General features: G+C 60.9%; 188 protein-coding genes, 4 pseudogenes and 1 riboswitch (1 of these 193 cut by a window edge). Of the genes and pseudogenes, 84 read left to right on the plus strand and 108 right to left on the minus strand.

The annotated features are described in order from the left end of the window. The 8 genes and pseudogenes from FE851_RS17380 to FE851_RS17415 all read right to left on the minus strand — a co-directional run. Positions 1-805, minus strand: a pseudogene (locus tag FE851_RS17380) (bile acid:sodium symporter family protein); it reaches 337 nt to the left of the window's first position. Positions 806-955: 150 nt separating this feature from the next. After that, positions 956-2,446 carry a glycosyltransferase 87 family protein gene (locus FE851_RS17385; RefSeq protein WP_145205169.1) on the minus strand — a complete coding sequence of 497 codons (1,491 nt, stop codon included), beginning with the start codon at positions 2,444-2,446 and terminating at the stop codon, positions 956-958. A gap of 15 nt (positions 2,447-2,461) precedes the next feature. After that, positions 2,462-3,634, minus strand: coding sequence for a TonB-dependent receptor (locus FE851_RS17390; RefSeq protein WP_145205172.1), 1,173 nt, complete (start codon positions 3,632-3,634; stop codon positions 2,462-2,464). Next, a complete protein-coding gene (locus tag FE851_RS17395; RefSeq protein WP_261371038.1) occupies positions 3,634-4,731 on the minus strand; it encodes an endonuclease/exonuclease/phosphatase family protein in 1,098 nt (365 codons plus the stop codon). The genes FE851_RS17390 and FE851_RS17395 overlap by 1 nt, the downstream gene beginning before the upstream one ends. 120 nt (positions 4,732-4,851) lie before the next feature. Beyond that, entirely contained in the window at positions 4,852-6,027 is a 1,176-nt protein-coding gene (locus FE851_RS17400) for a glycosyltransferase (RefSeq protein WP_145205175.1), read from the minus strand. Positions 6,028-6,030: 3 nt separating this feature from the next. Further along, positions 6,031-6,576, minus strand: coding sequence for a DUF2141 domain-containing protein (locus FE851_RS17405; protein ID WP_017181628.1), 546 nt, complete (start codon positions 6,574-6,576; stop codon positions 6,031-6,033). Then, the gene (locus FE851_RS17410; protein ID WP_145205178.1) at positions 6,573-7,511 is read right to left on the minus strand and encodes a hypothetical protein; all 939 of its coding nucleotides are present in this window, start codon (positions 7,509-7,511) and stop codon (positions 6,573-6,575) included. The genes FE851_RS17405 and FE851_RS17410 overlap by 4 nt, the downstream gene beginning before the upstream one ends. Next, on the minus strand, positions 7,508-8,764 hold the full coding sequence (locus FE851_RS17415) for a glycosyltransferase (protein ID WP_261371039.1): 1,257 nt from the start codon (positions 8,762-8,764) through the stop codon (positions 7,508-7,510). The genes FE851_RS17410 and FE851_RS17415 overlap by 4 nt, the downstream gene beginning before the upstream one ends. A gap of 110 nt (positions 8,765-8,874) precedes the next feature. Between FE851_RS17415 and FE851_RS17420 the strand changes: the two genes are divergently transcribed. After that, positions 8,875-9,711: a hypothetical protein gene (locus tag FE851_RS17420; RefSeq protein ID WP_409994509.1), complete on the plus strand. Its 837-nt coding sequence runs from the start codon at positions 8,875-8,877 to the stop codon at positions 9,709-9,711. 55 nt (positions 9,712-9,766) lie between these two features. Here FE851_RS17420 and FE851_RS17425 read toward each other — a convergent pair whose 3' ends face one another. Next, complete coding sequence (locus FE851_RS17425; protein ID WP_019054120.1) at positions 9,767-10,150, minus strand: ArsR/SmtB family transcription factor; 384 nt, start codon at positions 10,148-10,150, stop codon at positions 9,767-9,769. Continuing rightward, positions 10,147-10,770: a peroxiredoxin gene (locus tag FE851_RS17430; RefSeq protein WP_052310922.1), complete on the minus strand. Its 624-nt coding sequence runs from the start codon at positions 10,768-10,770 to the stop codon at positions 10,147-10,149. The genes FE851_RS17425 and FE851_RS17430 overlap by 4 nt, the downstream gene beginning before the upstream one ends. Positions 10,771-10,871: 101 nt before the next feature. Between FE851_RS17430 and FE851_RS17435 the strand changes: the two genes are divergently transcribed. From FE851_RS17435 to FE851_RS17475, 11 genes are all read left to right on the plus strand, one after another. Then, complete coding sequence (locus FE851_RS17435) at positions 10,872-11,789, plus strand: MBL fold metallo-hydrolase (RefSeq protein WP_145205182.1); 918 nt, start codon at positions 10,872-10,874, stop codon at positions 11,787-11,789. Next, positions 11,786-12,223, plus strand: coding sequence for a YeeE/YedE family protein (locus FE851_RS17440; protein WP_145205185.1), 438 nt, complete (start codon positions 11,786-11,788; stop codon positions 12,221-12,223). Before FE851_RS17435 ends, FE851_RS17440 begins: the two co-directional genes overlap by 4 nt. Beyond that, positions 12,220-12,633 (plus strand): DUF6691 family protein, encoded by a 414-nt coding sequence (locus FE851_RS17445; RefSeq protein WP_145205188.1) that lies wholly within the window; start codon positions 12,220-12,222, stop codon positions 12,631-12,633. The genes FE851_RS17440 and FE851_RS17445 overlap by 4 nt, the downstream gene beginning before the upstream one ends. Before the next feature lie 29 nt (positions 12,634-12,662). Continuing rightward, positions 12,663-13,160, plus strand: coding sequence for a TIGR01244 family sulfur transferase (locus tag FE851_RS17450; protein ID WP_261371040.1), 498 nt, complete (start codon positions 12,663-12,665; stop codon positions 13,158-13,160). A 36-nt stretch (positions 13,161-13,196) separates the two neighbouring features. Further along, positions 13,197-13,337 (plus strand): hypothetical protein, encoded by a 141-nt coding sequence (locus FE851_RS26250; RefSeq protein WP_186378878.1) that lies wholly within the window; start codon positions 13,197-13,199, stop codon positions 13,335-13,337. 36 nt (positions 13,338-13,373) lie between these two features. Further along, positions 13,374-13,514, plus strand: a complete 141-nt coding sequence (locus tag FE851_RS26255; RefSeq protein ID WP_186378878.1) for a hypothetical protein — start codon at positions 13,374-13,376, stop codon at positions 13,512-13,514. A gap of 169 nt (positions 13,515-13,683) precedes the next feature. Beyond that, positions 13,684-14,898 carry an FAD/NAD(P)-binding oxidoreductase gene (locus FE851_RS17455; RefSeq protein ID WP_222422965.1) on the plus strand — a complete coding sequence of 405 codons (1,215 nt, stop codon included), beginning with the start codon at positions 13,684-13,686 and terminating at the stop codon, positions 14,896-14,898. Next, positions 14,895-15,692: a sulfite exporter TauE/SafE family protein gene (locus tag FE851_RS17460; protein WP_145205190.1), complete on the plus strand. Its 798-nt coding sequence runs from the start codon at positions 14,895-14,897 to the stop codon at positions 15,690-15,692. The genes FE851_RS17455 and FE851_RS17460 overlap by 4 nt, the downstream gene beginning before the upstream one ends. Before the next feature lie 53 nt (positions 15,693-15,745). After that, positions 15,746-17,149 (plus strand): cytochrome ubiquinol oxidase subunit I, encoded by a 1,404-nt coding sequence (locus FE851_RS17465; protein ID WP_107124511.1) that lies wholly within the window; start codon positions 15,746-15,748, stop codon positions 17,147-17,149. Continuing rightward, the gene (gene cydB, locus FE851_RS17470) at positions 17,146-18,144 is read left to right on the plus strand and encodes a cytochrome d ubiquinol oxidase subunit II (RefSeq protein WP_145205193.1); all 999 of its coding nucleotides are present in this window, start codon (positions 17,146-17,148) and stop codon (positions 18,142-18,144) included. Before FE851_RS17465 ends, cydB begins: the two co-directional genes overlap by 4 nt. Continuing rightward, entirely contained in the window at positions 18,144-18,248 is a 105-nt protein-coding gene (locus FE851_RS17475; RefSeq protein WP_130753470.1) for a DUF2474 family protein, read from the plus strand. The genes cydB and FE851_RS17475 overlap by 1 nt, the downstream gene beginning before the upstream one ends. Before the next feature lie 55 nt (positions 18,249-18,303). On the opposite strand, the gene FE851_RS17480 is transcribed toward FE851_RS17475, so the two are convergent. The 6 genes from FE851_RS17480 to FE851_RS17505 form a co-directional block, all read right to left on the minus strand. Continuing rightward, a complete protein-coding gene (locus FE851_RS17480; protein WP_107124682.1) occupies positions 18,304-19,650 on the minus strand; it encodes a chloride channel protein in 1,347 nt (448 codons plus the stop codon). A 64-nt stretch (positions 19,651-19,714) separates the two neighbouring features. Continuing rightward, positions 19,715-21,124: a DUF2254 domain-containing protein gene (locus FE851_RS17485; RefSeq protein ID WP_107124508.1), complete on the minus strand. Its 1,410-nt coding sequence runs from the start codon at positions 21,122-21,124 to the stop codon at positions 19,715-19,717. Further along, positions 21,121-22,398, minus strand: coding sequence for a cation:proton antiporter (locus tag FE851_RS17490; RefSeq protein WP_017181612.1), 1,278 nt, complete (start codon positions 22,396-22,398; stop codon positions 21,121-21,123). The genes FE851_RS17485 and FE851_RS17490 overlap by 4 nt, the downstream gene beginning before the upstream one ends. Further along, entirely contained in the window at positions 22,395-23,966 is a 1,572-nt protein-coding gene (locus FE851_RS17495) for a DUF389 domain-containing protein (protein WP_145205196.1), read from the minus strand. Before FE851_RS17495 ends, FE851_RS17490 begins: the two co-directional genes overlap by 4 nt. Beyond that, a complete protein-coding gene (gene nhaA / locus FE851_RS17500) occupies positions 23,963-25,156 on the minus strand; it encodes a Na+/H+ antiporter NhaA (protein WP_145205199.1) in 1,194 nt (397 codons plus the stop codon). Before nhaA ends, FE851_RS17495 begins: the two co-directional genes overlap by 4 nt. 352 nt (positions 25,157-25,508) lie before the next feature. Continuing rightward, positions 25,509-26,288 (minus strand): Crp/Fnr family transcriptional regulator, encoded by a 780-nt coding sequence (locus tag FE851_RS17505; RefSeq protein ID WP_261371064.1) that lies wholly within the window; start codon positions 26,286-26,288, stop codon positions 25,509-25,511. 43 nt (positions 26,289-26,331) lie between these two features. On the opposite strand from FE851_RS17505, the gene FE851_RS17510 reads away from it, so the two are divergent. Continuing rightward, entirely contained in the window at positions 26,332-29,784 is a 3,453-nt protein-coding gene (locus tag FE851_RS17510; RefSeq protein ID WP_145205205.1) for an indolepyruvate ferredoxin oxidoreductase family protein, read from the plus strand. A 57-nt stretch (positions 29,785-29,841) separates the two neighbouring features. Here FE851_RS17510 and FE851_RS17515 read toward each other — a convergent pair whose 3' ends face one another. The 4 genes from FE851_RS17515 to FE851_RS17530 form a co-directional block, all read right to left on the minus strand. Continuing rightward, positions 29,842-30,612 carry a glutathione S-transferase family protein gene (locus tag FE851_RS17515; protein ID WP_186378879.1) on the minus strand — a complete coding sequence of 257 codons (771 nt, stop codon included), beginning with the start codon at positions 30,610-30,612 and terminating at the stop codon, positions 29,842-29,844. 113 nt (positions 30,613-30,725) lie between these two features. Beyond that, positions 30,726-31,334, minus strand: a complete 609-nt coding sequence (locus tag FE851_RS17520; protein ID WP_145205211.1) for a VOC family protein — start codon at positions 31,332-31,334, stop codon at positions 30,726-30,728. Positions 31,335-31,351: 17 nt separating this feature from the next. Then, complete coding sequence (locus FE851_RS17525; RefSeq protein WP_145205213.1) at positions 31,352-32,047, minus strand: TetR/AcrR family transcriptional regulator; 696 nt, start codon at positions 32,045-32,047, stop codon at positions 31,352-31,354. 21 nt (positions 32,048-32,068) lie between these two features. Beyond that, positions 32,069-33,736 carry an FAD-dependent monooxygenase gene (locus FE851_RS17530; RefSeq protein WP_145205217.1) on the minus strand — a complete coding sequence of 556 codons (1,668 nt, stop codon included), beginning with the start codon at positions 33,734-33,736 and terminating at the stop codon, positions 32,069-32,071. Positions 33,737-33,837: 101 nt separating this feature from the next. On the opposite strand from FE851_RS17530, the gene FE851_RS17535 reads away from it, so the two are divergent. From FE851_RS17535 to FE851_RS17560, 6 genes are all read left to right on the plus strand, one after another. Then, positions 33,838-34,248, plus strand: a complete 411-nt coding sequence (locus FE851_RS17535) for a nuclear transport factor 2 family protein (RefSeq protein WP_186378880.1) — start codon at positions 33,838-33,840, stop codon at positions 34,246-34,248. Between the two features lie 44 nt (positions 34,249-34,292). After that, positions 34,293-36,632: a TonB-dependent receptor gene (locus tag FE851_RS17540; RefSeq protein ID WP_186378881.1), complete on the plus strand. Its 2,340-nt coding sequence runs from the start codon at positions 34,293-34,295 to the stop codon at positions 36,630-36,632. A gap of 42 nt (positions 36,633-36,674) precedes the next feature. Further along, positions 36,675-37,523 (plus strand): fumarylacetoacetate hydrolase family protein, encoded by an 849-nt coding sequence (locus tag FE851_RS17545; protein WP_145205227.1) that lies wholly within the window; start codon positions 36,675-36,677, stop codon positions 37,521-37,523. Positions 37,524-37,590: 67 nt separating this feature from the next. Beyond that, positions 37,591-38,622 carry an MBL fold metallo-hydrolase gene (locus FE851_RS17550; protein ID WP_186378882.1) on the plus strand — a complete coding sequence of 344 codons (1,032 nt, stop codon included), beginning with the start codon at positions 37,591-37,593 and terminating at the stop codon, positions 38,620-38,622. Between the two features lie 63 nt (positions 38,623-38,685). After that, entirely contained in the window at positions 38,686-40,671 is a 1,986-nt protein-coding gene (locus FE851_RS17555; protein WP_145205233.1) for an acetoacetate--CoA ligase, read from the plus strand. A gap of 364 nt (positions 40,672-41,035) precedes the next feature. Continuing rightward, positions 41,036-43,261, plus strand: coding sequence for a beta-glucosidase family protein (locus tag FE851_RS17560; RefSeq protein ID WP_261371041.1), 2,226 nt, complete (start codon positions 41,036-41,038; stop codon positions 43,259-43,261). Between the two features lie 99 nt (positions 43,262-43,360). Here the strand turns inward: FE851_RS17560 and FE851_RS17565 are convergent, their stop codons facing one another. From FE851_RS17565 to FE851_RS17585, 5 genes are read right to left on the minus strand one after another with little or no spacing between them, the layout of a single operon-like run. Further along, the gene (locus FE851_RS17565; RefSeq protein ID WP_145205236.1) at positions 43,361-44,167 is read right to left on the minus strand and encodes a 2-keto-4-pentenoate hydratase; all 807 of its coding nucleotides are present in this window, start codon (positions 44,165-44,167) and stop codon (positions 43,361-43,363) included. Beyond that, complete coding sequence (locus tag FE851_RS17570) at positions 44,164-44,667, minus strand: aromatic-ring-hydroxylating dioxygenase subunit beta (protein WP_261371042.1); 504 nt, start codon at positions 44,665-44,667, stop codon at positions 44,164-44,166. Before FE851_RS17570 ends, FE851_RS17565 begins: the two co-directional genes overlap by 4 nt. 5 nt (positions 44,668-44,672) lie before the next feature. Beyond that, complete coding sequence (locus FE851_RS17575; protein WP_145205242.1) at positions 44,673-45,929, minus strand: aromatic ring-hydroxylating oxygenase subunit alpha; 1,257 nt, start codon at positions 45,927-45,929, stop codon at positions 44,673-44,675. Continuing rightward, positions 45,926-46,462 carry a nuclear transport factor 2 family protein gene (locus FE851_RS17580; protein WP_145205245.1) on the minus strand — a complete coding sequence of 179 codons (537 nt, stop codon included), beginning with the start codon at positions 46,460-46,462 and terminating at the stop codon, positions 45,926-45,928. Before FE851_RS17580 ends, FE851_RS17575 begins: the two co-directional genes overlap by 4 nt. Further along, positions 46,459-47,577: an amidase gene (locus FE851_RS17585; protein WP_145205248.1), complete on the minus strand. Its 1,119-nt coding sequence runs from the start codon at positions 47,575-47,577 to the stop codon at positions 46,459-46,461. Before FE851_RS17585 ends, FE851_RS17580 begins: the two co-directional genes overlap by 4 nt. Positions 47,578-47,677: 100 nt before the next feature. Here FE851_RS17585 and FE851_RS17590 point away from each other — a divergent pair, with 100 nt between their 5' ends. Next, a complete protein-coding gene (locus FE851_RS17590) occupies positions 47,678-48,145 on the plus strand; it encodes a MarR family winged helix-turn-helix transcriptional regulator (RefSeq protein ID WP_145205251.1) in 468 nt (155 codons plus the stop codon). Here FE851_RS17590 and FE851_RS17595 read toward each other — a convergent pair. The 8 genes from FE851_RS17595 to FE851_RS17630 are packed head-to-tail and all read right to left on the minus strand — an operon-like array spanning position 48,081 to position 55,127. Next, positions 48,081-49,388, minus strand: a complete 1,308-nt coding sequence (locus FE851_RS17595; protein WP_145205254.1) for an MFS transporter — start codon at positions 49,386-49,388, stop codon at positions 48,081-48,083. The genes FE851_RS17590 and FE851_RS17595 overlap by 65 nt on opposite strands. A gap of 5 nt (positions 49,389-49,393) precedes the next feature. Further along, positions 49,394-50,191: a 3-oxoadipate enol-lactonase gene (pcaD, locus tag FE851_RS17600; RefSeq protein ID WP_145205258.1), complete on the minus strand. Its 798-nt coding sequence runs from the start codon at positions 50,189-50,191 to the stop codon at positions 49,394-49,396. Further along, on the minus strand, positions 50,188-51,390 hold the full coding sequence (pcaF, locus tag FE851_RS17605) for a 3-oxoadipyl-CoA thiolase (protein ID WP_145205261.1): 1,203 nt from the start codon (positions 51,388-51,390) through the stop codon (positions 50,188-50,190). The genes pcaD and pcaF overlap by 4 nt, the downstream gene beginning before the upstream one ends. Beyond that, a complete protein-coding gene (locus FE851_RS17610) occupies positions 51,387-52,034 on the minus strand; it encodes a 3-oxoacid CoA-transferase subunit B (protein WP_145205264.1) in 648 nt (215 codons plus the stop codon). The genes pcaF and FE851_RS17610 overlap by 4 nt, the downstream gene beginning before the upstream one ends. Beyond that, positions 52,031-52,741 (minus strand): CoA transferase subunit A, encoded by a 711-nt coding sequence (locus FE851_RS17615; protein WP_145205268.1) that lies wholly within the window; start codon positions 52,739-52,741, stop codon positions 52,031-52,033. Before FE851_RS17615 ends, FE851_RS17610 begins: the two co-directional genes overlap by 4 nt. Positions 52,742-52,757: 16 nt before the next feature. Further along, positions 52,758-53,648, minus strand: coding sequence for a dioxygenase (locus FE851_RS17620; RefSeq protein ID WP_145205271.1), 891 nt, complete (start codon positions 53,646-53,648; stop codon positions 52,758-52,760). 22 nt (positions 53,649-53,670) lie between these two features. Beyond that, complete coding sequence (catC, locus tag FE851_RS17625) at positions 53,671-53,961, minus strand: muconolactone Delta-isomerase (RefSeq protein WP_145205274.1); 291 nt, start codon at positions 53,959-53,961, stop codon at positions 53,671-53,673. A 5-nt stretch (positions 53,962-53,966) separates the two neighbouring features. Continuing rightward, positions 53,967-55,127, minus strand: a complete 1,161-nt coding sequence (locus FE851_RS17630; RefSeq protein ID WP_145205277.1) for a muconate/chloromuconate family cycloisomerase — start codon at positions 55,125-55,127, stop codon at positions 53,967-53,969. 97 nt (positions 55,128-55,224) lie between these two features. Here FE851_RS17630 and FE851_RS17635 point away from each other — a divergent pair, with 97 nt between their 5' ends. From FE851_RS17635 to FE851_RS17665, 7 genes are all read left to right on the plus strand, one after another. Further along, positions 55,225-56,151, plus strand: coding sequence for a LysR family transcriptional regulator (locus tag FE851_RS17635; RefSeq protein WP_145205280.1), 927 nt, complete (start codon positions 55,225-55,227; stop codon positions 56,149-56,151). A 157-nt stretch (positions 56,152-56,308) separates the two neighbouring features. Further along, positions 56,309-56,644, plus strand: a complete 336-nt coding sequence (locus FE851_RS17640; protein WP_261371043.1) for a c-type cytochrome — start codon at positions 56,309-56,311, stop codon at positions 56,642-56,644. 31 nt (positions 56,645-56,675) lie between these two features. After that, positions 56,676-57,824, plus strand: a complete 1,149-nt coding sequence (locus FE851_RS17645) for an amine dehydrogenase large subunit (protein ID WP_145205286.1) — start codon at positions 56,676-56,678, stop codon at positions 57,822-57,824. Then, positions 57,821-58,348 (plus strand): MauE/DoxX family redox-associated membrane protein, encoded by a 528-nt coding sequence (locus tag FE851_RS17650; protein ID WP_145205289.1) that lies wholly within the window; start codon positions 57,821-57,823, stop codon positions 58,346-58,348. Before FE851_RS17645 ends, FE851_RS17650 begins: the two co-directional genes overlap by 4 nt. Continuing rightward, positions 58,345-58,977 carry a thiol-disulfide isomerase gene (locus FE851_RS17655; protein ID WP_145205292.1) on the plus strand — a complete coding sequence of 211 codons (633 nt, stop codon included), beginning with the start codon at positions 58,345-58,347 and terminating at the stop codon, positions 58,975-58,977. Before FE851_RS17650 ends, FE851_RS17655 begins: the two co-directional genes overlap by 4 nt. Continuing rightward, positions 58,974-59,492, plus strand: coding sequence for a methylamine dehydrogenase light chain (locus tag FE851_RS17660; RefSeq protein ID WP_145205295.1), 519 nt, complete (start codon positions 58,974-58,976; stop codon positions 59,490-59,492). Before FE851_RS17655 ends, FE851_RS17660 begins: the two co-directional genes overlap by 4 nt. A gap of 25 nt (positions 59,493-59,517) precedes the next feature. Further along, entirely contained in the window at positions 59,518-59,940 is a 423-nt protein-coding gene (locus tag FE851_RS17665) for a c-type cytochrome (protein ID WP_145205298.1), read from the plus strand. 4 nt (positions 59,941-59,944) lie between these two features. Here FE851_RS17665 and FE851_RS17670 read toward each other — a convergent pair whose 3' ends face one another. After that, positions 59,945-60,382 (minus strand): MarR family winged helix-turn-helix transcriptional regulator, encoded by a 438-nt coding sequence (locus FE851_RS17670; RefSeq protein ID WP_222422966.1) that lies wholly within the window; start codon positions 60,380-60,382, stop codon positions 59,945-59,947. A 129-nt stretch (positions 60,383-60,511) separates the two neighbouring features. After that, a complete protein-coding gene (locus FE851_RS17675) occupies positions 60,512-62,767 on the minus strand; it encodes a TonB-dependent receptor (protein WP_261371044.1) in 2,256 nt (751 codons plus the stop codon). A 298-nt stretch (positions 62,768-63,065) separates the two neighbouring features. Between FE851_RS17675 and FE851_RS17680 the strand changes: the two genes are divergently transcribed. Continuing rightward, positions 63,066-63,977: a helix-turn-helix domain-containing protein gene (locus FE851_RS17680; RefSeq protein ID WP_145205304.1), complete on the plus strand. Its 912-nt coding sequence runs from the start codon at positions 63,066-63,068 to the stop codon at positions 63,975-63,977. Between the two features lie 12 nt (positions 63,978-63,989). Here the strand turns inward: FE851_RS17680 and FE851_RS17685 are convergent, their stop codons facing one another. The 5 genes from FE851_RS17685 to FE851_RS17705 are packed head-to-tail and all read right to left on the minus strand — an operon-like array spanning position 63,990 to position 69,384. Beyond that, positions 63,990-64,613 carry a TetR/AcrR family transcriptional regulator gene (locus FE851_RS17685; RefSeq protein ID WP_261371045.1) on the minus strand — a complete coding sequence of 208 codons (624 nt, stop codon included), beginning with the start codon at positions 64,611-64,613 and terminating at the stop codon, positions 63,990-63,992. Then, complete coding sequence (locus FE851_RS17690; protein WP_145205307.1) at positions 64,613-65,665, minus strand: phosphotransferase enzyme family protein; 1,053 nt, start codon at positions 65,663-65,665, stop codon at positions 64,613-64,615. The genes FE851_RS17685 and FE851_RS17690 overlap by 1 nt, the downstream gene beginning before the upstream one ends. Before the next feature lie 11 nt (positions 65,666-65,676). Beyond that, positions 65,677-66,957, minus strand: coding sequence for an aspartate aminotransferase family protein (locus tag FE851_RS17695; RefSeq protein ID WP_145205310.1), 1,281 nt, complete (start codon positions 66,955-66,957; stop codon positions 65,677-65,679). After that, positions 66,947-68,260: an amino acid permease gene (locus FE851_RS17700; protein WP_145205314.1), complete on the minus strand. Its 1,314-nt coding sequence runs from the start codon at positions 68,258-68,260 to the stop codon at positions 66,947-66,949. The genes FE851_RS17695 and FE851_RS17700 overlap by 11 nt, the downstream gene beginning before the upstream one ends. Next, positions 68,257-69,384 carry an MFS transporter gene (locus FE851_RS17705; protein ID WP_145205317.1) on the minus strand — a complete coding sequence of 376 codons (1,128 nt, stop codon included), beginning with the start codon at positions 69,382-69,384 and terminating at the stop codon, positions 68,257-68,259. Before FE851_RS17705 ends, FE851_RS17700 begins: the two co-directional genes overlap by 4 nt. Before the next feature lie 146 nt (positions 69,385-69,530). On the opposite strand from FE851_RS17705, the gene FE851_RS17710 reads away from it, so the two are divergent. Further along, positions 69,531-70,340, plus strand: coding sequence for an SDR family NAD(P)-dependent oxidoreductase (locus FE851_RS17710; RefSeq protein ID WP_145205320.1), 810 nt, complete (start codon positions 69,531-69,533; stop codon positions 70,338-70,340). A gap of 70 nt (positions 70,341-70,410) precedes the next feature. Here FE851_RS17710 and FE851_RS17715 read toward each other — a convergent pair whose 3' ends face one another. The 5 genes from FE851_RS17715 to FE851_RS17735 form a co-directional block, all read right to left on the minus strand. Beyond that, positions 70,411-72,591, minus strand: coding sequence for a TonB-dependent receptor (locus FE851_RS17715; protein ID WP_261371046.1), 2,181 nt, complete (start codon positions 72,589-72,591; stop codon positions 70,411-70,413). Positions 72,592-72,661: 70 nt separating this feature from the next. Beyond that, positions 72,662-73,405 carry an SDR family NAD(P)-dependent oxidoreductase gene (locus tag FE851_RS17720; protein ID WP_145205323.1) on the minus strand — a complete coding sequence of 248 codons (744 nt, stop codon included), beginning with the start codon at positions 73,403-73,405 and terminating at the stop codon, positions 72,662-72,664. Further along, a complete protein-coding gene (locus FE851_RS17725; protein WP_145205326.1) occupies positions 73,402-73,758 on the minus strand; it encodes a hypothetical protein in 357 nt (118 codons plus the stop codon). Before FE851_RS17725 ends, FE851_RS17720 begins: the two co-directional genes overlap by 4 nt. A gap of 22 nt (positions 73,759-73,780) precedes the next feature. Next, a complete protein-coding gene (locus tag FE851_RS17730; RefSeq protein ID WP_222422967.1) occupies positions 73,781-74,941 on the minus strand; it encodes an acyl-CoA dehydrogenase family protein in 1,161 nt (386 codons plus the stop codon). Positions 74,942-75,044: 103 nt separating this feature from the next. Continuing rightward, positions 75,045-76,553 (minus strand): aldehyde dehydrogenase family protein, encoded by a 1,509-nt coding sequence (locus FE851_RS17735; protein ID WP_145205332.1) that lies wholly within the window; start codon positions 76,551-76,553, stop codon positions 75,045-75,047. A gap of 187 nt (positions 76,554-76,740) precedes the next feature. Here FE851_RS17735 and FE851_RS17740 point away from each other — a divergent pair, with 187 nt between their 5' ends. Next, on the plus strand, positions 76,741-77,712 hold the full coding sequence (locus FE851_RS17740) for an AraC family transcriptional regulator (RefSeq protein ID WP_261371065.1): 972 nt from the start codon (positions 76,741-76,743) through the stop codon (positions 77,710-77,712). A 59-nt stretch (positions 77,713-77,771) separates the two neighbouring features. On the opposite strand, the gene FE851_RS17745 is transcribed toward FE851_RS17740, so the two are convergent. The 13 genes and pseudogenes from FE851_RS17745 to FE851_RS17795 form a co-directional block, all read right to left on the minus strand. Further along, on the minus strand, positions 77,772-78,896 hold the full coding sequence (locus tag FE851_RS17745; protein ID WP_145205339.1) for a class II histone deacetylase: 1,125 nt from the start codon (positions 78,894-78,896) through the stop codon (positions 77,772-77,774). A gap of 170 nt (positions 78,897-79,066) precedes the next feature. Continuing rightward, positions 79,067-80,710 (minus strand): amidohydrolase, encoded by a 1,644-nt coding sequence (locus FE851_RS17750; protein WP_261371047.1) that lies wholly within the window; start codon positions 80,708-80,710, stop codon positions 79,067-79,069. Between the two features lie 87 nt (positions 80,711-80,797). Then, positions 80,798-83,095, minus strand: coding sequence for a TonB-dependent receptor (locus FE851_RS17755; RefSeq protein WP_145205342.1), 2,298 nt, complete (start codon positions 83,093-83,095; stop codon positions 80,798-80,800). Positions 83,096-83,285: 190 nt separating this feature from the next. Further along, the gene (locus FE851_RS17760) at positions 83,286-83,972 is read right to left on the minus strand and encodes a LysR family transcriptional regulator substrate-binding protein (protein ID WP_261371066.1); all 687 of its coding nucleotides are present in this window, start codon (positions 83,970-83,972) and stop codon (positions 83,286-83,288) included. Between the two features lie 90 nt (positions 83,973-84,062). Continuing rightward, positions 84,063-84,218, minus strand: a pseudogene (locus tag FE851_RS27190) (LysR family transcriptional regulator); the annotation flags it as partial. A 28-nt stretch (positions 84,219-84,246) separates the two neighbouring features. Then, positions 84,247-84,693: a nuclear transport factor 2 family protein gene (locus tag FE851_RS17765; protein ID WP_145205348.1), complete on the minus strand. Its 447-nt coding sequence runs from the start codon at positions 84,691-84,693 to the stop codon at positions 84,247-84,249. Beyond that, positions 84,690-85,118, minus strand: a complete 429-nt coding sequence (locus tag FE851_RS17770) for a nuclear transport factor 2 family protein (protein WP_145205351.1) — start codon at positions 85,116-85,118, stop codon at positions 84,690-84,692. Before FE851_RS17770 ends, FE851_RS17765 begins: the two co-directional genes overlap by 4 nt. A gap of 36 nt (positions 85,119-85,154) precedes the next feature. Beyond that, positions 85,155-85,349 carry an FAD-dependent oxidoreductase gene (locus FE851_RS26910; protein ID WP_261371048.1) on the minus strand — a complete coding sequence of 65 codons (195 nt, stop codon included), beginning with the start codon at positions 85,347-85,349 and terminating at the stop codon, positions 85,155-85,157. A gap of 10 nt (positions 85,350-85,359) precedes the next feature. Continuing rightward, positions 85,360-86,412, minus strand: a complete 1,053-nt coding sequence (locus tag FE851_RS17775) for an NAD(P)/FAD-dependent oxidoreductase (RefSeq protein ID WP_261371049.1) — start codon at positions 86,410-86,412, stop codon at positions 85,360-85,362. Between the two features lie 86 nt (positions 86,413-86,498). Beyond that, entirely contained in the window at positions 86,499-86,945 is a 447-nt protein-coding gene (locus FE851_RS17780) for a Rid family hydrolase (protein WP_145205354.1), read from the minus strand. 26 nt (positions 86,946-86,971) lie between these two features. Continuing rightward, on the minus strand, positions 86,972-88,123 hold the full coding sequence (locus FE851_RS17785; RefSeq protein WP_145205357.1) for a tyramine oxidase subunit B: 1,152 nt from the start codon (positions 88,121-88,123) through the stop codon (positions 86,972-86,974). A 73-nt stretch (positions 88,124-88,196) separates the two neighbouring features. After that, positions 88,197-89,276 (minus strand): nuclear transport factor 2 family protein, encoded by a 1,080-nt coding sequence (locus FE851_RS17790; protein ID WP_145205359.1) that lies wholly within the window; start codon positions 89,274-89,276, stop codon positions 88,197-88,199. Between the two features lie 34 nt (positions 89,277-89,310). Further along, positions 89,311-90,801 carry an FAD-binding oxidoreductase gene (locus FE851_RS17795; protein ID WP_145205362.1) on the minus strand — a complete coding sequence of 497 codons (1,491 nt, stop codon included), beginning with the start codon at positions 90,799-90,801 and terminating at the stop codon, positions 89,311-89,313. A 180-nt stretch (positions 90,802-90,981) separates the two neighbouring features. Here FE851_RS17795 and FE851_RS17800 point away from each other — a divergent pair, with 180 nt between their 5' ends. From FE851_RS17800 to FE851_RS17815, 4 genes are all read left to right on the plus strand, one after another. After that, the gene (locus FE851_RS17800; protein WP_409994510.1) at positions 90,982-92,448 is read left to right on the plus strand and encodes an APC family permease; all 1,467 of its coding nucleotides are present in this window, start codon (positions 90,982-90,984) and stop codon (positions 92,446-92,448) included. A gap of 30 nt (positions 92,449-92,478) precedes the next feature. Beyond that, complete coding sequence (locus tag FE851_RS17805) at positions 92,479-93,993, plus strand: aldehyde dehydrogenase family protein (RefSeq protein ID WP_145205368.1); 1,515 nt, start codon at positions 92,479-92,481, stop codon at positions 93,991-93,993. A 355-nt stretch (positions 93,994-94,348) separates the two neighbouring features. Then, on the plus strand, positions 94,349-95,719 hold the full coding sequence (locus tag FE851_RS17810; RefSeq protein ID WP_145205371.1) for a methyl-accepting chemotaxis protein: 1,371 nt from the start codon (positions 94,349-94,351) through the stop codon (positions 95,717-95,719). A gap of 398 nt (positions 95,720-96,117) precedes the next feature. Then, on the plus strand, positions 96,118-96,693 hold the full coding sequence (locus FE851_RS17815; RefSeq protein ID WP_145205374.1) for a YkgJ family cysteine cluster protein: 576 nt from the start codon (positions 96,118-96,120) through the stop codon (positions 96,691-96,693). 54 nt (positions 96,694-96,747) lie between these two features. Here the strand turns inward: FE851_RS17815 and FE851_RS17820 are convergent, their stop codons facing one another. From FE851_RS17820 to FE851_RS17860, 9 genes are all read right to left on the minus strand, one after another. Next, complete coding sequence (locus tag FE851_RS17820) at positions 96,748-97,983, minus strand: serine hydrolase domain-containing protein (protein WP_145205377.1); 1,236 nt, start codon at positions 97,981-97,983, stop codon at positions 96,748-96,750. A 37-nt stretch (positions 97,984-98,020) separates the two neighbouring features. After that, entirely contained in the window at positions 98,021-99,415 is a 1,395-nt protein-coding gene (locus tag FE851_RS17825) for an aspartate aminotransferase family protein (protein ID WP_145205380.1), read from the minus strand. 1 nt (position 99,416) lies between these two features. Then, entirely contained in the window at positions 99,417-100,595 is a 1,179-nt protein-coding gene (locus FE851_RS17830; protein WP_145205383.1) for a CaiB/BaiF CoA transferase family protein, read from the minus strand. Positions 100,596-100,597: 2 nt separating this feature from the next. Next, positions 100,598-101,710, minus strand: a complete 1,113-nt coding sequence (locus tag FE851_RS17835; RefSeq protein ID WP_261371067.1) for an acyl-CoA dehydrogenase — start codon at positions 101,708-101,710, stop codon at positions 100,598-100,600. A gap of 89 nt (positions 101,711-101,799) precedes the next feature. Further along, a complete protein-coding gene (locus tag FE851_RS17840; RefSeq protein ID WP_145205688.1) occupies positions 101,800-103,248 on the minus strand; it encodes an NAD-dependent succinate-semialdehyde dehydrogenase in 1,449 nt (482 codons plus the stop codon). Next, positions 103,229-104,374, minus strand: coding sequence for a serine hydrolase domain-containing protein (locus FE851_RS17845; RefSeq protein WP_261371050.1), 1,146 nt, complete (start codon positions 104,372-104,374; stop codon positions 103,229-103,231). The genes FE851_RS17840 and FE851_RS17845 overlap by 20 nt, the downstream gene beginning before the upstream one ends. Before the next feature lie 14 nt (positions 104,375-104,388). Then, the gene (locus tag FE851_RS17850) at positions 104,389-105,549 is read right to left on the minus strand and encodes a hypothetical protein (protein ID WP_145205389.1); all 1,161 of its coding nucleotides are present in this window, start codon (positions 105,547-105,549) and stop codon (positions 104,389-104,391) included. Then, positions 105,546-107,864 (minus strand): TonB-dependent receptor, encoded by a 2,319-nt coding sequence (locus tag FE851_RS17855; protein ID WP_145205392.1) that lies wholly within the window; start codon positions 107,862-107,864, stop codon positions 105,546-105,548. The genes FE851_RS17850 and FE851_RS17855 overlap by 4 nt, the downstream gene beginning before the upstream one ends. 41 nt (positions 107,865-107,905) lie before the next feature. Further along, a complete protein-coding gene (locus FE851_RS17860) occupies positions 107,906-109,207 on the minus strand; it encodes an NAD(P)/FAD-dependent oxidoreductase (protein ID WP_145205395.1) in 1,302 nt (433 codons plus the stop codon). Positions 109,208-109,459: 252 nt separating this feature from the next. Between FE851_RS17860 and FE851_RS17865 the strand changes: the two genes are divergently transcribed. Further along, positions 109,460-110,200: a GntR family transcriptional regulator gene (locus FE851_RS17865; RefSeq protein WP_017183745.1), complete on the plus strand. Its 741-nt coding sequence runs from the start codon at positions 109,460-109,462 to the stop codon at positions 110,198-110,200. A 13-nt stretch (positions 110,201-110,213) separates the two neighbouring features. Here the strand turns inward: FE851_RS17865 and FE851_RS17870 are convergent, their stop codons facing one another. Next, entirely contained in the window at positions 110,214-110,798 is a 585-nt protein-coding gene (locus FE851_RS17870) for a DUF3237 family protein (RefSeq protein ID WP_261371051.1), read from the minus strand. Positions 110,799-110,890: 92 nt separating this feature from the next. On the opposite strand from FE851_RS17870, the gene FE851_RS17875 reads away from it, so the two are divergent. Next, the gene (locus FE851_RS17875) at positions 110,891-111,718 is read left to right on the plus strand and encodes a type 1 glutamine amidotransferase (protein ID WP_145205398.1); all 828 of its coding nucleotides are present in this window, start codon (positions 110,891-110,893) and stop codon (positions 111,716-111,718) included. Positions 111,719-111,737: 19 nt separating this feature from the next. Further along, positions 111,738-113,234 carry an aldehyde dehydrogenase gene (locus tag FE851_RS17880; protein ID WP_145205401.1) on the plus strand — a complete coding sequence of 499 codons (1,497 nt, stop codon included), beginning with the start codon at positions 111,738-111,740 and terminating at the stop codon, positions 113,232-113,234. A 31-nt stretch (positions 113,235-113,265) separates the two neighbouring features. Here FE851_RS17880 and FE851_RS17885 read toward each other — a convergent pair whose 3' ends face one another. The 3 genes from FE851_RS17885 to FE851_RS17895 are packed head-to-tail and all read right to left on the minus strand — an operon-like array spanning position 113,266 to position 116,972. Beyond that, positions 113,266-114,261: a phosphotransferase enzyme family protein gene (locus tag FE851_RS17885; RefSeq protein WP_145205404.1), complete on the minus strand. Its 996-nt coding sequence runs from the start codon at positions 114,259-114,261 to the stop codon at positions 113,266-113,268. Further along, entirely contained in the window at positions 114,254-115,549 is a 1,296-nt protein-coding gene (locus tag FE851_RS17890) for an aspartate aminotransferase family protein (protein WP_145205407.1), read from the minus strand. Before FE851_RS17890 ends, FE851_RS17885 begins: the two co-directional genes overlap by 8 nt. A 43-nt stretch (positions 115,550-115,592) precedes the next feature. Then, positions 115,593-116,972, minus strand: a complete 1,380-nt coding sequence (locus FE851_RS17895; RefSeq protein WP_186378884.1) for a glutamine synthetase family protein — start codon at positions 116,970-116,972, stop codon at positions 115,593-115,595. 448 nt (positions 116,973-117,420) lie between these two features. Between FE851_RS17895 and FE851_RS17900 the strand changes: the two genes are divergently transcribed. From FE851_RS17900 to FE851_RS17915, 4 genes are all read left to right on the plus strand, one after another. Beyond that, positions 117,421-119,103, plus strand: coding sequence for an ABC transporter ATP-binding protein (locus FE851_RS17900; protein WP_107124487.1), 1,683 nt, complete (start codon positions 117,421-117,423; stop codon positions 119,101-119,103). Further along, the gene (locus tag FE851_RS17905) at positions 119,100-120,161 is read left to right on the plus strand and encodes an efflux RND transporter periplasmic adaptor subunit (protein WP_107124486.1); all 1,062 of its coding nucleotides are present in this window, start codon (positions 119,100-119,102) and stop codon (positions 120,159-120,161) included. Before FE851_RS17900 ends, FE851_RS17905 begins: the two co-directional genes overlap by 4 nt. Before the next feature lie 2 nt (positions 120,162-120,163). Then, complete coding sequence (locus FE851_RS17910) at positions 120,164-121,612, plus strand: TolC family protein (RefSeq protein ID WP_145205413.1); 1,449 nt, start codon at positions 120,164-120,166, stop codon at positions 121,610-121,612. A gap of 178 nt (positions 121,613-121,790) precedes the next feature. Continuing rightward, complete coding sequence (locus tag FE851_RS17915) at positions 121,791-122,795, plus strand: LacI family DNA-binding transcriptional regulator (RefSeq protein WP_145205416.1); 1,005 nt, start codon at positions 121,791-121,793, stop codon at positions 122,793-122,795. A gap of 3 nt (positions 122,796-122,798) precedes the next feature. Here the strand turns inward: FE851_RS17915 and FE851_RS17920 are convergent, their stop codons facing one another. Further along, complete coding sequence (locus tag FE851_RS17920; protein ID WP_019052825.1) at positions 122,799-124,133, minus strand: MFS transporter; 1,335 nt, start codon at positions 124,131-124,133, stop codon at positions 122,799-122,801. A gap of 146 nt (positions 124,134-124,279) precedes the next feature. On the opposite strand from FE851_RS17920, the gene FE851_RS17925 reads away from it, so the two are divergent. The 3 genes from FE851_RS17925 to FE851_RS17935 all read left to right on the plus strand — a co-directional run bounded on the left by FE851_RS17925 (position 124,280) and on the right by FE851_RS17935 (position 128,857). After that, positions 124,280-126,733: a TonB-dependent receptor gene (locus tag FE851_RS17925; RefSeq protein WP_107124679.1), complete on the plus strand. Its 2,454-nt coding sequence runs from the start codon at positions 124,280-124,282 to the stop codon at positions 126,731-126,733. A 109-nt stretch (positions 126,734-126,842) separates the two neighbouring features. Further along, positions 126,843-127,952, plus strand: a complete 1,110-nt coding sequence (locus FE851_RS17930; RefSeq protein ID WP_145205419.1) for a glycoside hydrolase family 68 protein — start codon at positions 126,843-126,845, stop codon at positions 127,950-127,952. Further along, positions 127,940-128,857, plus strand: coding sequence for an ROK family protein (locus FE851_RS17935; RefSeq protein WP_145205422.1), 918 nt, complete (start codon positions 127,940-127,942; stop codon positions 128,855-128,857). The genes FE851_RS17930 and FE851_RS17935 overlap by 13 nt, the downstream gene beginning before the upstream one ends. Before the next feature lie 58 nt (positions 128,858-128,915). On the opposite strand, the gene FE851_RS17940 is transcribed toward FE851_RS17935, so the two are convergent. Further along, positions 128,916-130,241, minus strand: coding sequence for a sigma-54-dependent transcriptional regulator (locus tag FE851_RS17940; protein WP_086486387.1), 1,326 nt, complete (start codon positions 130,239-130,241; stop codon positions 128,916-128,918). Further along, positions 130,238-131,911 carry an ATP-binding protein gene (locus FE851_RS17945; RefSeq protein ID WP_086486388.1) on the minus strand — a complete coding sequence of 558 codons (1,674 nt, stop codon included), beginning with the start codon at positions 131,909-131,911 and terminating at the stop codon, positions 130,238-130,240. Before FE851_RS17945 ends, FE851_RS17940 begins: the two co-directional genes overlap by 4 nt. A 280-nt stretch (positions 131,912-132,191) precedes the next feature. On the opposite strand from FE851_RS17945, the gene FE851_RS17950 reads away from it, so the two are divergent. From FE851_RS17950 to FE851_RS17965, 4 genes are read left to right on the plus strand one after another with little or no spacing between them, the layout of a single operon-like run. Then, positions 132,192-134,849: a TonB-dependent receptor plug domain-containing protein gene (locus FE851_RS17950; RefSeq protein WP_186378885.1), complete on the plus strand. Its 2,658-nt coding sequence runs from the start codon at positions 132,192-132,194 to the stop codon at positions 134,847-134,849. A gap of 11 nt (positions 134,850-134,860) precedes the next feature. Continuing rightward, positions 134,861-135,127, plus strand: a complete 267-nt coding sequence (locus FE851_RS17955; RefSeq protein WP_174703665.1) for a hypothetical protein — start codon at positions 134,861-134,863, stop codon at positions 135,125-135,127. Between the two features lie 31 nt (positions 135,128-135,158). Continuing rightward, on the plus strand, positions 135,159-136,472 hold the full coding sequence (locus tag FE851_RS17960) for a dicarboxylate/amino acid:cation symporter (protein ID WP_017182478.1): 1,314 nt from the start codon (positions 135,159-135,161) through the stop codon (positions 136,470-136,472). Positions 136,473-136,481: 9 nt separating this feature from the next. After that, positions 136,482-137,945: an alginate export family protein gene (locus FE851_RS17965; RefSeq protein ID WP_145205428.1), complete on the plus strand. Its 1,464-nt coding sequence runs from the start codon at positions 136,482-136,484 to the stop codon at positions 137,943-137,945. A gap of 111 nt (positions 137,946-138,056) precedes the next feature. On the opposite strand, the gene FE851_RS17970 is transcribed toward FE851_RS17965, so the two are convergent. From FE851_RS17970 to FE851_RS18005, 8 genes and pseudogenes are all read right to left on the minus strand, one after another. After that, the gene (locus FE851_RS17970; RefSeq protein ID WP_244917268.1) at positions 138,057-139,352 is read right to left on the minus strand and encodes an MFS transporter; all 1,296 of its coding nucleotides are present in this window, start codon (positions 139,350-139,352) and stop codon (positions 138,057-138,059) included. Positions 139,353-139,410: 58 nt separating this feature from the next. Then, positions 139,411-140,391, minus strand: coding sequence for a hydroxyacid dehydrogenase (locus FE851_RS17975; RefSeq protein WP_145205431.1), 981 nt, complete (start codon positions 140,389-140,391; stop codon positions 139,411-139,413). Between the two features lie 128 nt (positions 140,392-140,519). Further along, positions 140,520-141,125: pseudogene (locus tag FE851_RS17980) on the minus strand (MBL fold metallo-hydrolase); the annotation flags it as partial. Between the two features lie 387 nt (positions 141,126-141,512). Further along, positions 141,513-142,538 carry an IS110 family transposase gene (locus FE851_RS17985; protein ID WP_145205433.1) on the minus strand — a complete coding sequence of 342 codons (1,026 nt, stop codon included), beginning with the start codon at positions 142,536-142,538 and terminating at the stop codon, positions 141,513-141,515. 123 nt (positions 142,539-142,661) lie between these two features. Beyond that, positions 142,662-143,138 (minus strand): MBL fold metallo-hydrolase, encoded by a 477-nt coding sequence (locus FE851_RS17990; RefSeq protein ID WP_261371052.1) that lies wholly within the window; start codon positions 143,136-143,138, stop codon positions 142,662-142,664. Positions 143,139-143,162: 24 nt separating this feature from the next. After that, a complete protein-coding gene (locus FE851_RS17995) occupies positions 143,163-143,408 on the minus strand; it encodes a hypothetical protein (protein ID WP_017182473.1) in 246 nt (81 codons plus the stop codon). A gap of 12 nt (positions 143,409-143,420) precedes the next feature. Next, positions 143,421-144,440, minus strand: coding sequence for a cyclase family protein (locus tag FE851_RS18000; protein WP_145205437.1), 1,020 nt, complete (start codon positions 144,438-144,440; stop codon positions 143,421-143,423). A 12-nt stretch (positions 144,441-144,452) separates the two neighbouring features. Next, positions 144,453-147,311, minus strand: coding sequence for a TonB-dependent receptor domain-containing protein (locus tag FE851_RS18005; RefSeq protein WP_261371053.1), 2,859 nt, complete (start codon positions 147,309-147,311; stop codon positions 144,453-144,455). Positions 147,312-147,464: 153 nt separating this feature from the next. On the opposite strand from FE851_RS18005, the gene FE851_RS18010 reads away from it, so the two are divergent. The 12 genes from FE851_RS18010 (at position 147,465) to FE851_RS18065 (ending at position 165,377) form a co-directional block, all read left to right on the plus strand. After that, on the plus strand, positions 147,465-150,293 hold the full coding sequence (locus FE851_RS18010) for a TonB-dependent receptor domain-containing protein (RefSeq protein WP_145205440.1): 2,829 nt from the start codon (positions 147,465-147,467) through the stop codon (positions 150,291-150,293). A gap of 17 nt (positions 150,294-150,310) precedes the next feature. After that, on the plus strand, positions 150,311-150,985 hold the full coding sequence (locus FE851_RS18015) for an RraA family protein (protein WP_145205443.1): 675 nt from the start codon (positions 150,311-150,313) through the stop codon (positions 150,983-150,985). Between the two features lie 53 nt (positions 150,986-151,038). Beyond that, entirely contained in the window at positions 151,039-151,776 is a 738-nt protein-coding gene (locus FE851_RS18020) for an IclR family transcriptional regulator (protein WP_017182468.1), read from the plus strand. A gap of 217 nt (positions 151,777-151,993) precedes the next feature. Then, positions 151,994-152,218: riboswitch (cobalamin riboswitch) on the plus strand. A gap of 293 nt (positions 152,219-152,511) precedes the next feature. Further along, a complete protein-coding gene (locus FE851_RS18025) occupies positions 152,512-153,597 on the plus strand; it encodes a DUF1852 domain-containing protein (RefSeq protein ID WP_315850622.1) in 1,086 nt (361 codons plus the stop codon). Positions 153,598-153,623: 26 nt separating this feature from the next. Further along, complete coding sequence (locus tag FE851_RS18030; RefSeq protein ID WP_145205446.1) at positions 153,624-154,652, plus strand: methionine synthase; 1,029 nt, start codon at positions 153,624-153,626, stop codon at positions 154,650-154,652. Between the two features lie 161 nt (positions 154,653-154,813). After that, complete coding sequence (gene acnD, locus FE851_RS18035) at positions 154,814-157,498, plus strand: Fe/S-dependent 2-methylisocitrate dehydratase AcnD (protein ID WP_145205449.1); 2,685 nt, start codon at positions 154,814-154,816, stop codon at positions 157,496-157,498. Next, positions 157,498-158,685, plus strand: a complete 1,188-nt coding sequence (prpF, locus tag FE851_RS18040; protein WP_145205452.1) for a 2-methylaconitate cis-trans isomerase PrpF — start codon at positions 157,498-157,500, stop codon at positions 158,683-158,685. Before acnD ends, prpF begins: the two co-directional genes overlap by 1 nt. Then, the gene (locus FE851_RS18045) at positions 158,682-158,984 is read left to right on the plus strand and encodes a hypothetical protein (RefSeq protein ID WP_145205455.1); all 303 of its coding nucleotides are present in this window, start codon (positions 158,682-158,684) and stop codon (positions 158,982-158,984) included. The genes prpF and FE851_RS18045 overlap by 4 nt, the downstream gene beginning before the upstream one ends. Beyond that, positions 158,981-160,138 (plus strand): 2-methylcitrate synthase, encoded by a 1,158-nt coding sequence (gene prpC, locus FE851_RS18050; RefSeq protein ID WP_145205458.1) that lies wholly within the window; start codon positions 158,981-158,983, stop codon positions 160,136-160,138. Before FE851_RS18045 ends, prpC begins: the two co-directional genes overlap by 4 nt. 11 nt (positions 160,139-160,149) lie before the next feature. Beyond that, positions 160,150-161,070: a methylisocitrate lyase gene (prpB, locus tag FE851_RS18055; protein WP_145205461.1), complete on the plus strand. Its 921-nt coding sequence runs from the start codon at positions 160,150-160,152 to the stop codon at positions 161,068-161,070. Positions 161,071-161,176: 106 nt separating this feature from the next. Beyond that, on the plus strand, positions 161,177-163,855 hold the full coding sequence (gene acnA, locus FE851_RS18060) for an aconitate hydratase AcnA (protein ID WP_145205464.1): 2,679 nt from the start codon (positions 161,177-161,179) through the stop codon (positions 163,853-163,855). Between the two features lie 109 nt (positions 163,856-163,964). Further along, the gene (locus FE851_RS18065; protein WP_145205467.1) at positions 163,965-165,377 is read left to right on the plus strand and encodes a short-chain fatty acyl-CoA regulator family protein; all 1,413 of its coding nucleotides are present in this window, start codon (positions 163,965-163,967) and stop codon (positions 165,375-165,377) included. A gap of 92 nt (positions 165,378-165,469) precedes the next feature. On the opposite strand, the gene cobA is transcribed toward FE851_RS18065, so the two are convergent. From cobA to FE851_RS18105, 8 genes are all read right to left on the minus strand, one after another. Continuing rightward, positions 165,470-166,261 carry a uroporphyrinogen-III C-methyltransferase gene (cobA, locus tag FE851_RS18070; RefSeq protein ID WP_145205469.1) on the minus strand — a complete coding sequence of 264 codons (792 nt, stop codon included), beginning with the start codon at positions 166,259-166,261 and terminating at the stop codon, positions 165,470-165,472. Further along, positions 166,248-168,857 carry a nitrate reductase gene (locus tag FE851_RS18075; protein ID WP_145205472.1) on the minus strand — a complete coding sequence of 870 codons (2,610 nt, stop codon included), beginning with the start codon at positions 168,855-168,857 and terminating at the stop codon, positions 166,248-166,250. The genes cobA and FE851_RS18075 overlap by 14 nt, the downstream gene beginning before the upstream one ends. Next, complete coding sequence (gene nirD, locus FE851_RS18080; protein ID WP_145205475.1) at positions 168,857-169,192, minus strand: nitrite reductase small subunit NirD; 336 nt, start codon at positions 169,190-169,192, stop codon at positions 168,857-168,859. The genes FE851_RS18075 and nirD overlap by 1 nt, the downstream gene beginning before the upstream one ends. Before the next feature lie 5 nt (positions 169,193-169,197). Then, on the minus strand, positions 169,198-171,705 hold the full coding sequence (gene nirB, locus FE851_RS18085; RefSeq protein ID WP_145205478.1) for a nitrite reductase large subunit NirB: 2,508 nt from the start codon (positions 171,703-171,705) through the stop codon (positions 169,198-169,200). Between the two features lie 203 nt (positions 171,706-171,908). Continuing rightward, the gene (locus FE851_RS18090) at positions 171,909-173,129 is read right to left on the minus strand and encodes an alginate export family protein (protein WP_145205481.1); all 1,221 of its coding nucleotides are present in this window, start codon (positions 173,127-173,129) and stop codon (positions 171,909-171,911) included. Between the two features lie 88 nt (positions 173,130-173,217). Beyond that, positions 173,218-174,462 (minus strand): nitrate/nitrite transporter, encoded by a 1,245-nt coding sequence (locus FE851_RS18095; protein WP_019052798.1) that lies wholly within the window; start codon positions 174,460-174,462, stop codon positions 173,218-173,220. 214 nt (positions 174,463-174,676) lie between these two features. Next, a complete protein-coding gene (locus FE851_RS18100) occupies positions 174,677-175,891 on the minus strand; it encodes an ABC transporter substrate-binding protein (protein WP_145205484.1) in 1,215 nt (404 codons plus the stop codon). After that, entirely contained in the window at positions 175,888-176,469 is a 582-nt protein-coding gene (locus tag FE851_RS18105; protein ID WP_017182451.1) for an ANTAR domain-containing response regulator, read from the minus strand. Before FE851_RS18105 ends, FE851_RS18100 begins: the two co-directional genes overlap by 4 nt. 370 nt (positions 176,470-176,839) lie before the next feature. On the opposite strand from FE851_RS18105, the gene FE851_RS18110 reads away from it, so the two are divergent. From FE851_RS18110 to FE851_RS18155, 10 genes are all read left to right on the plus strand, one after another. Next, entirely contained in the window at positions 176,840-177,874 is a 1,035-nt protein-coding gene (locus FE851_RS18110) for an alpha/beta hydrolase family esterase (protein ID WP_261371054.1), read from the plus strand. 168 nt (positions 177,875-178,042) lie between these two features. After that, positions 178,043-179,341, plus strand: coding sequence for a PAS domain-containing protein (locus FE851_RS18115; RefSeq protein ID WP_261371055.1), 1,299 nt, complete (start codon positions 178,043-178,045; stop codon positions 179,339-179,341). A gap of 138 nt (positions 179,342-179,479) precedes the next feature. Then, the gene (istA, locus tag FE851_RS18120; protein ID WP_145205490.1) at positions 179,480-180,955 is read left to right on the plus strand and encodes an IS21 family transposase; all 1,476 of its coding nucleotides are present in this window, start codon (positions 179,480-179,482) and stop codon (positions 180,953-180,955) included. Further along, entirely contained in the window at positions 180,939-181,721 is a 783-nt protein-coding gene (istB, locus tag FE851_RS18125; protein WP_145202331.1) for an IS21-like element helper ATPase IstB, read from the plus strand. The genes istA and istB overlap by 17 nt, the downstream gene beginning before the upstream one ends. Positions 181,722-181,795: 74 nt before the next feature. After that, on the plus strand, positions 181,796-182,407 hold the full coding sequence (locus FE851_RS18130; RefSeq protein ID WP_145202334.1) for a plasmid pRiA4b ORF-3 family protein: 612 nt from the start codon (positions 181,796-181,798) through the stop codon (positions 182,405-182,407). Then, positions 182,404-182,649: a response regulator transcription factor gene (locus FE851_RS18135; RefSeq protein ID WP_261371056.1), complete on the plus strand. Its 246-nt coding sequence runs from the start codon at positions 182,404-182,406 to the stop codon at positions 182,647-182,649. The genes FE851_RS18130 and FE851_RS18135 overlap by 4 nt, the downstream gene beginning before the upstream one ends. Before the next feature lie 118 nt (positions 182,650-182,767). After that, positions 182,768-182,953 carry a CsbD family protein gene (locus FE851_RS18140; protein ID WP_107125991.1) on the plus strand — a complete coding sequence of 62 codons (186 nt, stop codon included), beginning with the start codon at positions 182,768-182,770 and terminating at the stop codon, positions 182,951-182,953. Positions 182,954-183,002: 49 nt separating this feature from the next. Next, positions 183,003-183,863, plus strand: a complete 861-nt coding sequence (locus FE851_RS18145) for a hypothetical protein (protein WP_261371057.1) — start codon at positions 183,003-183,005, stop codon at positions 183,861-183,863. 38 nt (positions 183,864-183,901) lie between these two features. Beyond that, positions 183,902-184,156 (plus strand): CsbD family protein, encoded by a 255-nt coding sequence (locus FE851_RS18150; protein ID WP_145205496.1) that lies wholly within the window; start codon positions 183,902-183,904, stop codon positions 184,154-184,156. Between the two features lie 29 nt (positions 184,157-184,185). Then, positions 184,186-184,329 (plus strand): entericidin A/B family lipoprotein, encoded by a 144-nt coding sequence (locus tag FE851_RS18155; protein WP_145205499.1) that lies wholly within the window; start codon positions 184,186-184,188, stop codon positions 184,327-184,329. Positions 184,330-184,442: 113 nt separating this feature from the next. On the opposite strand, the gene FE851_RS26260 is transcribed toward FE851_RS18155, so the two are convergent. Together FE851_RS26260 and FE851_RS18160 are read right to left on the minus strand one after the other, a co-directional pair. Then, positions 184,443-184,616, minus strand: coding sequence for a hypothetical protein (locus FE851_RS26260; RefSeq protein WP_186378886.1), 174 nt, complete (start codon positions 184,614-184,616; stop codon positions 184,443-184,445). 338 nt (positions 184,617-184,954) lie between these two features. Beyond that, positions 184,955-185,773 carry a TorF family putative porin gene (locus FE851_RS18160; protein WP_145205502.1) on the minus strand — a complete coding sequence of 273 codons (819 nt, stop codon included), beginning with the start codon at positions 185,771-185,773 and terminating at the stop codon, positions 184,955-184,957. Positions 185,774-186,454: 681 nt separating this feature from the next. Between FE851_RS18160 and FE851_RS18165 the strand changes: the two genes are divergently transcribed. Beyond that, entirely contained in the window at positions 186,455-188,353 is a 1,899-nt protein-coding gene (locus FE851_RS18165) for a potassium transporter Kup (protein ID WP_145205505.1), read from the plus strand. Between the two features lie 220 nt (positions 188,354-188,573). Here FE851_RS18165 and FE851_RS18170 read toward each other — a convergent pair whose 3' ends face one another. The 6 genes from FE851_RS18170 to kdpF are packed head-to-tail and all read right to left on the minus strand — an operon-like array spanning position 188,574 to position 196,429. Further along, complete coding sequence (locus FE851_RS18170) at positions 188,574-189,302, minus strand: response regulator (protein WP_145205508.1); 729 nt, start codon at positions 189,300-189,302, stop codon at positions 188,574-188,576. After that, entirely contained in the window at positions 189,299-191,968 is a 2,670-nt protein-coding gene (locus FE851_RS18175; protein WP_145205511.1) for a sensor histidine kinase, read from the minus strand. Before FE851_RS18175 ends, FE851_RS18170 begins: the two co-directional genes overlap by 4 nt. After that, positions 191,968-192,555 (minus strand): potassium-transporting ATPase subunit KdpC, encoded by a 588-nt coding sequence (gene kdpC, locus FE851_RS18180; protein WP_145205514.1) that lies wholly within the window; start codon positions 192,553-192,555, stop codon positions 191,968-191,970. The genes FE851_RS18175 and kdpC overlap by 1 nt, the downstream gene beginning before the upstream one ends. An 11-nt stretch (positions 192,556-192,566) precedes the next feature. After that, the gene (kdpB, locus tag FE851_RS18185) at positions 192,567-194,603 is read right to left on the minus strand and encodes a potassium-transporting ATPase subunit KdpB (protein WP_145205517.1); all 2,037 of its coding nucleotides are present in this window, start codon (positions 194,601-194,603) and stop codon (positions 192,567-192,569) included. Between the two features lie 16 nt (positions 194,604-194,619). Then, entirely contained in the window at positions 194,620-196,323 is a 1,704-nt protein-coding gene (gene kdpA / locus FE851_RS18190; RefSeq protein ID WP_145205520.1) for a potassium-transporting ATPase subunit KdpA, read from the minus strand. A gap of 16 nt (positions 196,324-196,339) precedes the next feature. Then, the gene (gene kdpF, locus FE851_RS18195) at positions 196,340-196,429 is read right to left on the minus strand and encodes a K(+)-transporting ATPase subunit F (RefSeq protein ID WP_019052772.1); all 90 of its coding nucleotides are present in this window, start codon (positions 196,427-196,429) and stop codon (positions 196,340-196,342) included. Between the two features lie 472 nt (positions 196,430-196,901). Between kdpF and FE851_RS18200 the strand changes: the two genes are divergently transcribed. The 4 genes from FE851_RS18200 to FE851_RS18215 are packed head-to-tail and all read left to right on the plus strand — an operon-like array spanning position 196,902 to position 201,253. Next, on the plus strand, positions 196,902-199,067 hold the full coding sequence (locus FE851_RS18200; protein WP_186378887.1) for a TonB-dependent siderophore receptor: 2,166 nt from the start codon (positions 196,902-196,904) through the stop codon (positions 199,065-199,067). Positions 199,068-199,083: 16 nt separating this feature from the next. Then, the gene (locus tag FE851_RS18205; protein WP_145205526.1) at positions 199,084-199,389 is read left to right on the plus strand and encodes a hypothetical protein; all 306 of its coding nucleotides are present in this window, start codon (positions 199,084-199,086) and stop codon (positions 199,387-199,389) included. Beyond that, the gene (locus FE851_RS18210) at positions 199,386-200,963 is read left to right on the plus strand and encodes a PepSY-associated TM helix domain-containing protein (RefSeq protein ID WP_145205528.1); all 1,578 of its coding nucleotides are present in this window, start codon (positions 199,386-199,388) and stop codon (positions 200,961-200,963) included. Before FE851_RS18205 ends, FE851_RS18210 begins: the two co-directional genes overlap by 4 nt. After that, on the plus strand, positions 200,960-201,253 hold the full coding sequence (locus tag FE851_RS18215) for a hypothetical protein (protein ID WP_107125968.1): 294 nt from the start codon (positions 200,960-200,962) through the stop codon (positions 201,251-201,253). The genes FE851_RS18210 and FE851_RS18215 overlap by 4 nt, the downstream gene beginning before the upstream one ends. A 102-nt stretch (positions 201,254-201,355) precedes the next feature. Here FE851_RS18215 and FE851_RS18220 read toward each other — a convergent pair whose 3' ends face one another. Both FE851_RS18220 and FE851_RS18225 read right to left on the minus strand, forming a co-directional pair. Next, positions 201,356-203,122, minus strand: a complete 1,767-nt coding sequence (locus FE851_RS18220) for a putative bifunctional diguanylate cyclase/phosphodiesterase (RefSeq protein ID WP_145205531.1) — start codon at positions 203,120-203,122, stop codon at positions 201,356-201,358. 143 nt (positions 203,123-203,265) lie between these two features. Next, a complete protein-coding gene (locus FE851_RS18225) occupies positions 203,266-204,264 on the minus strand; it encodes a GlxA family transcriptional regulator (RefSeq protein ID WP_145205534.1) in 999 nt (332 codons plus the stop codon). A gap of 542 nt (positions 204,265-204,806) precedes the next feature. Here FE851_RS18225 and FE851_RS18230 point away from each other — a divergent pair. From FE851_RS18230 to FE851_RS18245, 4 genes are all read left to right on the plus strand, one after another. Continuing rightward, the gene (locus tag FE851_RS18230; protein ID WP_261371058.1) at positions 204,807-206,807 is read left to right on the plus strand and encodes a TonB-dependent receptor plug domain-containing protein; all 2,001 of its coding nucleotides are present in this window, start codon (positions 204,807-204,809) and stop codon (positions 206,805-206,807) included. A gap of 4 nt (positions 206,808-206,811) precedes the next feature. After that, on the plus strand, positions 206,812-207,987 hold the full coding sequence (locus tag FE851_RS18235; protein ID WP_145205541.1) for an MFS transporter: 1,176 nt from the start codon (positions 206,812-206,814) through the stop codon (positions 207,985-207,987). A gap of 106 nt (positions 207,988-208,093) precedes the next feature. Beyond that, entirely contained in the window at positions 208,094-208,507 is a 414-nt protein-coding gene (locus FE851_RS18240; RefSeq protein WP_107126405.1) for an MbcA/ParS/Xre antitoxin family protein, read from the plus strand. Further along, positions 208,504-209,226 (plus strand): RES family NAD+ phosphorylase, encoded by a 723-nt coding sequence (locus FE851_RS18245; RefSeq protein WP_145205544.1) that lies wholly within the window; start codon positions 208,504-208,506, stop codon positions 209,224-209,226. Before FE851_RS18240 ends, FE851_RS18245 begins: the two co-directional genes overlap by 4 nt. Before the next feature lie 174 nt (positions 209,227-209,400). On the opposite strand, the gene FE851_RS26265 is transcribed toward FE851_RS18245, so the two are convergent. Continuing rightward, on the minus strand, positions 209,401-209,592 hold the full coding sequence (locus tag FE851_RS26265; RefSeq protein ID WP_186378898.1) for a hypothetical protein: 192 nt from the start codon (positions 209,590-209,592) through the stop codon (positions 209,401-209,403). A 235-nt stretch (positions 209,593-209,827) separates the two neighbouring features. Here FE851_RS26265 and FE851_RS18255 point away from each other — a divergent pair. Beyond that, positions 209,828-210,095: pseudogene (locus FE851_RS18255) on the plus strand (IS481 family transposase); the annotation flags it as partial. Positions 210,096-210,691: 596 nt separating this feature from the next. Here the strand turns inward: FE851_RS18255 and mobF are convergent. Genes mobF through FE851_RS18275 form a run of 3 tightly spaced genes read right to left on the minus strand, consistent with a single transcriptional unit; the run spans position 210,692 to position 215,939 of the window. Beyond that, positions 210,692-213,637: a MobF family relaxase gene (gene mobF / locus FE851_RS18265; RefSeq protein ID WP_145205547.1), complete on the minus strand. Its 2,946-nt coding sequence runs from the start codon at positions 213,635-213,637 to the stop codon at positions 210,692-210,694. Then, the gene (locus FE851_RS18270) at positions 213,634-215,640 is read right to left on the minus strand and encodes a type IV secretion system DNA-binding domain-containing protein (RefSeq protein ID WP_145205550.1); all 2,007 of its coding nucleotides are present in this window, start codon (positions 215,638-215,640) and stop codon (positions 213,634-213,636) included. Before FE851_RS18270 ends, mobF begins: the two co-directional genes overlap by 4 nt. Then, positions 215,640-215,939, minus strand: a complete 300-nt coding sequence (locus FE851_RS18275; protein WP_145205552.1) for a hypothetical protein — start codon at positions 215,937-215,939, stop codon at positions 215,640-215,642. The genes FE851_RS18270 and FE851_RS18275 overlap by 1 nt, the downstream gene beginning before the upstream one ends. 516 nt (positions 215,940-216,455) lie before the next feature. On the opposite strand from FE851_RS18275, the gene FE851_RS18280 reads away from it, so the two are divergent. Both FE851_RS18280 and FE851_RS18285 read left to right on the plus strand, forming a co-directional pair. Continuing rightward, complete coding sequence (locus FE851_RS18280; protein WP_145205556.1) at positions 216,456-217,700, plus strand: tyrosine-type recombinase/integrase; 1,245 nt, start codon at positions 216,456-216,458, stop codon at positions 217,698-217,700. Continuing rightward, positions 217,693-218,847: a site-specific integrase gene (locus tag FE851_RS18285; RefSeq protein ID WP_145205559.1), complete on the plus strand. Its 1,155-nt coding sequence runs from the start codon at positions 217,693-217,695 to the stop codon at positions 218,845-218,847. Before FE851_RS18280 ends, FE851_RS18285 begins: the two co-directional genes overlap by 8 nt. Before the next feature lie 76 nt (positions 218,848-218,923). Here FE851_RS18285 and FE851_RS18290 read toward each other — a convergent pair whose 3' ends face one another. The 4 genes from FE851_RS18290 to FE851_RS18305 form a co-directional block, all read right to left on the minus strand. Beyond that, positions 218,924-220,885, minus strand: a complete 1,962-nt coding sequence (locus tag FE851_RS18290; RefSeq protein WP_145205561.1) for a hypothetical protein — start codon at positions 220,883-220,885, stop codon at positions 218,924-218,926. A gap of 101 nt (positions 220,886-220,986) precedes the next feature. Continuing rightward, positions 220,987-221,892 (minus strand): HEPN domain-containing protein, encoded by a 906-nt coding sequence (locus tag FE851_RS18295; RefSeq protein WP_261371059.1) that lies wholly within the window; start codon positions 221,890-221,892, stop codon positions 220,987-220,989. A 98-nt stretch (positions 221,893-221,990) separates the two neighbouring features. Further along, positions 221,991-222,194 (minus strand): sigma factor-like helix-turn-helix DNA-binding protein, encoded by a 204-nt coding sequence (locus tag FE851_RS26270; RefSeq protein ID WP_186378890.1) that lies wholly within the window; start codon positions 222,192-222,194, stop codon positions 221,991-221,993. Next, positions 222,181-223,083 (minus strand): ArdC family protein, encoded by a 903-nt coding sequence (locus FE851_RS18305; protein WP_145205570.1) that lies wholly within the window; start codon positions 223,081-223,083, stop codon positions 222,181-222,183. Before FE851_RS18305 ends, FE851_RS26270 begins: the two co-directional genes overlap by 14 nt. Before the next feature lie 482 nt (positions 223,084-223,565). Between FE851_RS18305 and FE851_RS18310 the strand changes: the two genes are divergently transcribed. Both FE851_RS18310 and FE851_RS18315 read left to right on the plus strand, forming a co-directional pair. Further along, a complete protein-coding gene (locus FE851_RS18310) occupies positions 223,566-224,672 on the plus strand; it encodes a Fic family protein (RefSeq protein WP_145205573.1) in 1,107 nt (368 codons plus the stop codon). Between the two features lie 76 nt (positions 224,673-224,748). Then, positions 224,749-225,645 carry a hypothetical protein gene (locus FE851_RS18315; protein WP_145205576.1) on the plus strand — a complete coding sequence of 299 codons (897 nt, stop codon included), beginning with the start codon at positions 224,749-224,751 and terminating at the stop codon, positions 225,643-225,645. Positions 225,646-225,666 lie beyond the last annotated feature (21 nt).

Raw genomic sequence — 225,666 nt, forward strand, 5'->3', positions numbered from 1 at the left:
ATGTCCGCGCGCGGCAGGCCGACGAGGCGCGCAAGGCCCAGACCAGATTCGTGCCCATCACGATGATCAGCATCAACAGACTGAGCAGCAATAGCAGCAACAGGTCCGCAATGCCCACCTGCGACCAGATACCACCGACCACGGCGGCACTGAACGCTGTATAGACGACCAGCAGGATCGAGCCGCGATCGACCGGCATCAACAGCTTTTTGTGGCGATCGATGAATGCGCCGATCCAGGGCCGCAACAGATGGCCCGCCAGAAAAGGCACCAGCAATTGCAGCGCGATGGCCTGCACCGAATGCCAGGAAAAGCCGCTGCCGCCGCCATCCACCGCCATGAACAGGCCAACCAGAAGCGGCGTCAGGATGATGCCGACGATATTGGACAGGGATGCACTGCACACCGCCGCAGCGACATTGCCGCCCGCTATGGCGGTAAAGGCGATCGAGGACTGGACCGTCGATGGCAACAGGCTGAGATAGAGGAGGCCGGTCAGCAGCAAGCCATCGCCATAGCCGCGCAAAAGGGCGACGAGGCTGAGGCCGATCGCTGGAAAAAGGATATAGGTCGAGGTCAGGACATAGAGGTGCAACCGCCAGTTGCCCGCCCCCGCAAGCACCGCGGCGCGCGACAATTTTGCCCCGTGCAGGAAAAACAGCAACGCGATCGCAAAGTCCGTCGCCGCCTCGACCCAGGGTATGGCCGCACCGCGCGCCGGTGCGAAAGACGCCCCTGCCACCGTCGCGATCAGGCAGAGCAGAAACGGGTCTGGCAGGAAGGAAGGCTTTGACAGGCGGGCCATGGCCCCCCTTTAGGCCGATCCTGCCCTACCGATCCAATAGAATGACTTGCACGGATCGTTGCAAAAAAGCGCTTACCCCAGGGCGAAACTCGCCCGCGCGTCCCGTCGCCGCCATATGAATGGCGAATGAGAGCCATGATCGCCTGACCATCATTCCCGTCGGAGGTATAGCGTGACCGCACCCGATGGCAGCGTCGTGGCGCTATAGCCTTGCGCCTTGGCCCAGGCGATCAGGGGCGATTCGAGACCCTGGGGACTGGCAGGCGAAGGCGCGCTTTCCTGACCCGTCACGATCGCTGCGGGCGGATGGCGGGTCAGGCCTTTCGCGACGCTTTCGCCATTCAGGACATGAAATGCGGCCCGCTGCTCCCGGCTGAGCAGGTTGCGCGTGCGAAACAGGAACGGGCCAGCGGCAAAGCGCGGATCGAGCCCAATCCCGCTGTCGGCGACCCGTTCCGGCGTCAGGCTGACGATCGGACCAGTCGTACCGGCAGCGCGCACGATCCGCCCGATCGCATGAGCGTCCATCGTTGCCGAAAGGATGGGACTGTCGGCGCTTGCGACGTTCGGGGCCATGCGGATTGCCGTTTCGGCGACCCCTGCCCCCATGCACAATATGAAAATGGCGGTGATCGCGGGGCGCGACCAGCGCGGGTCATCCAGCATCAAGCCGAAGCGGAGAAACAGCGCTGGCAGCAACGGCACCAGATATTGGGCATAAATGGGTCGGGGCAGCCATGCAGCGACCAACCCCGCCAATATCACGAAGTGCAGCAGCCCCTCCGCCATGGAAGATTTCCCATGCTGAAGGCGCGACATCCCTATCATGATAAGTGCAAACAGGGCCGGGCCCTGCGCCAGAAAGCGTAGCAGCCGCACGGCACTGAGCGGCGTTTCCACCATATAGGCCCGCTGGTTCAGCATTTGCCATTCCAATGGCGCCTTCAGGCTATAGTCGATAATGCCGAACCAGGCGGCATCTGGCGCGATTCCCCACAGGATAAGCGTGGGCAATCCCCCGGCCATCCCGCATGCCGCCAGAGCAAGGACGTTCATCGGCCCGACCCGGCGCATGTTCAGCAGCGCGAATAAGCCGATGGCGGCGGCGGGCAGGCCATAGCTGATCTTGGCTGACGCCGCTGCGCCCAGCAACAGCCCGGCGACCATGTAAGACAATCGGCGGCGAGCTTGACCGAGCGCATCCAACAGCAGCGCGAGGCCCGCCATGTGCAGCAGCAAGGGCAAGGCATCGTTGCGCGCGACTGTCGCAGCAAACAGGAAAGCATGGCAGGTGACGAGCGCGAGGGTCGCGATCCCGGCGTTGCGCGACGATCTGCCCTCCCTGCACAGGGCCCGAAATAGCAGGGCCGCCGCCCCTGCCGCGCACAAGGCATTGACCGCGCGCAGGACAAGAAACAGCCAGCCCTCGCACAGCCATGCCAGCGGCGCGAAGATCAGCGGTTGCAGCGGCGTCTGGAGATAGGCGAAATCACGATAGGGCAGACCCGATCGCATCAGTGCGACCGCGGCGACATATTGCCCTTCATCATGGTCGATCGGCCGGAACGCCGCGATGCCCAACAGCACGGCGAGCACCAAAAGGAAAATAGAGAGCGAGTGGGCGCGCACGGCCTTGGTCATGACAGGGGCGGACGCTTACCAGCCCATGTCAGCGCTGAACATCACGGCCCGCGCCTGATCGACCGCATGAACGCTCCCCGCTGGCGCAGGGCCAAAGGCGGCGTTGCTGACAAGGCGGCTGGGATTGATGAAGCGCGCGGCAAGGCGCAAACGCCGGCGACCCGTCTGCATCGGCGCATATTCGATGCTGCCTTCCGCACGCAGCGGCGATTGCTGAGCACCCGGCAGCGCAAGCGCCGCACGACCGGTATGCGATCCCTGCGCCGCGACGCGCCACGGCCCGACAGTCCAGGCGGCGGCCAGGGTCATTTCCCGTTCCTGCACCGATCGCCCGGTCATGGTTTCGACCGCCGCCTGCTGGTAGCGGACGGACCAGTCGATCTGCGGCGTCAACTGGTGCCGGGCCATCATCTTCACGCCCAACAGGCTGGCGGACCCGATATTGACCGGCAGATAGGCCCGGTGCGCAAAGGACAGGCCATTGCGGACGTCGGCGCGATAAAGGCTGGTCGTGACCGTCATGTCGCCGCCCGACCATTGGCCGCCTACCGACGCGACACGGCTCTTTTCAGGCCGCAAGGATCGGCGCAACGCTTCGAAATCAGGCCGCGAAAGCCCAAGCGGGCCGGTAAAGCCGGTATCGCCATAGGCGCGCATGGCTTCGTTATAGTCCATCGACAAAGTGAGTGCCGGGATGGGACGGAAGTGAACGCTGGCATGGGGCATGAACCAGTCATGTGCGCGCAGCCGATCGTCGCCGCTGCCGATCATCACATTGGCATTGCGGTTGCTGACCTTCACCCCGGCAAAGCCGAGCGTCATCGCTATCTGATCGGAAAGGGCAAAATGATCATCGACCAGGAGCATTCTGGTACGGCTGCGTGGGCGGTGATCATAACCCCGTGCATTCAATGGCCATGCGGTGTCTGCCTGCGCAGCGACGAACCGGCGGCTCTGGCGCTGGAGGCGCAGGGCCATGACATGATCCGGCTCGTCACCCGAAAGCGGGCGGATCGCGCCTATCAGGCCATAATCCGGCGTGGTGCTACGCGCTTCCACAAGGGGCGATCGCCATATCGCTGGCTTCAGCGCATAGCTGATGCTCTGATCGATGATCTTGTCCTGTGCCGATGCCGTGGTACCCTGCAGCGCGACCATCGCCAAAGCCAGTAGATGCCGTCCGCGCATCAGCGATGATCGCTTGCGCTGGCGGCTGGGGCATCGGCCATCGCAAACTGCGGGCGCTGACGGTCATAGGATATGACATAGCCGAAATGGTCGGAGAGTGGCTGCCCGTCAGGCTCCGATCCGAACGGCACATGCGCGCCCCTGACGACGAGCGATGAGCCGCGCCCCGCGCGCGCGAAGATCCAGTCCTTGCGGCGCTGCATCGCATGCTTAAGGTCCGCGCGTGCCTGCGGGGCCGGGATCTTCGCCTGATCGAGCGCCAGCTGCGCGCCGCCCTGCCTCGCTGCGACGAACGACAGGCCATGGCGAGCAAAGCCGTCGAAGAAGATGCGGCTGCGATCGCTATTGCCGCCAATATTCATGTCGCCTCCGATCATCAATGTACGGGTGTGCGGGACCGCGCTGGCGATGAAACGGGCGGTCAGATCGACCTGTCGCGCATAGGCCGCCAGCGATCGGCTCACGGAAACGCCCGATGCCTTGCGCGCATTGAGATGGATATTGACGATGGCGACAGGTTCCGCTTCGCCGGGCACCTGCATATCGGCAATCACCACGCCCTTGTTGGCCAGGCAATCGAACCCGGCGCAGGCGAAATCCGGAAAGGCCAGGCGTCGGACGCGCAGGATGGGATAATCGGACAGGATGATGAGGCCGCTGTCGGTCTGTTTCCCCAACGCCTCGCCGCGATCCCAGCGGGCCTCAGCAAGGAACGCCTGATCCGCAGCGCTTGGCGCAATGGGCGAACGCATTTGCCGATCCGGCCCGAATGTCATGTGCCGATAGCCGGACGAGCGCGCAAGCTCGGCCGCTTGCGGCGTGAACGCTTCCTGTAGCAACAGGATATGCGGCTGATGCCCCCGTTGCCGAAGGGCGCGCAAACGCGTGCCGATCCGCACCAGCGCGGTATCCCTGTCGACCGCGAGCGGCCAGGGCAAGCCCTTGATATTATATGTCATCATGGACAAAGTCGTATTGCCGCCATCCGGCAATGCCTGCACCATGTTCAGGCGGTCTGGCAGGTTGCTGCTGGTCGATCCGGTTGCAACGAAGCTGACCAGCCCTGCAAACAGCATGGCTCGCAAAGTCTTATGCATGATGATGCCCCCCACTGGCTGGCGTCCTCCTAGCTCGCCAATGAGTCGTGCGCGTTTCTTCCGCACTGCAATATGATGAAAGTTGGATGGCGGCGGCGTCACTGAACCGACCAGTAATTGTCATGCAGCGATCGGCAGGCTGCGTCTGGTCGCTTCATAGAGGGTGAACAGGTCGGCGAAATGCGCGTCCATGGTGCGCGTATCGATGGCGGCGGCGCTGGCATTGGCCAGATGACCGGACGGCCCCTGCGCCAGGAAAAGGCGAATGGCCGCTGCCAGGCTGGATGTGTCGGCCGCGCGGTAATGATGGCCAGCGCCCGGCACCAGATGATCCGCCGCTGCCCCGCCATCGGGCAAGAACATCGGAATGCCACTCGCCCGCGCCTCTGCCGCAATCATGCAGAAGGTTTCGGATTCGCTGCCATGCACCAGCGCGTCGGCGCTGGCGAGCAGGCTGGCAAAGCCATGGCGGTCCGTGATCGGCGCCATCAGCCGGACATGCGGATTGTCCGCTGCGGCGCGCTGCACGCTGGCGCGCGCACGACCATCGCCAGCAATGACGAGCCCGACCGGGCGATCGAAGCCACACGCCGTTACCGCTTCGATGATCATCGGCCATCGTTTTTCCGGGGCGTGACGCCCGGCACCGAACAACAGCAGCGCATCCTCATCCAGGTCGCACCATTGCAGCAGCCTTCGCCGCAGATCGGGGTCGCGGTGACGGGGCGAGAATATGCCGGGCTGCACCCCCATGCGATTGGTGACGACATGCCGCAGGCCGCCATTTACAAGCCGTGTCGCCAGTTCGTCACTCGCGCACACGATATGATCGAAGCGCGCGTCCAGACGCCGCAAATGCCGCCAGAACCAGTCGAATCCGCGATCAATCTGTTCGCGGCTGGCAAGGCTGCGAAACCAGCGATAGGCGTAGTTGCCCAATGGATCGGCATGCATGATCAGGCTGCGTGGAACATCGCCGCGCCAGTTGGCGACCATCGATGCGCTCCCCCACGGCGTCGATGCCTCCACCAGATCGGGGCGCAGCGCGTTCAGCCGGGCGTGCAGGGCCGCTTCATCATGAAAATAATGATAGCGCCCGTCGAGCGGGAAGCGGCGGCCGGGCACATATTCGATGCGCCCATGATCGCCAAAATATTCCACATGCGCCTGCGCCGCTGGCGCAAGAATGATGATTTCATGCCCGCGTGCAGGCCCGGCCAGCATTTTGTGCCGGACATAGGTTTTAACGCCCCCGCCCTGCGGCGCGTAAAAGGCGCAAATGTCGACGATCCGCATGACCTAAAGCGCCTTGATCGGGCCGAAGGACAATAATCCCCGGCGATAATTCATGATGATCCGCCCGCGCGTCGGCCCGCTGCCGACGATCATCGTGGCGGCTGCGGCCTTGGGCTTGCCCATGCCCAGCTTCGGGTTGCCGCCAAAGCCGACGCCGTCGACTGATAGCCCGAATTTCCGATTGCCGTCGCGATCATGCAGCACGCTGACCGCATAACGGCCAGGCCCCGGCACACGAATGCAAATTTGCGCCACATGGCCATTTTGCGTCGCGACTTGCTCGACCGGCGCTTCCACCCGGCGGAATGTCTTGCCCTGGGAAATCAGGATATTGTCGTCCTGAAGAAAATCCTGATCATTGGCCGGATAGACTTCCGCCTTCAGGCGGCCTTCGCGATCCTTCAGCCCGACTATGTCCAGCAGTAGGGAAGGGCCGTTCTCGCCGGGGCGACAGCGCGCCTCCGCCTTGCCCAGATCCGGGGTCGACGGAATGGTCGGCACCGCCGCGGCAGCGATGATGCCGATCGTCCAAAGGGCCGGAATTGTCATGCCTGCCTCCGCTGTTTCACAAGCCCGCTCACGCCCAGGATCAATCCGACCAGCAGATGCGCGGCCAGCAGCAGGCTGGCGATCACGGCCAGAACCTGGGCAATTTCCAGTTCACGCCCGACGAGGAAAACGGCTACCCCTGCGAACAGCACGTCCTTGTTCGGCACCATCGGCAGGCGGGAGAGGACCAGCCGCAGCGTCGAGAGCATGAACCACCAGCTCAGCGCGACATCGGGCAGCAGCAGGTGCCACAATGTCGCATAAAGCAGCACATTCGCGACAATCCGCGCCAGATGCACCGCCGCCACCATCCGCCGTTCGGGCCAGGGCAGGCTGAAAACCTTGCGGCTGAACAGGATGGGGCCGAAGGAAGTCGCCACAAGGATGGTGAGCGAAATGCCCAGCGCCCGCCCGTCCATCGCCAACCGCAGCGATGACAGCAGCGGCAGCGTGAAGAGCAGCATCGCCAGCGTGACGATATTGCCCATCACGCCCGACAATATCGCGGAATCCTTGACTGCGCCGAAAGGCGATCCAGCCATCGTCACATGCCGCCGCGCCCATGCGTAGAAATAGACATCGCCAAGATAACCAAGCAGCAATTCATTGCTGATCCGCTTGCGAAACAAGGCCGACAGGCCACCGGCTGGTATCGACCATAATCGGTTGAAGATGACCCAGTCGCACAGTGGCGTCAGGCTGTATGTCACGGCAAACAGCAGCCAGAAGAGCGGCGTTCGCGGCAGCATCGCGACAAGCTTGTGAAAATCGAAGGAGCCGATCTGGACGAATACGACCGCCAGTATCGCGAAGGAGATGAGCGGACCGAACCATGCCGTCCAGTTGCGGCCAGACCGCACCAGCGGTGTCGGGTCCAATATGGCGCGCGCACCCTGCGGGTTGATCAGCGGGGCAAGAGTATCGGCTTGGCTCATGACAGCTGCGCCTCCAGAGGGGATTGCGAATGGAGCGTGGCAAGCGCGGCGTGGCGCTGGCGCGGGGACTGGGTCAGCACGTGACGGAAAAGCGCGCGATAGGCTGGCACGGCGCGTTCGATGGTGAACGCCGCCGCCTTTGCGCGGGCGCGCGGACGATCCTGCATATCGCTGTGCGCGGCACGGATGGCATTAGCGAACGCCGCTTCATCCTCGCCATCGACCAGCGTGCCGAGCGCGCCATCGTCAAGCAGGGGCGCCATGCTGGCGCAGCATCGGGTGGCGATGATCGGAAGGCCGCATGCCAGCGCTTCGACCACCACGCCCGGCTGCCCTTCATAGCGGGATGACAGCAGCAACACGTCATGGTCCGGCAACTGGCGTCGGACATCCGCGCTAAATCCGGCAAAACAAAGTTTCCCCGCAATGCCGAGACGGGCGGCCAGACGTTCGAGCCCGTCACGCGCGCGCCCTTGTCCAAATATGGTCAGCCTGTCGTCCGGCCCGCTTCCCGCCGCGAAAGCGCGCAGCATCAGCGGATAATTTTTCTGCCGTTCCAACCGACCCACCGCCACGAAATGCCTGCCCCGGCGCGGTAGCGGCGATGACGGCAATGGCGCAACGTCATCGAGATCGGCCAGCGCCAGCACCGGATTGGGCACGACATGCAGGCGCGCACGATCAACACCCATCCGTGCTGCGACTTCCCGTGCCATCGGATCGGACAGAGCGGCAAAATGGTCGATCGCCCTGCCCTGCATGCGCAGCCAAAGCCGATAAACGGGCCGCTTGATCCATGGCATGTCGGATCGCATCAGGTCGTTGCTGATCTTGGCCAGAATGAGCGGGCAGCGCCGCCCCAGCCGCAATTTCAGCAGCACGGCAACGATCGCATAGACATTGCCAGCACAAAACAGAATGTCGGGCCGGTACGCATCGATGGCGCGCACCGTAGCGCCCAAAAGGCGCAGGCTGGCCAGGCGTCGGCCGATCAACGGCCAGGACGGAAGAAATTGCGTAGCGTCGCCGGGCAGCATTTCATGCTGCATCGACCCTTCAGGGCTGCCGAGGAGCAAGCGCACATCCATCCCGTCCCGCCGCCAACCGTTGATCAGCCGCAGCGCAATACGTTCGACCCCGCCGGGGCCGGGCCCATGCAGAAAGACCAGAACGCGCGGTGACAAAGCCGCTTCACGGTTGCTGCCGACGATAGCATTGTCGCTTGGCGGTAACGGCGGACGAGAGCAGTGCATGACCCGCCCATGTCGGATATTCATAACAGGCTGATGCATTATTCGTGACGGAATGATGAAGGCTGGACGAACCGCTTGTCATGGTTGCGCCGATCATGAAGCCGTCACAAATGTCGGCATATAGGGTGGAGATGCTCGTCTCTCTCCTTTTGCCCGTGCTGCTTGCCGTTCAGGGCGCGGCGCAGCCAGCCGTCCCTGCCGACAGCGCGCCGGTGACCCTGCGCATAGAGGCAGAGGAAGCGCGGCAGGGCGTCGCTTCCGATGGCGTTCATATCTATGCGATCGATAATGACCGGATCGGCAAATATCGGATCAGCGACGGCGTGCGCATCGCGCAGTGGAAGGGCGACCGGACATTATTTGCGCATATGAACAGCTGCACGGTGGTAGGCCGTGAATTGATATGCGCCGCGTCCAACTATCCGGCGGTGCCACAAACGAGCGCTGTCGAAATCTTCGATACCAGGAGCCTGCGCCATATACGCAGCATAAGCCTGGGCATGGGGCCAGGATCATTGACCGCGCTTGATCGGCATGACGGGACTTGGTGGGCGATGTTCGCCAATTATGACGGCAAGGGCAGGGAAGCCGACCGCGACCATCGCTACACGACCCTCGTACAGCTTGACGATCAGTTCCGGCAGTTGCGGGGATGGTTGTTCCCGGCAGAGGTGCTGGCGCGTTTTGCGCCGTTCAGCTGCTCGGGCATGAGCTGGGGACCGGACGGGCAACTATATGTCACGGGGCATGATCGGCCCGAACTCTATGTCATGCGCCTGCCAAGCGCTGGATCGACGCTGGAGTTGCTGGCGACCATCCCTATCGCGACGGAGGGGCAGGCGATCGATTGGGACCCCAAGACACCCCATCGCCTCTGGTCGATTATGCGCGGCCAGTCCATTATCGCCGCCAGCGACGTCCGATGGAATGGCGGCAAGCCGGACTAGACGCCCTGCCTACCGCATCATGCGCTTTCATCTTCGACCGGCCGAAGCCTTGTTTTCAAAGAATGCGGGCGAAACCGGCCACGCCTTCGGCTGCTGGCGCCGATATCGTCGTTGGGCTCGCAACGGGTAAAACCGGGCTACCACCGAAGCCGAACATCGCCTCGATATTGCGTACGCAGAGCGCCACATTCTCGTCCGCCAGCCTGTACCAGACCTGCTTGGCTTCCTTGCGCGTCTGAACGAGGTCGGCGCGGCGCAGTTCGGCCAGCTGCTGGCTGAGCGCTGGCTGGCCGATGGAGGTGATGTCGGCGATTTCCCCGACATTATACTCGCCGCGCAGCAGGCAGGACAAGATCATCAGGCGCTGGGCCTGGGCGAATGTCTTGATCTTGTCCGCCGCAGCCGCGGCTGCATCGCGATCCTGGTAGAGCGCGGTCATGACTGGGGCGCCATCCGGCAGAACCAATCGGGCGCGGCGTCGGTGCCTTGCGCAGGTGGCAGCAAGACGGGCTGATCGGGCATCCAGCCTTCCGGCGTCAGGCTGGTTCCGCCGTCGACCCGTTGCAACGCGCATAGCAGGCGCAGCATTTCATCCACGGATCGACCGACATTGTGGGGATAGGCCGTGGTCGCGCGGATCACGCCCTGCGGGTCGATGAAGAAGGTCGTCCGCATGGTCATACTGTCCGCCGCATCCTCGTCGATCATGCCATAGGCGCGGCCAACGGCCATGCTGGGGTCTTCGATGATCGGGAAGTCGATCTCTACATCGAACAGATCGCGCAGCGCCCGGACCCAGGCGATGTGGGAATAAAGGCTGTCGACGGACACGCCCACCAACCGGCAGTCGCGCGCCGCAAAGTCCGCCTGCCGCCGTGCAAGAGCCGCAAATTCGGTGCTGCACACCGGCGTGAAATCAGCCGGATGGGAAAAGAAGATCACCCACTGTCCCCGCAGCGCCGACAACTGAAAATCGCCCATTGTCGAGCGCGCCCGAAAATCGGGTGCGGGGGAACCGATACGAAGCGGGATTGGGCGGGCAGTCGTGACATCATTCATGGCGCTTTCCTGCAACTGCCAGAGGCGTGTTGCAACCCCTTGACGATTTCATATTATATAAATACATAGTATGTGTAAATATGAAATTGAAGGAGAGTCGCATGACCGATCCCGCACTTGAAAAAGCCTTTGTACAGGTCAGTGTCGCCAGAAGCGGAGTGCCGGTGGTCAAGGCCTTCTTCGACGCGCCGACCTTCACGTTCACCTATGTTGTGCATGACGCCGAAACCCGTCGCGCGGCCGTGATCGACAGCGTGCTGACCTATGATCCCGCCGCTGGACGTACGGGCCATGAAGCGGTCGAACCGGTCATCGCCTATGTGGAAGCGCAGGGGTTGAGCGTCGACTGGCATCTGGAAACCCACGCCCATGCCGACCATCTGTCGGCGGCGCCCTATCTTCAGCAGAAACTGGGCGGCAAGATCGCGATCGGTGCGCATATCTGCGAAGTGCAGCACACCTTTGGCGCGCTGTTCAACGCAGGTACGACGTTCCAGCGTGACGGGTCGGACTTCGACCATCTGTGGGCCGATGGCGACCAGTTCATGATCGGCAATATCGCGGTCACGGTGCTGCATGTCCCCGGCCACACCCCGGCCTGCGTCGCCTATGTCATCGGCGACGCAGCATTTGTGGGCGACACCATGTTCATGCCTGATTATGGCACGGCCCGCGCCGACTTCCCCGGCGGCGATGCACGCACCTTGTTCCGGTCGCTCCGCCGCCTGCTGGAATTGCCACCGGAAACCCGGCTGTTCCTGTGCCACGATTATTTGCCCGAAGGGCGCGATCATTATGCCTGGGAAACCACGGTCGCCGAACAGCGCCGCGCCAATATCCACGCGCATGACGGCGTGAGCGAGGATGATTTCGTCGCCATGCGCGAAGCGCGCGACGCCACCCTCGACATGCCCCGCCTCATCCTGCCATCGGTGCAGGTGAATATGCGCGCAGGCCATCTGCCGGCGCCCGACGACAATGGCGTCACCTATCTCAAAATCCCGGTTAACCAGCTATGATAGCGGGGTTTCCAGATGCGCAGCCAATTGCGGGCCTGATCGGCGGCCTCATGATCGGGCTGGCTGCCGCGATCATGTTGCTGGGGCTCGGGCGGATCGCCGGGGTCAGCGGGCTTGCGGCGCGGGCCATCGGCCTGTCTGCCAGCGGCCCGCCGCGCGGCGTGGCGATAGCATTCACCGTTGGATTGCCTGTTGGCGCGGTCCTGGTTGCGCTGCTGTCAGACGGCATCCCTGCCACCTTTCCAGCGCCTGGCTTGTTGATCGTCGCGGGTCTAATCGTGGGATTTGGCACCCGGCTGGGATCGGGTTGCACCAGCGGCCATGGGGTATGCGGCCTGTCTCGCCTGTCCCGCCGATCGATCGTGGCGACCGCCTTGTTCATGGGCAGCGGCTTTGCAACCGTGGCGCTTATGCGCCTGACGAGCATGATATGATGCGGATCATCATTGCCTTATTGTCGGGCGCACTGTTTGGCGGCGGACTTGCCATTTCGGGCATGGCAAACCCCATGCGGGTTCGCGCCTTCCTTGACCTGTTCGGCGCGTGGGACCCCACCCTCGCCTTCGTCATGGGCGGCGCGATGATCCCGATGGCGCTTGCATGGATCGTTCAAAGACGGGTCAGCCGCCCCTTTGCCGACCGCGCTTTTGCTCTGCCCGACACGCGCGCGATCGACGGCAAGCTGGCGCTTGGCGCAATAGTGTTCGGTATCGGCTGGGGCATTGGCGGGCTGTGTCCCGGTCCCGCCATTGCCAGCCTCGCGCTTTCCCCGGCGGCGGCTGCACCCTTCGTGCTGGCCATGCTGGGCGGCATGGCGATCCATCATTTCACGATAAAATCATAACCGGCCGCGCCGGATAGAGGAGGTTCATCATGGCCATCAAGCAATTGACCCCGACGCTGAGTGTCACCGCGCAACTAACCCCGGCGGATATAGCGCAAGCAGCGGCGATGGGCTTCCGTGCAATCCTGTGCAACCGCCCCGATGGCGAAGGCGCGGACCAGCCGACGGCAGAAGAGATGGGCGCCGCTGCCCGGTCCGCGGGACTGGACTTTGCCTATGTCCCTGCGGTGGCCGGGGCGCTGACCGATGCAGATGCCGATGCCATGCGAGCCGCGCTCGACAGCCTGCCGGGACCCGTGCTTGCCTATTGCCGGTCGGGCGCGCGCGCGGAAAAGCTGGCAGAGATGGCGGGGGCATTGGTCCGTCAGGACGCTGCCCATTATGATGTCGTGATCGTGGGCGGTGGCAGCGCCGGGATCGCGACCGCCGCCAGCATTCTAGAGCAGTTTGTGATCATACGGCAGCATATCCGGCATGTCGGAAGTAGTTTTTGCATTGCTGTGGAGCTGTCTCTTATACACATCTAGATGTGTATAAGGGACAGCTGTTGGAGGTTGGCATGGATGCCCAGAGCTTATTCCCAGGATTTGCGCGGTCGGGGGATCGCAGCGGTTGAAGTTGAAGGTTTGTCGCGGCGGGAGGCCGCGCGGCGGTACCGGATCAGCGATGCAGCGGCGGTGCGGCTGTCTCTTATACACATCTAGATGTGTATAAGGGACAGCTGTTGGAGGTTGGCATGGATGCCCAGAGCTTATTCCCAGGATTTGCGCGGTCGGGGGATCGCAGCGGTTGAAGTTGAAGGTTTGTCGCGGCGGGAGGCCGCGCGGCGGTACCGGATCAGCGATGCAGCGGCGGTGCGGCTGTCTCTTATACACATCTAGATGTGTATAAGGGACAGCTGTTGGAGGTTGGCATGGATGCCCAGAGCTTATTCCCAGGATTTGCGCGGTCGGGGGATCGCAGCGGTTGAAGTTGAAGGTTTGTCGCGGCGGGAGGCCGCGCGGCGGTACCGGATCAGCGATGCAGCGGCTGTCTCTTATACACATCTAGATGTGTATAAGAGACAGCCACGATTCCGTCAGATCACAATCAGCTCTAAAACGACGGCGGGGTATCCGCCTTGCGATCATCGAACCCAGTGAGGCCCATTATTATCAGCCCGGCTGGACCATGGTGGGTGCGGGCGTGTTCGACAGCGGCTTTACACGGCGTGAGGAAGCGCGACTCATTCCGCGCGGCGTGACGTGGATCAAGGCGTCGGCTAGCGCTTTCCTGCCCGATGAGAAGCAGGTGGTGCTGCATGACGACCGACGGGTCTCCTATGGCGTGCTGATCGTTTGTCCGGGCGTTAAATTGGACTGGAACGCCATCCCCGGTCTGTCGGAAGCCTTGGGCAATGACGGCGTGACCTCCAACTATCGCTACGATCTGGCCCCCTATACCAACCGGCTCGTCAAACAGTTCAAGGGTGGTCGCGCGCTGTTCACGCAGCCGCCCATGCCGATCAAATGCGCGGGCGCGCCGCAGAAGGCGATGTATCTGTCCTGCCATCGCTGGGAGAAGGCCGGTATGCTGGGCAATTGCGACGTGCAGTTCCATACGGCGGGCGCCGTCCTGTTCGGCGTTCCCGCCTATGTCCCGGCGTTGATGGACTATGTCAGGCGCTACGGCATCAACCTGAACTTCGGGTCGAAGCTGGTCGAAATAGATGGGCCGTCCAAAACCGCGATCTTCGAACAGGCGGACGGCGACAGCGTTCGGCGCGTGGCCGAGCGGTTCGACATGATCCACGTCGTGCCGCCACAAATGGCCCCCGATTTCATCCGCCATAGCCCGCTGGCGGCGGCCTCTGGCTTTGTCGAAGTGGATGAAGTCACGCTCCGCCACCCGCGCTATCCCAACATTTACGCCCTTGGCGACGCCTGTTCTGCGTCCAATGCCAAAACCATGGCGGCCGCGCGCAAGCAGGCGCCGGTGGTCGCGGTCAACGCGCTGGCGGCACTGGATGGCCAGCCGCCTGTCGCGATCTATGACGGCTATGGCAGTTGCCCGCTGACGGTCGAGGCAGGCAAGATTGTGCTCGCTGAATTTGGCTATGGCGGCAAGTTGATGCCAAGCTTCCCCAACTGGTTGATCGATGGCACCCGGCCTTCCCGCCTGTCCTGGCTGCTGAAGGACACGATCCTGCCGCCCGTCTACTGGCACGGGATGCTCAAGGGGCGCGAGTGGATGGTAAAGCCCTGCCTGATCGGCGCGCAGTCATGATGACAAACATGCAATATCTGCTGGGCGGCCTGTCGGGCGGTCTGGTCGGCTTCGTGCTGGGCCTTGTCGGCGGGGGCGGATCGATCCTCGCCGTGCCGTTGATGGTCTATCTGGTCGGCGTGCCCAACGCCCATGTCGCCATCGGCACCAGCGCTCTGGCTGTCGCGGCCAATGCGGCGGCTGGCCTCGCCAGCCATGCCCGCGCGCATCATGTCAAATGGCGGTGCGGCGGCATCTATGCGGCGGCCGGGATCGTAGGCGCGCTCGCCGGATCGACCTTTGGCAAGATGGTCGATGGCGACAAGCTGCTGTTCCTCTTTGCATTGGTCATGCTGCTCGTCGGTGTTCTGATGCTGAAAGGGCGCGGCAATCCAGGCAATCCGGGGGCCGAATGCAATCGGGAAAAGGCGCCCAAGGTCGTTACCTATGGATTGGGGTCGGGATTATTTTCCGGCTTTTTCGGGATTGGCGGCGGTTTCCTGATCGTGCCCGGACTGGTGGCATCGACGGGCATGCCCATGTTGATGGCGGTCGGCACGTCGCTTGTCGCGGTGACGGCTTTTGGCCTCACAACAGCCGCGAACTACGCCTTTTCGGGTCTGGTCGACTGGCCGCTCGCTGGGATATTCGTGGTCGGTGGTGTTGTCGGCAGCATCGTTGGCACGCGGCTGGCCGAAACGCTGGGCGGCAAGACGGGACGGCTGACCATGGTCTTTGCCGGGCTGATCTTCATCGTCGCGCTCTACATGCTCTGGCGCAGCGCGGCTGCCTTTTTGCCCGGCATGACAATCTGACCAATCCCCTTCCCCCTCCCTGCCTGCTACATGGCGGGTGAAAGGACATGCCCATGTTCGACTCGCTTGACCCACTGCTTCTTGCCCGCGCCCAATTCGCCTTCACGGTGAGTTTTCACTTCCTGTTTCCTGCCTTTTCCATAGGCCTTGCCAGCTATCTGATGGTGTTGGAGGGATTATGGCTAGCGACGGGCAAGGGCGTTTACGCCAATCTATTCCGCTATTGGCTCAAGATTTTCGCGGTCGTATTCGCCATGGGCGTGGTGTCGGGCCTGGTCATGTCATATCAGTTCGGTACCAACTGGTCGGTCTTTTCCGATAAGGCTGGCCCGATCATTGGCCCGTTGATGGCCTATGAGGTGCTGACCGCCTTCTTCCTGGAGGCCGGCTTTCTGGGCGTCATGCTGTTCGGCATCAACAAGGTCGGGCGCAAGCTGCATTTCACGGCCACGTGCGCAGTCGCGATCGGCACTTTCATTTCGGCCTTCTGGATATTGTCGGTCAACAGCTGGATGCAAACACCGACAGGCTATGAGATCGGCGCGAACGGACAGTTTCTGCCAGGCCCAAGCTGGACAGCGATCATATTCAATCCCAGCTTCCCCTACCGGCTGGTCCATACCGTGCTGGCCGCCTATCTGACGACGGCCTTTGCAGTCGGCGGTGTCGGCGCCTGGCACCTCCTCAAGGACCGGACCAATCCCGGCGCGCGCACCATGTTTTCCATGGCGATGTGGATGGCGGCGATCGTCGCACCAATCCAGATATTTGCAGGCGACATGCATGGCCTCAACACGCTGGAGCATCAGCCGGTCAAGGTGATGGCGATGGAAGGCCATTATGAGAGCCATCCTGACGGTGCGCCGCTGATCCTGTTCGGCATTCCCGACAGCGCCAAGAAGCGCGTCGATTACGCCATCTCCATCCCCAAGGCGTCGTCGCTGATCCTCAAACATGATCTGAATGCCCCTATGAAGGGGCTGGACAGCGTGCCCGATGCCGATCAGCCCCCGGTGGGTATCGTGTTCTGGGCGTTTCGCGTCATGGTCGGCTTAGGGCTTGCGATGCTGGGCCTTGGTCTGTGGAGCCTGATCGCCCGCTGGCGCGGCAAATTGCATGAATGGACGTGGCTGCATCGCGCGGCGTTACTACTGGGACCATCGGGTTTCATCGCAGTGCTGGCGGGCTGGATCGTAACCGAAGTCGGGCGGCAGCCCTTCACCGTCTATGGCCTGCTACGCACTACCGCCAGTGCTTCGCCACTGGATGCGCCCGCGGTCGCAGCATCGCTGCTGGCGTTCGTCCTTGTCTATTTCAGCGTGTTCGGCATGGGCATCTGGTATCTGCTGCACCTTATGAAGAAGCCACCGCAAGCCCATGAAAGTACGTTGGACGGCGCGCCGATCCGCACCGCCGGCATCACACCTGCACCAGCCATCGAAGGAGGCGAAGGATGATCGACCTGACTGTCATCTGGGCCGCCATCATCGGCTTTGCGATCATCGCCTATGTCGTGATGGATGGATTCGACCTTGGCATCGGCATCCTCTTCCCGCTGTTCAAGGTGGGGAAGGATCGCGACACGGCGATGAACAGCATCGCGCCGGTATGGGACGGTAACGAAACCTGGCTGGTGCTGGGCGGCGGCGGCCTGCTCGCTGCCTTTCCGTTGGCCTATGCCATCATCCTGCCAGCCCTGTATGCGCCGTTGATCGCGATGCTGCTGGGCCTGGTCCTGCGCGGCGTGGCGTTCGAGTTTCGCTGGCGCGATCCGGCCCACAGGGCGATGTGGGACCGCGCCTTTACCGGCGGTTCGGCAGTGGCGACCTTTGCACAAGGTGTGGCGCTGGGCGCATTGTTGCAGGGGATCAGCGTGGAGGGACGCGCCTATGCCGGTGGCTGGTGGGAATGGCTGTCGCCCTTCTCGCTGCTGACCGGGGTTGCCCTCATGGTGGGCTACGCCCTGCTGGGTGCCTGCTGGCTCAACTGGAAGACGGAAGGCGGGTTGCAGCGGCAGGTGGTGACCTATGCCGGACGGCTGGGCATCGCGCTGCTCATTCTGATCGGCGCGGTCAGCCTGGCCACATTGACATTGGAGGCGAGCTACCAGAGCCGCTGGCTCTCCTGGCCCGGCGTACTTGCAACGGCGCAAGTGCCGCTGGCGACCGTCATCGTCACCGCGCTATTCTATCGCAGCCTGTCGCAGCGCAAGGACGCACAGCCTTTTCTCTGGGCGCTCGCGCTGTTTGGCCTTTGCCTGCTGGGACTGGGGATTTCGATATGGCCCTATGTCATCCCTGCCCGCGTCACGATTTGGGAAGCGGCGGCCCCCTATCGCAGCCAGTTGTTCATGCTGGTGGGCGGGGCCGTTCTGGTGCCGGTGATCCTGGCTTATACCGCCTGGGCCTATTGGGTGTTCCGGGGCAAGGTCGACAGCGAAGGATATCATTGATGCGCGCGCGCCTGATGAAGCTCGGCTGGTTCGTCGGGATATGGACGGCGAGCGTTGCCGCGCTGCTGCTGGTATCGCTGGGACTGCGTTACTGGCTGATGTAATGGCTCGGCCGTCGGCCCGATGCCCTGCCCTACCCTGGCTCAGGTCTGCCCATTGTCATGATCTAGGCGTTTCTGCCGGATCGTGACGAGCGGACTCCGCTTCCGCATCTGTCTCGGCCGGCGGTGGCAGGAAGGAAAGCGAGAGCGCGTGGTAGAGTCGCTCCTTCGAGACGGTCTGTGCAACCACATCGGCGATCAGCGCCGAGGCGAGCAACGGCATCATCAAGCCGCGGCTGGCCGTCGTTTCCGAGATGATTATGACCGCAGTCAGCGGTGCCCGAACGACGCCGGTAAAGTAAGCGACCATGCCCAGCAGCACGATCGCGCCACCCGGATAGGTCGGGAACAGCCAGCGAAGCATGTCGCCGACACCTGCGCCGACCGACAGAGACGGCGCGAAGATACCGCCGGGCATGCCCGACACCGCCGTTGCAAGCGTCGTCGCCAGCTTGGCCAAGCCATACCAGTGGGGCGCATCGGCCCCGGTGATGATCGCGCGCGCCGCGCTGTAGCCGGTGCCCCATGTCAGCCCGGTGGCGACCCCGATGATCGCGACGATGGCGCCAAGCAGCCCGGCGAACAGCATAGGTCGCGCCCGCAGCCACGCGACGGGCGACCAGCGCGTGCGCCCTGTCGCCAGTACAGCGCGCGAAAAGAACGCGCCCATCAGCCCGCCCAGCACGCCAGCACAAGGCGCAGCCAGCATCGTCTCGCGCACTGACAGCGTCTGCCGCATGACACCGAAATAGACATAGTCGCCCGACAGGCCGAGGCTGGTCATGCCCGCGATGAGCACGGCGGTCATGACGAGCAAGGTCATGCGCTGTTCATAGGCGGCGGCCAGTTCCTCGATAGCGAAGGCAACGCCGGCAAGCGGGGTATTGAAAGCGCCAGCGACGCCAGCTGCGCCACCTGCGATAAACACCGACGCGCGCAGGGGGATGGCCATGATCCGGTGCGCATAGCCCATGATCGACGCCGCGACCTGAACGGTCGGGCCCTCACGCCCGGTCGATGCACCAACAAGCAGCGTACCGATCGTCAGGCCAAGCTTTACGATGACGATCCGCGCCGACACGAGCGCCGACATGGCATGATCGGGATCGCGCGTAGCCGCCATGACTTGGGGTATGCCCGACCCGCGCGCCGCGGGCGCGAGGCGAGCGGTGATGCCGGCAATGGCGGCATAGCCCAGCGGCGTGACGATCAGCGGCGCCCACCACCAGCGCATGGCTAGGACGGTAAAGCGTTCGCCCGCCCAGTCGGCGAGATGCGCGAACAGCAGGGCGACCAGGCCGATCGTGACTGCGCCGCCAAGAATAGCGACACGTCGCCGCCACACGGGCGCGGTGGGGCCATGTTCGCGCAGCAGATCGCGCGCCTGTTCGGGAAGATTCACCATGATCCGCCCGCCATAGCGCGTAACACTGCGGAAGTCAGGCAAAGCCGCCCGGCAAATGCGATAATCATGCGGAGCCGCCCAGCCAACCAATATCGTCCCGCAGCCGGCGCTTGTAATCCGGTGCCGCCAACGCCCGGAGCAGAAGGTCGGCGCGACCGACAACCACGTCGCGACACGCCCCGTCCAGCTTCCCCTCCGCCAGCGTCCGAAACGCGCGCGCCTGGTCAACAAGCGTGGCAATCCGCCCAGCATCGTCGCAGCTAAGCGCGACATCGCCGAGCGCCTCCAGGAAGCGCTTACCCGCGATCCTGTCCGCACTGGCATATTGGGCAAGTGCACCGAACGCGCGATCAATGAAGCCGTCGAACGTCACCGGATAGGCAATGACCCGCAGCGCATGGTCTTCGTCAGTGCGCAGGTGCGATGGAAGGTCGCGTCGGGCCAGTTCCGCCATCGCCGCGCCAAGCCAATCGAGGCAGCTGTTCGCGGTGAACGGGTCATTGACCCCCGGCGAAAGGGCGCGCGCCGCAATCTCCACCAGTTCATCGATCAGGAAGCGCAGATCCTGCAGAGCCGTGCGCCGCGCGCCGACCGCGAAGGCTTCACGCAACGCCTTCACCGCATCCTCGCCGCATCGTTCGGCGGGCCAGGCTTCCAGCAGCACGCTGCCATTATGCGCGAAGTCGCCGGACTGATATTGCAGGCGGATCACCAGATCATGCTCACGCGCCGCCGCCAGCAGCGTGCCTTCGTCGATCAACTGGATATAGCCGATGTTCTTCGATCGAACAGGCGTCCGGCGCTCATATTCGGCAGAGGTCGCGTCTTCGCGGAAGGCGGAGGGAACAGACGGATTGTCCGGGCGCTCGCCGAGCGCTTCGCCTATGTAAGTCGGAAAGCGGGAGTCTATCTCCTCAATCAGCCGGTCGCCGATGCGTTCGATCACATTGTTGATATGTATCCGCATCGGCACATGGTGAATGAAGAAGATCAGCACCGCGATCGAACAGAGGACGAGGATCAACGCCACCAGCAGCGCCAGTTGCGGCACGAATGCGGGTGCGCTCGCGCCGCTTTCCCCGGCCGATCGTATCGTGCGCAACACCGTCAGCGAATAGACGAAGGTCGCGATAAAGGTACCCAGCGTTACCTGGTTACCGCGATCAGACATGAAGTTGCTGAGCAAGCGCGGGCCATACTGGCCCGAGGCGTAGACCACGGCGGCGATCGTCACCGAAAAGGTGGTGCCGGCCACCCCTATCATCGACCCGCCGATCGAGGATAGCAGGGCACGGGCACCATCGGGACGCGCGGCATAGAGCCACGGCATCCCGTCCATCCAGGTCGAACCAGCGTGGCTGTCGACATAGACCATTCCCGACGCCAGCAGCAGTGCGGCGATGGCCATGATCGTCGGCACGAACCAGTAGCTTTCGCGCAGGTCGTTGGACAGTCGCAGCAGGCGTGCCTTCATGACTGGTTCCTCGCATCGGCAGCAGTGAGCCGTTCCAGCACCCGTTTGATCGTGCCGCCCTGAACAATGACGGAGAACAGGACGACGACATAGGTGGCGGCAAGGATCACCGAACGCGCAGGCCCATCGGGCAATCCGAGCGCCAGCGCAATCGAGATGCCGCCACGCAAGCCGCCCCAGATCAGGGTGACCGGCACGACCCGGCCATATCGGTGCCCTGGCCGGATCGCACGAAGCGGCAGCAACACCGACAGCGAGCGCGCGACGAGCGCCAGAGGAATGGCAGCCAGTCCGAGGACGAGGAGCCGCAGGTCAGCGGGGATCGTCACGACCTCCAGCCCGATCAGCAGGAACAGCACTGTGTTCAATATATCGTCGATCAGATCCCAGAATTTATGGAGATAATCGCGCGTCGTCTCGCTCATCGCATGCGCGACCCCGGCATTGCCGATGATGAGCCCCGCCACCGCCATCGCTACCGGGCCGCTGGCATGCAGCGGCCGGGCAATCGCATAGCCGCCCATCACGACTGCAAGGCTGATCAACACCTCGACCTTATAGTCGTCGATCGAGCGCATCATCCGGAACGCCAGCCACCCGACGATCAATCCGAGCAGCACGCCGCCGCCTGCCTCCACCGCGAACAGTTCTGCCGCATGCGCCATTGAAAATGCATCGCCAGACAGGGCGGATGCCAGGAGAATGGTGAAGATGACAACGCCGACACCATCGTTGAAAAGGCTCTCGCCGGCCACCGTCGCCTCCAGCGTGGGCGAGACGTTCGCGCGTTTGAGTACCCCCATCACCGACACCGGATCGGTCGGGCTGATGAGCGCCCCGAACACGAAGCACCAGATCGCTGGCAAATCGAACCCGATCGCGCGGGCGAGCAGCAGGAAGCCACCACCGACAAGGGCGGTGGAAAGTGCTACACCGATCGTACTCAACACAATGATCGGCCAGCGCCCGCGCCGCATCTCCCCCCAGTCGACGTGGAGCGCGCCCGCGAAAAGCAGGAAGGAAAGCATCCCGTCCATCAACGTGGTGTGGAAATCAATGCCGGCGATGAACCGAACGACGTCGCGCGCAAAGTCCGCGCCGGGCAGAATTCGGTCGATCCCGACCACGAGCAATGAAGCAATCGCCCCCATCACGGTCAACCCGATCGACGAGGGCAGCTTCAAATAGCGATAGTTGAAATATCCAAGAGCGGCTGCAAGGACGATGAGGATCGCTGCCGCGTCAAACGGCGTCAGCCTGAGGCCGCCGATCATTGTGCGTCCCCGATAGACAGGCTGAAGCGTTGCCCCCCGCCCGGCGCGGGGGCGGCACGGATGCCCTGCGTCGCCAGCAGGGCGGCCACGGTCATGGCGCGGCGTTGGGTCAGGTTGGGGCGTGCTGGCGGTTCGCCGACCGGCAATCCGGGCACAGCCAGCATCGGCACGTTCCAGCGTTGTGCCGCCCAGATGGACGTCAGCACTGCAGCGCGCGCCGATGGATCGAGCGTATCGACATTATCGGCGAAGGCGATCTCCGGCAGCGGCCCTTGCGGCGGTACGATCGCAACATTCCAGCCATCGGTTTCGGCTGCGGCGCGTTCCTCCAATGTGCGATAGGTGGCGACGGTCGCGCCCGGCAGCGGAACGGCGGCTGCGGTCGCGCGGCGGTGATCGCGGTCGATCGTCACATCATCGCTGGCAACTCCGGTGATCAGGGCGATCATCCGCGCCAGCGCAGCCATGCGCTGCGCCTCCAAATTTGTCTGTTCGCCCGCTTGCCGCAATTCCTCGCGCTGCGCGTCGAGCGCGCCGGCGCCCGGTTCGAGCAGGATCTGATCGATATCGAGCCGAACCGGATAGCCAAGCGCCGTCTCGATCGCCTGCTGCAGATCCGCGGTTCTCTGGGTCCGATTGCGTGGCGTGATGACGACCGCACGGACGACATTGGGATTGCGGTCGAACGCCACTTCCAACTGGGTCACGCGCGCATCGCCGCCGAAGCGTTCGTTCAGCAACGATCGAACGCTGGATATCGTCAGCGCCTCACGGGCAATGCGGTTGAGCGACAGGCCGAGCGGCACGGCCATGACGGCAAAGACGAGCAGCAGCACCACGGTCTGCGCCCAGCTCTGGCGGCTGGAGAGATGATGCCCGAAGCCATAATAGCGCGCCATCACCGTTGCGGAGAGCGAGATGGTAATGAAGTTGGTGACAAATAGCGCAAGCGCGCCCCCCAGCACCGGCAGGTTCCAGGTCGCAAGACCATAGCCCACTACGGCGAGCGGCGGCATCAACGCCGTGGCGATGGCGACGCCCACGATCGTCTCGCCACGGCCGCGAATGATCGCGAAGCTGCCGGCCAGCGCGGCAAATAGCGCGACGCCAAGGTCAAAGAGATTGGGGCGCGTGCGCGCGACAATCTCCGCCGTGGGCGCCTGCAATGGCGAGGCTGTCACAATCAGCGCCGTGAAGGCAACGGCAGCGAAGGAGCCGATGGCAAGCGCCAAAAGCGATCGCCGCATCTCGGCGAAATCGAACAGCGCGAGGCTGAATCCGAAGCCCAGAATTGGACTCATCAATGGCGAGATCAGCATCGCGCCGATCACAACCGCCGGGGATGATAGCAGCAGGCCGAGCACCGCAATGCCCGCGGACATCATCGTCATGAAAGCATAGCGGGGCGACCATCCACTTTCGTCGATGATGCGAGCGACGACCGCCTGATGGTCGATTGTCCCGACGACGCGCCGCCGCCACCAGCGATACAGGGCCAGCCGGGCCAGTCCGGCATTCACCCGCCTGCCCGCGACATATGCGCGTTCGGTCAATCCTTCCATGCTCATTCCGCCATGTCCCCCGATGCATGTAGCGCCACATTACCTGCCCGATGCAGCACGGCAAAGCCGATCAGCCCGGAGACAAACGACCCCGTCAAAATGCCGATCTTGGCCTGCGCTTGCAGCAATGGACTGTCGGGAAACGCAAGAAGCGTGATGAAGATGCTCATCGTAAAGCCAATACCGCAAAGAAGCGCTATGCCCAGCATCTGGATACGCGTCGCATGGGCGGGGAAATCCGCTATCCCCATGCGGACAGCCAAGGATGAGAAGCAAAACACGCCGATCGTCTTCCCGAATATCAGCCCGGCCGCCGCACCGAATGTGACGGGCGCCATCAACGCGCCGGATGGCAATCCGAGCAACGGCACGCCAGCATTCGCCAACCCGAAAATCGGAACAACGATAAAGCCGACGGGCTTTTGCAGGGCGCGCTCGAGACGATGCAAGGGACTGTCGCAGTCAGCGTCGGAGCGGCCAGGGGTGCGCTCCATCGGTATGGCAAAGGCAAGTATGACGCCAGCCAGCGTCGCGTGCAGGCCCGACCACAATATCAGTAGCCAGAGGAGCAGCCCAACCAGCAGGTAGGGCGACAAGCGACGAACCCCGAAACAGTTGAACCCGATCAGGACAAAAATCGCGAGGATCGCGCCCGCAAGATAAGGCAGCGAAAGGCCAGACGTGTAAAAAGCAGCGATGATGATCACCGCACCCAGATCATCAATGATCGCCAGCGCAGCCAGAAATATGCGCAGCGATCCCGGCACCCGCCTTCCAAGAAGCGCGATGACGCCCAGCGCAAATGCGATGTCGGTCGCCGCCGGGATCGCCCATCCGATTGCTGTCGAACCTCGATTAAAACCAAGGTAGATCAGCGCCGGAACGATCATCCCGCCAAGCGCGGCCACACCTGGCAGGGCGCGCCGCGGCCATGTGGAAAGCTGGCCATCCAGAATCTCTCGCTTGATCTCCAGCCCGACCAACAGGAAGAATATGGTCATCAGGCCATCGTTGATCCAATGTTCCAGCGAAAGCGGTCCGACGTTGGCATGGAGGATTGCAGCATAATCCTGCGCCAAGGGCGAGTTGGCGATCAGCAGTGCCGCGACCGCAGCGCCCATCAGCACGATTCCAGCGGACGACTGCGCTTCAAGAAAGCGGCGGATCGCGCTCGGGTGCGCGTGGGGGTGGTACATGATATGATCGTCCGAATACGGCTAATGGTCGCTGGCGGCCCGACCAGCGTGAATACCTGCCCGCACCTGCATATGGAAAACGAACACCCGGCGCCTCCATCGCATCGGCGGGTGGCAACCGCAACCGCTTCCGGGATTTTCTGACCAAGGTCTTAGTCCTCAAAGCGCTTCTGTCATGGCGCCGTCTGTACCATAGGGGTGAGCAGCCGTTCTCTCAGCCCTTCCGCCTTGAGTGATGACGCTGCCGAGATCGATGTTTGACGGGACGTGATGGAGCACGACGGTCAGGGCATTGCATTTCCGACAACGGACCTGATCTTGACCAAGCACGCATCCGCGGTGGCGTTCCGTATCAGGATGAAACCGCCGCGAAATGTTGCAGTCGGGCGCCCTTCAGTGCGATTTCGCGAAGTTTGGCAAGGTCGGTGAATAACATGGAGCCCTGGTGGAGCGACATGATGCCTAACTCCTGAAACTCGTGCAGCACCTTGTTTACGGTCTGTCGGGCGGTGCCAACCATCGCCGCGAGTTCGGACTGCGAGAGCCGCCGGGACAGACCGATTCCATCGTCGCGCGCAACGCCGAAGGTTTCCGTAATGTCGAGAAGGCGCTGGGCGAGCCTTGACGACACTTCGTCGAACGTAGCCGCCGCAAAATAGTCGCTGAGCAGCCGCATATGCCGCGACAGCAGCTTCAGGAGGGCATCGTTCAGTTCGGGATGCGCTTGCCGCAGTCGGTTTATCGTCGCGCGGTCGAACACCTGCAATGTCACCTGGTCAAACGCTTCTGCGGTATGGGGGCGCGGTTCTTCGTCAACAACGCTGCTGGTGCCGAAACAATCGCCGGGGCTGAACAACTGGTACAGAAGATCGCGGCCATCATCGCCGATCAGCGACAGTCTGACCGTCCCGGATACAAGCCGGAACATATCCCGGCCTTCTTCGGACTGCAGATAGATCGAACTGCGTGCAGGAAAATGGCGCGTTTTGCCTTCCGCCAGAAACGCATCGGCGGTGTCCTTTGAGAGCCATTGCAGCAAATCGAATGCCGAATATCGTTCAGTCATCACTCCATCTCCTTCGGTTGGCAGGGGAGAGCAATCTGCGCTGTCATGCAGATGACAGCGCTTCATCAGCACTTCCGATAGACGGTCACGGACGAGAAACGGGACCGATATGACCACAATCACCCTAAACGACAAATGGAATGTAACCACTGGGCGCGTGATGCTGAACGGCACCCAGGCGCTGGCCCGCGTGATGCTTACGCAGGCCACGCTCGATGCGCGGGCGGGATTGAAGACGGCGGGCTATATCAGCGGCTATCGCGGATCGCCGCTGGGCAATGTGGATATGACCCTGTGGTCGACGGCCAGGCGGCTTGAGGCGGCGCATATCAAGTTTCAGCCTGGCGTAAATGAAGACCTAGCGGCGACTGCCATTGCCGGCACGCAACAGATCGATCAGCTGCCCGGCGCTCGATATGATGGCGTGTTTGCCGCATGGTATGGCAAGGGCCCCGGGGTCGATCGGTCGGGCGATGCGTTCAAGCACGGCAATTATGCGGGCGCTCATGCCAAAGGCGGTGTCGTCCTGTTCTATGGCGACGATCATGGGGGCAAATCGTCAACCGTCGCGCATCAAAGCGAACAGGCTATTGCCGCGAGCCTGATCCCCTGTTTCTATCCCGCCGACGTGAGCGAGATTCTGCACTATGGATTGCTGGCGCTTGCGCTCTCGCGCCATTCGGGTCTGTGGACTGCCGTGAAGTGCGTCAACGAAGTGGTCGAACAGACCGCTACGATCGATATCGACCTCGAACATTTCGCGCCCGCGCTGCCACCCATCGCATCGCGGCCGCCCGAAGGGCTGCACGCTGCGATCCGACCCTATAATCCGCTGCGCGCGGAACAGATCGTGGTCGAGCACCGACTGCCGCTGGTCATCCCGTTCGTTCGCGCCAACCGGATCGACCGAACGGTCTTTCGTGCGGGGACGCCGCGGCTTGCCATCGTGAGTACCGGCAAGAGCCATGGCGACGTGATGCAGGCGCTGGAACTGCTTGGCCTGGACGCGGTGCGCGCTGCGGCAATGGGCATCTCGCTGTACAAGGTCGGGTGCATCTGGCCGCTCGACGGCGAGCGTGTCGCCGAATTCGCGAGCGGGCACGACACGCTGCTGGTGGTCGAGGAGAAGAAGGCGTTTCTCGAGGTGCAGATCGCCGAGGCGCTCGTCAACGATCGCGATGCGCCGCTTCTGATTGGGAAGAAGGATGAAAGCGGACGGGCACTACTGTCGTCCGTCGTTCAGCTCGATCCCGCCGATATCGCGCGGCTGATTGCGGGCAGGCTGGCCGAACTCGGCATTCGCGACGCGGCAATCGATCGGGCGATTGCGCACCTTACGTCCGCCCGCCCCGACAATGCCCATATAGCCAGTCTGAAGCGGAGCCCGTTCTTCTGCTCGGGCTGTCCGCACAACCGCTCGACACTAATCCCTGACGGCAGCGTTTCGATGACCGGCATCGGGTGCCACACGATGGTCAACTTCGTCACCCCCGACAAGGCGATGCTGCCGACTCAGATGGGGGGCGAGGGCACTAACTGGATGGGGCTGGCGCCCTTCACCGACACCCCGCACATTTTTCAGAATATGGGCGACGGCACCTATTATCATTCCGGATTGCTGGCGATCCGGGCAGCGGTCGCCTCCGGCGTCAACATTACCTACAAGATCCTCTACAACGATGCCGTTGCCATGACGGGTGGCCAGCCTGTCGATGGCCCTTTATCGGTTTCGGAAATCGCACAGCAGCTTCTGCACGAAGGTGTCGGCAAGGTGGCCGTCCTGAGCGACAATCCCGATCACCATCGTCGCGACCGGACCATGCCGAAGGTGGTAACCATCGAGCATCGCGACGAGCTGGACAGCGTACAGCGGATGCTGCGCGAAACGCCGGGCTGCACGGTGCTGATCTATGAACAGACGTGCGCGGCGGAGAAGCGACGCCGTCGCAAGCACGGCAATTTCCCCAATCCGCCCAAGCGGATGTTCATCGCTGAGGATGTTTGCGAAGGCTGCGGCGATTGTTCGGTCCAATCGAGCTGCGTCAGTATCCTGCCGCGGGAAACCCCGTTTGGCCGCAAGCGCGCGATCGACCAGTTGAGCTGCAATAAAGATTATAGCTGCGCCGACGGATTTTGCCCGTCGTTCATCACCATCCGCGATGCCGAGCCGCGAACGCCGAGCGGTGTCACACTGACGGACGCGCTGTTCGATTCACTTGAAACGCCCAAGGTGGTGCCGGGCAAATACAACATCATGGTTGCAGGCATCGGCGGCACGGGCGTCATCACCGTGGGTGCCCTGATCGGCATGGCGGCGCATATCGACGGACGCGCAGCGTCCCTGTTCGACATGACGGGACTGGCTCAGAAAAACGGTGCGGTGTTCAGCCACATCCGCATCGCAGACACACCGGACGATCTGCATACGCAGCGGCTGGGGAGCGGAGAGGCCGACCTGCTGCTCGCCTTCGATCTGGTCGCGGCGCTTTCGCCCGAATCAGCATCGACGCTGTCGCCGAAAAGCCGTGCCATTGCCAATGAAGCGGTGGTTCCGACGGTGGCGTTTCAATTCGATCGCGACGCTGTTCCGCAAAGCGAAGTGCTGGTCGCGCATCTTGCCGAAAAGATCGGCGCGGAGCGCATGCAACAGGTCGATGCGACAGCGCTCGCGCTTGGCCTGACCGGCGACACCATTGCTTCCAATCTGATGGTCGTGGGCATGGCGGCGCAATCGGGCCTGTTGCCGGTTTCGGTCGCGGCGATGGAACAGGCGATCACGCTGAACGGCGTCGCGGTCCGTCTCAATCACAATGCCTTTCGTCTAGGACGCCTTTTCGTCGCCAATCCCGGTCGGGTGATGGCAATGATGCCTCGGCCAGACGTCGAGGATGCCGTACCCAACACATTGGAAGCGATCGTGGCGCATCGTTCCGCGCACCTTACCACCTATCAGAACGAAGCACTTGCGCAGCGCTACCGCGAACGCGTTGCGGCGGTGCAGGCGCGTGAAAGCGCGGCGGTTCCCGGTTCAACTGTTCTGACGACCATCTTTGCGCGCAACTATGCCAAATTGCTGGCAATCAAGGATGAGTATGAGGTTGCGCGGATGCTGGTCGATCCGAAGCTGCACGCGCGTTTGCGCGAGAGTTTCGCCGAAGGCGCGCGCCTGAGCTTCAATCTGGCGCCTCCCTTTCTGGGCGGACGCGGGCGCGATGGGCGGCCGGCCAAGCGCGAATTTCCCGCATGGTTGATGCTGCCCGCATTGCGTTTCCTGAAAGGCCTGAAATTCCTGCGCGGAACGATGTGCGACCCTTTCGGCATGACAGCGGAGCGCCGAGCGGAGCGCAAGCTCATTGGCGACTATGAGCAACTAGCGGAGCGCACGCTCGATGGGCTGAGCGATGCAAATCTGCCGGAAGCGTCTGCACTGCTGGACGAAATTGACGCCGTGCGTGGCTATGGGCCGATCAAGGAGACCGCGATGGAAGCCTATGCAGAGCGGATCGCTGCTGCTGAAGCGCGGTTTGCGTCCCGCAATGGTGCCGCGAGCAGTTGGCCCTGAGCCATTGACGTTGGACACCCGCGGAACAAGACCTCCGCCCCGACGCCCCTGAAGTCGTCACCTTGCGTAGCGACTTGCGATCTGCTCCTGCGCCGCGGCGGCGAGTTGCCGGATCTGGTCGGCATTTTCGGGTGCAGCGGCGGTGACGGCAATCTCGAAAGACGGACGGGTCTGAACCCGCTTCCACCATTGATGCAGGCGGGGCCCTTCCGCCTCAGAGAGCAGCAGTCCCAGCAATTCCATTCGCGCAAGAAACGGCGTCAATGCTGCGTCGGCGAGGCTATAGTCGCCCAAGAGGAAATCGGCAACCAGGCTCCGTTCGGCTTCTTGCTGCAACGCCTTGAGTCCTTGCAATGCGCCCTCCACTTCCAGCGCCTCCAGTCCCTGTTCGACGAGGTTGCGGTAGAGTTGCCGTCGCTCCGGGATCTGGACCGATGCATAATAGGCTTCGCGCTGTTCGATGGGCAGAGCGAGGATCGGATGCCGCATCGCAATCGCATAGGTGGCGATGCCCAAATGTCGCAGGCTGTCGTCGAGGAGCTTCAACCAATAGTTCACCCGTGCACGGCCGAGCGGGTGGTGGGGTCGTAAGGGTAGTCGGGGGAAAGCGTCATCCAGATAGCTCATGATCACGCTCGATTCGGCAAGCACGTTGCCATCATGGATCAGCGTCGGCACCACGCCTGCGGGATTGAGCTTCAGATATTCCGGATCGGACAAATAGCTTCTGGGTACCAGCCTGTCCTCATAAGCGATTTCCTTCTCGGCCAGAACGAGCATGACTTTGGAAGCGCAGGTTGCGCCCTGGAATCGATAAAGAGTGAGCATCGGGCCGGCCCTTTTCATTCATGGAGCTCGGGCCAAGAGTTGATCGCTAGCCCGCGGCGAAGGTGAGGATCGGGTGCTGACATCGGATGGGCGTCGATACCGGCCCCAGAGGGTCAGTTTGCAGCCAGAACGCCCATTATGGCAGGATCCAACTGATCCTCGTCATAGCGTTGCAGGTCTGCCGCCGGCGTCCCGTCGCGCATCGCTTTCAACTTCGCAGCCGGATCGAATGCCACCCCGATCGGATTGCGTTTCATCGCGCCGCTTTCGAGAAACTGGGCAAATGCGTCGAAATCAACGAAATTGTCGACTTGCAACTCGATCCGGTTGCGATCTGGATCTTCATAATAGATCGACGTGGTCGCACCGTGATTGATTGACAGGATCGGCTCGATCCCATCTTCCGCAAGCCGCTCATAGGTCAGGAGCAGATGATCGAGCGCGGCAAAGGTAAAGGCAACATGGTCGACGCCAACCGTCCCGGAAGGGCGGTCGACCATTTCGGGCACGCGCGCGATCGCCACGCGATGATGTTCGCCATCATAAGTGAGAAACGCGAGATTATCGTCCTTGTGGACGCATTGCGCGTTCAGGACATGCAGATACCAGCGCACCATTTCCTCGAACCGCTCATTAGTTCGCATAACCACATGCGCCAGCTTGGCGGGCCGGATCGAGGACGCGTCGGATTGAGACGCGGTCGTCTGTTCTGCAATATCCATCATCATCTCCTTATAAACTATGTTTCATCGTCGGCACCGTTGCGCCCGGCTGGGCGCTGGATTTGCAAGCCATTGAAAAGCAGTTTGATCATGTAGTCCGCATGGGCATTTGCTACCTCTTCATCTTGCGGATCGATGCCATAGAGGCCCTGGATCAGCGGCCGGAATGTGTAGAAATGGGAGAGCGCAATCATGATCATCGGGGTCAGGTGCGCGACCGGCACGGGCATGATCCAGCCATCGTCGGCTGCCCTTGAAAGCAAGTTGTCAAGCTGACCATGGAACGGCCCAACGAATGTTTCGATAAGCCAATCGAAACGCTCTCCTGGCGTGCGCATTTCGTTGAGGATGATCATCACATGTTCGGGCCGCTCGGCCGAAAATTCGAGGAATCCTCGCATAAACACGCGAAGCGCATCGATGGGCCTAAGATCGACAATTGTCCTGTTCAAAAGGCCAAAGAATCGCTTATAGTCGTCCAGCGCATATTCGACTGCGGCGCGCCACAGATTGTCCTTCGATCCAAAGTGATAATGGACAAGCGGCTGTCCTATACTCGCTGAATTTGCGATCTCCTGGAGAGACGCGCCATCAAATCCGTTTCGCGCGAACAGTTTCAACGCCGCGTCGAGCAGATCATTGCGCGCGTTCGCGGACGATCCAGGGGCTGCGCGACGCGTCTTCGGGGTCTTGGGAGCAGAGGCTTTCGACATAACGATCCTTCCGAAGGTTTATTATGTAGTCAGCATATCTGATCGAATAATCATGTTCAACGCGCCATCTAGACCTGCACTGTCCTGAACACTCCCTACCCAGGCTACATGCCCGTCTGGACGGATGAGGATCATTTCACTGCCATTGAGGATGTTCGGTATCGCCTCCGGCATCTGGCGCAGTACCACTTGCGCGGGCAAGGCAGGCAGGGTTCCGATCTCAATATCTTTGCCGATAAGCAGTGTCAGGCCATCCCCTGCGCAAAGCGCGTGCAAGCTCGCCATTCCCAGAGGCCCGGCGACCAGCGCATGCGGAAGGCGCCCGCCCGATCGTAGGGACGAAGCATAAGATTCTTCCTCCGGATATGGTTCGCGGGCGCCGTAAACATAGCCCAGTTCGTGAGTGAGCGAATCAAAATGCCGCCGTTGCGCCTCAATCGCTTGCGCCACCGCACGCCGGGTTTCATCGCCGGTTTCCCGGTCTAACGCAAACGCCGGCATGCTTGATTCCGCGCGAGTAACCACGGTTGGATCAACCGGGGCCAAAAACGACACGCCGAGCGCCGCGTCGACTTCGGCCAGTTTCATCGCGTTGTCCAAGCTGTGTGCACAATTTGCGCGGGCAACCGGCATGCGCTCTTCGGCGTAGCTGTCCAACAACGCGGCGCGCGCTTTGCCCTGAATCACGAACGCCAGTTTCCAGGCCAGATTATGCGCGTCCTGCACGCCGGTATTGAGTCCCAGTCCGCCTGTAGGCGGAAAACGATGGGCAGAATCGCCAACAAGGAAGAACGGCCCGTGCCGGAAATTTTCGGCGACCTGAGCGCTCATATTCCACGAGCCGACGCCATCGAGCCGAATGGTCGCCGTACGATCCCCGATCGCGCGATAAATGAGTTCGCGCATCACGTCCGGCTGGAAATCGTCAGATGCTCGATCTGGTGGCATGACGCACATCAGCGCCCAACTGTTCGCAATGTCGAAGCCGATCAGGACGCCCCTGACGTCGGGGCCACCTACAAAGGCAACGGGGCCGCTGATATCACCAATCAGATGCGACAGGTCGGCAGTGAAATAGGCCGATGCGTAGCGCGCAATAGATGGTGGGCCGACCATGGCAATGCCAAGCGATTCGCGAACCATGCTTCGTGCTCCGTCGCACGCCAGCACATAGTCATAGTTTCGTGTGCTGATTATATCATCAGCATCTCTAATGCTCAGAACAGCTTTGGCATTGTCAACGGCCGCGCCGACGACCCGGTGGCGATAGCGAATCGCGCCACCCATTTTGGCAAGCCGAGCTGCAACGACCTGCTCGAAATGGTTCTGCCCCACGTTGAGCGCATGCACTGCGCTTGCGTCAGCTCGCGACGCTCCGGAGGCTTGGTCCTTGATGAGGTCCAGACGTCCGAAACGCCGCCCGGCCAAGGATTCTACCCATGCAATTGATTGAACACGATCGATGGGCGCGGCGATGGTCCGCAATTCTTCGAACGCGCCGATTTCCGCCAGGATCTCGCTTGTTCGTGTGTTGATGACATGAGCCTGAGGCAGGGTGCAGGGGCCATCCCCGTCGTCGAAAATGTCGACGTCAATACCGCGCTGAAGAAGCAGTGCAGCCGAAACAAGGCCTGCGGCTCCCGCGCCCACAATAGCAATCCTGCAGTTCAAATCTGTCACCCCTTTCACCCAATCTCTCCGGCTCTGTTGACATTATCCGTTTGCTGATCATATTATCAGCACGACAAATGATAATGTCAACATCGGTGAATCGGGCAGGAGGGATTGGAATGGCGAAGCATGAAGCCGTCATCGATCGAGTGATTGATTTTTGGCATGCGCTTGATCGACGCGATTATGACACAATCCTCTCTCTGGTCGCCGAAGACTGCGACTGGCAGCGCGAGGTTCTCATATCCGGACGCGCCGCAATCGGCGAAGCGCTGTCGCAGCGGCCGAGTAGCCTGATGACCCGTCACCAGATCACGAATCTGCGCGTAGTGGGCGACGGCGATCGTTGCTTGGTGAAGTTCCTGATCACCACCTTTGGCGTGTTCCAATCCAGTGAGGAACACTCGCTACCCGACTGCGGCGGGCCAGCGCTGGTGGCCGATGGAGAAATGCATTTTTCGGTTGCCGGCGAAACGATTTCAATAACCAATATCGTTGCGAAAATAGTATTTCAGTCAGGTCGCAGATAATCTCCAATATTATATCGATAATCATAAAATTTCGGGAGGATTTCGTGATATATACTTCCTACAAATACCTACTGCACGCGACATGTGTTATTGCGGTAGTATATGCTGGATCAGCTCATGGGCAGGACAGTAATCCGGCTGCACAGCAAACACAGGACTGGGCATATACTGATATTGTCGTCACCGCGCAAAAGCGCGATGAGCGCTTGAGCGATGTGCCGATCGCGATCTCCGCTGCTACGGGCGACCAGCTTGCACGTCAGGGCGTGACATCGGTTGAAGGCCTCGATCGCATCGCGCCGGGCTTTACATTTCAGCAATCTCACTTCGGAACGCCCGTGTTCACCATTCGCGGCGTGGGGTTTTTCGACAGTTCGATTGGCGGCAGTCCCGCTGTCAGCGTATATCTCGACCAGGTCCCGCTTCCCTATTCGCTTATGACGCGCGGTGTCGCGTTAGACCTTGAGCGGGTCGAGGTGCTGAAAGGACCGCAAGGCACTCTGTTTGGCCAGAGTTCGACTGGTGGTGCCATCAACTATATCGCAGCCAAGCCGACCGAGGATATGCGTGCCGGGTTCACGCTGAACGCCGGTCGTTTCGATGAGGTTTCGACCGAAGCCTTTGTCAGCGGAAAGCTTGCCGAGGGGCTGACCGCACGTGTTGCCGGTCGTTACGAGTACCGCGATGGGTGGCAGAAGCCCGATATGCGCAACGATGCGCGCTTCGGACAAAGCGAAAATGCGCGCTTGGGAAGGCGGCGCTTCTACACGGGCCGTATCCTGCTCGACTGGAAGCCAACCGATACGCTTCGGTTCGAACTGGGTGCGAATGGTTGGCACGATGGATCCGAACCTCAGGCGTTCCACTATATCGCGTTCGCACCCACTGCCCCCATGAATCCGTTGAACGCAGGCAACAGCTACGCCAATCTGGGGCCGCTAACCGCCACGCCGAAGGACCCCAGGTTGGCCGGGTGGGATCCAAACACGCCTTTTGGTCTGGATGACGACTTCTATCAAGTCTCACTTCGCGGCGATGTCGACCTGAGCGACTCTATCACGCTTTCTTCGATCTCCGCTTATTCCAAGCTCACCACCAATGCCTATACCGATACCGACGGTACGGCCTATGCGGCGTTCGTGTTGCGGCGTCAGGGATCGATCAAATCCTTTTCGCAGGAACTCCGTGTCGCCGGCACGTCGGGAGCAGTCGACTGGATGATCGGCGGCAATTACGCCTGGGATCACAGCACCGAAATCCAGCAGAACCTTCTGAAAACCAGCAACGCCGGCCTCGGGCCGTTCCCGTTCAGTGGGCTTGAAGTTCGCAACGATCAGCAAGTACACACCTACGCCGCCTTTGGCAGCCTTAACTATGCGCTTTCGCCAAGGTTCGAACTTCAACTGTCGGCGCGCTACACCACGCAGGACCGGGACTTTCGGGGTTGCCTCGCCGACCCAGGCAATGGTCAAGTCGCAACGGCGTTCGGCGCTGTATTCGGTTTTGCAGCGACGGCGGGCGAATGCATAACCCAGTCCGCACCGGGTGTCCTCTTGGGTGAAGTCCACTCTTCACTGAACGAGGATAATATATCTTTTCGCGGCGGCGTGAACTGGAAGCCGTCGGACGACGCCTTGATCTATGTCTCGGTTTCTCGTGGGTATAAGCCCGGCAGCTATTCCGTATTGCCGGGCGTTTTCGCTTCGCAGTTTAGCCCGGTCACCCAAGAATCGGTGACATCGTATGAAGCGGGGTTCAAGCTTTCTGCGCTGGATCGGCGCATCAGCCTGGACGGCGCGGTTTTCTATGCCGACTATACCGACAAGCAGATTCTGGGCAGCGCGGTGATCCCGCCGTTCGGCAACCTGCCCAAGCTCGTCAATATCCCACGGTCGCGCATTTATGGTGGCGAGATTCAGGCGGTCGTTCGCCCCTTTGCCGGGCTTCGGACGACGGCAGGCATAGCCTATTACAACAGCCGGGTTCTTGAAGACCCCAGCAATCCGGTCGACGCCTATGGCGTGCCCACTTCCTTTGTCGGCGAAGAACTGCCGACCTCGCCCAGATGGCAGATCGTTGGTGATGCGGAATATGGGTTCAGCGTCTCAACGCGCGCGCGCATGTTCGTTGGTGGCGGACTGACCTATCACAGCTCAACCTACAGCGTTTTTGGCGAAAATCCGGGACTGTTGCTGCCAGCCTATGCGTTGATCGACACGCGCGGCGGGATCGAAGCCGAGGATGGCAGTTGGCGCGTCCAATTGTGGGGCAAGAACGTCACGAACAAATTTTACTATCTGAGCACCAGCGTAGGCGGCGATCGACTTGCCGGCCTTACGGGGATGCCCGCGACATACGGGGTGACACTTAGCTTTCGCTACTGATGCGCACAGCAGGATGAAATTGGTCTAAGGAGATAGCAGGACATGAAGCTTTGCCGATTTGAAATCGAAGATAGAATCAGGATCGGCAAGGTTGTCGGGGATCGCGTCGTCGATCTGGGCGATGTTGCGGGGGTCGGATCCTCGATGCGGACGCTGATCGAGGATCTACCCGCGCTGCGCGGCGCGCTGGAGGCGGAAAGCGGGCGCGACTTTCCGCTGGCGAAGGTGCGACTGCTGGCGCCGATCGTGGACCCGCAAAAATTCCTGGCAATCGGCATGAACTACACGGCGCATGCAGCAGAAGCCGAAGCCGCCGGCATCCCGGTCCCGACAAGCCAGGCATGGTTCAACAAGCAGGTGTCGTGCATCACCGGACCCTATGATCCGATCGAGCTGCCAAAAGCGTCGGACAAGATCGATTATGAGGGAGAGTTGGCCTTCATCATCGGCCAGCGATGCCATGATGTTAGCGAAGCGGAAGCGCATTCGGTCATCGCGGGGTATCTGCTGTGCAACGATGTGTCCGCACGAGATTGGCAGGCGCGCAGCCCGACGGTCACTTTGGGCAAGAGTTTCGACACGCACGGTCCGATCGGTCCCTGGATCACGACGGCGGACGAAGTGCCCGACGCCGAGGCGCTGACCCTTTCGCTGAGCGTCAATGGCGAAGAACGGCAGCGGGCGGATACAAGCGGGCTGATCTATTCGATTGCTGCGCAGATCGCCTATCTCTCCACCGTGATGACGCTGGAGCCCGGCGACATCATCGCAACGGGTACGCCCTCGGGAGTCGGGATGGCAAGCGGTCGCTTCCTTGCCGACGGCGACATCGTTCGTCTGGAAATACAAGGCCTTGGATATATCGAAAACAGGGTTTCGGCAGAACTCTGACCAGGCATGGTTTGCCCTGAACGGCATGCCGCCCACTACATAGTCAAGAATGACGGGAGAAGCCGACATGCGTAACCTTCGTCGGAATTGGAAGCTGGGCCTTTTGGTCTTGTATGGTGCCGCGGTCGGTTCCCCGTCAGCCAACGCGCAAGCTGCCAAGGCCCCCCAAACGCCGCAACACATCGCGCACGCCGACCTGGCAAAGGCGACGCGCATCGTGACGCTGGGCACCGCCGCTGGCCCCCGCTCGCTTTCTGATCGCGCAGGACCGGCCACTTTGTTGCAGGTAGGAGATCGTATCTACCTGATCGATGCAGGCGCGGGGGTATCGCACGGGCTAGCGAAGATCGGCATCCAGCCCGATCAAGTCCGGCGGATATTTCTCACGCACCTCCATTTCGATCATGTTGCCGGTATTTCGACCCTGCTTGGCTTTGCCTGGCAAAGGCGGCCTAGCAATCCGATCGAGATATACGGGCCGCCCGCCACGCACGAGTATATGACCCGCGCAACGAACCTGGTCGGTTTTACGAGCGACATATACGCGGCGGAAATGCCGCCGACGCCGCCCGTTGCTAAGATGGTGGTGGCGCATGATGTGGACGTCTCCGGTCCAATGGTCATCTACAAGGATGATCTGATCAAGGTCACTGCGGTCGAAAATTCGCATTATGCGACGATCCCTGCTGATCGACGCCCTCTGGGCGCCGCGCGATCCTATGCCTATCGCTTTGACACGCCCGACCGGTCGATTGTTTTCACGGGCGATACGGGGCCTTCGGAAGCGGTCACCCAACTGGCACGCGGAGCCGACATCCTGGTAGCTGAAGTGATGGAGATGGACTATACGCTTTCGCAGCTTTCGCAGTTGTTCAATACGCCGGTTGCGCAGTTGCGGCACGTTGCCGAGCATATGTTGCAGGAGCATCTCTCGCCACAGGCGGTTGGCGAGATGGCGAAGCGCGCCGGCGTCGGCATGGTTGTGCTCAGCCATATTGGAACAGGCGAGAACAACCATGACTTGCGGCTGTTCACCAGCGGTGTCCGGGCGGCCTATCCGGGACCGGTCGTCGCCGCGAATGATGGCGATGCATTTTAGGAACCGGCCGAAAGCATGATGTTTCGGAGCATATCCGAGATTGTTTCACTTCAGGAGGTGCCGATGGCTTCGGTTTCACTCATGCGATTGTTCACAGCAGCTGCGGAAGTCTCGACCGGCCAGAGTTTCAGCGACTATGAAGTCCTGCATCGCTGGTCAGTGACGGATGCCGAGGCATTCTGGAAACTTCTGTGGGAATTTGGAGGGGTTCGATCGGACACGCCGTATGACGCGGTGTTGGCGAACCGTTCGATGCCGGGAGCGCAATGGTTTACCGGCGCGACCCTCAACTATGCCCAGCAGGTATTCAGGCATGTCGAAGCCGCCAATGCTGCTGGTAACCCTGCGATCGTCGCCGAAGATGAAACCGGCGCGATTACGGAAGTCGGATGGCCTCAATTGCGCGCGCGTGTGGCCTCGCTCGCCACCGAGTTGCGGTTGCTTGGCGTGGAGAGCGGCGATCGTGTCGCGGCCTATCTGCCCAATCGGATCGAGGCGGTGGTAGCATTCCTTGCCTGTGCATCGATCGGCGCGGTCTGGACCATATGCGCTCCCGACATGGGGGCACCCGCTATTCTCGATCGATTCCGGCAAATCGAACCAAAGCTGCTGATTGCCGCTGACGGCGTATTCTATGGAGGGAAAGCGATCGATCGAGCGTCGGTTGTCCGACAATTGCACAATGCGCTGCCGACTGTCGAGAAGTTGGTGATCGCGCGATCTGGTTATAGCGCCGACCCGTTCGATAACGCTCTGAATTTTTCCGCGCTGTGCGCCCGTAATGATTGCATGCTTGAGTCGACGCCACTGCCGTTCGATCACCCGCTATGGATCGTCTATTCCAGTGGCACGACCGGCAAACCCAAGGCGCTCGTCCATGGTCATGGCGGAATCATACTGGGCAGCGCGGCAACCCAACTCCATAGCGATCTTGGCGCCAGTTATGACGCACGTACGCCCGGCGAGCGCTTTCACTGGTTCAGTTCGACAGGTTGGATGATGTGGAATATGCAGGTCGGCGGCTTGCTGAGCGGGACCACGATCTGCATTTACGACGGCAGTCCCATGGGCAACCGGGACGCGCCAGACTGGGGCGTCCTGTGGCGTTTCGCTGCGCGCCATCGCGTTACATTCGTTGGATCGGGGGCGCAATTCTACACGTTGTGCGCAAAATCCGGTCTCGACTTTGCGTCGGTTGGCGATCTTACTTCACTCCGGGCTCTGGGAAGTACCGCGTCTCCATTGCCTGCCGCGGTACAGTTGGAAATTTCCGAGCGACTTCGGGCTGCCGGAAGGCCGGACATCTGGTGGTTCAATAGCTCAGGCGGCACGGACATCTGCGGCGCGTTCTGCACGGGCAATCGCGATCTGCCCGAGGCGCCCGGCAAATTGCAATGCCGCCAGATCGGGGCCGCCGTGGAAGCGTGGGACGAGGCGGGGCATCCCATCGTCAACCTTGTCGGAGAGCTTGTCTGTACCCAACCGCTCCCGAACATGCCGCTCTATCTGGTCGGCGACGCTGATGGGGTGCGTTATCGGGACTCTTATTTCGACATGTATCCAGGCATTTGGCGGCACGGCGACTGGCTGCGGATCGAGAGTGACGGAAGCTGCGAAATCTTTGGTCGCAGCGATGCCACCATCAACCGTGGCGGGCATCGCATGGGCACCAGCGAAATCTATGATGCCGTAGAGCAACTGGACGCTGTGGCGGATTCGATGGTGATCGACGTTCGGCAGCAAGGTGCCGACAGCAAGCTGCTGCTTTTCATCGTTCCGGCAGGCGGAAAGCTGACTGATAAGTTGGCCAACGCCATTCGGGATGCGATCCGAACCTCGCTTTCGCCACGTTTCATTCCGGATGCAATTATCCCGGTCGCCGACATTCCCCGAACTTTGACATCCAAGAAGCTGGAGCTGCCGGTCAAGCGATTGTTCGAAGGGTGTATTGGCGCAGAACTGGTTGATCCATCGACAATGTCCAATCCCGATTCTCTGAAGGAATATATGGCCATCGTAAGCCATTTGTCGGTCGGAGCGGGCGTTTAGCGACGTGAAGCACATATTATCGTCGCTAGTGCGTAGACCCGGCTAATCCGTTCGGTCGGACTGCAAGATCGGCAAAGTCAGAGACATCAATGCCATCCGCTGCTGTCTATATGCGGCAAACCCAGCCGCGATCAACGAGACAGACATTATGTTAAACATATGCAAATGGCTTTGCTCGCTCGCAAAGACATGCCTTAGGCGCTGCCAAGGCATCAATATTGGGGTCGTTGACAGCCTTGTCAAAGCGCGAGCCGTCCGTCACAAGGGCGTTATCGCGGCTTGACCTGTCTCAGCCAAGGCGAGTTGCGACATAAGAAATATCGGTTGCGGCATGACGGCGACCAAGAGGAAGTAGGATCAAAGCATGTCCAAACCTTTGAAGCTATTGTTGACGGCAGGACTATGTCTGCCTGCGCTGATGATGGCCGGCATCGCTATTCATCCAGGGCATGCACGGGGCGCTGAACCGGATGATGCCAGCGCCCGGGCGGCCAAAACCGTCCAGGCGATGACGCAGGCGGAAAAGACGATCCTGACTCACGGCATCATGCCACTGCCGATTGGCGACAACCCGCCGCCGATCCCGGCGGAAGCGATCCCTGGCGCGGGCTATATTCCGGGCATTCCACGCCTTGGCGTGCCAGCGCTTCTGGAAACCGATGCGAGCCTTGGCGTGTCCTATGTTTTTGGCCTGCGAAAGGACGGCGCGACCGCCCTCCCCTCTGGCCTTGCCATGGCTTCCACCTGGAACCCGGATCTTCTGTACAAGGGCGGCGTCATGATCGGCGGGGAAACCCGCGCCAAGGGATTCAATGTGCTGCTGGCCGGTGGCGTCAACCTGATGCGCGATCCGCGCAATGGTCGTACCTTCGAATATTTTTCGGAAGACCCCCTGCTCAGCGGCGTGCTGGCCGGTCATGCCATCAAGGGCGTTCAGTCCAATCACATCATATCGACGATCAAGCATTTCGCCCTCAATGGGCAGGAGACCGGCCGCAAGTTCGCGGACGTCATGATCTCCGACGAAGCCGCGCATGAAAGCGATCTGCTCGCGTTCAAGATCGGCATGGAGATCGGTAATCCGGGCTCGGTCATGTGCGCCTATAATCGCGTACATGGCGAACAGGCCTGCGCCAGCGACTATCTGCTCAACAAGATATTGAAGCAGGAATGGGGCTATAAGGGCTTTGTCATGTCGGATTGGGGCGCGGTTCCCAATCTGGAATCAGCGCTCAAGGGTCTTGATCAACAGTCCGGATCGCAGCTCGATCCCGCCTTGTTCTTTGGTGACAAGCTGGCGGCCGCGGCTCAGTCGGACCCCGCCTATGCGGCCCGCCTGGATGACATGAACAAGCGCATTCTCTGGGCGATCTACGCCAATGGGCTGGACAAATATCCGGTCGCCAAGGGCGGGGAAATCGACTTTCAGGCGAACGGCGAGGTCGCGCTGGAAACCGCGCGGCAGGGCATTGTCCTCTTGCGCAACGAACGCGGCGGCCTGCCCCTGTCAAAGTCAGCCAAAAGCATCGCGGTCATCGGCGGCTTCGCTGATTCCGGCGTCCTTTCCGGTGCGGGGTCCAGCCAGGTTCAGGGCGAAGGCGGCGCGGCCGTCACGATTCCGCTTTCAGGATCGTCACCCTGGGCCGGATTCCTGGTGCAGGCATATCATCGGTCATCGCCGCTTGCCGCGATCAAGGCCATAGTGCCGAACGCCCAGGTCCGCTTCCGCGACAGCCGGTTCATAGCGGACGCCGTGGAGCAGGCGAAGCGCGCGGAAGTGGCGATCGTCTTTGCTACCAAATGGTCGAGCGAGGGCTTTGACCAGCCCGACCTTTCCCTGCCGGATGGTCAGGACGCGCTGATCGCTGCCGTGGCCGACGCTAACCCGAACACCATCGTCGTTCTGGAAACCGGCAACCCTATCGCGATGCCCTGGCTCGAAAAGACCGCGGCAGTCGTGCAGGCATGGTATCCCGGCGCGCGTGGCGGCGAAGCCATCGCCTCTATCCTGTTCGGTGACACCAATCCTTCTGGCCGCCTGCCGATCACCTTCCCCGCTAGCGTCGATCAATTACCGCGCCCGGTGCTTGACGGTTACAACGATTTCGAACCCAATTTCGCAGGCGATGCACCATATAAGGACGCAAAGCTGGTCGTGAACTATGACATTGAAGGGTCGAACCTGGGCTATCGCTGGAATGCGCTGAAGGGGTACAAGGCTCTTTTCCCGTTCGGCTATGGCCTTAGCTACACAAGCTTCAAAGCCGATGGGCTCAAGACCGATGGCAACAAGACCAGCCTGACGGTGCGCAATACTGGCCAGCGTACCGGCGCGACGGTCGCTCAGCTCTATCTGGTCAGCCGGTCCGGCACGGCCTTGCAGCGATTGGTCGGGTTCAAGCGGATTGAGTTGGCACCTGGCCAGTCCGAAAAAGTTTCGCTGACCATTGATCCGCGCCTTCTGGCCGACTGGAAGGACGGCGCCTGGTCAATGCCTGCCGGCGATTATCAGTTTGCCATCGGCGACAATGCCGAAACGCTCGGCACGCCCGTCAAAGTTCGCCTTGCCGCAAAACGCTGGAAGGACTGATCCTTCTGTGGTGCTGGCCAACCGTATGGTTGGCCAGCACCACTAAAGCTGCCCTTGCATCCATGTTGCCGGTGCAGGCGCGCGGTCGGTTGGCTGCCGTCATCCGCCTGGCGCGACCGTGACTTTACAGTCTATGGTCGCGATGCCGAGAAACTCAGCTATACAATGCTGCCCGATTTTTATGGCAGGCGTTCCGGTGATTGCGCCTGTTGAGATACAGTCACCTCGACATAATGGCACGCCGCGGCGCGCTGCCTCACCGAGCGCATAAGCGAATACCTCCAGCGGGCCGCCAGGCACGACAGCAGCGCTGCTTTCCCGGACGAGAACGCCGTCGATCGTAGTGCGGCATATGATGCCATCCCAACCCCGTTCGCGCCAGTCGACCACCTCCGCACCGAGAATGAGGCCGTTATTGTTCCCGAAGCCTGCAATACTCGCCGTTGTTGGAAGGTCGTTGATTGTCGCGAGCGGACTGCCCGCAACCTCGATGCCGACATGCACCGCGCCGATCAGTTCGGCGGCTTCTTCACAGCTCCATTGCACCTTGTCCGCTGGCGCATCGGCATTCGCTAGGATGACCACTTCCGCCTCGAAAAGCGCAGATCCTCCCGCCGTCATCGCAAAGACGTTCGTCTCTGCTGCTCTTGAAACGCTGCCCGCAAAGATCGGACCTATGAAGCGTTCAGCGCCCAGTTGCTCGACGAGGTGGGGCTGAATGCGTCCGACTTTCCATCCCGCTATTCGATCCCCCCATGCGGCGATTGCCGCTTGCTGGATGCGGTAGGCCGCATCCAGGTCCGTCGGTACAGGTCCAGGGAAATCAGAAAAGCCCTGGGCTGCGCGACGCGCCTCCACGAAACGGGCCGCTGCCTTTTGGTGGTCGTCCAATGCGGAAATGTTCACAACAGATAGCCGATACCGTGCTGGAAATCGTCACAGTTGACGAGCGTTACGACCTTGCGATCCATCTTCAGGCCGTCAGCCTGGCGAACGATGCGATATTCGACATCGGCCGCCAGCACGCGCATCCGCTCATATTTATATTCGGCCAGAATTTGCGCCGCCCGGATAACGATGGCCCCGTCCTCCGTCGCCAGAGGCACGAACCGTGACACGGTCCGCACTGTCCGTGCCGGTGGAGCGGACGACATGGAAAATCCCGACAGCAGCCGTTTAACGCGCGCTGCACGCATTTCCGCATCGTCATTCAGGATGTTGAGGCAGTCATCGAAATCCTTGGCATCCCGTTCAGTCGGGATGATGTAGCGCCCCCCTTCGGTCCAGAGCGGCAGCCACTTCTTGTAGTCGAGCCGGTCCAGAAGGTCGGCCTCTGCCCAGATGAAAGCAATCGCTTTCTCAAAGGTCGGCGCCATCGTCGTGGCGTCCTGGCGGTCGTCGGTCATGGTGATCACGCGGTCATCATCCTCTTCCACATCTGATAGGCGGCACGCATGCCCGTTTCGGCGCTCACGTCGCCTGCTTCATGCCCTGCCTCGGCCTGACCTTCGGGTGCATCGGTCCCGCGATTCAGCATGATCCATTGATCGCCACCGGCACGCGCGCCCCTCTGCACACGCTCCCAACCTTCGGCATCGTCGGGCGTGCCGAATCCCATTGGTCCTTGAAAATGTTCGTGAAGGCGAAGCCGCATCCGGTTGGCCGCCTTCGGCCCGCCGTCCATGCCGATGGCGACGTGGGTGATCTCCGTCTCATCGACCTCGACAGGGCGAAGCACGCGGAAGAAGGCCATCGAACAGGCGACATTGGGGAACAGATTGAGGTTGAAGCCGGTACCACCCACAGCGCGTACGATCTTGCGTACCTCCTGATCGGAATGCCCTTCCTCAGCCAGTTCCCTGGCCAGGTCAGCGAAGCGTTGCGGGATAGGGGCATCAAGATTGTCATCCAGATCGATGAGATCGGGAATCATCACCATGACGCTGTGCCCGTTGCCCAGATCCTCGACCCAGCCGCCATGGCCGAGAACATCGAACACATTCTCCGCTTCGGCATCGAGCGAGTCGAGGAACGTCTTGTGGACGATCGGAAAATGATAAGCGTCCGTGGTGTTCTCCAACTGGATCTTCCAGTTGCCAGGAAAGCGGAAGCGATGCTCGCCAAGCGTCCTGACCGGATAGCCACCGCCCTGCTTCATGAAGAGGTCGATCCACTTGCGCGCAGACCCCAGAAAATCGACCAGTGGCTCGATATCCTGTTTGAAGGTCGCGAAGATCAGCCCGTTATATTCCTCGGTACGCAGCGTAACGAGGCCAAAGTCGCTATTGTCGAAATCTTCCGCATAGCCGCTCTTGTGCGGCACCTTGCGCAGCCGTCCGTCGGGATCGTAGCTCCACCCATGATAGGGGCAGACGAATACGCTGGCCCTGCCCTTGCGCTTTTCGCACACGCTGGCGGCGCGGTGTCGGCAACGGTTGAGAAGCGTGTGGATGGCGCCCTGTTTGTCGCGCGTGACGATGACCGGCTCGCGACCGACATAGGATGTCTTGAAGCTGTTGGGCGTCGCAATGTCACTCGCATGCGCAACCCACACCCAGGTGTTGCGAAAAATGCGATCCATCTCGACATCGAAAATGCCGGGATCGGTATAGAGCGGGGTAAGGGCACGGTCTTCCCGCACCATCTCCGCGAAATCAGTACTGCTCATGCTTCGTCCTTCGATAGGCTGTCAGGTACGGAAATCGGCGCGGCGTCGGACCAATGGTCAACGTCGCGCGAAAAGATGTTCTCGGTGATGAAATGGCAGATACGCCAATGGTCGTCCTCGATGCGGCAATGAATCGTGAGCGCCGCGCTTCGCAGGTCGGAACGGCCGTCGCTGTAGGTCGATGTCTGCAGCATCATCCAGCGGCCGATTGCGGCATTCTGGTCGACCTCGATCGTCTCGCTCGACAGGAAATGCGCGTTCATGGCAAAATGCGCGCTCGGCTTCGCGTAGCTGGCGAGCATCGCCACGATCGCGTCGCGTCCATCATGGCGTCCAAATGCCTCACGGTAACGGCCCCGCCCCTCCCACATGGCGTCGCGGGTAAAACATGTCGCCAGATCGGCCATATCTGTGTCGGGACCAAGCGTATCGCACAGCCGAAAATAGCGCATGACGACGGCCCGCACCGCATGTTCGGCCCGGAAAAGCGCAAGTTCTGCGCGCAGCGCCGCTATCTCGCTATCCATGGTCATGCCAGATCGCCCAAGACGCGGTGCGCGATGGCGCAAAGCATGTCGTCGGCCATCATGGCGCCGACAAGTTGAACCGCGGCGGGCTTGCCGCCTGGCCCATCGATGGGAAGGCTGATCGCCGGATGGCCCGTGAGGTTGAATGGGCGGATCAGTAACGTGAGGCGCAGCATCCGCGCGGCATCGCCCAGATCATCGAGCGCCGGCGGGACAGTAGGCAATGTCGGCAGCGCGAGCGCATCGACATCGTGCAGAAGGGCATCGACCTGAGCGCGGAAACGCTGGCGAACCCCCTCCCCCGCTGCCACCTGATCGGGCGTGACGCTCGCGGCGGCGCGAATCCGGGCCTGCACGTCCGCCCCCATACGCGCGTCGTCAGACAGGGGGCCGAACAAGTCCCACATCTCGGCAGCCATGATCGCAATGCCCGCCTCGAAGGCTGCGTGCATATCGTCCAGATCGACGTCCACGACCTCCACGCCAGGCCGCTCCAGGGCTGCGCGCACCACTTCGACGATCCCCGGATCGGCTTCGGTCGTGACCCATCCCAGCCGGACGGTCGTCGGAACGGGCGCCGGCGTGAAGCCCGGATCGATCAGCGCCATAGCTGCCTCGATCCCGGCGACGTCGCGCGCGAAGGGGCCGACGCAATCGAGGCTTGATGAGGCGGGCGTGCAGCCGCGTCGGCTGACGCGGCCAAAACTGGGCTTCAGCCCGACAACACCGCAACAGGCGGCCGGCATGCGGATCGATCCCCCCGTGTCCGTGCCGATTGCGATCTCCGCCAGGCCCGCCGCGACGGCCGCCGCCGATCCGCTGGATGACCCGCCGGGGATAAGGTCAGGATAACGTGTATTGCGCGGCGTACCGAGCCATGGATTGACGCCAGTAACGCCATAGGCCAGCTCGTGCATGTTGGTCTTGCCGACAATCTGGCCACCGCCCGAAAGAATGGCCTCCACCACATCGGCATGGCGCGACGCTGGTGGCTGATCGACAAAAGCCCTGCTTCCCGCGCGGGTCGGCCAGCCGGCGATGTCGATGCAGTCTTTGATCGCGACTGATGGGCCAGCGCCGCCGATGCGGAATTGCTCGACGAAGATCGCGTCCTTTGCCATTCGCTTCCATCCAGTTTCTATTCTCTACAAATGAGAATAGAGATTTAGGTTGAATATTCAACCTAAATCTCACGACGGCAGGCAGAAAGGTTTGGCAGGAATGCGCATATCGGCGGACCATGAGATCAGCTATCGAAGCTGGCCCTTCTATTGGCTGGCCCGGGCGAGCGGCCGCTATCGCGCACGTATGGAAGAATTGCTGCGTCCGACTGGGCTCGACATGGCACGCTGGCGCGTCCTCATGACGCTCCACCAGGATCGCGTGGCGAGCGTCAGCGAAATCGCTTCGCATGCGATCGAAAAACTGCCGACCATGACGAAGATCATCCAACGTATGGAATCGGACCAGTTGGTGCGTCGCCAGCCACGTCCGGGTCGGGAGCGGGTTATGGAAGTCGTCCTGACCGAGGCAGGCGAACTGGCTGGCGAGCAGGCATGGGAAGCCGCTACGGCGCTGTACGGCCAGGCGTTCGCAGGGATGAGCGCCAGTGATATCGCGCAGCTTACCGCGTTGCTGGAGCGGGTGGCGGAAAATCTGAATGGCGCCCCTTCGGCCGAGTCTCCTTAAGCAGGGCGACCGATATGAAGCTGATCAGACAAAGCGCGCCAAGATAGAGTGCAACCGGCACCGGCGAGCCATAGCGGGCAAACAGCGCCGCCGACAGCAGCGGTACCATGCCCACGATCACGGCTGCGACCTCGTGTACGAAAGCAAGGCCGGAATAGCGCACCTCTCCTTCGAACATCTCGCTATAAAGTGCCGGTTGCACACCGATCATGGCGGCATGGCAAATACCGTTGCCGATGACGAAGGCCAGGATGATCAGCGACGTCGACCCGGATTCCAGCATATGAAGAAAGGGATAGGCAAACAGCGCCATCGCGACCAGCCCGGCCATATAGACGGGACGTCGACCAAGCCGGTCGGAGATCGCGCCGAACACTGGCATCATGGCACTGTCCGCGATCATGCCGAGCATGATCCCGACAAGCATCACGTCGGTCGCTGCCCCGACCGACGCGCCGTAGACGAGCGAGAAGGTGATCAGCATCTGCGATCCCCCATTTTCGCCCAACCGCGCGCCGATGCCGAGCAGCAATGTCCGCGGGTAGCTGCGCAGCAATGTGACGATCGGTAATGCCGCATGTGCGGAATCGCCGACAGGCAAAGCGGTTTCCGCCACGCGCTTGCGGATGAAGACACCGGCAATGAAAATCACGACGCTGCCAAGGAATGGCAGTCGCCACCCCCAACTGTAGAAGTCAGTGTCGGGCAACTGACGCACCAGAAAAAAGGCGAGCGAAGAGACGACGAACCCCAGTCCCACTCCGGCCTGGCTCCACGCTCCAAAGAAGCCGCGCCGATGAGCCGGCGCATTTTCCGTGATCATCAAGACGCCGCCGCCCCACTCGCCGCCTGCCGCCAGCCCTTGCGCCAGACGCAGGATCACCAGAAGGGCTGGCGCCCACCAGCCTATCTGTGCGTAAGTCGGCAACAGGCCCATGGCAAAGGTTGCCACGCCCATGATCGACAGGGTCCAGATGAGAGACGTCTTGCGACCGAAGCGATCACCGATATGGCCAAAGAGCAGCCCGCCCACAGGACGCGCCACGAAGCCGACCGCATAGACCGAAAGCGCAGCCAGTGACGCAACGGCGGGATCGGCCGCCGGAAAAAACAGCTTGTTGAACACGAGTGCCGCAGCGGCGCTGAACAGAAAGAAGTCATACCATTCAAGCGCGTTCCCGGCGATCGACCCGATCACGGCGCGACGCGCGCGCTGTCGTTGGGTGCCCGCAGCGGCGCCCATATCGATCACGCCGCAGGGGCCGTGCAAAAGCCGATGACGGCGTCTGAAAATGCCCGCGGCTGCTCGACATTCGATAGATGCGCCGCCGAAAGTATATGCATGGCTGCACCAGGAATACCGCTTGCCAGCAACCGCGCATGTTCGATCGGCGTCGCAGGATCATCGTCTCCAGCGATGACCAGGGTCGGCACGCTGATCAATGGCAGCAGCGGCCGCTGATCCATGTCGCGGATCGCCGCGCTGCACCCGGCATAGCCTTGCGGATCGGTATTCAGCAGCAACGCGCGCACCGCCGCCAGTTCATCACTCTGGCCTGCGCGGAAGCCGGGTGTGAACCAGCGTTCGAGGACCGCATCTGCCATCGCCCTCATGCCCGATGCGCGCACAGCGCAAATGCGCTCGTCCCAGCCCGAAGGAGGGCCCATATAGGGCGAGGTGTTGGCAAGGATCAGGCGATCGAGCCGCTCCGGCACACGCCAGCCGAGCCATTGCCCGATCATTCCCCCCTTCGAAAGCCCGCAAAAATGAAAGCGGTCAATGCCAAGAGCGTCGACCAACTCGATGACGTCGCGGCCAAGCCGGTCGATGGAATAAGCCCCGGCGGGTACGTCCGAAAGGCCATGACCGCGGCTGTCGTAGCGGATGACCCTGAAATGCTCTGTGAAGGATGCGATTTGCGCGTCCCACATCGCCATCGCCGTCCCCAGCGAATTGGACAGCAGGAGAACGGGCGCATCGTCTGGCCCGTCTATCCGATAGGCCAGCGCACATCCGTCGCCGGTTGAAATCCGTCCGCTTGTCATAGCCGCTCCAGCACCAGTGACAGCCCCTGACCGACGCCTACGCACAATGTCGCCAAGCCGATCCCGCCTTGTTGGCGTTCAAGTCGATGGACCAATGTCTGGACAAGGCGCGCGCCCGACATGCCGAGCGGGTGACCAAGCGCTATAGCCCCGCCATGTCCGTTCACGCGCGGATCGGCATCTTCGACATGAAGCCCCCTCAGTACGGCAAGCGCCTGGCTGGCGAAGGCCTCGTTCAACTCGATGGCGTCGATCTGGTCGATGGAGAGCTTCAGTCGGGCGAGCAGCTTCTGCGTCGCCGGAACAGGACCAATACCCATTATGCGAGGTGCAACCCCTGCGCTCGCCATGCCCAATATGCGGGCACGCGGCTGGAGGCCATGACGCTTGACCGCCGTTTCGCTCGCTATGATCATAGCTGCCGCACCGTCGTTCACGCCGGATGCATTGCCAGCCGTCACTGTGCCATCGGGCCGGACAATAGGTTTTAGGGTCGCGAGCGCTTCGAGCGTCGTTTCTGCGCGTGGATGTTCGTCACGGTCGACAACAGTCTCGCCCTTGCGACTCTTGATCGTTACCGACACGATTTCGGCCGCGAGCAAACCGTCTGCCTGTGCCTGCGCGGTAAGTCGCTGACTGCGAAGCGCGAATGCATCCTGATCTTCTCGCGCGATGGCGAAATCCTGCGCGACATTCTCGCCCGTTTCCGGCATCGAATCGACGCCATATAGACGCTTCATCAGAGGGTTGACGAAACGCCATCCACTCGTCGTGTCATAGACGGTATTGTCCCGCGAAAATGCCGTTGCAGCCTTGGGCATGACGAACGGCGCCCTACTCATGCTTTCGACGCCGCCCGCCACGATGAGATCGGCATCGCCTGCCCGAATTGCTCTGGCCGCCGATCCTACCGCGTCGAGACCCGATGCGCAGAGCCGATTGATTGTCGTGCCCCCGACATTTTCGGGCAGACCGGCGAGCAACGCCGCCATGCGAGCGACATTACGATTATCCTCGCCCGCCTGATTGGCACAGCCCAGGATTACATCGTCAATCGCGGCGGGGTCTAGCGCGCTGCAACGCGCAACAAGAGCGCGGAGCGGAATCGCAGCAAGATCATCGGCACGGACAGTTGCCAGCGCACCACCATAGCGCCCGATAGGCGTGCGGACAGCGTCACAGATGAAAGCATCGGTCACGCGGCAGCCCTCGTCTCGACCTTGGCCCCGGTTTGGGCGATCAACGTCGCCTCGCTGACACCCGGCGCCAGCTCGATCAGTCGGAACATAGAGTTTGCCTTGTCGACCTCCAGCACGCCAAGATCCGTGATAACCAGATCGACCACGCCTGTACCGGTCAACGGCAGGGTGCAGCGATCAAGCAGCTTGGGCGCGCCCGATTTGGACACATGGTCCATCACAACGACGACGCGCTTCACGCCAGCGACAAGGTCCATCGCGCCGCCCATGCCCTTGACCATCTTGCCGGGGATCGTCCAGTTGGCAAGATCGCCATTGGCGGCAACCTCCATCGCACCCAGCACCGTCAGGTCGATATGCCCCCCGCGGATCATCGCAAAGCTGTCGGCCGAGGAGAAGAAGCTTGACGTCGGCAACGCCGTGATCGTCTGCTTACCGGCATTGATGAGATCGGGGTCTACCTCATCCTCATAAGGAAACGGTCCCATCCCCAGCATCCCATTTTCGGACTGGAGCGTAACATTCATGCCGACGGGAATGAAATTCGCGACCAGAGTGGGGATGCCGATGCCCAGATTCACAAAATAGCCGTCCCGCAATTCCCGCGCGGCACGGGCCGCCATTTGGTCCCGTGTCCAGCTCATTGCACCGTCTCTCTTTTCCGAACTGTCAGTTTTTCGATCCGTTTCTCGTTGATCGTGCTCAGCACGACCCGGTCGACATAGATGGCAGGGGTATGAATATGATCGGGATCGAAAACGCCATCGTCGACGATTTCTTCGACCTCGACCACCGTTACGCGGCCCGCTGTCGCCATGTTCGGATTGAAATTGCGCGCTGCCTTGCGGAACATCAGATTGCCCGCACGATCGGCACGCCATGCCTTGATGATGGAAAGGTCGGCGCGCAGCCAGGTTTCGCGAACATAGTCCTGACCTTCAAACGTCTCCACCGGCTTTCCCTCAGCGACAACAGTGCCGACGCCTGTCCTCGTGTAAAAGGCCGGGATGCCTGCTCCACCCGCGCGAATACGCTCGGCCAGCGTACCCTGCGGGTTCAGCTCAAGCTCCAGTTCGCCGGTCAGATAAAGCTGTTCGAACAGCTTGTTCTCACCCACATAAGAGGAGATCATTTTCCGGATCTGCCGGTTTTCCAGCAGCATCCACAGGCCGAACCCGTCCGCGCCGCAATTGTTGGAAATGACTGTCAAATCCTTGATCCCCGATCGCCTGATTTCCGGAATCAGACTTTCGGGATTGCCAGACAGGCCGAAGCCGCCAGACATGATGGTCATGCCGTCGAACAGCAGCCCTTCCAGGGCAGAAGCGGGATCGGGATAAAGCTTGCTCATGCCTTCGCTCGTTCCATCACGCCGTGGCGCGTACGCGGGCTGAGAAAGTCTCGTCGTCCGCATCGCTTGCCCGCTGCAGGACGAAATCAAAGGCGATGTGCGCGCTGTCGCCCTGGCGGTTTGGCACCGGCAGCAACCCTTCGCGCGTACCAAAGGCGAAATCGTCGGCCGCAAACGGGTCGTCACCGAAATTGATCTGCGTCGTCAGTGTCCGATAACCCGGCGCTTCGACGAAAAAGTGGACATGGGCGGGGCGATTGCCGTGGCGACCCAGCGCCTGCATAAGCTGGTCCGTCGCACCCTGCGGCGGGACGCTGTAGCCATTGGGCATTTTGGAATGGAACGCATAGCGGCCATCGGCGCCCAGCTTGATCCGCCGACGATTATTGAACGGCGTCTGCTCCCCGGTCGGATCGAAATGCGAATAGAAGCCTTTGGAATTGGCATGCCAGACGTGCAGGATGGCATTAGGCACTGGCTCACCATCGGGTCCGGTGATGCTGCCACCCATATAGAGGGTGCCGGTGTCGTCGGGATCGCTCGTCAGGTTGGCGTCATTCTCGACTAGCGGTGCATCCTTGACGTAAAGCGGGCCTTCAATCGTGCGCGGCGTCCCGCCGTCTCGTCCGGCTTCCCGGTCCTTGGCATCCATATAAAGGTCAAGAAAATGTTCCAGACCGACGCCGGGCACCAGCAGGCCGAATTCGGGTGCGCCATTCTGGAGGAAAGAGACTGCCTGCCAGAATTCGCTTTCGGAAATGTCATGCTCGACGATAAGCTTCATGGTCGATTCCAGCCAATCGCGCATGATCGTCTTCAGGCGAGCATTACCGCCCGCAACCGACAAACCGCTGGCCCGATTGAGCAGATCCTGCACCGGCTGTGTCCGAACGAAATCCACGTCCATAATCCAACTCCTTTGTTTTCTGTCAGCGATCGTCGTCGTGAAGCGAAGACGGGTGACGGCATAAAGCCGTCACGCGAATGGTCATGAAAGGATAGAGCGGCAGGCTCATCAGAATGTCATGAAGCGCGCCATTACTGTCGACGTCGAAGATACTGACATTGCTATACTGGCCGACCACGCGCCAGATGTGACGCCAGGTGCCTGCGCGCTGCAATTCCTGAAAGCGCGCTTTTTCCGCCTGCTTGAGTGCATCGAAGCGGTCTGCGTCATAGTCGAGAGGGACGTTGACATCCATTTCCACCTTGAAGAGCATATCAGTCAGCCTTTCTGCGCAGCGGGGATGCTGATGGTAGGACGCGACAAGGCGTCGCGGCGAAGAAACGCGATGCGGTCTTCGTCCAGAGTGATGCCCAGTCCGGGCCCTGAAGGGACTTGAAGCACAAAGTCGCCATAAGTGAGCGGCGTTTCGAGAATTTCCTCGGTCAGCAGGAGCGGCCCGAACAATTCCGTACCGAAAGACAGCGTGCCGAACGTCGCAAAGACGTGTGCGGACGCGACGGTTCCCACCCCCGCTTCCAACATCGTGCCACCATAGAGTGCAACGCCGGCTGCGTCGGCAATCGCCTGCACCGCCTTTGCGGCGATCAGGCCACCTGACTGCTCGATCTTGACCGCGAACACGTCCGCCGCGCCGCGCACGGCATGATCATAAGCGTCAACCGGCCCCCGCAGCGCCTCGTCAGCCATGATCGGGATGACCCCGGCAGCGCGCAGTCGCTCCATGCCCGCGCGATTGTTGCGCGAGATCGGCTGTTCGACAAGATCACAACCGACATCTGCGAGCATCTTCATACCCTTAAGAGCGGTCGTTTCGTCCCACGCCATGTTGACGTCGACGCGGATGGACGCCTTGTCCCCCAGCGCCTTCTTGATCGCACCGACATGCGCGACATCGTCGGCAACGGGACGCTTGCCGATCTTCAGTTTGAACGCATTGTGCCGACGGCATGCGATCATCGCTTCGGCTTCGGCAATATCCTTGGCGGTATTTCCGCTCGCCAGAGTCCACAGCACAGGCAGGCTGTCCCGCGCCCGTCCGCCGAGAAATTCACTGACAGCCATTCCGCAGCGCTTGCCCTGGGCATCGAGCAACGCGGTTTCGATCGCGCATTTCGCAAAATGGTTACCCACGATCGACGTGTCGAGCGCGGCCATGATCATGGCCGGGCGGGATGCATCCCCGGCCAGCAGTATCGGGCTGAAATAGGTATCGATCGCCAGTTTGATGCCCTCGGGGCTTTCCTCACCATAGGCAAGCCCACCGATCGTCGTCGCTTCACCGATACCGACCACGCCATCGCAGCAATGAAGGCGCACGATGCAAAGCGTCTGACGATACATGGTCGTCATGGCGAGGACGTGCGGACGGATCGTCGGGACATCGACGATAATCGTCTCCACCTTTTCGACGGCGATCATTCGGCCTCCTCATACCTCAGTCATATGCAAGATATGGCCGATTCTCCGGTATGACAAAGACTTGATTCGTCTTTTTCCATACCTCATAGGTATGATCATGGAACTGCGACATCTCCATTATTTCCTAGCGGTTGCGCGTGAACGCAATTTTACCAGAGCGGCGGGATTATTGGGCATCGCTCAGCCGCCACTCAGCCGGCAAATTCGCGAGCTTGAGGATGAATTGGGCCAGGCCCTGTTCGACCGTGAAAGCCGACCGATCGCGCTGACCGATGCGGGCCGAGTGATGCTCGACCACGCACAACGGGTGATGCAAGCCGTTGGGCAGCTTCATGCCGCGATGAAGCGTCATGCCGAAGGTGGCCGACAGCGCTTCATCATCGGCTTTGTCGGATCGACAATTTATGGCCCGGTACCCGACCTGATCCGTCGTTTTCGCGCTGCAGCCCCTCAGATTGAGATCGATCTGGTAGAAATGAACACGATGGCGCAGATAGAAGCGCTCAAGAACGGGCGCATCGACGCTGGCTTTGGCCGCCTGACCGCCGACGATCGCGCAATCCGCCGCCATTTGATCGTGCGTGAAAGGCTGCTCATGGCACTGCCTGTCTTCCATCAACTGGCAGCACCCAAGGGACAGCCCATCAGCCTAAACGCCGCCGCGCATGAGCCTTTGATTCTCTACCCCAGCGAACCACGACCCAGCTATGCCGACCAACTGCTCGACATATTGAGAGATCATGACGTTCAGCCTGGCCCGATGCGCGAAGTGCGGGAGTTGCAGACTGCGCTCGGCCTCGTCGCTGCCGGCGTAGGTATCGCGATCGTCCCTGCCGCAGTTCAGCGCCTGCGACGGGATGACATCGTCTACCGCCCTATTGCGGAGCGCGATGCAATCTCTCCCATCATCGTTAGCTGGCGGATCGCTGACCAATCCGAGCCAACCCGGCTACTCGAACGCCTTTGCCGGGAATTGTCCGAAGGAACAGCGGCCGGGCTCAATGCGGCACTGACCGACATTTAGTTGAAAATTCTAGTGACAGCCCGATGCGACCACGATATTCCCGTCAATATTAGTTGAAAAGGAAAGCGATCGAATCGACTTTCCAGGTTAATCGACGGGGAGTGACGTGCGATTGAATAAGCGACCATCAAAGCTCATGCTTCTCGCAATTGTCGGAATGACGGCCGCTGCGCCAGCACGCGCGCAGGATGCGGCGTCGGGCGCCCTGGTCTTCAAGAGGTGCGCTATCTGCCACTCTACCGATCCCGCCAAGGGGCCCAAAATCGGGCCTGCCCTGAACGCCGTCGTGAACCGAAAGGCAGGAACCGTCACCGGTTTCACCTATTCGTCGGCACTGGCAAAAAGCGGTATCATATGGACAGCTGACAAGCTCGACGCCTTCGTCGCGCGACCATCGGGTGTGGTTCCGGGCAATCGCATGGCGTTCGGTGGCATCCCCGATGCCAAGCAGCGCGCCGACCTTATCGCTTTTCTTAAAACGCTGCGCAAATAATGTCGCGGTCAAACAGCCGGGGAGATATGGAATGAGGTTCTGGCATGTGATGCTGCTGACCAGCCTGATCGCCGCGCCGGCCGCTGCCCAACTTGAGCCCGAGACGTTGAACGTCGCCGAACTCGACGCTCAGATGAAGCCACACTGGATCTGGGTCAACGATGTCTCGTTCAACCGGCCGCTGGATGGTCGTGCATATCTGGTCGACGCGGATAGCGGCGCATTTCTCGGCATGGTGAGTGGCGGATATGTGCAGGGGCCGCTGCAAATCGCGCCCGACGGACAGCGTTTTTCGATGGTCTCGACCTATTATTCACGCGGTTCGACCGGGGAGCGCACGGACGTCGTGACCTTTTACGACATCAAGACGCTCGGCAGGACGGGAGAGGTCATCATCCCGCCCAAGCAGATGAAGTCCTTGCCGCTGCTGGCCCATTCGACGCGAACCGATGACGACCGCTTCCAGATCGTCACGAACTTCACGCCCGAGCAGTCGATCACCATTGTCGACGTGCCGGCGCAAAAGCTCGTAGGGGAAACGGAAACGCCCGGCTGTACCCTCGTATATCCCGTTGATGCCCGGCGCTTCATGATGCTGTGTGGCGATGGATCGATGCAGACGGCCACGCTTTCGGAGACCGGCGCGCTGACACTCGGCAAGGCGTCGCAGCCCATTTTTGCCGATAGCGATCCGGCCCATGAAAAGGCCGTCCGCCTGTCCACGTCAGAATGGCTTTTCCAGACGTCTGACACGCACGCGGTCGTCGTCGATGGGTCGGGCGCCGTCCCGAAGGTGAAGAAACGCTGGAGCATGATCGGCCAGGATGTTGCCGGCTGGCGAACGGGCGGGGTGCAGCCGATCGCCTATCATGCAGCGACCAAGCGTCTTTTCACATTGATGCATGAAGGGGATGCGACCACCCGCCAGGATCCCGGCGTGGAGATCTGGGTTTTCGACGCCACCACGGGCAAACGCCTGCACCGCTATCCGATGGCTGGCCCTGCCACCGCCATTGCGGTCAGCGAAGATGATCAGCCATTGCTTTACACTGCAATGTTCGGTGTCCCCAAGCTCATCGTATATGATGCCGCGACTGGCAAACAGCTTCGCGAAATTGACGAAATGGGTAGCGCAATCACCGTCTTGCAGCCTGCACCTCGCATTCCGGGCGCGAAATGAGCATCGATCCGTTCATCGCGCTTGTCGTGCGAGGCGCCCTTGCGGCGCTGATGATGGCAGCGGCATGGCACAAGCTGCGCGACATGGCCGCCTTTACCGACGTTCTGGCCGACTATCGGCTGCTTCCTGCTGCCGCTCTACCTTGGGTCGCGCCGCTCGTTCCGTTAGCCGAAGGCTCGGCAGCCATCGTCACGCTGGTCTGGGGCACGCCTGGTCTGGTCGCGATTGCCGGTCTATTGCTGCTGTACGCCGGATCGATCGCCATCAACCTGAAACGCGGTCGGCGCACCATTGACTGCGGTTGTCTGGCCTTTGGCAAGACAGGAATGCCTATCCATCGGCGCATGGTCGTACGCAATGTCATGCTTGCTATAATAGCTTTCGCCATTGCCGCCGCCGAGACCAGTGGACGCTCGCTGATGTGGCTCGACTGGTTCGGCATGGCCTGCGCCATTCTCGCTACCGCCCTTCTTTATGCTATCATGGAAGCCGCGACTGCGCAGGCTCGGAGGATCAGGTCATGATCGTAGCTCTATCGATTGCCGTCGTCGTTCAATGGATATTGTTGCTGGCGCTGTGTACAGGCGTGCTGCTGCTGTTCCGCCAAGTTGGCCAATTGCACGAACGGTTGGGCCCTGTTGGCGCATTGACATTGCCCGGCGGCATTGCGGTCGGCGATCGAGCACCGCGTTTCGAACTGGAAGCCTTGGGAGGCGGCACTGTCACGCTCGGCGGACAAGATGACAGCAGGCGCGACACGCTCCTGTTCTTCCTCTCGCCGCGTTGTTCAATGTGCAAATCGCTGATCCCCATCGTGAAATCGATCGCGCGGGAAGAAAGCGCTTCACTTCGCGTCGTACTGGCCAGCGATGGCGATGAGGATCTTCAACGCGCGATGATCGTCGACGAGCGGCTCGACGCTTTCCCGCTCGTGCTGTCGACCGATCTCGGCATGGCCTATGCGGTGTCCAAACTGCCCTATGCCGTGCTCATAACGGCAAATGGTGATGTCGCGGCCAAGGGGCTGGTTAACAACCGCGAGCATCTGGAAAGCCTGTTCGAGGCGCGCCGACATGGTGTCGCATCACTTCAGCAATATCTTGAAAAAGCACGCAAGCCCTTCGTTCCGGCTCAGCAAAGGACGGTCGCATGAACAGAATGGATCGGGTGGCCGAATATCTCGCCCGCAACGCTGCCCGCCGTCTGTCGAGACGGGGTTTCATCGGCCGACTGGGCGCGGCTATTACGGTCGGGGCGTCACCACTGTTGCCCGTGTCGCGGGGTATCGCGGCAACAGCGCCTACGCCGCCACAACCGGGGGAAGCCGGCGATCCGGCGAGTTGCGACTATTGGCGCTATTGCGCGATCGACGGTTTCCTCTGTTCCTGTTGCGGGGGGTCGGCATCCACTTGCCCGCCAGGTACCGAACCTTCGCCGATCACCTGGATCGGAACCTGTCGCAATCCCGTCGACAACAAGGATTATGTCGTTTCGTATAATGATTGCTGCGGCAAGAGCGCTTGCGGCCGCTGCGAATGCACGCGCAATGAACGCGACATGCCGGTCTATCAGCCGTCAGCGGCAAATGATCTCGACTGGTGCCTCGGCACGCAGAGCGGCGTCGTCTATAATTGCTCGACGGCCGTGATCCTCGGCCCTGCTGGTTGAGGCTGTGGGCGGCCGCTGGGTATCGATGGCATTCTGCGCGACCGCGCTCGTCGGGCTGCTAGCAGCCAACGCGCCCGATCCTGAAACCCTGTCGCCGCGCACCAACTATATGTTGCATTGCCAGGGCTGCCACCTCGCCGACGGTAGTGGGCGGAAGGGCAAGGTTCCCGATATGCGCGGCGAACTGGGACGGATTGCGCAGTTACCGGGCGGTCGCGACTATATCGGCCGCGTTCCGGGCGTCGCCAACGCGCAACTGACGGATGCGCAGCTGGCGCGCGTGCTCAACTGGCTCATCCCGGAAATGACACCCGAGATCGCGGCCACCTTCGCTCCCTATTCCGCAAGCGAAGTCGGTCATCTGCGGCGCAATCGGCTCCAGGAAGTGCGGGCCGTCCGCCAACGCTTGCTGACGCAGGACCGTGGGAAGCCTCTGCAAACGCAGTGAGCGATCAGGTCCGCAGCCTGGTGTAGATGCGTTCGAGCAGCTTGTTGAGACGCAACTGGTCTGCCTGGGTCGTCTTGGCGAAAGCTTTTTCGAATACTTTCTCGGCGACGCCCCACGCTCGCTCGCGCGCTTCCAGGCCGCTCTGTGTCAGGGTAACCTCAGTCACCCGGCCATCGCTTGCGCGCTGGGCGCAGGCGACGAGCCCGTCAGCTTCCATACGCTGGATCGTCTTCAACATTGTCGGCAGCTTTGCGATCGCAAGCTCGGCGATTTCCGTAACGCTGATCGCTTGCCCCGGCGCGACGCACATCAGCACGCGCCAGCGCGGAACGTCCAGTCCGATCTTGCGCAAGGCTGGCTCGATCGTCCGAACATATTGGCCCGCCGTCTGGGTTATCCAGAAAAAGGGCCATTGCCGCGCATCGAAATCTGAGCCTTCCACTTTCCACTCCCGGAGTTGTCCGGCGATGCTCATAGAGCGTCGTGGCAATTTCTCAACCACGACCCTGAGCGGATTTGAGAAGCGTCTGTTTCATCCGGGCCGTCAACAGGATGACGGCCCGGATGAGGATCAGAATTTGAAAGAAGCCGCCAGCCCATATGATACCGGTTCGCCATAGATTTCCAGCCGGAAGAAGCTGACATTGTTGATATATGTCAGATATTCCTTGTTCCAGATATTCTTGCCCCAGGCTGCGACTTCCCAGCTTCCTTTCTTGCTGGCCAACGTCAGCCGCGCATTTTGAACCCAATAGGATGGCGCGCGGTCGAAAATTTGGCCTGTAGCCTCCAGGAAGCGGTTGCCGACGTAACGGAAATCGGTGTTGGCGATCAGTTCGAGGTTGGAACCCACCGCGAAGCTCTTTTGCACCATGCCTTGACCCGACCATTTGGGATTATTGACAGGGCGTTTGCCGTCCAGGGGCACTGATCCGACATAGGTCGCAATCGTCGCATTGGTATTGCGGAAGCGCGAATCCAGATAGCTTCCCCCCAGCCTGATCATGATGCTTGGATCGGGTCGGAAAGTCAGGTCGACTTCGGCGCCATAGCTTCGCGATCCCCCGATATTCCGGGTGATCGGTACGAGCGGCGACGATGGATCGTCGACGTTGGTCTGCAAATCCTTATAGTCATAGAAGAATGCAGACGCATTCAGATCAAGCTTGCGATCGAGAAGGCGCGACTTCGAACCGATTTCATAGGCGGTCAACTGCTCAGGATCGAAGCTGGTGATGACCCCGCCGAAGGGAATGCTGTAGCCGCCGCTGCGGAAGCCGCGGGAAACCGATGCGTAGAACAACTGGTTCGTGGAGGGCTTCCAATTCAGCCCCGCCCGGAAAGATGTGGTGTTATCGGTACGACGGTCGATCAGAGCATCGGCAGGGATGACCGGCGTTACTACATGGGTGCGGCCGGTTGGATCATTCGCGCCAAGATAGGTCAGCGCATCGATTGACGTGCGGTCGCTGGTGTAACGCAGACCACCGATCAGGGTGAGCGTATCAGTCAACGCATATTCGGCGTTGGTGAATGCCGCGATCGAGCGCACTTTCTGCGTAAACACGGCGGCCAGTCGCGGCGCAAAGGGCGGCAAGCCGAGCAACGCATTAGCCGACAGATCGGCGCTGGTGACATCTTTTATGGAATCATGTTCGTAGAAGCCGCCGACAAGCAGGTTCAGCCGCCCCAGCGTCGCGAACGCGCGCAGTTCCTGAGAGAACTGATTGATCTTGTCATAATAATTCTGGTTGGCAGTTGGATAAGGCGAGTTGTCAGGATCGTCCGTCTGATCGCGTTCGAAATAGTCAAAGGCCGTGATTGACGTGAAGCTGACATTGCCGGCCTGATGCTCGATGCGTGCATAGCCGCCATAGGCCGTGTTGTTGGCGCCCTGCGGATTGTCCGCCGAGAGTTCGCGAATGCTTTGCGTCTCGCGTAGCCCCAGCGGATTTGGTCCCGGCATGAAGGGGCCATATTTCAGGCATGCGGTGCGGTTTTTCCGTATTTCGCCGGTAAAGACCTGCGGACAAAGCGTGCCGTCCGGGTTGAAGATGCCAGGGCTCTTATAAGGGGTCAGTTCGCTCTTGTCGCGAAACGCATAGCCAAGCAACCGCAGCGAGGTGGCGGCGCCCTGCCATTTCAGTTGCAGGCGCCCGACCATCTGGTTGGGTGCACCATGGTCTCTCCCGGAAAGTAGATTGCGATAAGGGCCGCTACTGCCCTGGGCGACAAGGAACGATCCGCGCAGAGCAATAGTGTCACTCAACGTCTGGTTGAAAAATCCGTCCATGCGGGCGCGGCTGTAATTGTCGATATTGAAGTTCATGCCGCCGCTGGTTTCGAACTGCGGTTCTACGGTGTAGTAGTTCACCGATCCGCCAGTCGTATTGCGACCAAACAAGGTGCCTTGTGGCCCCTTGAGCGCTTCGACACGCTGAATGTCGAAAAATGGCACGGTCGCCATGAACGGCTTGCTCTTATAGACTTCGTCCACATGAATGGCGACGGGCGAGTCAAAGTTCGACGCGAACTCGTTCAGCCCGATACCGCGAACGGTGAAGGCCGGTAAATTGACACTGGTCGTCGCGACCACGCCGGTCAACTGGCTGGCCAGCGAACCTACGTCAGTGGCCTGGGAACGCCGTAGCTCATCCTCGCCAAAAGCGGTGATGTTGATGCCGATGTCGCGGACTGACTGCGCCCGCTTCTGCGCGGTGACCACAATCTCGTCGGACATGGGCGCTTCGGTTGCTTCCTGCGCCCACGCTGGCGCGCCGACAATGAAGGCAACGCCGCTCAGCAAGACGGTGGAATATTTCATCATCTAGTTTCCCCCTCTATCCATGTAAGAGGCTGGTCAGCCTCCTGTCCTTCCTGGAACATCAGCCTCTCTTGACGGCATGGGCCGCGGGCCTTGAGCCAGTAACGCTAGGCGACGCGCTGCTGCCGGTCCCGCACTGCTGTGCCAAAAGCGCGTCTTGGAATGCCAAAACCCCCGCACGCAGCGACCAAATGCCGGCCGGAACGAATTTACTTGAAAAGGAATGCAATCATTCAGAACATCTTGACAGGCCGATTGCAGCGAATCGCGCTGCGCATGCCAATTCCGAGCGAGGGTCGCGATGACGCAACTACAAGCGCTGAACCGGTTCGAACAGTCCTTGCGCGCTACATACGGCGCGTTCGATACCGAACCCTTTGCCACATCGGTACGGTCGCGCGGCGAGATGCGGCCAGCGGCCGCCGGCCCGTTCGATGGGTTTCATATTTCGGCGCGGGCTGTACGCAGCGTCCGCCCCGCCTTGTCGGGCCAGTGGACCGATCGGGCCTTCATCCTCATGTCCATGCGCGGCACCGTGATGGTGCGCCACTATGACCGTGAAACCACCCTTGGCTCGCGCGATCTGGTCCTGATGGATTCGCGCGAGGCCTGCACAATTGACGTGGGAGAGGAAGGAACAAGATCGCTCGTATTGGCGCTGCCGCGCGATATGCTCTCGCAGATCGGTGCCCATGTCGATTGCGTTTATGGCCGCCACATTCCCGGCCAAAGCGGTGCGGGACGTATGCTGTCCGCCGTCCTGCAATCGCTCGACGACGCGGGCGAACAGGACAGGAATGACGACGAAGTCGCAATGTCGGTGACGCTGTCCTTGCTCGATAGCGCATTGAACCGCGCAAGGCTGGCAGAGGAACGTCCCAGCCGCGCCGGTCAGCAGTTGGAGCGCATGCGCGAATGGGCATCGCCCCGCCTTGGTGACCCGGATCTTGATGCCGACATGCTCGCAAATGTGTTCGGCCTCTCGCGACGAAGCCTTTACCGTCTTTTCGCTGCAGCCGGAACGACCCCCCATCGCTGGCTTGCCAACCTGCGGCTGGACCTTGCGCAGCAATGGCTGCGAGATCCCGCATCACCACACCGATCGGTGTGCCAGGTCGCCTTCGCCGCGGGCTTCAACGACAGCAGCCATTTCGCGCGTCTGTTCAAGCGACGGTTCGGCACGCCTCCGGCGAGCACGCGCAGGCGAAACTGATCGCAGGTCCGACTAGGCGCGGACAGGAAGATAGCGCGGCAAATAGAGTGCGAGATAGGCGCAGCTCATCCGTTTTGCCTCTTCAACCATCTCCGCCTGCAGGATGCCGCTCTGAAACAGCGAAAGGCCGAACATTAGATCGGCCGCCTCGACGGCATGAAAGAATATTCGTCCGCGATTGGGGATGTCAGGGAGCACGAAACGGCTTTCCAACAGCGCCTCGATCAGTCGGCTGGTTTCCATGTCGGCGCTCCGGCTGAAGCGCTTGATCTGCGGCGGCGTCTGCGATGACAGCATAAGCTGCTGGGCCGCCGGATTGTCCTCGAAGAAAGACGCCGCACGATCAATGATCACGCTCATCGCCTCTTCCCAGTCATGAACTGGCGGCAAAGGCTGCTGGATCAATTGTTGCAGTTCGCTGTCCAGGATAGCGACCAGTTCGGCATAGAGGCCCAGCGCATCGGTGTAGAAATGATAGGCGGAGCTTTTCGGTACGGCAGCATGCGCCGCCATGTCGGCCAGCGTGATCTGACTGCTCTCCTTTTCGGCCAGCAGTTGGCGCGCGGCCGCAAGCAACGCCTCGCGCCGCTTGCGGCCGCGCGCCTGTGTCGCTGGAATGCGCCCAGCCTCCTCCATCAGGCCGTCTGGCCCGCCATGGCCGCAAGGGTGCGCTGATCGAGATAACGCTGCGCCACGAGGCAAGCGCGATCGATCAAAAAGGGGCCTAACTCCTTGGCGGTTTGCGTTTCCGGCCGGGTCTGTACCCAACCGAGATAGGTCGTGCTGCGCAGGAAGAGAAATAGCGGGAGCATGGCCTCGTCATCCTCAGGCAAGGTTCGGACCGATCGATAACCTTCGAACAAGGCCCGTTCCATTGCCCTATAGCCGGGATGATCGAGATTGAAATAGAGAGCCGTCGCAAGGTCGAACATATGCCAGCCAAAACCGCTATCGTCGAAATCGATCAGTTTTAGCCCGCTCTCATCGACGAGGAGGTTTTCCGGCACGAAGTCGGCATGGATCAAGCCGTAATTATGCGGGCCCTTGCCAAAATTCGCGAGATCGACCGCCGCATAAGTGGCTGCATCAGTCAGCAAGGCGCGCTGTTCGGCAGACAGCATGTGAAGGTCCAGGAAACGGCCCCAGAGCGGATCGGTGCCGACCAGCCCATCCTCATCCCATGCATGTCGCTCAAAATCGTCGGCAAGGTTCATTTTGCACACTTGATCATGCATCGTTGCGGCCAGCGCGCCCGCGTCGAAGAACAGGCGCGCCGCACCAGTATCGTCGAGTCCAAGCCCGTTCTCTGATGATCCTGCCGGTGCGCCCCCAAGCCAGCCGAGGACATCAACCTGGCGCGGCTCGGGTATGCCGGGCGCCGACACCGTCTCGAAGATCTGGCCGCCGCTGCTGAGAAGGATCGGCGGTACGTCAATGCCATCCTGCGCCAGCGCCTGCATCCAGCGGAGTTCGGAATGCAGCGCCCTGTCGCTATGATAGCCGTGGCGATGAACCCTGACGGCGACGCGTACACCATCGTCGCGATGGGCAGAGAACACCGCGTTTTCACGATATTTTATGAGGCGAATGTCATCGAAAGCGCCCGGCCAGCGCGTAAGCGCCACACGGGCCAGTTCGGCGAGGCGTTCAATCTGGTCCGCATCGCTCAACGCGTAAAAATCTGTCATCACAAATCCCATTACAGCGCGCCGAGCGCGTCATCGAGTACAGCGAGAAGGTGATCGGCATGCGTCCTGGCAAACACCATCGGTGGGCGCATCTTCAATATGTTGTCGTGGCGGCCGATGCGGCTGATCAGCACGCCATTCTCGCGCATGAGGTTCATCACCCGCTTGGTTTCCTTGGTCGCCGGCGAGCGACCGGCATCGTCATGCACCAGTTCCAGACCAAAGAAGAGGCCCCTGCCCCGAACGTTGCCCACGATCGCATGCTTGTCCGCAAGCCGGTCGAGTCCCTGCTGGACATAGTCTCCAACGCTATTAGCATTCTCCAGCAATTGCTCATTTTCCAGCACGTCGAGGACCGCCATCCCTGCGGCAGCCGACACCGGATTTCCCCCGAACGTGTTGAAATATGTGGCGGCCAGCCCGAAGCTGTCGATCAGGTCCGTTGGCGCCACGACGCCTGCGATCGGGTGACCGTTGCCCATCGGCTTGCCGAGCGTGACGATGTCGGGGGTCACGCCAGTTGCTTGATGCCCCCACATCATGCCCGTGCGACCGAAGCCCGCCTGCACCTCATCGCAAATGAACAGCCCGCCTGCCGCGCGCACGATCGCCGCCGCCTTGGCCACATAGCCGAGCAATGGCGCAGGCAGGCCTTCATTGGCGAACAGCGTGTCGATCAGTAGCGCCGCGACTTTGATGCCGTCGGCCTCCAGCGACCGGACCGCCGCTTCCACCTGTGCCGCGAATTGGTCGGCAAGTTCTTCGTCGCTGCGCCCTTGTCGATCGCGCCAGGGATCGGGGATGGCGACCTTGCGCGCGAACCTTGGAAAGGGTTCGGGCACGGGGAAGCAGGTCGTGACCGCTGCCAAGGTTTCCGAATTGCCATGATAGCTGAAATCGCTGACGATGATCCCTTCACCGCCGCTGCGATAGCGCGCCATGCGGAGCGCAAGCTCGTTTGCCTCGGTGCCGGAACAGGTCAGGGCGACGCTGTCGAGGCCAGGGGCGAAGGTGGCGGTCAGCCGTTCAGCATAGGCGACAACTGTTTCATGGAGGTAGCGCGTATGGATGTTGAGCGTTGCAGCCTGCCTGGCGATCGCCTCCACGACATGCGGATGGCAATGGCCGACATGGGGAACATTATTGTAAACGTCGAGATATTCGCGGCCATCGGCATCGGTGAGCCAGACGCCCTGCCCTTTCACCAGATGAACGGGCCGCTCGTAAAAGAGCGGCGCGTTCCGGCCCAGCACGCGGTAGCGGCGCTCGAGCAACGTTTGATCAGACGACATCGGCAATCCTTTCGCGAGGCGACGCCGCATTTTTGCGGCGGATGAGATTCATGCCCGTGACAAGTGCGATCCACAGGCCGAGGCCGATCAGGACGCGCACATCGGCACGGAAGCAGGCGATAAACAATGCCGCGGCGAGCAGCAGGGCGGCCGTTGCCATCGGAATGCCACCCCAGGCGCGGAAGGGGCGGTTCAAATCGGGGCGGATCAGCCGCAGGCGGATGAATGCGGCAAGGAGGACGACATAGGAACCGCTCAGCGAGAGGACCACGGCCAACATCACGCGGTCGGGCGGTAGAGCAGATGCCGCCAAGCCGATCGCGCAGGTCAGGATCAGTGCCTTGTCAGGCGCGCTGAAGCGATTGGTGGACGCCAGCGCACCGATCGCGACGCCATCACGCGCAAGAGCGAATATCTGCCGCGACGCCGCATAGACCAAGGAGAAAAGCGTCGCGACAAGGCCCAATATGCCGCTCAGCCCCACCATCACGACGATCCAGTGCGGCACCCCCGCTGGCACGCCCGACATAGCCGCGTAGAGTGGGTCGGCGGCCTGTCCGATCCGCTCTATACCACCGGCGCCTGCGCCGAGCACCAACACCCCTAATGCCGAAACCAGCAGCGTCAGTACCGCAGCAACGATGCCGCGCGGCATGTCGCGGGCCGGGTCGCTAACCTCCTCGGAAGCCGCAGCCGATTGCTCGACCGATATGAATAGCCAGATGGCGTAGGGAATGCTGGCGAAGATCCCGGCAGCGTCCACGTGCAGCCGCCCCCCGCCCGGTGTCAGATTGGCGATGGCGAAATGCGGTATCATCGCGATATCGAAAACCAGGATACCAAGCACCGCGCATAGACCTGCCGCCACGATCAGGCACATCGCCTCGCCCGCACCGCGCAAATGAAGTGCGAGGATGGCGGCAAACATGCCGATCTTCAGTGGCCAGCCGCCGAAACCGATAACATGGCTCGCATAGGCCGATACGAACTCCGACGCCGCCCCGGTCCCGATCGCAAGGGCCAAGAATATGGCGGACCCCACGGACGACCCCACGATCGAACCAAAGGCGTCCGTGCAATAGACGTAGAGCCCACCCGAATGGGGCCGGGCAGCTGACAGCTCGGCAAGGCACAGCGCCAATCCGAAGCAGAGCAGAGCCATCAACACGGTGGCAACCACCATGTTCGCCCAGCCTGCCGCGGCGAGGCCGTAGTTCCAACCGGAATATTGTCCAGCGATGACCAGTGCAACGCCAAGACCTGCGACATGAACCCAGCCGAGCGAACGGCGCACGCCAGTCATGCGCGCGCCCCTTTTGCTGCGCGATCAAGCTTGAGAAGCACAGGTAGCAGGATCAGCGCGCCCAATATGTTGACCACCATGGCCGGGATCGCGACTTCCGGCAGGTTGCCGAGCGTGCCAAAAAGCGCCGCGCCCAGCGCATAGGGGATGAGCGAAAAGCCCTGAAGGAAAGCCGCCACCCGTCCGCCGGGATCAAGGACCGAGGCCAGGCCGAAAAAATAGCTGTTAAGGGCCATCTGGATCAGCCCGAAAGCCAGCATTCCCAGCACGAAAGGCTCCACAGCCCGCGCGCCCAGGGCCAGCCCGTAAGCGATGGTCGCAATTGCCATCGTCGCCAGGGTGGGAATGGTGCGACCCGGCCGCGTTCCGATCCAGGCAACCAGCGCGGCGCCGATCACCGTCATCAAGGTTGTCGCGCCCAGAACCGACCCGACCCCGGCCGGTGACAAGCCGACGGCGACCGCGCGCCGCTCACAGAAGGAATATACGCCTCCATAAAGCGGGAAGGTGATCACCATGACGAGCATGACGACCATCACCATCCCCCATGACAAGCCTCCATCGGTCGAAAAAGGCGCGTCGGCCACGACATGATCGCTAACGAACAGCAACGCTGGCGTTACGACGAGCGCCACGGCAGCAAGCGTCAGGAATGCTGCGCCAACGCCTGCGGCGCCACCGATGATCGGCACCAGCAATAGCAGCAATGCGAAGGCAATCGTCGCCGCCGCGTAGATGCCGCCATAGACGCGATCGGGGCTTGGCATGCCTGCAATCCGCATCGCCATGCCGGCAAGCAGGCCGCCCGACCCGATGCCGCTCAGAAAAGCAAATGCGGCGAAGCTGTTGAAACCCGATGCGATGGCAAAGCCAGCATAGCCTGCAACCAGGAACGCCGCGAAAAGGTAGAGCGGGCCCCGCCCCGGGAAACGATGGAGCAGGCCGGGCAAAAGCATCGAAGCCGCCGCGACCGCACCGACCGATATCGTGCCGATCCAGCCCGCTTGTTCCGACGTCATCGCCGCGCCGTCCATGACCCCGCCGATCAGGATCGGCGTCGTCATCATTGGGTACATGCCCAGAAACGTGCCGCCTGTAAGCGGTGCCACATTCATCCAGCGCATCTGCGCCTCCTCCCTACGAGTCGTTGCCACCCTAATATTTTTTGTACTCTGGTCCAATTATATTGTGGATGTAGCGCCATTTTTTGTTAAATACTCTCTAAATATAATATTTAACCGAACCTAATTCCAAATAAGGAGGCGATGGCATGAGTGGAGAATATAGGTCGACGAAGCCCGTCGTGCTGGTTACCGGCGGCGGCAGCGGGATAGGGGCAGCGGCCGCGCGCCGGCTGGCTGCCGAATGGCAGGTCGTCATCTGCGGCCGGCGGCTGGAGCCTTTGGAAAAGGTGGCCAGCGAAACCGGAGCGGCAAGCTTCGTCACCGATGTAGGCGACCCAACCGCAGCGTCGCAATTGATCGCCGACATTGTCGCACGGTTCGGTCGCCTCGACGGCCTGGTCCTTAATGCCGGCGTGCTGGTGAACGCCGGCTTTGGAGAGATAAGCCTGGAGGCCTGGAATCAGCAGATCGCGATCAACCTGACCGGGCCGTTCGTGATGACCCAGGCCGCCCTGCCACACCTGCTCGCCGCGAAGGGAGCCGTCGTTTCCATTACGTCTGTCGGCGCGATGCAGACCGGGCCAGGCCTCGCAGCCTATTCGGCGTCCAAGGCGGGGCTTCAGTTGATGACCCAGACGCTGGCCTATGAACATGCCCGTGACGGCCTGCGTGCCAATATCGTCGCGCCAGGATGGATCCGGACTGAAATGGGGGACGAGGAGATGGAAACGATGCATATCGCAGACGACCTCGAAGGCGCCTATGCGAAAGTGAGCGAACATGTTCCCGCACGTCGCGCCGGCACATCGGAGGAGGCCGCAGAAGCAATAGCATGGCTTCTGTCGCCCGCCGCGTCGTTCGTGAATGGAGCCGTTCTTGCGGTCGACGGCGCATCACTGGTTGCGAATGTGGGGATGACTTTCTTCGACAAGATCGTGGAACAACCGGCCGCCTGATCCCATCATCCCCATATAGCGAAGGGGCGGCCGATTGGCCGCCCCTTTTTGTCCGTTCCTGATATATCGATCAAAGGTGCCGCGTTACACTAACGCCGAACCAGCGCGGCCGGGCATAGGTCTGCTGCGTGAAGCCGAACGGACCCGACAGATCGAGATTATAGAGCTTGTAATGCTTGTCGGTCAGGTTGGTGACAAAGCCGGCAAGTTCCCAGTTCCGATCCCCGGTCGTGTAGGTAATCCGCGCATTGCCGACAATGCGGCCTGCCTGGCGGTCGACCGGGGCATTAAACGTCGAGAAATATTGCGAACTGTCATACTTCCAGTCCGTCTGCATCGCCAGCTTTCCGGCGCCGACCGGCAATTCGTAGCGAACCAGCCCGCCCGCACTGAATTTCGGGGCCTGTGGCATGCGCGTGTCCGCTATCCGCCCTCCGGGCAGTGCGACACCCTTGACCTTGCTGTCGAGATAGGTCGCGAACGTCGAGAGGTAGAGCCCATCGGCAGGGCGCGTGTTGAACTCGAACTCAAGACCCTTGATCGTGGCGTCCTTGTTGCGGACGGCGAGCGCGATGCCAATCAATTCGAACGCCTGATAGTCCTTATAGTCATAGTAGAACGCCGACAGATTGACGTGCGTGTTCCGATCGATCGTCAGCTTCACGCCGCCTTCATAGTCGGTCAGCACCTCTTTCTTGAACGGGATCGTGGTCAGGTCGCCGGGGTTGAATGCTGGCGTGCCGAACCCGCCACCCTTGATGCCGCGATTGATGCTGGCGTAGATCAAAGTATCGTCGTTCGGCTTGTAATTGACTCCGACCTTGCCAGAATAATCCTTGAACACCTGTCGGGCGAGTTTGCCGACGCTGGCGCGGTTGAACGTGAAATCCACAACACCGTTTTCGGAATGGGTGAAGTCGAGGATCTTGCGGTCGTAGGAGTAGCGCGCGCCGCCCACCAGGCTGAACTGGTCGTTGATCGCATATTCGAGCTGACCAAAGGCTGCAAAGGACGTCGTCTTCAACCGACCGCCATAGACCTCATCAAGGCCGATCGCGGACAAGTCCGTGTTATAGTCATTGTCGCTGACGATCTTAATGGCATAGCCACCGACCACCCAGTTCAGTGCGTCGCTGTCGCCCGACAAGCGAAGCTCCTGCGAATATTGGTCGAGATCCTGCGCGGTATAATAGCGAAAGATTGGCGCTGGCGACATGTCGCCATCCTCACCATAGCGCTTCTTCAGATATTGATAGTCGGAAATGGACGTGAGGGTTACGTCGCCCAGATCCTGTTCGTAGCGAAGCGTTCCACTCCAGTAGGTCCGGCTGAAGCTGTTAGGACCATCGAAGGCGACTTTGAGCGGGTCTGATCCGGCCTGGACATAACCGAACATGTCACAGCCATTGCAGGTACCGAACGGATTTTCATTCGGTCCGACATATTCGCCAAGGCCATCGGCGTTCGCGACAGCAGTGCGATGGCTGTAAAGACCGCCATTGCGCTCGTCGTCGTTGCGCATACCCTGGATCTTCAGAGTGAAGGATCCCCCTTCGCCCACGTCGCCCGCAAGCTGGAAGCGCCCCGCATAGAAGCGGGCGTTGCCGATATCCTTGCCGATGGTGTTCTTGATATAGCCCTTGCGGTGCTCGGTCGTGAAGGACAGGCGCGCGCGCAGCGTTTCGCTAAGTGGTCCGCTGATCGCACCTTCCGTTGCGATCTGGCCAAAACTGCCGCCGGTTACGGTGAGAAAGCCCGACAGATCGGCCGTCGGCTTGGCCGTGATCACCTGAACCAGTCCGCCGGTCGCATTGCGGCCGAACAATGTCCCTTGGGGCCCGCGCAACATCTCGACACGTTCAAGGTCAAAGGTTTGACCGGCAATGGCACCGAGCGCGCTGACATAGACTTCGTCATTGTAGAAGGCGATCGGGGCCTCCTGTGTGTCGGCAAAGTCGTTCTGTGACACGCCGCGAATATTGAACACGGTGAGCGTGGGACTGTAGGCCAGCACCTGGAGGCTGGGCAGCTTTGCTGCGAGCGCCGACAATTCCTGCCGGCCAAGGTCCGCCAGGCCTTCGCTCCCCAACGCGCTGATCGCCAGGCTGACATTTTGAATATTCTGTTCGCGCTTTTGGGCCGTAACGACAATTTCGCCGGGCATATCTTGCGCTGCCGCAAAGCCCGGCAGGCCGGCCAATATAGTAGCGCCGATCAGCGCGTTTCGCGCCGTCCTCATAACTATCTTCATTCCATGTCTCCTCCATTTTGTCCTGCCCTGCGAAGAGCGTCTTGTTATTATTTTGTCTGTGTCGGTGGTCTCAGCGCATGTAGAGGCCGCCGTTGATGTCGATTGTTGCGCCAGTGATGAAGGCAGCGGCCCGCCCCACGAGCAATGCTACCGTCGCGCCTATGAAAGCCGGTTCACCCAGCACCCCGACTGGTACGTTGGTCAGGAATTGCGTCATGCGATCGGCAGGAACGGTCTGATGGACCATCGGCGTATCGAGCGGCCCCGGCGCAATCGCGTTGACTGTGATGCCAAAGGGCGCAAGATCACGCGCGAAGACCTTTGTCAGCGTCAATATCCCGCCCTTTGACGCTGCATAATGGGCACCGGTCGCCGTCCCGCCATTCTGGCCCGCCAGAGAGGCCAGGTTGACTATGCGGCCATAGCCACGCTCTTTAAAAAACCGACCGAAGACCTGGCTGCCGACGAAAGTGCCTCGCAGGTTGACCGCGGTGACCGCATCGAATTCTTCAGGCGTGATGTCGAGCACTGGCTTGGCCGCCGTCATCGCCGCATTGTTGACGAGAATTTCAACCGAACCCCAGCGCTCGACCAAGACATCGCGCGCCAGAGCGAACGCACTTTCCTGCCGTACATCAAGCCCCAGTCCCACGGCCGTCGCACCGTCGGGATCGATCATGTGCGCGGCTTTCACTGCCCCATCTGTATCGATGTCACCAATCGCGACGCGGTAACCAGCAGCATGGAGCGCCATCGCAATTGCGAGACCGACACCGCTTGCACCGCCCGTCACCAGTGCGACGTCGCCGTTCATGCCGGGATCACCAATTCGCGACCTACCCGCGCTTCGACCCGAATGTAACGCCACAGCCGATATTCGCCGACCTCGATCGTTCGAAAAAGGTTGCAGGCAGCAACGGCCGTTTCGCGATCCGGCACATCGGCAAGAATGTAGAAGGTCCAAGGCCAGCCATTGGGCGATGTTCCCACCATCGTCTGATCGTCGTCGATCGTGCCGATGATCTCGACCCCCGGCAGGTCACGAATGCCTTTCAGCATCTCCCCCGTTGCAGCCCACACCTTGCCGATCTCGCTTCCCGGCAGATCGAAGAAATTCTGCAGAACGGCGCCACAAAACAGCACACGCAATTTGGGTTTGTCGGTCATGAATATAGTCCTTCCGATAGGATCAGGGGAAGCCCGCAGGCGCGTCGAGGCCAAGCAGGACGCGTCCGGCATTTTGCCATGTGCTGTCCGACAGGAAGGCGTGTTGCGGTACCACCATCGCATCCTGCATATGCCGGGCGATCATATGGTCGGTCGCAATGCCGGTCGTGCCGCTGAGGCGATATACGGCAAGCGTGACGTCCGCACCGGCGCGCGCTGCATTGGTCGACGCCAAACGGAGCGAAGTGCGCTGTTCGATGCTGAGCTCATCACCCTGCAACAGCGTATTATAGGCTTCCTCGGTAGCCTCGTAGAAGAAGGCACGGGCGGAACGGAGCAGAGCCTCCGCCTTTGCTATATCGGCTTGGAAATAAGGCCGATCTGCAAGATTAGCCGCTCCGGTGATCGAACTTCGTCCGCCCGCCAGCTCCGAAAGCACCTCGATTGCCCCCCGCGCCGTGCCAAGCGCGACGACCGCAAGAACCTGGGCGGCAAGCGACATGGTCGGATACTGGTATAGCGGCTGGTCAAGGCTCGACTTGCCTCCGCGGATAAACGTCCATTCCTTGGGCACGACAACCTTGTCGACGACCATATCATGACTGCCGGTCCCCTTGAGACCGATCACGTCCCAGTTGCGATCGATGCGCACCTTTGCTGCGGGCATCACCGCGATAAGTGGCAGGCCGCCGCTGTCGCCCCCATCGACCTTTATCCCTACGCCAACCAGATCCGCTCCCGTCGAACCGCTGCCCCATGACCAGCGGCCAGACACTTCAAGCCCGCCCTCGACCGGGATCGCCTTTTGCGGCGGATAGATGCCACCGGCAAAAATGACATCGGGCCCATCGGCGTAGATCGATTCCAGCGTTTCAACCGGGAGCGCTGAAAGATAGATCGCTGAAAAGCCGAAGCTTGCGACCCATCCAGCCGAGCCGTCAACTTCCGATAGCCGTTCCACCATGCGCAGGAAATCCATCGGCGAGGCCTCGTCTCCGCCGAACCGCTTGGCCACCATGGCACGATAGAAACCCGCCTCTCGCAGCAGACCGACGACCTCCGCGCTCAATTGCTGATCTCGCGAAAACTGCGTGCGCTGCGCGCGCACGACATCGATCAGCCGGTCAAATGCGGTGGCTCGTTCCCCCTGCGACGCTGGCTGAGATTGTAGCGCGATATTCATCATACTCTCCCGGAAATGCCGTACTGCACCCCGATTCCAAGGTGCGATGTTCTGCAATTTGACGCTACAAAACTTGAATAATCAAGTAAAAACATGATCCGCGTCAGAGCAATAGGGTCGTTACGGACTTGCTTTCGGTATACATATCCGTGACTGCGTGGCCGAGTTCGCGGCCATATCCCGAAAGCCGATACCCTCCGAAGGGTACGGCTGGGTCCAGCAGATTGTGGCAGTTCACCCAGACATTGCCTGCCTTCAAACGTCGCACGACGCGGTTCGCCAAGGACAGATTGTTGGTCCATACGCTGGCACCCAGACCATAGACGCTGTCATTGGCTAGCCGCATCGCGTCATCAAGATCGTCGAACGGCGTCGCTGCCAGGATTGGGCCGAATATTTCCTCGCGATAGATCGTCATATCGGGGCGCGTGTCGGCGAACACGGCCGGTCGGAAGAAGAATCCGTCACCCTCCACCTGCGTGCCGCCGGCGATCAAACGCCCCCCTTCCGCACATCCTGCCTCAAGGAAGCGCTGCACCCGGTCTCGTTGCTTGGCGGACACCAGCGGGCCCATCTGGCTGCTTTCGTCGAAACCGGAACCCAGCGTAAAGCCATTGGCCACTTCGGCAAGGCCATCCATTACCGCATCATAGATCGGCCGCTCGACAAATAGTCGCGATCCAGCAGTGCAGACCTGACCATGATTGAAGAATACAGCCTGCGCGGCACCCTGCACGGCCATACCGATGTCGGCATCCTTCAAGATGACAACAGGTGATTTGCCGCCCAGTTCGAGCGAGAGCCGCTTCATGCTGTCGGCGGCGCGGCGCTGAATGATCTGCCCGACCTCGGTTGAACCTGTAAAGGCGATCTTGTCGACGTCTGGATGATCGACAAGCGCAACGCCCGGTTCCGCATCGCCGGTAACAATGTTGACGACGCCGTCGGGAAATCCGGCCTCGCAGATCAGTTCGCCCAGCCTGAGCGCCGTCAACGGCGTGTCCTCAGCCGGCTTCAGCACGACCGTGCACCCGGCAGCCAAAGCCGGTGCAATCTTCCATATTGCCATGACCAGTGGGAAATTCCACGGGATGATCTGGCCGACCACCCCTACCGGCTCACGCAGCGTCTGCGACGTGAACTCCATGCCGGGCGGGACATAGTTGAATGACGGCGTGATCGTCGTGCCTTCGATCTTGGTCGCCCAGCCCGCCATGTAGCGCAGGGAATCGATCGCCAGCGTCAGGTCTGCCATGCGCGACATCATCAGCAACTTGCCGCTGTCGATTGTTTCAAGCTCGGCCATCTCATCGGCGTGCGCTTCGAGCAGGTCCGCAAGTTTCAGCAACAGGCGCTCGCGCATCACGGGCCGGGCGGCAGCCCACGACCCTTCGAATGCCCGTCGCGCAGCGGCTACGGCACGGTCGATATCTGCGGCCCCGCCCGCGGGCACATCCACCAGCTTGAGGCCCGTCGCGGGATCGACGACGGCGATCGTCCGACCAGACTGGGCTTCAACCCATTGCCCATCGATCAGCATTTTGCGGCTGGACCCAAGGAAGCGTTGGGCAGCCTCTCCGAGGCGTGCTTTCTGATCGGTTATTTGCGGCATGGCGAAGCTCTCCCTGATATGTCGGGATGATAGGAACAGCGTGCCTTGCCGCACTATGCAAAAGGCGAAGCGAACATGCGCGATCGGCACGAAAACAATGCCAACTTGCTTGACTATTCAACTTTTACCGGGCATCCATAGAGGGGAGTTAGAGGAGATGTGAACGGTGTCGACTCGCTCTCTTGCAATGACAGGCGGCTACCAGACCCACTTCCAATCAACAGATGCGGACGCGACATTGCAGTTCGTGTCGCAAGCCCTGGCGCCGCACCGGATGACTCTGCAGTCAGATCGGCCGATTGCGACCCAGTTGCGGCGCTACGATTTGGGCGAAGCGCAGATCGTCGATCTTTCCTATGGCACTGACGTGCGCATCGACCCGGCGCATATCGATGACAGCTATATGGTCCATATCGGCATCGCCGGCAGCAGCGTGATGTGGGATGATGCCCGTCGCTGCATCGTGCGACCCGGCGCAATCCATGTCACCTCTCCTGGGACGAGGCTAAGGGTCGAAATGACACGTCATTGCCGCCATTTGACGGTCAGATTGTCCAAAGGCGCGTTCGATGCCTATCTCGACGCACAACTGGGTCTTTCGGTGAGCCGACCGCTTGTCTTTGATACGACAGGCGTTGATGACGGTTCCCTGCCCAACGCTTGGCGGCGGCTGGTAACCCATATCGCCGATCAGGCCGATAGCGCGCCTGATATGTTCGGCAATGAACGGATGCAACGTCATTATGGCGCCATGATGATCGAGTTGCTGTTGAGCTATCACCCCAGCAACTATTCAGACCTGATCGGCATGCCAGGCAATGAAACAGCGCCTTGGCATGTGCAGCGTGCACGCGCGATCATTCAGGACAATTATGACGAAAGCCTGTCGGTCGCGCGCATTGCCGCAAAGGTGGGGGTCAGCGTCCGCAGCCTGCAAACCGGCTTCAACCGCTTCCTGGGGACGAGCCCGGCCGATTATATCCGCCGCCATCGGCTGGAACGTCTGCACGAAGCGCTATGCCGGGCCGATGGGGCGGAGCGCGTGACCGATCTGATGCTCGATTGTGGGATTGTCGATTTTGGCCGCTATGCGCAGCATTACCGCAAACGCTATGGTTGCAGCCCGTCCGACACGCTGCGTTCCACGCGCCGCCACTGACCGCTGCGGACGTTGAGCGCGTCAATCGCGCCGTCCCGCCTTGCCCCTCTGTGTCGGAGTCAAAGCGCTGCGGTATCCGCGAAGGTTCGTGCCAGCGCATTGATCCTGTCTAGCTGGAAGCGGACGGTATCGGCCTGCGGCTGCTGCGCGTCGAAGATTCCAAGCGTGGGATCGACGACTTCGGTTCGTTCGCCGCTCAACGCTTCGATGATCGCGAGGCCGAGGAACGGCACGCTGGCTTCGGAATAGCCCCCCTCGTGCACCACGACCAGGCGGCCCCCGCACAGGCGATCGGCAGCCTCGACCATCGTTTGCGTCATGGCACGGAAGGTTTCGCTCGTCGCGAGCATGCGAGCCATGGGGTCCGCGGCCCCTGCATCCAGCCCGCTCGCGACCACGATGAGATCAGGCTGGAAGCGATCGAGCGCTGGCAGGACAATCTGGTCGATCGCCGCGCGATACGCGGCATCTCCCGAACCGGGGGGAAGCGAGATGTTGATATTGGCGCCTGCCCCCTCGCCCGAACCGCGATCGTCAACTCCGCTATACCCAGGCGGAAAGCAATTTTCCTGATGAATCGAGATGGTAAGGGTATCGCCGCGGTCATAATAGATGGACTGGGTGCCGTTACCATGGTGGACGTCCCAATCCAGAATGGCGACCTTGCCAAGCCCATGCTCTGCGCGCGCAGCTTCAACAGCGATCGGAATGTTGGCAAGTACGCAAAAGCCCATCGAGCGATCAGACAGACAATGATGCCCTGCGGGTCGGCAAAGCGCATAGGCACGATTGACCCGACCCGCCATCACGTCCGACATGGCCGCTTTGGCAAGGCCGGCTGATATGCAGGCGATGTCAAAGCCGCCTGCGCTGAACGGCGCGAAATCGCCAATGTCCCCGCCACCCGCCTTGCTGACCTGCCTGAATTCTTCGATATAGCGTTGCGTGTGGACGCGGTACAGATCGGAATCATCGATCGCCGCCGCGCCGGCCAGCTTGAGCTTGTCCATCAAGCCCGAAGTCCTGAGCAAAGACCATAAACGCCGCTTGGAATCCGGCGTATCAGCCCCGGCTACCCCGCTTGGCGGCTGCACGAACCCGCCAATCGGCAGGAAAAGCGCCTGAAGGCCAACCGAATGCCAGAATGTCCATTCGTCGCTGTAGAAACCCGTGATGCCCGTCATTGCGACCCCGCTTGGTTGACGAGCCGCTTGTCCCGCATTCTGCCCGGCGTTTCCCGCATGTACGTGCCAGATTTCCGCTCACCTGTGCCAGGAGTCACCGCCTATTCTTGCGATCAAGAGGGCAACCGTCGCGCGACAGCATGGTCGGCACCGGCAAACATCGTCCTGTGTCAGTTTGCTTTGTAGATGACGCGCCCTTCGAAAATAGTCCGCAAAACACGCGTTTCCGCAATCTTGTCGGGCGTGACATCAAACAGGTTGCGATCGAGAATGATCATGTCAGCCATTTTACCGACTTCGATCGACCCCGCAACGTCACCCCAGCCTGAAACCCGTGCACCATTTATGGTCGCGATCGCCAGGGCATCAGCTAGCGAGATCGACTGGTCGCCGTGGTCCAGCATGCCCCCGATCGCCGGGAACAGATTAGGAGTTGGCAACACGACCCAGTCACTACCGATTGTCATAGTAACGCCACGCTCCAGCAAGCTGCGGAAAGGCCACGCGCCCGCTAGGCTGGCAGTCAACGGCCCTTTGATCTCCCAGATCGCCGGGGACATTTCCGCCACAATGCCAAGCGGTGCCAGCCGGTCGAGATCTTGCTGAGAAAAATACAGACTATGGGCCAGTTCCGGCATGAGGGCAGATCGCCCGTTCACCTTGCGCATCGCGGCAATCGCATCCACTGCCACGCGGTTCGCGCCAGTTCCTACGGCATGCATTTTAACACGCAGGCCTTCCTTGTCGAAACGCGTCAGTGCGGCAGCGATTGTTTCGGGATCGGTATAAAGCTTCGAACGGTCATAATGACCATGCGCGTCAAGTTCGACATCGGTGTGATGCGGTTGAAGCGGTGAGCCGTCGATCAGGAGTTTGACGGCATCGATTGACACTCTCTCCGAGCGAAACGCCTTTCGTTCCGAGAGCGTCTTTTCGCTCTCCTGCAATGACACCATCGACACAGCGGGATTGCCCCAGAACACATGCGCCAATGTCCGCAAATGCCAAAGCCCCTCTCGATCGAGGTCGTGCAACGCCCGCGCGACACTTTCTGTTACCCCGGCATCCTGAACCGAAGTAATCCCATATTGGGCACAGAGTGCTGCCGTATCGAGCAAGGCTTTTCGCACCGTTTTTTCAGGCAAAGGCGGCAGGTGCCGGGATGCCAGATAAGTCGCGCCCGCCAGCAATTCTCCGGTCGGCTCGCCATCTGCGCGGTGAAGGATAGTCCCGCCCTCCGGGTCGGGCGTGTTGCGATCGATACCGGCGATTGTCAGCGCCTTGGTGTTGACCAAGGCGTGGTGAAAGGACCATTCGCGAATATAGACAGGCGTATCTGGGAACGCCTCGTCAAGAAATTTGCGATCGGCTTGTCCGCCGGGGAAATTATCGCCGCGATATACGTCCGCAATGATCCATCCATCGGGGCGCTTGCTGGCCGGACAGGCCTTGAGCGCGGCGATAAGCGCCTTGATGTCTGCTTCGGAGGACACCTGACAATAGATATTCCGCGCCTGTGCGATCACCATATGTTGATGGGCGTCATGGATGCCCGGCATCACCATATGCCCCTTCACATCCTCGACATCGGTTTTCGGTCCGATGAATATCTTCACCCCTGCATTATCGCCGACATAGACGAAGCGTCCGTCGCGAATGGCGACAGCTTCCGCCCAGCGGCGGGCGGAATCGACAGTGTAGATGCGCGCGTTGCGATACACGGTGTCTGCCGCCACCTCCGCCAGCGCAGGGGACGCCGTCGCGAGTGCGAGCCAGGCGGCGATCAATGCGCGAAGGTGCATGGGCTTGCTCATGAAAACAGATCTCCAAACACAAAATGACGGTCCCGCCCATGAGAAAGGACGGAACCGCCAAGCAGGCGTCTAATCACTTTCGGCGCGTCACCATTTGACGCCAACTGCCACGCCATAGGTGCGCGGCATTGCATACCGTGCCTGGACGATGCCAAGCGAGGCAAAGGAGGGGCCGAGATAAGTGAAGTTCTTGACGTTTCCGATATTGTCGACAAACGCACGAATGTTCCAGCCGGCTTCAAAATCGAACGATACGGATGCATTATGCTTGAAATAGCTGTTCAGTTTCGTGCCCGGATCGCCGAAATTTCCGGCAAAACGCGATGAACGCGCGTTGAAGTTCCAGTCGACCGTCAATGCACCAAGCGAGGTTGCTGGCGTGGTATAGGTTACACCGCCGCTACCGCTCCATTTGGGTGCAAACGCCATCTCACGATCGGCGGTAACGATAGCGCCAGATGGCGTCGATTTGCTGACATCATAGATCCTGGTGTTCAGATATGCCGCGGACCCATAGACGGTCAGCCCTTCTGCCAGCTCGGCTTCGATTTCGGTCTCCACACCATAAGCGCGCGCGTCCTGGTTGGAGATCAGGCCGACTAGGCCAAAATAATTGAACACCTGATAATCGGAATAATCATAATAGAACGCGCTGGTGTTGATCCTCAGTCGGTTGTTCAAAAGAGTGACCTTTTCGCCTATTTCATAGGCATAGAGCGTTTCATCCTTGTAGGGAATTTGAGCAAGGCTAGTGTTGTCGGGGTAAAAACCGTTATTGAAGCCACCACCTTTGGTACCGCGCGAAATGCTGGCATAGAATAACGTATTGCGGTTCGGCGAATATTCGAGCGCGACCTTACCCGACACAAGCAGTTGATCATAGTCTAGCTTGAAGGGATTTGGCGTGCCATCGCCCCCTTCGGACACGAGGAAGCACGAACCCGGCTGCCCGCTGGCGCATGTCCGGAATGCGGCATTGTCCACATCGGCAAAACCCTTGTCGTCATAGGTCAGCCGTACGCCTGCTATCAACTTCAGAGTGTCGGTCAGATTATGTTCCACCTGACCGAAAGCAGAGAGCGATTTCGTCCGCATCCTCCAGTTGGCATTGAGGGCGAGCGGGAATACGGCACCTTGATATATGCCGTCCGGCGCCGGGCCATCGAGAGGGAAATTGAACACGGCAGATGGTTGGTTATCGCCCGTCGCCAAGAGTCCATAGACGCCCACTGTCCAGTCAGTGCGGTCGCCATCATGGAAAAGTCGCAGTTCCTGCGTCGCCTCTTCAAGCTGATAAGGGAAGCTGGCATAAACGATATCGTTAGGCGTACCGTCGCTATCCTCGTTCATTTGGCGCTTGTAATTCTGGTAACCGGTCACGCTTGTAAAGGTCGTGTCTCCGAATTCCTTCTCCGCTCGGAAGAGCGCCGATTTGATTGTAGCCTTCAACATCGCCGGTCGATTGGTGAATACTGTGTTCTTCTTGGCGGCCGGACCGTTGCGTTCGGCATAGCCGACGATATCCGTGATCGTATCGTCACGCATGACCAATCCGGTAGCGTCATCGACATAGCCGGTGAGCGACTCATAATAGCTGTGGACCGTATCAATCCGACCATATTCGCCTTTCAGATTGAGATCCCAACCGTCATGGCCTTGATAACGTAGTTGCAGACGGACCGCCTGGCTGCCGGCCTGGCCGCCACGCTCCAGATTAGGATTGACCTGTCTCTGGTAACCATCGCTCGTTTGCGAAAAGCCCGACAGCCTCACCGAGACTGTATCGCTGATGGGCGCATTGGCAGCCGCTTCGAGCTTCAGCGTATTGAAGCTGGAATAGGTTGCATTCGCAAAGCCCTCGGCACGATTTTGCGGCTTGGCTGTCACATAGTGGATCAGACCGCCCGTCGAATTTCTGCCAAACAAAGTACCTTGCGGTCCGCGAAGGACTTCCACTCGGTCAAGATCGAACAGTGCGAAATCGACTGCCGGGACAGCGACGTAGTAGAATTCGTCGACATAGGTCGTTACGGGCGCTTCGTGGCCTTCGCCAAAGTCGTTGACGCCGATCCCGCGGATCACAACGTTCGCCGATGTACCCGGCCCATAGGGTGAATAATTTTCCAGGCCCACGATCCTGCCAGCAAGGTCAGCACTACTGGTGATATTCTGGCTTTGAATGCTTTCAGCGGTCACTGCCGTCACGGCGATGCCGACCGACTGGAGATTCTGTTCGCGCTTCTGGGCCGTGACGACAATTGTCGCAAGGCCAGAACTATTCTCGTCACTGGTCGCTGTTGCAGTGCCCTGTTGGGCTATCGCTGGGTTTGCAGCTACGCACAGTGGAATGGCGCATAGAAGGTAGAGGCTTGAAATCCGGCTCATGAGAAACCCCCTTGTCAGCTATTTTAAATTATTATGATGAGCATCATCCGTTCATCGCCAGCGCGACACAATGACATGGTCGCAGTCTGTTGTTGCGATGCATGCAACATCTGAATGAAGGCGGTAAAACGGCGCTGGCGCTTGCATTGCCTAGTCGCAAAAAGCGACCGACTGCGACGACCTCCGCCAGCTATTTGGCAGGAAGCTTACGAATGGCTCGCATAAGCGCCGATCGCATTTCGAGCGCGCCCGGCTCAAGCTTGCGACCAACGCGACTGACCAGCAAAAGGCTGATCTCCCGAAGCTCTTCGCAATCAAGAGGTCGGACAATCAATGCACTATTCTGATCTTCTGGGGCAAATAGCGCTGGCAACAGCGCAATGCCAAAGCCTCGCTCGACGCCGTTCAGAATCATTTGCATCGACGAAGATTTCAGGGCGATGTTGAGCGACAATCCGCGGCTGGAGAACACGGTCTGAATTATCTCGAACAAACGAGACGAAGGCAGCGGTGTCAGCAATTTATTCTCGACAACCATTTCCGGTGTAATGCGCTCATGAATTGCGAGCGGGTGCTGGCGAGCCATAAGCACGACAAATGGCTGGCGAGCGGCGGCATGGACGCGCAACCGCACGTCGTCGGGGGAATCGAGCAGAAGGCCGAAATGCGCCGTATCGTTGAGGATCACGCGGTGCGCCGCGTTGGATTCGGCGGACATCAACTCAATTGCCGCATCCTGATATTTTTCGCTGACATTCATCAGCGCGGGAAGAAACGGCGCGGCCATCAGGCACTCGGACGCCACGATACGGATCGACTGGGTGCGCACATTGCGAAGCGCCGCCAGGCCGCTCAGCAGTACGTCATGCTCGGCCATCCGATGATCATAATATTCGCACAGCATCAACCCGGCTTCGGTAAGGATCATCTTGTGCGAACCCGGCTCGACAAGCGCGATCGCAAGCGCCCGTTCGAGCAATTTTATCTGGCGGCTGATTGTCGAAGGTGCAACGCCCAGATAATCGGCGGCGGCTCGCATCGAACCGTGCTTGGCCGAGAGCGAGAGATAATGCAGGCGGTGGTCCTGCACATTAATCTCATAGGCTCTACTTACGCCGGGCATTAGATTTCCTTCATGATGCCATCTAAAGTCACTTGCGCGGCGACCGGGTGTGCGTCGTTGCCTTGGCACGGACGGGGAATAGCGCCACCGGATCGAGCAGGGGCGCGCCTTCCGCGAAGAAAAAGTCGCGAATTACGAGCCAATCATCGCCAACAAGAGTCCAGATCATAAGCCCGCGATGGACATCGATCCCGCCAGCGATAATAGTGTTGCGGTTCGTAAAGTTTGCGAAGGCGACGTCGCCGATTTGCGTGACGTCCTCCAACTCGATGATCAAAGCCGAATAGACGTCGCGAGCTTCCTCGAAAATGCGGCTGATTGCCAAACGGCCAACCTCAGCAGGCATATCCCGACCCTCCATCACCGCGTCGGGATGATAGAAGGCATTGGTCATGGCCTCGATCCGGCCTGCCTTGAAATCGCGGCCGAACTGCAGGCATTTTTTGCGGAGCAGGTCGCTGAGCTTGCTACTCATGACAATGCACCAGCCACGGCCGCCGTATCGAGAAATTCTTCGAAACGGGTGATCAATCCGTTCTCGACCTTGTAGACATGTGCCCAGCGGACCCGATATTCGCGTGCCGTGGTGAGTGAGCGACTATGCTCCACCCCGGTTCCATAAACCGTGTCGCCCGTGGCTTCGAATGTTTCTGGTGTCATCTCCACCAGTTCGATGGTTTCGGCGACGCGTCGGAAAAAGTCGCGAACGCCTTCATGACCGTGAAACGTCCCCGCAAACGCAATAGCATCCCGCGGCCCATGGTAGATCCAAATAATATCTGGAGACAGACAGGCGAAGGCACCGTCCATATCACCCGAATTGAAAGCGCTGTAGAAGCGGTCGAGTGTCGCAACCTTTTCAGCGACAGTGCCTGTTTCGTCCAGTTGGTTATTTGACATATCAACTCGATCCTATTGGGATGCAGGGTACCCGCCCTAGCGAAATCGTGAAAGGGTGTAAGGAGCGGGATCGACAATCGGACGCGTACCCATCGCCAGATCGGCTGCCAATCCGCCTGCGGCGGGCGCTGTGCCAAACCCATGGCCGGAAAACCCGCTGGCCAGGATGAGTCCGGATATTGCATCGACCGGGGAAATGACGGGATTGGCATCTGGTGTAATGTCGATCATCCCCGCCCAGCTATGCGCTACCTGTGCGTCCTTGAAAAACAGGCCATGCGGCGCGCAGATTCGTGAGCGCTTCAGCGTTGAGAGTCTGGCTCACGTCGGGATTGATCGTCCGCTGCTTCTCGAACGGCGAAGGCCCGGTCGGCTGCCAACGGCGCGGCAAAGCAAGGTCGTCGAGAAAATGTCGCCCCAGCGACAGGCGTATCTGCCTCCACTCCTTGCGCAGCACAGGTGCGAACTGCCTGGCGAGCAGCAGACTATCAAGCGCGAGCGGCGCAATGAAGCCCCCCCGCTGCGTGATGGTGAAACCTCCGCTATGATCTTTGCGGAATGAGAAATCGGGCGCTCCGACGGCGATGTCCGTTGGCCCGACGATCGGTTTTGTCCGCAGTACCGAAGCGATGACGGGTAAGGTCGGCAGCGAAACGTCATGATTGCCCAGAAACCTGCGGGACCAGACACCGCCGGCGAGGATCGCAACCTTGCACGGCAACTCGCCCCGCTCCGTCACGACCGCCGCCACTCGTCCGGCAGCGAGCGAAAGACCGCGTACAGCGCACTGTTCTATAATGACAGCGCCTTTGGCCATTGCGGCGCGTGCGATTGCACTGGCGGCAAGTTGCGGTTCAGCCTTGCCATCCGAAGGCGTATAGATGCCGCCGTACCAACCTTCCTGACCGCCAGGAACAAGATCGGCAATCTCCGCATTGCTGACCAACCGCGAACCCAGGTGATGGTCGCCAACCGCGTCCAGCCAAGCCTCGTGCGGGGCCAGTTGCGCCTCGTTGCGAACACAATAGAGGATCCCAGTCCGGCGAAAACCGACATCGCGCCCGACGCGCTGGGGCATGATGTCCCACAACCGATCCGATTCCATAGCCAGCGGCAGGTCAGGCAGTTCCCGACCCGTCTTGCGCACCCATCCGAGGTTGCGGGAGGATTGCTCGCCGGCCAGGGTGCCCTTCTCAAACACGACAACCGGAACACCACGCTCAGCAAGAGTCAACGCCGCCATCAGACCAACGATACCGCCGCCGATAATCGCAACCTCGCAGTCACGCGGCAATGCGTCTGACGTCCGGACCGGGTCAATGGGTGGCGGCGCCCATGTCACCGGATGCGGTCCACATGGGCCAAGGTGTCGCGCATTGCTCAACTCCCTATGTCGATATTCCGGATAGTCCCTATGTCGATATTCCGGATAGATGCGTTCGAAGCCCCCCGCCATGCGGTCACCTCGATCTCGACCTTGAATTCAGGCGAACCAAGCGGCGGGCTGGTGAGGGTGAAAGCGGGCTCTATCCCCTTCATCCGTTCTGCATAGGCACTCATCACTTCATCGATGTCTTGCGGGAACTGAATATAGACTCGCGCAGCAATGACATCTTCCAGAACTGCGTCCACAGCGTTCAACGCGCGCTCGATGTTGGCCAGAACCTGAAAGGTCTGTTCGCGAAGATCGGCCGGGATCAACTTTGTGTCAGGATTGCGACCCGCCGTGTTGGACACGAAAATCAGATTGTCCACCGCGACCGCGCGCGAATAGCTGCCGCGCGTTTCAGCAGGCGATCCCGTCTTGAGTTTGACGATCTGCGTCATGATGAAAGATCCTTTTATCGCGCCCGTCAGCGGAGCGCGGGTTCGTTCCACAAATTCAGGCTGGTGCCGATGCCGCGCGCAATGGCGTTCCGGTAGATCACCGTACCCCATGCCACATCCTCGACCGACATCCCGCCGACTGAGAGAATGATGATCTCATCATCGTTGGTACGCCCTGGCGCCTCACCAGCGACAATCTTGCCAAGGTCTTCGAGCGTGTCCCGGTCGACGCGGCCTTCGGCTACAAGGTCGAGATAGCGCATGCCAACGACCGGAACCCATCGGTGAGCGGGCTTCTCACATTCCTCGAACCCCGCTTCGTACATGGCGGGATTATCGAGTACCTTGCGAATGTCGCTCGCCTGCATGCCTTCGTCCACGTCCGTGAGCGAGGGCATCGAAAGGAACGTGCCCGGCTTGATCCATTCGCGGCGGACCATGGGATATTGCGAAGGGTCTCCTATTGCCCCCGATTGGCAGAAGGTCACGATGTCGCTGCCCTGCATCACCTCTTCGATCGTATCGACCGTCTGAACGGTCGTGATCTGCGGATAGGTCGCGCGTACCCAAGAGACGAAGGCGGCGAGGCTCTTCTCACCCCTCCCCTTCACCTTCACCGTATCTATCATCGGGCAAGTCGCCATGAACGCGGCCAACGAGGTGCGCGCCATGACGCCAGGACCAAGGATGCCGACGACACGCGAATCCTTGCGGGCCAGATGGCGCGCACCGACGCCGGGAACCGCACCGGTGCGATAGGCAGACAGCAGATTGGCGGACATGATAGCAAGTGGCGCGCCGGTATCCACATCGTTCAGGATGAACATGAGGATAGACCGCGGTAATCCCTTTTCGCGGTTCGCGATGTTCGAGCCGTACCATTTGACGCCCGCCGTCCGGAAACGCCCACCCAGATAGGCAGGCATCGCCATGTATCGGCGATCTGGCGTGGGCTTGGGCATATCCGGAAACGGCGAGTTTTCGGGAAATACGATAATCGCGCCGTGCGAATTGTTGGTTGGACCGGCCATGCGATAATCGCCATGGTAAAGGAGGCCGAACATCTCCTCCATAGTGTCGACGCAGGCCGCCATGTCGGTCACGCCGGCCGCGATCATGTCCGGCTCGGACAGGTAAATAAAATCGATCTTTGTCGAACTAACGGGGACTTCAAACATGCTTCACTCCAGAGCCCCCGTCCACACCCTCGGAAAGGGCAGACGATCGGGCGAACAACATCAACTCAGGACATCAACGCCCGTAATATTCGGCGATGCGTCCAATATCTTTTTCTGGAACCACGCGCGCCGACGCAGCCATCAATTGGCCCTCCCGGTCTTGCTCGTCATAGCCGCGCAGCCCATTGCGGAAGTTGGCGAGTTGCAACGCGATATATCGAACGTCCAGCCTATTGAGCGCTGGCGCGCCTAATTGCGCATTTCCCTGTCCCACGTCCCCATGGCATGTTGCGCACGTCGCGATCTGATCGGCAAGGTCGGTGGGCATCTGCCGGTTCTTGACATCTGCGACAGGGGCACTGGCCAGTCGACCTATATATTGCACGACTGCAGCGATGTTCGCCGTATCGCCGATGGCCGTTGCGCGGCCAACCATCGGAAAGCCATGGGCGTCGTCCAGCTTGCCACGCCGCCCTTCCCGGAAATTGTGCAATTGCCGTGTCAGATACGCGCTGTCGAGGCCAGTCAGATTGGGCGCATACATCATCGCTCGCCCCTGCCCGTCATTGCCGTGGCATCCAACGCATGTCGTAAAAACGGCTTTCCCAACGCTCGTATCGACAGCCCCGTCGCGCGCCGCGGCCTTGTCCTTGCCCGCCGCAACGTCGCCCTGAAACGCGAGCAAGACCTTGCCACTGTCAATGAATTCCTCGAACCGGACGATCTTGCCATCACGGATCTTGAAGATATGCACATTGTCGGCATGGTATCTGATGCCGGTCGCCTTGACGGTGCTTTCCTCAAATCCGGGGACGACAACGGTATCGCGGTCGACGAGAAACTCGCGTTGACCCGCAACAGGATCGGCCAGCGTCTCGTCCACCTTGGCGAAGAAGTCCGCAACACCCTCCGGTCCTCGCCGTATACCGCCGAACGGCAAGACACTCGGCGGGCCGTAATAGGTCCATGTCGCATCAGGCGCGATCAGTCGCTCCAGCGCCGCCATGTCGCCCCGTTCGAACGCGGCATAAAGGTTCCGCACAACCTGTTCCGGGCTGTCAGTCGGCGCAGCCTTCAGGCGGGCGCCGACCGACAGGCTGGAGACAAGCGCCACAAGGGCAATAATGGCAGCAGCGCGCGATGCCTTTTTCATGCTGTTGCACTTTCTTTGAGAATGTATGCCAAGGTCACGACTGTCCATAGAAGCCGTGGAACACACCGTTCGGATCCCACCGCCTGCGAAGCTGCGCCAGGCGCTTCCACGCTTCGGGCGAGTAGCAATCTGCTATATCCTCAGGTCGCCCTTCCTGATCCATTTCATTGATATAACTACCTTTTCCGATCGCTTTGAGCTTCTTGAAAAGCTCGCGGCAGAATTTACGGGATGGTGCCTCGTCGGCGGGATCGTCCCATTCAAGATAATATGCGATGTAATAGGGTGCGTAGCGCGATGCGGCAGCATCGGGCTGCGTTTGTTCGCCGGTATAGAGGACGATCGGCGTTCCACGCGGAGCAGGGCATCTGGGAATATATTCGGACAGAAGGGCAACAGCCTGCGTTGGATCGTCGACCCAAATGCTGTCGCCCATCCAATGGGCCTGCGGAAACCCAGCTTCATTGTCGCTATAATAGCGATCATAACTGCCTGCGCGATCGAGAACCTTGTCGATTGCGCGCGCTGCGATGGGATGCCCAGTGATCGGCGCAAGCTTGCGGCGTCCTTCGACTTCGGAGCCTACGAATGCATTGACATCGACATAGATGGCGAAGCGCTGATCGGGCGGCAGGTCCCTGGACTTGCCAGGAATCGCTGCCACCGACGATAATATCTCCACGTCGCGATCGAGTGTTGGCGCCACTTTCGCCATAAGATCGTTCATCTCCGCCAATTGGGCGTATGGCAATACATAGGTCGCCCCCCAAATCAGCTTGGGCGCATCGAAACATTGCAGATGGAACTGCGTCACAACGCCGAACAGACCTGGCCCTCCGCCGCGTGCGGCCCAGAACAGATCGGCATTTTCCGTTTCGCTGGCATGAAGCAGCCGGCCGTCAGCAGTGACGAGGTCAACACCTTTGACACCGAACACGCTGAGGCCGTGCGTCCACGCATTGGCATTGAGGCCGACCCCGCCGCCCAACAGATAGCCCCCTATTGGCACCGTGCCACAATGCGCGCCCGGAAAAGCGAGCCCGTCCTCAAGCAACCGTTCGGCGAGACCGCGGGTAAACACCCCAGGCCCAACTTTAGCGGTCTTCGTCGCCACATCGACCTCGATATCATCGAGATGACCGACATCGATCAGAATCCCGCTATCGCGCAGAAAGCAGGCTGCCATGCTGTGACCGCCGCATCGCGTCGTCACCTTCAATCCGTTTGCGGCGGCATGGAGAACGGTCTGTCGCACATCGTCGGCGTTGACGGCCTGAACAATCATGTCCGGCTTGCGGTCAGCCTTGGCCAATTGCCAGATCATCGCCTTGCGCCACGCTTCGTAGGATGCATCGCTCTTCACCACGACGGTACCGCTGATCCGTGACTGCAGGGCAGCGGCGCTACTGCCTGCCTGAGGCGCGCCAAATGCCGGTAATGCGCTCAATCCCGTGGCTAACGGGACGGTCGCGATCGTGCCAGCCTTGAGAAAGTTACGGCGCGACCACCGGCTGTCGTTCGACATATCGCCCTCCTTGCCAGCAAATCTATGCCGTGCAGAAGTGCCGTGAAACAAGGTCGGACTTTGCCCAGCTTGTTGCGCTAACGGCAACGGATCAGCTTTTCACGCCGATTGATGTAAGATGATAGTGTGGCACAACGGGGTCCAATATTTGTCGCCTTGCCGTTCTGGAGCATGCCGGACTTGACCTCCCCCTCACCTGCCTATCCCCAAGGACAAAGCCAGACGGTCGTCAATGATGGCACCGAAAGCTTGTCCAATGGCGTGCTGGGCAGCGTAGACATCACCTTCATGGTACTGGCCGTCGCCGCGCCCATGGCAATCGTTGTGGCAACGATGCCTTTGGCCTTCGCCTTCGGAAATGGTGTCGGCGTTGCAGGCGCCTATCTGCTGTCGGCTATCGCTATCACGCTGTTTGCTGTCGGCTATGTCCGTATCATGCCCCTGATCCGCAATGCCGGGGCATTCTACGCGATCATCTCTGCAAGCTTCGGCAGGGCAGCTGGCCTGGGCAGCGCCTATGTCGCCATGCTGTCCTATATAGGGCTGTGTTGCGCGACATTGGGCGCGTTTTCATTTTTCGCGACGGACATGCTGCACAATATTGGAATGATATCCGTTCACTGGGGCGTCATAGCGATGTTCGGAATTGCGGCATTGGCGCTCCTCTCCTGGTTCCGCATCGACTTCACGGCGAAGATTCTCGCGATAGCCCTTGGCGCAGAGGTACTTGCAATCCTGCTGCTGGACTTTGCCATAATCGCGGAAAAAGGTCTGATCGCTCCTAGTATCGTGCTCGCGCCGTCTGTCGTTTTTGGCCCCGGCCTTGGCGTTGCGGCGATTTACGCCTTCAACTCCGTGATCGGCTTCGAGGCGACGGCGATCTATCAGGAAGAGGCTCGCGATCCGGCAAGAACGGTGCCCCGCGCTACCTATGCCGCCATCGCCATCGTCAGCACCTTCTATATTTTCACCGCCTATGCCTTCACAATCGCTGAGGGAACCGATGTTGCACGCCATGCAGCAATCGATCCTGGACATTTCGTGTTCGGCCTTGCCCATCGCTACCTTGGCGAGTGGGGCCAAATCCTGATTTCTTCGCTGGTAGTGACGAGCGCCTTTGCGGCCATCCTTGGGCTTTTCAATAACGGTGTGCGCTACGTCTACGCACTGGGTCGCGACCGCATCCTGCCTGGCGCATTGTCCCGGACCAGGCGCAGCAACGGCGCACCTTTTGTCGCTGGAGTGCCAGTGGTCGTTATACTCGTGCTGACGGTGGGCGGGTTTGCCATGGCGGGGCTCGATCCGCTTCTGTCACTGACTACCGCTTTGACGGGTTTCGGATCTGTCGGATTGATGCTCTTGCTTTGTCTCACCAGCTTTGCCGTGCCCGCCTTCTTCCTCCAGCACAATACGCGCTTGAGTGTCCCTACCGCCATGCCGCTGCTTGGCGGGGTGATGCTGGCAGCCGGATGCGGCCTTTCTATCCTGAATTACCCTCTACTAACCGGCACGGATTCCCGCCTTATCAACGCCCTACCCGTTGCGTTGCCCATCATTTTTGCGGCGGGCGTGGTCCAGGCAGCATGGATGAAGCGCAGGCACCCCGCAATTTACAGCCGCATCGGCCTGTCCCGCACGGACGTCTGAACGGCATCTTCCTTTCCAGGAGACACGGACATGACGACCGCAAACGATCTGTCACAAATCAGCGAGAAGGCACGATCGTTCATCCATTCGCAAAAGGGGCTGTTCATCGATGGACAATCGCGCCCTGCGTCCGACGGATCGACGATCAGCGTCGTCGATCCGTCCAGCGGCGAGGAAATCGCTCGTATTGCTGACGCCAGCGCACAAGATGTCGATGCCGCAGTAGGCGCCGCACGCCGCGCGCTGACCGACCGCGCTTGGGTCGACATGCAACCTTACCGTCGCGAGGCGCTCATGCTGGCGCTCGCCGCAGCCATCGAAGCGGAAGTGGAATCGCTTGCCGAGATCGAGACGCTCAACAGCGGCAAGCTGATCGCCAATACCCGCCTGTTCGACGCAGAACTGCCAGTGCACTCGCTGCGCTATGTCGCTGGTTGGGCTAGCAGACTGAATGGCGAGACAATGAACTTGTCCGTCCCCTATTTGCCCGACCTGCGCTTTAGCGGTTTTACAAAGCGCTATCCGGTTGGTGTTGTTGCAGCGATCACGCCGTGGAACGTGCCACTGTGCATGGCAGTCTGGAAACTGGCGCCAGTGCTCGCCACCGGCTGCACCATCGTCCTGAAACCAGCGGAACAGACCTCCCTCACCGCGCTGCGCCTCGCCGAGCTATGCGCGGAAGTCGGCATTCCGGATGGTGTCATCAACGTCATCACGGGTCGGGGCGCATCGGCAGGACGGATGCTGGTCGAGCATCCCGGCGTGGACAAGATCAACTTCACCGGATCAACGGAGGTCGGACGCGGCATCGCAATCAGCGCCGCTAGGAGCTTCAAAAAGTATAATCTGGAACTGGGCGGCAAATCACCACTCATCATCACCGAAACTGCCGACCTCGATCAGGCTATTCCCGGCGCGGCATGGGCGATTTACGGCAATTCCGGCCAGAATTGCTGTGCCGGGTCGCGGATGCTGGTTCACGAGAAGCATTATGACGCTGTACTGTCCGGCGTGCGGGAGATCGCCGCGAGCCTGCAATTGGGCCCCGGCCTCGATCCGGCTTCACAATTGGCTCCCCTGTCGAGCAGAATGCACCGGGATCGGGTGGCACTGCATGTCGACGCCGCTCGCGCTGCCGGGGCCGACGTGAGCGGTGGCGAAGCAGTTGATGGACCGGGAAGCTACTTCACGCCGGCCGTCATCGCTGGCCTGGACCCCGATCACCCTACTGCCCAGGAAGAGATTTTCGGCCCGGTTTTGTGCGCCTTTTCATTTACGAGCGACGAGGAGGCGATTACCCTTGCCAACCAAACGCGGTTTGGACTGGGGGCCAGCGTCTGGACCAGGGATATCGATTGTGCAGATCGCTATTTCGATGCGTTGCAGGCTGGTACGGTCTGGATCAACACCCACAACATTCTCGACTTGGCCCTGCCCTTTGGCGGAGACAAGGAGTCGGGAGTCGGCCTCGAACTGGGCAGAGAGGGTGTTTTAGCGCACACCAAGTTGCGCAGCGGCGTCAAAGCGCACCCAAAGATGCGTTAGGCTCTTCTCGCCCGGCAAACCCCGACGGAGGTTTGCGGGCAGATCGCGCAATCAGACGATGGCGAGAATGGCGGCATCGGCAAGGTGGATGCTGAGCAAATCGGATTATCCTTTAAGATGTCCGTAACACTGGCCGAATGCCAGTGCTTCTGGAGTCACATTCTGACGATCAGGTCCATCCGATTTGGCGCTCATTCTTAATTTTTGACACAGCGATGACCGGATCGCGCATCAGCCTCCTATAAGAGAAATATTCGTGGCCTTAACACGGGGCAACAGATGGCGGCGGCGGAGTGCGATTGCCAGCCGACGACCGACCTGCGGCTCGTTCGAAGTCGAATATTAGGAGTATGCCATGTCGTGGTTCAAGGAAGTTGCCCCAATCCGCCAGAAGATGCTGGTCGTCCTGATATGCATGTGCGGCTTTGCGGCATTGGCGACACTGCTTACCGCGGGCGCGGCGCTTTTCGGTCATCCCGTCTTGGGTCTGTCATTAGGACTTGTGGTTGCGGGGATTGCGGCGGTTTGCGGGTCTTTGATCCGCGAGGCCGTGTGCGTGCCATATGTGTCGACGGTCCTTCGCATGGAAGGTCTGGCCGCCGGTGACCTCGATACGCCTATCGACTATACCCAATATCAAGATTGCGTGGGCCGCATGACGAAGGCCATGTTCACGTTCAAGGAGACTGCTGCCCTGAACCTGAAACAGGCTGAGGCTCAAGAGCAACTGGTTTCGGTTCTCAGCTCGCATCTGTCATTGTTGCGCGATGGAGACCTGACCGCGTTGATCACGGCCGAATTTGCACCGGAATATGCAGCGTTGAAAACCAATTTCAATGACGCGATTGGGAGCATGCGCGATTTGATCGCGGCGGTATCCGAAAGTGCGTCCTCCATCAGCACCGGATCAAGCCAGATCGCCCAGGCGTCGCACGATCTGGCTCGCCGCACCGAAGGCAACGCTGCCTCGCTGGAAGAAACGGTAGCGTCCGTTACCGAGATGGCGGATCGCCTGCGCGCTCTGGCAAAGGCAGCATCGCTCACCGTCCAGCGCGCCGATCAGGCGATCGCAACGGTGCATGACGGGCGTGCAACGGCAGAAGACGCCGTTCAAGCGATGGGCCGCGTGTCCGATAGTGCCAAGGGCATCGATTCCGTCATTGAAGGTCTGGACAAGATTGCCTTCCAGACTCGCGTGCTGGCGATGAACGCTGCGGTCGAGGCAGGACGCGCAGGCGACGCTGGCCGCGGCTTTGCGGTAGTGGCTGATCTCGTTTCCGCACTGGCGATGCGCGCGGAAGAGGAAGCAAAACGAGCCCGCGATCAATTGACCGTCACCCAGGTAGAAATTGCTTCGGCTGTCGGGTCGGTCACGAAAGTCGATGGCGCACTGTCCAACATTTCCGGCGATGTGTCGCAAGTCCACGAACTGTTGGCAACGATGGCCAATGACAATCAGGCACAGTCGACGGCGATAAACCAGATTTCGGCCGCGATTGGCACGATGGATCAATCGACCCAGCAGAATGCGGCAATGGTCGAGGAAACGTCGGCCGCGGCAGGAAACCTTGCTGCTGAGGTCCAAAGCCTCGCCGCTCAGGCAAGCCAGTTCAAACTGGAAAACGGCCCGGATAGTCGTTCAAAGGCATCTGGCAGCCGTCGCCCCATGAAAGCTCCAGCCAGCACGGCTGCCTTCCAGACAGAGACTTACGTCAGTCTGCATTGATGATGGGTCCCGATGGCTTTCACATGGCGATTTGCAAGGTCAGTGTCACCGCCCGTCGGAATCATAGCATATCTCGACCGCCCGCGCATCGCTCGGATCGAAACCAGCACTGACCGATATGCCTGCACGTTCAATGCGTTGCAGGCATATCGGCCTTCTCTCCTTGCACATTTTCCTGGACTGAAGCGCGGCACCGCATCGCCAATTGCATATCATAGTCCGTGACCGTTCAGGCGGGCTCCTCGCCCGGTTGACAGGTTGAATTGGCGGTTGGGATGGTTTTGGCACAAGACTTGTGCGTTGGCGCACTCTGCTGCCATTAGCTGTTGGACTTTTCCCCGGACCTTGCGTGCCTGATCCCGCTTGCATTCCAGGCAGAGCCGCGGCACCCAGCGCCCATGGACATAGAGAAAGATCTGGAAACTACTCTCCTCGGCCCCGTCCTCTCAAACCGGGATTGTGGCGATTGCACGATCTGCTGCACCGTTTTGACTGTCGATACGCCCGATTTCCAGAAGCCGGCTGGCAAAAGCTGTCCTCAACTCACCGCTCAAGGATGCAGTATTCATGCCGTGCGTCCGCATATTTGCCGGACCTGGTTTTGTGCTTGGCGCAGGATCGCCGACATGCCGGACGAAGCCCGTCCCGACCTGTCCGGCATCTTGGTGTCGCTCGATTTCGTCCGCCAACCTCGAAATTGTTTCGAAGGCGTGTCCATATTGGTTCGCCTGCTGCCTGGCAGCGATGCCATAGAAAATGGCATGGCCCGATCCATTCTAGACAGGCTTTGCGATCGGTTGGTGCCTGTCTGGTTTACTGACGGCGCCAAGAAGATGCTGATGCACCCCGAAAATGATGTGGCCACCCTCGTCATATCGGGAGCCGCAGCGCCTGCACATTTGAAAGACGAGGTGGCGGCCTGGCGAGAGCGATATGCAGTGTTCGCTACCAAAGGCATAGCGAAACCAGCATAAGAGATTGAGGGGGGCACTCCCCGCCATCAAACAGCGGCCGCTTTCAGCGCAGCGTCATTTTGCAGGCTGCCACGCGGACGCTGCCGCAAGGAAAGCCAGCGTTTCCTGCGTTGCTTGGCCACCGGTCGGTGGAAAATAGCTGAGCTTGACCACAACTGTGCGGCTGGCAGGATCAATATAGACATATTGGCCCTGCAAACCAATCGCCGAGTAGGCAGGCGAATTGGCCATGGTCCACCACTGATAGCCATAGCCGCCTTCAGGCCCTTCCCGCTCGCCAGCCGGCGTCTGCCCCGCCTTGACCCACTGCTCGCTGACGACGTGCTTGCCATTGGCCATGCCGCCATCGAGCATCATCTGCCCAAAACGCCCCCAATCGCGCAAGGTGGCGTTGAAGCCTGCACCACTGAACTCGCGGCCCGTGCCCGGCTGACCGTCCATGATATAGAAGCCGTCCGCCTCCGCTCCCAGCGGCTCCCATAGCTTTCGGGCTGTGTAGGCGGCCACCGACCCCCGGCTTACCCGTTCGATCAGCCAGCCGAGCACAGCGGTATCGATGGTTTTGTAGGCGAAGACTTCCCCTGGCTTCGATCTGCGCCTGATGGTGCGTGCAACATCGGCAAAGCGTACCACATTTTTCACCAGCGCGTTGATGTGGTTGCTCGCCGCGATACCTGGCTTGGCGAAGTCATAGCTCTCTTCATAATCCACGCCAGAGCGCATCTGGAGGATCTGGCGAATGGTCACGCCTTCATAACCGCCCCCCTTCAATTCTGGCAGGTATCGGGTGATGTCGTCATCAATCGACGAGATCAAACCGTCCTCCAGCGCCGCGCCGACCAGTATCGACGTGATCGACTTTGTCATCGACCAGCCCATGAAACGGGTGTGCTCGTTCGAATCGTTGCGATATATTTCTGTGACGATCCGTCCGTCCTTCAGGACCAGCAGTGCGTTGGTGTAGGTCCGCTCCAGCGCTTGCTCGGCCGAATATGTCGTACCGCCGAACGAATATGTGAAATCCATTGGCCGCTCGACCTTCGGGAACATCCATGGCGCGCCCGAGTGGGCCACCGTCCGCGTGGTGAACAGTTGATCCATATTGCGAAAGGCAAAACTGTTCACGTCGCCATCGTTCATGTGCCAACGCATGATCTGCGTCGCCACTGGCACATCGGATTTCGCGCCTGCCTGCAATGGAACAGGCAATTCCTGCTGCGCGTGGACCGTGGCAGGTGCGACCAGCAGGCCGAGCAGGACCGCCACCTCCAAGCGAAATCCAAATGTCATTGCTTGCTCTCCTTCAAACGATGCCGCATCCTCGCGGTCAGGCGGAAGCCATTGCTTCCAAGGCCGGAATGGCCCGCTCCGCCGCGGCGACATAGCGGTCCAATGCCTCGTCCAATTCGGCATCGCTGATGATCAGGGGCGGCGAGAATGCCGTCACCGGCATCCACGGCAATGCCCTGGTCAGGATACCCTCGGTCCGCGCATGGCCCGCCACGATCTTGTGGCCAGCCATGCCCGCAAAGTCCCGTTTCGCAGCTGGATCGGCCATATATTCGACACCAGCCATCAGGCCTACACCGCGGATGTCGCCGACGAAAGGATGGTCCTTCAACCGGCTCCTCAGCCCCGCCAGCAGGCGTTCGCCCTTGGCGGCGACCGGCGCGACTATGTCCTCGCGCTCCATGATGTCGAGCACGGCCAGCGCAGCGGCGCAGCAGACCGGATGGCCAGAGTAAGTGAAGCCGTGCATGAACGCACCAGCCGTAGCGGATGTGTGTTCCAGTACGTCCCAGATCCGGTTGCTGATGATCGTCGCGGAAAGTGGCAGGTAGGCGCTGGTGATCCCCTTGGCGAGATTGACGATATCGGGCTTGAGGCCATAGTGCCCAGTCCCGAACCAGCTGCCGGTCCGCCCGAAGCCAGTGATCACTTCGTCAGCCACGAACAGTATCTCATGCTCGGCCAGCAGCTTCTGAACGCCCTCGAAATAGCCGGTCGGCGGAGGGATCACGCCGCCCGTGCCCATCACCGGCTCCGCCCAGAATGCCGCGATCGTGTCTGGCCCTTCGCGTTCGATCGTCGCGCGCAAGTCGGCGACCAGACGAGCGGAAAAATCCGCCTCGCTCTCGCCTGGGCGCGCGCCGCGATAATAATGCGGCGCCTCCACATGGAGCACGCCAGGCGCAGGCATGTCGAACGCCTTGTGATATGCGTCGATGCCGGTCAGGCTGCCGGCGGCATAGGTCAGGCCATGATACGCGCCTTGACGTGAAATGACCTTCTTCTTCAGCGGCTTGCCGATAAGATTATGGTAATAGAGGACCAGCTTGTAAGCCGTGTCATTGGCGTCCGATCCCGACGAACCAAAAAACACACGCGCCATTTCCGGCGCATTGGCGCGCGTACGGAACAGGGTCAGCAACCTGTCGGCCAGTTCGATGGCTGGCACTGATGCCGCGCCACCGAACAGATGCTGGAAGTTCAGGCTGCGGGTCGCATCGGCAATCGCGTCGGCCACTTCGCTGCGGCCATAGCCAATGTTCACGCACCACAGGCCAGCGCCCATGTCGATATAGTCGCGGCCATGCTCGTCGGTGACGATGCTGCCCTTGCCCTTGGTGAGGACGAACGGGCCGGCGCTCGCATTGTCGGCGATCGAGGTGACCGCGTGAAACAGGCTGCGCTGGTCCTTCATGGCGAGAGAGGCGTTCATGCTATGCTCCATAGGGGGAAATAGGGCGGGTTTTGGTCTTGCATCGGACCATTTCATCATGTTGTCCCAGCGCTGGCGCAGGAACATTCAATTGCAGCGCTGCGTCACTGAAGCGAATGGGCGTGCGGACGCCGCTCGTTCCGCCCGGAAGGTCGATCCGCAAGCCCCTGGCCAGCACCTGCGGATCATCGAAAACATCGTCGAGCGCATTGATCGGGCCAGCGGGAATGCCAGCTGCTTCACAAGCCGCGAGAATATCCTGCTTCGTCCAGCCCGAAAACGCTGTTTCCAGTTCAGCTATCAGCCTGTCGCGATTGGCGACACGCGCCGGGTTTGTGGCAAAATCAGGATCGGATGCCAGTTCGGCGCGGTCGACAATCTCGCACAGGCGGGCAAACTGGCCGTCATTGCCGACCGCCAGAATGAAGTGGCCGTCGGCAACAGGGAAAGGCTGGTAGGGTGCCAGATTGGGATGGGCATTGCCCATGCGTCGGGGCGCGACCCCACTGACGAAAAGGTTCTGCGCCTGATTGGCAAGCACGCCCACCATCGAATCGAGCAGGGCGATATCGATATGCTGGCCCTTCCCGGTGCGCTCACGCAGCGACAGAGCGGACTGGATACCGATCACCGCGTAGAGCCCGGAGATTATGTCGGCCAGCGCGACGCCGATCTTCTGCGGTGGACCATCTGCGTCGCCGGTCAGGTCCATCATGCCGCTCATGCCCTGCACGATGACGTCATATCCGGCGCGGGCGGCATAAGGGCCGGTCTGCCCGAACCCGGTGATGGAGCAATAGACCAGAGCGGGATGGTCCTTTGCCAGCGTCTGGTAATCAAGACCGAAGCGAACCAGCCCGCCCACCTTGAAATTCTCGATCACGATGTCGGCATCGGCGACCAGGCGCTTTACGAAGGCAAGGTCATCCGGCTTGTTGAAATCGGCCAGAACGCTTTGTTTACCCCGGTTGCAGGCATGAAAATAGGCAGCGTCAACCTGCCCCTCCTCATTCTCGACAAAAGGCGGTCCCCACTTACGCGTGTCGTCCCCTTCCGGGCTTTCGACCTTGATCACTTCTGCACCCAGATCCGCCAGCGTCTGGCCAGCCCACGGGCCCGCTAGAATGCGGGCGAGTTCAACGACTTTGACGCCAGCAAGGGGCAAGGGACCGCCCGACATGCCTAGAATGCCGCCAGTCCGGTGATCGCTCGACCAAGGATCAGCGCATGAATGTCGTGCGTGCCTTCATAAGTGTTCACGGTTTCCAGATTCTGCGCATGGCGCATCACCTGATACGCCTCGCTGATGCCATTGCCGCCGTGCATGTCGCGGGCCAGCCGGGCAATGTCCAAAGCCTTGCCGCAATTGTTGCGCTTGATCAGCGAGATGAGATCAGCACCGGCGGTGTTGTCATCCAGCATGCGGCCGGCACGCAGCGCTGCCTGAAGCCCAAGGCCGATTTCGGTCAGCATGTCGGCCAGCTTCTTCTGGAACAACTGGGTCTGCGCCAAAGGTCGCCCGAACTGGCGACGGTCGAGGCCGTAACGCCGCGCCTGATGCAGGCAGAATTCGGCAGCGCCCATTGCCCCCCATGCGATCCCGTAGCGGGCGCGATTGAGGCAGCCGAACGGGCCCTTCAGGCCTTCGATGTCAGGAAGCAGCGCATCTTCATCCACTTCCACATCGTCGAGCACAATCTCGCCGGTGATCGAGGCCCGCAGCGAGAGCTTGCCTTCGATTTTCGGCGCGGAAAGACCTTTGGCGCCCTTTTCAAGAATGAAGCCGCGGATCTTGCCATCGTGGGCATCGGACTTAGCCCAGATGACGAAAACGTCCGCGATCGGCGCATTGGAAATCCACATCTTCGACCCCGACAGGCGATAGCCCGACGGCGTCCTGACCGCGCGGGTCTTCATGCCCGACGGGTCGGAACCGGCGTCAGCTTCGGTCAGGCCAAAGCAGCCGATCAGCTCGCCGCGGGCAAGGCCGGGAAGATAACGCTGGCGCTGCGCCTCGCTGCCATAGGCGTAGATCGGATACATAACGAGCGAGGACTGCACGCTCATCATCGAGCGGTAGCCCGAATCCACGCGCTCGACTTCGCGCGCGACCAGGCCATAGGCGACATAAGATCCGCCCAGGCCACCATAGGCTTCCGGAATGGTGACGCCAAGCAAGCCCTGCTCGCCCATTTCGCGGAAAATGGCGGGATCGGTGGTTTCTTCACGATAGGATGCAATGATGCGCGATTGCAGCCGGTCCTGCGCATAGGCGCAGGCCGCATCGCGGATCATCCGCTCATCCTCTCGCAACTGGTCTTCCAGCAAGAAGGGATCTTCCCATGAAAATGGGGCAAGTTGTCCGTTGTGGTTATGAGCGCCGGTCACGCGGCAATGCCTCCCACCAAAACATATTTGAGTTCGAGATAATCGGTGATGCCGTGGCGCGAACCTTCGCGACCAAGGCCGGATTCCTTCATACCGCCAAAGGGCGCCACTTCGGTCGAGATGACCCCTTCATTGACCCCGATAATGCCATATTCGAGCTGCTCCATGACCCGCCAGATGCGGGCCATGCCGCTGGCGTAGATATAGGCGGCAAGGCCGTATGGCGTGTCGTTGGCGATCGCTACCGCCTCAGCTTCCGTGGCAAAACGGATGACCGACGCCACAGGGCCGAAAATCTCCGACCGGGCTATGTCCATGTCCGGCGTCACGCCGGTCAGGATCGTGGGTGCGACGAAATTCTCGCCCGCGGGATGGCTGACGCCACCCGTGGCAAGGCTGGCACCTTCGGCGACAGCACCATCGATTAGCGACCGCACCTTGGCCACCGCGCGACCGTCGATCAGTGGGCCGATCTGCGTTTCAGGATCGGCGCCATCGCCCAGCCGAAGGGCTGCGACCCTCTGCACGAACCGGGCAAGGAAAGCATCATAGATCCCATCCTGCACCAGAATGCGATTGGCGCAGACGCACGTTTGCCCGGCATTGCGGAACTTCGCAACCATGATGCCGTCGATCGCCTTGTCGAGATCGGCATCGTCAAAGACGATGAATGGCGCATTGCCGCCCAGTTCCATGCTGGTGCGCTTGACCGTGCCCGCACATTGTTCAAGCAGCAGCTTGCCAACAGCGGTCGATCCCGTGAAGCTGAGTTTGCGGATGACAGGGTGCGTGCACAGAACCTTGCCCACCCCAGCAGGATCCGTCGTCGGGACCACGCGGAACAGGTTTTCGGGCAAGCCCGCTTCAAGCGCCAGATGTTCGAGCACCAGCGCCGAGAGCGGCGTGGCTTCAGCCGGCTTGAGGATCATCGGACAGCCTGCGGCAAGCGCGGGACCGACCTTGCGGGTGATCATCGCAATTGGGAAGTTCCACGGCGTGATTGCGGCCGTGGTGCCGATACCTTGCGTCAGGGTCAGGACGCGCTTATCGGGGGCGAAAGTCGGCGTGATCTCACCATAGATCCGCTTGCCGTCCTCGGCATACCATTCGATGAAACCCGCTGCATAGACCACTTCCCCCGCGCTTTCCGCCAGTGGTTTGCCGCATTCAGCGGTGCAGATCGCGGCGAGCGCATCCTTGTGCGCGAGCATGAGATCGAACCAGCGGCGCAGGATGACTGCGCGGTCCTTTGCGGTCCGGGCGGCCCAGGCGCGGCCCGCCATGTCGACCACGGGCACCAGAGCCTCGACCTCCGCCGCAGACCATGAGCGCACGGTCGCGATAACCGCGCCGCTGGCCGGATTGCTGACGGCAAGACCATGCGCGGCAACGCCATGTGCGAAAAGTTCAGCGTGGATCACGTCTTCAGCCCTTGGCTGCTGCATCTGCGATGGCGTGGCAGGCGGCAAAATGCAGTTGATCGACCCGGTTCTCGTCCTCATGGTCCTGCCCGAACGCTGCGTAGGCGGTGGTCTTGGCGATCACCACATCCTTTGCAGGGTCCACCCAGATCATCTGGTGATACACGCCAAGAGCGCTGTAGGCGCCGCTATTGTCGGGTATCCACCACTGATAGCCATAGCCCCAGGGGTAGGTTGATGTCGCCCGCTCGCCGGGCTTGAGGTGGTCCTTGGTCGCTGTCGAACAGGCTTCGATCCAGCCAGCAGGCAGAAGCTGCTCGCCCTCTGGAGAAAGGCCGCCGCGAAGCATGAACTGCCCAAGCTTGGCCATGTCGCGCAGCGTGACCTGAAGGCCCATGCCAGCGGCTTCCACGCCCTTGCCATCGATCAGGAAGAACGCATCATCCTCCATGCCGAGCTTGTCCCAGACCTGATGCTGGAGATAGTCGGTCAGGGGCTGGCCGACCGCGCGGCTCACGACCATGCCCAGAACATGCGTATCGCACGTATTGTAGCGGTTGAACGTCCCCGGTGCGTGTTCACGCGGCAGCGAGGCGCAGACCGCGTCGAACGATGCCGGTTCAAGATAGGCGGCGGCAAAGCGCGCGATGTCGGAATGGGGATCGCCATAATCCTCGTTCCAACGCACGCCGGAGGACATCTGGAGAATATCCTCTATCCGCACCCCTTCATAGCCCGAACCCTTCAGTTCAGGGGCATATTTGTCGGCGCGATCGTCAAGGCTGGCAATATATCCATCGCGCAGCGCACAGGCCACCAGCGTGGAAACGAAGCTCTTGGTGCAGCTGAAGATCGCGACCTGGGAATCGGCGCGGTTGCCTTCCCAATAATTCTCATAGACCTTCTCGCCCTTGTGCAGCACCAGCAGGCCGGTGGTCGTCACATCGTCTAGGAAGGTTGCAAGGTCGTGGGTCTGGCCGATGGCTTGAAAGGTTTTCGGCAGCGAAAGACCCTGCTTTGCCAACAGAAATGGCCGCGCGTGATCTGCGCGGTTTATGCGGCGGCAAGGCGTAACACTCGCCATGCGGCGGAAATGATCTGTTTGAGGCGTGCCCCGGAACAGGCCGGTGTCGCGGGTAGTCCAAACCATGCTACTGGCCCTTGTTAGTGAGTGCGTCTGATGCGGTCAGGTGAGTTGGCGGCCAGCCCAAGGGCAATTACCGCCATGACAGCCATGCCAAAGCCAACCAGATAGGCAGGTTCGACAGACTGTTCGGACACGAATAACGAAGAAACAAGCGGGCCAATACTCAGGCCCACCATCTGCGCAGCCGCCGTGAGGTAAAGCGCGTGATGCTTGCGCTCGATCTCGCAGATCAGCTTGATCGACAATGGCAGCAACGCAAGCCAGCAGGCGCCCATCAGGACATTGGCCAGAACGAATGACACAGCGCCCATGGGATGCCCCAGCCAGTATATTGCCCCTGCAAGCATGCTGCTGCCGATCATGAGGCTTTTGCCTGACGGCAGCCGATAGCCGACAAGCGCGATCGCGGTAGCGCCGGCGACCTGCGCAAGAATGCCAAGCGACGCCGAAAGCGCCAATGGTTGCGCACCGAGATTGGCGGCACGAGCGGTGGATTCAAGAAACACCCATGCGGAAAGCACACCGGCATTCTGCAATATGATGCCCAGGAGCACGAGCCAGGTCGCAAAGGGCCATGAGCGCCAGCTGCTGACCGGCGCGGCCATGGCTTCAGGCTTGTGGCCTACCGCAAAGATCATCACCAGGCCGAACAGGCCAAGACCCGCCATCAGCATGAACGGCCCCGGCGTGCCATAGACAGGCAAAATCACCGTTGGAATGATGTAGGACACGATGGCGATGACGGTATTGGACACAGCCAGAAACAAGGCGTTCATGCGATCGGGATTGCCGGTGTGGAACAGGACCACGAACGCTCCGGCGAGCACGCCGCCCTCTGCAAGCCCGCACAGCAGGCGCACAAGCAGTAGCCCTGTCGAATAGCCTGCATAGGGCGTCGCCACGTTGCAGGCGACAATCAGCGCCGCCAGAACGGCAAGCTTGAGCCGGAAGAAATTTCCCGTCAGCCATCCTGGCAGTATCGCCGATGTCAATGCCAATCCGGCTGTTTCCAGCCCGGCAATCTCGCCAAGCCTGCTCTCGCTCAGCCACCCGGCTTCGACCAACGGGCCAAACGCGAGGGGCTGGAGCGAGAGGATGGCGACGGCGCAAATGCCATATCCGATGGCCGCAGCGACATCTATGCGCCGTTTGGCAGGGTCGGGCGATTGCCCGCTCACCACCTGTAGCCCAGCGCGACACCAACCGAGCGCGGCTCACCATAGGTACGGTAAAAGCTCCCTACGCCGTCGTTGCCAGCGTCCGTGATATAGGCCTTTTCGAACAGGTTCTTGCCCCACACGGCGAGCGACCAGCCGGATTCATCGGCCAGCGTGATGCGACCATTGGCAACGCCATAACCCGGAACGCCGCGCAGCGCTTCATCCACCGCCGTCTGCCCAAAGCGCAGACGCGACCGGAAGTTATAGTCGCCCGCAAAGGTCAGGCTACGTCCAGCACCCAACTCTGCGCGATAGCTTGCCGAAAGGATGCCGCTCCAGGTCGGTGCATAGTCGAGCCGCTGACCTTCCCAGGGAATGACCTGATTATCCAGCGAGAAGAATACCTTGTCGCTGTCGGTAATCTTGGCCTTCAGATAGCCGACCGACGCCGCCAGCCGCAGGCCGCGCGCCGGCCGCGCCACAACTTCGAGTTCGGCGCCAAAATTATAGCCGTTGCCGATGTTGGTCAGGCGGAACGCGAACTGACCCGGTGTCAGCGTGCTGGGAAGCGTGGTGAAGGCCTGGATATCGTCATGGTCGTAATAGAAAACCGACCCGTTCACTTGTAGCGTACGATCAAGCCATTCGGTCTTGAAACCGCCCTCGAAGTTGAGGACGAACTCCTCGCCATAAGGCAGCGTATCTTCGGGTGTCTGCGGGAAACCGCCCGGTACGCCGCCCGACTTGTAGCCGCGCGAAATGGTGGTGTAGAGCGTGGCGGTATCCGTTGGGCGGTACGATAGCGTTGCCGAACCCGTCCAATGATCGCCAAGTTTATAATCACGGTCGATGTCGCCAACCGGGATAAGGTCGATGCCACCTGGCGCGGGGAAGCTGGTGATCTTGCGGAAGCCGGTACGACCGTTGCGGTATGTGGTCTTTTCATCGGAGTAGCGAACCGAGCCGCTGAAAGTCAGTTCCGGCGTGATGTCATAGTCGAACTGACCGTAAATGCCCCAATAGCGGGTCTTCTGGTTATAGGTCACATCAAGGAACAGGTCCTGATAGTCGACCCCGAAGATCGGATTGAAAGTGTCGAACAGGAGTGGATTGTCGGTCCAGTTAAACTCCTTGAACTCGTTGAACCGATAGTTGGTATAAACCACGCCACCCTGCCAGCGGAAGACGCCACTGGACGAGGATGCGATGCGCAGTTCCTGGTTGAAGTTGCGCAGTCCGGCCTGTTCGGTCCAACCCCCAAGGTTGAGCTGGCTTGCGTCATAATCGAAAGCAAAACCGAAATCGAAGCGCGTCAGTCCGGTGATCGACGTAATGGTGACACCGCCAAGATCAGCCGAGAGGTTGAGCGTGGCCGAAAGTTCTTCATTGTTGAGGCGGTTCTCTCCCTGGGAAAGGACGCGCTTGCCGTCTTTGCTTTGCGCTCCCGCGCCAGCCAGCGACGGGTCGATGCTCTGAGCCAGCGTGAGGCAATTCGCCTGATCGAGCCGCCCTGCGAGCAAGGCATCGCAAAAGTCCGGACCGGTCGGTGAATAGGCACCGGACGCTGTTGCCAACACCGTGTCGCTCTTGTCGCGCGCGTAAAAGACCTTCAACTTTGCAGTAACCGGGCCGATCTCGGAACGGAGCAGTCCGCGCACCGCCAGACGATCAGGCTCGCCCCATTTTCGCCCGCCGGCCAGGCTCTTCTGCCATCCGCCGCCGAAGCTGCCATCGTTAAGTACGGAAAGCCGGAACGCCGTATTCTCTCCCAGCGAAAGCGATTGCGCCGCTTCGATGCGGTAGCGGTTCCACGAACCATAGTCGACATTCACATAGCCGTCCGTGTCACCGGGCTTTGGCTCGTGCGAAATGATCTGCACGGCACCGCCCACAGAATTGCGGCCATAAAGGCCGGCCTGCGGGCCTTTGAGCACTTCGACGCGCTGGAGGTCAAAGATGCCGCCCGCTCCAAGCACCGTCGAAGGCTGATAGACGTCATCGATAAAGATCGAGGTGGACGGGCTGTTGTTGACGTTGAAATCGAATAGCGAAACCCCGCGGATCGTCCAGTTGGGCTGGCTGCCCCCCTTGTCCTGATAGATCTGCGTGTTGCTGACCTGGGTTCCGATTTCGTCGATGGTACGGATACGCTGATCGCGCAGGGCCTGCCCGGAGACGGCCGTGATCGCGATCGGCACATCCTGCAGATTCTGCTCCCGCTTCTGTGCGGTTACCACGATCGCATCGCCATCGGTCGGCGGACTAGTTTGCGCAAAGGCCGGGGTGGCAAGCAACGCGATCAGCGAGGCTGAGGTGGTAAGACGAAGTCGCATGTCATTTCTCCCCGATTAGTTTTTTGGATTTTTGTTGGTTGCTAAATGCCTAATTTGTCCCGCAACCCATAATACCAGGACCCGATGACGCAGTATGGCACGCGCAATAGCTTGCCCCCCACAAACGGAATGTAGGGAAGCCGCGCGAACACATCGAACTTGGTGAGTTGACCGTCGATCGCTTCGGCCAGCCGGCGGCCGAGCATCTGCGTGGTGGTCACGCCATGGCCGCTGTCGCCTTGCGAATAATACACGCTGTCGGACACGCGCCCCACTTGCGGATAGCGGGTCATCGTCAGGGCGAAATTGCCCGCCCACACAAAGTCGATCTTTACGTTCCGCAATTGCGGGAATGTCTGCAGCAACTGCGGCATGATCTTGGCCGTGATATTGGCCGGATCGATGCCGCCATAGACCGATCCACCGCCATAGATGATCCGGTGATCGGCGGTCCTGCGATAATAATCGGGAATGTAGCGTGTATCCTCGACCGCCGCATTGGCCGGGAAAAGTTCGTCCAGCAATTCCTTGCCCAGGACTTCCGTGCCGATGATCTGGCTGGATACCGGCAGGATGCGGCCAGAAAGGTCCGGCGCGGCGTCGCCAAGATAGGCGTTGCCGCACACCAGCACCTTATTGGCTACGATATGCCCCTGCGCGGTATGGACAACGGGCCGAGCCGAACGGTCGACCTTGGTCACGCGCGACTGTTCAAAGATGCGCCCGCCCAGTGCCTCAAATGCTGCCGCTTCGCCTAGCACATAGTTCAGCGAGTGCATGTGGCCGCCGCGCGGATCGTAATAGCCACCGACATAGCGATCGGAGTTGACGACCTTGCGGATTGCATCGCCTTCCAGCAATTCGACGTCGGTATAGCCGTGGCGGTGCCATTCCTCCACGCGACCACGCAGGAAGCGCATGTGCGCATCGTGCATGCCGACAATGCTGTTTCCGTCGCGCAGGTCACATTCGATGCCATATTTTGCAACACGTTCACGAATGATGTCCGATCCTTCGCGCGCAATTTCGCCAAACTGGCGCTCCGCCTCCGCGCCATAATGCTTGCGCACTTCGGAAAGCTGGCGGCTGTAACCGTTGACGAGTTGGCCGCCATTGCGACCCGAAGCCCCCCAGCCCACCCGTTCGCCTTCAACCACGATGACGCTATATCCGCGTTCGGCAAGTTCAAGCGCCGCCGACATGCCGGTGAAGCCCGCACCTACGACCGCCACGTCGCACCTTTCCTCGCCGCGCAGCTGCGGGCGTTCGGTCACGCGATTGGCGGTTGCGGCATAATATGAGGGCAGGCCGGCATAGGGCTTGCGGATCGGCGCATGTTCCATCGATCAGACCGTTTCTGGTTAGCTTTTAGAACCGCACGACAACCGTGCGGCTGGGAATAAGTTTGGCGGCAGAACGATCCGGACTCACGACTGCGCGTGGCACTCAATGGACTTCGTCACAGTAGATCATGGATCGTTGCATACTGCTATAATGTGATCACATATTAAGACATCCTTTGGTTGTCAACACCCATAGCGATGCGATAGAGGCGGGATGTTGGCATCACATTTTCCCGTGGCCGTCTGTTTGAGGTGAAAAAATTGTCTAGGATCGCCGAGATTGAGCCGGTGGACCAGGATGCTGCGGTCGACGTCGTGACTGTGCAGCAACGGGTTTACAGCGAGTTGCGGACCGACATCCTGCTCGGCCGGATCGCGCCCGGTGAACCGCTAACGATTCGCGGCCTGGCCGAACGACTCGGCGTCAGCGCCATGCCCATCCGCGAAGCGTTGCGCCGTCTTGCGGCGGAACGCGCCGTCGAACTGCTTGGCAACCGGCGCATTCGCATTCCGGTCATGTCGCCCGAGCGATTCGATGACCTGCTGGCGGCGCGCATAGCGCTGGAAACAGAGGCTGCGTCGCGGGCGCTGGGATATGTGGACGATGCCCTGATCGCAAAACTCGTCGAGTATAACGATGAAGTCGATGAGGGAGTCAGGATCAGGGACTATGATCGGTGGTTGGCCGGCAACTTTGCTTTTCACCGCACTCTATATTCGGCACAGCCCGATTCGGTGTTCGTACCGTTGATAGAATCACTCTGGCTGCAGATCGGGCCGTTCCTGCGCCAGGCATTGGTATATATCGGGCCTGAATTCACGGTAGATCGCCATGCCGAGGCGCTGGATGCCGTGCGCGCCCGCAACCGGATGGCCCTTCGCATTGCTATCGAGGCCGATCTTCGCGACGGCATCACTCACATCGGCAATGAACTGATGCGCTTCAATGCCGCAGCAGCAGCCAAGGATAGCAAGCCGCGAAAGCGCGGCTGACGCCCCCCTTTGATCAAGGGTTCAGCAATCGGAATATCGACAGCTGTACCGCCGGCTTCTCGGCAGTACCGCCCTGCCCCACGGTTCCGGTAAAAATATAGCGATTGAGCCATTCATAGCGACCGTCTGGCGCCTCCAACTGCGGAGTCGTCACCGCATAAGTTGCAGGCCAATCCCCGCTGGCGCTGTACCAAAGACCCTGATTTAACACATGAATCTGGACGCCGTCCGTAGTTTCCATGAAATAGTCAGCGGATAGCTCCCAATAGGCGTCCCGACGCAGGAGCTGCCAATCGAAGCCGCCCGGCAAAATGCGACCACTCATCTCCGGGCCGGAGAATGTGCCGCCGATGATCGGCACGCGAAAACGATCGCCCCGTATCGTCTTGCCCATCGGAATGTCCTTCTCAAGCTCCACCGTGGCGTCGTAGATCCACTCCGGGCGCGGCGCAGGTCGCGCTTTGCCGTGCGCCATGCCAGCCCAGGCAGCAGGGGTCGCGCCCGACGCACTGGCACTGGCACTGGCACCGGCAGCGAGCAACGATACGCCGCCTGCACCTGCCGCCGCCATCATCCTTCGCCTCGTCAATTGGGCCATGACATCCTCCTTGTGATCACTAACACGACAGTTGCGGTTGCAAACGGGTTTGAGCTGAGGCAGGATAATGTGATCACACATTGAGGTCTATAATGAAAAATATCCTTCTGATGGAAGGCAGCAGCCAGCCCGCCCGGGAACGCGCGGCGCATCTTGGGCAGGAGACGACGGCTGAAGTCTATGTCCGGGCTTTGCTCGCCGAAGACCCGAACTTGCAGATCGATGTCCTTTACGGCGCCGACGAAGGCGCGCAGCCGCCCCGCTCGCCTGAAAATTACGCGGGGTTTGTCATCTCCGGCTCTGCCCTGCACGCTTACGACAATGAGCCTGACGTCACACGCCAGATCGACTGGGTGCGGCGCGTGGCGGACGCAGGCCTGCCGATCCTAGGCAGCTGCTGGGGGTTGCAAATTTGCGCGGTCGCGGGGGGTGGCGCGGTCGAGCGCAACGACGCCCATGCAGAGATGGGCTTTGCACGAAAGATCGTCCCAACCACCGATGGTTTAGGCCATCCGCTCCTTGCCGACCGCGCTAGCGCGTTCGATGCGCCATGCATTCACTACGACCATGTCTCACGCCTTCCTGAAGGCAGTGTCTTGTTGGCCAGCAACAGCCGCTGCCCGGTTCAGGCCGCCGTCATTCCTCTTGGCAGGAGCATCGCCTGGGGCGTGCAATATCATCCTGAGTTCGATCTCCCGCATCTTGCCGAAATTTACGAAGGCTATGGTGACGACATGGTGGGCGGGCAATTTTTCGATACGCGCAATATGCTCGACAGTCACATCGCAGACCTGCGGATCGCTGCGGAGGCCGCGGTCGACGCACCCGTGGTCTGGCGGCTCGGGATCGACACCGACATTCTCGATGCCAGCATCCGCCGCACTGAACTGCGCAACTGGCTGCGCCATCTCGGCGAATAACAGCAAAGGGTCGCACGCCATGATTACTCCAGATGACGCCTTGGCGCATGTGTCGCAGCTCGTGCGTAGCCTGCCTCCGCAGCCGTTCGTCGACGGCGCTTTCCGCGCAACGGCGCATGGCGAAACGCTGGACAATGTCAGCCCGCGCGATGGCACCAGGATAAACCGGATTGCGCGGTGTACCACAGCAGACGTCGATCTTGCCGTGGCAAATGCGAAAGCGACTTTCGATGCGGGAGAGTGGCGCCACATGGCTCCGCGCGATCGCAAGCGCCTCCTGCTTCACTTTGCCGACCTGATCGAGGCGCAGGCGGAGGATTTCGCGCTGCTGGAATGTATCGATACCGGCAAGCCGATCAGCGCCACGCGCAGCTTCGACATTCCACAGGCGATCAACACGCTGCGCTACTATGCCGAGGCGATCGACAAGGTCTATGGTGAGGTTGGCCCGTCACCTGCGTCTCGCCTGTCCTATGCCGTGCATGAGCCTCTGGGCGTGATCGGCGTGATCGTACCGTGGAATTTCCCGCTTCATCTGGCGATGTGGAAGATCGCGCCCGCACTGGCGACGGGCAACACCCTTGTGGTGAAGCCGTCCGAACTCACATCTCTGACTGCGCTCAAGCTCGCCCGGACCGCGATTGAGGCGGGCCTTCCCGCGGGCGTACTCAATGTCGTTACGGGGCTCGGCCATGAAGCGGGTGACGCGCTGGCGCGGCATATGGACGTGCAACTGATTGCCTTTACGGGTTCTGAACGAACGGGCCGACAATTGCTGCGTGCCGCTGCCGATAGCAATCTGAAGCGGGTCAGCCTCGAACTGGGCGGCAAGTCGCCTCACATCGTCTTTGCCGACTGGCAGGATCTGGATATGGTGGCCACGCAGGCCGCCTGGGGCATCTTCTACAATCAGGGACAGGTGTGCACGGCAGGCTCACGCCTGCTGGTGGAACGTGCGGTGATGGAGACGGTGCTCGATCGCGTGACCGCCTTTGCCAGCAATATCATTCCCGCCGATCCGCTGGACGAGGCGACGAACCTTGGAGCGCTGTCAAGCAAGGGTCATCTCGAAGCGGTCTTGGCACAGGTCGACCGTGCACGGGCGGATGGGCTGAGTATCCTATATGGGGGGCAGGCCGCACGCACAGATACAGGCGGCTACTATATGCTGCCCACGATCATTGCCGATGTGCCGCCCGACCACCCACTGGCGCAGGAGGAGATTTTCGGTCCACTGTTGTGCGTCACCGCATTCGACACTGACGATGAAGCGTTGAGGATTGCCAACGGCACGCGCTACGGCCTTGCGGCAGGGCTCTGGACGGCCAGCATGAATCGGGCGCACCGCTTTGCCGACGCGCTGGTAGCGGGCATGGTATGGATCAACGGTTGGGACAGCTGCGACATCACCATGCCTTTTGGCGGCTTCCGCCAGTCCGGTTTTGGCCGTGACCGCAGCATCCATGCGCTCGAAAAATATTGCGACGTGAAGGTCATAAGCCACACGTTCGGCTAAGTCAGAAGCGATGCGTCGGCGCATCTTGGCGTCAGGACGCGAGCGCCTTTCGAATGTCTTGCGCCAGCTTTGGCATCCAAAGCTCTTTGCGCAGGTTTGCGGCTATATCGGGCCGCATTTCGCGCCAACTCACCAGTTGTAGCGACCGCAGGAGCAGGAACAGATCAAGCTGTTGCAGAATGTCAGCCTGCAACGCATGCTGCATTTCGTAGCCTGCCAGAAAATGGTCGCGGATCGATGCGAAGTCAGCATGACCCCAACTGCTGTGCAATGCCACGCACATATCGAATGCCAGCCACCCATAGCAGCAATCATCAAAGTCGATCAGACCAAAACGGTCTCCACTGATCAACACATTGTCGAGGTGACTGTCGGCATGGATCAGGCCGAACCACGCGCCGTTTGCCTGAAGTTCATATAGTCTAGCGGTCGCCCATTCCCGCGCGCTCAACAGCAAGCGTTTTTCCTGATCGTCGAGCAACGCGCTGTCCCAGAAGCGACCCCAGAAAGGCGTTTCGCCCACCAGGCCATCGATATCGAGCCGATGACGAACGAACCCTGAAGGGATCGCCCAATTCCGGGTATGGGTGTGCAATTCGCCAAGCAGAGCGCCCAGCCGGTGGAACCACGGCCAGGTTTCAGGCCCACGGTCCGATCCGATCCTGCTTTCCAGCGTTTGCCCTTCGTGCCAGATCGTCACCCCGGCATGGCGAAACCCACCGGGATCGGGCGTCGCAATGGGCACATACCAGTCGCCATTTGCAGCCCGTCTTCCAGTCGGTACGACCATGCCCTTATCGGCCAGGGCGGTTGTCCAGTCACGCTCGGAAACCAGAGTGTCCAGCGCATGATAACCCGGACGGTGCAACCGCAAGGCATAAAGCTGACCTGTTTGCGCCTCACGCAGCCGAAACACGACATTTTCGGTCATCGAGATCGGACGCAGTTCCGCAGCCTGGAGGCCAAAGGCATCAGCCGCCGCCCGCGCCGCGTCAGCATAGTGCTCGATCGTCAGCTTTTCAGGCATGGATGGACTTCATGACGACGTCGAACGCATCGAGAAACGCGGCGGCGTCGGCAGCCTGCAATGGCAGCGGCGGGCGGATCTTGACCATGTTGTTGAACGCCCCGTCGATAGAAGTGAGGAAACCATGATCGCGCAGGCGGCACACCACGTCGAAGGCGAGAGGCTTGTCTGGCGCGCCCCCGCCATCGACGAACTCGATCCCGATGAACAAGCCGACACCGCGCACATCCCCTATGCTATCCCAGCGCCCCATGCGCTCCATCAGCCCGGCCTTCAGCGCCGCTCCCACGGTGCGGGCATTGTCGATCATCCCTTCGGATTCGAGCGTGTCGATCACTGCAAGCCCGACCTCGCCCTGCAACGGACTTGCCGCAAATGTGTTGAAGTAGCGGGTTTCTGCGCGGAAAGCTTCGACCAGATCCCGGCGCGCGGTGGTGGCCGCCAGTGGCAGGCCCGCCCCCATGGGCTTGCCGGTGACGACTATGTCGGGGTTCAGCCCGACCGCGTCATAGCCCCACCATTGTCCGGTGCGCCCGTACCCCGCCTGAACCTCATCCGCGATAATGAGGCCACCGGCGGATTTCACCTCGTGCGTGGCCTTTGCCATGAAGCCCTCCGGTATGTCCGGAAGCCCCTCGTTAGCGAGGATCGGGCACAGGATCAGGGCAGCAATCCCTGCACCTTCGGCCTGTAGTTCATCAATCGCCGCGCGGAGCCGGGCGATATAGGCATCGGCCAGCGCTGCCCCCGATAAACCATGTTCGATCGGACGATAGGTTTCGGGAAAGGGTATCGACCGCAGGCCTGCATGGCGTCTGTTGTCCACGCTCAGATTGGTGAGTGCGCCAACAAGCGCGTTATTGCCATGGTAAGTATGGTTCGTGCAGATGATCCCGCGCGCTCCAGTAGCAATTTGCGCCATGCGTAGCGCTACTTCGACGGCCTCGGTGCCGCTGCAACTGAACACGGCGCTTTCGGTGACCCGTTGCAAGGCGGTAAGCCGCTCTGCAAAAGCTATGGCGCTTTCGTGCAGATAGCGACTATGCGTGTTGAGCGTGCCCTGCTGACGCGCCATAGCCTCTACAATGCGCGGGTGGGCGTGGCCGACGCAGGATACATTATTGTACATATCGACATAACGGCGACCGGCCGTATCGAACAGATACGCGCCTTCACCCCGCGTCAGGTGCAGCGGCTTTTCATAGAATAGTTTCGCTCCACGGCCAAAGGCAGCATCGCGGCGCTTGATCAGGTCGGCAATGGCCTGATCATTCATAGGCTCGTTCACGGCGTTGTTCCCTGTCCGGTGGGCTGGCACCAAAGCGGGCGGATCAGACGGTCTTGAGATACCAGTCGTAATCCAGCGAAACGACCTCGCTGAAGAAGCGATCCTGCTCGACGCGCTTTACGGCGCAGTACATGTCCACGAACCGCGATCCGAGATAATCCCGCAGGATGTCGGATTTGTCGAGCGCATCGATCGCTGCGTACCAGTTGCCCGGTACCTGGTGGGGCGAGCTTGCAGCCGCCTTATAGCCATCACCTTCGACCGGAGGGCCGGGATCGACCTGATTGATGATGCCATGGTGGACACCTGCCAGCATCGCCGCCAGCGCCAGATAGGGATTGGCATCAGCACCTGCGAAACGATGTTCGACATGGCGCGACTTGGGCGGCCCGGCCGGCACGCGCAACGAAACCGAGCGATTGTTCACGCCCCAGATCGGCGCTGTGGGCGCATAGGAATTGGCCCGGTAACGCCGGTAGGAATTGGCGTTGGGCGCGAAAATGCCGAAAGCTTCGGCCTGCGTTTCGCGCAAGCCGCCGATGGCATGACGCATCACGAGCGTGCCTTGTGGATTTTCGCTGGCAAAAATATTCTCGCCTGCATCATCGTTGATGCTGAAGTGCAGGTGCATGCTGCTGCCTGCCGAATGGGTAAAGGGCTTGGCCATGAACGTGGCTTCCATCCCCATCGTCGCCGCCACGCCGCGCGCCAGACGCTTGTACATCAGCGCCTCGTCAGCCGCGCGCAGGGCATCGGGGCCATGATGCAGCGTCAGTTCCACCTGGCCCGCAGCATATTCCGAAATTACCGCTTCAAGCGGGATGCCCTGTATGTCAGCCAGACGCCACAGTTCCTTGAAAAAAGGGGCATAGTCCTGAATGTCACGCAGGCTGAACACATCTATAAGTTCGGGCGGGTTCGCCTTGCCCGGCGGTGGTGCCAGGCGCAACTCGCCACGCGGTCCGCGCACCGGATCGACCAGATAATATTCGATCTCGCACGCAACCACCGGCGTCAGGTTGATCTCGGCAAAGCGATCAAGCACCCGCTGTAGCACATGGCGCGGATCAAGATCGTTGGGTGTATCGTCGAGATTGTACATAGATGTGATCACTTGTGCCACACCTTCACCCAGCCAAGGCGCCTTGACCAGCGTCCCTGGAACCGGACGCAGCAAGAAATCGGGATCGCCATTGCCCCAGACCAGTCCGGTCTCTTCGCAATCCTGTCCGGTGACATCAACCACCAGCATGGAGCCCGGCAGCAGCCGCCCATTTTCGTATATGTTGAGCAGTTCCGAGCGTCGCACACGCTTGCCACGCGGCACCCCTGCCATCGAGGTAAAAATGACCTCGATGAATTCAATCTCCGGATTCGCCTCTAGAAATTCCAAGGCATCGGCTGGTTGAGGAATGTTCTGCATGGCTTCCAAACTTGACTGACGCGGTTTTATACAGTTGCAAGTCAATATAGTGATCACATTATCGGCGTGTCAAGGCTATTGTCGGCACTGTGGCAGGCGGTGACACCCAAATGAATGACGCGTCGGCGTTTTGCTGAGCCGGAGGGCGTTATCGAAAATGTGCGAGCTTTCGCAGCTGCCGGTGCAGTTGGGTTGTGCGTTCTGGCTGATTCGGATTATAGGATGACCAGAGCACGCCAACTGATCATAAATTCGCTGCGACTGCCCACAGAGTATATCCACAATGCGAGGTCGAGAGATTATGGACCGATCCGACACCCGAAAGGCGCTCGCCCGCATTTCACGACCGGCTCTTCCATGTAAGTAAATGTTGCACAGCAGCATTGCCATCTTGTCGGCGGCCAGCGACCTTTTTACATGCGCCACACACATAAGATGAGGACGGAAATTGGCTGGCGAGCAGTTCGGTCTGCGGCATGCTGCCGCGTGGCTTGGTGAGATAGTAGGACCCGACAAGGGCTATGTGAATGTTGGCGTCGTCTACACGCTGGCCATTACATTGCTGTCACTGGCGACACCGATTTCGGTCCAGCTACTCATCAATTCGGTGGCGCGCACGGCCCTGGTCGCGCCGCTATGGATATTGTCGGGCGTCCTGCTGGTCCTGCTGCTCCTTGTCGCTTGCCTGAGCGCCCTGCGCCTCTACCTGCTGACGATGTTCGAGCGTCGGATTTTCGCACGGGTGGTCGCCGAAGTCACGGTTCGGGCGGTTCATGCGCAGAACCCGTTTTTCCTGGATGAGAGCCGGGGAAGCCTGTTCAACCGCTATTTCGACATGATTGTCGTTCAGAAAGCGGTGCCCAGCCTCGTCATCGGTGCCTTCACGATCATCCTTCAGGGCGCGGTCGGCCTGGTCGTGACGAGTTTCTACCACCCCTTTTTCCTGGCGTTCAACATTGTGCTGATCGTCACCTGCATTGCCATCTGGATGGTATGGCGTCACGGCGCGATCACAGGCGCTATCGGCGTGTCACATGCCAAGCATGAGGCCGCCCAATGGCTGGAGAGCGTCGGCGCATCGAACGGCTTTTATAAATCGGCGCGACATTTGACCTTTGCGATGGACCAGTCGGAGGCCGTGACGGCCAATTATATCCGCGCCCACCGTCGCTACTTCCGCTATAGCTTCGCGCAGGCTCTCGCCTATTTCCTGGTCTATGCCTTCGCTGCGGCCGCGCTGCTCGCGCTGGGCGGCAACCTTATCCTGGCAGGCGAACTCTCGATCGGGCAGCTCGTCGCCGCCGAACTCATATTGTCGGGGGTGTTCTACGGGATTGCGCAACTCGGCTGGTATCTCGACACTTTCTACGATCTGGTGGCAAGTTCGGAGGAACTGTCGCAGATTTTCGCCATTCCACAGGAGGCGCTGGACCTCAACGGTCAGGCGCCACCCGACGGTTCGGTCCGCTTTCGCAATGTGGAACTGGCCGGCTCACGCTTCAATTTTTCGATCGAGAGCGGCGAGCAGACCGTGATGCTGGCAGAGCCCGGCGTCGAGAGGCAGATCGCGTTGCTGCTCAAGCGTCACGTCAATCCTGACACCGGCCTGCTGACGATCGGTGGCAGCGACCTTGGCAGTTTTGACATGTATCTGCTGCGGTCCGCCGTGGTGGTGCTGAACCGGCCCAGCATCGTCGATGTGACCATCCGCGAATATCTGAACATGGCGGCCGGGGGCGATGCCGACAGCGCCGTCATCATCAAGGTGCTCGACATTGTCGGCCTCACGACGCGCATTTCGAGCCTGCCCAAAGGTCTGGACACGCAACTGGCAAGTTCCGGGTCGCCGCTCTCCATCTTGGAGGTAATGCAACTCAAGGCCGCCACCGCGCTGATCAGCCGGCCCAAAGTATTGCTGCTGTCACAGCTGTACGACATGATGCCCGACGGGCCCCTTCAGGCGACGTTACGGATGTTGCGCGAACAGGGCACGACGGTACTCTTGTTTACCGGAAGGCCCGAAGCCGTGCATCTCGACAGCTGCTATTGGCTGGGCGCGACGACGCAACATCGCTTTACCGACACGGCCGCCCTGTCAAGGTTCCTGGTTGAGAAGGAGGCACAAGCGTGACGATCAGCGCGAGCCACCTGACGCATTTCCGTTCCCTTGCCAGCCTCAACCCGCCACGCCTCGTCATCGTCGTGGCCTGGCTGATCTTCGTTGGCCTGTGCCTTGCCATCGCGATCCTCTTCGTTCCCTGGCGGCAGACTGCGCAGGGCGGCGGACAGGTCATTTCGCTCGACCCGGACGACCGGCCGCAGCAAGTGTCGTCGCTGGTGGAAGGCCGGGTGGACCGCTTCTTCGTTCAGGACGGGCAACTGGTCAAGGCGGGCGATCCGATCGTCAAGGTCGTTGATCTCGACCCCAACTTTCTGGAGCGCCTAGCAGCGGAAAAGGCCGAAGTGCAGGCGCAGATTGCAGCGGTCGAACAGGCCCGCGCGGTCGCCTCGATCGACGTTGGACGCACCGGCCAGCTATTTTCCGAAGGGTTGGCCGCGCGGCGCGACTATGAACAGACGCAGATCAAGGTTGCGGACGCCAACGCCAAGCTTGCTGAAGCGCGGGCGAAGCTCAAGCAGATTGAAGTCCGGCAAATGCGGCAATCGGCGCAGATCGTCACCGCGCCGCGCGGCGGACGCATCCAAAATCTGAACGCGCAAGCCGGCGGCGCTCTGATTTCTGCAGGGACGGTGCTGGCCACCATTGCGCCAGAACAGATTGAACGTGCTGTCGAACTGTTCGTCGACGGACGCGACATCCCCCTCGTCGACAGAGGGCGCCCCGTGCGACTTGAATTTGAAGGCTTCCCCGCGTTCCAGTTCAGCGGATGGCCCGCCTTCGCGGTCGGCATCTACGATGGTCAGGTCCGCTCTGTGGACCCGACTCCGCGCACCGATGGCCTGTACCGAGTGCTGGTCGAACCGCGGCCCGGAAAGCCGGCCTGGCCCGAGCGCCGTTTCGTCCGCCAGGGCGGCAAGGTGCTGGGCTGGATACAGGGTGACAATGTAACGGTCGGCTACGAACTATGGCGCCAGCTCAACGATTTCCCCTTGAACTTCGGGCAGGATCAGGTCGCGCAGAAGGCGCAGGAAACATCTGGCAAAAGCTCGATCGAAAAGAAGAAGTGACAATGCGGATCGTGATCGGCATGGCAGCATTGCTTAGCGCTGCCGTACCTGCGACTGTGCATGGCCAGGAGGGTTCGCCGCAGTCGTCGGTGAACGAAGCGGCCCGGCCGCTAACGCTGCAAGAAGTATTGCGGTCGTCAGCCCGTTCCGCGCCAGAAATCATCGCGGCACTGGCACGCAACCGTCAGGCCGAGGCGCGCGCGCTGACCGCCCAAGGCGCGTTCGACACTGTCTTTGCGGTCGAGGCGCGCAGCCGGACGCTGGGCTATTATGACGGCACGGAAATTGCCAGCAAGACCGAGCAGCCGCTCAGCAACAATGGCGGCTATGTCTATGGGCAATACCGCGCGTCGCGCGGCGACTTTCCCATCTATGAAGACAAATCCTACACCAACCGGCTAGGCGAACTGAAAGTCGGCGGGCTCTATTCGCTGCTGCGCGATCGGCTGATCGACGCGCGGCGTTCCGAGTTCAGGCTGGCCGCCAATGATATCGACATCGCCCGGTTTGAAACCAGAGCGACGAGCATCGGCGTCCAGGCCCGCGCGGTTGAAGCCTATCAGAAATGGGTCGCTGCTGGATTGAAGCTCAAGGCTTACGAAGCGCTGCTGGCACTGGCGGGGGGACGTACCGACGGAATCGAGCGGCAAGTGCAGCTTGGCGCCAAACCCGACATCCTGCTGACGGAGAATGAGGCGAACCTGGTAAGGCGGCAGGCTTTCGTGGTCGAAGCCCGGCAGGATTTCCGGGCCGCTGCGGTAAAGCTGTCGCTCTATTATCGCAGCGCCGATGGCACGCCGGTTGTTGTCGACGAAGCGCGGCTGCCAGCCGATGCTAACGCACTCGATGGCATCAGGTCAGATCCCGCCTTCAATCTGGAGGGCCGTCCCGACTTTGCAATCATGCTTGAGGAGATTGACAAGGCGACCGTCAAGCTCGCGCTCGCCCGCAACGACCTGATGCCCCGGCTTGACCTTGGCGGAGAGGTCGCCAAGGACGTTGGACCGGCGGGCCTTGGCGGCACGAACCGGACGCCGCTTGAAATGATCGTCGGCATCACGTTCAAGATTCCGCTCCAGAACCGCAAGGCCAAGGGCAAATTGGCCGAAACACGGGCGAAGATCGATGAACTGTCGGTCAAGCAGCAGTTTCTGGCCGAGAAAATCCGCGCCGAAGTCACCGCAATCGGCATAGAAGTGGACACGGCAAACCAGTTGGTCGCAACGACCGAAAAAGAGCTCGTGCTGGCGCAACGGTTGGCAAGCGCTGAACGCCGCCGCTTCGCGCTTGGATCAAGCGACTTTTTCCTGGTCAATCAGCGCGAGGAAAGCGCGACGAACGCCGAGGTGAAGCTGATAGAAGCCCAAGCCCGCATCGCCGCAGCGCGCGCTGAACTCGCTGCGGCGACTGCCGATGAAGACGCGCTCGGCCTGGCCGTCATTGCAGAGTGATGAGACAATATTGGCAATCGACCAATCGCTGCTGTGATGTCCTCCAGCAGGTCATGCAGCCCTCCGCGACCTTCTGGTTCCTTGCTTCAATATCTTTCATGCGATACGGACTCGAACCTAATCCGCCTATTAGCTATGCCGCTAATCGGCAAATAATCTGTGGACATTGCGATAGGTTATGAAATCCACCCACGCCTCCAGCCTCGCGGAACTGGCAAAGATCGCTGGGGTCTCTGTATCGACAGTGTCGCGGTCCTTGTCGGGCAACCCGATGATCGCTCGCGCCACCCGCGAACGGATCGAGGCGCTGGCGCAGGAACATGGGTTTCAGATCAACCGCGCGGCACGGAACCTGCGGCTTGGGCGCACCGGTGCGATCGGTGTGATCCTGCCCCTTGGCCATGAAACGCAGCAGCATCTGTCCGATCCCTTCTTCATGAGCCTGATCGGGCCGCTGGCCGATGCGCTGGCCGACCGTGGCTATGACCTGCTGCTCACGCGCGTCATTCCCACCGACGGTCAGTGGCTGGACCGGATAGTCGATGGCGGGCGGGTGGATGGCGCGCTGCTGATCGGCCAGTCAGACCAGATAGACGTGATCGAACGAGTAGCGGCGCGCTATCAACCGCTCGTCGTCTGGGGTGCAGCGGTCGATGGCTATGCCCAACTAACCGTAGGGTCGGACAATGTAGCGGGTGGCCGGATGGCGGCGGAACATCTGCTGGCGCAGGGCCGCAGCCATCTTGCCTTTTTCGGCAATCCCGACGTCCCCGAATTCGCCGCCCGCCATGCCGGTTTTCGCGCGGCGCTGGCGCAGGCTGGCAAGGGCGAAGGCCTGCTCCTTCCCGCCCATCTGACCACCCAGGCATCCTATGACGCCATCCGCGCCTTCCTGGCCGATCATCCGCCCGTTGACGGGATCGTCGCGGCGTCGGACGTGATCGCCATGAGCGCATTGCGGGCGCTGGGCGACGCCGGACTGCGGGTGCCGCACGACGTTTCGGTTGTCGGCTATGACGATGTGATGGTCGCGTCCCAGACCAACCCGCCGCTCACCACGATCCGGCAGGATGTCGCGCGCGGAGCGGCGCTGATGGTACAGCTTTTGTTCGATCGGCTGGCCGGAACGCCCGCGGAATCGGTCTGTATGGCACCGACACTGGTACAGCGCGCGTCCGCCTGACGATCAGGCCGGAATAGCCGCGCGCGCAGCCGGACGCTCCCGAATAGCCAGTGTCGCGATCGCTGCCAACAGCATCAACACCCCCGCAAGCATCAGCACGTGACGCGGATCGCCGCCCAGCAGCGGGCGGTAGATCAGCGGCATGGTCAAGCTTTCGATCATCATCGGGATGACGATGAACATGTTGAAAATGCCCATATATATCCCGGTGCGGGCCGGCGGAATGCTGTCGGCCAGGATGATATAGGGATTGCCCATCATGCTGGCCCAGCCCAGCCCGATGCCGATCATCGGGATGAACAGCATCGCCTGGCTTGAGCAATATGGCAGCGCCAGCATCGCGATGCCCGATGCTGCCACGCTCACCGCGTGCACAGGTCGCGCGCCCATCTTGCGGGCGATCGGCACCATGGCGAAGGCCGCGATGAAGGCTATGAAATTATAGAAGCCACCAATCTGTCCGTTGACCAGCACCGCCTGACGAAAGCCGGCGCTGCCTGAATCGGCCGTATCATAAAGCGAACGGGCGATGGCAAAGGCGACGAACTGCCAATAGCAGAACATCGCATACCATTGAAACAACATGGCGATGGCAAGCTGGCGCATCGGCACTGGCATCTCGACGATCGCCTGCTTCAGGTCGCGCAGCGTGGTCCGGGCGGACAAGGGTTCAGCCCGCATCGCGGCGATTTCCTCTGCGCTCAGCGGCAATTCCGGGACACGCAGCACCGACCAGAGGATGGTCGACAAGGACAGGACCGCACCGACGATGAAGGCGATCCGCGTGATCACCGGAATGCCCGACGGGTCGACCGCATCGGCGTTCAGCCCGCCCCAAACCAGCAAGGACGGCGCCAGATAGGAAAGCGTCTGGGCCAGCCCTGTGAACGCGCTTTGTGTCAAAAAGCCGAGCGGTCGCTGCGCCTGGTCCAGCCGATCGCTGACATAGGCGCGATACGGCTCCATCGTCACGTTATTGGCTGCGTCCAATACCCATAACAGGCTGGCCGCCACCCACAGCGCCCGGCTGTAGGGCATGGCGAACAGGCACAGGCTGCACAATATCGCACCGATCAGAAAATAAGGGGTCCGTCGGCCAAAGCGGGTGACGGTGCGATCACTCATCGCGCCGATGATAGGCTGGACAAGCAACCCCGTCATCGGCCCGGCCAGCCAGAGCAGCGGCAAGGACGCCTCGTCCGCGCCCAGATAGGAATAGATCGGCCCCATATTGCTTTGCTGCAAGCCGAAGCTGAACTGAAGCCCCAGGAAGCCCAGGTTCATCTGCACGATCCGCCCGAGCGAAAGGTGCGGCTTGCGGGGTGTCGGGTCGCTCATGCTCTTTACCTCTCCGGTCTGGCGGACTGTTGCCGTCATTACAAGCCCATCTGTATCAGTTTCTCAATCGATTGCAATTCCGCTTGCAAACGATTGAGAAAAATATCATCACAGGATCAGGCCGGATCGAATCGGCAGGGAGAGAGATGATGAAGATGCGGATCATGGGACTATTGATGACCTCCAGCATGGCAGTTACGGTGCCTGCCTATGCGCAGCAACAAACTCTAGCTGAGGATCAATCCACTCCATCAGACGAAATCGTCGTTACCGCGGTTGCCCGCGGCCAGAACCGGCTCAACAGCAGCGTCACGGTCAGTTCGCTCAGCAACGACGACATCGCCAAAGCAGCCCCGCGTTCGGTCGCTGAAATCTTCCGCAACCTGCCTGGCATTCGCTCCGAATCTTCCGGCGGTGAAGGCAATGCGAATATCTCGGTTCGCGGCCTGCCGGTCGCGTCGGGCGGCGCGAAGTTCCTGCAGTTGCAGGAGGACGGCCTGCCCGTGCTGGAATTTGGCGACATCACCTTTGGCAATGCCGACATCTTCCTGCGCTCCGACTTCAACATCAGCCGGGTTGAATCCGTCCGCGGCGGATCGGCCTCGACCTTCGCATCCAATGCGCCCGGCGGCGTCATCAACATGATTTCAAAGACCGGGGAGCAGGAAGGCGGGGCCATTCAGGCGACAGCGGGCATCGACTATCGCGACTATCGCCTGGACTTCGACTATGGCGGCAGGATCAGCGACAGCCTGCGCTTCCATTTCGGTGGCTTCTATCGCCAAGGCGAAGGCCCCCGCCAGGCAGGCTATGACGCCAACAAGGGCGGCCAGATCAAGGCGAACATCACCAAGGAATTTGCTGGCGGCTATATCCGGCTCTACGGCAAATATCTGAACGACCGCGCCATCGGCTATCTGCCCAATCCCGTGTTGGTGACGGGCAGCAACAGCAATCCCAAATATCAGGATCTGCCCGGTTTCAGCATCAACAGTGACACGCTCCATTCGCGTTACTTCCGCGACAATGTGACGCTGGACGGTCGCAACAATCTGGTCACGCGCGACATTCGCGATGGCCAGCATCCCTTGGTTTACGCAATCGGCCTGGAATCGCAGTTCGAGCTGGGTGATGGCTGGAACGTCACCGAACGCTTCCGCTATTCCGACGTGTCGGGCGGCTTCAGTTCGCCCTTCCCCTCCGCCGTCGACACCGGATCGGCCATCGCGACTGCGCTGGGTGGCGCCGGATCGACCCTGACCTACGCCAATGGTCCAAAGGCTGGTCAAGCCTTTGCGGGCAGCGACTATCTGGCACAGATTGTCCTGTTCGACGTCAAGATCAACAGCATGAACAACATCACGAACGACCTGCGCGTCAGTCGGGATTTCGACACCAGCATCGGCAAGCTGACCGCGACAGCGGGCTTCTACAAATCGCGCCAGACCATCGCCACGGATTGGCTGTGGACGTCGCATCTGTTTGAAGTAGCCGGCGGCGGCAATGCGGCGCTTGTCAATCTGACCAACGCAGCGGGTCAAGCGCTCACGCAAAATGGCACCTATGGCTATGGCGCCACCTTCTTTGGCAATTGCTGCCGCCGCAGCTATGATGTTGACTATAACACCAACGCTCCTTTTGCGTCCTTGAGCCTTGCTACTGGCGCTCTGACGCTGGACGGCAGCCTGCGTTATGATTTTGGCGATGCCAAAGGCACGATCGCGGGATCGGATCTGGGCGGCGGGCGCGTCGGCGTCACCAGCCGCGACATGAATGGCGATGGCGTGATTTCGATCCCCGAAACCAATGTTGCGGTGATCCCGACGCCAAGTGCGCCGGTCGACTATAGCTATGAATATCTGTCCTATTCGTTCGGCGTCAATTATCGCCTGGCCGACGATGTCGCGCTGTTTGCACGCTATAGCCGGGGCGCGCGCGCCAATGCCGACCGGCTGCTGTTCGGCCCGGCCGTCAGCACTGTCACCGGCAAGCTGACAGATAGCAGCGCAGCGGTCGATTTCGTCAAGCAACTGGAAGGTGGCGTCAAATATCGCAATGGCGGTCTGACGCTGAACGCCACGGCTTTCCACGCCAAGACCGAGGAACAGAATTTCGAAGCGACGACGCAGACGTTCTTCAACCGCAACTATCGCGCTTATGGTCTGGAACTGGAGGGTGGCTATCGCGCCGGCCCGTTCAGCATCTCGGCAGGCGGCACCTATACCGACGCCAAGATCGCCAGCGACGTGCTGAACCCTGCGGTGGTCGGCAATCGCCCGCGCCGCCAGGCCAAATTCCTGTATCAGGTGACGCCGCAATATGACGCGGGAATCTTCACTGTCGGCGCGAATGTCATCGGGACGTCGAGCAGCTACGCACAGGACAGCAACCAGTTGAAGCTGCCCGGCTATACGCAGGTCAACGCCTTCCTGACGGTCAGGCCAATGGATCGCATCCAGCTTTCGCTCAATGCCAACAACCTGTTCGACGTAAAGGGTTTCACCGAAGCGGAGGACGCCACCATTCCCGCCAACGGCATCGTCCGGGCGCGCTCTATCAACGGTCGCACCGTCTCCGCCTCGATCCGGTTCGACTTCTGATCCCCTCTTTCCGGGGCGTTTGACGCCTGCGGAAATCATGGTCTCCGCCGGTGACTGCACGCACCGGTGGAGACCATGGCCTGACCTCCCTGTCCATGGATGCCCGACAATGACTAGCCACTGGACCGCCGCCCATGTCGCCGCGATCGATCGCGAAACCATGGCTTGCGCGCCGCTCTTCCCCAAGCCGCAGCCCCTGATACCGGGGGTCGACCTTTGGGATTATTGGCCCGTGCAGGAAGAGGACGGCTCGCAGGCGGTGATAGCAGGCGGCACTTTGTTCATCCTGCTGTCCGCCCCCACATTACTGGATCCCGAAGCCCGTCATGGCATGGCCCGGTTGCGACTGATGCACCGGTTGGGCAACGTCTGGCGCGATCTTGGCCTGTTGTTTGAAAACGGCTTTTCACCGGGTAGCCGCGAATGGTCCGGCTCGGCGATCGTATCGGGCGACCATGATCATATCACGCTCTATTACACCGTTGCCGGCACGCGGGGCGAACAGGTGCTCAGCTACAGCCAGCGCCTGTTCGAAACACAGGCCGCCTTGTCGGTAGTTGGCAACGCCATCACCCTGTCCGCCTGGTCGACCCCGGTGGAGATGCTGGTTCCCGACGGTATCGACTATATGCGCGACATGGAAGGCGGCGGCGCGATCGGCACGATCAAGGCCTTTCGCGATCCCGCCTTCTTCCGCGACCCCGCCGATGGCGCGGCTTACGTCTTTTTTGCCGCGTCGCTTGCGCGATCGGCATCTTTCTGGAACGGGGCCGTCGGCATGGCTCGGCTCATGCCCGATGGCCAGTGGCAACGGCTGCCGCCCCTGATTTCGGCCGACGGCCTCAACAACGAACTGGAACGACCGCACGTCATCGTCCATGGCGGTCGCTATTATCTCTTCTGGTCCACGCAGCAAAAAGTATTCGCAGACGGCGGACCGACTGGCCCCAACGGTCTTTATGGCATGACGTCCGACAGCCTTGACGGGCCATGGCGGCCGATCAACGGCACCGGCCTTGCCTTCGCCAATCCTCCACGGGCACCCTTTCAAGCCTATAGCTGGTTCGTGCTGCCAGACCTGACAGTCCAGAGTTTCGCTGATATGACCGGGGTCGCGCATGTTCCGGTCGATCCGGCGGAGGCTCGCCACCATTTCGGCGGCGCTCCTGCACCCGACTTGCGGTTGCAGATAGAGGGGGACCGAGTATGGCTGGCATGATGGTGGGCGAACCGCTGATCGCGGGGATCGAATTGGGTGGCACCAAATGCATCGCCACGCTGGCGCAAGGCCGCGTCATCCTTCAGCAGCGACGCTGGCCCACTGGAACGCCAGACACGCTGAACCTCATATCGGACGCGCTGGCGCAATGGGCCGAACAAGCGCCGTTCGCCGCCATCGGCATCGCCAGCTTCGGGCCACTGCACCTGGACGCCCGCGCGCCGAACTTCGGCCATATGGGCAATACGCCCAAGCCCGGATGGGCAGGGTGCGACATTTATGGCCACTTCGCCCGCCGCTTCGACGTCCCGATAGCCATCGATACCGATGTTGCTGGTGCCGCGCTGGCGGAGGGCATGTGGGGCGCATCGCAAGATTGCGCGGTCCACGCCTATGCCACGATTGGCACTGGCGTTGGCCTGGGGGTGGTCGTGAACGGGCAGGCTGTCCATGGCCATTTGCATCCCGAAGCAGGCCATATGCGGATTCGGCGACAGCCCGGCGACCAATTCGCGGGCGCCTGCCCCAGCCATGGCGATTGCCTGGAAGGACTGGTTGGCGGGCCGGGATTGGCTGCACGCCTGCCAATGCCCGTGGCCGAAATGGCCGATGATGATCCGCATTGGGACCAGATCGCCGGCGATATCGCTGAATGGACGACGATGCTGATCCTGGCCCTGTCGCCGGAGCGGCTTGTCATGGGCGGCGGCGTCATCCAGGCTCGCCCGAAACTGCTGCCCTTGATCGCCCGGCAATCGGCCAGGCTCCTGAACCGCTATATCGAGGATCTGGACGCGCCCGCGCTGGAACAACTGATCGTGGCGCCAGGCCTGGGCGCAGATGCCGGTCCATTGGGCGCGATCCTGCTCGGCCAGCAAGCGGCGATAGCGCGAGGCAATGGATAGGCCAACGATGTGGGTGGCATTACAGAATGCATCGGTGCGCATTTCTCAGCCCAACAGATCAGCCGCGAAAGCTTGCGGGATCAATGCCCAGCTTTTGCAGCCGGTAGTAGAAAGTCTTTCGTGGCAAGCCGAGCGCAGCGCAGGCACGGGTAACGTCGCCCGCCGCCTCGCCCAGGGCCTCTTCGATGAGTTCGGTTTCGAACGCGTCTAGCCTGCTTTTAAGATCCGTCGGTCCGGCGCTGGCGCTGGCGCCCAGATCATGGTCGCCCAGGCCGAGTACGAAATTTTCAGCAAAGCGCATCAACTCGCGGACATTGCCGGGCCAGTCATGCTTTTCCAAATGCCTGAATGCGCGGGCTTCCAGCTTGGGCGGCGTCACGCCGAGCCGCGCCGCAGCCTGAAGAACGAAACGTCGGAAAAGAGGGGCTATGTCCTCCCGGCGCTCACGCAATGGCGGCAGCCTCAAGGTTACGCTGTTCAGCCGGTAGAATAGCGAAAGCCGGAATTGACCAGCCTTCGCAAGCGTTTCGAGATCCAGGCTGCTGGCAGATACGACCCTAAGGTCGATCGATCGCCCGGCGATCGCACCTACGGGCATCACTTCGCGGCGCTCCAGAACGCGTTGCACCGCCAGTTGCATGGAATCGCTGAGCGCGTCGATGTCATCCAGGAATATGGTGCCACGGTTGCCCTGTTCGAGCCGACCGGTGCGCGGCATGCGGCTGCCCGGCACCGCGTCAGCGACATTGCCGAAAAGCTCCGCCTCGACCAGCCCCGCCGGCATGGCGCCACAATCGATCGTGACGAGCGGACCACGGCGTCGCGAAGCCGCGTGCAGCATCTCCGCGACCAGGCCCTTTCCAGTGCCGGTTTCTCCCTGAATAAGAACGTCGACGCCGATCGGCCCGATCTGGGCAATGGTGCGCCGAAGCTGCACTATCGCAGGCGAATGGCCGACCAGCGGCCCCGCATCATCGACAGGCGCCGCCTGCCGAAGCTGCCTGTTCTCCGCAATCAAGCGGCGACGTTCCAATGCCCGTTCCACCGCAGCGACGAGTTGCTCGTTCGAATAGGGCTTTTCCAGCACATCATAGGCGCCCGTTCGCAGCGCCCCCATCGCGGTCGGCACGTCGATATGCCCGGAAATCAGGATGACGGGCATGTCGGGATCGCGCGCGATGACCTGCTGCAACAATTCCAGCCCGTCCATGCCCGGCATACGAATGTCGGATATGATGATGCCATCGAAACCGGCATCGACTTCCCGCACCGCCGCAGCGCCACTGTCAACGGCCCGGACATCATAGCCGGCAAGCGACAATGTTTGCGCGGAAGCCCGGCGCAAATCATCGTCGTCGTCGACAAAAAGGACCGTATTCGTCATGCCATCTCCAGGTCGATTACGAACGCCGCGCCCGCGATCGGCGCCGCTGCGACCAACGTCCCGCCAAAACCGGCCACGATGTCCCGGCATATCACCAGCCCCAGGCCAAGGCCGTTCCGTTTCGAGGTCTTGAACGGCATGAACAGCGACGCCCTGACCTCATCCGTCAGTCCCGCACCATCGTCTGCGACGGTAATCGCGACGCGATCTTTATGAGGGGCGACCGTAACCGTGATGGTCAATGCGCCGGCGTCCAGTGCGTTCTGGATAAGGTTGACCAGCACTTGTTCCAACCCGACCCGCTCGGCGCGAACCGCGACCATCGCGCCTTCAATCTCCAGCCGGGCACCAAGCATCCGCATGCGATCGCGCAGCAGCAGCGCCGTGCCTGCCAGCGCCTCCTTCACAGCCACCGGTTCGACGTCGCCCGACGATCGCCTCGCAAAGCCACGCAATTCGCGCGTGATGATGCCAATACGTTCGGTCAGCGCGCCGACCTGCTCGATCGCTTCGGATGCATGCGCATGGTCGCCGCGACGATTGAACGCCAACGCATTGCCCGCATAGGCAGAGATTGCCGCGAGCGGCTGATTAATCTCGTGCGCGACGCCCGCTGTAATCTGACCCAGCGTGGCCAGCTTGTTGGCCTGGACAAGCTGTTCGCGCAGCCCGGCCAGCCGTGTTGCTGTTTCCCGTTCGACGCGCGCTGCTTCGGCGCGGCGCCGCATGCGCCAGAGCAGGACAAGACCCACTAGGACGAGCGCAGTGATCGCGACAGCCAGCCGGGCGAAGTTCACCGCAACGCGGACAGCCCGCTCGGTCGGTTCCAGCACATGCACGCGCCAGCCCCCGCCCACATCCTCGCTCGCTTCGACATAGGCGAACTCCGGCGTTGCCCGGCCGCGCGGCGCGACTTCACCTGCAGCATATAGCGCATTCTGCACCAGCGGCACCGCGCCATATTCGAACGCGCGGCGCGCGCCCGACCGTTCTGACGCCGACAGGGGTTTGGTCGTCTGGAACTGCCATTCGGGGTTTGAGGATATCAGGATAATGCCCCGCCCGTCCGTGACAAATGCGCTGGTAGCCGTCTCGCGCCACTCACGCTCCAGTGACGAAAAATCTACTTTTACGACGAAAACGCCGAGCAACCGACCGCCAGACTCTACCCGGCGGGAGATATACAGGCCCGGACGGCGGCTCCGCTGGCCGAGCGCGAATTGCTGCGCGCTGCCCAATCGCGCCGCGTCGCGATAATAGGCGCGGTAGGCATAGCTGTCGCCAACAAAGCTGTCCGGTCTTTGCCAGTTACTCGCGGCGACCGTTACTCCTTTGGCGTCGAGAAGATAGACATTGCCCGCGCGTGTCGCATTGCTCAGTGCCTCCAGCTTCCGGCTGAGTTGCGACAGCCGGGCGGGATCGTGCGTCGACAAGGCCTCACGCGCTTCCTGATCGTCCGCCAGCACGATCGGAACCAACCTGAACTTGTCCAGCTCTCGACGGAAGCTGGCCGACAGCAGGATCGCGGAGGACTGGGCTCGGTTCGAAACGTCAGCGATGCCCTGCTGCTTGGCGACGCGGTCGGAAATGACGAAGGCCAGCGCCAGGACGAGGACCGCCGCTGCGATCAGGATCGATCGAACCACAATTGTCAGCTGAACGGTGCGCATGACAGGTGTTTGGAGAATATTGGCCCATCAGGCAACTACCCATGGGCAACTTTTTGCACACACAAACGAGGACCCTATGCCTAATTCATTGATATAAATACATTATATTGGTTTTCTGTTTTTGTTGCGAAGTTTCGCCTTTTCGAGGATTCAAAGTGGGACGTTCCGAAAGAGGATGCAGATGGAGAGGCACCGCCGACGGGATACCGTCGAAAACATGCCTCTCGCACGAACGATAACTGCCCCCTTGTTGGAGGGCGATAAATGGAGAGGCAAGGACATGATGAAGGGGCAACTGCTTACGGCATTGATGGTGGGCACGGCATTGACGGCGGCCGTGCCAGCTTGGGCTCAGGACGTTCCGGGGATGCGCCCGGCACCCGATGAACCGGCCGCGCCTGCCGAGGCCGCCATGCCAGAGGCGCAGGTCGAACCGCCAGCCCCGGACGCGCCCGCGGCTATGAGCGATCCGCAATCCAGCGACATCGTCGTGATCGGTTCACGCGGCAAACCGCGTACGGACGTGGACCGGCCGGTAGCGGTGGACGTGGTCAGCAATGTCGAACTGCGCGCCACTGGCCAGACCGACCTTGGCCAGCAAATCCAATTCACTTCCCCCTCTTTCAACTCGGCCAAATATGGCGTCAACGGCGCCACCAATTTCGCGGACCCTGCCTCGCTGCGCGGCCTGGCCCCCGATCAGGTGTTGGTGCTGGTGAACGGCAAGCGTCGCCACCAATTCTCCGCCATCAACCTCAACGTGGCGCCGGGCCTTGGCACCGTGGTTACTGACCTCAATTCAATTCCGACCGGCGCTGTGAAACGGACCGAGGTGCTGCGGGATGGCGCCGCCGCGCAATATGGCTCCGACGCTATCGCCGGCGTGGTCAACATCGTGCTGAACGATCAGGTCGGCGGCTATCTTGAGGCCAATGGCGGTATCTATCAGGAGGGCGACGGTTTCACCAACAAGATCAGCCTGAACCACGGCATTGCGCTGGGCAGCGGCGGCGGCTTCATCAACTACACGCTCGAATATTTCGGGTTCGAAGGCACCAATCGCTCCGACACCTACACCGGCACGCTCTATCCCGCGACGCCAGCCGACTACGCCTTGACCGGCCCGACACCCAATTTCCCCTACAGCACCGCCAACCCACGCGCCGACCGCGGCGTTTATCCGCAAACCCCCTTTGTCGTCGGCAATTATGGCGCGAACCGCAACCGCACTTATCAGGCGTTCGTCAACGCATCCTATCCGGTTAACGACGACACGAATATCTACGCCTTTGGCGGTTACAGCCGGAAGGACATTCGCGCGTTCGGCTTTTTCCGTTCGGCGGCGGTAGCCTCCAACGCCGCGCTCGGCATCTTCCCTGACGGCTATGTCCCGGTGCTGCCGGGCACGTCGATCGACTGGTCGGCTGTGGGCGGCGTGAACAGTGTGGTCGCCGACTGGAAAGTCGATTTCAGCGTCGGCTATGGCGACAACCATCTCGATCAAAATGCCCGCAACACCGTCAACGCATCCCTCGGCAATGCCAGCCCGACCGAATTCTACGTCGGGCGCACCGCCTTCAACCAGTGGACGGTCGACCTCAACGCGTCGAAAGATTTTGGTCCTGTGGGCTTCATCGGCAAAAGCCTGAACATCGCATGGGGCGGGCAATATCGCCGCGACAATTTCATCGTCAAGCGCGGCGATCCGGCCTCTTATGCCGTGGGCCCGCTCGCCGTGACAGGCAAGGCGCCGGGCGCCAACGGCCGCCCCGGCTACGCGCCCGCGGACGAGAATGACGTGAGCCGTCACTCGGTAGGCGCATATGTCGATGCAGAGGCTGAGTTCGACGACCGGTTGCTGGTCACAGCGGCACTGCGCTTCGAGAAATATTCCGATTTCGGCAACAATCTGTCTGGCAAGCTGGCCGGGCGGTACAAGATCACCGACCAGATCGCGCTGCGCGGCTCCTACAATCGTGGCTTCCGCGCGCCCTCGCTCCAGCAGACCGGCAACCGGGTCAATACCTCGACGGTCCAGAACAACCAGATCCTCATCACTCAACAAGTGTCGAGCGACGATCCGCGCCTCGCCGCGCTTGGCGTACCTGATCCGAAGGCGGAAATCTCCAATAGCTATTCGCTCGGCATAACCGGCGACCTGCCGGATGTTCTTGGCGGAAAAGTCACCGCCACGATCGATGCTTTCCAGATCGACATCAAGGACCGCATCGTCATCACCGAAGGCCTGCTTACCGCGCAATATCCGGCGGTCCGTGCGCTCTTCCCGCAATCGCGCGAAATCCGTTTCTTCACCAATCAGATTGATACCAGAACGCGCGGCATCGACGTGGTTCTGACCTACAAGACGCAGATCGGATCAGACCAGAACCTCACGCTCACCCTGGCCGGCACCCACGCGCAGACCGACGTGCTGCGCCAGCGGGCGACCCCCGCGCCGATCCTGGCCGGCGCGTCCGCTACGGCGCAGCAGATCCAACTGCTGGGCCAGACCGCGACCGAACTGATCGAGGTCGCGCAACCGCGTACCAAGATTCTGGGGTCGGCCAATTATGGCTGGGACAAGCTGAACCTGGGCCTGCGCGCGTCCTATTTCGGCAGTGTCAAGGCGTTCTCCACGGGTCTCTCTTCGCAGGACAAGAATGTGAAATGTGACGCGACGAACCGCTGCGTACAGACATTCCGGGGCAAGGCGCTGTTCGACGCAACGCTGAACTACGCCTTCACCGAATCCTTTTCGCTGACTGTGGGCGCGAACAACATCTTCAACACCTATCCCGACAAGTGGAAGAACAGGCGCGATGGCGATGTCGGTCAGGCGGCGTCCTATTCCGACGGTCAGACACCCTACACGCGGAACGCAAACCAGTTCGGTTTCAACGGATCATATTATTTCATCACCGCAGGCGTCAAATTCTGATGGAGGGCGATATGGCGCGCATTTTGCCTATGGGCACGATCACCAAGGAAGAGTTCGACCGGCTTCGCCGCTCGCTTCCCGCCGTCACCAAGGAAGGGGTCATGGCGACCTACGGCATCAGCCAGCACAGTTGGTATAAATTGCGGGACGGCAAACCAGTCAAGCAGAAGGTCATCGAACGGATGCGCGCGCGCTTCGCGGCGATGGCCGACCGCCCAAATCCGGGCCGATCCGCCCCTCCCATCGATCAGGACACACGCAGTAGCCTGATCGGATAACTAAAAGGTCGTTTGCGTGACAAAGCTTACAATGGATATGAATATCGGCGGCGAGGCGGTCGTCCGGCGGCCGTGGTATACCAGCCTGTATGTGCAGGTATTGACCGCGATCGTTGCGGGTGTCCTTTTAGGGCATTTCGCGCCGACCACTGGTGAGGCGCTGAAGCCGATTGGCGACGGTTTCATCAAGCTGGTGAAGATGATCATCGCCCCGGTCATATTCCTCACGATCGTGACCGGCATCGCCGGCATGCGCGACCTTGCTTCGGTCGCGCGGGTCGCAGGTAAGGCGTTCGCCTATTTCCTGTTCTTTTCGACACTGGCGCTGATTGTCGGGCTTATAGTCGCCAATGTCGTGCAACCTGGCGCGGGGCTCAATATCGACCCTGCTTCGCTCGACGCGTCCAAGGTCGCAGGCTATGCGGCCAAAGCGCACGAAACGACATTGGTCGGCTTTCTCCTGGCCAGCATTCCCGACACTTTTCTGTCGGCGCTGACTGCTGGCAACATCATCCAGACGCTGTTCGTTGCGATCCTGTTTGGCGTCGGCCTGGCCCTGATCGGCGATCGCGGCACCCGCATTCTGGGCGCGCTCGAAGATCTTTCGCTGGCGGTTTTCAAGGTCGTGTCGATCGTAATGAAGGCGGCCCCGATCGGTGCGTTCGGGGCAATGGCGTTCACCATTGGCAAATATGGGGTGGGCACGCTCGCCAACCTCGCGGCGCTCGTCGGCACCTTCTACCTGACATCGCTGCTGTTCGTGATCGTCGTCCTGGGCGCGGTCTCATGGCTCGCGGGCTTCTCGATCTTCCGTCTGATCGCCTATCTGAAGGCAGAATTGCTGCTGGTGCTCGGCACATCCTCGTCGGAAAGCGCATTGCCAAGCCTCATCGAGAAAATGGAACGCGCGGGCTGTCCGAAATCGATCGTGGGGCTGGTGGTCCCGACCGGCTATTCCTTCAACCTTGATGGCACCAATATCTACATGACGCTGGCCGCGCTGTTCATCGCGCAGGCAACCAACGTGCACCTGTCCCTTGGCGAGCAGCTGCTACTGCTTGGGGTCGCGATGCTGTCGTCCAAGGGCGCAGCGGGTGTCACAGGCGCAGGCTTTATCACCCTGGCCGCCACACTCTCGATCGTTCCGTCAGTGCCGGTAGCCGGCATGGCCCTGATCCTTGGCGTAGACCGTTTCATGAGCGAATGTCGCAGCCTGACCAACTTCATCGGCAATGCGGTGGCCACCGTCGTCGTCTCATGGTGGGAAGGGCGCCTGGACCGCGACCGCTTCAACGCAGCGATGGCGGGCCAGCCCCTTCCATCCGACGCTGTTGCCGCAGAATAGACCGCAACAATGCCTTTAAAGGACGTACAGATCGTCAGCGGCATTGTCGCGGCGCTGGCTGGCGCGACTTCTTCAGTCGCGCAGGCCGAACCGGCCGGTCCGGTCATCACAAGCTATCCCAGCGCAGCGGCAGGGGATGGTGCAACCATCAATGGCTATAACCTGTCGCGCTGGGCCGAAGACTGGAGCACATATCGCGACCCGGCCAAGCGCACCGATCCTCTCGACAGCCTTAAATATCTCCCGCTCGACGATGATGGCGACATCTATCTGACGATGAGCGGGGAGGCCCGGCTGCGCATGAACATGACCAGCAACCCGCAACTGATCGAAGGCCCGGAACAGCGGCAGGACATTATACGCCTGGTGGGTGGCGCGGACCTCCATGTCGGCGATCATTTGCGCTTCTATGGCGAAATTGCCCATGGCCAGTTGTCGGGCAAGAATGTCGGTACGCCGTCCGGATCGTTGCGCAACAAATTCGTGCGCCAGCAATATTTCGCCGAAGCCAAGGGGCGTGTCGGCGATGTGGACCTTGGGGTCCGCTATGGAAGACAGGAATTTACGGACGGGCCCAACCTGCTGATTTCGCAGCGCGACAATAACACGATCCGCTTCGTGCTGAACGGTACCCGTGCCTGGGCCCGGACGCCGACGATGCGGGCGACCTTGTTCGATTTCGAAACGACCGACCTTGGCAATGGCGGACTGGGCGACGATGTACCGGACAAAAACCGGCGATTTAGCGGCGTGTCCGCGGGGTTCGTGCTGCCCGGTCAATGGCAGGGTGGATCGAACCTCTATTTCGATCCGTTTTTCTGGCGGCGACGCAACTACGTAGGCACCTGGGGCGGCGTCGTATCGCCCGCCGTGCGCTATTATGCCGGTGCACGATTGTGGGGCAATGTCGGGAAGGTGGCGCTGGATTGGACGCTGGTTCACCAATATGGCCGTTTCGGCAATCGGCCTATCCGCGCCTGGCAGGCCTTCGCCGCGCAGTCGGTCCGGCTGGGGACGGACAAAAGCGCGCCCCGCATCGGCTTCCATGCCGATTATGGCAGCGGTGGGGGCGCCTTTGGCAATGGCACGCTGCGCAACGCCTATGCGCCATTCGGCAATAATATCTATTTCAGCTATGGCCTGTTTCTGACCGCCACCAATTTGATTGCCGTCGCGCCCAATATCTCCTTCCAGCCGATCAAGGGGGTGCAGGCCCGACTGGAATATCAGTTCAGTTGGCGCGACAATGTGCGCGATGCCGTCTATCGCGCCAACTACTCGCCCTATATCGGCACCGAACGGGTGCCGGGCAAGGCCGTGAGCCGCATCGCCCGTGCGCAGATCATCTATGCAATCTCAAGCCGGCTAACCCTGACCACGCGGGCGGAGTATCTACAGGCGCAGGACGTTCTGAGGGCGGCCAATTACAAGAATTCCGCCTTCCTGGCGACCTGGCTGAGCTTTCGTTTCTAGCGCACATCCAAGCTATGCGAACGAAATGCCCGACCTCCGGCGGCATTGGCGTAAAGGTCACCCCCAACGGGACCAGCGCGGCACTGCGCTGGCCTTGGCGAAAGAGGATAGTTAAGCGGCGGAATGCATCGGGCGTTTCGTCGTTTTTCCTACGATGACGACTGCTGTTGCGCTGGCGATTGTGAGGAAGGCTATGGGAAGCAGCGCCAGCACATAACTGCCGGTTGCCTCGTGGATCAGGCCATAGACGTTCACCATCAAACCGCCGCCGATCAGGTTGGATGTCGCATTGATCGCAGCGATCCCGGCGGCGGCAGTGCTGGCCGACAGCCAGGTCGACGCCATGCTCCAGAACGGTCCCTTGAAACAATAGGCTCCGACCAGAACGAAGGTCAGCAGCAATACCGTCGGGGCAAGGCCCGCCACGGCAAACGTACCGATCGTCCCGACCGCGATCAGAAGCAGCGGCAACGCCGTGTGCCAACGCCGTTCGCCGGTCTTGTCCGAATGACGGCCCCAGAACACCATCGCCAACGCCGCGACGCCGTAAGGCACCGAATTGACCAGACCCGTCTCAAGGTCGGTAAGGCCGAAGGATTTGAGCAATTGCGGCTGCCATACGCCCAGCACGCTGCCCGCCGCCGAAGCGCCGGAACAGGCGATGACCATCGCCCAGAAGGCAGGCGTACGGATCAGGCGCCAGGCCGATCCGCTGACCAGCGGCTTGTCGTTCCCCTTTGTGACCAAAGCGTCCGTGAGCCATGCGCGTTCTTCGGCGTCCAGCCAGTTCGCCTTTTCGGGCCGGTCCGTTAGCAGCTTGAGGCAGGCGAAGCCCAGAAGGACGGTGGGAATGCCTTCGCAAATGAACAGCCATTGCCATCCACGCAGTCCGGCCAGGCCGTCCATCGCCAGCAGCAAGCCGGACAGTGGCGATCCAACGAAGCTGGAAACAGGGATGGCGATGGCGAACATCGCCAATGTGCGCCCGCGATAGGCCGGGGGCATCCAGTAGGTGAGATACAGGATGACGCCGGGGAAAAAGCCCGCTTCGGCCGCGCCCAGAAGAAAACGCATGACGTAAAAACTGTGCGCGTCCCAGACGAACGCCATGCAGGTCGACACCATCCCCCATGTCACCATGATCCGCGCGATCCAGTAGCGGGCGCCAACCTTCTGCAGCATCAGGTTGCTGGGCACTTCCATCAGGAAATAGGCGACGAAGAAGAGGCTTGCGCCAAAGCCGAACACCTTGCTGCTCAGACCAAGGTCGGCATTCATTTGCAGCGATGCCATGCCGACGTTCGCACGGTCGATGAAGGCCATCAGGTAACAGAGCATGAGAAATGGCAGGAGCCGCCACGTCACCTTCCGCATGGTTCGCATCTCAAGCGCGTTGGGACTCATCATCGTCTCTCCTGCGGCCATCGCGATCCTGTGGCCTGCTTGTTAACCCATTAGGGCGATTTCAGACGCGCGCCATGGCGGCGTTGACATGATTGCGCGGGTCCAGCCGCCCGCTATCCAGATAGTCCGCGATCTGCTCGACGCAGCTTATGCCGACACGGATGCGGGCTTGCAGCGTATTGGCGCCCACATGCGGGCTGCCTACGACATTGTCGAATGCCCAAAGCGGATGATCCGCGCCGACCGGTTCGCTGGCGAACGTATCCAGGCCCGCGCCACCGATCGCGCCAGCGCGCAGCGCCTCCACCAACGCGTCCTCGTCGATCAGTTCACCCCTCGCCGTGTTGATAAGGATGGCACCATCCTTCATCTGCCCCAGAGCGGTCGCGCCAATCAGTCCACGATTGTCCGCGGTCAGGGGGCAATGCAGGCTGATGATGTCGCTGACCTGCAACAGCGTTTCCACGCTGTCGACGGCAATGGCACCTGCGGGCAAAGCGTCGCCGGGCAAATAGGGGTCGTACACGCGCACGGTCATGCCAAATGGTGCAAGCAGGGCAAGAAAGGCGCGGCCAATAGCGCCAAGTCCGACAAGGCCGATCGCCTTGCCGGTGAGTTCCGTCCCGGCGTAGGTCGACTTGTCCCAATGTCCGGCGCGAAGGCGGCGATCGAGATACGCCGTCGATCGGGCCACACTGAGCAGCAGCGCCAGCGCCTGTTCCGCCACCGACTGCGCATTTGCGCCGCCAGCGATGACGACGGGAACGCCGCGCGCAGCGGCTTCATCCAGATCGATGCCGTCCACCCCGACGCCATGCTTGGCGATGATCCGCAAACTAGGCAGGCTCTGCAAGGCTTCGGCCGGGACTTTGCCCATCCGGATAATCAGCGCCTTTGCATCGCAGGCGGTGACATGGGCAATCAGTTCGTCGACCGCAGGATATGGATCACAGGACGCCAGCATGAGCCCTCGCGCCTTGGCGACAGACATCGCCGCCGGTGAAATCTTGCCGCCGACAATCAGGGCGGTGGGGCTTGCCATTGTGACCTAAATCCTCGTCCCGGTGCACGATAATGCGTCGACTTTACTGTAGTCGACCTATTTTGCAACGGCGTTTCAAAACAATGTTGCGATAATATATGAGATTTTTTCGGGCGCTGGTCGCCCTGCTACTTCGCGGTCTCGACAACCTGCTTGGGGGGCTGACCGCTCGGGATGGGATTCAGGCTCCCCGGCGCGGCCTTGAACACCGCTTCGTCGATGTCTGCGCTGAGGCAGGCACGCCACTCAGCGTCATAGCGCACCACGCCCTCGCGACCGACGACATAGGGGTTGGGATCGCCAGCCTTGCGTTTCTGCAGCGCTGCGACCCTCACCAGACCGTCATCGCCCACAGTATGGTTCGACAGCACGACATCGGCCTGCATCAGGTCCGTATAGTCAGCGAAATGATTGAGAGAGCGGCGAAATTCCAGCAGCGACGCCACGTCGCGCGGCGAACCCTGGCCACCGAACAACGACGCCATGTGCGGTACGCCCTTGTCCTTGACGGGGAATAGCAGCGATACCGTGCCCGGCGTATGACCGGGGGTCAAAAGCACCGTCAGCGTCTGGTCGCCCAGCGTAATCGTCTGGCCATCGGTCAGGTAGAAGTCGTCCGCAGCCTTCACCGGCAGCGTCCCCCACTTCACCTCGGCAGTCCAGTCCTCCTCGCTCATCGCCAGTTTCGCGCCGGACAATGCCTTCAGATAGGCCGCCCCGCCAAAATGATCGAGATGATTGTGGGTCGTATAATCGCGGCCCCGTCAAGGACGATTTCGTACAGCTGTCTTTGATCTACGATTGCGGCATCGCAGATGGCATAGTGTGAGCGAGGTTGTCAGCGGCTTCAGTTTCGGTCGCGCCGGTACTACCGTTTGTCGGGTACAGGGTCGTTTACGCGGTCGAGATATGCCCGCCGCAGGATAGGTCTTCGTGGGACGGATCTTCCAATGTAATTAACGCACTTTGCTACCAGAATAGTGGCAAGCGCAGCCCACAAAGCGGAATGATCCTGTCCGCGTCCCGACAGGGACGGATCGACGCGTCCACGGCATGGACGCAAACGATAGGGAAGTTGAGTTCAGCGCATCATAGCGGTCCTTGCTGTCATGTTGCTCATGTCAGGCCTCGGCAGGGATCGAACGGTCGAACAGCTCACCCGTTCGAAGCATGGTATGCATGATCACGGCGAGTTTGCGCGCGACCGCGACGGCGGCTCGTTTGAAGCCGATCTTCTCCTTGAGCTTCAGCCCCCAGATACGCAGCGCGCTATCCGCCGTGGTGCGCGTGAGGATCACGGTCGCCGCTTCGTACAGCAGTCCGCGCAGATGGTTGTCGCCGCGCCGGGAGATATGACCGTCGTAATCAACTTCGCCTGACTGGTAGCGCCTGGTCGTCAAGCCGACCCAGGCACCGACCGAACGCGACTTCCGGAAGTTTTCAGGGTCCTCGATTGCCGCAACGAAGGAAGAGGCGGTCACCACACCGACGCCTGGAATCGACGAAAGCAGCTGGCATTGCTCGCTCACGCGCGCGGAGGCAATAAGCTGCTTGCTCAATTCGGCAGTACGGGCGCGGATGCTTCGCCAGGCCTCGAGCACCGGCAGGATGATCTGCTCAAGCCCGGCGTTGCTCGCCAGCAAACTGCGCACATGACCCTCGAACACGCGCCCGGCGCCTTTGGGAACGACCAAGCCAAACGTCTTCATCAGACCGCGAATCTGGTTTGACAGCTGGGTCGTCATCTTGACCAGCTGATTGCGTGCTGCAACCAGCGTGCGGGTCTGCATACTATCGAAGCTCTTCACGCGCACTGCGCGGTAAAAGCCGACCTCGGCAAGATGCGCCAGGCCGTCTGCATCATTCGCATCGGTCTTGTTCCGCGCCATATCGAGCGCCGGCTTGGCATGGCGCGCATCAATGCAGATCGCGGGCAAGCCTTCCTGCTTCAGCGCGTGGTAGAACCAGACTGACAGCGGTCCGGTTTCAAACACGACACGTTCCGCGTTCGGCGCACGTTTGCGGATGATCTCCGCTATCAGCTTGGGATCAGATGGGCATGTGCCGCGCCAAATCCGCTGGCCACCTTGGCGCACCGAGATAAAACTCTCTTTTAAAGACACGTCGATGCCGATAAACTGTCCCATGGTTGTCTCCCGTTTGATGCTGGGCCCGGTGTCAATCGTGAGCCCGTTTTTCATCCTATCGGGGGGCAACCACCCTTCCAACGCAACGCTGATCGCGCCGGTGTTCCCAACCCCGCGATTACTCTATGTGATGAGAATGATGCGGATGCGCTTGGGGTCCAGGCCCAGCGTCTGCATGTTCTTGACGATGACGTTCCTGGCGTCCTCCTCGGTCGTCAGCGCATCGAGCAGGATGATCCCATCCTTGGTATCGATCGCCCAGATATTATTTTCTCCCGTCCCTATCGAATAGACGTTGTCGAACACCGCAATGGGCTTTGGCATCGCCGCCCTGACGGGCTTGCGCGTTCGCACAGCCTGGCACCGATAGTAGAGCGTGACAGGCCAGAGCTTGCCGCCTGTTTCTGCGGCCATGTCTGCATAGGCGCGCGCGCCGGGCGCGGTATATCCGCCCATCTTGCGCATCTCTTCCACATTGTGGATTTCCGGCCGTCCGCCATTGGGGTTGACGGAGAAGGTCGATGCAGTGGTCTGCGCGACGGCGGGTGTCAGGGCCGTCGAAAGCGCGAGGAAGGCAGTAAGGGTTTGCCGGAAACGCATGGGGCTTCTCCTTTGCGGAAAGGGCTATCGGACCTGATGGCCCTCAATCTGTGCGATATGCCGGACGCGATCCGTCACGCGTTCGGCCAGCGACCGGCGCACCGGACGCCCGGCAATCAGCTTTCGCCATGTATTGTAGCTGATGCCGAACCGGTCATTGAGCGCCTCGTCGGTCTTTGCGGTCGCCAGCCTTTTCATCTGCTCGACAACCAAAGGGTCGATGAAGGTCTGGCCGCCCGGAATTTGCCGATGGTCGAGGATGTCACTCATTACGCCCACCGATCAGAACGTCGCGATCGGGTTGACCGGCACACCGGTCCCGGTCTTGACCCGGATCGGCGCGGCGGTGAACAAAAAGCTGTAGCGCTTGAGCCGCGCTGCCTCTTTCGACAGAGGCCCCAGATCGGCATTGTCGATCAACGGCATGCCCAACGCCACCAGCGCGAAATTATGCACCGGCAGATAATCGTCGGGATTGTCGATCTTCGTCGTTTCAGGAAATGGCACGACGCTAAGCGCGGATTCGCTGCCGAGCAGGGCGATGTCCCGCTTCTTGAGCCATGGTATCACGGACGCATCGAGCCCAGCTGCCGACTTTGCGATCTCCCATGGCCCCTTGTCGGCTTCCCGTTCCCAGCGGCCGGTGCGAATGAATACAGCGTCCCCCGGCTCGATCCGGACGCCGGAAAATTTCTCCCACGCTTCGAGATCCTCGGCATAAATGGGGGTTCCCGGCTCCAGATAGGGCACGCCTTTGAGAAGCGGCATGTCCACCAGCACGCCGCGCGTAAAAACGCCATCGGCGACCGCCGCGATGCTGCCGCGCGTCAGGCCCTTGTCCATCAGCAAATGCTCGCTGGCGGCAAAGCCGTTATACATCTTACCGTCGAACAGATGGTGGCCCAGCGCATCGAAATGCGTCAATGTATATCCGTGCGCCGCAATGTTAAGCTGATCAGTCGACCCGCTGGGCCGCTTGGGCGGTCCGGACAGCATCTTCTGTTGCACGGGCGCCCGCATTGGCGGGGCATCGCCTTCGGGCGGCAGAAGAACGGGCACGATTTCCCGCTCCATCGACACGGCGATGCCCTGCTTCACCAGCGCCGCGGCCTTCTTGCGGACCGCGGGGGTGATGAGGTTGAGCGTACCCTTCTCGTCATCCGGGCCCCATCGGCCCCAGTTGCTCTGGCTTTTCTTCCATTGATCCATCGTTGCCTGCGTGACGCTGTGATCGGCGGCGACCGCAACAGTCGCCGCACCCATCATCAACAGTGCCAGGATGGTCTTCGAGAAAGGCGTCATGATCCGTCCTTTTCAGAAACTGGCGCGCACGCCAAAGCGGAACATCCGCCCGGTGGTGTCATAGAGGAAGGGATTGGTCACAATCACCAGATTGCCCGCCAGTGGCGCGATCCGGGGATCGGTATTCAGGATGTTTCGGACATTCAGGTAAATCTGGCCGTTGCGACCAAGCTGCGGCAATTTGTAGCTGATCTGACCGTCCAGAAAGGCCTGCGCGGCGACGTCGCGGAAGCCAAGCTGGGCGGGGGAACGGGACTTGTCATAGGTTCCACTGCCGATATAGCGGCCGATCAGCGTTAGGTTTAGGCCATCCAGCGTATAATCCAGTTGCCCCTGCGCCCGCCAGTGCGGCTGACTGTCGACGATCGAACCCGCAACATCGCGCGTGACCAGACCCGGTGCCGACGTGGTAAAATGGTTCACCCGGTTGGCGACCGCGCGCAGGTTGAGTTGGCCCTTCCACCAGTCAAACATGCTCGCCATCGGCACGGCGTAGGAAGCTTCGATGTCGATCCCGCTGGTCAAAAGCTGCGAATAGTTGATGGGGGACGAACGGAACCCGGTCAGGTTGCCATTCGCATCGCGGGTGCTGAGGGCGCAGAAATCGGCCGATCCCTCAAAACACTGATCGAGCGCCACCTGGTCGGTAACGGTCGCGATCGCGCCGTCGATCTTGATCCGATAATAGTCGACGGACAATTGCAGTCCCGGCGCCCAGGACGGGCTATAAACGCCGCCATAGGTCAGCGTGTTGGCGATTTCCGGCCTCAGATTGGGATTGCCCGTCGTCAGGCTCGAAATATTCGACGCGATCACATTGTTGCGGAAAGGGTCGCGAACGGTCGAAACACTCTGCCGTCCTTTCGAAAATAGCTCGTTGAGGTTGGGCGCGCGGATGTCCCGCGACCGGGTGATACGCAACCGCAGATCCTCGATCGGCTTGTAAGTCAGGCCGCCCTTCCACGTCGTCACCGATCCGCTGGTGCTGTAATGCGTCCGGCGCACGGCGGCATTGGCTTCCACCAGGCGCAGCATCGGCATGTCATTGGCCAGAGGCACGACCGTTTCTGCGTAGAATTCGTGGATGCTGTAGGCACCGGACCAGGGCTGCTGGTTACCGATCTTATAGCCGCTCAGCAGCGACAGCGCGTCCGATTCCACGCGCGCCGTTTCGCGCCGATATTCGGCGCCAACCGCCAGAGAGACCGGACCGGCCCAGGTCGAAAAGGGTTCGCCCGACAGGTTGAGGGCTGCGGCCTGCTGGGTCGTGCGGATATAGGCGGGGCTGTCGCCATTTACATAGACCAGCGATGCCGAGGACGGACTGCCGACGCCGAAGGGATTGAACGGCACACAACCATTGCCGGGACTTGTCAGTGTCGAACGGCACACGATGCTGCCGTCAGGCGCCCGTACCGCGTCTGTCGCCAGATTGAAGTTGGTGATCTTGTTGGTGGTCTTGACGATGTTGGTGTTGCGGTTCTGCCCCCACTGATAATAGCCGTCGAGCTTCCAGTCGCCGATCCGCCCTTCAAAGCCGCCAACGAGCCGGGTGGTCCTGTTGCGGTTGTCGGTATGGGTTTTACCATCTTCCAGATCCCAGCGGGTCATGGTGAGGCTGGTGACGCCCGATGCGATCATCTGGTTGCGAATGCTGTCGGGCAGATAGGCATTGTCCTGACGGATCGTGATGAATGCAGTCTGCGCGGCATTGCTGTTATGGACATTGGGTCCGTTGATATAGTCCGACCGCACTTCGCCATAGCTGCCTTCTCCGAACAGCGACCATTCAGGCGTGATGTCGAAACTGGCGCGGGCGAAAATGGCCTTCCGGGTCAGCGGGCGGTTGATCTGCTGGATGATCGCATTGTCGACGCCCGATCCGCCGACCTGGGTGCCTGCCGTGGTCAGGGTGCCGAAATCAAAGGCCTGCGGTACGCCGCCGGGACCAAAGCTGATGCCCCGGAAGCTGGCGTTCGCGGCGGCCGTTCCCCCATTGCCATTCAGGATAAGCCCGCCATAGCTGGTGACGAGGCGGACGTTGGGCGAGAGAATCTGGGTCGGATTGGCTTCCGTTCCATTGCCGCTCGGATTTGTAATGACTTGATAGCCGCTGCGCGCCCAGTCGCGCGCGTCGCCACGAATGCCCTTGTTCTCGAAATATTCGCCGCTGACGACCAGATGGCCTCGACCACCGGCAAACGCCGTTCCCCCTGTCAGCGTCGCGACAAATTCATGATTGTCGTCATGCGATGTCAGGCCGTATTGCGCGCTGGCCTTGATGCCTTCGTATCGGCTGTCCAGCACGAAGTTGACCACGCCTGCCACCGCGTCCGATCCATAAGCAGCGGACGCGCCGCCGGTCACGACATCGACCCGTTGAATGAGGGCGGACGGTATAAGGTTGGCGTCCACGCTGCCGGTGATGTTCGTGGATACAAAGCGCCGTCCATCGACCAGCGTCAGCGTGCGGGTGGCGCCCAGCCCTCGCAAGTTCAGGAAGCTCTGGCCGCCCCCTGCGCTGCCTGAGTTGCGCTGCGTGCCGGACGTATTGGTGAGCGCAGGCAGCGTACGAAGCGCCTCCGACACGGTCGAGGGCGAGGATTTCGCAAGTTCGGCGCTGCTGAGCGCCGTCACAGGGGTAGGAGAGGTAAAGCCCGGACGCGCGACGCGCGATCCGGTGACAACGATGTCCGCTGCGCTAGGCCCGGCATCCGCTGCACCGGCTTCGGGGGCGCGCGGCAGCTGCATCGAGCTGTCGTCGTCCTGAGCAGGCGCGACTGCCGACTGGGCCGATGCAGGTGCGGAGCACATGAACATGATGGCTCCGACAGCGGTCGTGGCTGCCAGTGCGCGGCGAACAGGGGTCATACTGTATCTCCTCTCCAAACGCTCGAATTCGAGTCGGTCACGATCTCTAAGGCATTTTCACTGAAACGCAACGACGTTTCAAAATATGATTGCAATCACTTTCCTGGCGATTATGAGGGCGGCAATGGCAAACGCTATCGGGAGGAGAGGTTCATGAAATCGGCAGTCATTGCGTCCAAATTTGGAAAATCCTTATTGCTCGGCTCGGTCGCCGCATTCGTGGCAGTACCCGTCGCCTACGGCCAAGCGGCGCCGGACGCCGCTGCTGCAGCCTCATCCGAACAAGGCGCGATTGACGCAGGCGACACCGCGCCCGACGCTGGAACGAGTGACATCGTCGTTACCGGCTCGCGCATCGGCCGCACCGGCTTCACCACCCCCACGCCGGTCACGGTTCTCAACGCGGACCAGTTGAGCAAGGCTGCGCCGTCGACCATCGCCGATTCGCTTCGGACGCTTCCTGCGCTGACCGCAACCAGCGGCCCGCAGCGCGCGACCGGCACACAGGGCGGCGGACAGAGCTTCCTCAATCTGCGCAACCTGGGCGCGGTGCGCACGCTGACTTTGCTCGATGGCCGCCGCTTCGTCGCTGCCAGCCAATATGGCACGGTCGACGTCAACCTGCTGCCTGCCGGCCTTGTTCAGCGCGTCGATGTCGTGACCGGGGGCGCTTCGGCGGCCTATGGCTCGGACGCTGTTGCCGGCGTCGTCAACTTCGTCCTCGATACCAAGTTCGAGGGGCTGAAGGGCGAAGTTTCCACCGGCATCGCCGATGAAGGGGATAATCAGGAACTGCGTGGCTCGCTGACGGGCGGCATTGCGCTCGCCGATAGCCGGCTGCGCCTGCTCGGAAGCGCCGAATATTATCGGAACAAGGGCATTTTGGAAGGCGAACGGGCCTGGGCCCGGCGCGGGTCCAACCTCATCAACGGCCCGGCAGGCGGTCCTGCCCTGATCGCAGCGGAAGATGTGCGCGCGATTGGCAGCAACGGCGGCATGATCAGCACTGGCAACGGGGGAAGCGCGGCCCAGAATGCGCTGTTCCGCGGCATACAATTTGGCCCCGGCGGAACGGTGTTGCCCTATAATTATGGCTCATACACCACCGCGACACAGCAGATCGGCGGCGACGGCTTCAACACCGAATTCCTTCAGGAAATCAATCGTCCGCTGGAACGGGCCGCCTTTTTCGGTCGCGCCGAATATGAACTGACCGATCGGTGGTCGGTATTTGGCGAAGCGTCCTATGGCTGGACCTATACTCGCTATTCAACCTCGGCCAATCGCCATCTCGCGACCAACCCGATAACGATTCGTCGCGATAACGCCTTCCTGCCTACGCCGCTTCGCACGCTGCTGGACGCCAATCCGCAGGTCACCTCACTGACGATGCTGCGCTGGTCGATTGAGGGCGGGCTGGCGGACGTGTCCGTGGATACCAAGACCGATCGCTACGTCACGGGCTTCGCTGGCGAGCTTGGTGGGCTGAAGGTCAATGGCTATTATCAGCATGGCCGCACCCGCCAGCAGACTGACGTCATCAACAACGAAATCACGCCCAACTTCACCCGCGCGGTGGATGCGGTCGTCAATCCGGCCAATGGCGCGATTGTCTGCCGATCGACGCTGACTGACCCCACTAATGGCTGCGCCCCGTTCAATCCGTTTGGCGTCGGTTCGCCTTCCGCCGCGGCGCTGGCCTATACCCGCGGCCTCAGCCGCACCGATTCGGTTTTCAAGGAAGATGTCGCGGCCCTCAATATTTCGGGCACTTTGTTCGCAGGTTGGGCCGGCCCGATCTCCTTCGCTACCGGCGGCGAATATCGCAAGGAACAGGCGCAGTTGGCCGTCGATCCGCTCTCGCAGGCCGGCGCCTTCCTGTTCGCCAATCCCCAGCCTTGGTCCGGCAGCTATAATGTGAAGGAAGGCTATCTCGAAACCGTCATACCGCTGCTGAAGGATCTGCCCTTCGCCCGCGAACTCGAATTCAACGGCGCGGTTCGCTATACCGATTATTCGACCAGCGGCGGCGTCACCACCTGGAAGGCAGGCCTCAGCTGGACCCCGGTTAGCTCGCTGCGCCTGCGTGCCACCCGCTCCCGCGACATCCGCGCACCCAATCTGTCCGAACTCTTCACCAGCGGGCGGACCCAGTCGGCGACGGTGGTGGACCCGTTCAAGAACAATGTCCGGACATCGGGCATTTTCATCACCACGACCGGCAACGCCAACCTGCAACCGGAAAGGGCGGACACGCTGACGTTGGGGGCGGTGTTCCAGCCGAGCTTCGTTCCTGGCCTCAGCATTTCGGCGGATTATTACGACATCAAGATCAACGATGCGATCGGGTCGCTGTCGGCGCAGCAGGGCGTTGACCAGTGCTTTGCCGGCAACCAACTCGCCTGCGGCTTCATCACCCGTGACGCAGCCGGCAACATCTCGGCCCTGACGGCCTATCCGATCAACCTCTCCACGCTCGTCACCAACGGCGTCGATGTTGAATTGAGCTATCGCGTGCCTTTCGCGGATATGTCCAACTCACTGTCGCTGCGCAGCATCATTTCCTATGTCGGCAAACTTGCGACGACGACACCGGGGTCGCCTTCCATCGACCGGGCGGGCGAAGTGGGTATCAATTCCAACCCGCACTGGCGCGTCAACGCCCAGGCCGATTTCACGCACGGCAATTTCAACTGGTTCAACCAGCTGCGCTTCATCGGTGGCGGGCGTTACGACAATACCAAGGGTCCGCAGGCAGTCAGCCTGCAGCACATCAAGCCGCAAGCCTATTGGGACATGCGCTTTGCTTATCGGTTCGAAGATCTGGGCAAGGGCGCGGAGATGTATTTCAACGTCCAGAACGTCCTTGATCAGGAGCCGCCCTATGCGCCGGGCGACGGATCGATCGCGGTGGCGACCAACACCCAGCTCTACGACACATTTGGCCGCGTCTATCGCGTTGGCTTCCGTTTCAAATTCTGATCGCGACTGGAGATTTTATGAGCATCGGTTTCCGAGTATTGCCCGTCGAGCGTCGCGTGCCCGCCGATCTGGTTAAACGTGCCGCACAATTGCCGGTCGCGAATGTGAGCGACGCCATGAACCGTATGTTCGCTGGCGGCGCGGCGCTTCGCCCCATGCACGGCGGCGGCGTTCTGGCTGGACCTGCCGTCACCGTGAAGGCACGGCCCGGCGACAATCTCATGCTGCACCGCGCGCTCGATATTGCCGAACCGGGCGATGTGGTGGTGGTCGACGGCGGGGGTGACCTGACCAACGCGCTGATCGGTGAGCTCATGGTCGCCCATGCGGAAAGCCGCGGCCTTGCCGGCATCGTGATCTTCGGCGCCATTCGCGACGCCGCGGCGATCCGGGCGGGCAGCTTTCCGGTCTTTGCCGCTGGCATCACGCACCGTGGGCCTTACAAGGACGGCCCCGGCGAAGTGAATGTGCCGATTGCCATTGACGGCATGGTGATCCAGCCGGGCGACCTGATCCTTGGCGACGACGACGGCCTTATTGCCGTCAACATCGACGAAGCGGATGCTGTGTGCGCCAAAGCAGCGGCAAAGCATGCTGCCGAAACCGAGCAGATGGCCAAGATCCGCCGGGGCGAAAATCCGCGCGCCTGGGTTGAAGAAACGCTCAAGCGTTTGGGTTGCGAAGGGATTTGATAGCCTGATCCCTACCCGTCCGCTACAGCAGTCGAAGTTTCAGAGGGATTGCGATGGCGACGGACTTCAAGGATCGACCGGCACTGGAAGGCGTAGCCGCCCTTGAAAGAGGGCTGCTGCTGCTGACAAGCTTCAAACAGGGCGACGGCGTTCTTGGTCTTGCCGAGCTTGCCGAGCGCACTGGCCTGGTCAAAAGCACTATCATGCGCCTGGCCGTCTCGCTGGAACGCTACAATCTCCTGATCAGGATGCCCGACGGCCAGTATCAGTTGGGCAGCGAGGTGGCTCGGCTCAACTCGATCTTCAGGGAAGGCAACGATCTTGAAAAGCATGTCCAGCCGATTCTCGCCAAACTCGCCTTTGAAACCGAGGAAACAGCGACATTCTATGTGCGTCAGGGAGATGTGCGGCTTTGCCTGTTTCGGGTAAATTCTCCAAGCAATCTGCGGCTCGACGTCCAGCCAGGCACACAGCGGCCGCTCGACGGATCGGCCTCTGCGCAGTTGCTGCTTTTGTTCGAGAACTGGCCGGAGGTTAAACCCGCACTACCGCCCCTGCCCATCTATACCTCTGGCGTTACGACGCCGCATGTTGCCTCGCTTTCGGTGCCGGTGATCGGCCATGGCGACCGGCTCGTGGGCGCGCTCAGTATCGCAGGGCCCGAAGTACGCCTGTCTGGGTCGCAAAAAAGACTGGCACTGCCTTTGCTACACGCTGGCCTCAACCTGTGCCGTTCCCTTGGGGGCAATGCCGAGGCAATCTATCGGGTGCCAATCGCGCTGGCGACATAGTCCAGAAGATCGGGCCGCTGTCATTCCATTGATCGGACTGATCACGTTAAGCTGGGCAGCCGCGCCACGATGGTCGGGGCGTGACGGCCATCTTGCTGACTCCATTGATTCACGGCTTGGGCGGAACTGCCCGAATGCCGTCGATGGCTGAACGCACAGCCGCCCACACTATATAAAGAAACCTTTATATAACTCTTGACAATTATGCCTGAATGGCGTCAAACGAGCCTGTCAAGGTTCCCCGCCTCAGGCATGATGGCGGGGCTAAGACGGGAAGCCGGTGGTGCCTTTTCGAGGCAGAGTCCGGCGCTGCCCCCGCAACTGTAAGCGGCGAGCGGCGGTTCCATTTCGCGTCACTGGGTTTTTGCAAGAAACCCGGGAAGGCCGGAACCACCGCGATGACCCGTAAGCCAGGAGACCTGCCTTTGGCGCCATAACTTTCCTCGGACGGGGGTTCCTCCGATGGATCGCGCTTGAAGCGTTGCCCGTGCCGCAAAGCACTTTCCGGGTAATTCATGCCTTGCGCGTTCTTCTTTGGCCCTTCCGCCCGGCAAATGCAGGTGATCGGTCAATGCTTCCAATCCTGTTCCGCCTCATTCGCTACCGACGAATGCGTCCGCGCGCCGTGCCATCAGGCTGACCCCTGACGGAAGCGGCGCGCCGCCAATATTCCATCATTCAGCCCGCTAAAGACGGACGGCGCTCGCGCCGGACCGAAGGAGCCTTTGCATGCCCGTGACTTGCGCCAATCCTGCCCTTTCCCGCCACGACCACAGCACGCCGACCATCGCCACCGACAAGCAGCCATCAGGGCATCGGATCATGACGGGCGAGGAGCTTACCTTTTCCATCACGCGCCTTCGCTTTGACGACGATTATCGCCCGTCGGATACGACGCGTATCACGACCAACTTCGCCAATCTGGCCAGAGGAGAGAACCGGCAGGAGAATCTGCGTGGCGTGCTGAGGATGATCGACAACCGTTTCAACGACCTAGCCGATTGGGACAATCCCGATGGGGATCGCTACGGCATGGAACTGGATATCATTTCCGTCGCGATGAGCCTTGCCGCTGCCAACGGCCTCACGGCGTTTCCCATCATCGAAATTCTGAACACCAACATCATCGATCGCAAGACGGACAAGCGCATCGCCGGGATCGTCGGAAACAACTTCTCCTCCTACCTGCGCGACTATGATTTCAGCGTGCTGCTGGCGGAGCACAACCGGGACCGCGTCGGTTTCGACACGCCGGACGGCTTTGGTGATCTGCACGGCCGTCTGTTCCGCCATTTCGTGCAGTCCGATACGTACAAGGCCAATTTTTCCAAGCCTCCCGTCATCTGCCTGAGCGTATCCAGCAGCAAGACCTACCATCGCACGGAAAACCATCACCCCATTCTGGGCTTCGAATACCGGCAAAGTGAATTCTCGCCGACCGACGAATATTTCGCAAAGATGGGTCTTAAGGTCCGCTTTTTCATGCCACGGGGCAGCCGCTCGCCCATGGCCTTCTATTTTTCTGGGGATCTGCTCGGCGACTACAGCAACCTGGAACTGATCGGCACCATCAGCACGATGGAATCCTTTCAGAAGATCTACCGGCCCGAAATCTACAACGCCAATCGCACAGCGGGAACGCGCTTCCTGCCCAGCCTGACGCATCAGGACTTTTCGTCCACGCGCATTGACTACGACCGCGAGGAACGAAGTCGCCTGGGCATCGAACAGGGCCGGTTCGCAGAAGAGAATTTCATCAAACCTTACGGCCAACTTCTCTCGCAATGGTCCGCCACACAAGCACCCAAGAACATGATCTGACCCAATAGAAGAAAAGGCCATCCATCATGAATAGAATATTGCCCACATCGACCGCCGGCAGTCTGCCCAAGCCCTCATGGCTTGCGGAGCCTGAGAAACTTTGGTCGCCCTGGAAGCTGAAGGGTGATGAATTGGCCGTCGCCAAGCACGATGCCCTGCGCCTGGCCTTGGACGACCAGCGGCAGGCGGGGATCGACATCGTCGGCGATGGCGAACAGACCCGCCAGCATTTCGTCACGACCTTCATCGAGCATCTGAGCGGCGTCGATTTTGAAAAGCGCGAGACCGTCAGGATTCGCAATCGCTACGATGCCAGCGTGCCCACGGTCGTGGGCGCGGTCGCACGACCGAAGCCCGTTTTCGCCGACGATGCGACATATCTGCGCGCCCGGACCAGCCAGCCGATCAAGTGGACGCTGCCCGGCCCGATGACGATGATCGATACATTGCACGATGCCCATTACCGCAGCCGCGAGAAGCTGGCCTGGGAGTTCGCGACGATCCTCAATCAGGAGGCAAAGGCGTTGGAAGCTGCAGGTGTCGATGTGATCCAGTTCGACGAACCGGCCTTTAACGTGTTCTTCGAAGAGGCGAACGACTGGGGAATCGCTACTCTGGAACGCGCGATCGAAGGGCTGACATGCGAAACGGCGGTCCACATCTGCTACGGCTACGGCATCAAGGCGAATACCGACTGGAAAAAGACGCTGGGATCGGAATGGCGGCAGTATGAGGAGACCTTCCCCAACCTGCAAAAGTCCAAGATCGACATCATCTCGCTGGAATGCCACCGTTCCCGCGTTCCGCTGGACCTGATCGAACTGATCCGGGGCAAGAAGGTGATGGTCGGCGCCATCGACGTGGCGAGCGATGCCATCGAGACCCCGGAGGAGGTGGCCGATACGCTGCGCAAGGCTCTCCAGTTCGTCGATGCCGACAAGCTCTATCCGTCGACCAATTGCGGAATGGCACCGCTGTCCCGGCAGGTGGCGCGCGGCAAGCTGAACGCCCTGGGCGCGGGCGCCGACATCGTCCGCCGGGAACTTGAGGGCTAATGCTCCGCTAGTCGACCGCACGCGCTTCGCATGGTGGTGCGGACGAGACGGGTCATACGATGACCGCAATTCGCAAAATTCGCTGATTTGCAGAAATCCGTCCGCACCCCTTCGCCTTTTCAGCCATTTTCGTAAAGCCGCGCACCGCCGATAAGGCCCCCATGGCGCAGAATGGAGCGCCCCGACCCGATCCTGATGTCGACACCCTGATGGAAGACCCAGCGCCGATGAACGATGCCTATCGCAAACCGCTGCCCGGCACCGCAGTCGACTATTTCGACACGCACGCCGCGATCGAAGCGATCCGCCCCGGCGCTTATGTTGGCCTCCCTTATGTCTCGCGCGTGCTGGCAGAACAACTCGTCCGCCGCTGCGATCCTGCGCTGCTGACCGACGCGCTGACCCAGATCGTCGAACGCAGGCGCGATCTCGATTTTCCGTGGTATCCCGCGCGTGTCGTGTGCCACGACATTCTTGGCCAGACGGCGCTTGTCGATCTGGCAGGACTACGTGACGCGATCGCCGATCAGGGCGGCGATCCCGCCAAGGTCAACCCGGTGGTGCCGACCCAGTTGATCGTCGACCACTCGCTTGCGGTCGAATATGGCGGCTTCGCCCCCCAGGCGTTCGACAAGAACCGCGCGATCGAGGATCGCCGTAACGAGGATCGCTTCCACTTCATCGAATGGACCAAGAGCGCCTTCGAGAATGTCGACGTGATCCCGGCGGGCAACGGCATCATGCACCAGATCAACCTGGAAAAGATGTCGCCCGTCATCCAGCTGCGCGATGGCGTCGCCTTCCCGGATACGTGCGTGGGCACAGACAGCCACACTCCGCACGTCGACGCGCTCGGTGTCATCGCCATCGGCGTCGGCGGGCTGGAGGCCGAAACGGTCATGCTCGGCCGCGCCTCGATGATGCGCCTGCCCGATATTGTCGGCGTGCGCCTGACCGGCCACCGCAAGCCGGGGATAACGGCCACTGACATCGTGCTCGCAATCACAGAATTCCTGCGTCAGAGCCGCGTCGTCGGCTCCTGGATCGAGTTCTTCGGCGAAGGCGCCGACGGCCTTTCGATCGGCGACCGCGCGACGATCTCCAACATGTGCCCCGAATATGGCGCCACTGCCGCGATGTTCCACATCGACAGCCAGACGATCGACTATTTGTTGCTGACCGGACGCGATGCAGCGCATGTCCGCCTGGTCGAGGCTTACGCAAAGCACACTGGGCTGTGGGCCGACGATCTGCGCGCCGCCGAATATGAGCGCGTTCTGGAGTTCGACCTGTCCACCGTGGTACGCAACATGGCCGGGCCGTCCAACCCGCACCGCCGCCTGCCGACGTCGGCGCTGGCAGAACGCGGCATCGCCGGCGATCTCGTAGAGGCCAAGGCGCAGGAGCGCGAGGGGCTACTGCCAGACGGCGCCGTCATCATTGCTGCGATCACCAGTTGCACCAATACGTCGAACCCGCGCAACGTGGTCGCCGCCGGACTGGTCGCGAAAAAGGCGAATGCACTGGGCCTGGCGCGCAAGCCATGGGTCAAAACCTCCTTCGCGCCCGGTTCCAAGGTTGCGCGGCTCTATCTGGAAGAAGCCGGGCTGCTGCCCGAACTGGAAAAATTGGGGTTCGGCATCGTTGCCTATGCCTGCACCACCTGCAACGGCATGTCCGGCGCGCTCGATCCTGCGATCCAGAGCGAGATCATCGAGCGCGACCTCTACGCCACCGCCGTGCTGTCGGGGAACCGCAACTTTGACGGGCGCATCCATCCTTACGCCAGGCAGGCCTTTCTCGCGTCGCCGCCACTGGTGGTCGCTTATGCGATAGCGGGCACCATGCGCTTCGATATCGAAAATGATGTGCTCGGCGTGGCGGAGGGCAGAGACATCCGTCTGGCCGACTTGTGGCCGAGTGATGAGGAGATCGACGCCATCGTGGCAGCCTTTGTGAAGCCGCAGCAGTTTCGCGCAATCTACGATCCGATGTTTGCCCCGCGTAGCCGCGACAAGGCCAGCCCGCTCTACAACTGGCGGCCGCAATCCACCTATATCCGTCGCCCGCCCTATTGGGATACCGAAGGCGTAGGCGCGATGGCTGCCTTCCCGCGAACCTTGAAGGCCATGAGGCCGCTGGCGATCCTGCCCGACAATATTACCACCGACCATCTCTCGCCCTCCAATGCGATCCTCCCCAGTTCGGCAGCCGGCGAATATCTAGCGCGGATGGGGCTGCCGGAGGAAGACTTCAACTCTTACGCCACCCATCGCGGCGATCATTTGACCGCAATGCGCGCCACCTTCGCCAATCCGCAACTGGTCAATGAAATGGCCGTGGTCGATGGCGCAGTACAGAAAGGCTCGCTCGCCCGCGTAGAGCCAGAGGGCAAGGTCATCCGCATGTGGGAAGCCATCGAAACCTATCTGGATCGCCGCCAGCCCCTCATCATCATTGCCGGGGCAGATTATGGACAGGGCTCCTCGCGCGACTGGGCGGCCAAGGGCGTGCGGCTTGCGGGCGTAGAAGCCATCGTCGCTGAAGGGTTCGAACGCATCCACCGCACCAACCTCATCGGCATGGGCGTACTGCCGCTGGAGTTCCAGCCCGGCACCACCCGCCTGACGCTGGGCCTCGACGGCACCGAAACCTATGATGTGGAAGGTGAACGCTGCCCGCGCGCTACACTGACTCTGGTGATCCGCCATGCCGACGAAGCGATCACGCGCGTAGCTGTGACCTGCCGCCTGGATACGGCTGAAGAAGTCTCGATCTATGAGGCAGGCGGGGTGCTGCAGCGTTTTGCCGCCGACTTCCTGGCTTGCGAAACGGCGACCGTCTGATGTCCCAGATCGCCATCCCCGCCACCTATATGCGCGGCGGCACCAGCAAGGGCGTATTCTTCCGTCTGGAAGATCTACCTGAAGCGGCCCGCATTCCCGGCCCGGTCCGCAACCGCCTGTTCCAGCGGGTGGTCGGCAGCCCCGACCCCTACGGCGCGCAAATCGACGGCATGGGCGGCGCGACGTCCAGCACCAGCAAGTGCGTCATCCTTTCGCCCAGCGCCCGCCCCGGCCATGACGTCGAATATCTCTACGGGCAGGTTTCCATCGACAGCGACTTTGTCGACTGGTCGGGCAATTGCGGCAATCTCTCGACTGCTGCCGGGGCGTTCGCGATCCATGCAGGCTATGTGGACGCCGGTTCGGACGGGGTACGCACCGTGCGCATCTGGCAGGCCAATATCGGCAAGACCATTATCGCCCATGTCCCGGTCAACGGCGGCGCGGTGCAGGAGACGGGCCAATTCACGCTGGACGGGGTGGCCTTTCCCGCTGCCGAGATCGTGCTGGAATTTCTCGACCCCGCCGATGAAGGCGGCGCGATGTTCCCGACCGGCAACGTGGTGGACGATCTCGAAGTGCCTGACGAACTAGTCGGTGGCGGGCGGATCAGGGCCACGCTCATCGACGCGGGCATTCCAACGATCTTCGTGAATGCCAAGGATCTCGGCTATACCGGCACTGAACTGCGGGAAGCCATAAACGGCGATGCGGCTGCACTCGCACGCTTCGAGGCACTGCGCACCATCGGCGCGCTTAAGCTGGGCCTGATCGGGACGCCAGAGGAGGCGGCGAAGCGCCAGCACACACCCAAGATCGCCTTCGTCGCCCCGCCCGTCGATCATCGCACGGCAAGCGGCCGAAATGTGATGGCAGGAGAGATCGACTTACTGGTGCGGGCGCTCTCGATGGGCAAGCTGCACCATGCGATGATGGGCACCGCCTCGGTCGCGATCGCGGCGGCTGCCGCCGTGCCCGGAACCCTCGTGAATCTTGCGGCGGGTGGAGGAGAGCGCAAAGCAGTCACGTTCGGCCATCCTTCCGGCACCCTACGTGTCGGAGCCGAGGCCGCGTTGGTGGACGGCAATTGGACCGTTACCAAGGCGATCATGAGCCGCAGCGCCCGCATCCTCATGGATGGTCATGTGCGCGTGCCCGCCGCTATACTGGAAGGAGCACAGACATGATCTCCAACCGCCCGGAAAAGGGTCTCGACCTTTTCGGAGCCATGGTCAGCGCCGCCGCCGATCGCGCTTCCTCGCATCTGGTCGGCACGATCCGCTTTGCCAGATGCGAATCTATCCAGCTCAACGAAGGCTTCGCCTCGCCCGGCGTCGATCTCGAAACCTGGCCGGTCAGCGCCGATCATCAGGCCATAATCGTCGCGGTATTCGCGACCGCGACACAGGACGGCGGCCGGACCATAGCCGCCAGTGGCCGCTTCACTTTCACCACGCTCACCCACAAACGGGACTATGCCGCATGAACGCCGAAACTGCCTTCAAACCCAAAAAATCGGTTGCGCTTTCGGGCGTTGCCGCGGGCAACACCGCTTTGTGCACTGTCGGCAAGACCGGCAACGATTTGCATTATCGCGGCTACGACATTCTGGAATTCGCCGAGGGAGCCGAATTCGAGGAAATCGCTCACCTGCTGGTCCATGGTGAATTGCCCACTGCACCGCAACTGGCCGCCTACCAGGCCAAGCTCAAGGGTCTGCGCGGGCTGCCCCATTCGGTGAAATCAGCGCTCGAAGCTATTCCGGCTGCCGCGCACCCGATGGACGTGATGCGCTCTGGTGTTTCTGCCCTGGGATGCGTGCTGCCCGAAACGCACGACCACAACCAGCCCGACGCGCGCGATGTCGCCGACCGGCTGATGGCCTCGCTCGGCTCCATCCTGCTCTATTGGTATCACTTTGCCCACCATGGCCGCCGCATTGAGGTAGAGACCGATGACGACAGCATCGGTGGGCATTTCCTCCACCTGCTGCATGGCAGGCCTGCCCCTGCACGCTGGGTGCGCGCCATGCACACCTCGCTGATCCTCTATGCCGAGCATGAATTCAACGCCTCCACTTTCACAGCGCGCGTCATCGCCGGCACCGGGTCGGACATGTATTCCTGCATCGCAGGCGCCATCGGTGCGCTGCGCGGGCCAAAGCATGGGGGAGCCAACGAAGTCGCCTACGAAATCCAGAAACGCTACGCGACCCCTGACGAGGCCGAAGCCGACATTCGGCGCCGGGTAGAGGCCAAGGAAGTGGTGATCGGCTTTGGCCACCCGGTCTACACGATTTCCGATCCGCGCAATGTCGTCATCAAGCGCGTCGCCAAGGCGCTGGCGGACGAGGCGGGCGCCCAGCGCCAATATGCCGTCGCCGAACGGATCGAGCGCGTGATGTGGGACGCCAAGGCCATGTTCCCCAATCTCGACTGGTTCTCGGCGGTATCCTACAATCTGATGGGCGTGCCGACCGCGATGTTCACGCCACTCTTTGTGATTGCCCGCACGTCGGGCTGGGCCGCGCATGTGATCGAGCAGCGCGTGGACAACAAGATCATCCGGCCATCGGCCAACTATACCGGCCCGGAAAACCTGCCTTTCGTGCCGCTCGCCCAGCGCAGCGAAGCGGCTTGAGGAGACACCCATTGCCCTACCTTCTCGCTAACGACCTTCCCACCGAATCCGCCGGCAAGCGCTTCCGCGCCGCGCTGGCGCGTCCGGGCATCTATCGACTGCCCGGCGCGCACAACGGCCAGGCCGCGATCCAGGCGCGCAACGCCGGGTTCGACGGGCTTTACCTGTCCGGCGCGGCGATGACCGCCTCTATGGGCCTGCCGGACCTTGGCATTATCACCGTGGACGAGGTGACATTCTTCATTCGCCAGATTGTGCGCTCTTCCGGGCTGCCGCTGCTGGTGGACGGGGATACCGGCTATGGCGAAGCACTTAATGTCATGCACATGGTCCGCTCTTTTGAGGAAGCGGGGGCTGGGGCGGTCCATCTGGAAGACCAGATCCTGCCCAAAAAGTGCGGACACCTCAACGGCAAGGCACTTGTCTCCCCTGTCGACATGGCCACCAAGGTCGCCGCCGCGAAAAAGGCAAGCCGCGACATCATGATCGTCGCGCGCACCGACGCCGCCGGGGTCGAGGGCTTCGATGCCGCTGTGGATCGCGCCAGGCTCTATGTCGATGCCGGAGCCGACGCGATCTTCCCCGAAGCACTGAACACTCGCGAAATGTTCGAAAAGTTCGCCGCAGCCCTCCCAAACATACCGCTCCTCGCCAACATGACCGAGTTCGGCAAGACCCCATTCTACACCGCCGATGAGTTCGAGGCGATGGGCTACAAGATGGTCATCTGGCCAGTCTCCTCGCTTCGTGTCGCCAACAAGGCGCAGAACCTGCTCTATGCCGCGATTGCACGGGACGGCGGCGCACATGCGATGGTCGATGCCATGCAGACCCGCGCCGAGCTTTACGAGACGATCGGCCTCCATGCTTACGAAGAACTCGACGCGTCGATCGTGAAAACGATCGTGCCCGAAGCGGTCCCGCAGACCTAGACGCCTTCTGCTTTCCAGTATCCCTGCGTGAGGGTGGTCTTTCGATCTCAATGGATCGGAAGGTCGTTTCCATGCGTGCCAATCACGAGACTACAGGACCATCGCCATGACCGCCATAGGCCGCGACACCTTGGGCACCCGTACCACCCTGACCGTCGAGGCGCAGGGTTATGCTTATTACAGCCTCCCCCGCGCAGCTGAGCGATTGGGCGACATCAGTCGCCTGCCCTTCAGCCTCAAGGTGCTGCTTGAAAACCTCCTGCGCTTCGAGGACGGCACTTCGGTCACGGTCGATGACATCCGCGCCTTCGTCGAATGGCAGCAGGACTATCGCTCCACGCGCGAGATCCAGTACCGTCCGGCCCGTGTGCTGATGCAGGACTTCACCGGGGTTCCGTGCATCGTCGATCTGGCCGCCATGCGCGACACCATGAACCGATGGGGCGCCGATGCGTCGCGGATCAATCCTCAGATACCGATCCACCTGGTAATCGATCATAGCGTCATGGCAGATGAGGCCAGCACGGCAAATGCGTTCGATGCCAATGTCGCCATCGAATATGCACGCAATGCCGAACGCTACGAATTCCTCAAATGGGGCGCGGCCACGCTCGACAATCTGAAGGTCGTGCCGCCGGGCACCGGCATCTGCCATCAGGTGAACCTGGAGCACATCGCCCAGACTGTCTGGACCAGCGCGGACGAAAGCGCTGCACTGGTCGCGTATCCCGACACCTGCGTCGGCACGGACAGCCATACTACGATGGTCGGCGGCCTTGGCGTGCTGGGCTGGGGGGTGGGTGGGATAGAAGCCGAAGCCGCCATGCTGGGGCAGCCGGTGTCGATGCTCATTCCCGAAGTCGTCGGCCTCCGCCTGACAGGCGCGCTGACCGAGGGCGTGACCGCGACCGATCTGGTGCTCACCATCACCCAGATGCTGCGCGCCCATGGGGTGGTCGGGCGTTTCGTGGAGTTTTGTGGCGCCGGGCTCGATGCCCTACCGCTGGCGGACCGCGCGACCATCGCCAACATGGCCCCGGAATATGGCGCGACGTGCGGCTTCTTTCCGGTTGATCAAGCGACCATTGCCTACCTTCGCCTAACCGGGCGGGATGAAAGGCGGGTAGCGCTGGTCGAGGCCTATGCGAAGGCGCAGGGGATGTGGCGCGATGCGGCCAGCCCGGAGCCCGTTTTCACCGATCTGCTGGAGCTTGACCTGGCCTCGGTGCTTCCATCTGTTGCAGGCCCGCGCCGTCCGCAGGATCGCGTGCGGCTCAAGGATGTAGCCCACGGCCTGCGCACCGAACTGGCAGGCGCCTACGGCAAGGCGGACGAACTGAACGCTCGCGTGCCGGTTAACGGCGCGGACTTCACGCTTGGCCATGGTGACATCGCCATCGCTGCGATCACCAGTTGCACCAACACCTCCAATCCTTCGGTACTCGTCGCGGCTGGTCTGGTCGCTCGCAAGGCACGGGCGCTGGGTCTGATGCCCAAACCCTGGGTGCGTGCGACGCTCTCCCCCGGCAGCAAGGTGGTGACCGATTATCTTGTCCGCTCCGGCCTTCAGGAAGACCTTGATGCGCTGGGCTTCGCGCTGACCGGCTATGGTTGCATGACATGCATTGGCAATTCCGGTTCGCTGGAAACGTCTATCAGCGAGGCGATCAACCGCAACGGCCTTGTCACTGCTGCCGTGCTATCGGGCAATCGCAACTTTGAAGGCCGCATTTCACCCGATGTTCGCGCCAACTATCTGGCCTCGCCGCCGCTGGTCGTCGCCTACGCCCTGCTGGGTAGCGTGTCGCGCGACATTAGCATCGAACCGCTCGGCAATGGCGCAGACGGACAGCCAGTATATCTGCGCGACGTCTGGCCGTCCAACGCCGAGATCGCCGCCATTATCGCCACTTCGATCGATCCTGAGATGTTCGCCGCCCGCTATGCCGATGTTTACGAGGGCGACGCGCGCTGGAGGGCGCTGGCGGTCAAGAAAGGCGCCACATATGAATGGCCGACGTCCTCCACCTACATCGCGGAACCGCCCTTCTTCGAAGCCCTGGATCGTCAGCCTGCGCCGGTGACCGATATCATCGCGGCGCGGTGCCTCGCCATCTTCGGGGATTCGATCACCACAGATCATATCTCTCCGGCAGGATCGATCAAAGCTTCCTCCCCCGCAGGCCAATGGTTGCAGGAACAACAGGTGCTTCCTGCAGATTTCAACAGCTATGGCTGCCGTCGCGGAAACCATGAGATCATGATGCGCGGCACCTTCGCCAATATCCGCATCCGCAACGAGATGATGGGCGGTATCGAGGGTGGCAACACGATGTTGAACGGCGAAAGTCTGCCCATTTATGAGGCTGCCATGCGGCACAAGGCGGCCGGGACGCCCCTGATCGTTATGGCTGGCAAGGAATATGGAACCGGCTCATCCCGCGACTGGGCTGCGAAAGGAACTGCGCTACTTGGAATTCGCGCGGTCATCGCCGAGAGCTTCGAACGCATTCACCGCTCCAACCTTGTCGGCATGGGCGTCCTGCCGCTCCAGTTTACCGATGGGATGACCCGCAATCGTTTCTTCCTACGTGGTGACGAGCGATTTACCATTACCGGTCTCGCCGGACTGCAGCCGCGCCAAATCGTGACGGTCGAAGGGGAATGGGCGGATGGCCTGCGCTTCAGCTTCAAGACGCTCTGCTGCATCGATACGACCGACGAACTGGCCTATTACCTGAATGGTGGCATCCTGCCTTACGTGCTGCGCAATCTCGCGGCCTGAGCCTTTCGCAAACATTTCAGATTGCGACTAATGCAAAAATGCGCTGATATTCAACGAAAACGAGATCGGGGCCTGAGAATTTGCGAATAATGCGAAGAGCGACAGATTGATGCGCAAGGCATTTATGGGCGTGCGATTGCGGCGGCTGCGGGAGGAAAAGAAGCTCAAGCAGATCGAACTGGCACAAGCGCTCGGCATATCAGCCAGTTATCTCAACCAACTGGAACAGAATCAGCGGCCGCTGACCGTGCCGGTGCTGGTGAAGATCAACGCCGTATTCGGTATCGATGTCCAGCTCTTTTCCGACGACGAGGAAGCGCGGCTCATTACCGACCTGCGCGACGCCCTGTCGGATGGGTCGGATACAATCTCGCTGGCCGAAGTGCGCGAACTGGCGATGAACATGCCCGCTGTTGGTCGCACGCTCATATCGCTGCATCGGCGCTATCGCGAAGCCTCGGAACGATCCGAGGCGATGGCCGCGCAGCTAGGGGACGAATGGGTCGCCGGCGGCCCGCCGCGCATGCCTTTCGAACAGGTGCGCGATTTCTTCTACGCTCGCCACAATCACGTCGAACCGCTGGATGAAGCGGCCGAACGGCTTTACCTGCAAGCCGGTTTGACACCGCGAACCATTCATAGCGGCGTGATCACGTGGCTCAAGGAGCGCCATGGCGTACACGTCCTGTGTGACGACAGCGATGCTGAGAACAACTGGACGCAGCGTCGCTACGATCCGTTGACCCGCACGCTCCATGTTTCGGCCAATCTGAATACGGGCCAGCAAACCTTCCAGATGGCCACGCAATTGGGCTTCCTGGAACTGGGCCAAGAGATCGACCGATTGGCAGATGATCCGGTCCTGACTGGAGAGGAAGCGCGCAGGCTGGCGCGGATCGGCCTTGCCAACTATTTCGCAGGTGCGCTCATTCTGCCTTACGGCCCTTTTCTGGCGGCGGCGGAACAGGAGGCCTACGACATCGAGAAGCTCGGACGCCGCTTCGGTGTCGGCTTCGAAACGGTTTGCCACCGCCTTTCCACGCTGCAGCGCACGCAGGCACGCGGCGTGCCATTCTTTTTCATCCGGGTTGACCGGGCAGGGAATATCTCGAAACGGCAGTCCGCTACCGATTTTCACTTTTCCCGCGTGGGCGGCACCTGCCCGCTGTGGAACGTCTATGAAGCTTTCGCACAACCCGGTCGAGTGCTGACCCAAGTGGCGCAGATGCCGGACGGGCGCACCTATCTATGGGTGGCCCGCACGGTGGGCAGCGGCAACGCGGGTTACACAGAGCCGAGCAAGACTTTCGCTGTCGGCCTTGGCTGCGATATTCGCCATGCCTCCCGTCTGATCTACGCGCGCGGGCTGGACCTTGCCGATCCCGCCATGGCGACGCGAATCGGGGCCGGTTGCAAAGTCTGCGAGCGGCCAAACTGCCTGCAACGCGCTTTCCCACCAATTGGTCGCCCCGTGACGGTGGACGAAAACCGCAGCTCAGCCGCGCCATATCCGGTGGACTAAGGCGCGGCACTCAAACAGTCTCATCCACGCCAAGCCATCACCGGAGCAAATTGTCCGCACGCGGGATCGTGTCCGCCCCTTGTGATAAGTCGTCAGGCGGGTAGCAGGGCGCGATTGCCCTGTGCTTCGGCGCGGCCATGATCCACGACCGCCTCGCCTATCAACAATAGAGTCGGCTCCTTGTCGCTGACGGCCTGAACCAGGAAGGCGAGCGCGGAGAGTTTGCCCCGAATGAGTCGCTCGGTCGGCAGGGAGACGTTGACCGCGACCATGACCGGCGTGTCAGGGTGCCGCCCCGCATCGATCAGATTACGACTGATCTCGCTCGCCGCCGCGCGGCCCATGTAGATGCCAAGTGTCCCACTGCTCGCAAGCGCCTGCCAGTCAAGCGCGAGCGGCTCGCCAGCCATTAGATGGGCGGTCACCAGCGTCAACCCGCGCGCGACGCCGCGCAGCGTGAGTGACATATGGCCACTCGCTGCCGCTGCGCTCGCCGTGGTGATGCCGGGGCAGATATGGACAGGGATGCCTTGACGGCCCAGATGCGCCATTTCCTCAGCCGAGCGGCCAAAGATGGACGGATCGCCGCCCTTCAGTCGGACCACGCGCCGCCCCGCCTTCGCCGCCGCGAGCAGGAGGTGGTTGATGCTTTCCTGTGCCTTGCTGTGGCGGCCCGACCGCTTGCCGACACCCACCCGTTCCACGCCTGGCGGGATCAGGCCAAGCACCCCCGGCCCTACCAATGCATCGTAAAAGACGATGTCGGCAGCAGCGATCAGCCGTTCGGCCTTGCGGGTCAGGAGGTCTGGATCGCCAGGCCCCGCCCCCACCAGCCACACCTGTCCGGGCGCTATCGGGGAATCTGGCAAATCATTCAGCTGCATGAAGCGTCTCCTGTTGTGTCTGCGCCAATATGCTGGCCAGCGCGGGGCGGCATGACCCGCAATTGGTTCCTGCCCCTAAAGCTGCGCCGATCGCGGACACATCGACCAGACCCTGTTCACGAATGGCCGTGACGATCATGTTCAGGCCACTGTCGAAACAGACACAGATGATGGCTCCCTTATCGGGCTGGCTCCCCGGCCCGCGCGCCGCCAGCACCGATGCGCCGACTCCCTCGACCGCGAGTTGGCCGATCAGCCAGTCGCGGCTGGGCAATATGCCGTTACGGGTGACGATCAGTACGCCCGCCAGCCTGCCGTCGCGGATGATCGCGACGCGGCGGGTACCGCGCGCCCGATCGATCGCCTCGACCCGGTCACCCTTGGGCAAGCAGGCTTCCAGCCGTGCCGGATCGCCATTGCCCGCCACTTCGTAGAGCGCGCCGCCCGGCACGGTGATGCGCGTCGCCCACAGGCATGGCACGCGGACGGGTTCGGCCCCGCGCAGGATCAGAAAACCCTTCCATTCGGTGGCGAGCCTTTCGACCCGGACGGGGGTGGATTTGAACCCCGGCTGTCCCGAATGGGGATCGACCAAGGGGCGCGGCAGCAGGCCGGTGCGACCGCCGCTCGATTGCTGGTCGGTCCAGTGGATCGGCGTAAAGACTTCGCCGGGGCGCTGGCCATCGCTGATCCGCGCGCGGAACAGGCTTTCCCCCTGCGGCGTCGATACGCGGGCCAGATCACCATCGGCGATGCCCAGCCGAACGGCATCGTCTGCATGGATTTCGACCAGCGGCTCTTCCCGGTGTCGCGCGAGTTTGGGGCTTAGGCCCGTGCGGGTCATACTGTGCCACTGATCGCGGTAGCGCCCGGTGTTGAGCGTCATAGGCCAGTCCCTAAGCGGACCCTGCAGGTCCATTTGCGTCACCGGCACCAGCCGCGCCTTGCCATCGGGGGTCGAAAAGCGCCCGTCGGCAAAGGGCGTGTCGCCCCAGCGGAAGGGCTCCATCGCGTCATAGGCGTCATTGCCGATCGCCGCCTGAGCCCGCAGGTTCAGCAACCGCGCGCCATCATTCTGATAGGCAGTCAGCCGGGCATGTTCGCGCCAGATTTCGGCGGGACGATCATAGGCGAAGGCGTTGCGCCAGCCCATCCGGCGGGCAACCTGCGTCACGATCCACCAGTCGGGCCTGACCTCGCCGGGCTGCGGCATCAGCGCGCGCTGGCGGCTGATCGTGCGGTCGGAATTGGTGACAGTGCCATCCTTTTCACCCCAGGCCGCAGCAGGCAGGCGGACATGGGCGTGGACGGCAGTGTCGGTGGTGGCCATCACGTCCGACACGACCAGGAACGGCACCGTTTCCAGCGCTTCGCGGACGCGATTGGCGTCGGGCAATGAGACGGCAGGATTGGTCGCCATCACCCACAAAGCCTTGATCCGGCCTTCGTTGATGGCGCGGAACATGTCGACGACCTTAAGCCCCGGCTTGGTCGCCATGGTCGGCGCGGCCCAGAAACGCCCAACCCGCGCAACATTATCCGGTGCGAAATCCATATGCGCGGCCAGTGTCGAGGCCAGCCCGCCGACTTCGCGCCCGCCCATGGCGTTGGGCTGGCCAGTGATAGAGAAAGGCGCCGCGCCCGGCTTGCCAATGCGGCCCGTCGCCAGATGCACGTTCAGGATGGCGTTGACCTGATCCGTGCCACGGATCGACTGGTTAATTCCCTGGCTGAACAGGGTGACGGTGCGCGGCGTTGCAGCGAACAGCTCATAAAATTGCTGGAGCACGACGGGCGAGACATCGCAGGCCTTGGCCGTCGTCCACAGGTCATGGCCGGTGCGAATATGATCCCAGAAACCGTCGGGCACGCTGACGCTGTCGCACAGAAAGTCGGCGTCAATCAGCTTTGCCTGATCCATCCAGGCCAGCAGCCCGTTCATCAAAGCGACGTCGCTGCCGGGCCTGAGCGCGAGATGCAGGTCCGCGCCCTCGCAGCTTTCGGTGCGGCGCGGGTCTATCACCACCAGTTTCGTGCCGCGCGCGGCGCGGGCGGCCTGTATTCGCTGATAGACGATCGGGTGGCACCAGGCGGTGTTGGACCCGATGAGGACGATCAGGTCGGCTTTGTCCAGATCATCATAGCTGGCGGGCACCACATCTTCGCCGAAGGCTCGGTTGTGTCCCGCCACCGCGCTCGACATGCACAACCGGCTGTTGGTGTCGATATTGGCCGATCCGATAAAGCCCTTCATCAGCTTGTTGGCGACATAATAATCTTCGGTCAGTATCTGGCCGGAGACATAGAAGGCGACGCTGTCCGGCCCATGTCTGGCGATCGTGTCGCGGAACCGCTTGGCGACCAGATCCAGCGCCTTGTCCCAACTGGCCCGCCGGTCGCCGATCATCGGATGGAGCAGGCGGCCTTCAAGGCCGATCGTCTCGCCCAGATGCGTGCCCTTGGAACAGAGCTTGCCGCCATTGGCCGGATGCGCCTCATCCCCCCTGATCGTTACGGCGCGGCCGCCGGTCGGCGTCGCTGCGATGCCGCAGCCGACGCCGCAATAGGCGCAAGTGGTGCGGATCGCCTGACTCATCAGGCAGCCACCTTCGTCATTTCGGGCCGCGCGATCCATATACGGCCATCCTCCTGCTTCACCGCGATCGTCGGGGTGCAGCCCTTATCCTCGCCCTGCGCCTCGCCACTTTTCAGCGCGATGTTCCAGTTATGCAGCGGGCAGGCGACGCTGTGGCCATGGACGATACCCTGGCTCAGCGGCCCCTTTTTGTGCGGACATTCATTGACCAGTGCAAAAATCTGGTCGTCGCCGGTGCGGAATACGGCAATTTCTTTCTCGCCACCGATGTGAACGGTGCGGGCACCGCGCTGCGGAATGTCGGCCAGCGTGCCGATGTCGATCCAGTCGGTCATATGTCTCACTCCGCCGCGATGGAAATGGGGTCGAGATGCTGGTGAAGGTCGCTATGGACACCGGCTGCACGCTCCGCCCACGGATCATCCTGCATGAACTGCTGCGAAAACAGGAAGCGGGCGCGCAGCGCCTCGCGCCCGGCATCGTCCTCGACGATGCGCTGCTTTACATAGGCGATGCCAACCCGCTCGATCCACGGCGCGGTGCGCTCCAGATAGCGGGCTTCCTCGCGATACAACTGGGTGAAGGCGGCGCAATAATCGAGCGCTTCCTGTTCGGTCGCGACCTTGCACAGCAGGTCGGTGACGCGAACATGGATGCCGCCATTGCCGCCGACATGCAGTTCATAGCCTGAATCCACGCAGACGATGCCGAAATCCTTGATCGTCGCTTCCGCGCAATTGCGGGGGCAACCCGACACCGCAATCTTGAATTTGTGCGGCATCCACGACCCCCAGGTCATCCGTTCGGTCTTGACGCCTAGGCCGGTCGAATCCTGCGTACCAAAGCGGCACCATTCGGACCCGACACAGGTTTTGACGGTGCGCAGCGACTTGCCATAGGCATGGCCGGACACCATGCCTGCCGCGTTCAAGTCCGCCCAGACGGCGGGCAGATCTTCCTTCCTGATGCCAAAAATATCGAGCCGCTGGCCGCCGGTCACTTTGACCATCGGCGCGTCGTATTTTTCGACTACATCGGCAATCGCGCGCAATTCGCGCGGGTTGGTGAGGCCGCCCCACATGCGCGGGACGACCGAATATGTGCCGTCCTTCTGGATATTGGCGTGCATCCGTTCATTGACGAAACGGCTCTGCTGGTCATCGACATAAACGCCCGGCAGCGCACACAGCAGATAATAATTAAGTGCGGGGCGGCACGACGAACAGCCGTCGGGCGTCGACCAATGCAGCTTCTGCATCACTTCGGGGATCGAGCGGATATCCTGCGCCACGATTTCACGGCGGACATCGTCATGGCTGAAGCTCGTGCATTTGCACATCGTTTTGGGACCGGACTGCACCTCATCACCCAGCGTCAGCGCAAGGATATTTTCGACAATGCCGGTGCAACTGCCGCAACTGGCCGATGCCTTGCACCCTGCGCGGACCGCATCCAGGCTGCACGCGCCCTTTTCGATGCAGGCGACGACCTGGCCCTTGGAAACGCCGTTGCAGCCGCAAATCTCGGCATCTTCCGAGAGCGCTGCAACGGCCGCCTTAGGGTCCAGCGCGCCCCCTCCGGAGGCGAAGGCTTGGCCGAAGATCAGCAGGTCCCGAATGTCGGCGACATTTTCGCCGCGCTTCAACAGATCGAAATACCAGCCGCCATCCGCCGTGTCGCCATAGAGAACCGCGCTCACGACTTTGTCGTCTTTCACCACAACACGCTTATATATGCCGCGCGATGCGTCGCGCAGGACGATGTCCTCGCACCCCTCGCCGCCGGAAAAGTCGCCCGCGGAAAAAACATCCAGCCCCGCGACCTTCAGCTTGGTCGACGTGACGCTGCCCTTGTAGCCGCTGTGCCGGTCGGTCAGGCCATCGGCCAAGGCGCGGCACATATCCCACAGCGGCGCGACCAGGCCATAGACATTGCCGTCATGTTCGACGCACTCGCCCACAGCCAATATGGCGGCATCGCTGGTGACCATATGGTCGTCCACCTTGATGCCGCGCTCGACATCCAGCCCCGCATCGCGCGCCAGCGCGACCGACGGGCGAATGCCTACCGCCATTACGACCAGGCTGGCGGGGATTTGCGTACCATCCTTCAGGCGCACGCCCTCGACCTTGCCATCACCGTATATTTCGGCTGTGTCGGCACCAGTCAGGATCGTCTGGCCCCGCCCTTCCAACGCACTCTTGAGCAGCCAGGCCGCCGCTTCGTCGAGTTGCCGTTCCATCAGCGTGGGCATGATGTGCAGCACCGTCACCTTCATGCCGCGCAGGGTCAGGCCGTGCGCCGCTTCCAGCCCCAGCAGACCACCGCCGATGACCACGGCGTCACCGCCGCGATTGGCGGCATCAAGCATCGCATCGACATCCTTCATGTCGCGGAAACTGATGACGCCGGGCAGATCCTTGCCGGGCACCGGGATGATGAACGGGTCGGACCCCGTGGCAATCAACAGCCGGTCATAGCCGATGGTGCGACCTGACAGGCTGGTAACGGTCTTGCGCGCGCGGTCGATCGCCGACACCGGATCGGACGTGATCAGGGTGATGCCATGATCGTCATACCAGGCGCGGTCATTGATGATGATGTCCTGAAACGTCTTTTCCCCCGCCAGCACCGGGGACAGCATGATCCGGTTATAGTTCACGTGCGGTTCGGCGCCAAAGATGGTGACGCGGTAGCGCGCCGGGTCACGCGCCAGCAATTCCTCGACCGCTCGGCACCCGGCCATGCCATTCCCGACCACCACCAGATGTTCGCGCACATCGTCCATCGGGACGCCGATGTCGTCCCCGCTGTCCGTCACCGGACTTGAACCGCCCTGAAATTCCATCCTTGTCACTCCGGAAAACAAAAAAGCCGCCATCCTGACCCCCGGTAAGAACCGAAAGTCAGGATGGCGGCTTTGCCATCATATGCGCCTTGCCGATCCGCCTGTGGACCGCTTCGGCTATGGTAGGAAGGGCAGCATCGCCCTCTTGCGTTGCACCATAAACGGAATCGCCGATACGCTCAAGCGATTCCGTTCATGATCGATCAATAGGACCAATCAGCCTGAAACCACAATTTCTGCGTTTCCGTCGCCATGACCTTTGCATCATCGCGAGCGTAACGGACGGAGAGCGCCGTTTTCTTCAACTTCGCAGATGCAATAAGGTTGATCTCGTCGCCATAATGCTGGTCCAGCCGGTCGCTGTCGAACCGATGCCACACTGCCATCAATGCCGCACCGGAAAACGGGCCTAGCTGCTTCCAGCCGTAGCCAGCACCAACATAGATGTCGCGAATGCCGTTGCCTGGCGTCGTGAGGAATTTGTCGGCCCAGCCCTGAAATTTGAAATTGGTACCAAGTGGCGTCTGGAAACTGGTCAACGCAGCGCCGCTACTCGCGCCCAGGACTTCGTAACCAGCGTTGAGTTTCCAGCCCTTCACGTCCAGCGTCGCATCGGCCAGCCAATAATCCGCGCTGTAGTTATTGGGGTTGGCGTGATGGTCGGCCTGCTTGGCATAGCTCAGCTGATAGGAGAGTTTCGCCGCCTTGGACAAAGGCTGCGTCCCTGCCAGCCGCACGCCATAGGTCTGGCTGGACAGGCGGAATGCCTGCATCGCCGCTTCATCCTGATCGACCAGATAGGCAAAGCCGCTCAGCGTCCCGACCGGCGTGACATAGGACAGGTTGGCGAAGATATTGTCGCCGCTCACCGCCTGCTGCCGCGCACCCTTGCCCTGGAAACCCCAGATGGTGCGCACGCTCCACGCATAGGACAGGTCCAGTTTCAGCCCCTGCGCGGGGGTCAGTTCCATCCGCATCGCGTCGAATGTCTGGCCATTGTTGCGGAACGCGACATTGCCGACAAACCGTTCGTCGTCCAGCGCGACCCGCTGCCGACCGCCGGTCAGCGTGACCAGCTTGGTCTTGTATTGAAGCTGGGCGATATAAAGCGCGACATTCTCTGGATCGGCTATGATCGGCCGCGTCGCCGCCCCGTTCAGCCCATCATAATATCTGTCGACCACCGCCAGATTGCCCTGCCCGATGACTGTTGCGCTCAGCGCCCCGCTGGTCGCGACCAGCCCGGCACGGGCGCGGATGGTCAGCGCATCGGACTTGTCTATTGTCAACCCTTCCTGATCGGCATGTTCGTAACGCAGGCGTGCTTCGGCCACCGGCTTGATCCTGATGTCCTGGGCCTGGGCCGCGGACATGACGGTCCCTGCGGCGGCCGATATGGCCGCCGTCGCAATCATATATTTCATGGATGCCATCCCCCCTCGGATGATGGTGCGACCAGTATAAGGGGGCGGCCTTCCATGAAGGTCCGCCCCCTCCCCTCCAAACGTCAGCTCAGATGCGGGCGCCCGTGCTCCATGTCGCGCGCCACCGGGCCTTGACCAGCGCCAGCCCCGCAAAGGCGATCACCGCCAACCCCGCAAAGATCAGGAAACCGGCCGAAAAGCTGCCGGTCAGTTGCTTGGCAAAGCCCAGCGAACTGGCGAGATAGAATCCGCCAATGCCGCCTGCCATGCCGACGAGGCCGGTCATCACGCCGATTTCCGCCTGAAACCGCTGCGGCACCAACTGGAATACCGACCCGTTGCCCGTGCCGAGCGCCAGCATGGCGATGACGAACAGGCCCAGCGCAGCGCCCAGCGTGGTGGCGAAGGCAACCCCCGCCAGTGCAATCGCGGCGACGATATAGACCATCATCAGCGCCTTGACGCCGCCAATCCTGTCAGCCAGCGCGCCACCCAGCGGACGGACCAGCGATCCGGCGAACACGCAACCCGCGGTGCAATAGCCCGCCATCACCGGAGTCAGGCCGAACTGGTCGGTGAAATAGATCGGCAGGCTGGCGGCAAGGCCGACGAACCCGCCGAAAGTGACGGCATAGAAGGCCATCAGCAGCCAGGCGTCGGCCTGTTTGAGCGGCTGGAAATAATCGACCATCTTCTTGGCCGGGGGCGCATTGGGCGCGTCCTTCGCCATGATCATGTAGATGACAAAGACGATGCTGAGCGGGATGCAGGCAAGGCCCAGCACGGCGTTCCAGCCGAACAATTTGGCCAGGCCCGGCGCGAACAAGGCGGCCAGCACGGTACCCGAATTGCCCATGCCGGCCAGACCCATCGCCTTGCCCTGATGTTCGGCGGGATACCAACGGCTGGCGAGCGGCAATGCGATTGCGAAGCTTGCCCCGGCAAAACCCAGCACTACGCCCAGCGCCAGCGTGCCTTCAAAGCTGTTGATGCCCAGCGCCCAGGCGGTGAACAGGCCGATGATGACAATGACCTGACTGATCGCGCCAGACAATTTCGGGCCGATCCGGTCGACCAGCAGGCCGTTGACCACGCGCAGCAGCGCGCCCATCAGCGTCGGCGTGGCGACCATCAGCCCCTTTTCAGCGGGCGTCAGCATCAGCGTCTTGGCGATCATCGGGGCAAGCGGCCCCAACAGTACCCACACCATGAAGGCCAGGTCAAAATAAAGAAATGCCGCGATCAGGGTCGGCGTGTGGCCGGCCTTCCAGAAGCTGGTCGTGGCGACGGGTTGCTGCCCTTCGCCCTCCCGGTCCCAATATGCAGTTGCCATGATAGGTCACCCCCAGGTTCGAAAATGAACAAAAAAAGCCGCAGGCCGGACGTTTCCCGATGGGACGTCCGGTCAGCGGCTTTGCTGTGTGATAGATCGGAATGGCGGTCCCGACCTTGGGATGACGCATTCCTGTTCAACGCGCATCGTCGCGCGGTTACAATCTTATCTCGCGATTCGCGTCATGTTGCAAGGCACAATTTTTCGCCGGAAATCAACGCAGCGGCGCAAAACCGCTCAGAAATTCGTCGATTCGTTCGGGGTCAAACACCCGCTTGTCAAAGAAGCTGTCCGGCCCCAGCGTCAGTTCGCCCCGGCGCGATCCGACCGCCAGCGGCGCGGCGACCGCCCCTTCCAGCTTCATGCTGGCGCCGGGCATCGGCACATTGCTGTCGGCCAGCGCGCGGCGGAATATGTCGGGGCGGAACACGGCCCCGGCCCGCGCCGCCATATCCGGATCATGATCGACCATGCCCCAACGCACCAGCTGCGAATAGATCCACAACGCCTGACTGCGCCAGGGAAAGGGCGTTGCTTCCCGCCCGAACAGCATGAAATCGGGACTGACGATCGAGGGTTCGCCAGCCCGCGCGACAAGCGTGCCGGAGAGGGCGCGATCGATCAGATAGGCGGGCTGGTCGACATAATCCGGTCGGGCCAGCAAATGCGTCAGGTCGTCGCGGTGCGCTGGATCATCGCACCATGCCGCCGCCCGCACTAGCGCGCGCAACAGTCGGTCGACGGTTTGCGGATTCTCCTCCAGCCAGGATTCGCGGAAGGCCAGCACCTTTTCGACGCCGCGCCGCCAGATGCGTTCACCGATCGCCACGGTTTCAGCGAGGCCCGCTTCCACCGCCGCGCTGCCCCACGGTTCGCCCGCGATGAAACCGTCTATCTCGCCCGCGTGCATCGCCTCGACCGTCAGTGACGGCGGCAGAACGCGCAGCACGACATCGCGATCCGGGTCCACGCCCGCGCTCGCCAGCCAATAGCGCAGCATGATCGCATGGCTCGAAAAGCGGTGGACGACGCCAATCACGGGCTTACGCCGCCAACGGCCGATCGCGGCGGCAAAATCATGCGCGGTGCCCAGCGGATCGGCCAGACGGCTGGCGATGACCGGCTCCAGCGCCTTGGCGAAATCGCAGGCCATGACCAGCATATTGCCGTTGACGTTCAGCTTATAAGGCGCAGCCAGAGCGGCGGGCTGCTGGCTCAGCCCCAACGTCACCGCTACGGCCAGCGGCGCCAGCATATGCGCGGCCTGCACCTGGCCAAAGACCAGCCGGTCGCGCAGCGTCGCCCAACTGGTTGTGCGCACGAGATCAAGGGCAATCCCCTCCTCCTCGGCAAAACCCCTTTCCCGCGCCGCCACCAAGACGGCGGCATCGGTCAGCGGCAGGAAGGCGATGCGCAGCCCTGTCGTCATAGTCCTCCTCCCAACAGGTCGCTGGCGGTAATCAGCGCCTGCGCCACTTCCACGATTTTCTTGCCCTGATTCATCGCTGCCGTCCGCAGCAGCGCATAGGCATCCTGCTCGCTCAGCGACCGCTGGTTCATCAGGATGGACTTGGCGCGGTCGATGATCTTGCGGTCGGACAGGGCGCTGCGCGCCTCTTCCAGTTCGCTCTGGATCTTGGCAAAGGCGTTGAAGCGCCGCACCGCCAGTTCCAGCACCGGCTTGACCCGCTCCTTGCGCAATCCGTCGACGACATAGGCCGACACGCCCGCGTCGATCGCCGCGCCGATCATCGCCTCGTCCGACTGGTCCACGAACATGGCGATCGGCCGGGCAAGCGCACGGCTGACCGTCAGCATCTCCTCCAGCGTATCGCGACTGGGGCTGCCAAGGTCCATCAGAACCACATCGGGGGCCATGCGTTCGAGGCGCGCGACAAAGCCGCCGCGCGGCGGGACGATATGAATATCGTCATAGCCCGCTTCGTGCAGCCCCTCTTCGAGGACGCTGGCCCGCAGCCCGCTGTCATCAATGATCACGATTCGCATGGAGCTGACTCGCCGGACATGGGGACGGCAGGTCGGGCAACGGCAAGGCAAGGTCAAGAGGAGAAGCCACGGATGCGCAGCTTGACTTCACCTTACCAGAATATAACGTTATCTCATATCTGATCGGAGACGTGTGTCGCGAGCGGCGGCTTTGTTCTTTTGCCACGCCCTGGCGGTTTCCCGTCATTCAGCGGTCGCATCCCAAGATATGGAAAGTCCACTTTCCCGGCGGCTCACGAGCACCAGCCGCCATTCTTCTATACGATCGACGAGGCTCAACGACCAACAATGATGCCAGAGGCAAAATTTTAATCAGGATCGATGCTGGCCGCTGGTCGTTGACGAAATGCAGTTAAATTCGGGGGCGTTTATGGCCGATCTTGTGAAGACCTTTTTCAAGGCCGCTCGATTGGCGCGCAAGGGACGCCCGATCTCTGCGGCCCTGGCGATGAGCGATAGCGTCACCCCATCGGTCCGCCCGGCTCGCAAGCGGGCCAAGAAGGCCAAGCAAGCCTCGCCACGGAAGGCGGTGCCGGTCTTGCCCCGCCCCGCACCGGGCAGCTTCATCACGCAAGAGTTCCACTGCAAGCACGGCACGTTGGCTTATAAGTTTTACACTCCGCACGGTTCGGCTCGTCGACGCATGCCGCTCGTGGTGATGCTGCACGGCTGCTCGCAATCGGCTGCGGATTTCGCTGCCGGCACGGGCATGAACGCGCTCGCCGACGAACTTGGTTTCCTCGTGCTATATCCCCAGCAGTCTCAACGCGCGAACCTGGCGCGCTGCTGGAACTGGCACAATCCCGCTCATCAAAAACGCGGTCGCGGAGAACCGGCGGTCATCGCCGCCCTCACCCGCCACGCAATGGCCCTTGGCCGTGCCAATCCAGCCCGCATCTATGTTGCCGGGCTATCGGCAGGCGGTGCAGAGGCTGCCATCCTCGCAGCAGCCTATCCTGACATCTTTGTTGCAGTTGGCATCCATTCAGGCGTGGCGCATGAGGATGTCCAGTCCCTGCAAGGCGCGATTGCCGCCATGCGCGGCGATACGCGGCCTCGTCCGACAGGAAAGGTCCGGCGGCCTTTGCCGACGATCGTGTTCCATGGCGACCGTGATCGCGTGGTACACCCTTCCAATGCTGGCGCGTTTCTGCGCGATCTCGAACGCTCCAACCCTGGCCAACTTGTCACTAAATCCGTGTCTGGCCGTTCACAAGGCGGCCGGGAATTTACGCGCAGGATCCACAGATCAATGGCCGGGACCGTGCTGCTAGAGGACTGGACGGTCCATGGCGGGGGCCATGGCTGGTCGGGAGGACGCGGCGGCTCCTTCACCGATCCGGCAGGGCCTGATGCATCCAGGGCCATGCTAGACTTCTTCCTCGCCATTCGACGCAGGCCTTAAAATGACGTTTTTCTGCCGATTATCGCCCAAATTCCTGTCACCAAATGCAGTCCTTCCGCTTAGCTGGACCGGAGCGTGCTTGCCGACGATCTCTACATTCCATTCGGGGAAGTGCGGCTCGTTCGCTGGAGGCTTTGCGGGCTTGTTCAGTTCGATTGGAATCCATGTATGACCAATGTTCAACCCTCCATCGATCTCGATCGTCTCAGGCACATTATCGGCAGCCTGAGCGAAGGCGTAATCCTGGTAGATGCCAACCAGGCCATCATATGGGCGAACGAGGCAGCGCTTCGGATGCACGGCGTCGATGACCTGAGCGGACTTGGAAAGGATGTCGACGATTACAGGGAGCGCTTCCAGTTGCGGTATCGCAACAAGCATAGACTGGGAGAAGGCGATTATCCGATCGACCGCGTCATTGCTGGAGAAGCCTTTGATGAGGTCATCGTGGAAGTCATCCCGCGAAATGAGGAGGAGCCGCGATGGATTCACCAGATTCGCAGCCTTATCCTCACCGATGGAGACGGCAATCCTGACCTTCTCGTGCTTGTCATCCAGGATGTGTCGCTGCGTTTCGAGGCGGAGCAGCGCTTTGAACAGACATTCAATGTCAATCCTGCGCCTGCCGTCATCATGCGGCTGGCCGACCAGCGCTATGTGAAGGTCAATCAGGGCTTTGTGGACCTCACAGGTTATCAGAAGGATGAGGTTCTTGGTCGCAGCCTCTACGAAATCGATATCCTCAAGGACGCGGAAAATCTCGACGCGGCCAAGGACAGGCTACGCGAAGGGCGGACCGTCCCGCAAATGCAGGCGGATATCGAGCTGCCCGACGGCGGACGCAAGCTGGTGATCGTTGCCGGACAACCCGTCGAACTGGATGACGAGCCATGCATGCTCTTTTCCTTCGCAGATCTTGAGCCGCGCAGGCAGGCGGAGAACGAATTGCGGCACAGCGAGGAGCGGTTCGTCACGACGTTCCGTCTGGCGCCGATAGCAATGGCGATCACGACCTGCGACGAGGGCACATTATGTGACACCAACGACGCTTTCCACCAGCTTACCGGCTGGTCATCGGACGAGGCCATGGGCAAGACCATGCAGGCGCTCAATCTGTGGAAGGATGCGACCTTCCTGGACACAGCTGCGGAAGAGCTGGACGAACGGACGGCCTTTCGCGGCAAGGATGCAACGGTGCGCACGCAGGAAGGCGGCTTGACGGAATGCCTCGTCTCGGCCGCCTCCATCTCGCTGCGACGGGACACCTGCATCTTGTGGGTTATCCAGGACATTCATCAACGGCGTCATAGCGAACTGGAACTGATCGGGGCGATTGAAGCGGTGATGAAGGACACCAATTGGTTCAGTCGAACCGTCGTCGAAAAGCTTGCCAATTTGCGAGCGCCGCATGGCGCCCCTCGCCCGGTCGAGACCAGTGAACTTACGCGGCGGGAGAAGGATGTGTGACGACAGTTATGTTGGCCGCCTGACGACAAACGAGATGGCCGGATCGTGATACATTTGTGTCAGCTTTGCCCCCTGCGATCGCAGGGGGCAAAGCTGATGCCAGGTGAGTGGATCACGGACCGCCAGTACAGGCGGTATATGGAACGTAAACAGCAGGGTGACACGCAGGTCCTGGCGGCGAGCCGGGCAGGGATTAGTGAACGCAGCGCGCGCCGGATCAGCGCGGCAGCATCATTACCAAGCCAGTGTCGCAAAGCGCGTGGACGGACGCGGCTAGACCCGCTTGCGGATGTGTGGGACGAGATTGTCGTGCCGATGCTGCGCCAGGTGCCAATGCTTCGTGCAACGAGCGTGATGGAGGAGCTGGATCGTGAACATCCTGGTCGGCTGCATGAGCGTCATCTACGCACCTTGCAGCGACGGATTGCGACCTGGCGCGCGAGCGAAGGTCCTGAACGCGAAGTCATCTTCCGGCAGGAGCATCCGCCTGGTTATCAGTCGCTATGTGATTTTACCGAGCCGGCAGATTTCGACGTAACTATCGACGGCTTGCCGTTTGATCATCTGCTTTTCCATTTCTGGCTGGCCTTTTCAGGCTGGCAGTATGTCAAGGTGCTCGAAGGCGGCGAGAGCTTTACCGCGCTTACCGAAGGGATGCAGGAGGCGCGTTGGCAGTTGGGCGGCACGCCAGCGACCAACCGCACCGATCGCTTGTCGGCAGCGTACCGCAACCTTTCCCCGCACGATGACGCTGCAGCCGGGTACCAGGCATTTTGTGACCATTACGGCATCGAGCCGACCCGCAACAATGCCGGCGTCAGCCATGAGAACGGTTCGGTCGAGGCCGCGCATGGCCATCTCAAGCGGTCACTGCGCGAAGGGCTGGCCTTGCGCGGATCGCGTGATTTTGCCGATGTCGCTGCCTATCAGGCCTTCATCAGCGAGCATGTGGCTCGGCGCAATGCGCGCCGTCGTGGAGAGGTTGCGCTCGAGTTGGCGCAGATGAAGCCGCTGCCCAGCTTCAAGACGACAGACTTCAGCCTGGCAACCGTGACCGTGACGCGAACGTCGACGATCGCTGTACGCGATGTCCTCTATACGGTGCCCTCTCGCTTGATTGGCTCCCGGCTGCGGGTTCATATCTATGACGGTCGGCTCGTTTGCTATCTGGGCAACACACAAGTGCTGACACTGCCGCGACGCCGGCGTAACGCGCAGGGGCCAACCCATGTGGTCGATTATCGCCACATCATTGGGTCACTCGTCAAAAAGCCGCAGGCATTTCGCCGCTCGGTGCTGCGCGATGGCATGTTCCCGCGCGAGGTCTTTCGCCGCACCTGGGATATCCTTGATGCAACGCTGGAGCCTCGGCGCGCCTGTCGCGTCTATGTCGGCCTGTTGCATCTGGCAGCGACGCATGCCTGCGAAGCGCTGCTTGCCGATCATCTCGAGGCCGTACTGGCGGCAGGTGACTTGCCCGATGTCGAGGTCGCGCGAGCCGCTGTGGCGCCACCGCCAAGCGCATCGCCTGATGTCAGCATCAAGCAGACTGACCTGACCATCTATGATTCTCTCTTCCAGCATCAGGAGACCCCCGATGTCCAAGCCTTCTAATGACATTATGATCGACGCCGCCCGCCTTCCAGTGATGTTGTCGAGCCTACGGCTGCCAAGCTTTGGTCAGCACTGGCAGGGCTTTGCCGCACGCGCAGACCGCGAAGACTGGGGCGCTGCCCGGTATCTGGCAGCATTATGCGAACATGAGATCGCCGATCGTGATGCCCGTCGTATCGCCCGACACCTGGCAGAGGCGGGCTTGCCACGAGGCAAGACTTTCTCGACCTTTGATTTTGCCGCTGTCCCTACCATTCGCAAAGCCCATGTCATGGCGCTCGCCGATGGCGACGCCTGGCTCGACCAAGGCGCCAATATCCTGTGTTTTGGTCCCTCGGGCACCGGCAAGAGCCACGCGGCAGCCGCAATCGGGCATGCGCTCGTCGAGGGTGGCCGCCGGGTTCTGTTCATTCGTACCACCGACATGGTCCAGAAGCTCCAGGCTGCGCGGCGCGACCTGTCGCTGCCGGCCATGATCGCCAAGTTCGATCGGTTCGACTGCTTGATCCTCGATGATCTTGGCTATGCCAGCAAGGATCAGGCCGAGACCAGTGTCCTGTTCGAGCTCATCGCCGAACGCTATGAACGCCGATCGCTCATCGTCACCTGCAACCAGCCTTTCTCAGAATGGGGGCAGATTTTTCCAAACGCCGCCATGACGATCGCTGCCGTCGACCGCCTCGTCCATCATGCCACCATCCTCGAGTTCAACGCCGAGAGCTATCGCCGCCGGACGGCCGCCAAAAATGCCCAGCTCACACCGTAAGTGTCGCGGACTGTGTCGCAGGGTAATTGTCGTCGACAGTTGTCGTCGCGCCAGCATCGCGTCATGCTATTGCCATGTTCGCACCCGACGACATCATCATCCAGGCCGATATCCATATTGTCGATATCCAGCCTGTCATCAGCCGCCGGTTCGAGCTTCCCGGCAACCTCAACCTGGCTCAGCTCCATGAGGTGATACAGGCCTCGTTCGAATGGACCGACAGCCACCTTCATCAGTTCGATATCGGCGGCCTGACTTATGGTGCTCCCGAGTTCGACGAAGGAGACTGGTCTGATCGTCGCACCTTCGAAGCAAGCGACGTCCGCCTGTGTGACTTTGCAACCTATGGTCCAGCGCCGCTCATCATCTTCTACGAATATGATTTCGGCGACAGCTGGATGCATGTCATCGAACTCACCCGCAAAGCAAAAGAACCAGGCGTCAAATATCCGCGCTGTGTCGCCGGATCGCGCCGCGCGCCGCCCGAGGACGTCGGAGGCCCCTCTGGCTACTTCGATTTTCTCGAAGCTTGGCACGACACCCGCCACCAAGACCATAAAGATATGCGTCGATGGGCTGGAAGGACCTTCAACCCCGAACGCTTCAACCTCGACGTCAACAATAAGGCCATCGCCAAAGCCATCAGGCATTCAAAAGGCAGCTATCGCTTTCGTTTCGAACCATGAAATCCGGCCATCTCGTTTGTCGTCACCCGGCTACCGAATTTGTCGTTGCACAGAAGGAAGTGCTCAGCCGCTTGTGCGAAGGCGGTGATGACACGGTCATTGCCAGGGAGATGGGTGTTTCGCGCAACACGCTCCGCAACCATGTGGCACGCGTCTATGCCAAGATTGGGGTCAACCGACGTGCCCAGGCCGTGTTGTGGGCGCGGGAGCGCGGCTATCCGCTGAAGCTGCCGATAAACTGACTTATTGGTGCAGAACTACTATACGATTTGGTATTTCCATATCTGCCACGCTTAGGCTGCCTACCCTATTTCTCCATCATCGGCGCCGCTTTGGCGCGCCATGACGATGGAGGATCATATGAACGAGAACCGGATCAAGGGCGATGTGCGCCAAGTGAAGGGATCGATCAAGGAAGCGATCGGCAAGATCACTGGCGACCGTAAAACGCAGGCGGAAGGTGCTGCGGAAAAGATGAGCGGCAAGGCGCAGGCGAGCGCGGCCGAAACGATCGAGGCCGCCATCAAAACGCTGAAGAACAAGTAAGCGCCGCTTCTATCCCCCTCCCCTAATGATCAAAGAACAGGAGGCTTCCATGGCAACGACCATGAACGATCCGCATTTCGACGTCCGCGTCACCCCGCGCATGAGTTGGTCGGCGCTGCTCGTCGGCACCGTTGTCGCACTCTCGATCGAATTGATGCTGGGCTTGCTGGGTGCAGGCATCGGTTTTTCGAGCCTGGATCCAGCTGGCAATGATGGACCCAGCGCCGGCAGCCTGGGTATCGGCGCCATCATCTGGTGGACGCTGAGCACGATGATAGCGCTGGGCGCAGGCGCCTTAGTCGCCGCCACAATCTCTCATACACGGCGTCCGATTGACGGCGTCCTGCACGGCATCGCCATTTGGGGTCTAACCCTGCTGCTGACCTTCTACCTGCTCAGCTCCGCGATCGGCGGCCTGGTGGGTGGCGCATTCCGTACTGTGGGTAGCCTCGCCACCGCAGCAACGACCGGCGCGAGCGTCATTACGCCCACCGTGGCCAAGGCCGCAGGCATCGACAAGGCCGATATCGATGCGCAGGTCAGCGCATTGCTGGACGACGCCCCCGATAACCCCGCGCAGATGACGCCGGAGCAGAGCCGCAAGGCGATCGTCGCCGAACTCCCCGGCATGGCGCGCGGCGGCGCGGAAGGCCAGGAAGCGGAAAATCGGATCGCGGCGATTATCGCGGTCCAGCAAAAGATCAGTGAAAGTGATGCCCGCGCCAAGGTGGAAAAAGCCCGGCAGGACTTTCTCTCCGCCAAGAGGAGTGCCGTAGACACCGCGATCGACGCAGGAACGAAGGGTGCAGACTATGCTGCAGGTACCGCTTTCGCAGTGTTTCTCATCATGCTGCTTGGTGCGGGCACGGCCGCAGCGGGGGGTGTCGTCGCGACCCGGCGTAACCTCTAACCGATCCAACCATCCTTAAATCTGACTGGAGTATAATCATGAACAAGCACGACATAATGGGCACCATCAAGGACAAGGCCGGCGCACTGGAAGAGGGCTTCGGCACTCTGACCGGGGACAAGGCAACCCAGCTACGCGGGCAGACTCGCCAGCTTGAAGGGCAGGCGGAAGCGTTGCTGGGGACAGTGATCGACGAGGCTCGTGCCTTTTATCGGGCACACCCCGTCGTCAGCCTGCTCGCAATCGGGTCAGCAATGCTCGCCCTCATCCCTGCCCTCAGGGGCAAAGGCTGAAACATCTGATGGGAAGAAAGGACAAGACCATGAAGAAGATCACCCTCGCAATGGCGGCACTTGCCGCTCTTGGCCTCACCGCCTGCAACACGGTGGAAGGCGCAGGCAAGGATCTGCAATCCGCCGGTAGCGCCGTGACCGAGGCGTCCGGACAATCGGGGAAGTCCAGATAAGTCCTGATCCGCAAAATGGAGAAAACGGCGCGGGCCAATCGCGCCGTTTTTCTCGCTTGCGCGGCCTTAGCCTTTGCCTTTCCAGGCAAGGCGATTGGTTTGGTCCGCCCCCCCTATCGCCTTTCCCTGGGCTTCGTCATCCCAACGGGCGGCAGCTGATCCAACTTCATAATCAGATCGGCAAATATGTCGTCGCGCGAGATCGGGAAATGGCGTTGAAAGCCGTCGCCCAGCCTCTTTAGGTCCCGCTCGGTCAGGAACCCTATCGACACGATCCTGTCGGACATGATGCACTCTCCTCAGCCCGCCAACAGCTGACGTTCCTGGAAGTGCCAACGATTCCACATGCGTCATAATCGAACCGGCGAAAGTCTTGAGTCCCGCGCCGCGTCAGGCATGGCGATCGGTTGTACCGATGTGTTGTTTAACCGGGCGATATTCTGCAGAATATGACAAAACCCGATTATGCATCTCTCGCCGGTCAGCCGGCTGACATTTCAAGTGATGGCCAGACTGGGATCTCATCCTGTTCTTCAATCTCAGGTCTGCGGCCTACCTTTTGCCATCAGGTCTTGCCTATGCTTGAACCTTGGCTCGGACCCGTATGACCGAGCCAGGGTTCGAGTTAAAATGCCGCGGTCAGGGATGCTACCACGGCGCCGTCCGATATAGACCCCCGACCGTCCTGTCCCTTGCTGAAATTGGGTTGCAGCCTGGCTGCTTCGTTCGAGGAGATGTCGGTATCCATATAGGAGATATTGAACGTCAAATTGCGCCAGGTCGTATCCACACCAAACGACCAGTCCCAATATTCGCCCGTGGGCGCCACACTCGTGCCGTTCGGCCCGAGACCGGGATTGCCATTCGAATAGCCGATATGGGCCTTGGCCGTGAACGGCGTACCGGCGATTCCCGCTGCGCCATCACCCCAAAGATAGAGATTGTCCTGCTTCTGGCCGCGGCTGTCAGGATGATTGGAGACATTGGCCAACGCATATTGCTTGGGCGCGAAGGCCGCGCCAGCCGTCAACGTCAGCGGCCCGGTGGTCCCGCTAAGCTTGATATAAGGTTCGGCGAAATCGGTATCGTCCGCGCCACTGGGATACATGTACCAGGTAAGGCCGGCATCCAGCGTGGCGTTGTCGGCCAACGGCACCCGGTATCCCGCAATGAGATCCAGCTCCATATTGGCGCCGCCAAAGGTGCCCCAGCCAGACAGGTTCGAGGCCCATGTCCCGACATAAAGCCCGCTGTCATGCGTCACAGTCAGGCCGCCCTGGACCGCCATGCCCTTGTCGGTTTGCGAGACCCCATGGAAGCGATAGTCGGACGCCAGGGTCGCCGAACCCGATATCGTCACCGAAGACCCGCCGTCGTCCTGCGCGAATGCGGCAGGGGGAACGAAGCCGAACATGACCATCGGCGCGACAAAAATGAATTTCATGATGCCCTCTTGGAAAATTCCGGGCCGCTCGGCGCGGCTCGGCGAGGAGGGTCAACTAGGCCAGATCGACATTTGATATCGAGAGGAACTGAAGGCCGATCACATTGTATTTTCATTATTTTCCGCAGCAGATGCAGACGACGCCCTGCAAGGTTGGCCGGATTTCCGGTGACGAGCAGATCAGGCCGATCTCGTCATGGCACGCGGGTTGCCCAGCGATCCGAGACCATAACGGGCTCCAACAGCCCTGCACCGACGAACGTCAAAAGCAAGCCGGCACTTGCACTGGCGAATACAGCGGCGGCAAGCAGGCATTGGAGAGGGGAATCTTCCGCAGAAGCACTGGCCCTGACCATATTCTGTAACCAGACGCATGCCATCCAGGCAAACGCCAGAAGTCCTATGCCAGCGACCCTGAGGCCGATCCGCGCACCCAATTTTTCATGCCATGCGACCATGACGAACACCTCTTTGCAAGAGGCACTCCAAATACGCATCGGCGCATAGGAACTCGAGAGGAGGAAGCGGCATTTTGCATTGAGATTGCGTAGGAATTGACGGGTTTTGAGGCTTGCGCGACGCGATCATATGCAATTCATATGGGAATAGTGAAAAACCCATATGGAACCATAATGCGGCTTCGTGCGATAGCGGGCCTTCAACGGGGCGAGCGGAATATTGATGACGGACCAGCCGAGCGAAACGCCCGGTCATGAGGCAGGATCGCATGGCAAGCTCCCTGTCCTGGCGCTGGGCGCGCTGGGCGTGGTCTTTGGCGATATCGGGACTTCGCCAATATATGCGCTCAAGGAGAGCTTTGTAGGCCATCATCGGCTGGCAGTGGATGCAGACCATATATTTGGCGTGCTCTCGCTCATATTCTGGACGATGACGCTGCTCGTCACGGTCAAATATGTGTTCATCGTGATGCGTGCCGACAATAAGGGCGAAGGCGGCAGCATGGCGCTGCTGGCGCTGATTTTGCGCAAGCTGGGCGAAACGAAATGGACGCCGGCCGTGGCGATCCTCGGCGTTCTGGCGACCGCTCTTTTCTATGGTGATGCTATCATCACTCCAGCCATGTCGGTGCTGTCGGCGGTGGAGGGACTGACGGTCGTGAACAGCGGCTTCGAAGCCTATGTTCTGCCGATCGCGACGATCATCCTTATCGCCCTGTTCCTGATCCAGAAGCATGGGACGACCAAGGTCGGCTTGCTATTCGGTCCGATCATGGCCCTTTACTTTCTGGTTCTGGCCATTCTGGGGGTGATCAATCTCAGCAGCCATCCCTCGATCATCGGCATCATCAACCCCTATTGGGCCGTACATTTTTTCCTGATTGATCCAAAGCTTGCCTTTCTGGCGCTGGGATCGGTGGTGCTGGCGGTGACCGGGGCGGAAGCGCTCTATGCCGACATGGGGCATTTCGGGCGAAAGGCGATCAGCATCTCCTGGCTGTACGCCGCTTTCCCATGCCTGCTGCTCAATTATATGGGTCAAGGCGCGCTGCTGCTCGACGATCCCGCAGCGGCGGCCAATCCCTTCTTCCTGCTGGCGCCGGAATGGGCGCGTCTGCCTCTGGTGATCCTCGCAACCATGGCGACCGTGATCGCCAGCCAAGCAGTGATCTCCGGCGCCTTCTCGGTCACCCAGCAGGCCGTCCAACTGGGTTTCCTGCCGCGCATCCGCATCGCGCATACCAGTGCATCGGCGGCGGGCCAGATCTACGTGCCGCTGGTCAACTGGGCATTGTTGGCTCTCGTGCTGCTGCTCGTGATCGGCTTCCAGTCGTCGAGCAATCTCGCCGCGGCCTACGGCATTGCCGTTACCGGCACGATGGTCATTACGTCCTGTATGATGGGGGTGCTGACCTTCAATGTCTGGCGCTGGAACCCGCTGCTTGCGGGCGCTACGACCGGAATTTTTCTGCTGATCGACGGCGCCTATTTTGCGTCGAATGCGACCAAGATTCCCGATGGTGGCTGGTTCCCCCTGCTGGTAGCAGCCATCGTCTTCGTGGCGCTCACCACCTGGTCAAAGGGCCGCGCCATCATGTATCATTATATGAAAGAGGGCGCCATGGAGGTGCCTTTGTTCATCCAGTCCATATCCCATTCGCTCAAGCGCGTGCCTGGAACCGCCATCTTCCTGTCGTCGCGGGTCGAAGGCGTGCCGCCGGCGCTGCTGCACAATGTGAAGCATAACAAGATATTGCATGAGCGCGTCATCATCCTGACGGTATTGACCGAGGGTGTCCCGCATCTGCCGCTCGTGGGCCGTAGCGAGGTGACAGACTGGGGCGAAGGCTTCTATCGCATCGTCTGGCGCCATGGTTTCATGGAGGATGTGGATGTGCCGGCAGCGATGAAGTCGGTGGAAGGCTGTGGCGGCCCGATCAACATCAGCAGCACCAGCTATTTTCTGAGCCGCCAGACCCTGATCGCATCCGCGCGCCCCGGCATGGCACCTTGGCGCGAGAAGCTGTTCGCGTGGATGATGCGCAACGCCGAAACGCCGATGGAGTTTTTCAAGCTGCCGACCAACCGGGTGGTGGAACTCGGCTCTCAGGTCGAAATCTGAGCCGTTATTCGGGCCAAGTCACAAGCCGCGCAGCCGTGCTGATCGCGAACACCATGTACAACCCGCGCCCTGTCCCAAGCCAAGCCAAGCCAAGACTGGCATGCGGAGATGGTGCCTGCGTGCCTTGTTTCGTCGTCCCCAAATCAAATGTCCGATTGCGCTAGGCCCGGCTCATGACTTTTCGCCAGACCATGATCGATATTGCGATCCGCGCGGCTGTTCATGCGTCGCTGGGCGCGAATTCGTCGGTTTCGCCTTCGACATTGAAGCGCAGACGATAGCCGATCCCCAATTCATTGCCGATGATCCGTGGCCGCTGGGGATCGGTTTCCAGCTTCTGTCGCAACGTGCGGACCAGCACACGCAGATATTCGACATGATGCTCCCGCTCATTGGGCCAGACATGCGCCATGATCTGCTCATGCGTAATGACGCGGCCGGGGAATTTGGCGAGTTGCACCAGCACGGCATATTCCTTAGGCGTCAGGTGCACTTCCTTGCCCGCCTTGAGCACGGTGCGGGCAAGCAGGTCGATTTCCACGTCCCCGGCCCGCACCAGCGCCATGCCGCCATCCTTGGTCATGCGATTGCGCAACGCCACGCGCACGCGGGCCAGCAATTCCTCCGTATCGAAAGGTTTGGTGAGGTAATCGTCCGCCCCCAGGTCCAGCGCCGTCACCTTCTGGTCGGTCGCGTCGCGGGCGGACACGATGATGAGCGTCGTATCGGACTGCTGCTTGAACAAAGGCACCAGTTCCAGCCCGTCCCGGTCGGGTAAACCCAGATCCAGAAGGCTGATGTCTGGGCGTTCGTTCTTAAGCATTTCCAGCGCCTCTCGCGCATTCTCCGCTTCGACGGTCGCATAGTCGGCGCGTGACAGCGCGACCTGGATCAGCTTGCGGATATGCGGCTCGTCATCGACGATCAGCACCTTGTGACGGATTTTCATATGATATCCTCGTGGGGAAGCTCGGTGATGATCAGCGCGTGCGGGATGATGATAGTGAAGCAGGCACCGAACGGGTCAGGATTATTGGTCGCAGACACGCTCAGGCCCATCGCTTCGGCGAAACCCTTGACGATTGCGAGGCCAAGGCCGGTGCCATGCTTGACGCGATCCGACCCTTCCAGCCGTGTAAAGGTATCGAACACCCGGCTTTCCGCACCCGATGGGATGCCCGGCCCTTCGTCCAGCACGGACAGGGTGATCGCATCGGGCAGGCGCCGTCCGCGAACGATGACAGGGGTACCTGGATCGCCGTAGCGCCCGGCATTGTCGAGCAGGTTGATGAGGCAGTGGTGCAGCAGCGTTGGGTCCACCTGCACCAGCGGAATGTCGGGCAGGATGTCCACCTTCACCTCATGCCCGATCAGGGACTTGCGCGTGTCATGAACCGCGCCGGCCACAGCGTCGAAAAGGTCGGTCGGTTCCACCTTGAGCGGCAGGGCGCCCGCCTCTACCCGCGCCATGTCGAGCAGATTGGCGACGAAGCGATTGAGCCGTTGGGCCTCAGCATCCACCGTGTCGACCAGTTCGGACGGATGTTGTCGCTTCAATTCATGCATGGCGGAGATGATGGTGGTGAGCGGCGTGCGCAGGTCGTGGCTGACCGACGACAGCAGCGCTGAGCGTAGCCGGTCGCGCTCGCGAATTTGCCGCGCGTCCAGCATTTCCTCTTCAAGTGCCATGCGATCGAAAGCGATGGACGCCTGATCGAGCAGGCTCATGAGCAAAGGTATCTGGTCGGACCGCAGCGGCGCGCCGGCATCCTCACGCGCCAGGCCCAGCACGCCCAGCACGCCCCTGGTCGTGCGCAGCGGATGAAAAAGCCAGTCGGATGCGGTCAGCGTGGACGAACCGCGCCCTGCGGGCTGTTCATTGTCCATCGCCCATTGTGCGGCGGCCCTCTCAATCTGTTCCAGCCGGTCTTCGGGCGGGAAAGCCGCACGCAGTTCAGGACCATCGCGCGACGGCAGAAGCAGCACAGTGCGAACGGACAACAAGCGCGATACTTCGGCGCAGATGGTCTGCATCAGCTCTTCCTGACTGGCCGATACCGTCAACTGGCGCGAGAAGCCGGCAAGCGCCGCATTTTGACGCGCACTCGACTGGGCGAGATCCGCCTGTGCCCGGACGCGTGCGGCGAACTGGCTGGTCACGATAGCGACACCCAATAACACCAGAATGCTGATGACATTTTCGGGATTGTTGACAGTCAGCGTGCCGGTGGGCGGCAGGAAGAAGAAATTATAGGCGAGGCTGGACAGCAGCCCGGAAAACAGGCCTGCACGCAGGCCGAAACTGGCCGCAGCGAACATGACGGGGATCAGGTAGAGCAAGGCGATATTGCCCAGATCGATGATCTCTATCAGGAGCCGACCAAGCGCCGTCATGCCCATGATCATCAGCGTCGACCAGACATAGTCGATCGGCTGGCCCCAACCCTGCCCGACCATCTGGGCCAGGCTGCGCGAGCCGCGGCCCGGATCGTCGCCGGGCAGCACGTGGATGGCAACATCGCCGACCTCGCGCACCAGCTTGTCGACCACGGAGCCATGGCGCAATTCAAACCACCAGGAGCGCGTCGACTTGCCGATCACGATCTGGGTCGCGCGTGCGTCGCCGAGATAGTGCCGCAGCCCCTCCACTACCGATGGCGCGGGAATAGTCGCTGTCGTCGCGCCCAGCCGGGAAGCGAGCGCCATGGTGTCGGCCAGTTGCTCGCGTTCCTGCGCTGTGAAGGCCAAGCTGCGCTGCGTTTCAATATGCACTGCCGCCCAGGGGGCCTTGAGCGCGTCAGCCAGCCGCTTGGCAGCGCGCACCAACCCCTGCGCGCTCGGCACTTCGCTGATCGCGACAAGGATGCGCTCGCCCGCCGCGAAGCTGCCCGCGAGTGCATGGGCGCGGACATAGTCGAGCATCTGCGCATCGACCGCCTGCGCGGCACGGCGCAGCGCCATCTCGCGCAGCGCCGTCAGATTGGACTTGGAAAAGAAATGGCCGAGCGCCCGCGTCGCTTCCTGCGGGATATAGACCTTGCCGTCTTTCAACCGTTCGATCAGTTCGTCGGGCGGGATGTCCACCACCTCGATCTCGGCCATCTCCAGAATCGAGTCCGGCACCGTCTCTCGTACCCGAACGCGGGTGAAGGAGGCGACGACGTCGTTCAGGCTCTCCACATGCTGAATATTGACGGTGGAGTAGACATCGATACCGGCATCGAGCAGTTCCTCGACATCCTGATAGCGTTTGGGGTGGCGGCTGCCGGTCGCGTTGGTGTGGGCGAGTTCATCGACCAGAACGAGCGCTGGCCGCCGTTCCAATATGGCGTCGATGTCCATCTCGCCCAGCCGATGGCCCATATGGTCGATAGAGCGTCGGGGAATGATCTCATGACCCACGAGCAACGCCTCGGTCTCCTTGCGACCGTGGGTCTCCACGACACCAACCACGACATCGATTCCGGCCTTGCGCCGCTGCATCCCGTCGGTCAGCATTTCATAAGTCTTGCCCACGCCGGGGGCCGCACCAAGAAATATCTTGAGGCGGCCACGACCTTCCTGCGCCGCCTGGCGCAGGAAGGCTTCGGGATCTCGGCGATCAGGATCGTTCATTAGCGCTTGGTAGCGCCGATCTGGTCCAGGCGTCGATTGATTTCCAGCACATTGACCCGCGGTTCGCCAAGGATGCCGAACAGCGGCTGTTGGATTCCGGCTTCAACCAGCGCACGAACCTTGGCAGTTTCGATTCCGCGAACCCGCGCGATCCGCTCTACCTGATAATAGGCGCCTTCTGGGCTGATGTCGGGATCCAGGCCCGATCCGGATGCCGTCACCAGATCGACGGGGCTCGGCTTGCCCGGATTGGCCTTGGCCAGCGTTTCACTATCCGTCTTCACCCGGTCCACCAGCGCCGCGCTTGTCGGACCAAGGTTCGAGCCGGAGGAAGCGAGACCGTTGTAGCCATCGCCAGCCGCGGAAGGGCGCGAGCTGAAATAGCGGTCGGACGCGAAGCCTTGCCCGATCAGCGCCGAACCCACGACCTTGCCGTCCTGCTCGATCAGGCTGCCATTGGCCTGAGCGGGGAACAGCATCTGGCCGACGCCGGTCAGCGCCATCGGATAGGCCAGACCGAGTAGAATGGCGAAGAGGATCGTCATGACCAGCGCGGGCCGAAGTGATGTGATTATGTCCTTGTTCATGTTCTTGTTCCTCAGGCGAGGCCAAGGCCGTTGACGGCCAGGTCGATGAGCTTGATGCCGGCGAAGGGGGCCATCAGGCCGCCAAGGCCATAAATGGCGAGGTTACGCGCCAGCAGCGGCCCGGCACCGATCGGCCGGTAAGTGACGCCCTTCAGGGCCAGCGGCACCAGGAAGGGAATGATCAGCGCGTTAAAGATGATCGCGGACAGGATCGCGCTTTGGGGTGTGGCGAGGCCCATGACATTGAGCACCCCCAGCCCCGGATAGAGCACCACGAACATGGCCGGGATGATCGCGAAATATTTCGCCACATCGTTGGCGACCGAGAAGGTGGTCAGCGCGCCGCGCGTCATCAGCAATTGCTTGCCCAGACCCACGACTTCGATCAGCTTGGTTGGATCGCTGTCCAGATCGACCATGTTGCCCGCCTCGCGCGCGGCCTGCGTGCCGGTGTTCATTGCGACACCCACATCCGCCTGTGCAAGCGCCGGCGCATCGTTGGTGCCGTCGCCGCACATGGCAACCAAGCGCCCCCCTTCCTGTTCCTTGCGGATCAGGGCCAGCTTGTCCTCCGGGGTTGCTTGGGCGAGAAAATCGTCCACGCCCGCCTCGGCCGCGATGCTGGCGGCAGTCAACGGGTTGTCACCGGTGATCATCACCGTGCGGATGCCCATCTGCCGCAACTCACCGAAACGCTCGCGAATACCGGCCTTGACGATATCCTTGAGGAAAATGCAGCCCAGCAGTTCTCCATCCTTTGCGACGGCCAGCGGCGTGCCACCAGCGCGGGCAATCTCGTCGCTGACGCGGCGTAGTTCGGTTGCGGCGGCTGTCGTTGCGGCGGCAGGATAGGCGCGCAGGATCGAGTCCACCGCCCCCTTCTGGATGGTCGAGCCATTGAAATTGACACCGGATACGCGGGTTTGCGCGGTGAAGGGAATGACTTCCGCCCCCGCAGGCAGCGCAGTGGCCGTCTGGCCGAACTTGTCACGCGCGAGGACCACGATCGAACGGCCTTCAGGCGTTTCATCGGCCAGGCTGGCGAGCAGCGCGGCCTCGGCAAGGCCCGCCTGCGACGTGCCGCCCACGGCTCGGAATTCGGTCGCTTGGCGGTCGCCCACCGTAATCGTGCCGGTCTTGTCGAGCAGCAGCACGTCGATGTCGCCGGCTGCTTCCACTGCACGACCCGACTTGGCGAGCACATTGAAGCGCACCAGGCGGTCCATGCCAGCAATGCCGATCGCCGACAGCAGTGCCGCAATCGTGGTCGGGATCAGCGTGATCAGCAGCGCCGCCAGGATCGCCACCGGGATCGATCCGCCAGCATAGCTGGCAAAGCCCGGAATGGTACCGACCGCGATCAGGAAGATGATGGTGAGGCCCACCAGCAGCAGCGTCAGCGCGATCTCGTTGGGCGTTTTCTGACGCTCCGCGCCTTCCACCAGCGCAATCATCCGGTCGAGGAAACCCTGTCCCGGATTGACAGTGACGCGCACCCGGATCTCGTCGGAAATGACGCGCGTGCCCGCCGTCACGGCGGAACGGTCGCCGCCCGCCTCGCGGATCACCGGGGCGGATTCGCCGGTGATGGCCGCTTCGTTGACGGAGGCGACGCCGGATACGACTTCGCCATCGGCGGGGATAAGGTCACCGGTCTGCACCAGCACCACGTCACCCATCTTCAGGACGCTGGCGGCGACGCTTTCGTGAGCGTCGCCATCGCCCTTCAGGCGCTTGGCAATCAGTTCCGCCTTTGTCGCACGCAGCGAGGCGGCCTGCGCCTTGCCGCGCCCTTCAGCCAGCGCCTCGGCAAAGGTGCCGAACAGCACCGTGAGCCAGAGCCAGATGACCAGTTGCAGCTTGAAGCCTGCGGCCAGCCCGTCCTGCCCGACTGCGAGCAGGACGGTCAGCAGCACCGCCACCACGGCGGTGGTGAACATCACCGGGTTGCGGATCAGTTCCCTGGGGTTGAGTTTGCGAAATGCGTCGCCGATCGCAGGCACGATCAGGTCAGCGGTAAAGAGCGATTTGGACGCAGTGCGTGCCATTTATGGGCTCCAATCCTTAGAAAGTCTGGCCGTTGATCATCGCGACATGATCGGCGATGGGGCCAAGGGCGAGGCTGGGCAGGAAGGTGAGGCCGCCTACGATCAGGACGATGCCGACCAGAAGGCCAGTCCACAACGGTCCGGTCGTCGGAAAGCTGCCCGCCGTTTCGGGCGCGTACTTCTTCGCAGCGAGGCCGCCTGCGATCGCCAGCATCGGCACGATGACACAGAAGCGACCTATCCACATCGCGACGCCCAGCATGCCGTTGTAGAAGGGCGTGCCCGACGTCAGGCCGGCAAAGGCCGAGCCATTGTTGCCCACAGCGCTGGTGAAGCCATAAAGTATCTCGCTGAAGCCATGCGGCCCCTTGTTAAGCGGTCCGGCAAGGCCAACCTCCAGCACCGAAGCGATGGCGGTGCCCCCCAGGATGATGAGAGGCAGCACGGCAATGGCGAGCACAGCCAGCTTCACCTCCCGGCTCTCAATCTTCTTGCCGACATATTCCGGCGTCCGACCCACCATCAGGCCCGCGACGAACACGGCCAGAATGGCGAACAGCAAGAAGCCATAGATGCCAGCGCCCACGCCACCGATCACGACTTCGCCCAACTGGATGTTGAGCAGCGGGATCATGCCGCCCAGTGCGGTGAAGCTGTCATGCATCGCATTGACGGCGCCGCACGACGCCGCCGTGGTCACAACCGAAAAGAGCGCCGAAGCAGCGATGCCGAAGCGGACTTCCTTGCCCTCCATATTGCCCCCGGCGATGCCGAGATTGTGGAGGATCGGGTTGCCAGCCGCTTCCTGCCAGTAGACGATGGTGACGCCGACCAGAAAAATGGTCATCATCGCAGCGAGGATCGCCCAACCCTGGCGGACATTGCCGACAGCCTTGCCGAACGTGTAGGTCAGGCCGACACCGATCGAGAAGATCGACAGCATCTGTACCAGATTGGTGAGCGCGGTCGGGTTTTCGAACGGGTGCGCGCTGTTCGCATTGAAGAATCCGCCACCATTGGTGCCTAGCATCTTGATCGCTTCCTGACTGGCGACCGGACCCAGCGCCAGCGTCTGCTTGACGCCTTCCAGCGTGGTGACGTCGACGGATGCGGCAAAGGTCTGCGGCACGCCACTGGCGATCAGATAGATCGCATAAACGATGCTGATCGGTAGCAGCAGGTAGAGCGTCACGCGGGTCACGTCCGCCCAGAAATTGCCGATGCCCTTGGCTTCCCGACGCGCAAAGCCGCGAAACAGGGCGAAGGCCAGCGCAATGCCGGTGGCGGCCGACAGGAAGTTCTGGATCGTCAGCGCCAGCATCTGGCTGAGGTTGCTCATTGCCGCCTCACCCGAATACCATTGCCAATTGGTGTTGGTTGTAAAGCTGACGGCGGTGTTGAACGCTCCGTCCGCACCGATACCCGCATAGCCAAGCCCATTGAGCGGCAGCACGCCCTGAAGGCGCAGTACCGCATAGGTGAAGAAGAGCAGCGCCGCGTTGAAAATCAGCATATGCACCGCATAGCGGCGCCAGCCCTGCTCCTCGTTCGGGTTGATGCCGGCGAGCTTGTAGATGCTGCGTTCGATCGACCCGAAGACCGTGTGCAACGGTGTGCGGCGCCCTTCATAGAGGGCAAAGAGCCACAGGCCCATGGGCTTGGCCAACGCCAGCAGGATGCCGACAAAGGCCAGGATCAATATCCATCCCTGGAATGTCATTACGTGCGCCTCCCGATCAGAAGCGTTCGGGGCGTGCGAGCACGGCCACCAGATAAAGAAGAAGACCGACTGCGGTAATCGCGGCTAGCCAGAGGTCGATGGTCATGGCCTGCCCCCCTATGCATTATCGCAAAGGGCTGCATAGCCAAGCGTCGCCGCCAGCAAGCCCAGGGTGAGGCCGATCCAGAGGATGTCCTGCATGTAAAATCTCCCGCACGGCGTCGGGGTCGCAGGAAGCGCGGCACCGAGTCGTGTGCAGCGTTTCAACTAGGGCAGGGCCGCGTTTGAATTCGAGAGCGGGAAAATAGCAAACGCATAGTATTTGCATATGATCGGCATATTTTCGTTACGAAGGTCGCTAAGATGGGGCGTTCTGCCGCAGCTTTTTGACCGATTGGCCGCTGGGGCGGTGCCCAGCAAAACCAAGATTGGTCGGTTGGGTTTCACGAGCGGGACGGGATGCCTGGGTCCGATCATATGACCTGAGATGCCGTTTCCAGTCTGCTAATGCAAATGACTTGCAGAATCGGATGTGCATGGTTAGGCAGCGGGAAACCGAAAGGGGAACTCGCTCTCTCATGCCTGCCTTGCTGACCATCCTCGCCGCCACCGCTGCCGCCGTCCCGGCCGCCGAAGCTCCCAATGTGCCTGGGGAGACGGAGATCATCGTCACCGGCGCGCGCACCGAGGGGCAGGATGATTATGCGGTGAAGAAGCAAACGACGACGATGCGCTTCCGGCTGTCACAGCGTGAAACGCCGCAGTCGGTCAGCGTCGTTACCCGCGCGCAGATCGAGGATTTCCAGCTCAACGACATCAACGATCTGCTCAAGACTGTACCGGGCGTTCAGGTGCAGGCGCAGGAGACCGACCGTATCTATTATTCCGCCCGCGGTTTCGACATCCAGACCTTCCAGATCGACGGCATCGGCCTGCCGTTCGCATTCGAGGTGCAGACAGGGTCGATCGACACGGCGATCTATGATCATATCGACGTGGTGCGCGGCGCGCCGGGGCTGCTCTCCTCCACTGGCAACCCTTCCGCCGTCGTCAACTTCATCCGCAAGCGCCCGACCAGACTATTTCAGGTGAGCGGCAGCGCCCAATATGGTTCCTACGATCATCTGCGCCTCGACGCCGATGTCAGCGCTCCCCTGACCAACGACGGCAGCATCCGCGCCCGCGCGGTAGGCGCCTATCTGGACGAGGACAGCTATCTCGACCGCTACGGCCTGCGCCGCTGGACTGGCTATGGCATCGTCGAGGCCGATCTTGGCCCGCAGACCACGCTGACGCTTGGCTACGGCCATCAGGACCATCAGAGCCGCGGCGCGACCTGGGGAGCGCTGCCGCTCTACTATACCGACGGCACCCGCATCGACCTGCCCCGATCGGCCAATAGCGGCCCCGACTGGGCTGGCTGGAACGTCATCGACCGTCAGATTTTCGGCGACATCGTCCATCATTTCAACGACGACTGGCACGCCAAACTGACCGTCGTGCGCCGCGCGGTCAGTGAGGATGACAGGCTCTTCTACGTCTATGGCAATCCCAGCGCCGCCTTCCCCGACGGCATCGACCCGGCGCTGAGCGATCCTGCCATTGGCGGAAATATCCGCAGCTATCCCGGCGCGTTCCGGGCGGAGACCCGCAACCTCACCATCGACGCCTATGTCGCAGGCAAAGTAGCGCTGTTCGGGCGCGAGCATGACGTGATGTTCGGCATCAATCGCAGCGCACAGCGTTATGTCCAGACGTCGGGCTATGATTATGGTGCGATCAACCTTGAACTTTCGATCGACGATGTGTTGAGCGGCAACACGCCCGAACCGAACTTCCCGTCGGTCTTCAACACCAGCTTTCTGGAAAGCGGTGACCGCACCACGAAGCGCGAAACCGGCTATGGCCTCATCCGGCTCAGCCTCACCGATCCGTTGAAGCTCATGCTCGGCGGCAACCTGACGCATGCAACCAGCAAGGGCTTTTCCTACGGCGCGAACATGGCCTATGACTGGACGCGCTTCCTTCCATTTGTCGGCGCGACCTATGATCTGACGGACAATATCAGCGCCTATGCGAGCTTCGCGACCATTTTCAACCCGCAGACACAGACCTCAATCGACCGCCAGCTGATCGCGCCTATCAAGGGCGACAATCTGGAAGCCGGCTTCAAGGGCGAATGGTATGGCGGACGTCTCAACGCCAGCATCGCCATTTTCCAGGCGCGCCAGAACAACACCGCCGAAGCCGCAGGCTTCGATCCAACCATCGGCCAGACCGTCTATCGCGGCGTCGACGCCAAGTCGCAGGGGATCGAATTCGAATTCGCCGGCATGATCGCGCCGGGGCTTCAGGCGACCGGCGGCTATAGCATCATGCGTCTGCGCGGCGAGAACGACCAGCCGGTCCGCACCTTCGTCCCCCGCCAGCTCGGCCGCCTGAACCTCACCTATTCGCCGCCGACGCTGCCCGCGCTCAAGGTCGGCGCGGCAGTACAATATCAAAGCAAAATCTATCTCGAACCCGGCACCATTTCGACCACCACGGACCAGCCGATCCGCATAACCCAGCCCAAATATGTGCTGCTCGACCTGCTCGCCAGCTACAAGCTGACCGATAACATCCAGATCAGCGCCAACCTCAAAAATGTGACCAACGCCAAATATCTGACCGCACTAAACTATGATCAGGGCTATTATGGCGCGCCGCGCACGATCCTGGGCACGATCAGCCTCAAATATTGATGTTGGGAGAAAGGGCATGACCGCCACGACGCGCCGCTGGATACGCATCGCCTTCGCTGGACCCGGCGCAGTGCTGATCGCGCTGGTCATGATGGCCGGAATGGCGCTGTGGCTGCCGGGTGGGGCGGCGGGCATCGACAATCTGGTGCTGCCCCTCATTCTCGCGCCACTGATCTGGGCAGGGCTCTTCTTCCACGCCTGTCTTGATAGCCGCCTCTGGCGGGTGGCGATCGTTGCGCTGGGGATGCTGCTCATCCATTCCGCCCTCATCGCAGACAAATATCTCGATAAGAGCGCAGCATCCACGGAGGCGCACCGATGATCCATCTGGCCAAGGATAAGACCAAGGCCATGGTCGCCGTCCATGGCTGGTCGGGCATATTGCTCGGCTTGCTCCTCTATGCCGTGGTGCTAACCGGCACCGTTGCCGTCTTCGCAGAGGAAATCGGCGCATGGTCGGCCGGCCATGTGGCCACCCGTTCCGCCTTTCAACGTCCCATGGCCGACACGCTGCGCCAGCTTGGTGACGAAACGCCCGCGAAATATCGCGAGGCAGTCGACCTGTTCGAGACGGGCGACCATGATCTCGGCCTCTTCTTCCACCGGCATGAGATGGACGGCGGTGAGTTGATAAGTCGCGGCATATTCTATGTTGTCGGGCAGGACGGCCGCGTCGTCCATCGCCAGACCGGCACCAATGAAGATGTCTATGGCGCGCGCAACGACAATGCGCTGAGCGCCTTTCTGGTCGACACCCATGTCCGGCTGCACGTCCCCAATCCATGGGGCTTGCTGCTGACCGGCATACTCGGTCTCTCGATGCTGGTGGCGGCCATCTCCGGCCTCCTCATCCACCGCCATCTCTTCAAGGACATCTTCACTCTGCGCCGCTCAGGCAGCCCAGTGCTGGCGAACCGCGACGCACACAGCGTTGCGGGCACATGGAGCCTGCCCTTCGCCTTCGTCCTTGCTTTCACCGGCAGCTTCTTCTCCTTCTTCGGGACGATCGGCGTTCCAGTGGTGGCGATGGCGGCGTTCGGCGGCAATGTGCAGGCACTGACCGAAGCCGTCTACGGCAACCCCGGCAAGCCCGATCCGCGGCCCGCCGCGATCGGCAATATGGACCGCATCAACGCCGACGCCATTGCGCGGGCAGGCGCGATCCCCACCTTCGTCACGATCGAGAATTTCGGTCGGGCCGATGCGAAGGTCACCACTTATCATCCGCCAAAAGCTGGCGCGATCGCGCCCATGTCGCTGCTCTATGACGGCGCGACCGCTGCCTTCGTCCAGGAAAAGCCGCTGATCGGGCCGAAGCCGTCGACCGGCGGAACCCTGGCCGCGATCATGTCGCCGCTGCATTTCGGCAATTTCGCCGGGCTATTGTCCAAGGCGATCTGGTTCGGGCTGGGATTCGCGATGTGCTACGTCACCTGTACTGGCATCCGCCTCTGGCTTGTCCGGCGGGAAGGCGGGGTGCGATCCTTCGCCTGGCTGGAGCGGACCAATATAGTCGTGGGTCTCGGCCTTCCCTTTGCGCTCGCCGTCTCCGCTGCCGCCTTCCTCCTCGCCATGCCGATCGGCAGCGCGACCTGGTGGACCCCGGCGGGCTTCCTGATCGGTGCCGCGCTCGTGATCGCAGCAGGCGCGATCGCGCCAAGCGCCGTCCGGCTCAGCCGATGGTTGCGCGGCGCGACTGGCATGCTGTTAATCCTGTTGCCGCCGCTACGCCTCCTCACCGGAGGCCCAGGCTGGGACATAGCGATTGCCGCCAACCAGCCGATCATCGTCACGCTCGACATCGCCTTCCTGCTCGCTGGCGGGTGGCTGCTTTGGCAATTGCGCGGCAGGGCAAGCGCGCCAAGTCAATCCGTCGCGTTGCAACCGGCAGAATGATGACTCTCCTCACCCTCGCGGCAATCCTGTTCTCGGCCAGCGTCGTCCTGCTCCTTGGCCTCGGCGATCCAAAACGCCGCCGCTCCGCTCGCGCGGGAGCGGGGCATCGCGCGACCGTACGTCAGTTGCTTTCCTTGTTGGCCTTGCTCCCTGGCATGGCTTTCCTCGTGCATGGCGATGCCGCCGCCTTCCTCCTTTGGCTAGGTGGAGCCGCGGTTGCAGGCTGGGTTGTTGCACTGGCGCTGGCAACCATGAGTGATCCAAAAGACGTGCGCCGCAGAGACTATTAAAGCAGGCAAGAAGCACAATCGGCCGACTGATGGCCAAGTGCGATACATCTGCGCGTGTTTGATCTGATTTCTGGGAGTAGTAGATACCAAAGACCCGCTCGATCATCGATTTTTATCGCCCGAGCTACTCCATCCTCCGCACAGTCGAAATCCATCGTGAAGCAATTGCTCGAACTGGCTTTCGACAACAGGGGGAGCAAACAGATAGCCTTGACCTACCGAGCAACCCAGCGCCTGCACGATCGTGCGTTCCGCCTCCGTTTCGATACCTTCAGCCACAACGTGAATATCGAGTGCAGCGCCAAGCTTTACGACACTTTCCACGATAACGCGTTTGGCCTCACTGTGCGCCACGTCGCGGACGAAACTGCGGTCGATTTTTATCTCGCTGAGCGGAAAGCGCTCCAGGTACCGCAGGTTGGAATAGCCGGTGCCGAAATCGTCGACCGAAATATTGACGCCAAGGCGCCGTAGCTGTTCGAAAGACCGGCGCATGTCGTCGGGCTCTGGGATCATCAAATTCTCGGTTAGCTCGAGCGTCAGCCATTGCGCCTGACAGCCAGTCTCTTCGAGCTGCTGCTCGACGAAAGCGGCCATATCGCGCCGCATAAATTCAATGACAGAAACATTCAAGGCAAAGCGAACTGGGGTGTCACGCCTTTGATTGATGCGCGCGGCATAGGCTGCGATCGTGCGCAGACCCCACGCGCCGATCTCCATCATCGCGCCGGTTTCCTCCGCGACACCGATGAACCGGGCGGGAGACTGTAGCCCGAACGCGCCGTGGTTCCACCGCAACAGCGCTTCGGCGCCAACCAGAACGCCCGATCCTAGATCCACCTGGGGCTGATAATGGAAAAGCAGTTCCTCGTTCGACACTGCGGTCTGCAACTCGTTCGCCAACCGGATGCGATTGCGCGCATCACGCTCATCACTCGCCGCGAACGGATGCGGCGAATGACCGGGCGTCGCCTTGGACCGTTGCAGTGCCGCCCCTGCCTGCCGCACAAGCTGAAGCGGTTCGGAACATGCCACGCCGATCGTGAAACCGGCAGCGAATTGCACCGCAAGGGATGTGCCAGGAAGGATGAAGCGCGGTCTCAGAAGGTCGAGGACGCCCTCAACTATTCCCGCCGCGCGACTGGCATCGTCCAGTTCGAAAGCGAGCGCGAAATTGTTGCTGTCCGCCCGCGATACGGCCGCAGCAGGGAGAGTTGCCAGACGCGCGGCCACCGCACGAAGCAGCGCGTCGCCGACATCATAGCCGAACCCGTTATTGACATCATGGAAACGCAATATGTCCAGTTTGATGACCAGCAGAGCACAACCAGGCGATAGTTCGAGCTGTGCCAGTCGGTCGAGTAAAGCGTATCGGTCGAGCAAGCCGGTTAGACGATCGATACCGGCGGCATGCGTCACATCGCGGATCAGGCCGACGAAATGCGTCAGATTTCCTTCATGGTCCCGAAGCGGCTCCAAACGCAGTGCATTGCGAAACATAGTCCCGTCCCGCCGGTAGTTGCGCAGTGTCGCGGCGCAAGAGCGTCCTTCGGCAAGGGCGGCGCGGATTTCGGCGATTTCGGGTTGAAGGCGATCGTTGCCCTGAAGGTAGCGGCAATTCTTGTCGATGACCTCGGCGGCTGAATAGCCAGTGATTGTCTCGAACGCAGGGTTCACCTGCACGATCGGATGCCCCCTCAAGCGCATGTCAGCGATCAAAACGCCATCGCTGACATGGTCGAGTATCAGCGAGCCCGCGTCGCCCGGAACGGCTGTTGCAGTCGATCGCCCTGTCAGTCGGTGCCAACGCGCAGGTTTGAACATAGGAGGCTGAGACGCTGGAATCATCCGATCTGTTTCATGCGTCATTGCGCGGCTGTGGTCCCAAAGTGACCATCGCGTTCCAGAAGTTCCATTCCGCGGTATCCGCGATTTTCCGTTCGCATATGACGACCTCCCGCAACGACGATGAGGCCCGGACGTCGTCGCTGCAATCGCGCATGAGCGGCAATTCAGGACAAAATGGCGGCCTTTTCGTCCTCGCTGGGATGACCCGATCCGGTTGTCTGAAAACGCAGGCGATATTGAAGCGGGGTAACGCCCAGCCTGCGCAGAAATGCCCGCCTCAGCGTGGTCGTCGATCCGAAGCCCGCGGCATGGGCAATAGCCTTTATCGGTGCAACTGTGTCCTCCAGCAGCGTCCGCGCGATGTCGATCCGCACCGCCTCGACATAGGCAAGCGGGGTAACGCCCAGTTCAGCCCGAAAAAGGCGGGAAAGATGACGTGGACTGACACTCACCACGTCAGCAAGCGCTTCAAGGCCGAGCTCTGCACGAGGATGCTGAAGGATGTGCATCCTTATCCTGTCGATCGGGCTGGTAGTTGCGGCTTGCGCCGTCAACGCGGCACTGAATTGCGACTGACCGCCCGGCCGCTTCAGGAACACGACCAGTCGGCGAGCCACCCAAAGGGCAAGCGCACGGCCATGATCTTCCTCGATCAGCGAAAAAGCGAGATCGATTGCAGCAGCCACCCCGGCCGAGCTGAACACTGGTCCATCGCGTATGAAAATACGGTCCGGCTCTACCTGGACATCGGGAAATTCGGCGGCCAAGCGCTCGGCATATTCCCAATGCGTCGTTGCGCGGCGGTTGGCCAGCAGACCAGCATGGGCCAGCAGGAAGGCACCCGTGCATGTAGATCCATAACGCCGCGACTGGCGTGCCTGAACCTGGAGCCACTGTGTCACGGCTTCGCTTGGCTGAGCAGGCACGCCATATGGTCCCGCTACGATCAACGTGTCACACGGCTCGGTCGCATCCTCAATCCCAGCATCGGGCACAAAGGTCATGCCCGACGCGCTTACTTCCGCCACGCCGCGTTCGGTCACCAAGTTGACGCGATACCGGTCGGCGGACGCCATCTTGCAATTCGCCTCGAAGAGCGCGTCCCTGACCCCGGCAACTTCAAGCAAATGCACTTTGCTGGGCGCGAAGATTGTTATGAGCATGGCGCCGACTCCGAGCCATTACGGGAAGCCTTCCCCGATGGGAAGCAGGATACGCCTTCCTCTGCCGGTTACATAGGCGTTTGCAGAAGTAGCCAGTGTCGCCGACGCCCTCTCACCTCTTTGCCGCTCAGCTTCGCGATTAGGCTCAGGATATGATCGACCCTTTGTCGTCATACATATGCCAATTTACGGTCCCAGACCCTACCCCGTCCTCGGGGAGCAGCTTAAGCGGCACTCCAGCGCGAACTGCCCGCCATCTTGAAGAGCCGAATTAACGCTACTCACTACCGTTACCAACCGTAACGAACGAGACGGCGCGGCATCAATCCGCAATCAATCTCTACGCAACCCGTGGGGGCCCGCATCGCTCTGGGGCGCTTTGCCGCTGAGGGCGACAATCGGGTCCGCCCGTGGCGCTTATTCTACGATCAGGCTGATGTCGGCACGGGGACAGATCCGGCCGATGCATGGGGCGCTCCACTGGAGTGTTCTTTCGTGCCGGACCGGCCGCACTGACAAAATCGAAAAAAGGGAGGAGCATTATGATTTCCAGAAGAAAGGTCTCACAGGTGGCATTGGCGATAGCCTTGTCCGGCGGCTGGTTCAGCCTGGCCAGCGCGCGGGAGGCCGATGAGACCATCATCATCACTGGAAGAAGCCTCGAGGAAACTCTGCCGCAGGAATTGTCGCATTACGGCCATGACGTCGTGACGGTCGATACAAAGCAGATCAAGGACGGTGCTGCGCTGGACGTCGCGCGCGCGCTGGAAGCCGTGCCGGGCCTCTACATCCGGTCGCAGTCCGGCCCGTTCAGCTATGTCGATGTGGCGCTGCAAGGCTCACGGACGCACGACGTGCTCTGGACGTGGGATGGTATCCGCCTCAACAACCGCCTCTATGGCACGACGTCACCGAACGACACATTGCCGGCCAGCATGATCGAGCGGGTCGAAATATTGAGAGGTGGCGAAAGTCTCTTCTACGGCACGCAGGCAGCGGCAGGAACGATCAATATCGTGACCCGTGATTTTACCGATGATTTCGACGGCCAGATCAACGGAAGTGTCGACAGCTTCGCAGGAACAAGCGTGGATGGCTATGCGCGCGGCGCGGTCGGGCGGCACAAGTTCGTTGCCTATGCCACGCACAATCAATCTGAAGGTTACAGGCCTTATAGCCGGATCGAACCCAGTGCGACGGATCGCAAGCGCGGCTACGATCTTTGGTCGGCGGGGCTTAAATATCAGTTCGAACTGGCTGAGGATCTCAAGCTCAACGCATTCTGGCAACACACAGAAGCCAGGATCGACAATCTGTCGCCAGCGCGAGTGAACGAAAGCCGCAACGATCGGAACGAGGAGATTGCCAGCCTTCGCCTCGATTACACCGGCAGCGACACGGTGCAGTTCTTTCTCAAGGGCTATTTCCACGACTGGAAGACCGCTTACGTCAATATCCGCAATCCTGTTCCAGCCGGGCCGCCGGTCGTCCTTTATCCGCCCGGCACCTTCTGGGGTTATCAGGATTATGGCGGTAGCGCTGTCGTGAAGCTGCGTCCCCATCGCGGCCTCGAATATCTGGTCGGCTATGACTATCAGCGCTTCAACGGTCGTGACGATGTGCTTCTGATCGCCCCGACCAACGAGAAGGTGCATGCGGAGATCCTGCAGGTTCGCACGACCGATGACCTTTCGCGCAAGGCGCGTATCGCCGCCGGCGCGCGCTACAACAGGGCGCAACAGGCCGAAAAAACGATATGGATTGTCAGCGGCCGCTACGACTTTAGCGATGCCTTGTTCGCGGAGGCGAATGGGGGCACATCCTTCATCCTGCCCGATGCGTCCCAACTCTATGGCAATGATCCCTGCTGCGAGTTTGGAAATCCCAAGCTGAAGGCAGAGGAAAGCCTCAATCTCAACGCAGCGCTTGGCGGCAATCTCGCCTTCAGTTCAGGCCGTTTGCAGTGGAAAGCCGCCTATTTCAACCGTCGCATCACCAATCTCATCGATTATGACTATGATGATCCCGCCTTCCCGAATGGCACCTACATCAACGTGCCCAATAAGGTGAAAGCCCAGGGTGCAACGCTGGAACTGAACGCGACGCTCGATAAGGGTTTGACGGCCAGTGCGAGCTACACCTGGTCAAGGGTCCGCAACCCCGGCAGCAGCGTCCAGCGCGACCGCAACCCGGAGCAATATGGGCGCGCGGCGATCGGCTATGCGCCTACCGACAAGCCCTTTGGCGCAAACGTCGCAGTCCTCTGGACGGGCGATGTCTATTCGACCCTGCCCGGGTTTGGACGGCGCAACTACGGCAATTATGCCATCGTTGATGCCGGCGTTTATTTCTATCCGGACGTCCGACGAAAACACCGGCTCGGCATTAATGTCGAAAATCTGTTCGATAGGGAATATGCCAGTGGAGGTTTTCGGCGCGCGGTCAGCGACGCAGGCGTCCTGAACGGCACCAACACGCCGTTCCTCTACTATCTGCGCGGCGTGCCCCGGACACTTCGCGTGAGCTACGGCATCGGCTTCTAGGGCGATGCTGAGACCAGTCCTGTTCCTGCATCGATGGTTGGGCATCGCGGTGGGATTCCTGATGACAATCTGGTGCTTGTCAGGTTTCGTCATGATGTATGTGGACTATCCGCGGCTATTGCCAACCGAGCAGTTGCACGGGCTCGAGCCCCTGCAACTACCCGATGCAGCCCGGCTTCAACATATCGACCTGCCACCCGATCAGGCGCTGTCCCGGGCAAGCATCGAGATGATGGTGGGACGGATAATCGGTCCGCCAATCGGTGGTCTGATAGTGACTTACCTGGACTGGCGCTGGATCTTCTACATCAACGTGCCCATAGGATTGGTCGGCCTTGCTCTGGCGATCTGGCTGATACCGCAGATCAGGATGGACAGGGCAGCGCGGGTGGATTTGCCGGGCTTTTTTCTGTCGGGTATCGCGCTCGGCTGCATCGTCTTCGGCCTTGAATTGGCGAGCCATCCTGTTCCCGCGACCCTCATTGTCGCACTCCTCATCTGTGGCTTCCTGTTTGGCCTCGCCTATGTCCACCGCGCGCGAAACGTCGATGATCCTATCCTCGACCTGTCATTGTTGCGAACGCCCACTTTCGGTCTTTCCGTTGCGGGAGGGACACTCATCCGCATCGCCCAGGGGGGCATGCCGTTCCTCCTGCCTCTCCTCTTTCAGCTCTGCTTCGGATTGTCCGCCGCCACGGCCGGCACGATCATGATGGCCAATGCTCTGGGCGCTCTGGCGATGAAGCCGCTTGCTCCTATGATCATCCGGCGGTTCGGCTACCGCCACAGCCTAACCGCTGCCGGCATCGGGGCTGCGATGGCGATCGGCGGTTGTGCCCTGTTCAGCCCTGATTGGCCTCACTTGACGTTGGCGGCTGTCCTGTTTGCGGCCGGCTTGTTCACGTCGCTGCTGTTCACCGGTTATAATGCCCTGGCCTTTATCGATATAGACCAGACGAAAATGAGCGCGGCCACCAGCCTCTATGCCACGTTTCAGCAACTTAGTCTGTCGTTGGGGATTTGCCTTGTCGCCTCCTTGCTGGAATTGGCCGGAGCGGTGTCAATCGACGCCATTGCGGTAGCTTTTGTCGTTATTGGCATCACAGCCTTCTGCGCGACGTTCACAAACCAACTCCTGAAATCGGATACCGGGAACCCGCTCACAAACGCAGATGAGTAACAGGGCTGGCTTAAAATGACGGGCATTGCTCGACAAAGTCGGCAAATTGCGCCCTAGCATTGCCATTTGGCATTTATTTCATGTATGATGCCAGTTGGAGATGAGTATGAGCATGTTACAACCCATTGAGACGGTCCCGGCGCCCTTCCGGCCAGAGCCGGTCACGCCGGATGAGGGCCGCGCGATGTTTCGTGCGGCCCTCAACCTCTTCGCGAAATGGGGGGTGACGGACGAGCAGGCTGCCATGCTGACCGATATGCCGGTGCGCAGCTTCCGTCGCTGGAAGGCCGAAGGACCAGGTCGCATCTCGCGTGACGGGCTCGCCAGGCTCTCCAACATCATGGGCATTCACAAGGCCTTGCGGATCATCTTTGAGGAGCCGCAGCGCGGCTATGACTGGATCAAGGCGCCCAACGCCGCCTTTGAGGGCGCAAGCGCGCTGTCGGTCATGCTGGGCGGCGAACTGACTGACATCATGCGGGTGCGGCGCTATCTGGACGCGGAGCGCGGCGGCTGGTGACGGCGATTGATGGTCCGCCGGTCAACAGGATCGAATGGGAAGGTGCGGTCAGGATCATCCGCAGCATCTATCCTCCCATCGATCTGTTCGAGGATATTGCGGACCCTGCCGACTGGCCACTCCTCATTTCCGCCGAACAGAAGACGAACCCGCGGATCATGACGGCGGTCGGCAATATCGATCTTGTCCCACCCGCGCGACGGGTCGGCGGCGTTGGCGCCTCCTATCTCATGGCGTCATTCACTCATGTCAGTCCCGATCGACCAAGCCGGTTCTCCGCCGGACATCATGGCGTGCTCTATGTCGCGCGCAGCTATGAGACAGCGCTTTTCGAAACGATCCATCATCATGCGTGCTTCATGGCCCTGACGGCCGAGCCTGCCGGATGGACGTCGCAGTTTCGCGAGATCATTCTGAAAGTCGATGCCGATTTGCATGATCTCAGAACGCACCCAGAGGCATTCGACTCTTGCCTCGATCCTGACAGCTACGAAGCAGCGCAGCAACTCGCCGCCACGCTGCGCGGTTCAGGCTCAGACGGTATTGCCTATCCAAGCGTCCGCCAGCCCGGCGGCGAGTGCGTCGCGCTATTCTATCCTGACTGCGCCTCCAGCCCTGTTCAGGGTCGGCATCTCGACTATCACTGGGATGGCAGGCGGGTCGATCTTGTTCGCGATGCGGGCAGCGGCGCTGTGTTCAGGGTGATCGAGGGCGCATAATCGGACAAGCCGCCAAATGAACGATGCCACCAGCGATCGTCACGCTGGCGGCCCGCCTGTTAGGCATGCATCCAGATTATCGGGTTCAGCGGCGCCTCGCCCCTGTCACGCATTTCCATGCAGCAAGTTCTCATGCCTCCAGCCGTATCGGGCTTGCGATCCATGTGAAGGCGACTAGGCTGGACCGACCGGATCATCGAGCTGGCGATCCCGCGTTTTCGGTTTGATGGGCACGGGCGGATCATCCAGGCCGGGATGCTCCGGGTCTGGCGGGATGATCCCAGAATACCGATCGATCCAAAAATCACCAGCCTGACTGATGCGACGTTGCAGAGCAGCAGAACGAAGGAACGGGGCGGTGAACATTCTCTCATCCGCCGATTTGATCGTTGCGCACAACGCCGCCTTCGACAGGCCGTTCGTGGATCGTCGCCTGCCTGTCATCGCCGGCAAGCATTGGGGCCTGCTCGGAACAGCAGACCTACAGGCTGAATGCCATCTACGCGCTTTTCGATGCCAAGGACTAGCTGAAATCTCGCGAATATCACTGGAATGCCACCATGCGCCTCTGATGGAGGATTCTCAGAGAAGAAGACCACGAATTGAGCATCGGCTGACCAGGGCGTACCCGCTTGGACAAACGGCTAAGCCGAACGTATGGTGCGACCCATCAAGGAAGCGACCGTCAAAACCTTCCATTGCCGAGTTGCGGCGTCACGTCCCCGACTGTCCGATAGCCTATAATTTTGTCAATCAGCTCAAGGAGCTCAAGTTCAAAACCCCTGCGAGGCAGTCGAGGATCTTTGGAAATCAAAGCCAGACGTTTTGTCATCAAGCCGAATCATCACATGTTGGGACTAAACACCTAGGCCATCGTTTAGACGAATAATAATCCGCCATCTCCACCGCCGTCTAGCGGTCGTGCCAGTGCCAACATGTATGAAGGTCAAGGCATCGACCTCGCCTCAATGTCCTAGCGCGACGCAAAGACATCGTCCCCGAACCGCTTTGCAGATTAACCGCGACGAGGCCCGCATAGCGGCGTTGACGGGCGCCGTTCGGGCTATGATAAATCCCCACCGCCTTCCAGTAACTGCCTTCCGCCTTCAAAGCGGCGAGAAAGATCCAGCGCGCCGCCTTGACGTTAAAACAGGGATCAAATTGCAGCCAGTGCCGGACCTCCCCTTCGCGCCTCGACAGTAGCGCGGCAATCCTTGGCACCCACCAACTGTTGATCTGGAGCGGCCCCAAATCGTGGCTCCCATTGCTGTTCACGATCTCCGCACCGATCCGGCCGGCTTCCTGATCGCGCAGCCCCCAAAGCGTCTTTTCAAGCCAGACCTGGCCGCGTGCCGCCTCTCGAATGCAACGAGCCACCTCTGGTTCTGGCGGCTTCGCCGCCAGTGCGTCTTCCCAAGGTTAAGCTGCAGTCAGCGTCAACGGGACAAAACAGATCCAGCGTCGATCAGCGATCCAGGCCACATCTGCTCTCCCTTTCATTGCCGCGATTCTGCTGCTCGCGTGCGGAAGCAGGCGTGTGCCCATTGCTGCGACCGCCGCTCAGCAAAGAATGAAGATTGTGATCGAGCGCCTCGAAAACCTTTTGAGCCCGACCAGCGAACTTGTCCGCTAGGCCTTTGGGTTTTGCATTGCGGGTCCAAAGCTCTCGCTCCAACCGGTGGTCGCTCCGCAAGAGTCCCTTCCTATCCTGATCTTCCTTCAGTTGCCGGAGATGCGGTCCTTGCCTAGCGGCCATTTGTACACGATGATCACGCTCCAACCGCCCCAGGCCTTCAAGGCTTGACGTCTTCTCGCCCGACCGGTCTTCGAGCCGCTCGACCAGTTTTTTCGGATCCTGGGTCCAGAGCTTTACACCATATCGGGCGCGGGTGATCGCGGTGTAGAAATTCTGCGCGCTCACCAGCGGCGACCCAACAGGCGCCAGGACATAGACCCGGTCATAGGTCTTGGACTGAGCAGAATAGATGGTCTCGGCATAGCCATGATCCCAGGTCCTGTGCCGGGAAAGATCAATCGTCTGAACCCGCTTGCCGCGATCCCAGCGGATCGTTGCCAGTGAGCCCTCGAGCCTCTCAATCGTACCCCGCTCCGCATTTTTGAGTTGGAGTTCGCGCGAGACCAAGCGCCACTGGATGCGGTCGCCTTCGCTGAGGTCTCTCTTCTCTTCCATGAAGACGTTGACCTGCGCGGCTTTGGTCGAGCGCGGATCCCACAGATGGACGCCGCCCTGCCCATCGACCAACCGGACCAGTTGCCGACCTCGACCGTCCCGCACCATCCCAGCGACGCGGTATTCGCTCGTCAGCCCCAATCCCGCTCCTGGCTGATCGCGGCCGAAGGTCACCACCTGTCCCCTTGAATAAAAGCGCGCCATGCGCTTTTCCTGATCGCTCAGGCCACCAGGTGTAAGGACTGAAAGCCGGGTCTCCTCCGCCGCGACGACGCCCTCGCGTTGCAGGACATCCCTGATATTGCTGTTCACGATCAGGCGCGACGCATTGTCGAGAACGAGAATGTTGGTCGCGGCGCGGCTCCTCGGGCTAAGCCGGGTCCATTCCGCGACCACTCCTGCAGCCAGCGTAGCGGCATCCTCACCGCCCACCACCTTGTCGAGCCGACCAATCGAGGCTGCGTAATCCCCTCCTCGCGCATGCGAGACAGCCTTTCGCATCCCCTCGGTTTCCTGCCGGCGCGACTCGGTCAGTTCGGCCGTTTCCATGCCTAGTTTCTGCATGAGCCAGAAGGCCTTGCCCTGCTCGATGGCGCCCGTCTGCTTATTGTCGCCGAGAAGAATGAGGCGAGCTCCAGTAGATCGGCTGATTTCCAGCACCCGCAAAGCCTGGCGGCTTCCCAACTGCCCCGCTTCGTCGAGAACCAGCACATGGTTGCCTCTGATCTCGTATCCACCACCCGCAAGAAGGCTGGCAACGGTACGCGACTCGATCTGCGCCCTCTCGCCCAATTCGGCAGCGGCGGAAGATGTCGGCGCCAGGGCGATGAATGTCTTACCCGGCAGCGCCGCATCTTTCAGTGATCGGATGAGCGTCGATTTTCCTGCACCCGCGACGCCGTGAAGGCCGGTGACCCGGTCACGCGAGGTAGCTATGTCCACCAACGCCCGTTCCTGCGCGGGAGAAAGCCCCGCCTGTTCCAATATAGGAAGCAGGCGATCGACGCTCGCCACGGGCCGACCGTCCCCGACAGCAAGCGCCAGATGCATGGCGAGCGACTGCTCGAGCCGCACAGTGCGCCGGGTCGTCCGTCCCCGTGTCAATATGTCATCCCCTGTCTGTCCACGGGTAGCGAGGAGCTTGCGTCGTTCTTCATGCGCATCGATCAGGGGCCGCAGATCCTGAAACCGTACCTCCCCGACATGGGAGGCTAGCCCCGTGGTATAGAGACGGCTAAGCGGGTTCACGGCCTCCTTCCCCTCCGATTGCCTTATCCCAAACAGAGCTGCTCGGGCGGCATCGGCGCGGTCGACCGGGACGGGATGCTCGCCCGATCGCGCGGCGCCCTCTCTCACCGCTTCAAGCGGCTTTTCATATGGCCCCAGCCGCCCGCGCCACTGGATGAGCAGCGTATCGATCCCGGTTTTCACCTTGGCGCCGCGGGTGGCGTAGAAGGATTGGCGGCGCGACGCCTGACCGACCAGACCATGCTGCTGGGCATGTTCATTGATCTGCTCGGCCCGCTGCGACATCTCCTCGATGAGGGCCTTGGGAACGCCCCTGATTTCGAACAGACCCCGGCGCGGATCAAAGTCTATCTCATAGCCAAGCTCGCGCAGGCCATGGGCGAGTTCGTTCCGGTAAATCTGCCCGCTGGTCATCTGCTCGGCATACATGGCGCGGGTTTCGAGGCTTGCCATCGGATCGCCCGATTGCCCGTTGGTCATGTTGAGGACGACGACATGGGTGTGGAGGTGGGGATCAAGTTCGCGGCTCACATGTTCAGTGAAGCGCGCCCACAGCAATCGGCCCGTCGTCTCATGGACGATGTTGCCCTCCTCCCGTTTTCGCAGCTGGGCATGCTCTTCGAGATAGGCTAGCGTCACATCGACCGATCGCTCATGGAGCTGTACGATACGGTCGTCGCCCAACGCGAGCCCCATCACTGACACGGATTTTGGCGCACTGATCGCAAAGTCCCAGCCAGGATGATGCTGGATGCCGTCGGCGCGATGACGGCCCAACTGTTTGCCTGCAACCTTGCCAGCCAGCAGGGAGCGAAAAGTTTCAGGATCGACATCTCCTGAAAGGTCGAGTTCGCTCGCCAGGGCACCACCCCAGGACGACCGCCCCGCCTCCCCCTTCGTATAATAATCGCCGATCGCGTAATAGCGAGCAATGTTACCGGGCGAACCCTTCAGGCGGCGCGGATGCATCATGCCGGCCTCGCCTCACTACGGTCGCCCGATACGCGCCCGTGTTGTCGAAGGCGGAAGCCGCTCGCCCTTCCAAGGAGCCTCGGCAGCGCTCTTTCTCCGTTTTCATTTTCACCCTCCGCAGGATTAGATGAGTAGCCATGCACACTGATCTCGTCATGCGCGGGCGTGCTGCCCTTGTCCGCTCCGAGGGGGAGCTCGGGAGCTTCCGATTTCCTCGCTCGCCGACGCTTGGATCGCGATCCTGAAGATTTCGGAGGAGACTTGTCGCCCTCATCCGGGTCGAGACGAACGAGCGGAACTAGCCGCTCGACGAATGCGGCCTGCAGGCTGGGAAGCGCATTATAATTATCGGTGAACCGCACCACGGGAAGGTTCCGTCCGAACCGAAGGAAACCCGCGAGATTGGGAAGATTGGTGACCTCGGTATGCATGACCAACGGGCGGGTCACCTGCATCCGCGACAGGTTGACCCCATCCCGCATGTCGTTGACGCCGTAGGACATGCCCTCATTGGCCTCGACCTGCTCGACCTGCCCTAGATTTTCCGAAACATGCTTGGCGGTGGGAGTGTCGTTGGCGCGCAGCGCCACCCAGGTCGAGCAATAGCCGGTGATCGCCGCGGCATCCTGGATGCCGTAGGTCGCCTCAAGCTGTGGGTAGGACTGAAACCCCAATATGCCGCAGCCGCCATATTTTCGCGCGCGGGCGAGAAAGTCGCTTAGCGATGGCAGTTTCTGAAGTGTGGGAAGCTCGTCGATGACACAATAGAGGCGGCGCTTACGGTCGGGCGGGAGGCTCATGATGGCGCTTATCGCGATGTCGAGCCAGACGGTGACGAGGGGCCGGAGGGAAGGGAGCTGATCCGCCTTGACGGTGATGAAGAGCCAGCTGTCATCCTGCTCATTGGCGACCCAGTCCCGGATGGAGAAGCCGTCGGCCGTGTCATCGAGATAGGAGAAGCTGCGCATCACCGAGGCCAGTTCCGCTCGGATGCCCGCAGAAGTGCGGTCGCCTTCCATCGAGATGAAAGCCGCAGCATCGGTGCCCTCCGCAAAACTTGCCAGCGTCTTCAGAGGGCTGCGCACCACCGTTTCTAGGAGCACGGAAACCAGCGTCCCGTCATATCTGGCAAGCTTGCGCAGGACCGCCACCAGCGTGCCGCGGGCCGCCTTCGCCCAGAAGGGATCGCCACCTTTGTCTGGGATCGTCGATTCCGCGATCTGATCATAATGATAGTCACGCGGAACATCGACCCAGGGCGACCAGAAGTCGGAGCGGTTATCCAGCGGATTGAGCAGAATGTCGTGCCCAGGCCGGTAGAATTTCTCAACGAAGGTGCCGGCGGTATCATAGACGATCGCCCGCTTGCCTTGCTTTCGCATGCCGTCCAGCATCTTCACGATGATGTTGGTCTTGCCCGTGCCGGGCGCACCACAGATGAGGATATGTTCAGGCTCGAACGCATCGGGAACGGGCACGCCGCCGATAGCAAAGCTGCCCTTCCGGCTGCGCCACAATTGCCGCCGCAGCTGACGCGCAGCGCCAAAGCGCGCGCCGCGCAGGAACTGATTGGAACCAAGGCCCTTCCCCGTACGGGTGAAATAGAACCATGCCCAAACCAGCATCAGGAGGGCAAAGGCGCCCGCAAGTGCCGCGCCGAACACCAGATGATGCTCCATAGCCTGCATGGTCTTCCTGGCGATGGGGGAGCCCAGCAAGGCATCGGACGTCGTCCAATATTGGCGACCCGACGGGGTCCGAAAGAGCAGCGGCGCGCCGCCGGGCACATCGCTTTTGAGCGTCGCCTCAGCGATCTTGACGGCAACAAAGCGCTGATAGTCGGTCGACTTCTCCAGTACATACCAGAGGGTACCGCCGACCCAGATGGCGATCCCCGCCAGCAGGGTCTGGAAGAAGACCTGCGTGGTCATGCGAACATTGTGGACGATGGCCTGACCGCCCCTGGTCCAAGAGCCCAGTGTGTCGTTACGGAAGATGCTCACTAGAGTACCTCCTCGGGATCGAGAAGGCCTCTTTCCAACAGCAGGGCGCGCGCATCGTCCATGCCCTTCTGTAGGATATCTGGCCGACGCGTGCCGACTGACGCGGCGAGGATGGCGAAGACCTGGATGAGGGTCGCCTGCACTTCGTCGAAGCGGCCATGATAGCCCGCCGCGTCCATGCCTTCATAGCGGTTGAGAATGTCCCGGACATAGTCGGGGATGGTCGTGCCCGCTGCTTGAGCACCTACGACGAGACGCCCGAAGAGGGCGTCCTTGAACCTGATGGTAATTCTGGGCAAGCGCCGAACTCCTGTTCGTCGCCTGGCCAATCGTGATGAAGCGCGTCCCTTATAACCGGATTTCAGTCCGATCTCAATTGATTACATGTGTTCAGAGTGGCAGCCAAATGGTGCCAAGGCAGATCAAGGACTTAACTATTCGGCCCTCTTAAACGACAGCCAAAGCGTGTCGGGGGGCGTCAATCAGTGCCATCAGCGTAAGACCTGTATTCGGCCGGAAAATCGCGCAAATGCTGGCGATTCTCGCCCGCAGCACCCGTGCGTACGGTGCATTACAAATTACGCCTTTCAGGCGTGCGTCTGAGCTTTCGCATGAGCTTGCGAATGCGCCAGATGAAAGTTCGATGGGGCGGGCAACCTGCTGATCCACAACGGCAATCCAAAGCCGGACGATGATCGGTGACAGCCCTGCTCTAAGAGCGATGCCTGTTACGAATCGATGCCGCCGATAAGTTCCCCGCGTGTCCTGGGGAACATACCCCGGACGCGCTTCCACCGGCCCGCAAGGCGCCGGAATTGTGGAGCCATATTGTCATGCCCAGTGGCACGAAAATCGATTTTGATGCGACGGATATTCTTTCGATTCCCCTCCCCGCGCGCGGAGAAAAGTTACTCTACGACGCCAAGGCGAAGGGTCTCATCCTGCGCCTCCGCGCTTCAGGTGCCCGCACCTGGATTGGCGTCGAACGGGTGGCGGCGCGAACCCTCCGCACAACCCTTGGCGACGCACGACACCTACCCTTGGAAGTCGCACGCCGTCTTCTTGCCGCCGGGCCGCAGGACCGATCCACCCCCACGGACGACACCCTCTTTGGTCCTGATGCAACGATAGCGGAGGTGTTCCCCCGCTTCCTCGCTTCGGGTGAAACCGGACGCTGGAAGCCCGGCACAATCCGCAACATGAAGGCGGCTGCAACGACGCACATCCTTCCCCATTTGGGGGGGCGGAAGGTCCGCGCGCTGACCCCGGAAGAGGTGAACCGCTGGCATCTGGACATCACCGCGAAGAGCAGCGCCGTTCGCATGGCGCTGTCCACTCTTTCGGGGCTGATGCTCTACGCGGAGGACCATGGAATGCGCGAGCCGGGTTCAAACCCCTGCCGTGGCCTACGCAAGAAACAGCATAGCAAGCGCGGCAAAATGATGTCTCCCGATGCTGTTCGGAGGCTTTGGAGAGCGCTCGATGGATTGCAGGATCGGATGCCCGATGCCTGCGATGCGGTCCGCCTCCTGTTCCTGACCGGCGCCCGGCGCAGTGAAATCCTCTCGCTCAAATGGAGCCGGATAGTCGGTGCCCGCGCCGTTCTGGAAGACTCCAAGACCGGTCCCCGAACGATCTGGCTGAACGTCCCTGCCCGCGACTTGCTCGCCGCCCGCAAGGGAGTGGTAAAGGGGCGGTTCGTATTCCCGGCACCAAAGAGCGATGGGCCGATGAAGGTACTGGATTACGCATGGGCATTGATCCGGCGAGCGGCAGGCCTGGAGAATATTCGCGTCCATGATCTGCGTCATCATTTCGCATCGGTCGGGGTATCGAACGGCATCGACCTGCGACTGATCGGCCAGCTTCTCGGGCACAACGACATTGATAGCACTATAGGCTACGCGCATCTTGCCACCGATGCATTGACGCGCTCGGCGTCGAAGGTGTCCCGACGCATCGAACGCTCCCTTCGCGACGCTGGGCCTGAACGTTCCGCCCGCAAGCGGAAGGCCGATGCGAGCGGAATAGACTGCGCGAAGGAGGCCGCCCATGCTTAACCTCCGCCTCTCCCTGACCGACACCCTGTGCGCCCGCGCGGAACCTGGACAAAAGGAATATGCCATGCGCGACACCCGCCTGCCCGGACTCGCCTTACGGGTGCAACCCGGCGGGTCGCGAAGCTGGGTTGTCCGCGCCCGCGTCGGCGGCAAGGCAGTCCGCCGGTCGTTGGGTTCGTTCCCGGAAATAGGCGTGAAAGCGGCTCGCGCGTCCGCCCGCGCCGTTCTCGCGGGCGAGACTTTGACTCCGACGACGACGCCTACCGTTCCGCACTTCGCGACGTTCCAGATTGAACATGAACAACGCTGCGGTGCCTTCTACAAACCGCAGGGTTTGCGCACTTACCGCACCTATGTGCGATGCGAATTGTTACCGGCCTTCGGCCACCAGAGGCTAGATGCCATTTCGCGTCAAGATGTAATCCGGTGGTTCGAGGGGTATAGCCTGAGAAGGCCGGGCGGGGCCAATCGCGCCCTTGGAATTCTGGTGCAGATGCTCGGACGCGCGCGCGCCTGGGGCCATATGCCGGACGGCTGGCGCAATCCCGCGAAGGGGATCAGGATGAACCGCCGCAAGGTTATCGGCACCTTCCTCGGCGTTGAGGAGATGGCAAGGCTCGGCGGCGTACTGGACAAACGGATCAAGGCAGGATGCACGGCATCCGCCCTGCTCCGCTTCCTTACCATGACGGGTTGCCGGGTCAGCGAAGCCGTCAATCTGGAATGGCAGGATATATTGCCCGATCGGCTTCGACTGCGTGATAGCAAGACCGGCCCGCGAGATATTCCCCTCGGCGTGCCAGTCCAGCGCTTCCTGAAATCCCACCGTGCGAACCTCCAGAGAAATGGGAGTGCCGGGGTTCACCACGTATTCCCGCTTGCCGGTCGCCAGCAGTATGAGGGCGTCCGTTCGATCTGGGTCAGTGTCCGCCGTGAAGCAAAACTGCCGCCGAAATTACGCATCCACGATCTGCGGCACAGCTTCGCGAGCCATGCGGTGATGTCGGGGGAAACACTGTTCACGACCTCCCGGCTCCTCGGTCACAGCAGGATTCAAATGACCGCGCGTTATGCTCATCTGGCGGACGATGTTCTCGCGGCGACCTGCGAAAAGCTTGGGGCACTTCTCATCGGCCAAACCCGGTAGCCAAACGCCGCCCGAATAATAATCACTCACGCATGAATGAGCGGCGCGGCCAGTTGGGCCGCGCCGTTTTTATCGATTATGCCGCTTCCCACACCTGATTGAGAATCCGGGCGGCCATCGCCGCCTTGTCCTGCGGCAGGAACCGTCCGTAATGCTTCGCTACCATGTCCGGCGTATCCTGGATCGCATAGCTCGCCTGCTCGAATGAACCTGTCTGTTTGAGGATGTGGGTCGCCAGCACGTCCCGCACATTATGCGGGCCATGTGGCAGCAGCCCCTTGATCGCGCCCCGACCAGTATAGGGATTGAAGACGCCATAGCGCTGGACCACCAGACGCCATGCCTCATAGAAGGTGTTCTGGTCGTAGGACGCATCGCGGCTGTTCGTTTTCACCGTCTTCACGAAGAATGTGCCGGGGTCGTCCGCCCCGTTAAGCAGGATGGCCCGATGCTTCTCCACATAGGCATCGATATGGTCATGGAGGCCGCCCAGATCGGGAAGAAGCAGCCGGAAGGGTTTGCCCGCGAAGAAGGAAGAATGGGCGTTCTTGAAGGAAACCGCTGGTACAAGGACTTCCCATCCCTGATCACGCTCACTCCAGCGGATTTCGCCTCGTTTCATGGTTTCGAGCTGACGCTCTGAACGCGGCAGATGTCCGCGCGGGCAGACCATCATTTGCCGCAAATTCTTCTGCCGAAGTCCAAGATGGAGGCCCAGCCGGATCAGGAGATAGGACCGGACAACTTCCGCCGCAGCCCTCGGGTACCGCCGCCCGTCAGGGCGGAATTTCAATATCTCCTCCGCGATCTTCAGATATTCCGCGACCGGGCTGGGTGCCTCCAATATGGGCAGGATCGGTTCGAACGGGTCGCGATGGATGCGCGCGACCCGCTCCACCTCCCGGACGCGCGCACTGGCATGTGCGTGCAGAATGTCGCAAGCCTGCCGCCAGTCCGCGCGCGCCGCGCCGATGTCATCGGTGGATATGAGGCCTTCCATCGGCACAAGACGATCGGCCAATTCGGGATGTTGCCGCAACCAGCCGGTATCAGCCCGGACAAGGGCCATCGCATTCCGTAACATATCACATTCCCAGCGGGTAAAGAAACCGCGTCGCCGCTCACGCCACTGGACATACCAGTCCCACACCCTCGGGAAGACCAGCATGGCGAAAGTGATGTTCCTGAGCGGCACGCCACACCCCTCTACGGCTCCACGCGGCGACGCGGCCAATGCGCCGAACATGAGGCCAAAATGCTCGATCTTCTGGCTGGTCGTTTCCTCTCCCCATACGCCGTTTCGCTGAAACCCTATGTCGGTCAGGGTAGAGGTTTTGAACCTGACGAGGTCAGCCATCTCCGACACAAGGCGAGCTGGCGCATCCACCACGCCCTCATGATCCATATCATCGTCGATGCCGGGTGCCTCCTCACTCGTTTGGACTCCTCGAATCCTTTTGCCGGTGATCGCCGGAAATCGGATCGCGTACCGCAGTTTCATGGCCTGCGCCTGAAACCGGCGATATTCGGTGGCACCCGAAATCACCACCTCCCGGACCCATTCCAGAATCTCCGCCTGCTGCTTCAACGACCTTGCGTTGAAATCGTCGGGCAGGTGCCACGCCAACCGCCGCTGCTCAGCCTTGGTCACGCCCTTGATATTGATCCCGGACGGCGCACGCGCCGGGTGGGGCAGTTTCGATCGGAAATAGCCGGAAGGTAGATCATAGCGGCACTCTATGCGGGTGAGAATTTCCAGGCTGGCCGCGCTTTGCGGCGTGCGGCGTCCATCCGCCCAGGATTTCAATGTCGCGCGATCCAGCTTTTCGCCTGGTTTGATGACGGACCTGTGAAGCTGATAATAGCTTTCCGCATGACGGCCCATATGGAGGATGAGGGATTCGCGGAACCCTGGCGGGTCGATCCATTCGGTGGAGGTTGGAACCGGCTTTTCCACGATCGGCAGGGGTTTACGGCCTCGCTTGAGCAAGGGAGATTGGGTCGCGTCGCGGCTGGCGCGGCGTGAGTTTGATCGCATTACAGAAATTATCCATTGTTGGTATTGGCCCGACCAGCGGGTGCGCGTCGGCGCAGGTCAATTCTACAACGAACAGAAATTTATCAATATGATAGCGGATTTCAGGCGGCGTCCGGGCGCGCTTCCAACTCAGCGATCCGCGCGTTGCACAGGTCGCGCACCACCTCTTGCAGAAGCGCGACCCTTTCTCCCAGCCATGCAAGCTCCTCATCGCTGATGCTGAATTCACGCGAGTAGCGCGCCCTGATATACGCCTCGCGCAGCAGGTTATAAGCGCGCTTGTGGAAACGGCTATCAGTAGGCCAGACGGCGCGAAGCTGCGGCTCAAGCTGCTCTGTCAGTGCCCGAAGTCGATTAAGGTTGTGGGTCTTGGGGCTGTAAAGGGTGCGCACAAGGAAGACGCAATGATAAAGCCGTTCGGTCGCCTGATGAAGTTCAAACGCTGCCTTTTTGAATCGCCGCTTCTCGAAGTTTGATTGAAAATCGTCCATAAACTCTGCGGCGCTTTCAAACCATTCTTCGAAATATTCCCGCATTTCCCGCAGCGCTTCGCCTGATGATAGCTGTTTCGGCTCCGCAAAGGGATGGTTCGGCTCCTCGTGCAGGACAATGCCGTCCTTGAGTATGTCCATGAAGAAATAGCGACCGAGCCGCAGCTTCTCGTTTACATCGTCCAGGCTGTGATAGATCAGGCTGACCTGCGTGCGCAACGCTCTCCCCTCGGCCAGTTCCTCCAGCAGCCGTTCTTCGGTTTTTGCCCAGAATTCTAGAATGTCGGTCAGGTCTTCATGGTCGACAACCACCAAAAGGTCATAATCCGAGAAATAGCGGCCTACGGGGTCTTCGACCCAATCGCCCCGCGCATAGCTGCCGAAGAGAATGATTTTGAGAATCTGGCCATTGCGGAAACGCGGCTGCGTCCGATGGCGAATGGCGCGCGCGAAACCCTCGCGGATGATCTGAACGACATGGCTAAGCTCCCGACGCTTGGCGTCGGGCAGTTGCACATCGGGATCGTCGAGCCTTCTCATGATGGCGCGTAGAATCGCGGCAAATCATCGCCTTGCCAAGCCCCTTCGGCCTCGCAAGGCGAACGAGGCTAATTTTAGCGCATTTCACGGGCGATTATTCGGATCGCGCGGAGCATGTGGCGCCGTACTTGCCAGAGAAACAGCCCTTCTCGTTTGGCGATCTCGACGTAGCTCAGACCCTCCACCTGACTTAGAAGGAATATCTCGAGCGTTCGCTTGGGCATGCGCCCGAAAGCGGCTTTCGCCTTCTCGATTTTCGCAGGATCATGCTTGTCCATCGTCGCCTCCCGTGTGATCGGTAAAGGCAAGGATGAAATCGGCTGCCCTGCTTGCGAGGCTCGCGGCGCGGAAGATTGCTTTGCTATCCTCCCGCAAAACGCCCAGCCATGAACCGATATAGTCGGCATGACGGACGGTCGGCACTATCCCCAGCTCCGCGCAGAGGAAGGCGCTGGCCATCTCGGCGCAAAGCTCTTCCCTTGCGTAATCCTCACTGCCAAAATCCGCGCCGGTCAGCCGGTCCAATCGGCTCTGATGCCCTGTCCAGTGCCCCAGCTCATGGAAAACGGTCCGATACCAGTTAATACGATCGTGATAGGCGCTTTGGGGCGGCACGCGGACATAGTCAGGGCCGGGCGCGTAAAAGGCGCGTTCTCCCCCGATACGCACATCCGCGCCGCTCGCCTTGATGAGACGATGCGCCAGCGGCACAATTTCCTCGACATCCAGCGCGACGGGTGCGGCAGTCAATTCATCGGGCAACCCTTCGCACTGCTCGACATTAAAAACCGTGAAGCGTTTGAGAAACGCAACCTGACGCGCCTCGCGCACCTCATCCCGCGCTCGCTCTTCCTCGTCCTTCGGCACAAAGCGATCAGCGTAGCAGACCGTCGCCCCCTCCTCGCCGCGCCGTACATGCCCACCCAGCGCCAGCGCCTGCCGATAAGTCAGCCAGCGCTGCGCGCCATATCCTTTCTCAAAAAGACGCGACCACAGGATCAGCACATTTATGCCCGAATAGCAGCGCCCGGTTCCCGCATTGCGCGGCAGGCCGATAGCCGCCTTGCCGCTGTCCCAAGGCTGCACCCAAGGCAAGCGCCCCTGCTCCAGCTCCGCGATGATACGATCCGTCACCTCTACGTAGAGCGACCCATGATCCTTACGCATATTCACTTCTCCCTGCCGTCACAGCACCGGCCGCCGGAAAGGCGGGGTGGGCGGCAGGAGGCGCACGGAGGGGACGGGCTATGAGCCGGGCCGCATCCGAAGGACCGGAACGCAGAGGAGGAGCCGGAACGGCTTGCGGCACGGCGGCACGGCCCCAGAGAAAGCCGACGCCCACCCCGCCATTCTGGTGGCCCAAACCAACCAAACGTCAACGCGCCCGAAGGCGCGATGGCTGTCGGTGCTGCGAAGCAGTACCCTGCGTCAGCGATCGTTGCCCGAAAGGGGCGAGACAGCATCGCTGGCTCGATGCAGCGCAGCGGAACAGAGCGCGCTCCTCCGTCCGGAGGAGGCGCCAAGCTTGACATCGCTCCAACGTCAAAATTTTACATGTCCAAAATGACGTAGAAAGAAAATGGAGAAATCTTTACACGTGGAACAGACGTGCTAAGGATCAGGCAGTTTCTTTACTCAAGGCGATCGACTTGCTCCGACCCAGCTACGACCTGCCCGATCTGCCGCCTCCGGGAGCGATCGAAACAGCTGCGGTTCTCAAGGCGCTGACCCGTGCCCATCGCTATCTTGCGGAACTGAAAGGCCGGGCCGGGACAATCCCCAATCAAGGAATTTTAATCGACACACTTTCGCTTCAGGAAGCGAAGGCCAGCTCCGAAATCGAGAATATCGTAACCACCCAGGACGAGATATTCCAGATTAACGCCTTCCCTGAAAATCCGGGGCCACCTGCGGCAAAAGAAGTGGCTCGCTATCGCGACGCGCTTCACCATGGTTTCAATGAACAGCGCCGACTAGGCGGACTGCTGACCAACAACATGATCATCGCCATGTTTCGTATCCTCAAGGGGACTGACGGTGGTTTCCGCGAAACCCCCGGAACGGCACTTAAGAATGAGGGGACTGGCGCTGTGGTCTATGTCCCCCCACAGGATGCCAACGCGCTGCGTGATCTGATGAGCACGCTGGAGCGCTTCATCCATGTCGAAGACTCGGAAAGTGATCTCGATCCGCTCACCCGCATGGCCATCGTCCACCACCAGTTCGAAAGTATCCACCCGTTCCCCGATGGCAACGGACGGCTTGGCCGGATCATCAATGTGCTATTTCTGACCCGCTGTGGTCTGCTGGATATTCCAATCCTCTATCTCAGCCGGTTCATCACGCGAAACAAGGCAGACTATTACAGGCTTTTGCAAGCTGTGCGCGACACGGGCGAATGGGAGCCTTGGCTGCTCTACATATTGCGTGGCGTGGAAGAGACAGCGATCGAAACTCTGCGCCTGGTCGAAGGCATCCGCACGCTCATGGCGGATACCAAGAAGCGGCTGCGGGAGGAACATCCGAAGCTATATTCGCAAGACCTCCTGAATAACCTTTTCCGTCATCCATATACACGTATCGAGTTCGTTCAGCAGGAGCTGAACGTGTCGCGCCCCACTGCGACCAAGTATCTCGATGAGTTGGCGGAAAGTGGAATGCTCCACAAACATCGCGCTGGCAGAAATAACTACTACATTAACCAGCCGCTCATCGAACTTTTCGTGGAACGAGAAGTCCAAATTTTCAGTGAATGATTGAGATTGACATATCGGTAGGCCGATTTGATGCCTGTTATCCGTCAAATCGCTATTTTTGTTAGGTGGGGGAAGTGTGCAAATCGCCTTAGTTGCAATGGCCATATACACACTTGTCTGGATATTTACAGAAGGTGGCGGCTATCTGCTGCTGCTCGCGATGCTATTTGTCGTAGCAATCTATGCTGCGGTCCTATGGGGGATTTCACGAAACCCCCAGTTGAAAATTCATCTCGATGAAGCCGAAGCGTCTTTGAAAAAAGTGAAGCCGCGTCGGACAATGCCCAACGCACGCAAGGCAACAAAGGGGATCGTAAAGGCTCTTGCCAAGGGGCCAGTTGAAATGAGGGCTTCAAAATCACCCGCTGACCACCCGATTGATGACCGGCAACAAACTATCATCGAAGCGCTGATGGCTCTGCCGGATCATATCAAGCGGCAGTCTGGGGCACTTTTCTACACTGGTGCAGACGCATTCTCTCAGCCGTCATCGATTTATGTGCTTGGGCTGAACCCTGGCGGTGATCCCGGCACGCAGGAAGCTAACACCGTCGCGAAAGCAATCACCGCATTCGAGAAGGCGCCCGGCCAATGGTCAGCCTATCAGGATGATAGCTGGGAGGGAGCAACGCCGGGGACATCGGGGATGCAGCCCCGCGTTCTACACTTCTTCAAGATGTTGGGGTTGGATGCCCGTTCGGTCCCGGCAAGCAACGTCATTTTCGTACGCAGCACAACCGAAGGTACCCTGACCCTGGATAAAGACGAACTGATTTCCGCTTGTTGGCCCGTCCATCGGACAGTCATTCAGCGATTAGGTGTCACGACCATCATCTGTTTTGGCATAACGGCAGGCAAGTGGGTGCGGGAGCAGGTCGGTGCCAACAATCTTATCGGCGAGTTTCGAGAAACGAATGCGAGAAGGTGGAAAAGCCAAGCGCATCAGAATCGTGAGGGTGTTGATTTGCACTGAGAAGTGACCCGGGAGGGTTAT

It is taken from the genome of Sphingobium sp. B2, assembly GCF_007693735.1.
In the GTDB taxonomy this organism is placed as follows: Bacteria; Pseudomonadota; Alphaproteobacteria; order Sphingomonadales; family Sphingomonadaceae; genus Sphingobium; species Sphingobium xenophagum.

Bases quoted from the DNA above. Each gene is read 5' to 3' on its own strand.
- FE851_RS18000 (WP_145205437.1), bottom strand. From the start codon at position 144,440: ATGACGCCTTTCTCGAAGACCATCCTGGCACTGTTGATGATGGGTGCG.
- FE851_RS17920 (WP_019052825.1), bottom strand. From the start codon at position 124,133: ATGAGCGACCCGACACCCCGCAAGCCGCACCTTTCGCTCGGGCGGATC.
- FE851_RS17810 (WP_145205371.1), top strand. From the start codon at position 94,349: ATGTCGTGGTTCAAGGAAGTTGCCCCAATCCGCCAGAAGATGCTGGTC.
- FE851_RS17450 (WP_261371040.1), top strand. From the start codon at position 12,663: ATGGCCATCAAGCAATTGACCCCGACGCTGAGTGTCACCGCGCAACTA.
- FE851_RS17620 (WP_145205271.1), bottom strand. From the start codon at position 53,648: ATGGACGTGGATTTCGTTCGGACACAGCCGGTGCAGGATCTGCTCAAT.
- cobA (WP_145205469.1), bottom strand. From the start codon at position 166,261: ATGCAGCTGAATGATTTGCCAGATTCCCCGATAGCGCCCGGACAGGTG.
- FE851_RS17555 (WP_145205233.1), top strand. From the start codon at position 38,686: ATGGCTTCGGTTTCACTCATGCGATTGTTCACAGCAGCTGCGGAAGTC.
- FE851_RS17795 (WP_145205362.1), bottom strand. From the start codon at position 90,801: ATGTCGAACGACAGCCGGTGGTCGCGCCGTAACTTTCTCAAGGCTGGC.
- kdpB (WP_145205517.1), bottom strand. From the start codon at position 194,603: ATGGCACGCACTGCGTCCAAATCGCTCTTTACCGCTGACCTGATCGTG.
- FE851_RS17725 (WP_145205326.1), bottom strand. From the start codon at position 73,758: ATGACCGACAAACCCAAATTGCGTGTGCTGTTTTGTGGCGCCGTTCTG.
- FE851_RS17830 (WP_145205383.1), bottom strand. From the start codon at position 100,595: ATGTCGGGCGGTCCCTTGCCCCTTGCTGGCGTCAAAGTCGTTGAACTC.
- cydB (WP_145205193.1), top strand. From the start codon at position 17,146: ATGATCGACCTGACTGTCATCTGGGCCGCCATCATCGGCTTTGCGATC.
- FE851_RS17515 (WP_186378879.1), bottom strand. From the start codon at position 30,612: ATGCTCACTCTTTATCGATTCCAGGGCGCAACCTGCGCTTCCAAAGTC.
- FE851_RS17690 (WP_145205307.1), bottom strand. From the start codon at position 65,665: ATGACAGATTTTTACGCGTTGAGCGATGCGGACCAGATTGAACGCCTC.
- FE851_RS18095 (WP_019052798.1), bottom strand. From the start codon at position 174,462: ATGGCAACTGCATATTGGGACCGGGAGGGCGAAGGGCAGCAACCCGTC.
- FE851_RS17855 (WP_145205392.1), bottom strand. From the start codon at position 107,864: ATGCGACTTCGTCTTACCACCTCAGCCTCGCTGATCGCGTTGCTTGCC.
- FE851_RS18235 (WP_145205541.1), top strand. From the start codon at position 206,812: ATGCTGAGACCAGTCCTGTTCCTGCATCGATGGTTGGGCATCGCGGTG.
- FE851_RS17485 (WP_107124508.1), bottom strand. From the start codon at position 21,124: ATGAAGGCACGCCTGCTGCGACTGTCCAACGACCTGCGCGAAAGCTAC.
- FE851_RS18225 (WP_145205534.1), bottom strand. From the start codon at position 204,264: ATGCTCATAACAATCTTCGCGCCCAGCAAAGTGCATTTGCTTGAAGTT.
- FE851_RS17915 (WP_145205416.1), top strand. From the start codon at position 121,791: ATGAAATCCACCCACGCCTCCAGCCTCGCGGAACTGGCAAAGATCGCT.
- FE851_RS17675 (WP_261371044.1), bottom strand. From the start codon at position 62,767: ATGATGAAATATTCCACCGTCTTGCTGAGCGGCGTTGCCTTCATTGTC.
- FE851_RS17815 (WP_145205374.1), top strand. From the start codon at position 96,118: ATGGACATAGAGAAAGATCTGGAAACTACTCTCCTCGGCCCCGTCCTC.
- acnD (WP_145205449.1), top strand. From the start codon at position 154,814: ATGGCGCAGAATGGAGCGCCCCGACCCGATCCTGATGTCGACACCCTG.
- FE851_RS17395 (WP_261371038.1), bottom strand. From the start codon at position 4,731: ATGCATAAGACTTTGCGAGCCATGCTGTTTGCAGGGCTGGTCAGCTTC.
- FE851_RS17400 (WP_145205175.1), bottom strand. From the start codon at position 6,027: ATGCGGATCGTCGACATTTGCGCCTTTTACGCGCCGCAGGGCGGGGGC.
- FE851_RS17590 (WP_145205251.1), top strand. From the start codon at position 47,678: ATGCGCATATCGGCGGACCATGAGATCAGCTATCGAAGCTGGCCCTTC.
- prpC (WP_145205458.1), top strand. From the start codon at position 158,981: ATGAACGCCGAAACTGCCTTCAAACCCAAAAAATCGGTTGCGCTTTCG.
- FE851_RS17785 (WP_145205357.1), bottom strand. From the start codon at position 88,123: ATGTTTGAAGTCCCCGTTAGTTCGACAAAGATCGATTTTATTTACCTG.
- FE851_RS17910 (WP_145205413.1), top strand. From the start codon at position 120,164: ATGCGGATCGTGATCGGCATGGCAGCATTGCTTAGCGCTGCCGTACCT.
- FE851_RS17755 (WP_145205342.1), bottom strand. From the start codon at position 83,095: ATGAGCCGGATTTCAAGCCTCTACCTTCTATGCGCCATTCCACTGTGC.
- FE851_RS18045 (WP_145205455.1), top strand. From the start codon at position 158,682: ATGATCTCCAACCGCCCGGAAAAGGGTCTCGACCTTTTCGGAGCCATG.
- istB (WP_145202331.1), top strand. From the start codon at position 180,939: ATGTCCAAGCCTTCTAATGACATTATGATCGACGCCGCCCGCCTTCCA.
- nirD (WP_145205475.1), bottom strand. From the start codon at position 169,192: ATGACCGACTGGATCGACATCGGCACGCTGGCCGACATTCCGCAGCGC.
- FE851_RS17885 (WP_145205404.1), bottom strand. From the start codon at position 114,261: ATGCCTGAAAAGCTGACGATCGAGCACTATGCTGACGCGGCGCGGGCG.
- FE851_RS18130 (WP_145202334.1), top strand. From the start codon at position 181,796: ATGTTCGCACCCGACGACATCATCATCCAGGCCGATATCCATATTGTC.
- FE851_RS18240 (WP_107126405.1), top strand. From the start codon at position 208,094: ATGAGCATGTTACAACCCATTGAGACGGTCCCGGCGCCCTTCCGGCCA.
- FE851_RS17415 (WP_261371039.1), bottom strand. From the start codon at position 8,764: ATGCACTGCTCTCGTCCGCCGTTACCGCCAAGCGACAATGCTATCGTC.
- FE851_RS17820 (WP_145205377.1), bottom strand. From the start codon at position 97,983: ATGACATTTGGATTTCGCTTGGAGGTGGCGGTCCTGCTCGGCCTGCTG.
- FE851_RS17490 (WP_017181612.1), bottom strand. From the start codon at position 22,398: ATGATCGGCGGCCTCAGGCTGACGCCGTTTGACGCGGCAGCGATCCTC.
- FE851_RS17695 (WP_145205310.1), bottom strand. From the start codon at position 66,957: ATGTCGTCTGATCAAACGTTGCTCGAGCGCCGCTACCGCGTGCTGGGC.
- FE851_RS26910 (WP_261371048.1), bottom strand. From the start codon at position 85,349: ATGATCGACATTACACCAGATGCCAATCCCGTCATTTCCCCGGTCGAT.
- FE851_RS17385 (WP_145205169.1), bottom strand. From the start codon at position 2,446: ATGACCAAGGCCGTGCGCGCCCACTCGCTCTCTATTTTCCTTTTGGTG.
- FE851_RS17935 (WP_145205422.1), top strand. From the start codon at position 127,940: ATGGCTGGCATGATGGTGGGCGAACCGCTGATCGCGGGGATCGAATTG.
- kdpF (WP_019052772.1), bottom strand. From the start codon at position 196,429: ATGACCATCGACCTCTGGCTAGCCGCGATTACCGCAGTCGGTCTTCTT.
- FE851_RS17610 (WP_145205264.1), bottom strand. From the start codon at position 52,034: ATGAGCTGGACACGGGACCAAATGGCGGCCCGTGCCGCGCGGGAATTG.
- mobF (WP_145205547.1), bottom strand. From the start codon at position 213,637: ATGATGCATCCGCGCCGCCTGAAGGGTTCGCCCGGTAACATTGCTCGC.
- FE851_RS17465 (WP_107124511.1), top strand. From the start codon at position 15,746: ATGTTCGACTCGCTTGACCCACTGCTTCTTGCCCGCGCCCAATTCGCC.
- FE851_RS17525 (WP_145205213.1), bottom strand. From the start codon at position 32,047: ATGTCGAAAGCCTCTGCTCCCAAGACCCCGAAGACGCGTCGCGCAGCC.
- FE851_RS26250 (WP_186378878.1), top strand. From the start codon at position 13,197: ATGCCCAGAGCTTATTCCCAGGATTTGCGCGGTCGGGGGATCGCAGCG.
- FE851_RS17750 (WP_261371047.1), bottom strand. From the start codon at position 80,710: ATGAGCAAGCCCATGCACCTTCGCGCATTGATCGCCGCCTGGCTCGCA.
- FE851_RS17805 (WP_145205368.1), top strand. From the start codon at position 92,479: ATGACGACCGCAAACGATCTGTCACAAATCAGCGAGAAGGCACGATCG.
- FE851_RS17965 (WP_145205428.1), top strand. From the start codon at position 136,482: ATGCCTTTAAAGGACGTACAGATCGTCAGCGGCATTGTCGCGGCGCTG.
- FE851_RS18110 (WP_261371054.1), top strand. From the start codon at position 176,840: ATGGCCGATCTTGTGAAGACCTTTTTCAAGGCCGCTCGATTGGCGCGC.
- FE851_RS17990 (WP_261371052.1), bottom strand. From the start codon at position 143,138: ATGCGTTTCCGGCAAACCCTTACTGCCTTCCTCGCGCTTTCGACGGCC.
- FE851_RS17975 (WP_145205431.1), bottom strand. From the start codon at position 140,391: ATGGCAAGCCCCACCGCCCTGATTGTCGGCGGCAAGATTTCACCGGCG.
- FE851_RS17760 (WP_261371066.1), bottom strand. From the start codon at position 83,972: ATGGCCGAGCATGACGTACTGCTGAGCGGCCTGGCGGCGCTTCGCAAT.
- kdpC (WP_145205514.1), bottom strand. From the start codon at position 192,555: ATGAACAAGGACATAATCACATCACTTCGGCCCGCGCTGGTCATGACG.
- FE851_RS17880 (WP_145205401.1), top strand. From the start codon at position 111,738: ATGATTACTCCAGATGACGCCTTGGCGCATGTGTCGCAGCTCGTGCGT.
- FE851_RS26255 (WP_186378878.1), top strand. From the start codon at position 13,374: ATGCCCAGAGCTTATTCCCAGGATTTGCGCGGTCGGGGGATCGCAGCG.
- FE851_RS17840 (WP_145205688.1), bottom strand. From the start codon at position 103,248: ATGCAGCAGCCAAGGGCTGAAGACGTGATCCACGCTGAACTTTTCGCA.
- FE851_RS17895 (WP_186378884.1), bottom strand. From the start codon at position 116,972: ATGCAGAACATTCCTCAACCAGCCGATGCCTTGGAATTTCTAGAGGCG.
- FE851_RS17925 (WP_107124679.1), top strand. From the start codon at position 124,280: ATGATGAAGATGCGGATCATGGGACTATTGATGACCTCCAGCATGGCA.
- FE851_RS18215 (WP_107125968.1), top strand. From the start codon at position 200,960: ATGATGACTCTCCTCACCCTCGCGGCAATCCTGTTCTCGGCCAGCGTC.
- FE851_RS17390 (WP_145205172.1), bottom strand. From the start codon at position 3,634: ATGCGCGGACGGCATCTACTGGCTTTGGCGATGGTCGCGCTGCAGGGT.
- FE851_RS18220 (WP_145205531.1), bottom strand. From the start codon at position 203,122: ATGACGCATGAAACAGATCGGATGATTCCAGCGTCTCAGCCTCCTATG.
- FE851_RS18290 (WP_145205561.1), bottom strand. From the start codon at position 220,885: ATGCGATCAAACTCACGCCGCGCCAGCCGCGACGCGACCCAATCTCCC.
- FE851_RS18165 (WP_145205505.1), top strand. From the start codon at position 186,455: ATGACGGACCAGCCGAGCGAAACGCCCGGTCATGAGGCAGGATCGCAT.
- FE851_RS17835 (WP_261371067.1), bottom strand. From the start codon at position 101,710: ATGATCCGCGATGCGGCCTGCGCCTATGCGCAGGACCGGCTGCAATCG.
- FE851_RS18170 (WP_145205508.1), bottom strand. From the start codon at position 189,302: ATGAAAATCCGTCACAAGGTGCTGATCGTCGATGACGAGCCGCATATC.
- FE851_RS17410 (WP_145205178.1), bottom strand. From the start codon at position 7,511: ATGAGCCAAGCCGATACTCTTGCCCCGCTGATCAACCCGCAGGGTGCG.
- FE851_RS17705 (WP_145205317.1), bottom strand. From the start codon at position 69,384: ATGCGCTGGATGAATGTGGCACCGCTTACAGGCGGCACGTTTCTGGGC.
- FE851_RS17665 (WP_145205298.1), top strand. From the start codon at position 59,518: ATGGCATTCTGCGCGACCGCGCTCGTCGGGCTGCTAGCAGCCAACGCG.
- FE851_RS17875 (WP_145205398.1), top strand. From the start codon at position 110,891: ATGAAAAATATCCTTCTGATGGAAGGCAGCAGCCAGCCCGCCCGGGAA.
- FE851_RS18160 (WP_145205502.1), bottom strand. From the start codon at position 185,773: ATGAAATTCATTTTTGTCGCGCCGATGGTCATGTTCGGCTTCGTTCCC.
- FE851_RS17640 (WP_261371043.1), top strand. From the start codon at position 56,309: ATGACGGCCGCTGCGCCAGCACGCGCGCAGGATGCGGCGTCGGGCGCC.
- FE851_RS17825 (WP_145205380.1), bottom strand. From the start codon at position 99,415: ATGAACGCCTCTCTCGCCATGAAGGACCAGCGCAGCCTGTTTCACGCG.
- FE851_RS18150 (WP_145205496.1), top strand. From the start codon at position 183,902: ATGAACAAGCACGACATAATGGGCACCATCAAGGACAAGGCCGGCGCA.
- FE851_RS17740 (WP_261371065.1), top strand. From the start codon at position 76,741: ATGACAGGCGGCTACCAGACCCACTTCCAATCAACAGATGCGGACGCG.
- FE851_RS18065 (WP_145205467.1), top strand. From the start codon at position 163,965: ATGCGCAAGGCATTTATGGGCGTGCGATTGCGGCGGCTGCGGGAGGAA.
- FE851_RS17985 (WP_145205433.1), bottom strand. From the start codon at position 142,538: ATGGGACAGTTTATCGGCATCGACGTGTCTTTAAAAGAGAGTTTTATC.
- prpF (WP_145205452.1), top strand. From the start codon at position 157,498: ATGTCCCAGATCGCCATCCCCGCCACCTATATGCGCGGCGGCACCAGC.
- FE851_RS17475 (WP_130753470.1), top strand. From the start codon at position 18,144: ATGCGCGCGCGCCTGATGAAGCTCGGCTGGTTCGTCGGGATATGGACG.
- catC (WP_145205274.1), bottom strand. From the start codon at position 53,961: ATGCTCTTCAAGGTGGAAATGGATGTCAACGTCCCTCTCGACTATGAC.
- FE851_RS17440 (WP_145205185.1), top strand. From the start codon at position 11,786: ATGATAGCGGGGTTTCCAGATGCGCAGCCAATTGCGGGCCTGATCGGC.
- nhaA (WP_145205199.1), bottom strand. From the start codon at position 25,156: ATGTACCACCCCCACGCGCACCCGAGCGCGATCCGCCGCTTTCTTGAA.
- nirB (WP_145205478.1), bottom strand. From the start codon at position 171,705: ATGGAATTTCAGGGCGGTTCAAGTCCGGTGACGGACAGCGGGGACGAC.
- FE851_RS18140 (WP_107125991.1), top strand. From the start codon at position 182,768: ATGAACGAGAACCGGATCAAGGGCGATGTGCGCCAAGTGAAGGGATCG.
- FE851_RS18230 (WP_261371058.1), top strand. From the start codon at position 204,807: ATGATTTCCAGAAGAAAGGTCTCACAGGTGGCATTGGCGATAGCCTTG.
- FE851_RS17420 (WP_409994509.1), top strand. From the start codon at position 8,875: ATGTCGGCATATAGGGTGGAGATGCTCGTCTCTCTCCTTTTGCCCGTG.
- FE851_RS17660 (WP_145205295.1), top strand. From the start codon at position 58,974: ATGAACAGAATGGATCGGGTGGCCGAATATCTCGCCCGCAACGCTGCC.
- FE851_RS17425 (WP_019054120.1), bottom strand. From the start codon at position 10,150: ATGACCGCGCTCTACCAGGATCGCGATGCAGCCGCGGCTGCGGCGGAC.
- FE851_RS17615 (WP_145205268.1), bottom strand. From the start codon at position 52,741: ATGAGCAAGCTTTATCCCGATCCCGCTTCTGCCCTGGAAGGGCTGCTG.
- FE851_RS17585 (WP_145205248.1), bottom strand. From the start codon at position 47,577: ATGGCAAAGGACGCGATCTTCGTCGAGCAATTCCGCATCGGCGGCGCT.
- FE851_RS17505 (WP_261371064.1), bottom strand. From the start codon at position 26,288: ATGAAGCGCTGTCATCTGCATGACAGCGCAGATTGCTCTCCCCTGCCA.
- FE851_RS18015 (WP_145205443.1), top strand. From the start codon at position 150,311: ATGAGCATCGGTTTCCGAGTATTGCCCGTCGAGCGTCGCGTGCCCGCC.
- FE851_RS17945 (WP_086486388.1), bottom strand. From the start codon at position 131,911: ATGCGCACCGTTCAGCTGACAATTGTGGTTCGATCGATCCTGATCGCA.
- FE851_RS18090 (WP_145205481.1), bottom strand. From the start codon at position 173,129: ATGAAATATATGATTGCGACGGCGGCCATATCGGCCGCCGCAGGGACC.
- FE851_RS17495 (WP_145205196.1), bottom strand. From the start codon at position 23,966: ATGAGCATGGAAGGATTGACCGAACGCGCATATGTCGCGGGCAGGCGG.
- FE851_RS17560 (WP_261371041.1), top strand. From the start codon at position 41,036: ATGTCCAAACCTTTGAAGCTATTGTTGACGGCAGGACTATGTCTGCCT.
- FE851_RS17715 (WP_261371046.1), bottom strand. From the start codon at position 72,591: ATGAAGATAGTTATGAGGACGGCGCGAAACGCGCTGATCGGCGCTACT.
- FE851_RS26270 (WP_186378890.1), bottom strand. From the start codon at position 222,194: ATGGACAAGCATGATCCTGCGAAAATCGAGAAGGCGAAAGCCGCTTTC.
- FE851_RS18200 (WP_186378887.1), top strand. From the start codon at position 196,902: ATGCCTGCCTTGCTGACCATCCTCGCCGCCACCGCTGCCGCCGTCCCG.
- FE851_RS17955 (WP_174703665.1), top strand. From the start codon at position 134,861: ATGGCGCGCATTTTGCCTATGGGCACGATCACCAAGGAAGAGTTCGAC.
- FE851_RS17765 (WP_145205348.1), bottom strand. From the start codon at position 84,693: ATGAGTAGCAAGCTCAGCGACCTGCTCCGCAAAAAATGCCTGCAGTTC.
- FE851_RS17630 (WP_145205277.1), bottom strand. From the start codon at position 55,127: ATGATCGCCGTCGAAAAGGTGGAGACGATTATCGTCGATGTCCCGACG.
- FE851_RS17570 (WP_261371042.1), bottom strand. From the start codon at position 44,667: ATGACCGACGACCGCCAGGACGCCACGACGATGGCGCCGACCTTTGAG.
- FE851_RS17970 (WP_244917268.1), bottom strand. From the start codon at position 139,352: ATGATGAGTCCCAACGCGCTTGAGATGCGAACCATGCGGAAGGTGACG.
- FE851_RS17940 (WP_086486387.1), bottom strand. From the start codon at position 130,241: ATGACGAATACGGTCCTTTTTGTCGACGACGACGATGATTTGCGCCGG.
- FE851_RS17580 (WP_145205245.1), bottom strand. From the start codon at position 46,462: ATGACCATGGATAGCGAGATAGCGGCGCTGCGCGCAGAACTTGCGCTT.
- FE851_RS18205 (WP_145205526.1), top strand. From the start codon at position 199,084: ATGACCGCCACGACGCGCCGCTGGATACGCATCGCCTTCGCTGGACCC.
- FE851_RS17870 (WP_261371051.1), bottom strand. From the start codon at position 110,798: ATGGCCCAATTGACGAGGCGAAGGATGATGGCGGCGGCAGGTGCAGGC.
- FE851_RS18305 (WP_145205570.1), bottom strand. From the start codon at position 223,083: ATGCGTAAGGATCATGGGTCGCTCTACGTAGAGGTGACGGATCGTATC.
- FE851_RS18075 (WP_145205472.1), bottom strand. From the start codon at position 168,857: ATGAGTCAGGCGATCCGCACCACTTGCGCCTATTGCGGCGTCGGCTGC.
- istA (WP_145205490.1), top strand. From the start codon at position 179,480: ATGGAACGTAAACAGCAGGGTGACACGCAGGTCCTGGCGGCGAGCCGG.
- FE851_RS17480 (WP_107124682.1), bottom strand. From the start codon at position 19,650: ATGGTGAATCTTCCCGAACAGGCGCGCGATCTGCTGCGCGAACATGGC.
- FE851_RS17930 (WP_145205419.1), top strand. From the start codon at position 126,843: ATGACTAGCCACTGGACCGCCGCCCATGTCGCCGCGATCGATCGCGAA.
- FE851_RS17950 (WP_186378885.1), top strand. From the start codon at position 132,192: ATGATGAAGGGGCAACTGCTTACGGCATTGATGGTGGGCACGGCATTG.
- acnA (WP_145205464.1), top strand. From the start codon at position 161,177: ATGACCGCCATAGGCCGCGACACCTTGGGCACCCGTACCACCCTGACC.
- FE851_RS17655 (WP_145205292.1), top strand. From the start codon at position 58,345: ATGATCGTAGCTCTATCGATTGCCGTCGTCGTTCAATGGATATTGTTG.
- FE851_RS26260 (WP_186378886.1), bottom strand. From the start codon at position 184,616: ATGTCCGACAGGATCGTGTCGATAGGGTTCCTGACCGAGCGGGACCTA.
- FE851_RS18100 (WP_145205484.1), bottom strand. From the start codon at position 175,891: ATGACGACAGGGCTGCGCATCGCCTTCCTGCCGCTGACCGATGCCGCC.
- FE851_RS17575 (WP_145205242.1), bottom strand. From the start codon at position 45,929: ATGAGCAGTACTGATTTCGCGGAGATGGTGCGGGAAGACCGTGCCCTT.
- FE851_RS18155 (WP_145205499.1), top strand. From the start codon at position 184,186: ATGAAGAAGATCACCCTCGCAATGGCGGCACTTGCCGCTCTTGGCCTC.
- FE851_RS18210 (WP_145205528.1), top strand. From the start codon at position 199,386: ATGATCCATCTGGCCAAGGATAAGACCAAGGCCATGGTCGCCGTCCAT.
- FE851_RS17745 (WP_145205339.1), bottom strand. From the start codon at position 78,896: ATGACGGGCATCACGGGTTTCTACAGCGACGAATGGACATTCTGGCAT.
- FE851_RS17520 (WP_145205211.1), bottom strand. From the start codon at position 31,334: ATGGATATTGCAGAACAGACGACCGCGTCTCAATCCGACGCGTCCTCG.
- FE851_RS17710 (WP_145205320.1), top strand. From the start codon at position 69,531: ATGAGTGGAGAATATAGGTCGACGAAGCCCGTCGTGCTGGTTACCGGC.
- FE851_RS18010 (WP_145205440.1), top strand. From the start codon at position 147,465: ATGAAATCGGCAGTCATTGCGTCCAAATTTGGAAAATCCTTATTGCTC.
- FE851_RS17550 (WP_186378882.1), top strand. From the start codon at position 37,591: ATGCGTAACCTTCGTCGGAATTGGAAGCTGGGCCTTTTGGTCTTGTAT.
- FE851_RS18105 (WP_017182451.1), bottom strand. From the start codon at position 176,469: ATGCGAATCGTGATCATTGATGACAGCGGGCTGCGGGCCAGCGTCCTC.
- FE851_RS17780 (WP_145205354.1), bottom strand. From the start codon at position 86,945: ATGACGCAGATCGTCAAACTCAAGACGGGATCGCCTGCTGAAACGCGC.
- FE851_RS17435 (WP_145205182.1), top strand. From the start codon at position 10,872: ATGACCGATCCCGCACTTGAAAAAGCCTTTGTACAGGTCAGTGTCGCC.
- FE851_RS17595 (WP_145205254.1), bottom strand. From the start codon at position 49,388: ATGGGCGCCGCTGCGGGCACCCAACGACAGCGCGCGCGTCGCGCCGTG.
- FE851_RS17430 (WP_052310922.1), bottom strand. From the start codon at position 10,770: ATGAATGATGTCACGACTGCCCGCCCAATCCCGCTTCGTATCGGTTCC.
- FE851_RS17770 (WP_145205351.1), bottom strand. From the start codon at position 85,118: ATGTCAAATAACCAACTGGACGAAACAGGCACTGTCGCTGAAAAGGTT.
- FE851_RS17730 (WP_222422967.1), bottom strand. From the start codon at position 74,941: ATGAATATCGCGCTACAATCTCAGCCAGCGTCGCAGGGGGAACGAGCC.
- FE851_RS18135 (WP_261371056.1), top strand. From the start codon at position 182,404: ATGAAATCCGGCCATCTCGTTTGTCGTCACCCGGCTACCGAATTTGTC.
- FE851_RS17510 (WP_145205205.1), top strand. From the start codon at position 26,332: ATGACCACAATCACCCTAAACGACAAATGGAATGTAACCACTGGGCGC.
- FE851_RS17960 (WP_017182478.1), top strand. From the start codon at position 135,159: ATGGATATGAATATCGGCGGCGAGGCGGTCGTCCGGCGGCCGTGGTAT.
- FE851_RS17860 (WP_145205395.1), bottom strand. From the start codon at position 109,207: ATGGAACATGCGCCGATCCGCAAGCCCTATGCCGGCCTGCCCTCATAT.
- kdpA (WP_145205520.1), bottom strand. From the start codon at position 196,323: ATGACATTCCAGGGATGGATATTGATCCTGGCCTTTGTCGGCATCCTG.
- FE851_RS17455 (WP_222422965.1), top strand. From the start codon at position 13,684: ATGTGTATAAGAGACAGCCACGATTCCGTCAGATCACAATCAGCTCTA.
- FE851_RS17535 (WP_186378880.1), top strand. From the start codon at position 33,838: ATGGCGAAGCATGAAGCCGTCATCGATCGAGTGATTGATTTTTGGCAT.
- FE851_RS17460 (WP_145205190.1), top strand. From the start codon at position 14,895: ATGATGACAAACATGCAATATCTGCTGGGCGGCCTGTCGGGCGGTCTG.
- FE851_RS18005 (WP_261371053.1), bottom strand. From the start codon at position 147,311: ATGACCCCTGTTCGCCGCGCACTGGCAGCCACGACCGCTGTCGGAGCC.
- FE851_RS17735 (WP_145205332.1), bottom strand. From the start codon at position 76,553: ATGCCGCAAATAACCGATCAGAAAGCACGCCTCGGAGAGGCTGCCCAA.
- FE851_RS17995 (WP_017182473.1), bottom strand. From the start codon at position 143,408: ATGAGTGACATCCTCGACCATCGGCAAATTCCGGGCGGCCAGACCTTC.
- FE851_RS17650 (WP_145205289.1), top strand. From the start codon at position 57,821: ATGAGCATCGATCCGTTCATCGCGCTTGTCGTGCGAGGCGCCCTTGCG.
- FE851_RS17445 (WP_145205188.1), top strand. From the start codon at position 12,220: ATGATGCGGATCATCATTGCCTTATTGTCGGGCGCACTGTTTGGCGGC.
- FE851_RS18175 (WP_145205511.1), bottom strand. From the start codon at position 191,968: ATGAACGATCCTGATCGCCGAGATCCCGAAGCCTTCCTGCGCCAGGCG.
- FE851_RS17405 (WP_017181628.1), bottom strand. From the start codon at position 6,576: ATGACAATTCCGGCCCTTTGGACGATCGGCATCATCGCTGCCGCGGCG.
- FE851_RS17635 (WP_145205280.1), top strand. From the start codon at position 55,225: ATGGAACTGCGACATCTCCATTATTTCCTAGCGGTTGCGCGTGAACGC.
- FE851_RS18115 (WP_261371055.1), top strand. From the start codon at position 178,043: ATGACCAATGTTCAACCCTCCATCGATCTCGATCGTCTCAGGCACATT.
- FE851_RS18285 (WP_145205559.1), top strand. From the start codon at position 217,693: ATGCTTAACCTCCGCCTCTCCCTGACCGACACCCTGTGCGCCCGCGCG.
- FE851_RS26265 (WP_186378898.1), bottom strand. From the start codon at position 209,592: ATGTTCACCGCCCCGTTCCTTCGTTCTGCTGCTCTGCAACGTCGCATC.
- FE851_RS17790 (WP_145205359.1), bottom strand. From the start codon at position 89,276: ATGAAAAAGGCATCGCGCGCTGCTGCCATTATTGCCCTTGTGGCGCTT.
- FE851_RS18145 (WP_261371057.1), top strand. From the start codon at position 183,003: ATGGCAACGACCATGAACGATCCGCATTTCGACGTCCGCGTCACCCCG.
- FE851_RS18030 (WP_145205446.1), top strand. From the start codon at position 153,624: ATGAATAGAATATTGCCCACATCGACCGCCGGCAGTCTGCCCAAGCCC.
- FE851_RS17700 (WP_145205314.1), bottom strand. From the start codon at position 68,260: ATGACTGGCGTGCGCCGTTCGCTCGGCTGGGTTCATGTCGCAGGTCTT.
- FE851_RS17545 (WP_145205227.1), top strand. From the start codon at position 36,675: ATGAAGCTTTGCCGATTTGAAATCGAAGATAGAATCAGGATCGGCAAG.
- FE851_RS18020 (WP_017182468.1), top strand. From the start codon at position 151,039: ATGGCGACGGACTTCAAGGATCGACCGGCACTGGAAGGCGTAGCCGCC.
- FE851_RS17680 (WP_145205304.1), top strand. From the start codon at position 63,066: ATGACGCAACTACAAGCGCTGAACCGGTTCGAACAGTCCTTGCGCGCT.
- pcaD (WP_145205258.1), bottom strand. From the start codon at position 50,191: ATGACAAGCGGACGGATTTCAACCGGCGACGGATGTGCGCTGGCCTAT.
- FE851_RS17845 (WP_261371050.1), bottom strand. From the start codon at position 104,374: ATGGTTTGGACTACCCGCGACACCGGCCTGTTCCGGGGCACGCCTCAA.
- FE851_RS17685 (WP_261371045.1), bottom strand. From the start codon at position 64,613: ATGGAGGAGGCTGGGCGCATTCCAGCGACACAGGCGCGCGGCCGCAAG.
- FE851_RS17720 (WP_145205323.1), bottom strand. From the start codon at position 73,405: ATGAACGGCGACGTCGCACTGGTGACGGGCGGTGCAAGCGGTGTCGGT.
- FE851_RS17645 (WP_145205286.1), top strand. From the start codon at position 56,676: ATGAGGTTCTGGCATGTGATGCTGCTGACCAGCCTGATCGCCGCGCCG.